Annotated in this window: 223 protein-coding genes, 5 tRNA genes and 5 pseudogenes (2 of these 233 running past the window's edge); 129 read left to right on the top strand and 104 right to left on the bottom strand. The window is 61.8% G+C overall.

All coding sequences use genetic code 11. The annotated features are described in order from the left end of the window. A protein-coding gene (gene clpA, locus ACIOAU_RS16350; RefSeq protein ID WP_101320837.1) for an ATP-dependent Clp protease ATP-binding subunit ClpA crosses the window boundary here: on the top strand, window positions 1-847 show its end. Its footprint begins 1,424 nt before the window's first position; only the last 847 of its 2,271 coding nucleotides appear in the window; its start codon lies beyond the left edge, outside the window; its stop codon occupies window positions 845-847. An 87-nt stretch (window positions 848-934) separates the two neighbouring features. Here the strand turns inward: clpA and infA are convergent, their stop codons facing one another. The 3 genes from infA to aat form a co-directional block, all read right to left on the bottom strand. Further along, window positions 935-1,153 carry a translation initiation factor IF-1 gene (infA, locus tag ACIOAU_RS16345; protein ID WP_002553999.1) on the bottom strand — a complete coding sequence of 73 codons (219 nt, stop codon included), beginning with the start codon at window positions 1,151-1,153 and terminating at the stop codon, window positions 935-937. A 102-nt stretch (window positions 1,154-1,255) separates the two neighbouring features. Next, window positions 1,256-1,963 carry an arginyltransferase gene (locus ACIOAU_RS16340; RefSeq protein WP_101320835.1) on the bottom strand — a complete coding sequence of 236 codons (708 nt, stop codon included), beginning with the start codon at window positions 1,961-1,963 and terminating at the stop codon, window positions 1,256-1,258. 55 nt (window positions 1,964-2,018) lie between these two features. Beyond that, complete coding sequence (aat, locus tag ACIOAU_RS16335) at window positions 2,019-2,699, bottom strand: leucyl/phenylalanyl-tRNA--protein transferase (RefSeq protein WP_150569897.1); 681 nt, start codon at window positions 2,697-2,699, stop codon at window positions 2,019-2,021. 401 nt (window positions 2,700-3,100) lie between these two features. On the opposite strand from aat, the gene ftsK reads away from it, so the two are divergent. The 6 genes from ftsK (at window position 3,101) to cysG (ending at window position 10,560) form a co-directional block, all read left to right on the top strand. Beyond that, window positions 3,101-5,467 (top strand): DNA translocase FtsK, encoded by a 2,367-nt coding sequence (gene ftsK / locus ACIOAU_RS16330; protein WP_178080833.1) that lies wholly within the window; start codon window positions 3,101-3,103, stop codon window positions 5,465-5,467. Between the two features lie 62 nt (window positions 5,468-5,529). Continuing rightward, on the top strand, window positions 5,530-6,153 hold the full coding sequence (gene lolA / locus ACIOAU_RS16325) for an outer membrane lipoprotein chaperone LolA (RefSeq protein WP_101320829.1): 624 nt from the start codon (window positions 5,530-5,532) through the stop codon (window positions 6,151-6,153). Window positions 6,154-6,165: 12 nt separating this feature from the next. Next, window positions 6,166-7,491 carry a replication-associated recombination protein A gene (locus tag ACIOAU_RS16320; RefSeq protein ID WP_101320827.1) on the top strand — a complete coding sequence of 442 codons (1,326 nt, stop codon included), beginning with the start codon at window positions 6,166-6,168 and terminating at the stop codon, window positions 7,489-7,491. Continuing rightward, window positions 7,488-7,862, top strand: coding sequence for a fluoride efflux transporter CrcB (crcB, locus tag ACIOAU_RS16315; RefSeq protein WP_101320825.1), 375 nt, complete (start codon window positions 7,488-7,490; stop codon window positions 7,860-7,862). The genes ACIOAU_RS16320 and crcB overlap by 4 nt, the downstream gene beginning before the upstream one ends. A gap of 28 nt (window positions 7,863-7,890) precedes the next feature. After that, complete coding sequence (gene serS, locus ACIOAU_RS16310) at window positions 7,891-9,171, top strand: serine--tRNA ligase (RefSeq protein ID WP_101320823.1); 1,281 nt, start codon at window positions 7,891-7,893, stop codon at window positions 9,169-9,171. After that, window positions 9,172-10,560, top strand: a complete 1,389-nt coding sequence (gene cysG / locus ACIOAU_RS16305; RefSeq protein WP_401183297.1) for a siroheme synthase CysG — start codon at window positions 9,172-9,174, stop codon at window positions 10,558-10,560. It abuts the gene before it with no gap. A 90-nt stretch (window positions 10,561-10,650) separates the two neighbouring features. Here the strand turns inward: cysG and ACIOAU_RS16300 are convergent, their stop codons facing one another. The 5 genes from ACIOAU_RS16300 to ACIOAU_RS16280 form a co-directional block, all read right to left on the bottom strand. Beyond that, entirely contained in the window at window positions 10,651-11,961 is a 1,311-nt protein-coding gene (locus tag ACIOAU_RS16300; RefSeq protein ID WP_401183294.1) for an OprD family porin, read from the bottom strand. A gap of 110 nt (window positions 11,962-12,071) precedes the next feature. Beyond that, on the bottom strand, window positions 12,072-12,470 hold the full coding sequence (locus ACIOAU_RS16295) for a PPC domain-containing DNA-binding protein (protein WP_101320816.1): 399 nt from the start codon (window positions 12,468-12,470) through the stop codon (window positions 12,072-12,074). Next, on the bottom strand, window positions 12,467-13,018 hold the full coding sequence (locus tag ACIOAU_RS16290) for a hypothetical protein (protein ID WP_101320814.1): 552 nt from the start codon (window positions 13,016-13,018) through the stop codon (window positions 12,467-12,469). The genes ACIOAU_RS16295 and ACIOAU_RS16290 overlap by 4 nt, the downstream gene beginning before the upstream one ends. Next, window positions 13,015-14,592: an acyl-CoA synthetase gene (locus ACIOAU_RS16285; RefSeq protein WP_401183290.1), complete on the bottom strand. Its 1,578-nt coding sequence runs from the start codon at window positions 14,590-14,592 to the stop codon at window positions 13,015-13,017. The genes ACIOAU_RS16290 and ACIOAU_RS16285 overlap by 4 nt, the downstream gene beginning before the upstream one ends. Further along, window positions 14,589-15,758: an acetyl-CoA acetyltransferase gene (locus ACIOAU_RS16280; RefSeq protein WP_401183287.1), complete on the bottom strand. Its 1,170-nt coding sequence runs from the start codon at window positions 15,756-15,758 to the stop codon at window positions 14,589-14,591. The genes ACIOAU_RS16285 and ACIOAU_RS16280 overlap by 4 nt, the downstream gene beginning before the upstream one ends. 391 nt (window positions 15,759-16,149) lie before the next feature. Here ACIOAU_RS16280 and ACIOAU_RS16275 point away from each other — a divergent pair, with 391 nt between their 5' ends. Genes ACIOAU_RS16275 through ACIOAU_RS16265 form a run of 3 tightly spaced genes read left to right on the top strand, consistent with a single transcriptional unit; the run spans window position 16,150 to window position 19,868 of the window. After that, complete coding sequence (locus ACIOAU_RS16275; protein WP_101320808.1) at window positions 16,150-17,181, top strand: TRAP transporter substrate-binding protein; 1,032 nt, start codon at window positions 16,150-16,152, stop codon at window positions 17,179-17,181. Then, window positions 17,181-19,061 carry a TRAP transporter large permease subunit gene (locus ACIOAU_RS16270; RefSeq protein ID WP_401183284.1) on the top strand — a complete coding sequence of 627 codons (1,881 nt, stop codon included), beginning with the start codon at window positions 17,181-17,183 and terminating at the stop codon, window positions 19,059-19,061. Before ACIOAU_RS16275 ends, ACIOAU_RS16270 begins: the two co-directional genes overlap by 1 nt. A gap of 12 nt (window positions 19,062-19,073) precedes the next feature. Further along, entirely contained in the window at window positions 19,074-19,868 is a 795-nt protein-coding gene (locus ACIOAU_RS16265; RefSeq protein WP_259072868.1) for an SDR family NAD(P)-dependent oxidoreductase, read from the top strand. A gap of 3 nt (window positions 19,869-19,871) precedes the next feature. Here ACIOAU_RS16265 and ACIOAU_RS16260 read toward each other — a convergent pair whose 3' ends face one another. After that, the gene (locus ACIOAU_RS16260) at window positions 19,872-20,795 is read right to left on the bottom strand and encodes a LysR family transcriptional regulator (RefSeq protein ID WP_101320804.1); all 924 of its coding nucleotides are present in this window, start codon (window positions 20,793-20,795) and stop codon (window positions 19,872-19,874) included. A 158-nt stretch (window positions 20,796-20,953) separates the two neighbouring features. Here ACIOAU_RS16260 and ACIOAU_RS16255 point away from each other — a divergent pair, with 158 nt between their 5' ends. Beyond that, the gene (locus ACIOAU_RS16255) at window positions 20,954-21,994 is read left to right on the top strand and encodes a sigma-54-dependent Fis family transcriptional regulator (protein WP_401183280.1); all 1,041 of its coding nucleotides are present in this window, start codon (window positions 20,954-20,956) and stop codon (window positions 21,992-21,994) included. A gap of 90 nt (window positions 21,995-22,084) precedes the next feature. Beyond that, complete coding sequence (locus ACIOAU_RS16250) at window positions 22,085-22,867, top strand: SDR family NAD(P)-dependent oxidoreductase (RefSeq protein ID WP_219855889.1); 783 nt, start codon at window positions 22,085-22,087, stop codon at window positions 22,865-22,867. Window positions 22,868-22,912: 45 nt separating this feature from the next. On the opposite strand, the gene ACIOAU_RS16245 is transcribed toward ACIOAU_RS16250, so the two are convergent. The 8 genes from ACIOAU_RS16245 to ACIOAU_RS16210 all read right to left on the bottom strand — a co-directional run bounded on the left by ACIOAU_RS16245 (window position 22,913) and on the right by ACIOAU_RS16210 (window position 28,673). Beyond that, window positions 22,913-23,875 (bottom strand): glutathione S-transferase family protein, encoded by a 963-nt coding sequence (locus ACIOAU_RS16245; protein ID WP_401183277.1) that lies wholly within the window; start codon window positions 23,873-23,875, stop codon window positions 22,913-22,915. Window positions 23,876-23,971: 96 nt separating this feature from the next. After that, window positions 23,972-24,985, bottom strand: a complete 1,014-nt coding sequence (locus ACIOAU_RS16240; protein ID WP_188036298.1) for a glycosyl transferase family protein — start codon at window positions 24,983-24,985, stop codon at window positions 23,972-23,974. Next, a complete protein-coding gene (locus ACIOAU_RS16235; protein WP_101320796.1) occupies window positions 24,982-25,317 on the bottom strand; it encodes a TusE/DsrC/DsvC family sulfur relay protein in 336 nt (111 codons plus the stop codon). The genes ACIOAU_RS16240 and ACIOAU_RS16235 overlap by 4 nt, the downstream gene beginning before the upstream one ends. Continuing rightward, complete coding sequence (gene tusB, locus ACIOAU_RS16230) at window positions 25,314-25,610, bottom strand: sulfurtransferase complex subunit TusB (protein WP_188036297.1); 297 nt, start codon at window positions 25,608-25,610, stop codon at window positions 25,314-25,316. Before tusB ends, ACIOAU_RS16235 begins: the two co-directional genes overlap by 4 nt. After that, window positions 25,610-25,969: a sulfurtransferase complex subunit TusC gene (gene tusC / locus ACIOAU_RS16225; protein ID WP_181087509.1), complete on the bottom strand. Its 360-nt coding sequence runs from the start codon at window positions 25,967-25,969 to the stop codon at window positions 25,610-25,612. The genes tusB and tusC overlap by 1 nt, the downstream gene beginning before the upstream one ends. A gap of 1 nt (window position 25,970) precedes the next feature. Next, on the bottom strand, window positions 25,971-26,363 hold the full coding sequence (gene tusD, locus ACIOAU_RS16220; RefSeq protein ID WP_150569909.1) for a sulfurtransferase complex subunit TusD: 393 nt from the start codon (window positions 26,361-26,363) through the stop codon (window positions 25,971-25,973). 73 nt (window positions 26,364-26,436) lie between these two features. After that, window positions 26,437-27,816, bottom strand: a complete 1,380-nt coding sequence (locus ACIOAU_RS16215; RefSeq protein WP_101320788.1) for a nucleobase:cation symporter-2 family protein — start codon at window positions 27,814-27,816, stop codon at window positions 26,437-26,439. A gap of 185 nt (window positions 27,817-28,001) precedes the next feature. Beyond that, entirely contained in the window at window positions 28,002-28,673 is a 672-nt protein-coding gene (locus ACIOAU_RS16210) for a Bax inhibitor-1/YccA family protein (protein WP_401183271.1), read from the bottom strand. 120 nt (window positions 28,674-28,793) lie between these two features. On the opposite strand from ACIOAU_RS16210, the gene ACIOAU_RS16205 reads away from it, so the two are divergent. Continuing rightward, window positions 28,794-28,881: transfer RNA gene (locus ACIOAU_RS16205), tRNA-Ser, on the top strand. Window positions 28,882-29,084: 203 nt separating this feature from the next. On the opposite strand, the pseudogene ACIOAU_RS16200 reads toward ACIOAU_RS16205, so the two are convergent. From ACIOAU_RS16200 to ACIOAU_RS16175, 6 genes and pseudogenes are all read right to left on the bottom strand, one after another. Continuing rightward, window positions 29,085-29,564: pseudogene (locus tag ACIOAU_RS16200) on the bottom strand (phage tail protein). Beyond that, window positions 29,548-29,814, bottom strand: a complete 267-nt coding sequence (gene lysC, locus ACIOAU_RS16195; RefSeq protein ID WP_401183268.1) for an Rz1-like lysis system protein LysC — start codon at window positions 29,812-29,814, stop codon at window positions 29,548-29,550. The pseudogene ACIOAU_RS16200 and the gene lysC overlap by 17 nt, the downstream one beginning before the upstream one ends. Next, window positions 29,735-30,106 (bottom strand): annotated as a pseudogene (locus ACIOAU_RS16190) (LysB family phage lysis regulatory protein); the annotation flags it as partial. The pseudogene ACIOAU_RS16190 and the gene lysC, both read right to left, overlap by 80 nt. Further along, window positions 30,103-30,345 carry a hypothetical protein gene (locus ACIOAU_RS16185; protein ID WP_150569937.1) on the bottom strand — a complete coding sequence of 81 codons (243 nt, stop codon included), beginning with the start codon at window positions 30,343-30,345 and terminating at the stop codon, window positions 30,103-30,105. The pseudogene ACIOAU_RS16190 and the gene ACIOAU_RS16185, both read right to left, overlap by 4 nt. Beyond that, on the bottom strand, window positions 30,342-31,175 hold the full coding sequence (locus ACIOAU_RS16180; protein ID WP_401183265.1) for an N-acetylmuramidase domain-containing protein: 834 nt from the start codon (window positions 31,173-31,175) through the stop codon (window positions 30,342-30,344). The genes ACIOAU_RS16185 and ACIOAU_RS16180 overlap by 4 nt, the downstream gene beginning before the upstream one ends. Further along, entirely contained in the window at window positions 31,172-31,333 is a 162-nt protein-coding gene (locus ACIOAU_RS16175; protein ID WP_401183262.1) for a phage holin family protein, read from the bottom strand. The genes ACIOAU_RS16180 and ACIOAU_RS16175 overlap by 4 nt, the downstream gene beginning before the upstream one ends. A 202-nt stretch (window positions 31,334-31,535) precedes the next feature. On the opposite strand from ACIOAU_RS16175, the pseudogene ACIOAU_RS16170 reads away from it, so the two are divergent. Continuing rightward, window positions 31,536-31,819, top strand: a pseudogene (locus tag ACIOAU_RS16170) (phage terminase small subunit-related protein); the annotation flags it as partial. A gap of 274 nt (window positions 31,820-32,093) precedes the next feature. Further along, entirely contained in the window at window positions 32,094-32,492 is a 399-nt protein-coding gene (locus ACIOAU_RS16165; protein ID WP_401183260.1) for an energy transducer TonB, read from the top strand. A gap of 201 nt (window positions 32,493-32,693) precedes the next feature. On the opposite strand, the gene ACIOAU_RS16160 is transcribed toward ACIOAU_RS16165, so the two are convergent. After that, window positions 32,694-34,124, bottom strand: coding sequence for an efflux transporter outer membrane subunit (locus ACIOAU_RS16160; RefSeq protein WP_401183257.1), 1,431 nt, complete (start codon window positions 34,122-34,124; stop codon window positions 32,694-32,696). 17 nt (window positions 34,125-34,141) lie between these two features. Then, the gene (locus ACIOAU_RS16155) at window positions 34,142-34,924 is read right to left on the bottom strand and encodes a helix-turn-helix transcriptional regulator (RefSeq protein ID WP_401183254.1); all 783 of its coding nucleotides are present in this window, start codon (window positions 34,922-34,924) and stop codon (window positions 34,142-34,144) included. A gap of 415 nt (window positions 34,925-35,339) precedes the next feature. Between ACIOAU_RS16155 and ACIOAU_RS16150 the strand changes: the two genes are divergently transcribed. The 5 genes from ACIOAU_RS16150 (at window position 35,340) to ACIOAU_RS16130 (ending at window position 78,755) form a co-directional block, all read left to right on the top strand. Beyond that, complete coding sequence (locus ACIOAU_RS16150; RefSeq protein WP_188036289.1) at window positions 35,340-41,708, top strand: non-ribosomal peptide synthetase; 6,369 nt, start codon at window positions 35,340-35,342, stop codon at window positions 41,706-41,708. Between the two features lie 167 nt (window positions 41,709-41,875). Beyond that, the gene (locus tag ACIOAU_RS16145; RefSeq protein WP_401183251.1) at window positions 41,876-64,207 is read left to right on the top strand and encodes a non-ribosomal peptide synthase/polyketide synthase; all 22,332 of its coding nucleotides are present in this window, start codon (window positions 41,876-41,878) and stop codon (window positions 64,205-64,207) included. Beyond that, complete coding sequence (locus ACIOAU_RS16140; RefSeq protein ID WP_401183248.1) at window positions 64,204-75,528, top strand: amino acid adenylation domain-containing protein; 11,325 nt, start codon at window positions 64,204-64,206, stop codon at window positions 75,526-75,528. The genes ACIOAU_RS16145 and ACIOAU_RS16140 overlap by 4 nt, the downstream gene beginning before the upstream one ends. Window positions 75,529-75,591: 63 nt before the next feature. After that, window positions 75,592-76,749 carry a macrolide transporter subunit MacA gene (gene macA / locus ACIOAU_RS16135; RefSeq protein WP_188036286.1) on the top strand — a complete coding sequence of 386 codons (1,158 nt, stop codon included), beginning with the start codon at window positions 75,592-75,594 and terminating at the stop codon, window positions 76,747-76,749. 2 nt (window positions 76,750-76,751) lie between these two features. Further along, on the top strand, window positions 76,752-78,755 hold the full coding sequence (locus ACIOAU_RS16130; protein WP_401183245.1) for a MacB family efflux pump subunit: 2,004 nt from the start codon (window positions 76,752-76,754) through the stop codon (window positions 78,753-78,755). 63 nt (window positions 78,756-78,818) lie between these two features. Here ACIOAU_RS16130 and ACIOAU_RS16125 read toward each other — a convergent pair whose 3' ends face one another. From ACIOAU_RS16125 to ACIOAU_RS16115, 3 genes are all read right to left on the bottom strand, one after another. Beyond that, entirely contained in the window at window positions 78,819-79,463 is a 645-nt protein-coding gene (locus tag ACIOAU_RS16125) for a helix-turn-helix transcriptional regulator (RefSeq protein WP_150569946.1), read from the bottom strand. A gap of 259 nt (window positions 79,464-79,722) precedes the next feature. Further along, window positions 79,723-80,355: a polysaccharide lyase family 7 protein gene (locus tag ACIOAU_RS16120; protein ID WP_401183241.1), complete on the bottom strand. Its 633-nt coding sequence runs from the start codon at window positions 80,353-80,355 to the stop codon at window positions 79,723-79,725. Between the two features lie 314 nt (window positions 80,356-80,669). Beyond that, a complete protein-coding gene (locus tag ACIOAU_RS16115) occupies window positions 80,670-81,401 on the bottom strand; it encodes a LexA family protein (protein WP_401183238.1) in 732 nt (243 codons plus the stop codon). 116 nt (window positions 81,402-81,517) lie between these two features. Here ACIOAU_RS16115 and arfB point away from each other — a divergent pair, with 116 nt between their 5' ends. Together arfB and ACIOAU_RS16105 are read left to right on the top strand one after the other, a co-directional pair. After that, entirely contained in the window at window positions 81,518-81,931 is a 414-nt protein-coding gene (arfB, locus tag ACIOAU_RS16110; protein ID WP_101323061.1) for an alternative ribosome rescue aminoacyl-tRNA hydrolase ArfB, read from the top strand. 93 nt (window positions 81,932-82,024) lie between these two features. Further along, complete coding sequence (locus ACIOAU_RS16105) at window positions 82,025-82,642, top strand: hypothetical protein (protein ID WP_181106834.1); 618 nt, start codon at window positions 82,025-82,027, stop codon at window positions 82,640-82,642. Window positions 82,643-82,869: 227 nt separating this feature from the next. Here ACIOAU_RS16105 and ACIOAU_RS16100 read toward each other — a convergent pair whose 3' ends face one another. Further along, entirely contained in the window at window positions 82,870-83,487 is a 618-nt protein-coding gene (locus ACIOAU_RS16100) for a glutathione S-transferase family protein (RefSeq protein ID WP_259072886.1), read from the bottom strand. Between the two features lie 237 nt (window positions 83,488-83,724). Here ACIOAU_RS16100 and ACIOAU_RS16095 point away from each other — a divergent pair, with 237 nt between their 5' ends. The 4 genes from ACIOAU_RS16095 to ACIOAU_RS16080 all read left to right on the top strand — a co-directional run bounded on the left by ACIOAU_RS16095 (window position 83,725) and on the right by ACIOAU_RS16080 (window position 89,541). Continuing rightward, window positions 83,725-84,243, top strand: coding sequence for a sigma-70 family RNA polymerase sigma factor (locus ACIOAU_RS16095; RefSeq protein WP_101320772.1), 519 nt, complete (start codon window positions 83,725-83,727; stop codon window positions 84,241-84,243). After that, window positions 84,236-85,186: a FecR domain-containing protein gene (locus tag ACIOAU_RS16090; protein ID WP_401183233.1), complete on the top strand. Its 951-nt coding sequence runs from the start codon at window positions 84,236-84,238 to the stop codon at window positions 85,184-85,186. Before ACIOAU_RS16095 ends, ACIOAU_RS16090 begins: the two co-directional genes overlap by 8 nt. Window positions 85,187-85,302: 116 nt before the next feature. Beyond that, window positions 85,303-87,789, top strand: a complete 2,487-nt coding sequence (locus tag ACIOAU_RS16085) for a TonB-dependent siderophore receptor (RefSeq protein WP_401183230.1) — start codon at window positions 85,303-85,305, stop codon at window positions 87,787-87,789. Window positions 87,790-87,942: 153 nt separating this feature from the next. Further along, window positions 87,943-89,541 carry a histidine kinase famiy protein gene (locus ACIOAU_RS16080; RefSeq protein ID WP_401183359.1) on the top strand — a complete coding sequence of 533 codons (1,599 nt, stop codon included), beginning with the start codon at window positions 87,943-87,945 and terminating at the stop codon, window positions 89,539-89,541. A gap of 21 nt (window positions 89,542-89,562) precedes the next feature. Here ACIOAU_RS16080 and ACIOAU_RS16075 read toward each other — a convergent pair whose 3' ends face one another. Next, on the bottom strand, window positions 89,563-90,165 hold the full coding sequence (locus ACIOAU_RS16075; RefSeq protein WP_101320763.1) for a response regulator transcription factor: 603 nt from the start codon (window positions 90,163-90,165) through the stop codon (window positions 89,563-89,565). A gap of 123 nt (window positions 90,166-90,288) precedes the next feature. On the opposite strand from ACIOAU_RS16075, the gene ACIOAU_RS16070 reads away from it, so the two are divergent. Further along, window positions 90,289-91,893, top strand: a complete 1,605-nt coding sequence (locus tag ACIOAU_RS16070) for a hybrid sensor histidine kinase/response regulator (RefSeq protein ID WP_401183356.1) — start codon at window positions 90,289-90,291, stop codon at window positions 91,891-91,893. On the opposite strand, the gene ACIOAU_RS16065 is transcribed toward ACIOAU_RS16070, so the two are convergent. From ACIOAU_RS16065 to ACIOAU_RS16040, 6 genes are all read right to left on the bottom strand, one after another. Beyond that, window positions 91,883-92,218 (bottom strand): hypothetical protein, encoded by a 336-nt coding sequence (locus ACIOAU_RS16065; protein WP_101320759.1) that lies wholly within the window; start codon window positions 92,216-92,218, stop codon window positions 91,883-91,885. The two genes, ACIOAU_RS16070 and ACIOAU_RS16065, sit on opposite strands and share 11 nt — an antisense overlap. 190 nt (window positions 92,219-92,408) lie before the next feature. Next, window positions 92,409-93,650 carry a DUF1835 domain-containing protein gene (locus ACIOAU_RS16060; RefSeq protein ID WP_401183226.1) on the bottom strand — a complete coding sequence of 414 codons (1,242 nt, stop codon included), beginning with the start codon at window positions 93,648-93,650 and terminating at the stop codon, window positions 92,409-92,411. 215 nt (window positions 93,651-93,865) lie between these two features. Next, the gene (locus tag ACIOAU_RS16055; RefSeq protein ID WP_181087497.1) at window positions 93,866-94,201 is read right to left on the bottom strand and encodes a hypothetical protein; all 336 of its coding nucleotides are present in this window, start codon (window positions 94,199-94,201) and stop codon (window positions 93,866-93,868) included. Between the two features lie 105 nt (window positions 94,202-94,306). Beyond that, window positions 94,307-96,754 carry a TonB-dependent siderophore receptor gene (locus ACIOAU_RS16050; RefSeq protein ID WP_259072894.1) on the bottom strand — a complete coding sequence of 816 codons (2,448 nt, stop codon included), beginning with the start codon at window positions 96,752-96,754 and terminating at the stop codon, window positions 94,307-94,309. Between the two features lie 106 nt (window positions 96,755-96,860). Beyond that, on the bottom strand, window positions 96,861-97,826 hold the full coding sequence (locus tag ACIOAU_RS16045) for a FecR domain-containing protein (RefSeq protein WP_259072895.1): 966 nt from the start codon (window positions 97,824-97,826) through the stop codon (window positions 96,861-96,863). After that, on the bottom strand, window positions 97,826-98,341 hold the full coding sequence (locus tag ACIOAU_RS16040; RefSeq protein ID WP_181087495.1) for a sigma-70 family RNA polymerase sigma factor: 516 nt from the start codon (window positions 98,339-98,341) through the stop codon (window positions 97,826-97,828). Before ACIOAU_RS16040 ends, ACIOAU_RS16045 begins: the two co-directional genes overlap by 1 nt. A 243-nt stretch (window positions 98,342-98,584) precedes the next feature. On the opposite strand from ACIOAU_RS16040, the gene ACIOAU_RS16035 reads away from it, so the two are divergent. After that, window positions 98,585-98,899, top strand: a complete 315-nt coding sequence (locus ACIOAU_RS16035; RefSeq protein ID WP_101323060.1) for a hypothetical protein — start codon at window positions 98,585-98,587, stop codon at window positions 98,897-98,899. An 11-nt stretch (window positions 98,900-98,910) separates the two neighbouring features. On the opposite strand, the gene ACIOAU_RS16030 is transcribed toward ACIOAU_RS16035, so the two are convergent. Together ACIOAU_RS16030 and ACIOAU_RS16025 are read right to left on the bottom strand one after the other, a co-directional pair. Beyond that, window positions 98,911-99,114: a hypothetical protein gene (locus ACIOAU_RS16030; protein WP_224785525.1), complete on the bottom strand. Its 204-nt coding sequence runs from the start codon at window positions 99,112-99,114 to the stop codon at window positions 98,911-98,913. Between the two features lie 246 nt (window positions 99,115-99,360). Next, window positions 99,361-100,308: a LysR substrate-binding domain-containing protein gene (locus tag ACIOAU_RS16025; RefSeq protein ID WP_401183220.1), complete on the bottom strand. Its 948-nt coding sequence runs from the start codon at window positions 100,306-100,308 to the stop codon at window positions 99,361-99,363. 126 nt (window positions 100,309-100,434) lie between these two features. Here ACIOAU_RS16025 and ACIOAU_RS16020 point away from each other — a divergent pair, with 126 nt between their 5' ends. Together ACIOAU_RS16020 and ACIOAU_RS16015 are read left to right on the top strand one after the other, a co-directional pair. After that, a complete protein-coding gene (locus tag ACIOAU_RS16020; RefSeq protein ID WP_150569954.1) occupies window positions 100,435-100,926 on the top strand; it encodes a GNAT family N-acetyltransferase in 492 nt (163 codons plus the stop codon). Window positions 100,927-100,990: 64 nt separating this feature from the next. Beyond that, window positions 100,991-101,344, top strand: a complete 354-nt coding sequence (locus ACIOAU_RS16015) for an SH3 domain-containing protein (protein WP_401183216.1) — start codon at window positions 100,991-100,993, stop codon at window positions 101,342-101,344. A 545-nt stretch (window positions 101,345-101,889) separates the two neighbouring features. On the opposite strand, the gene ACIOAU_RS16010 is transcribed toward ACIOAU_RS16015, so the two are convergent. The 3 genes from ACIOAU_RS16010 to ACIOAU_RS16000 all read right to left on the bottom strand — a co-directional run bounded on the left by ACIOAU_RS16010 (window position 101,890) and on the right by ACIOAU_RS16000 (window position 105,834). Beyond that, window positions 101,890-103,302, bottom strand: coding sequence for a diguanylate cyclase (locus tag ACIOAU_RS16010; RefSeq protein WP_401183213.1), 1,413 nt, complete (start codon window positions 103,300-103,302; stop codon window positions 101,890-101,892). A gap of 104 nt (window positions 103,303-103,406) precedes the next feature. After that, window positions 103,407-105,236: an SLC13 family permease gene (locus tag ACIOAU_RS16005; RefSeq protein ID WP_150569957.1), complete on the bottom strand. Its 1,830-nt coding sequence runs from the start codon at window positions 105,234-105,236 to the stop codon at window positions 103,407-103,409. Window positions 105,237-105,438: 202 nt separating this feature from the next. Beyond that, on the bottom strand, window positions 105,439-105,834 hold the full coding sequence (locus ACIOAU_RS16000) for a bacteriocin (RefSeq protein WP_101320743.1): 396 nt from the start codon (window positions 105,832-105,834) through the stop codon (window positions 105,439-105,441). A 244-nt stretch (window positions 105,835-106,078) separates the two neighbouring features. Between ACIOAU_RS16000 and ACIOAU_RS15995 the strand changes: the two genes are divergently transcribed. Further along, window positions 106,079-107,239 (top strand): GGDEF domain-containing protein, encoded by a 1,161-nt coding sequence (locus ACIOAU_RS15995; protein WP_259072902.1) that lies wholly within the window; start codon window positions 106,079-106,081, stop codon window positions 107,237-107,239. Between the two features lies 1 nt (window position 107,240). On the opposite strand, the gene ACIOAU_RS15990 is transcribed toward ACIOAU_RS15995, so the two are convergent. Next, the gene (locus tag ACIOAU_RS15990) at window positions 107,241-107,543 is read right to left on the bottom strand and encodes an RcnB family protein (RefSeq protein WP_101320739.1); all 303 of its coding nucleotides are present in this window, start codon (window positions 107,541-107,543) and stop codon (window positions 107,241-107,243) included. Between the two features lie 117 nt (window positions 107,544-107,660). Here ACIOAU_RS15990 and ACIOAU_RS15985 point away from each other — a divergent pair, with 117 nt between their 5' ends. After that, on the top strand, window positions 107,661-108,011 hold the full coding sequence (locus ACIOAU_RS15985) for a hypothetical protein (protein ID WP_150568820.1): 351 nt from the start codon (window positions 107,661-107,663) through the stop codon (window positions 108,009-108,011). Between the two features lie 9 nt (window positions 108,012-108,020). Here ACIOAU_RS15985 and ACIOAU_RS15980 read toward each other — a convergent pair whose 3' ends face one another. The 4 genes from ACIOAU_RS15980 to ACIOAU_RS15965 form a co-directional block, all read right to left on the bottom strand. Continuing rightward, window positions 108,021-108,788 carry an SDR family oxidoreductase gene (locus ACIOAU_RS15980; RefSeq protein ID WP_150568821.1) on the bottom strand — a complete coding sequence of 256 codons (768 nt, stop codon included), beginning with the start codon at window positions 108,786-108,788 and terminating at the stop codon, window positions 108,021-108,023. A 23-nt stretch (window positions 108,789-108,811) separates the two neighbouring features. After that, window positions 108,812-109,879, bottom strand: a complete 1,068-nt coding sequence (locus ACIOAU_RS15975; RefSeq protein ID WP_259072905.1) for a phosphotransferase family protein — start codon at window positions 109,877-109,879, stop codon at window positions 108,812-108,814. 217 nt (window positions 109,880-110,096) lie between these two features. Beyond that, entirely contained in the window at window positions 110,097-110,414 is a 318-nt protein-coding gene (locus ACIOAU_RS15970; RefSeq protein WP_101320731.1) for an SCP2 sterol-binding domain-containing protein, read from the bottom strand. A 54-nt stretch (window positions 110,415-110,468) separates the two neighbouring features. Further along, window positions 110,469-111,179 carry a histidine phosphatase family protein gene (locus tag ACIOAU_RS15965; RefSeq protein WP_259072910.1) on the bottom strand — a complete coding sequence of 237 codons (711 nt, stop codon included), beginning with the start codon at window positions 111,177-111,179 and terminating at the stop codon, window positions 110,469-110,471. Between the two features lie 197 nt (window positions 111,180-111,376). On the opposite strand from ACIOAU_RS15965, the gene sohB reads away from it, so the two are divergent. Then, window positions 111,377-112,396 carry a protease SohB gene (gene sohB, locus ACIOAU_RS15960; RefSeq protein WP_101323058.1) on the top strand — a complete coding sequence of 340 codons (1,020 nt, stop codon included), beginning with the start codon at window positions 111,377-111,379 and terminating at the stop codon, window positions 112,394-112,396. Between the two features lie 153 nt (window positions 112,397-112,549). Then, window positions 112,550-112,623: transfer RNA gene (locus ACIOAU_RS15955), tRNA-Cys, on the top strand. Window positions 112,624-112,724: 101 nt separating this feature from the next. Here ACIOAU_RS15955 and ACIOAU_RS15950 read toward each other — a convergent pair. The 8 genes from ACIOAU_RS15950 to ACIOAU_RS15915 form a co-directional block, all read right to left on the bottom strand. After that, window positions 112,725-113,789, bottom strand: coding sequence for an integrase (locus tag ACIOAU_RS15950; protein ID WP_220633970.1), 1,065 nt, complete (start codon window positions 113,787-113,789; stop codon window positions 112,725-112,727). A gap of 3 nt (window positions 113,790-113,792) precedes the next feature. Continuing rightward, window positions 113,793-114,029, bottom strand: coding sequence for a DUF4224 domain-containing protein (locus tag ACIOAU_RS15945; protein ID WP_220633969.1), 237 nt, complete (start codon window positions 114,027-114,029; stop codon window positions 113,793-113,795). Between the two features lie 39 nt (window positions 114,030-114,068). After that, a complete protein-coding gene (locus ACIOAU_RS15940) occupies window positions 114,069-114,572 on the bottom strand; it encodes a hypothetical protein (protein ID WP_401183202.1) in 504 nt (167 codons plus the stop codon). Window positions 114,573-114,840: 268 nt separating this feature from the next. Then, a complete protein-coding gene (locus ACIOAU_RS15935; RefSeq protein ID WP_401183199.1) occupies window positions 114,841-115,032 on the bottom strand; it encodes a hypothetical protein in 192 nt (63 codons plus the stop codon). 43 nt (window positions 115,033-115,075) lie between these two features. Continuing rightward, entirely contained in the window at window positions 115,076-115,411 is a 336-nt protein-coding gene (locus ACIOAU_RS15930; RefSeq protein ID WP_401183197.1) for a hypothetical protein, read from the bottom strand. A gap of 94 nt (window positions 115,412-115,505) precedes the next feature. Continuing rightward, entirely contained in the window at window positions 115,506-115,829 is a 324-nt protein-coding gene (locus ACIOAU_RS15925) for a hypothetical protein (RefSeq protein WP_401183194.1), read from the bottom strand. After that, on the bottom strand, window positions 115,826-116,077 hold the full coding sequence (locus ACIOAU_RS15920; protein WP_401183191.1) for a hypothetical protein: 252 nt from the start codon (window positions 116,075-116,077) through the stop codon (window positions 115,826-115,828). Before ACIOAU_RS15920 ends, ACIOAU_RS15925 begins: the two co-directional genes overlap by 4 nt. Beyond that, entirely contained in the window at window positions 116,074-116,604 is a 531-nt protein-coding gene (locus ACIOAU_RS15915; protein WP_401183188.1) for a hypothetical protein, read from the bottom strand. The genes ACIOAU_RS15920 and ACIOAU_RS15915 overlap by 4 nt, the downstream gene beginning before the upstream one ends. A gap of 178 nt (window positions 116,605-116,782) precedes the next feature. Between ACIOAU_RS15915 and ACIOAU_RS15910 the strand changes: the two genes are divergently transcribed. Next, window positions 116,783-117,082 (top strand): hypothetical protein, encoded by a 300-nt coding sequence (locus ACIOAU_RS15910; RefSeq protein ID WP_401183185.1) that lies wholly within the window; start codon window positions 116,783-116,785, stop codon window positions 117,080-117,082. A 39-nt stretch (window positions 117,083-117,121) separates the two neighbouring features. Here ACIOAU_RS15910 and ACIOAU_RS15905 read toward each other — a convergent pair whose 3' ends face one another. Both ACIOAU_RS15905 and ACIOAU_RS15900 read right to left on the bottom strand, forming a co-directional pair. Next, window positions 117,122-117,568, bottom strand: a complete 447-nt coding sequence (locus ACIOAU_RS15905; protein WP_220633962.1) for a hypothetical protein — start codon at window positions 117,566-117,568, stop codon at window positions 117,122-117,124. Window positions 117,569-117,721: 153 nt separating this feature from the next. After that, window positions 117,722-118,645, bottom strand: coding sequence for a DNA cytosine methyltransferase (locus ACIOAU_RS15900; protein ID WP_401183182.1), 924 nt, complete (start codon window positions 118,643-118,645; stop codon window positions 117,722-117,724). A 64-nt stretch (window positions 118,646-118,709) separates the two neighbouring features. Here ACIOAU_RS15900 and ACIOAU_RS15895 point away from each other — a divergent pair, with 64 nt between their 5' ends. The 3 genes from ACIOAU_RS15895 (at window position 118,710) to ACIOAU_RS15885 (ending at window position 120,121) form a co-directional block, all read left to right on the top strand. Beyond that, the gene (locus tag ACIOAU_RS15895; RefSeq protein ID WP_401183179.1) at window positions 118,710-119,348 is read left to right on the top strand and encodes a hypothetical protein; all 639 of its coding nucleotides are present in this window, start codon (window positions 118,710-118,712) and stop codon (window positions 119,346-119,348) included. Window positions 119,349-119,589: 241 nt separating this feature from the next. Then, window positions 119,590-119,850, top strand: coding sequence for a hypothetical protein (locus ACIOAU_RS15890; RefSeq protein ID WP_401183176.1), 261 nt, complete (start codon window positions 119,590-119,592; stop codon window positions 119,848-119,850). 82 nt (window positions 119,851-119,932) lie between these two features. Then, window positions 119,933-120,121 (top strand): hypothetical protein, encoded by a 189-nt coding sequence (locus ACIOAU_RS15885; protein ID WP_401183174.1) that lies wholly within the window; start codon window positions 119,933-119,935, stop codon window positions 120,119-120,121. Here ACIOAU_RS15885 and ACIOAU_RS15880 read toward each other — a convergent pair. Beyond that, a complete protein-coding gene (locus ACIOAU_RS15880) occupies window positions 120,115-120,633 on the bottom strand; it encodes a hypothetical protein (protein WP_401183172.1) in 519 nt (172 codons plus the stop codon). The genes ACIOAU_RS15885 and ACIOAU_RS15880 overlap by 7 nt on opposite strands. A gap of 120 nt (window positions 120,634-120,753) precedes the next feature. On the opposite strand from ACIOAU_RS15880, the gene ACIOAU_RS15875 reads away from it, so the two are divergent. Continuing rightward, window positions 120,754-120,987 (top strand): PLDc N-terminal domain-containing protein, encoded by a 234-nt coding sequence (locus tag ACIOAU_RS15875; RefSeq protein ID WP_401183169.1) that lies wholly within the window; start codon window positions 120,754-120,756, stop codon window positions 120,985-120,987. A gap of 242 nt (window positions 120,988-121,229) precedes the next feature. On the opposite strand, the gene ACIOAU_RS15870 is transcribed toward ACIOAU_RS15875, so the two are convergent. The 11 genes from ACIOAU_RS15870 to ACIOAU_RS15820 form a co-directional block, all read right to left on the bottom strand. Further along, window positions 121,230-121,754: a single-stranded DNA-binding protein gene (locus ACIOAU_RS15870; RefSeq protein WP_312391697.1), complete on the bottom strand. Its 525-nt coding sequence runs from the start codon at window positions 121,752-121,754 to the stop codon at window positions 121,230-121,232. Then, entirely contained in the window at window positions 121,751-122,518 is a 768-nt protein-coding gene (locus tag ACIOAU_RS15865; protein ID WP_312391696.1) for a YqaJ viral recombinase family protein, read from the bottom strand. The genes ACIOAU_RS15870 and ACIOAU_RS15865 overlap by 4 nt, the downstream gene beginning before the upstream one ends. Then, window positions 122,515-123,330 (bottom strand): ERF family protein, encoded by an 816-nt coding sequence (locus ACIOAU_RS15860; protein WP_312391695.1) that lies wholly within the window; start codon window positions 123,328-123,330, stop codon window positions 122,515-122,517. Before ACIOAU_RS15860 ends, ACIOAU_RS15865 begins: the two co-directional genes overlap by 4 nt. 8 nt (window positions 123,331-123,338) lie before the next feature. Further along, window positions 123,339-124,463 (bottom strand): hypothetical protein, encoded by a 1,125-nt coding sequence (locus ACIOAU_RS15855; RefSeq protein ID WP_401183164.1) that lies wholly within the window; start codon window positions 124,461-124,463, stop codon window positions 123,339-123,341. A 285-nt stretch (window positions 124,464-124,748) separates the two neighbouring features. Beyond that, a complete protein-coding gene (locus tag ACIOAU_RS15850) occupies window positions 124,749-124,931 on the bottom strand; it encodes a hypothetical protein (protein ID WP_401183161.1) in 183 nt (60 codons plus the stop codon). Beyond that, window positions 124,928-125,149: a hypothetical protein gene (locus tag ACIOAU_RS15845; protein ID WP_401183159.1), complete on the bottom strand. Its 222-nt coding sequence runs from the start codon at window positions 125,147-125,149 to the stop codon at window positions 124,928-124,930. Before ACIOAU_RS15845 ends, ACIOAU_RS15850 begins: the two co-directional genes overlap by 4 nt. Continuing rightward, the gene (locus tag ACIOAU_RS15840; protein WP_401183157.1) at window positions 125,146-125,340 is read right to left on the bottom strand and encodes a hypothetical protein; all 195 of its coding nucleotides are present in this window, start codon (window positions 125,338-125,340) and stop codon (window positions 125,146-125,148) included. Before ACIOAU_RS15840 ends, ACIOAU_RS15845 begins: the two co-directional genes overlap by 4 nt. After that, entirely contained in the window at window positions 125,337-125,753 is a 417-nt protein-coding gene (locus tag ACIOAU_RS15835) for a hypothetical protein (RefSeq protein WP_401183154.1), read from the bottom strand. Before ACIOAU_RS15835 ends, ACIOAU_RS15840 begins: the two co-directional genes overlap by 4 nt. Before the next feature lie 639 nt (window positions 125,754-126,392). Continuing rightward, window positions 126,393-126,647: a hypothetical protein gene (locus tag ACIOAU_RS15830; protein ID WP_401183151.1), complete on the bottom strand. Its 255-nt coding sequence runs from the start codon at window positions 126,645-126,647 to the stop codon at window positions 126,393-126,395. A 128-nt stretch (window positions 126,648-126,775) separates the two neighbouring features. Beyond that, window positions 126,776-127,015, bottom strand: coding sequence for a hypothetical protein (locus ACIOAU_RS15825; protein WP_401183148.1), 240 nt, complete (start codon window positions 127,013-127,015; stop codon window positions 126,776-126,778). A gap of 89 nt (window positions 127,016-127,104) precedes the next feature. Then, window positions 127,105-127,326, bottom strand: a complete 222-nt coding sequence (locus ACIOAU_RS15820; RefSeq protein WP_401183145.1) for a hypothetical protein — start codon at window positions 127,324-127,326, stop codon at window positions 127,105-127,107. A gap of 726 nt (window positions 127,327-128,052) precedes the next feature. On the opposite strand from ACIOAU_RS15820, the gene ACIOAU_RS15815 reads away from it, so the two are divergent. Then, on the top strand, window positions 128,053-128,658 hold the full coding sequence (locus tag ACIOAU_RS15815) for a hypothetical protein (RefSeq protein WP_401183142.1): 606 nt from the start codon (window positions 128,053-128,055) through the stop codon (window positions 128,656-128,658). Between the two features lie 48 nt (window positions 128,659-128,706). Here ACIOAU_RS15815 and ACIOAU_RS15810 read toward each other — a convergent pair whose 3' ends face one another. From ACIOAU_RS15810 to ACIOAU_RS15800, 3 genes are all read right to left on the bottom strand, one after another. Then, a complete protein-coding gene (locus ACIOAU_RS15810) occupies window positions 128,707-129,108 on the bottom strand; it encodes a hypothetical protein (RefSeq protein ID WP_401183139.1) in 402 nt (133 codons plus the stop codon). A gap of 103 nt (window positions 129,109-129,211) precedes the next feature. Beyond that, window positions 129,212-130,015, bottom strand: coding sequence for a hypothetical protein (locus tag ACIOAU_RS15805; protein WP_401183136.1), 804 nt, complete (start codon window positions 130,013-130,015; stop codon window positions 129,212-129,214). A gap of 3 nt (window positions 130,016-130,018) precedes the next feature. Beyond that, the gene (locus ACIOAU_RS15800) at window positions 130,019-130,849 is read right to left on the bottom strand and encodes a helix-turn-helix transcriptional regulator (protein ID WP_401183133.1); all 831 of its coding nucleotides are present in this window, start codon (window positions 130,847-130,849) and stop codon (window positions 130,019-130,021) included. An 11-nt stretch (window positions 130,850-130,860) separates the two neighbouring features. Here ACIOAU_RS15800 and ACIOAU_RS15795 point away from each other — a divergent pair, with 11 nt between their 5' ends. From ACIOAU_RS15795 to ACIOAU_RS15730, 14 genes are all read left to right on the top strand, one after another. Then, window positions 130,861-131,154 carry a Cro/CI family transcriptional regulator gene (locus ACIOAU_RS15795; RefSeq protein WP_401183130.1) on the top strand — a complete coding sequence of 98 codons (294 nt, stop codon included), beginning with the start codon at window positions 130,861-130,863 and terminating at the stop codon, window positions 131,152-131,154. Window positions 131,155-131,184: 30 nt separating this feature from the next. Next, window positions 131,185-131,373, top strand: a complete 189-nt coding sequence (locus tag ACIOAU_RS15790) for a hypothetical protein (RefSeq protein WP_004573832.1) — start codon at window positions 131,185-131,187, stop codon at window positions 131,371-131,373. Window positions 131,374-131,659: 286 nt separating this feature from the next. Beyond that, window positions 131,660-132,496 carry a Rha family transcriptional regulator gene (locus tag ACIOAU_RS15785; RefSeq protein WP_401183127.1) on the top strand — a complete coding sequence of 279 codons (837 nt, stop codon included), beginning with the start codon at window positions 131,660-131,662 and terminating at the stop codon, window positions 132,494-132,496. Next, window positions 132,496-133,287, top strand: a complete 792-nt coding sequence (locus ACIOAU_RS15780) for a hypothetical protein (protein ID WP_401183124.1) — start codon at window positions 132,496-132,498, stop codon at window positions 133,285-133,287. Before ACIOAU_RS15785 ends, ACIOAU_RS15780 begins: the two co-directional genes overlap by 1 nt. Further along, window positions 133,284-134,009 (top strand): replication protein P, encoded by a 726-nt coding sequence (locus ACIOAU_RS15775; protein WP_401183121.1) that lies wholly within the window; start codon window positions 133,284-133,286, stop codon window positions 134,007-134,009. The genes ACIOAU_RS15780 and ACIOAU_RS15775 overlap by 4 nt, the downstream gene beginning before the upstream one ends. Then, entirely contained in the window at window positions 134,009-134,185 is a 177-nt protein-coding gene (locus ACIOAU_RS15770; protein WP_401183118.1) for a hypothetical protein, read from the top strand. The genes ACIOAU_RS15775 and ACIOAU_RS15770 overlap by 1 nt, the downstream gene beginning before the upstream one ends. After that, on the top strand, window positions 134,185-134,400 hold the full coding sequence (locus ACIOAU_RS15765) for a hypothetical protein (RefSeq protein WP_401183115.1): 216 nt from the start codon (window positions 134,185-134,187) through the stop codon (window positions 134,398-134,400). Before ACIOAU_RS15770 ends, ACIOAU_RS15765 begins: the two co-directional genes overlap by 1 nt. Next, the gene (locus tag ACIOAU_RS15760) at window positions 134,397-134,867 is read left to right on the top strand and encodes a hypothetical protein (protein WP_401183112.1); all 471 of its coding nucleotides are present in this window, start codon (window positions 134,397-134,399) and stop codon (window positions 134,865-134,867) included. The genes ACIOAU_RS15765 and ACIOAU_RS15760 overlap by 4 nt, the downstream gene beginning before the upstream one ends. After that, window positions 134,864-135,136: a hypothetical protein gene (locus ACIOAU_RS15755; protein ID WP_401183109.1), complete on the top strand. Its 273-nt coding sequence runs from the start codon at window positions 134,864-134,866 to the stop codon at window positions 135,134-135,136. Before ACIOAU_RS15760 ends, ACIOAU_RS15755 begins: the two co-directional genes overlap by 4 nt. Next, window positions 135,127-135,711 carry a recombination protein NinG gene (locus tag ACIOAU_RS15750; RefSeq protein WP_401183106.1) on the top strand — a complete coding sequence of 195 codons (585 nt, stop codon included), beginning with the start codon at window positions 135,127-135,129 and terminating at the stop codon, window positions 135,709-135,711. The genes ACIOAU_RS15755 and ACIOAU_RS15750 overlap by 10 nt, the downstream gene beginning before the upstream one ends. Beyond that, complete coding sequence (locus ACIOAU_RS15745; RefSeq protein WP_401183103.1) at window positions 135,708-135,830, top strand: hypothetical protein; 123 nt, start codon at window positions 135,708-135,710, stop codon at window positions 135,828-135,830. The genes ACIOAU_RS15750 and ACIOAU_RS15745 overlap by 4 nt, the downstream gene beginning before the upstream one ends. After that, window positions 135,827-136,372: a hypothetical protein gene (locus ACIOAU_RS15740; protein ID WP_401183100.1), complete on the top strand. Its 546-nt coding sequence runs from the start codon at window positions 135,827-135,829 to the stop codon at window positions 136,370-136,372. Before ACIOAU_RS15745 ends, ACIOAU_RS15740 begins: the two co-directional genes overlap by 4 nt. 248 nt (window positions 136,373-136,620) lie before the next feature. Then, entirely contained in the window at window positions 136,621-137,022 is a 402-nt protein-coding gene (locus ACIOAU_RS15735) for a hypothetical protein (protein ID WP_401183097.1), read from the top strand. A 63-nt stretch (window positions 137,023-137,085) separates the two neighbouring features. Next, window positions 137,086-137,649, top strand: coding sequence for a hypothetical protein (locus ACIOAU_RS15730; protein ID WP_401183096.1), 564 nt, complete (start codon window positions 137,086-137,088; stop codon window positions 137,647-137,649). On the opposite strand, the gene ACIOAU_RS15725 is transcribed toward ACIOAU_RS15730, so the two are convergent. Both ACIOAU_RS15725 and ACIOAU_RS15720 read right to left on the bottom strand, forming a co-directional pair. Then, window positions 137,646-137,873 (bottom strand): hypothetical protein, encoded by a 228-nt coding sequence (locus ACIOAU_RS15725; protein WP_401183094.1) that lies wholly within the window; start codon window positions 137,871-137,873, stop codon window positions 137,646-137,648. The genes ACIOAU_RS15730 and ACIOAU_RS15725 overlap by 4 nt on opposite strands. Next, on the bottom strand, window positions 137,870-138,103 hold the full coding sequence (locus tag ACIOAU_RS15720; RefSeq protein ID WP_401183091.1) for a DUF6555 family protein: 234 nt from the start codon (window positions 138,101-138,103) through the stop codon (window positions 137,870-137,872). Before ACIOAU_RS15720 ends, ACIOAU_RS15725 begins: the two co-directional genes overlap by 4 nt. 122 nt (window positions 138,104-138,225) lie before the next feature. Between ACIOAU_RS15720 and ACIOAU_RS15715 the strand changes: the two are divergent. The 5 genes and pseudogenes from ACIOAU_RS15715 to ACIOAU_RS15695 all read left to right on the top strand — a co-directional run. Beyond that, window positions 138,226-138,613, top strand: a pseudogene (locus tag ACIOAU_RS15715) (hypothetical protein); the annotation flags it as partial. Beyond that, complete coding sequence (locus ACIOAU_RS15710) at window positions 138,597-138,914, top strand: hypothetical protein (protein ID WP_060489639.1); 318 nt, start codon at window positions 138,597-138,599, stop codon at window positions 138,912-138,914. The pseudogene ACIOAU_RS15715 and the gene ACIOAU_RS15710, both read left to right, overlap by 17 nt. 48 nt (window positions 138,915-138,962) lie before the next feature. Beyond that, window positions 138,963-139,178, top strand: a complete 216-nt coding sequence (locus ACIOAU_RS15705; RefSeq protein WP_401183088.1) for a hypothetical protein — start codon at window positions 138,963-138,965, stop codon at window positions 139,176-139,178. Continuing rightward, on the top strand, window positions 139,175-139,366 hold the full coding sequence (locus ACIOAU_RS15700; RefSeq protein ID WP_401183085.1) for a hypothetical protein: 192 nt from the start codon (window positions 139,175-139,177) through the stop codon (window positions 139,364-139,366). The genes ACIOAU_RS15705 and ACIOAU_RS15700 overlap by 4 nt, the downstream gene beginning before the upstream one ends. Continuing rightward, the gene (locus ACIOAU_RS15695) at window positions 139,363-139,611 is read left to right on the top strand and encodes a hypothetical protein (protein WP_401183082.1); all 249 of its coding nucleotides are present in this window, start codon (window positions 139,363-139,365) and stop codon (window positions 139,609-139,611) included. Before ACIOAU_RS15700 ends, ACIOAU_RS15695 begins: the two co-directional genes overlap by 4 nt. A gap of 38 nt (window positions 139,612-139,649) precedes the next feature. Here the strand turns inward: ACIOAU_RS15695 and ACIOAU_RS15690 are convergent, their stop codons facing one another. Continuing rightward, window positions 139,650-139,925 carry a hypothetical protein gene (locus ACIOAU_RS15690; RefSeq protein ID WP_401183079.1) on the bottom strand — a complete coding sequence of 92 codons (276 nt, stop codon included), beginning with the start codon at window positions 139,923-139,925 and terminating at the stop codon, window positions 139,650-139,652. 72 nt (window positions 139,926-139,997) lie between these two features. On the opposite strand from ACIOAU_RS15690, the gene ACIOAU_RS15685 reads away from it, so the two are divergent. Genes ACIOAU_RS15685 through ACIOAU_RS15665 form a run of 5 tightly spaced genes read left to right on the top strand, consistent with a single transcriptional unit; the run spans window position 139,998 to window position 144,889 of the window. Then, on the top strand, window positions 139,998-140,606 hold the full coding sequence (locus ACIOAU_RS15685; protein WP_401183076.1) for a putative metallopeptidase: 609 nt from the start codon (window positions 139,998-140,000) through the stop codon (window positions 140,604-140,606). A gap of 31 nt (window positions 140,607-140,637) precedes the next feature. Further along, window positions 140,638-141,114, top strand: coding sequence for a DUF2280 domain-containing protein (locus ACIOAU_RS15680; RefSeq protein WP_401183073.1), 477 nt, complete (start codon window positions 140,638-140,640; stop codon window positions 141,112-141,114). Continuing rightward, window positions 141,089-142,417 (top strand): terminase, encoded by a 1,329-nt coding sequence (locus ACIOAU_RS15675; protein WP_401183070.1) that lies wholly within the window; start codon window positions 141,089-141,091, stop codon window positions 142,415-142,417. Before ACIOAU_RS15680 ends, ACIOAU_RS15675 begins: the two co-directional genes overlap by 26 nt. Next, on the top strand, window positions 142,417-143,880 hold the full coding sequence (locus tag ACIOAU_RS15670) for a DUF4055 domain-containing protein (protein ID WP_401183067.1): 1,464 nt from the start codon (window positions 142,417-142,419) through the stop codon (window positions 143,878-143,880). The genes ACIOAU_RS15675 and ACIOAU_RS15670 overlap by 1 nt, the downstream gene beginning before the upstream one ends. Beyond that, entirely contained in the window at window positions 143,798-144,889 is a 1,092-nt protein-coding gene (locus ACIOAU_RS15665) for a minor capsid protein (protein ID WP_220633922.1), read from the top strand. Before ACIOAU_RS15670 ends, ACIOAU_RS15665 begins: the two co-directional genes overlap by 83 nt. Before the next feature lie 6 nt (window positions 144,890-144,895). On the opposite strand, the gene ACIOAU_RS15660 is transcribed toward ACIOAU_RS15665, so the two are convergent. Continuing rightward, entirely contained in the window at window positions 144,896-145,420 is a 525-nt protein-coding gene (locus ACIOAU_RS15660) for a hypothetical protein (RefSeq protein ID WP_401183064.1), read from the bottom strand. Between the two features lie 123 nt (window positions 145,421-145,543). Between ACIOAU_RS15660 and ACIOAU_RS15655 the strand changes: the two genes are divergently transcribed. The 29 genes and pseudogenes from ACIOAU_RS15655 (at window position 145,544) to ACIOAU_RS15515 (ending at window position 169,081) form a co-directional block, all read left to right on the top strand. Next, the gene (locus tag ACIOAU_RS15655; RefSeq protein ID WP_220633920.1) at window positions 145,544-146,317 is read left to right on the top strand and encodes a hypothetical protein; all 774 of its coding nucleotides are present in this window, start codon (window positions 145,544-145,546) and stop codon (window positions 146,315-146,317) included. Between the two features lie 3 nt (window positions 146,318-146,320). Continuing rightward, a complete protein-coding gene (locus tag ACIOAU_RS15650; RefSeq protein ID WP_401183062.1) occupies window positions 146,321-147,298 on the top strand; it encodes a major capsid protein in 978 nt (325 codons plus the stop codon). Between the two features lie 47 nt (window positions 147,299-147,345). After that, window positions 147,346-147,786, top strand: a complete 441-nt coding sequence (locus ACIOAU_RS15645; RefSeq protein ID WP_220633918.1) for a hypothetical protein — start codon at window positions 147,346-147,348, stop codon at window positions 147,784-147,786. Between the two features lie 3 nt (window positions 147,787-147,789). Continuing rightward, window positions 147,790-148,167, top strand: a complete 378-nt coding sequence (locus ACIOAU_RS15640; RefSeq protein ID WP_220633917.1) for a hypothetical protein — start codon at window positions 147,790-147,792, stop codon at window positions 148,165-148,167. Between the two features lie 3 nt (window positions 148,168-148,170). Then, a complete protein-coding gene (locus ACIOAU_RS15635) occupies window positions 148,171-148,563 on the top strand; it encodes a hypothetical protein (protein WP_220633916.1) in 393 nt (130 codons plus the stop codon). A gap of 1 nt (window position 148,564) precedes the next feature. Continuing rightward, on the top strand, window positions 148,565-149,239 hold the full coding sequence (locus tag ACIOAU_RS15630) for a hypothetical protein (protein WP_220633915.1): 675 nt from the start codon (window positions 148,565-148,567) through the stop codon (window positions 149,237-149,239). Beyond that, window positions 149,236-149,664 (top strand): phage tail terminator-like protein, encoded by a 429-nt coding sequence (locus ACIOAU_RS15625; protein WP_401183057.1) that lies wholly within the window; start codon window positions 149,236-149,238, stop codon window positions 149,662-149,664. The genes ACIOAU_RS15630 and ACIOAU_RS15625 overlap by 4 nt, the downstream gene beginning before the upstream one ends. Before the next feature lie 39 nt (window positions 149,665-149,703). Continuing rightward, window positions 149,704-150,363, top strand: coding sequence for a phage tail protein (locus tag ACIOAU_RS15620; protein WP_220633913.1), 660 nt, complete (start codon window positions 149,704-149,706; stop codon window positions 150,361-150,363). A gap of 9 nt (window positions 150,364-150,372) precedes the next feature. Further along, window positions 150,373-150,756: a phage tail assembly chaperone gene (locus tag ACIOAU_RS15615; protein ID WP_401183054.1), complete on the top strand. Its 384-nt coding sequence runs from the start codon at window positions 150,373-150,375 to the stop codon at window positions 150,754-150,756. A 47-nt stretch (window positions 150,757-150,803) separates the two neighbouring features. Next, window positions 150,804-151,070, top strand: coding sequence for a DUF1799 domain-containing protein (locus ACIOAU_RS15610; RefSeq protein ID WP_259407051.1), 267 nt, complete (start codon window positions 150,804-150,806; stop codon window positions 151,068-151,070). A gap of 3 nt (window positions 151,071-151,073) precedes the next feature. Next, a complete protein-coding gene (locus ACIOAU_RS15605; protein WP_401183051.1) occupies window positions 151,074-154,514 on the top strand; it encodes a phage tail tape measure protein in 3,441 nt (1,146 codons plus the stop codon). Next, entirely contained in the window at window positions 154,514-154,852 is a 339-nt protein-coding gene (locus tag ACIOAU_RS15600) for a phage tail protein (protein ID WP_401183048.1), read from the top strand. The genes ACIOAU_RS15605 and ACIOAU_RS15600 overlap by 1 nt, the downstream gene beginning before the upstream one ends. 9 nt (window positions 154,853-154,861) lie before the next feature. Next, complete coding sequence (locus ACIOAU_RS15595) at window positions 154,862-155,611, top strand: phage minor tail protein L (protein WP_220633909.1); 750 nt, start codon at window positions 154,862-154,864, stop codon at window positions 155,609-155,611. A 2-nt stretch (window positions 155,612-155,613) separates the two neighbouring features. Then, complete coding sequence (locus tag ACIOAU_RS15590; protein WP_220633908.1) at window positions 155,614-156,369, top strand: C40 family peptidase; 756 nt, start codon at window positions 155,614-155,616, stop codon at window positions 156,367-156,369. Between the two features lie 925 nt (window positions 156,370-157,294). Continuing rightward, a complete protein-coding gene (locus ACIOAU_RS15585; RefSeq protein ID WP_220633907.1) occupies window positions 157,295-157,735 on the top strand; it encodes a superinfection immunity protein in 441 nt (146 codons plus the stop codon). Between the two features lie 458 nt (window positions 157,736-158,193). Further along, a complete protein-coding gene (locus tag ACIOAU_RS15580) occupies window positions 158,194-158,796 on the top strand; it encodes a tail assembly protein (protein ID WP_220633906.1) in 603 nt (200 codons plus the stop codon). A gap of 59 nt (window positions 158,797-158,855) precedes the next feature. After that, window positions 158,856-162,827, top strand: coding sequence for a phage tail protein (locus ACIOAU_RS15575; RefSeq protein WP_401183043.1), 3,972 nt, complete (start codon window positions 158,856-158,858; stop codon window positions 162,825-162,827). After that, entirely contained in the window at window positions 162,824-163,138 is a 315-nt protein-coding gene (locus ACIOAU_RS15570) for a hypothetical protein (RefSeq protein ID WP_401183040.1), read from the top strand. Before ACIOAU_RS15575 ends, ACIOAU_RS15570 begins: the two co-directional genes overlap by 4 nt. After that, a complete protein-coding gene (locus tag ACIOAU_RS15565; RefSeq protein WP_401183038.1) occupies window positions 163,138-164,013 on the top strand; it encodes a hypothetical protein in 876 nt (291 codons plus the stop codon). Before ACIOAU_RS15570 ends, ACIOAU_RS15565 begins: the two co-directional genes overlap by 1 nt. A 13-nt stretch (window positions 164,014-164,026) precedes the next feature. Then, the gene (locus tag ACIOAU_RS15560; RefSeq protein ID WP_401183035.1) at window positions 164,027-164,815 is read left to right on the top strand and encodes a phage tail protein; all 789 of its coding nucleotides are present in this window, start codon (window positions 164,027-164,029) and stop codon (window positions 164,813-164,815) included. Then, the gene (locus ACIOAU_RS15555; RefSeq protein WP_401183032.1) at window positions 164,815-165,153 is read left to right on the top strand and encodes a hypothetical protein; all 339 of its coding nucleotides are present in this window, start codon (window positions 164,815-164,817) and stop codon (window positions 165,151-165,153) included. Before ACIOAU_RS15560 ends, ACIOAU_RS15555 begins: the two co-directional genes overlap by 1 nt. Beyond that, the gene (locus ACIOAU_RS15550) at window positions 165,146-165,424 is read left to right on the top strand and encodes a tail fiber assembly protein (RefSeq protein WP_401183029.1); all 279 of its coding nucleotides are present in this window, start codon (window positions 165,146-165,148) and stop codon (window positions 165,422-165,424) included. The genes ACIOAU_RS15555 and ACIOAU_RS15550 overlap by 8 nt, the downstream gene beginning before the upstream one ends. 55 nt (window positions 165,425-165,479) lie before the next feature. Then, complete coding sequence (locus ACIOAU_RS15545) at window positions 165,480-165,923, top strand: structural protein P5 (protein WP_401183026.1); 444 nt, start codon at window positions 165,480-165,482, stop codon at window positions 165,921-165,923. Further along, window positions 165,920-166,282, top strand: coding sequence for a hypothetical protein (locus ACIOAU_RS15540; protein ID WP_401183023.1), 363 nt, complete (start codon window positions 165,920-165,922; stop codon window positions 166,280-166,282). Before ACIOAU_RS15545 ends, ACIOAU_RS15540 begins: the two co-directional genes overlap by 4 nt. 419 nt (window positions 166,283-166,701) lie before the next feature. Next, window positions 166,702-167,607 carry a hypothetical protein gene (locus ACIOAU_RS15535; protein WP_401183020.1) on the top strand — a complete coding sequence of 302 codons (906 nt, stop codon included), beginning with the start codon at window positions 166,702-166,704 and terminating at the stop codon, window positions 167,605-167,607. A 159-nt stretch (window positions 167,608-167,766) separates the two neighbouring features. Then, window positions 167,767-167,919 (top strand): annotated as a pseudogene (locus tag ACIOAU_RS15530) (DUF2514 family protein); the annotation flags it as partial. A 12-nt stretch (window positions 167,920-167,931) separates the two neighbouring features. Next, a complete protein-coding gene (locus ACIOAU_RS15525) occupies window positions 167,932-168,141 on the top strand; it encodes a hypothetical protein (protein WP_401183017.1) in 210 nt (69 codons plus the stop codon). A gap of 284 nt (window positions 168,142-168,425) precedes the next feature. Next, window positions 168,426-168,800: a LexA family protein gene (locus ACIOAU_RS15520; protein ID WP_401183014.1), complete on the top strand. Its 375-nt coding sequence runs from the start codon at window positions 168,426-168,428 to the stop codon at window positions 168,798-168,800. Further along, window positions 168,788-169,081 (top strand): hypothetical protein, encoded by a 294-nt coding sequence (locus ACIOAU_RS15515; protein ID WP_401183011.1) that lies wholly within the window; start codon window positions 168,788-168,790, stop codon window positions 169,079-169,081. Before ACIOAU_RS15520 ends, ACIOAU_RS15515 begins: the two co-directional genes overlap by 13 nt. Before the next feature lie 458 nt (window positions 169,082-169,539). Here the strand turns inward: ACIOAU_RS15515 and ACIOAU_RS15510 are convergent, their stop codons facing one another. From ACIOAU_RS15510 to ACIOAU_RS15500, 3 genes are all read right to left on the bottom strand, one after another. Further along, window positions 169,540-169,902 (bottom strand): response regulator, encoded by a 363-nt coding sequence (locus ACIOAU_RS15510; protein WP_101320727.1) that lies wholly within the window; start codon window positions 169,900-169,902, stop codon window positions 169,540-169,542. A gap of 44 nt (window positions 169,903-169,946) precedes the next feature. After that, entirely contained in the window at window positions 169,947-171,365 is a 1,419-nt protein-coding gene (locus ACIOAU_RS15505) for an ATPase domain-containing protein (RefSeq protein ID WP_401183008.1), read from the bottom strand. A gap of 180 nt (window positions 171,366-171,545) precedes the next feature. Then, complete coding sequence (locus tag ACIOAU_RS15500; protein WP_150571736.1) at window positions 171,546-172,034, bottom strand: Lrp/AsnC family transcriptional regulator; 489 nt, start codon at window positions 172,032-172,034, stop codon at window positions 171,546-171,548. A 131-nt stretch (window positions 172,035-172,165) separates the two neighbouring features. Here ACIOAU_RS15500 and ACIOAU_RS15495 point away from each other — a divergent pair, with 131 nt between their 5' ends. Further along, complete coding sequence (locus ACIOAU_RS15495; RefSeq protein ID WP_188036272.1) at window positions 172,166-173,626, top strand: L-lactate permease; 1,461 nt, start codon at window positions 172,166-172,168, stop codon at window positions 173,624-173,626. A gap of 69 nt (window positions 173,627-173,695) precedes the next feature. On the opposite strand, the gene ACIOAU_RS15490 is transcribed toward ACIOAU_RS15495, so the two are convergent. The 6 genes from ACIOAU_RS15490 to ACIOAU_RS15465 all read right to left on the bottom strand — a co-directional run bounded on the left by ACIOAU_RS15490 (window position 173,696) and on the right by ACIOAU_RS15465 (window position 180,451). After that, complete coding sequence (locus tag ACIOAU_RS15490) at window positions 173,696-175,405, bottom strand: FAD-dependent oxidoreductase (protein WP_188036271.1); 1,710 nt, start codon at window positions 175,403-175,405, stop codon at window positions 173,696-173,698. 112 nt (window positions 175,406-175,517) lie between these two features. Further along, window positions 175,518-176,327 (bottom strand): sugar phosphate isomerase/epimerase, encoded by an 810-nt coding sequence (locus ACIOAU_RS15485; RefSeq protein ID WP_101320716.1) that lies wholly within the window; start codon window positions 176,325-176,327, stop codon window positions 175,518-175,520. A 23-nt stretch (window positions 176,328-176,350) separates the two neighbouring features. After that, window positions 176,351-177,694, bottom strand: a complete 1,344-nt coding sequence (locus ACIOAU_RS15480; RefSeq protein ID WP_101320714.1) for an aromatic acid/H+ symport family MFS transporter — start codon at window positions 177,692-177,694, stop codon at window positions 176,351-176,353. A gap of 250 nt (window positions 177,695-177,944) precedes the next feature. After that, window positions 177,945-178,754 carry an IclR family transcriptional regulator gene (locus tag ACIOAU_RS15475; protein ID WP_259072919.1) on the bottom strand — a complete coding sequence of 270 codons (810 nt, stop codon included), beginning with the start codon at window positions 178,752-178,754 and terminating at the stop codon, window positions 177,945-177,947. Window positions 178,755-178,859: 105 nt separating this feature from the next. Continuing rightward, window positions 178,860-179,666 (bottom strand): shikimate dehydrogenase, encoded by an 807-nt coding sequence (locus ACIOAU_RS15470; RefSeq protein WP_150571741.1) that lies wholly within the window; start codon window positions 179,664-179,666, stop codon window positions 178,860-178,862. Between the two features lie 530 nt (window positions 179,667-180,196). Then, entirely contained in the window at window positions 180,197-180,451 is a 255-nt protein-coding gene (locus ACIOAU_RS15465) for a Pathogenicity locus (protein WP_101320707.1), read from the bottom strand. Window positions 180,452-180,674: 223 nt separating this feature from the next. Here ACIOAU_RS15465 and ACIOAU_RS15460 point away from each other — a divergent pair, with 223 nt between their 5' ends. Beyond that, window positions 180,675-180,842, top strand: a complete 168-nt coding sequence (locus tag ACIOAU_RS15460) for a hypothetical protein (protein ID WP_178080775.1) — start codon at window positions 180,675-180,677, stop codon at window positions 180,840-180,842. A gap of 354 nt (window positions 180,843-181,196) precedes the next feature. After that, window positions 181,197-181,403: a hypothetical protein gene (locus ACIOAU_RS15455; protein WP_401183002.1), complete on the top strand. Its 207-nt coding sequence runs from the start codon at window positions 181,197-181,199 to the stop codon at window positions 181,401-181,403. Between the two features lie 37 nt (window positions 181,404-181,440). Here ACIOAU_RS15455 and ACIOAU_RS15450 read toward each other — a convergent pair whose 3' ends face one another. Beyond that, a complete protein-coding gene (locus ACIOAU_RS15450) occupies window positions 181,441-181,854 on the bottom strand; it encodes a DoxX family protein (RefSeq protein WP_401182999.1) in 414 nt (137 codons plus the stop codon). A 104-nt stretch (window positions 181,855-181,958) separates the two neighbouring features. Beyond that, window positions 181,959-182,043, bottom strand: a tRNA-Leu gene (locus ACIOAU_RS15445). 340 nt (window positions 182,044-182,383) lie between these two features. Between ACIOAU_RS15445 and ACIOAU_RS15440 the strand changes: the two genes are divergently transcribed. From ACIOAU_RS15440 to ACIOAU_RS15430, 3 genes are read left to right on the top strand one after another with little or no spacing between them, the layout of a single operon-like run. Continuing rightward, the gene (locus tag ACIOAU_RS15440; protein WP_259072925.1) at window positions 182,384-183,526 is read left to right on the top strand and encodes a nitrogen regulation protein NR(II); all 1,143 of its coding nucleotides are present in this window, start codon (window positions 182,384-182,386) and stop codon (window positions 183,524-183,526) included. 23 nt (window positions 183,527-183,549) lie between these two features. Beyond that, window positions 183,550-184,995, top strand: a complete 1,446-nt coding sequence (locus tag ACIOAU_RS15435) for an ATPase domain-containing protein (protein WP_150568832.1) — start codon at window positions 183,550-183,552, stop codon at window positions 184,993-184,995. A 10-nt stretch (window positions 184,996-185,005) separates the two neighbouring features. Then, window positions 185,006-185,359, top strand: a complete 354-nt coding sequence (locus tag ACIOAU_RS15430) for a response regulator (RefSeq protein ID WP_101320697.1) — start codon at window positions 185,006-185,008, stop codon at window positions 185,357-185,359. Window positions 185,360-185,431: 72 nt separating this feature from the next. Here ACIOAU_RS15430 and csrA read toward each other — a convergent pair whose 3' ends face one another. From csrA to ACIOAU_RS15390, 8 genes are all read right to left on the bottom strand, one after another. Further along, window positions 185,432-185,632: a carbon storage regulator CsrA gene (gene csrA / locus ACIOAU_RS15425; protein WP_101320695.1), complete on the bottom strand. Its 201-nt coding sequence runs from the start codon at window positions 185,630-185,632 to the stop codon at window positions 185,432-185,434. A gap of 253 nt (window positions 185,633-185,885) precedes the next feature. Then, window positions 185,886-186,902: a DNA topoisomerase IB gene (locus ACIOAU_RS15420; protein WP_150571745.1), complete on the bottom strand. Its 1,017-nt coding sequence runs from the start codon at window positions 186,900-186,902 to the stop codon at window positions 185,886-185,888. A 58-nt stretch (window positions 186,903-186,960) separates the two neighbouring features. Next, window positions 186,961-188,052 carry a molybdenum ABC transporter ATP-binding protein gene (modC, locus tag ACIOAU_RS15415; protein ID WP_401182994.1) on the bottom strand — a complete coding sequence of 364 codons (1,092 nt, stop codon included), beginning with the start codon at window positions 188,050-188,052 and terminating at the stop codon, window positions 186,961-186,963. A gap of 1 nt (window position 188,053) precedes the next feature. Next, window positions 188,054-188,734: a molybdate ABC transporter permease subunit gene (gene modB / locus ACIOAU_RS15410; RefSeq protein WP_401182991.1), complete on the bottom strand. Its 681-nt coding sequence runs from the start codon at window positions 188,732-188,734 to the stop codon at window positions 188,054-188,056. After that, entirely contained in the window at window positions 188,734-189,489 is a 756-nt protein-coding gene (modA, locus tag ACIOAU_RS15405) for a molybdate ABC transporter substrate-binding protein (protein ID WP_401182988.1), read from the bottom strand. The genes modB and modA overlap by 1 nt, the downstream gene beginning before the upstream one ends. Window positions 189,490-189,580: 91 nt before the next feature. Next, complete coding sequence (locus tag ACIOAU_RS15400) at window positions 189,581-190,654, bottom strand: nitronate monooxygenase family protein (protein WP_101320685.1); 1,074 nt, start codon at window positions 190,652-190,654, stop codon at window positions 189,581-189,583. Window positions 190,655-190,704: 50 nt separating this feature from the next. Then, the gene (locus ACIOAU_RS15395; protein ID WP_178080774.1) at window positions 190,705-190,875 is read right to left on the bottom strand and encodes a hypothetical protein; all 171 of its coding nucleotides are present in this window, start codon (window positions 190,873-190,875) and stop codon (window positions 190,705-190,707) included. A 7-nt stretch (window positions 190,876-190,882) separates the two neighbouring features. After that, window positions 190,883-191,185, bottom strand: coding sequence for a DUF1883 domain-containing protein (locus tag ACIOAU_RS15390; protein WP_101320683.1), 303 nt, complete (start codon window positions 191,183-191,185; stop codon window positions 190,883-190,885). 163 nt (window positions 191,186-191,348) lie between these two features. On the opposite strand from ACIOAU_RS15390, the gene ACIOAU_RS15385 reads away from it, so the two are divergent. The 8 genes from ACIOAU_RS15385 to ahpF all read left to right on the top strand — a co-directional run bounded on the left by ACIOAU_RS15385 (window position 191,349) and on the right by ahpF (window position 198,788). Then, window positions 191,349-191,708: a hypothetical protein gene (locus ACIOAU_RS15385; RefSeq protein ID WP_101320681.1), complete on the top strand. Its 360-nt coding sequence runs from the start codon at window positions 191,349-191,351 to the stop codon at window positions 191,706-191,708. A gap of 146 nt (window positions 191,709-191,854) precedes the next feature. Further along, window positions 191,855-192,505 (top strand): c-type cytochrome, encoded by a 651-nt coding sequence (locus ACIOAU_RS15380; protein WP_401182983.1) that lies wholly within the window; start codon window positions 191,855-191,857, stop codon window positions 192,503-192,505. Beyond that, entirely contained in the window at window positions 192,502-193,416 is a 915-nt protein-coding gene (locus ACIOAU_RS15375; RefSeq protein WP_101320677.1) for a c-type cytochrome, read from the top strand. Before ACIOAU_RS15380 ends, ACIOAU_RS15375 begins: the two co-directional genes overlap by 4 nt. A 271-nt stretch (window positions 193,417-193,687) precedes the next feature. Next, window positions 193,688-194,527: a UTP--glucose-1-phosphate uridylyltransferase GalU gene (galU, locus tag ACIOAU_RS15370; protein WP_101320675.1), complete on the top strand. Its 840-nt coding sequence runs from the start codon at window positions 193,688-193,690 to the stop codon at window positions 194,525-194,527. Between the two features lie 69 nt (window positions 194,528-194,596). Then, a complete protein-coding gene (gorA, locus tag ACIOAU_RS15365) occupies window positions 194,597-195,952 on the top strand; it encodes a glutathione-disulfide reductase (protein WP_150571749.1) in 1,356 nt (451 codons plus the stop codon). Window positions 195,953-195,985: 33 nt separating this feature from the next. After that, complete coding sequence (locus ACIOAU_RS15360) at window positions 195,986-196,396, top strand: fimbrial protein (protein WP_401183353.1); 411 nt, start codon at window positions 195,986-195,988, stop codon at window positions 196,394-196,396. A 141-nt stretch (window positions 196,397-196,537) separates the two neighbouring features. Further along, entirely contained in the window at window positions 196,538-197,101 is a 564-nt protein-coding gene (gene ahpC, locus ACIOAU_RS15355; protein ID WP_101320669.1) for an alkyl hydroperoxide reductase subunit C, read from the top strand. Between the two features lie 124 nt (window positions 197,102-197,225). Next, on the top strand, window positions 197,226-198,788 hold the full coding sequence (ahpF, locus tag ACIOAU_RS15350) for an alkyl hydroperoxide reductase subunit F (RefSeq protein WP_150571750.1): 1,563 nt from the start codon (window positions 197,226-197,228) through the stop codon (window positions 198,786-198,788). Window positions 198,789-198,815: 27 nt separating this feature from the next. On the opposite strand, the gene ACIOAU_RS15345 is transcribed toward ahpF, so the two are convergent. The 3 genes from ACIOAU_RS15345 to nhaR form a co-directional block, all read right to left on the bottom strand. Beyond that, on the bottom strand, window positions 198,816-199,463 hold the full coding sequence (locus ACIOAU_RS15345) for a YceH family protein (protein WP_150571751.1): 648 nt from the start codon (window positions 199,461-199,463) through the stop codon (window positions 198,816-198,818). An 83-nt stretch (window positions 199,464-199,546) separates the two neighbouring features. Beyond that, window positions 199,547-200,758 carry a serine/threonine transporter SstT gene (sstT, locus tag ACIOAU_RS15340; protein ID WP_101320663.1) on the bottom strand — a complete coding sequence of 404 codons (1,212 nt, stop codon included), beginning with the start codon at window positions 200,756-200,758 and terminating at the stop codon, window positions 199,547-199,549. Window positions 200,759-200,824: 66 nt separating this feature from the next. Then, window positions 200,825-201,718, bottom strand: a complete 894-nt coding sequence (nhaR, locus tag ACIOAU_RS15335) for a transcriptional activator NhaR (protein ID WP_101320661.1) — start codon at window positions 201,716-201,718, stop codon at window positions 200,825-200,827. Window positions 201,719-201,847: 129 nt separating this feature from the next. On the opposite strand from nhaR, the gene ACIOAU_RS15330 reads away from it, so the two are divergent. After that, complete coding sequence (locus ACIOAU_RS15330; protein WP_150568843.1) at window positions 201,848-202,090, top strand: hypothetical protein; 243 nt, start codon at window positions 201,848-201,850, stop codon at window positions 202,088-202,090. Window positions 202,091-202,139: 49 nt separating this feature from the next. Beyond that, the gene (locus ACIOAU_RS15325) at window positions 202,140-202,892 is read left to right on the top strand and encodes a TerC family protein (protein ID WP_101320657.1); all 753 of its coding nucleotides are present in this window, start codon (window positions 202,140-202,142) and stop codon (window positions 202,890-202,892) included. A 101-nt stretch (window positions 202,893-202,993) separates the two neighbouring features. Here ACIOAU_RS15325 and ACIOAU_RS15320 read toward each other — a convergent pair whose 3' ends face one another. Further along, window positions 202,994-203,170 (bottom strand): hypothetical protein, encoded by a 177-nt coding sequence (locus tag ACIOAU_RS15320; protein WP_401182977.1) that lies wholly within the window; start codon window positions 203,168-203,170, stop codon window positions 202,994-202,996. A gap of 209 nt (window positions 203,171-203,379) precedes the next feature. Here ACIOAU_RS15320 and ACIOAU_RS15315 point away from each other — a divergent pair, with 209 nt between their 5' ends. After that, a complete protein-coding gene (locus ACIOAU_RS15315; protein WP_150568844.1) occupies window positions 203,380-204,069 on the top strand; it encodes a peptidase C39 family protein in 690 nt (229 codons plus the stop codon). Between the two features lie 47 nt (window positions 204,070-204,116). Here ACIOAU_RS15315 and ACIOAU_RS15310 read toward each other — a convergent pair whose 3' ends face one another. Further along, window positions 204,117-205,400, bottom strand: coding sequence for an FAD-binding oxidoreductase (locus tag ACIOAU_RS15310; protein ID WP_101320652.1), 1,284 nt, complete (start codon window positions 205,398-205,400; stop codon window positions 204,117-204,119). 200 nt (window positions 205,401-205,600) lie between these two features. On the opposite strand from ACIOAU_RS15310, the gene ACIOAU_RS15305 reads away from it, so the two are divergent. The 5 genes from ACIOAU_RS15305 (at window position 205,601) to ACIOAU_RS15285 (ending at window position 209,350) form a co-directional block, all read left to right on the top strand. Then, window positions 205,601-205,677 (top strand) — tRNA-Val (locus tag ACIOAU_RS15305). 191 nt (window positions 205,678-205,868) lie between these two features. Beyond that, window positions 205,869-205,945, top strand: a tRNA-Val gene (locus tag ACIOAU_RS15300). Window positions 205,946-206,081: 136 nt separating this feature from the next. Beyond that, window positions 206,082-206,651 carry an SPOR domain-containing protein gene (locus ACIOAU_RS15295; RefSeq protein ID WP_401182972.1) on the top strand — a complete coding sequence of 190 codons (570 nt, stop codon included), beginning with the start codon at window positions 206,082-206,084 and terminating at the stop codon, window positions 206,649-206,651. An 87-nt stretch (window positions 206,652-206,738) separates the two neighbouring features. Then, the gene (locus ACIOAU_RS15290) at window positions 206,739-207,164 is read left to right on the top strand and encodes a GTP pyrophosphokinase (protein ID WP_101320648.1); all 426 of its coding nucleotides are present in this window, start codon (window positions 206,739-206,741) and stop codon (window positions 207,162-207,164) included. A 134-nt stretch (window positions 207,165-207,298) separates the two neighbouring features. Beyond that, window positions 207,299-209,350, top strand: coding sequence for a PAS domain-containing protein (locus ACIOAU_RS15285; RefSeq protein WP_401183350.1), 2,052 nt, complete (start codon window positions 207,299-207,301; stop codon window positions 209,348-209,350). 8 nt (window positions 209,351-209,358) lie between these two features. Here the strand turns inward: ACIOAU_RS15285 and ACIOAU_RS15280 are convergent, their stop codons facing one another. Both ACIOAU_RS15280 and ACIOAU_RS15275 read right to left on the bottom strand, forming a co-directional pair. Further along, a complete protein-coding gene (locus tag ACIOAU_RS15280) occupies window positions 209,359-209,601 on the bottom strand; it encodes a DUF1654 domain-containing protein (RefSeq protein ID WP_101320644.1) in 243 nt (80 codons plus the stop codon). 154 nt (window positions 209,602-209,755) lie between these two features. After that, the gene (locus ACIOAU_RS15275) at window positions 209,756-210,844 is read right to left on the bottom strand and encodes an asparaginase (RefSeq protein ID WP_101320642.1); all 1,089 of its coding nucleotides are present in this window, start codon (window positions 210,842-210,844) and stop codon (window positions 209,756-209,758) included. A 335-nt stretch (window positions 210,845-211,179) separates the two neighbouring features. Between ACIOAU_RS15275 and ACIOAU_RS15270 the strand changes: the two genes are divergently transcribed. The 7 genes from ACIOAU_RS15270 to ACIOAU_RS15240 all read left to right on the top strand — a co-directional run bounded on the left by ACIOAU_RS15270 (window position 211,180) and on the right by ACIOAU_RS15240 (window position 218,108). Continuing rightward, on the top strand, window positions 211,180-212,133 hold the full coding sequence (locus ACIOAU_RS15270) for a sugar ABC transporter substrate-binding protein (RefSeq protein WP_401182968.1): 954 nt from the start codon (window positions 211,180-211,182) through the stop codon (window positions 212,131-212,133). Between the two features lie 20 nt (window positions 212,134-212,153). Continuing rightward, complete coding sequence (locus ACIOAU_RS15265; protein ID WP_401182965.1) at window positions 212,154-213,707, top strand: sugar ABC transporter ATP-binding protein; 1,554 nt, start codon at window positions 212,154-212,156, stop codon at window positions 213,705-213,707. Continuing rightward, on the top strand, window positions 213,704-214,687 hold the full coding sequence (locus ACIOAU_RS15260; protein WP_150568848.1) for an ABC transporter permease: 984 nt from the start codon (window positions 213,704-213,706) through the stop codon (window positions 214,685-214,687). The genes ACIOAU_RS15265 and ACIOAU_RS15260 overlap by 4 nt, the downstream gene beginning before the upstream one ends. Before the next feature lie 4 nt (window positions 214,688-214,691). After that, entirely contained in the window at window positions 214,692-215,717 is a 1,026-nt protein-coding gene (locus ACIOAU_RS15255) for a LacI family DNA-binding transcriptional regulator (RefSeq protein WP_101320634.1), read from the top strand. A gap of 9 nt (window positions 215,718-215,726) precedes the next feature. Continuing rightward, window positions 215,727-216,635, top strand: a complete 909-nt coding sequence (rbsK, locus tag ACIOAU_RS15250; RefSeq protein WP_150568850.1) for a ribokinase — start codon at window positions 215,727-215,729, stop codon at window positions 216,633-216,635. After that, on the top strand, window positions 216,632-217,036 hold the full coding sequence (rbsD, locus tag ACIOAU_RS15245) for a D-ribose pyranase (protein ID WP_401182961.1): 405 nt from the start codon (window positions 216,632-216,634) through the stop codon (window positions 217,034-217,036). Before rbsK ends, rbsD begins: the two co-directional genes overlap by 4 nt. A 64-nt stretch (window positions 217,037-217,100) precedes the next feature. Continuing rightward, a complete protein-coding gene (locus ACIOAU_RS15240; protein WP_101320628.1) occupies window positions 217,101-218,108 on the top strand; it encodes a nucleoside hydrolase in 1,008 nt (335 codons plus the stop codon). On the opposite strand, the gene ACIOAU_RS15235 is transcribed toward ACIOAU_RS15240, so the two are convergent. Then, window positions 218,080-218,295, bottom strand: coding sequence for a hypothetical protein (locus ACIOAU_RS15235; protein WP_101320626.1), 216 nt, complete (start codon window positions 218,293-218,295; stop codon window positions 218,080-218,082). The two genes, ACIOAU_RS15240 and ACIOAU_RS15235, sit on opposite strands and share 29 nt — an antisense overlap. A 284-nt stretch (window positions 218,296-218,579) precedes the next feature. On the opposite strand from ACIOAU_RS15235, the gene ACIOAU_RS15230 reads away from it, so the two are divergent. Further along, a complete protein-coding gene (locus tag ACIOAU_RS15230) occupies window positions 218,580-218,903 on the top strand; it encodes an I78 family peptidase inhibitor (RefSeq protein ID WP_101320624.1) in 324 nt (107 codons plus the stop codon). Between the two features lie 105 nt (window positions 218,904-219,008). Here the strand turns inward: ACIOAU_RS15230 and ACIOAU_RS15225 are convergent, their stop codons facing one another. Together ACIOAU_RS15225 and ACIOAU_RS15220 are read right to left on the bottom strand one after the other, a co-directional pair. Then, window positions 219,009-219,221 carry a cold-shock protein gene (locus tag ACIOAU_RS15225; RefSeq protein ID WP_003179963.1) on the bottom strand — a complete coding sequence of 71 codons (213 nt, stop codon included), beginning with the start codon at window positions 219,219-219,221 and terminating at the stop codon, window positions 219,009-219,011. A gap of 160 nt (window positions 219,222-219,381) precedes the next feature. Then, on the bottom strand, window positions 219,382-219,684 hold the full coding sequence (locus ACIOAU_RS15220) for a hypothetical protein (protein ID WP_101320622.1): 303 nt from the start codon (window positions 219,682-219,684) through the stop codon (window positions 219,382-219,384). Between the two features lie 336 nt (window positions 219,685-220,020). Here ACIOAU_RS15220 and thrS point away from each other — a divergent pair, with 336 nt between their 5' ends. The 6 genes from thrS to pheT all read left to right on the top strand — a co-directional run. Beyond that, a complete protein-coding gene (thrS, locus tag ACIOAU_RS15215; protein WP_188036253.1) occupies window positions 220,021-221,943 on the top strand; it encodes a threonine--tRNA ligase in 1,923 nt (640 codons plus the stop codon). Continuing rightward, entirely contained in the window at window positions 221,943-222,494 is a 552-nt protein-coding gene (infC, locus tag ACIOAU_RS15210) for a translation initiation factor IF-3 (protein WP_178080772.1), read from the top strand. Before thrS ends, infC begins: the two co-directional genes overlap by 1 nt. Window positions 222,495-222,554: 60 nt before the next feature. Beyond that, window positions 222,555-222,749, top strand: coding sequence for a 50S ribosomal protein L35 (rpmI, locus tag ACIOAU_RS15205; RefSeq protein ID WP_028696462.1), 195 nt, complete (start codon window positions 222,555-222,557; stop codon window positions 222,747-222,749). Between the two features lie 27 nt (window positions 222,750-222,776). Beyond that, entirely contained in the window at window positions 222,777-223,133 is a 357-nt protein-coding gene (gene rplT / locus ACIOAU_RS15200) for a 50S ribosomal protein L20 (protein WP_043860801.1), read from the top strand. A gap of 109 nt (window positions 223,134-223,242) precedes the next feature. Further along, window positions 223,243-224,259 (top strand): phenylalanine--tRNA ligase subunit alpha, encoded by a 1,017-nt coding sequence (gene pheS / locus ACIOAU_RS15195; RefSeq protein WP_101320618.1) that lies wholly within the window; start codon window positions 223,243-223,245, stop codon window positions 224,257-224,259. A 31-nt stretch (window positions 224,260-224,290) separates the two neighbouring features. Continuing rightward, window positions 224,291-224,398, top strand: partial view of a phenylalanine--tRNA ligase subunit beta gene (gene pheT, locus ACIOAU_RS15190; RefSeq protein ID WP_181106747.1) — the 5' portion only. It continues 2,274 nt past the right edge of the window; the window shows 108 of its 2,382 coding nt (coding positions 1-108); it begins with the start codon at window positions 224,291-224,293; its stop codon lies off the right edge, out of view.

Below are 224,398 nucleotides of genomic sequence, written 5' to 3'. Positions count from 1 at the left end.
GACTGCGATCAAGCTGTCGCGAGCCGGCCTCAAGGCCCCGGACAAGCCAGTAGGCTCGTTCCTGTTCGCTGGCCCTACCGGCGTCGGCAAAACCGAGGCTGCGCGTCAGCTGGCCAAGGCGCTGGGCGTTGAGCTGGTGCGCTTCGACATGTCCGAGTACATGGAACGGCACACTGTGTCGCGCCTGATCGGTGCGCCGCCAGGCTATGTCGGTTTCGACCAAGGTGGCTTGCTCACCGAGGCGATCACCAAGCAGCCGCACTGCGTACTGCTGCTCGACGAGATCGAGAAGGCCCACCCGGAAGTCTTCAACCTGCTGCTGCAGGTGATGGACCACGGTACCCTGACCGACAACAACGGGCGCAAGGCGGACTTCCGCAACGTGATTCTGATCATGACCACCAACGCCGGCGCCGAAACCGCTGCGCGGGCTTCGATTGGCTTCACTCATCAGGACCATGCGTCGGATGCGATGGAAGTCATTCGCAAGAGCTTCACGCCGGAATTCCGCAACCGTTTGGATACCATCATCCAGTTCGGTCGCCTGAGCCACGAGACGATCAAAAGCATCGTCGACAAGTTCCTTATCGAACTGCAGGCTCAGCTGGAAGACAAGCGTGTACTGCTTGAGGTCAGTGATGAGGCACGTGGCTGGCTGGCTGCCAGCGGCTATGACGTGCAGATGGGTGCCCGGCCGATGGCACGGCTTATCCAGGACAAGATCAAGCGGCCCTTGGCTGAAGAGATCCTGTTCGGTGAGCTGGCCGAGCATGGCGGCGTGGTGCACATCGAGCTACGTGATGGCGAGTTGGTGTTCGACTTCGAGACCACTGCCGAAGTGGCGTGATCGAGCAGAGTGGGCCGCCTCGGCGGCCCTTTTTCTTTGGCCACAAAAAAGCCCGGCACATTGGCCGGGCTTTTTCATGACTGGAGCTTAACGGGCGCGGTAGGTGATGCGGCCCTTGCTCAGGTCGTAAGGCGTCAGCTCGACGCGGACCTTGTCGCCGGTGAGAATACGGATGTAGTTCTTGCGCATTTTTCCGGAGATATGCGCGGTTACGACGTGCCCATTTTCCAACTCCACGCGGAACATGGTGTTGGGCAGGGTGTCGACGACAGTGCCTTCCATTTCGAAGCTGTCTTCTTTCGACATGCAGTAAAGCCCTCGGTATCCAGTGTAGGCCCGACGCGCAACTGCACCGGGCAAAAAAGTGGCGTGGATTATGCCCGAAAAGAGTATTTCAAGCCAATGCTTTCAATTGAGGCTGACCCAACGTTGGTTGATCAGCAGTTCGATGGGGCGATACTGGGTCTTGTAACTCATCTTTTTGCAGTTCTTGATCCAGTAGCCAAGGTACACCGCCTCAAGGTTCTGGCGCAGTGCATCACTGATCTGCCAGAGAATGGCGAAGCGCCCCAGACTGCGGCGTTCTTCATCCGGCTCGTAGAAGGTGTACACCGCTGACAGCCCGTTGGGCAGCATATCGCATACCGCCACCGCAAGCAGCCGCCCATTCAGGCGAAACTCATAGAACCAGCAGAATGGCAGATCGCGCACCAGAAAGGTGGAAAACTGATCGCGACTGGGTGGATACATGTCGCCGTCGCTGTGGCGCTGCTCGATGTAGCGCCGGTACAGGTCGAAGTATTCCTCCTTGAACGATGGCCGGGCGGCAGTTACCTGCAGGTCGCTGTTGCGCTTGAGGATACGCCGCTGCTGGCGATTGGGGATGAAGCGGGCGACGGGGATGCGCGCCGGTACGCAGGCGTTGCAGTTCTGGCAATGCGGGCGATACAGGTGGTCGCCACTGCGGCGAAAGCCCATTTCGGAGAGGTCGGCATACACATCGACGTCCATCGGCTGGCTAGGGTCGAGGAACAGCGTGGTGGCCTGCTCATCGGGCAGGTAGCTGCAGGAGTGGGGCTGAGTGGCATAGAACTTCAACCGCGCCAACTCTGTCATGATCGACCCCTCGGCAAGACGTAGTCCTAAGTGTAAGCCAGCTGGGCAAACTCGCCTAGCGAACCCAGCTGATGTCGACGGTCTGGTCGAGGTCGCGTGCGAGGTGCTCGGCAAAGCTGGCGCGGCTGATTTCGCGGGCGCCGAGGCTGTGCAGGTGGTTGGTTGGCATCTGGCAGTCGATCAGGACGAAACCCGCCGCACGCAGATGCTCGACCAGGGTAACGAAGCCCACTTTGGAGGCGTTGTCGGCGCGGCTGAACATCGACTCGCCAAAAAACAGCCGGCCCATGGCCAGGCCGTACAGGCCGCCGACCAGCTCGCCGTTCTCGCGTACTTCCACCGAATGGGCGAAGCCGCGCCGGTGCAGCTCGCAGTAGGCTGCGCGCATGGGGTCGGTGATCCAGGTGCCGTCGGTGTAGTCGCGTGGCGCTGCACAAGCGGCAATTACCGTTTCGAAGTCAGTATCGAAACTGACCTGGTAACGCTGCTGGCGGATCAGCTTGGCCAGCGAGCGTGACACGTGCAGCTCGTCGGGGAACAACACCGTGCGTGGGTCGGGTGACCACCAGAGAATGGGCTGACCATCCTGAAACCACGGAAAGCAGCCATGCCGATAGGCCTGAACCAAGCGCTCAGGGCTCAGGTCACCGCCAGCGGCAAGTAATCCGTTGGGCTCCTGCAGAGCCTTTGTCAGGGGCGGAAAGGTCAGCGAGTCGCGGGTCAGCCAGGTCAGCATGGGCGTCATGTGCAGTGGGGGAGGGGAGGGCTGACAGCATGGCCCGCCCTCGTCAGCAGGTCAATCCAACGCCAACCCGCAGCGCTGACGCTCGCCAAGGCAATTGCCAGCAGATTTTTCAGGCAATCGGCACCAACCCGAGGCTTTGTTGTCACACCTGTGCAAAAACACAGCATAAGCCTTTGTCACGCAAGGCAATGCGTGCTCAAATTGCACCCATGAAAGTTTGCTCACCGTTCGCGCCCATCCGGCGCGCCGCCATGGCGGCTGGCGGGCAGTAATGTTAAAAGTACGGGTTCATTGACCGGAATCGGGTCGATCACTACTGGACGCGCAGCAAGCGCAGGAATAGACGCGTTTTGAAGAAATCCACCGCAACTCCGCCCCCTCTGCCGGTACCGATGTGGCGCCAGCAGTTGCATTATCGCCTCAAGGAAGGTGCGCTGATCGCCGTCGGCGCGCTGTGCCTGTACCTGTGGATGGCGCTGCTGACCTACGACACCGCCGACCCAGGCTTCACCCACACCAGCAATGTCGATCAGGTGCAGAACGCGGCTGGCCGCGCTGGCGCGTACTTCGCCGACATTCTGTTCATGGTGCTGGGCTACTTCGCCTATATCTTCCCGTTGCTGCTGGGGATCAAGACCTGGCAGATCTTCCGTGAGCGCCATCAGCCGTGGCAGTGGAGTGGCTGGTTGTTCTCCTGGCGGCTGATTGGTCTGGTGTTTCTGGTGTTGTCGGGTGCAGCCCTGGCCCATATCCATTTCCACCCGTCGGCAAGCCTGCCGTTCTCGGCCGGCGGCGCGCTGGGCGAGAGCCTCGGCGACCTGGCCCGCAGCCTGTTGAATGTGCAGGGCAGCACCCTGATGTTCATTGCCCTGTTCCTGTTCGGCCTGACGGTGTTCACCGATCTGTCCTGGTTCAAGGTCATGGACATGACCGGCAAGATCACCCTCGACCTGTTCGAGCTGGTGCAAGGTGCGGCCAATCGCTGGTGGGAAGCTCGCAACGAGCGCAAGCGCCTGGTGGCGCAGCTGCGTGAGGTCGACGAGCAGGTCGACACGGTCGTAGCGCCGGTGGTGGCCGACAAGCGCGAGCAGCTCAAGGCGCGCGAACGCATCATCGAGCGTGACGACGCGCTGACCAAGCACGTTGCCCAGCGCGTGCAGCAGCCGGCGCCGGTGATCATGCCAGCCCCGGTCAAGGCGCCGGAGCCGAGCAAACGCATCCTCAAGGAAAAACAGACGCCGCTGTTCGTCGACAGTGCCGTCGAAGGCACTCTGCCGCCGATCTCGATCCTCGATCCGGCAGAAGAAAAGAAAATCGAATACTCGCCAGAATCCCTGGCCGGTGTTGGCCATCTGCTGGAAATCAAGCTCAAGGAGTTTGGTGTCGAGGTCTCGGTTGACTCGATCCATCCTGGCCCGGTGATCACCCGTTACGAGATCCAGCCGGCAGCCGGGGTCAAGGTCAGCCGTATCGCCAACCTGGCCAAGGATCTGGCCCGTTCCCTGGCCGTAACCAGCGTGCGGGTGGTCGAGGTGATCCCCGGCAAGACCACCGTCGGTATCGAGATCCCCAACGAGAACCGGCAGATGGTGCGCTTCTCCGAGGTGCTGTCGTCGTCCCAGTACGATGACGCCAAGTCGCCAGTAGCATTGGCCCTGGGTCACGACATCGGCGGCAAGCCGGTGATCACCGACCTGGCCAAGATGCCGCACTTGCTGGTGGCCGGTACCACCGGCTCGGGTAAGTCGGTGGGGGTCAACGCCATGATCCTGTCGATCCTGTTCAAGTCCGGCCCGGAAGACGCCCGCTTGATCATGATCGACCCGAAAATGCTCGAGCTGTCGATCTACGAAGGCATTCCGCACCTGCTCTGCCCGGTTGTTACCGACATGAAGGACGCAGCCAACGCCCTGCGCTGGAGCGTTGCCGAAATGGAGCGCCGCTACAAGCTGATGGCGGCCATGGGCGTACGGAACCTGGCCGGCTTCAACCGCAAGATCAAGGACGCCCAGGAGGCTGGTGAGGTCATTCATGACCCGTTGTACCGTCGTGAGAGCATGGATGACGAGCCGCCAACCCTGAAAACCTTGCCGACCATCGTCGTGGTGGTCGACGAGTTCGCCGACATGATGATGATCGTCGGCAAGAAGGTCGAAGAACTGATCGCCCGTATCGCGCAGAAGGCGCGGGCGGCAGGTATTCACCTGATCCTCGCTACCCAAAGGCCATCGGTTGACGTCATCACCGGCCTGATCAAGGCCAACATCCCGACCCGTATGGCGTTCCAGGTGTCGAGCAAGATCGACTCGCGGACCATCATCGACCAGGGTGGCGCCGAACAGTTGCTGGGTCACGGTGACATGCTCTACATGCCGCCGGGCACCAGCCTGCCGATCCGCGTGCACGGTGCCTTTGTTTCCGACGAAGAAGTCCACCGCGTGGTGGAAGCGTGGAAGCTGCGTGGCGCGCCGGACTACAACGACGACATCCTCAATGGTGTCGAAGAGGCCGGCAGCGGCTTTGAAGGCAGCAGCGGTGGCGGTGATGACGATGCCGAAACCGACGCCCTGTATGACGAAGCCGTGCAGTTCGTACTTGAAAGCCGCCGCGCCTCGATCTCGGCGGTGCAGCGCAAGCTGAAAATCGGCTATAACCGCGCCGCGCGGATGATCGAGTCGATGGAAATGGCCGGGGTAGTTACCGCCATGAACACCAACGGCTCGCGCGAAGTGATTGCGCCGGGCGGCCCACGCGATTGATCATCACCCTGCCGGGCGCCAATCACGGCGCCCGGCCCATCTACTGTTCAACGAGGATTTCCATGCGCGCGATTCGCATGCTGTTGGTTTCCGCCCTGGCTCTGGGCACCCTGTCGGCGCATGCCGGCGAGAACGATGTGAAGCGCCTGACCGATCTGCTCGAGAAGTCGCAGACCATCGAAGCCAATTTCTCCCAGCTGACCCTGGATGCCGGCGGTACCAGTCTGCAGGAAACCACGGGCAAGATGACCGTCAAGCGTCCGGGCCTGTTCTACTGGCATACCGATGCACCGCAGGAGCAGGTGGTGGTCTCCGACGGCCAGAAGGTCACCCTGTGGGACCCGGACCTGGAACAGGCCACGGTAAAGAAGCTCGATGTACGTTTGAACCAGACCCCGGCGCTGCTGCTGTCGGGCGATGTCTCCAAGATCAGCCAAAGCTTCGATATCACCTCCAAGGAGCAGGGCGAGGTGATGGACTTCACCCTCAAGCCTAAAACCAAGGACACCCTGTTCGATTCGCTGCGCGTGTCGTTCCGCAAAGGCCTGATCAACGACATGCAACTGATCGACAGCGTTGGCCAGCGCACCAACATCCTGTTCAATGGGGTCAAGGCCAACCAGCCGGTGCCTGCTGACCGCTTCAACTTCAAGATTCCGCAAGGCGCGGACGTTATCCAGGAGTAATCAGAGGCCGTCATGGACCTGTTTCGTAGCGAACCCGTCTCTCAGCCACTGGCTGCCCGGCTGCGTCCGTCCAACCTGGACGAGTATGTAGGCCAGGAGCACCTGCTGGCGCGCGGCAAGCCGCTGCGCGAGGCGTTGGAGCAGGGGGCGCTGCACTCGATGATCTTCTGGGGCCCGCCGGGGGTTGGCAAGACCACCCTGGCGCGGCTGCTGGCGCAGTTCTGTGATGCCCACTTCGAAACGGTCTCGGCAGTACTGGCCGGGGTCAAGGAGATCCGCCAGGCGGTTGAGGTGGCCAAGCAGCAGGCGGCTCAATACGGCCGGCGGACCATCCTGTTCGTCGATGAAGTGCACCGCTTCAACAAGTCGCAGCAGGATGCATTTCTGCCGTTCGTTGAAGACGGCACGCTGATTTTTATCGGTGCGACCACCGAGAATCCCTCATTCGAATTGAACAACGCCTTGCTCTCGCGGGCGCGCGTCTATGTGCTCAAAAGCCTGGATGAGGATGCGTTGCGCAAATTGGTCAATCGCGCCCTCAGCGAAGAGCGCGGCCTGGGCAAGCGTCAGCTGACGGTGGGCGATGAAGCCTTCAAGATGCTCATGGCCGCTGCCGATGGTGACGGCCGGCGCATGCTCAACTTCCTCGAGAACGCCTCGGACCTGGCCGAAGACGGCGCTGATATCGGCGTTGATCTGCTGCAGAGCCTGCTCGGCGACAGCCGCAGGCGCTTCGACAAGGGCGGCGAAGCGTTCTATGACCAGATATCGGCGCTGCACAAGTCAGTGCGCGGCTCCAACCCGGATGGCGCGCTGTACTGGTACGCGCGCATGCTCGATGGCGGCTGCGACCCGCTGTACATCGCCCGGCGCGTGGTGCGCATGGCCAGCGAAGATATCGGCAACGCCGACCCGCGGGCGCTGAGCCTGTGCCTGTCGGCGTGGGACGTGCAGGAGCGCCTTGGCAGCCCGGAAGGCGAGCTGGCGGTGGCCCAGGCCATCACTTACATCGCCTGCGCGCCGAAGAGCAATGCGGTGTACATGGGCTTCAAGGCGGCCATGCGCGAGGCAGCCGAGCACGGCTCGCTGGAAGTGCCGCTGCACCTGCGCAACGCGCCGACCAAATTGATGAAGCAACTGGGCTACGGCGAAGAATACCGCTACGCCCACGATGAGCCGGATGCCTATGCCGCAGGCGAAGACTATTTCCCGGACCAACTCGAACCACGACCTTACTATCAGCCAGTGCCACGCGGCCTGGAACTGAAGATCGGCGAGAAGCTGCGCCACCTCGCCGAGCTCGATCGCAACAGCCCTCGCCAGCGGAGAAAACCATGATTGCCTTGATTGCGGCCGTCAGCGCCGGCGGCGTCGCCGGCACCCTGCTGCGGTTTGCCACCAGCAACTGGGTCAGCGCCCACTGGCCACGGCACTTCTATCTCGGTACGCTGGCGGTCAATCTGGTCGGCTGCTTGCTGATCGGCCTGCTGTATGGGCTGTTTCTGTACAAACCGATGGTCCCGGTCGAGCTACGCGCTGGTTTGATCGTCGGTTTTCTCGGCGGGCTGACCACGTTTTCGTCATTTTCGCTCGATACCGTGCGCCTGCTGGAAAACGGCCAGATACCGCTGGCCCTGGGCTATACCGCTATTAGCGTATGCGGCGGGTTGCTTGCCACCTGGGCCGGCCTGTCGCTAACCAAATTCTGAACCAACACACCTATAACGAGAGAACGATATGCTCGATGCCAAACTGTTACGCGGCCAACTTCAGGAAGTGGCGGATCGCCTGGCCTCCCGTGGCTTTAGCCTGGATGTCGCGCGCATCGAATCACTGGAAGAGCGCCGCAAGGCGGTGCAGACCCGTACCGAACAGCTGCAGGCTGAGCGTAACGCCCGTTCCAAGTCGATCGGCCAGGCCAAAGCCAAGGGCGAAGACATCGCCCCGCTGATGGCTGATGTCGAGCGCATGGCCAACGAACTGGCGGCCGGCAAGACCGAGCTGGACGAGATCCAGGCTGAGCTGGACGGTATTCTGTTGACCATCCCCAACCTGCCGGACGCCAGCGTGCCGGTCGGTGCCGATGAAGACGGCAACGTCGAAGTGCGCCGCTGGGGCACCCCGCGTGCCTTCGACTTCGAGGTCAAAGACCACGTTGCCCTGGGTGAAATCAGCGGTGGCCTGGACTTCGAGACCGCGGCCAAGCTCTCCGGCGCACGCTTTGCCCTGCTGCGTGGCCCGATCGCCCGCCTGCACCGCGCCCTGGCGCAGTTCATGATCAACCTGCACACCAGCGAGCACGGCTACGAAGAAGCCTATACCCCGTACCTGGTGCAGGCGCCTGCCTTGCAGGGCACCGGCCAGCTGCCGAAGTTCGAGGAAGACCTGTTCAAGATCAGCCGCGAAGGCGAAGCCGACTTCTACCTGATCCCGACCGCCGAAGTGTCGCTGACCAACATCGTTGCCGGCGAAATCCTCGACGCCAAGCAAATGCCGATCAAGTTCGTTGCGCACACACCGTGCTTCCGCAGTGAAGCCGGTGCGTCGGGCCGCGATACCCGCGGCATGATCCGTCAGCACCAGTTCGACAAGGTCGAGATGGTCCAGATCGTCGAGCCGAGCAAGTCGATGGAAGCGCTGGAAGGCCTGACCGCCAACGCCGAGCGCGTCCTGCAACTGCTGGAGCTGCCGTACCGGGTATTGGCCCTGTGCACCGGCGACATGGGCTTCAGTGCGGTCAAGACCTATGACCTGGAAGTGTGGGTGCCGAGCCAGGACAAGTTCCGCGAAATCAGCTCGTGCTCCAACTGTGGCGACTTCCAGGCGCGCCGCATGCAGGCGCGCTGGCGCAACCCGGAAACCGGCAAACCCGAGCTGGTACACACCCTCAACGGCTCCGGCCTGGCGGTAGGCCGGACCTTGGTTGCAGTGCTCGAGAACTACCAGCAGGCCGACGGTTCGATCCGTGTGCCGGAAGTGCTCAAGCCGTACATGGGCGGCGTCGAGGTCATCGGTTAAATGAATTACCTGCCGCTGTTTCACAAGTTGCAGGGCGGCCGGGTACTGGTCGTCGGCGGTGGCGAAATCGCCCTGCGCAAGGCGCGCTTGCTGGCCGATGCCGGCGCCGCGCTGCGCGTGGTGGCGCCGCAGGTCGACAGCCAGCTGATCAGCTTGACCGAGGCAACCGGCGGCGAGGTGCTGGTGCGTGGCTACCAGGTCACGGACCTGGAAGGGTGCCGGCTGGTGATCGCTGCCACCGACGATCCGCAGCTCAATGCTCAGGTGTCGGCCGAAGCGCAGGCACGCAGCCTGCCGGTCAATGTGGTCGATGCGCCGGCGCTGTGTACGGTGATCTTCCCGGCCATCGTCGATCGCTCGCCGTTGGTGGTAGCAGTGTCCAGTGGCGGCGATGCGCCGGTGTTGGCGCGGCTGATCAGGGCCAAGCTGGAAGCCTGGATTCCGGCGGCCTATGGGGAGCTTGCCGGGCTTGCCGCGCGGTTTCGCCATCAGGTGAAATCGCTGTACCCGGACGTCAATCAGCGCCGCGGCTTCTGGGAGACGGTATTCCAGGGCCCGATTGCCGAGCGTCAGCTGGCCGGGCAGAGCGCTGAAGCCGAGCGTTTGTTGCAGGCGATGGTCGACGGCGCACCGGTGCAGCAGGGCGGTGAGGTGTATCTGGTGGGGGCTGGTCCGGGTGATCCGGACCTGCTGACCTTCCGTGCCTTGCGCCTGATGCAGCAGGCCGATGTGGTGCTGTACGACCGCTTGGTGGCACCGGCGATCATCGACATGTGCCGGCGCGATGCCGAGCGGATCTACGTCGGCAAGCGCCGCGCCGATCACTCGGTGCCGCAGGAACAGATCAATCAGCTGTTGGTTGAGCTGGCCTTGCAGGGCAAGCGCGTATTGCGGCTCAAGGGCGGCGACCCGTTCATCTTCGGCCGCGGTGGCGAAGAGATCGAAGAGCTGGCCGAGCATGGTATTCCGTTTCAGGTAGTCCCAGGCATCACCGCTGCCAGCGGTTGCTCGGCCTACGCCGGGATTCCGCTGACTCACCGTGATTACGCGCAGTCAGTGCGCTTCGTTACCGGTCACCTGAAGGACGGTAGCAGCAACCTGCCGTGGCACGATCTGGTTTCACCCGGGCAGACTCTGGTGTTCTACATGGGCCTGGTCGGCTTGCCGACGATTTGCGCCGAACTGATTCGCCATGGCCGTGCGGCGACTACGCCAGCGGCCTTGGTGCAGCAGGGCACCACGCGTAATCAACGAGTGTTCACCGGCACGTTGGCAGATCTGCCGGCGATGGTGGCTGAGCATGAAGTGCATGCGCCTACTCTAGTGATCGTGGGTGAGGTGGTGCAGTTGCGCGAGAAGCTGGCCTGGTTCGAAGGCACTCAGGACTAAGCTGCGCTGTTCTGTTTGAAACTCGGGGCCATTGCGATCAGGTTGTAAAAACCTGCTGCAATGGCCCCGAGTCGTTTCAGGGTTGTGGGCCTAGAACAGCGGCACTGAATAGCTGACGGTCAAGCGGTTCTGATCCTGATCCCACTCGCTGGGCACGCCACTGCGCAACATGCCATTGCGCCAGCTGAACCCCAGCCCCTTGAAGGTGCCGCCCTGCACCACATAATCCAGGGCGATATCGCGCTCCCATTCCTTTTCGTCGCCGCCTGAGGCCATGCGAATATTCGTGCCCTTCAGGTAGGTGACCGATGCCACCAGCCCTGGCACCCCGAGTGCGGCGAAATTGTAGCCGTATTGACCAAAAGTGGTGCGCTCGCCAGCGCGGGTAAAGCTGGTCACCAGGCGGTCAGTGAACAGGTAGATGCTCGACCCTGCGGCGCCTTCGCCGGTATTGCCCTGGTTGAGCTGAACGAAGTTGCCACTGTCGGACACGCGCTGATGCCCGAGCAGTACGCTGTGGCCGCCAATGGCATAGGTGAACATGGCGCTCCAGGTATCGTTGTCGATCTTGCCCGGTGTATCGGCCAGGCCACTGACGCGATAACCCTCGCCGCGCCCGCTGGCCGAATCGTTGCGCCCGCTTGCATCGGTCTTGAAGTAGCGCAGGTCGGTGGTCAGCGACTGGTTGTCGCTCAGTGCCCATACATGCACCAGGCCGCCGAAGTGCTGCACGTAATAGTCTTCGAGCTGGGCGGCGTAGTACTGCAGCTTGAGCGCCTTGCTCAGTTGATAGTCGGCACCGGCGAAGATGAACTCGTTGCTTTGCTCGGTGCCGCCCGCCACGGCCAGCCCTGAGCGGTTGGTCGAGGCGCGCCCGGTGGCATGCTCGAGGCGCCCGCCGATGAGGGTCAGGCCGTCGATTTCTTGCGAGGTGAGCATGCCGCCTTCAAAAGTCTGCGGTAGTACCCGACCATCGTTGGCCACCAGAATCGGCAGCTTGGGCTGCAAGGTGCCGTAGCGCGCTTCGGTTTTGGACAAGCGCATCTTGCCGGTCAGGCCCAGCCGGCTCCATTCGTCGACAGCGCTGCCGTCGCTGTCGTCGGGGATCATCGAGCTGCCGCGATGATTGCCGGCGCCGCCGTCCAGGCGCACCCCAAGCAGGCCGAGGGCATCGACGCCAAAGCCGACCGTGCCGTCGGTGAAGCCTGACTTGTAGTCGAGCATGAAGCCTTGCGCCCATTCGGCCGTCTTGCTTTGCCCGGCGGCACCGGCGCGGTCGCGCATGTCATTGTTGAAGTAGTAGTTGCGCATGTTGAGCGTGGCCTTGCCATCTTCGATGAAGGCCGCCTGGGCGGCGGGGACGAGCAGGGCGCTGGTAGCGGTCAGCAGTGAAAGGTGCATTAAGGGCTTTCTTGTCATTGTTGTTTTCCTGATGCAGTGGGGCGCCCAACGCGCGGGCGCAAGAAAGCCGGGCGCGGCAACGCCCGGGTGATGCTCTTCAGTGAGGGCAGTCAGTCAGGCAGCCATTCCTGCAAGGTCAGCTCGACGGTGATGAACGACAGGTTGCGGCCACGCTGCAGGCGGCCGGCGAAGATCTTGCCGTCGGCGTCGGCCAGCACCGCTTGCAGGCTGCTCGCGCCGGGGGCGATTTCACCACTGAGGCTGAGGATTTCCACCCCTGGGCCTGGTACATGGATATCCTGCATGCCGCTGCGGCCCAGGTACTGCAACTCGCCGTCGATCAGGCTGCCGAGGCCGCCACGGACCACCGCCAGGCTGATGCCGTGGCTGGCGCAAAGGGCTTCGGCGCTGTCGATGATGTCTTCGTTGGGCTTGAGCCGGGCCACTACAAGGCGGCCAAGCCGGCCACTCTGTACCTGCGCTTCGCTCTGGATTGCTGCAGTGTTCATGACGCCTCCTGGAACACCGGATGAAGCAGGTTGAAGTGGGTTTCGGCATCAGGCTTGACCTGATACGCGACCTGGTCGAACAGGCACAGGCGCAGCACCAGCGGCTCGCTGCCGACCACCAACCGGTCGAGCACCAGATGGCCGCCATGCTGCTGGCCGTCGCGGTCGATGAAGCCGGCGTGGCAGTGCAGCAGCGGCGCGCCGTGGGCATCGCGGCCGACGGTGATGGCGCCGCTGACAAAGGTGATATAGCCGTCCAGCACCACCGCCTGGCCGTAGTCGTAGGGCCGTTGCTGGTCAGTGGTGGTGACCATGCGGTGATAGCTCAGGTGCGCCGCGCCGCCACACAGGATGCGCCCGACCGCACTGCGATAGCGGCGGCCCTCCAGCGCCTGCAGCAGGCCCTGGGCAACGTTGCAGGCCAGTGGCAGCACTACGCGCAGTTCTTCGCAGTCCGGCACTTCACAGTCGAGCAAGCGCGGCTGTTGCGGTTGGCCGCCGTGGATGAATACGCGCACGCCGTTGCGCTCTTCAAAATGCGGGTTCATAGCACCGCCTCGCTGGCGTCGAGCAGGGCGCGGATCTGTTTTTTGACGATTTTGCCGTAGCCGGACTTGGGCATCTCGGTCCAGCGCACAAAACGCTTCGGCCATTTATAGCGGGCCAGGCGTGGCTCCAGGTGGGCCAACAGTTGCTCGTCGCTGACCTCGGCAGTGACCACGATCACGGCGCAGCCGCACTCGCCCCACTTCTCGTCGGGCAGCCCCAGTACTGCGACTTCGGTGACTGCCGGATGAGTCAGCAGCGCCTCTTCGATCTCGCGTGGATATACGTTGGAGCCGCCGGAGATGTACATGTCCGAGGCGCGCCCCGTGATGAACAGATAACCCTCCTGGTCAACGTGGCCGAGGTCACCGGTATGGAACCAGCCATGGCGGAAGCACTCGGCGTTGGCCTTGGGATTGTTGTAGTAGCCGGCGAACACCGCCGGGCCGCGTACGCAGATCTCGCCATCGCTGCCGGTTGGCAGTTCAGTGCCGTGCTCATCGAGGATGGCCACCTGCATGCCGGTGCGCGGGTAGCCGCAGGAGCCGACCTTGGCCTGGGGGCTGTCCTCGGCATCGTGGCAGTCCGCCGGCAGCACGGTGATGTTGCCGGTCACTTCGCCAAGGCCGTAGTACTGCACCAGCACCTTGCCCAGGGTGCGCAGGGCGTGGCACTGATCGGCGCGGTACATCGGCGCGCCCGCGTAGATCACATAGCGTAGGCTGCTGTGGTCGTAACGGTCGACGGCCGGGTCTTCGGTGAGCATCTTGACGATGGTTGGCACGGTGAACAGGTTGTCGACCCGGTGCTGTTCGATCAACCGCCAGGCTTCGTCGCAGTCCAGCCGGTCGCCGGCCGGCAGCACGCAGGCGGCGCCACGGGCGGCGTTGATCAGGGCATGGATACCGGCGCCATGGGACAATGGCGCCAGCACCAGCGAGCGCGAGTTTGGGTTCAGGCCGGGCATAAGGTCGGCCAGGTGATTGTTGATGACGAACGCCATCTGGCCGTGGGTGAGGATGCCCGCCTTGGGGTGGCCGGTGGTGCCGGAGGTGTAGAAGAACCACAGCGGGTCGTGGTAGTTGACCTCGGCTGGGCGAAACGCTGGTTGCAGTGGCGCGCCTTGGTCGAGCAGGGCGTCGTAGCTCAGCTCGCCGTCACGCGGGGCGCCGATGGCGATGACCACGCGCAGTGCTGGCGAAGCTTCGCGCACCGCGTCGACATAGGCCGCCATGCCATCGTCGTAGAGCATCGCCACCGCGCCGCTGGAGCTGCCCAGGTAAGCCGCTTCGGGCGGGGTGATGCGCACGTTGGTCGGTACCCAGACCATGCCCAGGCGGAACGCTACCCAGGCACTCTCGAACAGCTGCAAATTATTGCGCGAGTGCACCAGCAGCTTGTCGCCCTTGCCCAGGCCACGCTCGCGCAGGGCCGCGGCGACGCTGTCGACGCGGGTCAGCAGTTGCTGCCAGCTGTAGCTGTCGGCACCGCGGATGAAGCCGGGGGCATCGGGCAGGCGCCGGGCGATCTGGGCGAGCAGCTCGCCGAGGTTCATGACATTGTCGATCCCGGTCATTGCACAGCCTCCAGGATGCTGACGTAGTTGGTTACCGCCGCGCCGCCCATGTTGAACACCCCGGCACGGTCAGCCCGTGGCAGCTGCATGTCGCCAGCCTGGCCGGTTAGCTGCATGGCGGCCATTACGTGCATCGACACGCCGGTAGCGCCGATCGGGTGGCCTTTGGACTTGAGCCCGCCCGACGGGTTGACCGGCAGGCGGCCATCCTTGCGGCTGATGCCTTCGGCAATCACCCGCGCGCCCTGGCCGCGCGGGGCCAGGCCCATGGCTTCGTATTCGAGCAGTTCGGCGATGGTGAAGCAGTCATGGGTCTCGACCAGTGACAGGTCGGCCAGGCTCAAGCCGGCCTCGCTCAAGGCCTGCTGCCAGGCGCGTGCGGCGCCTTCGAACACGGTCGGGTCGCGGCGTGACAGCGGCAGGTAATCGTTGACCTGTACCGCAGCGCGCAAGCGCACAGCCGGTTGTTGCCCGGGCAGTTGTTCGGCACGGCTGATCACCAGCGCCGCAGCGCCATCAGTAATCAGCGAGCAGTCGCTGCGCTTGAGCGGGCCGGCCACAAACGGGTTTTTCTCGGACGGGTTACGGCAGAAGTCATAGCCGACATCCCGGCGCATATGAGCAAACGGGTTGAGGGCGCCGTTGGCGTGGTTTTTTGCAGCGATCATCGCCAGCGCGTCGGACTGATCGCCGTGGCGCTCGAAGTAGGCCTGGGCGATGTTGCCGAACACACCAGCAAAGCCGTTTTCGATCTGCGCTTCTTCGCGGGCATAACAGCACTTGAGCAGGATCTTGCCGACTTCGGCGGTGGGCAGCCCGTTCATCTTCTCGAAGCCCACCACCAGGGCATGGCGGGCCTGGCCGCTGAGCACGGCCTGCAGCGCCGAATGGATCGCTGCGGAGCCTGTGGAACAGGCGTTTTCAACCCGCACCGACGGGGTGAAGCGCAGCGCCGGCAGATGATTGGCCAGCAGCGCGGAAGGGAAGTCCTGGTAGATCAGGCCTGCATTGAAGTGGCCGACGTGAACCGAGTCGATCTGCTCGGCGTCGAGCCCGGCGTGCTGCAGGGCGCCGATGGCGGCATCGGCCATCATCTGCTCGGGGTCGATATCGGGAAACCTGCCGAATGGGGAATGGTACCAACCGCTGATTACCGGGGAATCCATGAGGTGCGTCCTCGCATGATGTTGTTTGCGAGGTCAATAGCAAGGGCGGTGCCAAGCTCGGTAATAGCCCTCTAGGCTGGGGCTTTGCTGGCGCAAGAGGGTGGTTGTCGGTAGCGAATGCCGGTCTACAGGTGTCGCCCTGGCTGCCAGGGCGACAGTTCAAGGAGACACCTGTTACACCTGCTGGGCGCCTCTGGCAGGCCTGTCACAAAATCTAACAAGCCCTCGAATAAATATTTTCTCAAGATAAATCAGTCGCTTGCCCGGTGCTTGCGAGCCTGCAAAGGGGCCTGCTGAGCGCTGTTACTCAAGCGTGGCACCCGTATTGCTAACAACATGCCTATCATCGCCGCAACTCGATCAATAAGAACAAATAGGTCAGGAGAGCTTCATGAGCGATTTCACCCGCCGTTCCTTTATCAAGACCGCCTCGCTGGCAGGGGCTGCTGTTGCCGCTGCCGGGATGGGCCTGTACAGCGGCAACAGCCGCGCCGCGGACTTCAAACTGAAGTTTGCCAACAACTTGCCCATCAGCCACCCGATGAATATCCGCGCCCGGGAAATGGCCAAGGCGATCAAGGAGGAAACCAACGGCGCTTTGAGCGTGCAGGTGTTCCCCAGCAGCCAGCTGGGCAGCGACACCGATACCCTGGCGCAGGTGCGCTCGGGGGCGGTTGACCTGTTCTCACTGTCGCCGGTGATCCTCGGCACCATGGTGCCATCGGTGCAGATCAGCGCCGTGGGCTTTGCCTTCAAGGACTATCAGCAGGTCTGGAGTGCCATGGACGGCGCGCTCGGCGCCCACGTGCGCAGCGAGATCGCCAAGACCGGCACCCTGTTCGCCTACGAGCGGATGTGGGACAACGGCTTCCGCGTGACCACCACCAGCACGCGCCCGGTGGCCACCCCGGATGACCTGCGCGGGATGAAGCTGCGGGTGCCGCCAAGCCCGATCATCATGTCGATTTTCCGTGCGCTGGATGCGGCGCCGACCAGCATCAACTTTGCCGAAGTGTATTCGGCGTTGCAGACGCGCATCGTCGAAGGGCAGGAAAACCCGCTGACCCTGGTGTCATCGGCCAAGCTGTATGAAGTGCAGAAATACTGCTCGCTGACCAACCACGTCTGGGACGGCTTCTGGATGCTGGGCAACAGCGCTTCGATCGGGCGCCTGCCACCGGAACTGCAAGAGGTGCTGCGCAAGCACATCGAGAAGGCAGTGATGGCCCAGCGCGCCGACCTTGCCACCCTTGAAGGCAGCACCCGCGACACCCTCAAGGGCAAAGGCCTGGAGCTGGTCGAGTCGCCGGCAGAGCCGTTCCGCGAGAAGCTGCGCAGCGCCAATTACTATGCCGACTGGCATGGCAAGTTCGGTGACGAGGCGTGGGCGATTCTTGAGCAATTCTCCGGGAAGCTGGCCTGATGAGCGCGCCAGCCGTCATGGCCCCCAATCAATCGCTGCGCCTGCCGGCCCGGGCGCTGATCTGTCTGAACAGCTGGATCATGCGCGTGGTTGGCGCACTCGCCGTTACCTTGATGGTAATCGAGACGCTGGTGCTGCTGGCGGGGGTGATCTCCCGTTATGTGCTGCACAGCCCACTGATCTGGACCGACGAGCTGGCCTCGTCGCTGTTTATCTGGCTGTCGATGTTCGGCGCAGTGCTGGCGCTGGACCGCGGCGAGCACATGCGCATGTCGGCCTTGGTCAACAAGCTGCCGATTGCTTGGCGCGGGTTCAGCGAGACGTTGTCGGCGCTGATCGTATGTTTGTTCGTGGCGATGATCATCTCACCGGCCATGGAACACTCCCACGAGCAGATGTCGATCACCACGCCGGCGCTGGGCATTCCCGACGGTGTGCGGGCGGCGGCCTTGCCGGTTGGCGCGGTTTTGATGCTGCTGGCTGCGGTGGCGCGGATGACGCGTTATTCGACGGTGCGCCAGTTCATGGCTGGGCTGGTGGTGGTTGCGGCAGTGGCCGCGGTGTTGTGGCTGGCGCAGCCGCTGCTGGCGGCCATGGGTAACTACAATCTGGTGGTGTTCTTCCTGGTGCTGCTCGGCGCCTGCGTGTTTGGCGGTATCCCGATTGCCTTTGCCTTCGGCACCGCGACCATGGCCTATCTGGCGCTGGTGACCCATGCGCCGCTGTCGATTGTGGTCGGCCGGATGGACGAGGGCATGTCGCATCTGGTCCTGCTGGCGGTGCCACTGTTCGTGCTGCTCGGCGTGGTGCTGCAGCTGTCGGGCATGGCTCGCACGCTGATCGACTTCATGGCCTCGCTGCTCGGTCATGTCCGTGGCGGCCTGCAGTATGTGCTGCTGGGGGCGATGTTTCTGGTGTCGGGGATTTCCGGCTCGAAAGTGGCCGACATGGCTGCAGTCGCACCGGCGCTGTTCCCTGAAATGAAAAAACGCGGCTCCAAGCCCGAGGAACTGGCGGCGCTGCTGGCCGCTACCGGGGCCATGACCGAGACCATTCCGCCGAGCCTGGTGCTGATCACCATCGGTGCGGTGTGCAGCGTTTCGATTACCGCGCTGTTCATCGGCGGCCTGATGCCTGCCGTGGTCGCGACCATTGCCATTGCGGCGGTGTGCTGGTGGCGTTCACGCAAGGAAGACGCGCCGAAGATCGAGCGCGCGCCGATGTCGCGGGTCGGCAAGACCTTCCTCATCGCCTTGCCAGCCTTGGCCCTGCCGTTGCTGATCCGCGTGGCAGTGCTCGAAGGCGCGGCGACCGCGACCGAGGTGTCGACGATTGGTGTCGCCTACGTGGTGCTGGTCGGCCTGGTCATGCACTTGTTCATGCGCCATATCGACTTTGCCCGGCTGTATCCGATGCTGCTGGAAGCGGCGTCGCTGTCGGGGGCGATCCTGCTGATCATCGGCATGGCCTCGGCGATGGCCTGGGCACTGACTCAATCTGGCTTCTCCGCCTCGCTGGTGGAGCTGATCGAGGAAATCCCCGGCGGCACCTTCGGCTTCATGGTGGTGACGATTCTGGTGTTCCTGATTCTGGGCAGCGTGCTCGAAGGCATTCCGGCCATCGTCCTGTTCGGGCCGTTGATGTTCCCGCTGGCAGAGATGCTCGGCATTCACCCGGTGCACTACGCCATGGTGGTGATCCTGGCGATGGGCGTGGGCTTGTTCGCACCGCCGTTGGGGGTGGGTTTCTACGCCGCCTGCGCCATCAGCAAAACCTCGTCCGACCACGTTATTCGCCGCGTCTGGGGTTACCTCGGGGCGCTGCTGGTAGCGCTGGCGGTAGTGGCCTGCTTCCCGTGGATTTCCATTGGTTTCCTTTAAGAGAGTCCTGTCATGAGCCAAGCTGCGAAAACAACAACACGCAACGCGCCGGGCTATGGTCGGGTGGCCGTGGTGACCGGGGCTGCCATGGGCATCGGCGCTGCCATTGCCGAGCGCCTCGGCCACGATGGCCACACGGTAGTGGTGGCCGATATCAACCTGGCGGCGGCAGAGGAGATGGTCGCCGGGCTGCGGGTGCAGGGCATCGAGGCCCAGGCGATGGTCATCGATGTCGGTGATGCGCAGTCGATCAGCGCATTGTTCGCCGCGCTGCGCGAGCGCTTCGGCCGCTGCGATGTGCTGGTCAACAATGCCGGCGTGGCGCGCACTCAGGCGTTTCTCGATACCGAGCTTGAAGGCTGGCAGCGCCTGATGAATATCAACCTGACCGGCACCTTGCTCTGCAGCCAGCACGCCGCGCAGCTGATGCGCGAACGGGGCTGGGGGCGGATCGTCAACGTCGCCTCGATCAGCGGCATGCGCGCCAGCATGGGCCGTACCGCCTATGGCACGTCGAAGGCGGCGGTGATCGGCCTGACCCGGCAGATGGCCGTGGAGCTGGCCGAGCACGGCATCACCGTCAACGGCATCGCGCCAGGGCCGGTGGATACGCCGCTGACTCAGGCGCTGCATTCGGCGGCCACCCGTGAGTCGTATGCCCGCGCGGTGCCGCTGCGCCGCTATGGCACGCCGGCGGAGATGGCTGGTGCGGTGGCGTTTCTTGCGTCCGAGGATGCCTCCTACATCAGTGGCCATGTGATCCCGGTGGACGGCGGGTTCATGGCTTCGGGCATCCTCGAAATCTGAGGGTTATCCCTCCAGCAGCCGCTGCGCGTGGTCCTCACGCGTAGCCTGCTCGCCGGCCTGCAGCGCCGCCTCGACGAAGGTGGCAATGCACGGGTTGTGGTTGTCTGCCTTCCATACCGCTACCACTTCGATCACCGGTGCATCGCGCAGCGGCTTGAAGCTGGTGGTGGCCAGGCGCATGTTGCGCATTGAGCGCGGCACGATGGCCACGCCCAGGCCTTCGCCGACCAGGTTGACGATGGTCTGCTGCAGGTTGATCTCCATGCCGATGTTCGGTGTCACGCCGTGTTGCAGGCAGTAGTTGCAGATCATGTCATGCAGCGCCGGGGCGATTCGCCGCGGCACGATGATGAACGGCTCGCCCGCCAATGATTGCGGCTCGATCAGCTCCTGCTGCATCAGGCGGTGGCCGGGTGGCAGCACCAGGGTCATCTCTTCGCGGTACAGCGTGACCGTCTCCAGCCCGCTGCAGTCCTGCGGTCGGTACATGATGGCGACGTCTTTGTGGCCGCTGCTGATGTCCTGTGCCAGGTCCAGCGGCAAGGTCTCGGTCAGCTTCAGATTGACCTGCGGGAACAACGCAGCATACCGGCGGGTGATGGCCGGGGTGATGCTGTAGGCGGTCGACATCATGAACCCCACCGACAACTCGCCCGCAGCGCCGCGTGCCGCTGCCAGGGCGTTACGCTTGGCCTGCTCGAAGGCGGCGAACACCGTGCCGGTATCCAGGTAAAAGCGCTGCCCGGCCTCGGTCAGCTCGACCCGGCGCCGTGAGCGGTCGAACAGCTTCACCCCAAGTTCCTCTTCCAGCAGGGCAATCTGCCGCGACAGCGGCGGCTGGGAGATATGCAGGCGCTCGGCGGCGCGGCCGAAGTGCAGGGTCTCGGCCAGGGTGCGGAAGTACTGCAGATGGCGAAGTTCGATCATGATGCTCGCAAAGGTATCAGTGGATGCTTGATTATGTATTGGAAAATATAAGTCCGCCTACCTAATGTGATCAGGCCACACCCCATCGGCCACGGCCACGCCACAAGCGTCGCCCGCCGACATAGTCACAAGCTATAGAACAATAAAAGGTGACGCTGATGCATTCCCTGACCGACCCCGCTGCTTGCCACGCCGAAGTTGCCGAAACCGATATCGCCCACGACAGTGACCCGCAAGTGCGCCAGGCGTTTCGCCGGGCGCTGCGCTTGATGGAGCGCGGCATCGCGGTATTGATCCGCGGTGAAACCGGCACCGGCAAAGAGATCCTCGCCCGCGCCCTGCATGCCCACAGTCAACGTCGCGCCGCACAGATGGTGGCGCTCAACTGTGCCTCGATCCCGGAGACGCTGATCGAGAGCGAGCTGTTCGGCTACAGCCGTGGTGCGTTTTCCGGGGCATTGCCCGGCGGCAAGAAGGGCAAGGTGCAGCAGGCGGATGGCGGCACCTTGTTTCTCGACGAGATCGGCGACATGCCTTACGAGCAGCAGACTCGCCTGCTGCGGGTAATCGCCGAACGTGAGGTGACCCCGCTGGGTGCCGAACGCAGCGTACCGGTCAACTTTGCCCTGGTCTGCGCAACCCACCAGGACTTGTCAACGCGGGTAGCCGACGGCAGTTTCCGGGAAGACCTGTTCTATCGCATCGCCACCGGCGTGGTCGAACTGCCGCCGCTGCGCGAGCGCACTGACCGCGGCGAACTGCTGTGCAACATGGTCGCCCATGAACTGCCGGGGTGTGATCCACGCCAGGTGATCAGCGCCGAGGTCTGGTCGCTGCTGTTGACCCACGCCTGGCCGGGCAACCTGCGCCAGATGCGTGCGGTGATTCGCTACGCCTGTGCGGTGATGGAAGGCGCGCGGATCACCCGCGCCGACCTGCCAGTGGACTTTATCGCCCAGCTGCCGGCCGCTAGCGCACCTGTGCGCGTGGTAGTGCCGAACGTGACACCGATCCGCCCGAGCCGCGCCGGTGACGAGCGCGCCGATGTGCTGGAAGTGCTGCAGACCTGCCGTTGGAACATGTCGGCGGCCGCACGCGAGCTGGGCATCTGCCGGCCCTCGCTGTACCGGGTACTGCGTCGGCTGGATATCCCGCCGCTCAAGGAACAGCTGGCGCTGGACGCCTGCCGCCGCGCCTGAGCCGCATTCCACCTGATCCTCTTTGCTTGAACACCCCTTGCTGCGCAGGGGGTGAGCCCGAGTTCGCCCTTCATCAAGGACATAACAATAATGAGTACAGCTGCCGCTTACGCCCCGATGAACTTCAGCCTCGCTGGCCGCACCGCTTTGGTGACCGGTGCCGCCCGCGGTATCGGCCATGCGATTGCCGTCGCGCTTGGTCATTGCGGGGCCCAGGTGGCCCTGGCCGACCTTGATCCGATTGCAGCCGAACGAGCTGCCGAAGCGCTGCGTGCGCAGGGCATTCAGGCCATCGGCGTGGCCGTGGACGTGGCTCAGGAGGAGCAGGTGCTGGCGATGGTCGATGAGGTCGAGCGGCTGCTTGGGCCGGTCGATATCCTCGTCAACAATGCCGGCATCGTCTCCACCGTACCGCTGCTGGAGCTGACCACGGCAGAGTGGAACCGGGTCATGGCGATCGACCTCAACAGTGTGTTCTTCTGTGCCAAGGCGGTGCTGCCGGGCATGATGGACCGCCGCTGCGGGCGCATCATCAATATCGCCTCGGTGGCTGGCAAGCGTGGAGGAGGGTTGCTGGGGAACAGCTGCTATGCCGCCGCCAAGGGCGCGGTCATCGCACTGACCAAAGGTCTGGCGCGCGAGGCCGGGCCTTTCGATATCACAGTCAATGCAGTCTCACCGGCGCTCACCGACACTGAAATGACTACTGCGCTGGCACCGCAGGCACGCGCTCAGGTGCTGGCGCAGATGCCCTTGGGCCGGGCGGGCACGCCGCGGGATATTGCTGCCGCGGTGTGCTTTCTGGCGTCGGTCGAGGCGGGCTTTGTTACCGGCGAGATCATGGACGTGGACGGCGGCTTCATGCGCGACTGACTGCGCTTGAGATGCCACCGCGTAGACCGCGGTGGCAGGCCCGGCTCAAGCGCCTTGCCAGATACCTTTACCCGGCAAGCGCTGACGATCATGCGCCGCGTTGAAGTCCTGCAGCGGGCCCTTGGGCACGATGCCGTTGGGGTTGATTGTCTTGTGGCTGAGGTAGTAGTGCTTCTGGATGTGCTCCATGTTTACCGTTTCGGCCACGCCCGGCCACTGATACAGCTCGCGCAGCCAGTTGGACAGGTTCGAGTAATCGCTGAGGCGGCGCAGGTTGCACTTGAAGTGGCCGTGATACACCGCATCGAAGCGCACCAGCGTGGTGAACAGGCGCACGTCGGCTTCGGTCAGGTACTCGCCCGCCAGGTAGCGTTGGCCACTCAGTAGCTGCTCGAGATGCTCCAGTTCGTTGAACACCTCATCGAACGCGGTTTCGTAGGCTTCCTGCGAAGTTGCGAAGCCCGCCCGGTAGACACCATTGTTGATGGCCGGGTAGATCCGCTCGTTGAGCGCATCGATGGTAGGGCGCAGGGCTTCGGGATAGAGGTCGAGGTGGTTGCCGGTCAGCGCATTGAAGGCGCTGTTGAAGATACGGATGATCTCGGCTGACTCGTTGTTGACGATGCGTTGTTCCTGCTTGTCCCACAGCACCGGCACCGTGACGCGACCGGTATAGTTGGGGTCGTCGCGAGTGTAGCGCTGGTGCATGTACTGCAGGCCATCGATGTGATCACCGCTGGAGCCTTGCTGCTGATCGAAGGTCCAGCCATGCTCGCCCATCAGCCAGCTCACCACCGAGACATCGATCAACGGCTCAAGGCCTTTGAGTGCACGCACGATCAGAGTGCGGTGCGCCCATGGGCAGGCCAGCGACACATACAGGTGATAGCGACCGGCTTCGGCCTTGGGCAGCTGATTGCGCCGTTGTGCGTTCTCGCGCTGAAACGCGCCGTCCTTGCTGGTCTGGTACCACTGGTCATGCCAGCGACCGTCAATCAAAAGGCCCATGCCGAGCTCCTTGTACAAAAGTGATTTGTCTTTGGAGCCCAGTCTAGGGACTAGCGTTCGAATAAATAGCGCAAAGACTGCGTGGTATCTATCGAATTAGTCGATCTTGTTGCGATCCGCCCACAACCGCTGCGCGTCGGCAAAGGCCTGATCGCGATCCTTACCCAGACCACGCAGGGCCAGCGCCATGGTGGCGACCACGGCCATTTCGCCATAGCTGTCCTGCGCCTCGCCGCGCCAGACCGCCAGCAGATGCTCGGGTTGCAGGGAGGCCGGTTTGACATGGCGCTGGGCGCTCATGGCGGGCCATTCTTCGTCCCAATTCTCGCCGCCGCTGGTGCCGTACAGGTGGCTGGCCACGTCCGGGTTGATCTCGATCTCACCACCATCGCCCTTGACCACAATCACGTGATCGCCAAGCAGACGGCTGGCTTCACGGTGCACGGCCTGATAGCCCGGGTGGAAGATACTCTGCAGGCCGCAGCGCGCCGCCAGTGGGTTAAGCACCCGTGCCAGTGAGTGGATCGGCGAACGCAGGCCAAGGGTGTTGCGCAAGTCGATCATGCGCTGCAACTGCGGCGCCCAGTCCTGCAGTGGGAAGAACGCCAACTGTTGCTCGTCCAAGGCGCGCGCGAGTGATGCCCAGTCGCGGCACAGCGGAATCTCCAGCAGGTCCAGCACCTGTTCGGTATACATGCGCCCGGCGGTATGCGCGCCGCCACCGTGGAGCATGATGCGCACGCCATTGCCTGCCAGGCACTTGGCGGCCAGCAGGTACCACGGCAGGTGACGCTTCTTGCCGGCATAGCTCGGCCAGTCCAGGTCGACCGCGATCTGCGGGGCTTGCAGTTGCGCGCGCAGAGCTTCTGTGAAGCCGGCGAGCTCTTCAGCGCTTTCTTCCTTGTGCCGCAGCAGCATGAGAAAGGCACCCAATTGGGTGTCCTCGACCTTGCCTTCAAGCAGCAAGGTCATCGCCGCACGGGCTTCTTCACGGCTCAGGCCGCGGGCGCCGCGCTTGCCTTTGCCGAGGATGCGCACGAATTCGGCGAACGGGTGCTCGGCAGGGGTATGCAGGGTCAGCGGGCGCGGTTCGGGGAGTTGCTCGGTCATATGCAATTGGTCGGCTTGGGCAGGCCCGCCAGCTTGGCGGCAAGTTTGGCGGGAGTGCCATTGAACAGGCGATTGAGGTGCGGGCTGTTGCCTTTTTCCACGCCCAGCTTGAGCGCGGTGTACTTGATCAGCGGGCGCGTGGCCGGTGACAGCTGGTATTCCTGGTAAAACCCACGCAGCACCTCGAGCACTTCCCAGTGCTCGGGGCTCAGCGCGATACCTTCGCGCTCGGCCAGAGCCTCGGCGACGGCGGGGGACCAGTCTTGCAGGTCGAGCAGAAAGCCGTCCTTGTCCAGGGCGATGTGATGCTCGCCGACAGTCAATGCGTTCATAGCCAGCTGTTCACTTTGTCGAAGCGCAACGACAGCTCGACGAAGGCGGGGTAGTCCACCGCTTCGGCCAAGGTGCTGTCGATGGCACGCGCCTGGACATCCTCAGCGAGGGCGAACAGGCGGTGCTGCAACCGTGCCGTTTGCAACAGTTGCTGCGGCGCGGTGCCTGCGCGCAGTGCGTAAACCGCATCGCCGCAGAGCAGGATGGCGTCGTTGGCGCCGAGCAAACGCAGGCAGCTGGCCAGGCGATTGTCGCCAAAGGGCGAATGGCTGAGTACATGCAGGGTCGTCATCAGAGCGTTACCACTTGGTCAAAACGGCCAATCAATGCCGCCAGCGCTGCATCATCCAGCAGCTCGACCGGCAAGCTCAGGCTGGCCGGGTCCAGGCCGCGTTCAGCCACACTGTGGGCACACACGAACAGCTCTTCTACGCCAAACATCGGCAGCGCCTGCAGGTTGGCAGCGAGGTCTTTGAGCTGCAGCGAGGCCGGTTGCTGGGCAGCGGCAAGCTGGAACACGCCGTCATCCATGAACAGCATGCCCAGCGGCAGATCAAAGGCGCCGCCAGCCAGGGCGATGTCCAGCGCTTCGCGTGCGGACGGGCCGCTCCACGGTGCCTGGCGGCTGATGATCAACAAGGATTTGGCCACTTCAATCGCCTCCAAAACAGACCAGACGGTCGGCAACCTGCGCCGCCTCGTGCAACTGGCCCAGTCCCGACAGCTCCCAGGGTGCCGGCAGGTTCACGGCAGGGCGCTGGTAGCGGTTGGCTTCGGTCGCATCCAGCACGCCGCGGCGCAGGGCGGCAGCGATGCACACAACTGCGTCGAGCTGGTTGCCTTCGATGAACGCACGCCACTGCGCAGCCACGTCCAGTTCATCCTGCGGCGTGACGACGTTGGCCGAGGCGCTGTGCACCCCGTCCTGATAGAAGAACAGGCGGGCAATCTGATGCCCGCCGGCCAGCGTCGCCTCGGCGAAGCGCAGGGCGCGACGCGAGGAGGGCGCATGGGCCGGGGAAAAAACCGCGATGGCGAATTTCATGGGAGGCTCTTGCAACGTGATCCGACCATGATAAAGCAAAACAACCCCGCCACCGCTACCGGTGGGGCAATGCTCACTGTTGCGCCTTGCTCTCGGGCAAGAACCAGTTCAGTACCAGCGCGCAGATGCCACCGGTGGCCACGCCCGATTCCAGCACGTTACGCAGCGCCGACGGCATGTGCGCAAGAAACTCCGGCACCTGCGCCACGCCCAGGCCCAAGGCCAGCGATACCGCGATGATCAGCAGGGCACGCCGGTCCAGCCGCGTGCTGGCGAGGATATTGATCCCCGAAGCAGCAACGGCGCCAAACATCACCATCGCTGCGCCACCGAGCACCGGCTCCGGCACTGCCTGAATCACCCCGGCAACGCTCGGGAACAAACCCAGCAATACCAGCATGGCAGCGATCCAGATACCAATGTGGCGGCTGGCAATCCCGGTCAGCTGAATCACGCCATTGTTCTGCGCAAAGATCGAACTCGGGAAGGTATTGAACACCCCAGCCAGCAGCGAGTTGGCGCCGTTGACCAGCACGCCACCCTTGATCCGCTGCATCCAAACCGGGCCTTCGACCGGCTCACGCGAAACCTTGCTGGTCGCCGTTACGTCACCTATGGCTTCCAGCGACGTCACCAGATAGATCACCAGCATCGGAATGAACAACGCCCACGAGAAACTCAGGCCAAAGTGCAACGGCGTCGGTACCTGGAACAGTGCCGCCTCATGCATTCCGGTAAAGTCCAGCCGGCCCATGTAACCGGCCAGGGCATAGCCCGCCGCCAGCGCGATGACGATGGCGCAACTGCGCATCCACACCACCGGGATGCGGTTGAGCAGCACGATGATCGCCAGCACCACGCCCGACAGCAGCAGATTTTCGCCGTTGGCAAAAGTGCCATTGGCCATTGCCGTGAAGCCACCGCCCATGCTGATCAAGCCGACCTTGATCAAGGTCAGACCGATCATCAGCACCACGATGCCGGTCACCAGCGGGCTGATCAGGCGTTTGATGAACGGCAGAATGCGCGACACGCCCATCTCGACGAAGGAGCCGGCAATCACCACACCAAAGATCGCCGCCATCACACCCTCAACCGGCGTGCCTTGCTTGACCATCAATGCACCACCGGCAATCAACGGCCCGACAAAGTTGAAACTGGTGCCCTGTACGATCAACAGCCCCGCACCAAACGGCCCGAAGCGGCGGCATTGGACGAAGGTGGCAATCCCCGAGATCACCAGCGACATCGATACGATCAGATTGGTATCCCGCGCGGAAACACCCAGCGCCTGACAGATCAGCAGGCCCGGGGTAACGATCGGCACGATGATCGCCAGCAGATGCTGCAGGGCAGCGAGCATGGCAATCAGCGGCCGCGGCTTGTCCTCCAGGCCAAGGACCAGTTCATTGTCAGGCGCTGCCGCGCCGGGCCCTTGTTCGATCGAACTCATGGGTAGCTGCCCCGGAAGAAAAAAGGAGCGCATTCTAAGGGCCGCTGGCTGATTCGGGTAGCCTAAATGCAGCGGTTCAGCCCAGCGTCTGGCTGGATACGGCTGGTAATGTCGGCCACCGCCAAACGTCGCCCACAAAAAAGCCCGCCGAAGCGGGCTTTTTTGCGTTACCGGTCAATCAACGATCAGTCATCACGACCCATGATGCCGAACAGCTGCAACAGGCTGATGAACAGGTTGTAGATCGATACATACAGGCTGATGGTCGCCATGATGTAGTTGCGCTCGCCGCCGTGAATGATCGCGCTGGTCTGGAACAGAATGCAGACCGACGAGAACAGCACGAAACCAGCGCTGATCGCCAGCTGCAGGCCGCTGATCTGGAAGAAGAAGCTCGCAACCACCGCGCCCAGCAGGACGAAGAAGCCAGCAGTGATGAAACCGCTGAGGAAGCTCATGTCTTTACGGCTGATCAGCACGTAGGCCGACAGACCACCAAACACCAGTGCAGTCATGGCAAATGCCGAGCTGACCACTTCCGCACCACCGGCCATGCCGAGGTAGCGGTTGAGGATCGGGCCAAGGATGAAGCCCATGAAGCCGGTCAAAGCGAAGGTCGAGACCAGGCCCCAGACCGAGTCACGCAGTTTGGCAGTGAGGAAGAACAGGCCGTAGAAGCCGATCAGCACCAAGAAGATGTTCGGGTAGCCGACACGCATCTGCTGCGCAACGAACGCCATTAGACCGCTGAATGCGAGGGTAAGCGCCAGCAAGCTGTAGGTGTTACGCAGGACCTTGCTGACCTCCAGCTGCTCGGCCTGCTGGCCGTGTTGTAGGGCATAATCCTGTTCGCGCATGGCGACACTCCTGTGGGTAGAAACCTATGGATGCTGAGAGCATACCAGAGCCACCGCAGGCCGCGACACAGAGAGTTTGACAGCGTGTTTCATTACGGTATTATGGCGCCCGCTGTATCCGGAAGCGTGGCCGAGTGGTTTAAGGCAACGGTCTTGAAAACCGTCGATGGGCAACTATCCTAGAGTTCGAATCTCTACGCTTCCGCCACACAAGTGCTTGATTTCATTGATGTTCGCCACCGCTGAACCCGCAAATGGGAGCGTTTTGGGAACACTTTGGGAATGACAGGCAGAAGAAAGGGGCCCTTGCGGCCCCTTTTTTGTGCGTTCAGGTCAACCTGAACGCCTGATTCAACAACCCCACCACATCAGGGCCGTCCTCGCTGATCCACTTCGCGTAGTGCTTGAAGATCATCGCCGTCGATGCCAGGTGGTGATCGGTTCGCCATCCGCAAATAGAGTGACAGACCCCTGCTCGGCGTAGCCCTCGTATTGGGGCTCGGCGGCGTGCGCGACAGCAAAGCCGCCGCCACCTCTGCGAGTCACGATCACGCGCTCAGTTAATGGCAGGGTGAGGCTGAGATCCACCTTGCTGCGGTCAAGCATATCGGCCTCAAACTTGAGACCCTCGGCAGACTTGTCCATGTTTACGAGCAATTCGGATTGATTGACCCGCAGCCAGTCTAGGATTGGGATCATCACACTGTCAGTGTGCCCGTCGAAGTCGGTCAAGATCATCTGCAGGGTGTAGCTGTATTCGAACTACAGACTCGCAGCCGCCGTGCAGCGGACCTTGCCTTTATCAATGAACATCAACCGACGCTCGGGGTTTTTCCTCAGCCCGGGCACGGCCTGCAGCAGGAGGTCACGAAGACTATCGGGTTTGTTCATGGGTCACCTGGTACTGGAATACTGCGTCGACTTGGGCAGCGCATTCGGCCCAGGCCAGCTCGGTACGCTCTTGATCAGTCAGTAGATGGCCGTTCCGGGCTGGCTTCGTCGCCGGCAGTTGGCAAGGCACCACCACGGGACAGCCACTGATGGTAGGCGGCGGCTCCGGTGATCGCAGGACGCTGCCGCAGCCGGCGAGCAGCACCAGGAATAGGCTGATCAGCCCAGTTGCGAAGTTCTTCGTTCTCATTCTTGAGGTCCTCGATCTGGCTTTCGCGGTTCGCCAGCCCTGCGCGGAGCTCGCCCTGTATCAGCAGCAGCTTGGCTTGGCTCTCGCGTTCACGCTCCAGGGTGGTTTTCAATGTGTTGGCAGCGGCCAGGTTGTCGCGGGCTTCGCCCTGGGCTGTGGTGAGTTGGTCCTGGAGGGCCTTTGATTTTCCCTTCTCAGTCCCTAGCAAGACCTGCTGGCCCCACCCCCACAGGCCAGCCGAAACCGCAGCAAACAAAGCTCCGGCCAACAGCCCTTCGCGCAAGCCAATCATTTTCGATACCAGCCGGCCGCGTTCATGTCTGCTTCATCGAGAGCCTGCAGATCGCCGCAGATCACCAATGGCGGGGTAGGCATCACCTGTTTTAGTGCGTCGGCGATCTTCTGACATTCCTCGATGTCAGTCCCCGCCGGCAGAAGCACAGCCCTGCATCCCCCAGTTGGTGACAGGCTCGTCATGCGCTGGATAAGTTCTCGATATGGGAAGCGATGTTTCTGCCCTCGCTCGCTCATGCCGCCACCAAAGCGCGGTTCTGGTGCCGCTCGAAAGCGCGCTCCAGCTTCACGTCGTACAGGTTCCGCTGGTAGTCCGGGCCGTTGTAGAGCTTGGCTACCGTTGCCCACTTCTGGGCTTTCAAGGCTTTGAGCAGATTGGCGTCGGCTTCGATGTAGCGGACGAAGGCTTCCAGGTGGTCTGCTTCACTGCGGATCATTGCGTCGACAAAATCATGCACGCTGGAGTAACCCAGACGCTGCCAGTGGTAGCCCATTACCTGGAAGCCACCCCAGCTCGCGGACTCCAGTGCCGCTACTTCATCCAGCTGCCGGGCCTGAGCAAGGCGCTGATGCTCGGCGCTTCCGCCGATGTAGCCGCCGGCTTTTGGATTGACCAGGTTCGGCGCCTGCTTGGCCAGCAGATCGGCGCGGTGGAGCAACTGCTCCTGGTCATCGCCCGGCGAACCAGCCAGTTGCAGACGCTTGTACATGACGTGGCGCTCAAAGAGGATCACCGGCTTTCCATTGTCCAGGAAGCCGCGGCCCTTCGATTCAACTTCGTTCAAGGCGTACACAGCCGCGACCGGCACGCCGAGGCGAGCGGAGGCCTGCAGCAGATCCGAATGTCTGAGGAGCTTGCGTATGTCCAGGCCTTGCAGACTGGCCATGGTCTTCGGGCCGGCTTTGCCGTCGGAGACGAGCCCGACCTTCCCCTGGTAGGTCCGGACTGCCGCCTCGGTTGCATCGCCAAAGGCACCGTCGGCGTCCAATTCGGCGCCGTTGGCGTTGAGCAGGCGCTGCAGCTCGCGAACAGCCTGTGAGCGATCGCCGTGTCGAAGTGTGGTCATGCGGTTCCCTCTTTGCGTGTGAAGAACTTCTTCGCGGTGGCGCGGGTGAACTCGACGCCCAGCAGGCCAATGACACCGCCGGAAAACGGAGCAGCACTGATTGGGATGCGGAACCAGTCGGAACGAAGTTTCTTGGCGGGTGCGGTGCTTGCGGCCATTCGGGCTGTCCTCAGTGCAGTGGCGTTGTGCCTAGCGATGAGGGCATGGTCCGCAAAGCGCTGCTGTACGGCAACGCGGCGGCTTTGTAGGAGGGTGGGCTACAGGGTGCGCCAGTGGGGCAGCGCGCGCGTGAGCGTCAGCATCGGCGCCATGAACACTACAGCCCAACCGACCACCGACTAGCGCCGACACGCCAAGTTCCTGTACTGGACCGGTTGGCGCATCACTGATATTGCCGATTACCTGGACGAGAAGGAGAAGACCGTCCACAGCTGGAAGGCCCGAGACGAGTGGGACCGGGCAGACAACGTAGAGCGCATCGGCGGCGCCCTGGAAGCCCGACTCGTGCAGCTGATCCTCAAGGACGGTAAGAGTGCCGGGGACTTCAAGGAAATCGATCTGCTGCGCCGCCAGTTGAGCGCCAAGCCAGGATTCAGCGCTTCCAGGGTGGCGGTACCGAAACCGAGCTGAATCCGAATATAGCCCCCGCTTCGGTCGCCTCCTGACTGCCTCCGCGCGCGCGTCATCCCAACTGTGGCGTAGCATCGACGTGGTCACTCGTTTACCCGCATGGGTCACTCCGCAGCAGAGCGCGCTGGAGGATGTAATGATGTGCCTGCGTGGGCTCGGTCAAGTGGGATCCTGCGATTGCTATCACGTTACACTGGGGCCGGCCTGCCTTACACGAGGTGGGTTCACCGGACGCTCGCAACACTTGGAGCAGAGTTACTCTGTGACTTTTAGGGAAAATGAGAACGCATGCGCAACTTGATACCAGCTCTAGCCTTGATGGTGGCCGTACTCGCAGGGTGCCAAAGCGGGCCGAGCCCACAGGAGCAGGCCGAGCAAAACCTGTGGGTAAGCCAGGTACTACACCAAATTGCTCTATTCAAGACGTTCCCGGAAGAGGCGCGTGTTCGAAATTTACGCGGAATCGTCAAGGTTGCTTTTGTCCTCGATGCCAAGGGCAATCTGTTGCGACAAAGAATAACTGAGCACTCAGGTTCACCTTTTTTTCTCGCAGTCGCGCAGCAGATTGTCACAGATGCATCGCCTATGCCTGCCCCCCCTTCATGGGTGTTGGAAAACGGCGAGATTGAAGTGGTAGCGCCCTTTGTTTTCGTTCCTGTTGAAGATCCTTGCGGCCTCTGCCAGTAGACCGTCCAGGCTGAAACGCCATAGCCCAGCCTCGCGCTGGGCTGTTTGCATGCGCACTGTCGCTACTGCGTTACCCTGAGCCGCTCTGCATCCACTCTATCCACTCTGGATGTGCTCCCGATTTCTTGAGTCGCATCGTCCTTGGAACAACAAAACGCGGCCTATTTAGCCTAAGACCCACTTACGCCCCCCCAGCGCCGCTTAGTTCGCCCTCACAGCCGAAGCCCCCCGCAAGTCCAAGTTCTCTCGCCACCCACCTCCCAACGCCGCATACAGATTTACCTCTGCCACCAACTGCGCCAGGCGGTCATTGATCAACCCCTGCTGGGCACTGAACAACGAGCGTTGCGCATCGAGAAAGGTCAGGCTGCTGTCCACGCCGATCCGGTAGCGGTGTTCAGCAAGGTTGTAGTAACGCTGGCTGGAGGTCACCAAGTCGCGCTGTGCCTGCAACTGCCGCTGATAAGTCGCTCGCGCCGCCAAGCCGTCTGCCACTTCCTGAAAAGCGCCCTGAATTGCTTTTTCGTACTGCGCCACCTGAATGTCCTTCTGCAACTTGGCATAGTCCAGGCTGGCGCGCAGGCTGCCGGCGGTGAAGATCGGCAGGTTGATCTGTGGCTGGAACAACCAGGTCCCTGATCCTGCGTCGAACAGCCCGCTGAGCGCTGGGCTGGTACTGCCGGCATTGGCGGTCAGGCTGATGCTCGGGAAGAATGCCGCACGGGCGGCGCCAATATCGGCGTTGGCGGCGCGCAGCTGATACTCGGCCTGGAGGATGTCCGGGCGCCGTTGCAGCAGGTCTGACGGCAGTCCGGCCTGCAAGCCGGCGATTTGTTCGTCGGCCAGCGGCAAGGCGCCGAGGTCGTCGGCCACAGGGGCGCCCACCAGTAGCGTCAGTTGGTTGAGGTCTTGGGCGACTTGGCGTTTGTAGCGGGCGACGGCCGCGCGGGTACTGTCGACGCTGGTCCGCGCCTGGATCTGGTCCAGGGCCGACACCGTGCCGGCGCGGCGCTGGTTGGCGGTCAGGCGCAGGCTGCGCTCGTCTGCAGCCAGGGTTTGGTTGGCCAGTAGCAGCAGTTCCTGGTCGGCACGCCAGGTCAGGTACACGCTGGCGACACTGGCTATCAGGCTCAATTGGGTGCTGCGGCGGGCCTGGTCGCTGGCCAGGTAGGTCAGCAGCGCCTGGTCACTGAGGCTGCGCAAGCGACCGAACAGGTCCAGCTCATAAGCACTCACACCCAGCGTCGCCGCCGAGGTGGAACGGATCATGCCCTGATCGGCACCGGTCATGCGCCGCGGCAGGTACTCGCGTTGGCCCTGGCCATTGGCCGAGACCTTTGGCAGCAGCTCGGCGCGCTGAATGCGGTATTGGGCGCGGTAGGCTTGGACATTGAGCGCCGCGCTGCGCAGGTCGCGGTTATTGGCCAGGGCGCTGTCGATCAGTTGGCGCAGCGCTGGGTCGTGGAACACCTGGCGCCAGTCCTCGACGGCCGGGTGCTTGTGCACATCGCCGGGGTAGGCCGGCCCTTGCGGGTAGTGGAGGGCGACGGGTAGGCCTGGGCGCTGGTAGTCAGAGGCCAACGAGCAGCCGCACAACAGCGCAGCGCACAGGAGAAGGTTGAATCGGGGCATCAGAGGGTCTCGCAGGGTCAGGCGCCGGCCATCCATTTGGTCAAGCCATGGCGGCCACTGACCCCCAGCTTGGCGGTGGCGCGCTTGAGGTAGGTTTCGATCGAGCTGTTCTTCACGTTCAGCCGTTGCGCCATTTCTGGCACCGTTCCGCCGGTCAGCAGGCCTAGGCAGACTTCCTGCTCACGCGTCGAAAGCCGCACGTCTGCCTGGATCAGTCGTTTGCCAAAGGACTGCCGTAGCGTGCCTGCCTGCAGATCGCACAGCGGCGACCCGATACGTCGCGCGGCCCTTTGGTGGAACAACTGGCCGTGGTGCTCCGCCAGGGGCAGCAAGGTGTCGGACAGGCTTTTCAACTGCGACAACTCGCCCAATGAAAAACCACGCTGGCTGGGCAGGCGATGAAAGCAAATGACCCAGCGCCGGGCACCGCTGCAAGACACCAGGTTGCACTGGTGGGCACTGTGGCGCTGGTGGGCAGTGACCGGGGGGGCCTTGAACTCGATCAACAGCGGGTCGTCCATCTGCATGATGCTCTGCAGCAGTGGGTGGTGCAGAGGGTCGATGGCGGGCAGTTCGGGTGCTGGGCCGGCGCTGCCGAGTACCCTGATGCGGCTGATGCTGGCCCCGCGTGGGTCGAGGGTCCATTCGCTGAGCTCGAGCCTGTGGATCGGCACTTGGGCATCGACCAGGTGCAACATCTGTTCGGCAAAGCCTTCGGCGCCGGTACTGGCGATCAGTTCACCCAGTTGCAGATACAGTTGGGGGTCGGGGAGGTGTACGAGGCTGTCGGTAAGCTTCATAGGGTCATCATCCTTGATCCAAAGCGTTACGGCCGGTGGTGGCGCAGGGGAGTCCTCCGGGTAAGGAGCGGGTTGTGGCGGTATTCAAGCGCGGCCTGGGAGGAGCGTCTGTAATGGAAAACAGGGACAGAAGGTGCCACCGATTGCGGATCAGCGGGTCAGCTGACTCACAGCGCTGACGCTGCGCATGAGCGGGTAGGCCAGCAAATTGACGTCGTAATCGTGGCGATCAACGCCTGATCTCTACCGATTACCCCTGGCGTAGGCCAAGCCGGGCAGCCGCTGTGGCGAATGTCCTACATGTTTTTCAGCAACCAGCGACAGCGCGGATGCGTGTCCGGGTTTCGGGGGCCATACAGTCTGAAAGTGGAGTGCTTGAATCCGCGGATGATCAACCAGAAGGACCTGCCGAATCATGCCTGCCGCCCAAACCTTTGCCCTGACCGTTGCCCAGCGCGACATCTGGCTGGATCAGATCAGCCACGGCGACTCGCCGCTGTACAACATCGGCGCCTACGTCGAACTGGCCGGCGGGGTGGATGCCGAGCGCCTGAGCCGGGCACTGGCGCACTTGGTCGCCCAGCATGATGGCCTGCGCTCAGTGCTGGTGATGCAAGCGGGCCAGGGTGGGATAGCCCGTCAGTACTTCGCCGAATCCCTCGATGTGCAGTTGGTGCAGCATGATGTCCGCGGTGTGGATGACCCCTTCGGCGCTGCCCAAGGCCTGTTGCAAACACAGATGCAGACGCCGTACCGCCTGGACGCCAGCCCGCTGTGGGGGGCGACATTGATCCGCCTGGGCGAACAACGCTATCTGTTAGCCGTGCAGGCCCATCACCTGGTGCTCGATGGCTGGGGCGTGGACCAGTGGTTCAAGCAGATTGCCGAGCATTACCGCTTGCTTGAACAGGGGCTGGCATTGCCAGACAGCGCACCGTCCTACCGCGCGTTCATCGAGGACGATGCGCAGTACCAGGGTTCGCCACGCCATGACCGCGACCGCGATTACTGGCTGGCGAAGTATCAGCAGTTACCCGACGCCTTGCTGGCGCCCCGCGAACGCAATGCGCAGCACTTGTCGCCGCCCAGTGCGGCACTTGAACAGCCCTTCGACAGCCACTTGCTGGCGCGTATGCGGGCCCTGGGCACCGCCTTGCAGGCCTCGCCATTCCATGTGCTGTTGGCAGCGCTGCATGTGTGCAGCGCACGGACCTGGCAGCGTGACGAATGGGTGGTTGGCCTGCCGGTGCGCAACCGTGGCAACGCCCAGTTCAAGTCAACCCTTGGGCTGTTTACCCAAGTCAGCGCACTGCGCATGGATTTTGGCCGTGAACGCTCGTTTGCGGCGCTGGTGCAGGGGATCCGCGATGCGCTCAAGCAGGACTTTCGCCATCAGCGGTTCGCCCTCAGCGAACTCAACCGCAACCTCGGCGCATTGCGTGAAGAGCGGCCGCAACTGTTCGAGCTGATGGTGTCGTTCGAGGAGGATGGCAACGACCTGCGTTTCGCTGACGTGCCCGGCCACACGGTGATGATCTGCAATGGCCACGAGCCCACGCCCTTGAGTATCCACCTGCGGTGCAACAGCCAACGTAACAGCGCGTGCCTGCACCTGGTGCACAACCGCGCCTGGTTCAGCGAAGAGGACGTTTCGGCGCTGGCTGAGCGCCTGCTGCATGTGCTGGAGCAAGGCTTGGAGCAGCCCGAGCAAAGCATCGCGGCGTTCGACCTGCTGACCGCCCGCGAACACGCCCGCCTGCGCCAGTGGAATGCAACCGCGCAAGCAGCGCCTGAACAAGGTGAGGGGTTGATCCATCGTCGCATCCAGGCCCAGGCCAGCGCCACGCCACACGCAGTGGCGGCGCTGCACGACGGCCAGCGCCTGAGCTATGGCGAGCTCGATCGACGTGCCGATGCGCTGGCACTGCACCTGGCAGCCCTTGGCGCCAAGCCTGAACAGCGGGTAGCGGTGGTCGCCCAGCGCGGCCTGGACACGTTGGTTGGCCTGCTGGCTGTGCTCAAGGCCGGGGCCGCCTACGTACCGATCGACCCGGCCCACCCGCAGGAGCGCCTGGCCTATCTGCTGGAAGACAGCTCGCCGGTTGTGGTGCTGACCCAGTCGCGGCTGCTGGACCGCCTTCCGCCCCATGGTCTGCCACAGATTACGCTGGACTGCTGGGACTGGAACACGGCACCCGTCGCCCAGCTCGCGCCTGTGCACCCGCAACCAAGCGACTTGGCTTATGTCATCTACACCTCCGGCTCCACGGGCCAGCCAAAGGGCGTGATGGTCGAACACCACATGCTGGCCAATCTGGTCGACTGGCACTGCCATGCCTTCAACCTGGGCCCCGGGCGCCACCAGTCGAGCCTGGCCGGCTTCGGTTTCGACGCCATGGCCTGGGAGGTCTGGCCGGCGCTGTGCAGTGGCGCGACCCTGCACCTGGCGCCGGTGCGTGACGGTGCTGAAGACATCGACGCCTTGCTCTGCTGGTGGCGCGCGCAGCCGCTGGATGTCAGCTTCCTGCCCACCCCGGTGGCCGAATACGCCTTCGCACAGGGCGAGCTGCACCCAACCTTGCAGACCCTGCTGATTGGCGGCGACCGTCTGCGGCGCCTGGCGCGCGAGTGGCGCTACCGTGTCATCAACAACTATGGCCCGACCGAAGCTACCGTGGTCGCGACGTCGGGCGAAGTGACCCCTGGCAGCGCGCTGCATATCGGCGGCCCGGTGGCCAACACCCAGGTGTATGTGCTTGATGAGCAGTGTCGTCTGCTGCCGATCGGCGCCCCAGGCGAATTGTATGTGGGCGGCAAGGGCGTGGCCCGAGGCTATCTCAACCGGCCACAGATGACTGCCGAGCGCTTTCTCGACGACCCCTTCAGCTCGCTGCCCGGCGCGCGCATGTACCGCACGGGCGACCTGGTGCGCTGGCTGGCCGATGGTACGCTGGAGTACCTCGGGCGCAATGACGACCAAGTCAAGATCCGCGGTGTGCGGGTGGAGTTGGGCGAAATCGAGGCTGCCCTGAGCAGCCATGCGGCGGTGCGCGAGTGTGTGGTGATGCTGCGCGAAGGTCAGTTGCAGGCCTGGTTCATTGGCGAGGCGGCAGTGTTGCCCACGGCGCTGCATGACCACCTGCGCGAGCGGCTGCCAGTCGCCTTGTTGCCGGTGGCCTATGTCAACCTGGCCAGCTGGCCATTGACCGCCAATGGCAAACTCGACCGCCGTGCCTTACCGACAGCGGACGAAACCGCCAAGGTGCGCCGTGAACACGAGGCGCCGCAGGGAGACCTCGAGCAGCGCCTGGCGTTGCTCTGGGCCGAACTGCTGCAGGTCGAGCGGGTAGGGCGCCACGATCACTTTTTCGAGCTGGGCGGCCACTCGCTGTTGGCCGTGCAACTGATCGAGCGCATGCGCCAGCAAGGCCTGCAAGCCGACGTGCAGGTGCTGTTCGGCCAATCGACGCTGGCCAGCCTTGCCGCCAGCACCGTGGTCGGTGAAGCCGCGAGCGTACCGGCCAACCGCGTTCCGTCAGGGTGCCAGCACATCACGCCTGGCATGCTCACCCTCGGCAAACTGTCGCAAGCCGACATCGACCGCATCGTTGCCACGGTGCCGGGCGGCGCAGCCAACGTACAGGAAATCTATCCGCTGGCGCCGCTGCAACAGGGCCTGCTTTACCACCACGTCACTGATGCACGCGACCCGTACCAGCAGCAGGCGTTGTTTACCTTTGCCAGCCACGGGCAGTTGCAGGCCTTCACCGAAGCGTTGCAGCAGGTGATCGACCGTCACGACATCCTGCGCACCAGCCTGGCATGGGAGGGGCTTGAGCAGCCCCAGCAGGTGGTCTGGCGCCAGGCGCTGCTGACAGTGGATAACTGGGCGGGGGCGGCACACGACGGCAGCATTGCCGGGCCAATGCGCAGCCATTTCGACCCGCAGCAACGGCCCTTGGACCTGCGCCAGGCACCGATGATGGCGCTGGCCTGCGCCGAGGATGCCCAGCAGGGGCGTTGGTTGGGCTTGCTGCGCTTCCATCACTTGGTCAACGATGCCGTTTCGCTGCAGGTGCTGTTGGGCGAGCTGGGAGCCTTCATGGCGGGGCGCGGCGAGCAGTTGCCGGCGCCTGTACCGTATCGTAATTACGTTGCGCTGAGCGCTGCCCGCGAGCGCCAGGCCGAGCACGAAGCCTTCTTCCGCGAGCAACTGGCAGGCATCGAACCGCCAACGCCGATTGCCGGGCTTGGGGGCGAGCCGGTCGATGAGCGGGACCTGCACAGCCACAGCCAGGCCATCGACGCGGCGCTGGCGGGCCTGTTGCGTAGCCAGGCCCGGCAACATGGCGCGAGCATCGCCAGCTTGCTACACCTGGCCTGGGCTCAGGTGCTTGGCGCCCTCGGCGGGCGTGATGAGGTCACCCTGGGCACCGTGTTGCTGGGCCGCAGCATGGCTGGCCACGGGGCTGATCGTGCGCTGGGCATGTTCATCAACAGCGTGCCCTTGCGGATAGGCCTTGTGAACCGCTCGGTCGACCAGGCGCTGAGCGAGACCCATGCGCGGCTGGCCGCCTTGCTCGGCCATGAAGATGCGCCGTTGATCCTCGCCCAGCAGTGCAGTGGCTTGCCCGCTGGCACGCCGCTGTTCGACAGCCTGATCAACTACCGCCAAGGGGCAGTGACGTTCGGCCCGGTATTGCCGGGCGTGGAGCTGGCCGAAGCCAGTGAAGTACAAAGCCATGCCCTGGTGCTCACGGTGGACGACCATGCCGACGGGCTCCAGCTCGCCCTGCGCGCACCGCGTGCGATTGGCCCGCAGCGGGTGCTGAGCTACCTGATGACCACCTTGCGCCAACTGGGCAATGCCCTGGCCGAGCGCCGCAGCACCCGCCTGGAGGCACTCTGCGCGGTGCCTGACGGCGAACTGGACCGCATGATGCATGGCTTCAACGCCACCGAAGACCCGCAAAGCCCGATCAGGCATACCTTGCCTGCGCTGTTCCAGGCTCAGGTGCGACGCACACCCCATGCCATCGCGCTGCAGGCCGAGGACGGCTGCCTCGATTACCAGGCCCTCAACGCCCAGGCCAACCGCCTGGCCCACCACCTGATCGCTCAGGGAGTAAGGCCAGACGCACGGGTGGCGGTGTGTGTCGAACGAGGCGTTGCACTGATGGTCGCGCTGCTGGGCGTGCTCAAGGCAGGCGGCGCCTACGTGCCACTCGACCCCGCTTACCCGGCCGAACGGCTGCGCTTCATGCTCGAAGACAGCACGCCGTCGGTGCTGCTGGTGCACGGCGCTACCCTGGGCCTGTTCGAGCAAATGCCGGTTCCTGTACTCGACCTTGACCGTGGCGATTGGCAGACCTGCTCGGCAGCCGACCCGCACGTGCCGGGTCTGGGGCCGGACCAGTTGGCTTATGTGATGTACACCTCGGGCTCCACTGGCACCCCGAAGGGGGTGATGGTCGAACACCGTGGCCTGTGCAACCTGATGCATTGGGGTTCGCGCATCTGCCCGCCACGCCCGGGCGATGCCTTGCTGCAACGGGCGCCGTTCACCTTCGACGGTTCGGTCTGGGAGCTGTTCTGGCCGCTGACCGCCGGTTTGCGCCTGGTCCTGGCACGCCCTGACGGGCACCGTGACCCTGCGTACCTGGTGCAGTTGGTGCAGGCCAGGCAGGTGACCACAATCAAATTCGTCCCGGCGCTGCTGCATCAGTTTCTTGAAGAACCGGGTGTTGAACGTTGCACCAGCCTGACCGACATCTTCTGCGGCGGCGGTGAACTGACGTTGGCCTTGGTGCAACGCCTGCGTGAACGCCTACCCGCGGTGCGCCTGCACAACGTCTATGGCCCGACCGAAGCAACGGTAGACAGCACCGCCTGGACTCTGCAGCCCGATGAACCGCTGCCGCTTATCGCACCACCGATTGGCCGGCCGATCGCCAATACCCGCCTGTATGTGCTCGATGCGCATGACCGCCCGGTGCCACTCGGCGCAGTGGGCCAGTTGCACATTGGCGGCGTCGGCGTCGCCCGTGGTTATCTTGGGCTACCGGCGTTGCAGGCTGAGCGCTTCATCGCCAGCCCGTTCGTCGAAGGCGACCGCCTGTACCGCACCGGCGACTTGGTGCGCTACCGCCTGGACGGTGAGCTGGATTTTGTCGGTCGCAACGACTTCCAGGTCAAGCTGCGTGGGTTGCGGGTTGAACTTGGAGAGATCGAAGCGTCGCTAACGGCGCATCCGGCCATCGGGCAAGCCGTGGTGCTGATGCGCGAAGAGCGCCTGGTGGCTTACTTCACCTGCCGCGAGGGCAGCAGCGCTCCGGCGCTTGAAGTGCTGCGCAGCCACCTGGTGGGCCGCATGCCCGACTACATGGTGCCGCAGGCGTTCGTCGCCCTGGCCGAGCTGCCGTTGAGCACCAACGGCAAGGTCGACCGCAAGGCCTTGCCAGCGCCCGGGACCGAGTCGGTGATCAGCCGCCAGTACCAAGCCCCGCGCGGCGAGCTGGAAACAGCGCTGGCCGAGATCTGGACCGATGTGCTGAAGATCGAGCAGGTTGGGCGCGACGACAACTTCTTCGAACTGGGCGGCCATTCACTGCTGGCGGTCAGCCTGGTGGCACGCATGCGTCAGGCTGGGTTGCATGTAGATGCCCGCACCTTGTTCAGCCAGCCGACCCTGGCCGCGCTGGCCGCCAGCACCCGGCTTGAGCACATCGAGGTGGTCATACCGCAGACCACCATCCCCAGCCTGGGCAAGCGCAGGCGCATCTAACCGGCTACTGCCATTTGCGTTTGCAGCGAGTGCAGGAGCGGCCCGGCAAGGCCGATCCTGCACCCCAGGCGTGCGCCTGTTGTCCCCGCTTCCCGTGTCAGACCGACCGGTCACGTTCCTTTAGCGTGTACCCGATTCCCATTCCAGGCAAAGCAGGATGCTTACCGATGCACTTCAGCGAACTGATGGCTGCTCTTTCCACCCATGCGATCCGACTCCAGCGTGAAGACCAGGACCTGATCGTCCTCGGCGATGACGATACCCTGGACGACAGCTTGTGGGAGGCGTTGTCACGGCACAAGCCGGCGCTGCTGAAGATGCTCGCCGAACGCGATGACGACTGGCTGAGCCCAGCCTTCCGGATTACCCCCGACATGCTGCCGCTGGTCACCCTGGACCAGCAAGCCATCGACCGCATCGTCGCCAGTGTGCCAGGCGGTGCGGCCAACGTTCAGGACATCTACCCGCTCGCCCCGCTGCAGCAGGGCATGCTGTACCAGCACCTGTCCGCCACCGAGGGCGACCCGTACCTAGCGCAGGTGCAACTGCGCTTCGCCAGCAAAACCCACCTGGAAGCCTTCGCCGAGGCGCTGCAGTGGGTGATCCAGCGCCATGACATCCTGCGCACCGCGCTGCACTGGGAATACCTCGACCAACCGGTGCAGGTGGTCTGGCAAGAAGCGACGCTGGTCCGCGAAGCCGTGCCGGTGGCGGGCAGTACGGCCCTGGCCGAGTTGTGCGCGCGCTTCGACCCGCGCCAGTATCGCGTCGACCTGCGTCAGGCACCGCTGATGCAACTGATGCACGCGCAAGGCGAGGGCGAGACGTGGGTGGCGCTGCTGATGTTCCACCACGTGGTGATGGACCATACCGCCCTGGATATCGTGCGCCGGGAAATCCAGGCGCACATCGCCGGCCAGTCCGACCTTCTGCCTGCCCCCATGCCGTTTCGCAACGTGCTGGCCGCCGCTCGCCAGGCACTGGATGAGGACGCCCATGAGCGCTTCTTCCGCGAGATGCTGAGCGACATCGATGAGCCCACGCTTGCCTTCGCCCTGCAGGACAAAGGTGATGCGCAACTGGAACAAGCACGCCTGACCCTGCCGCCTGCGCTGTGCCTGCGCCTGCGCAGCCAGGCACGGCAACTCGGGGTGAGCCCGGCAAGCGTCTTGCACTTGGGCTTCGGCCGCCTGATCGGGCAGCTGTCGGGCCGCCAGCAGGTGGTGTTCGGCAGCGTGCTGCTAGGCCGCATGACCACCGGCGACGGCAGCGAGCAGGCGCTGGGCATGTTCATCAACAGCCTGCCGTTGCGCATCGACCTGGGCTCAATCAGCGTGCGTGATGCCCTGCTGGCCACCCACCGCAGGCTCAGCGCCTTGCTCGGCCACGAACAGGCTTCGCTGGCCTTGGCCCAGCGCTGCAGCGGCGTGGCCGCGCCGGCGCCGCTGTTCAATAGCCTGCTCAACTACCGGCACAGTGACGCCGGTGATGCCGCCGAGGTCATCCCGGTGGCCGCTGGCATCGATATCGTCGGTGCCGAGGAGCGCACCGATTACCCGCTGACTGTGAGCGTCGACGACCTGGGCGACGCGCTGCGCCTTACGGTACAAAGCCTGCCGGAGTGGAGCGCGGCGCGCCTGTGTGTCCAGTTCGAACAGGTATTGGCAAGCCTGGTCGATGCCCTGGAGTACACCCCCACAGCAGCGCTGCAAGGGTTGCAGGTATTGCCGCCAGCCGAGCGTGATCAGGTACTGCAAGGGTTCAACCGCAGCGCTCAGCTTTACCCGCAGGGGCAGACCGTACACGCCATGGTCGAGGCCCGCGCTGCCACTGCACCGGCCGCGGTCGCGCTGTTGCAGGATGGCCAGGCGCTGCGTTACGACGAACTGAACCGGCGTGCCAACCAACTGGCTCACCAGCTGATCGAACGCGGCGTTCAGGTGGGCGACCGCGTGGCGCTGTGCCTGCCGCGCAACAGCGAGCGCGTGGTTGCGTTGCTGGCAGTGCTTAAAGCGGGCGCGGCCTATGTGCCGGTGGACCCGGGGTACCCAGCCGAGCGTATTGCCTACTTGCTGGCTGACAGCCTCCCGGCACTGGTTGTGAGCGAGATTGTGGTGACCGGGCTGCCGGCCGAGGTGCCGCGCCTGGACCTGGATCAGATCAACACCTGCGCTGCGCACGACAGCAACCCACAGCGACCTGGGCTGCACGCGCAGCAACTGGCCTACGTGGTTTACACCTCCGGTTCCACTGGCCAGCCCAAGGGCGTGATGATCGAGCACCATACGCTGGTCAACCTGGTGCATTGGCACTGCCAGGCCTTTGCGCTGGACGCCGATGCGCATACCTCAAGCGTGGCCGGCTTCGGTTTCGACGCCATGGCCTGGGAGGTCTGGCCAGCCCTGTGCGCCGGTGCCACGCTGCACCTGCCACCCGCGCACATCGCCAACGAGCATGTTGATGAACTGCTCGACTGGTGGCTGCTACAGCCACTGAAGGTCAGCTTCCTGCCCACTCCGGTAGCGGAACAGGCCCTGCGCCGCGAACATCAGCACCCGACCCTGCGCACCTTGCTGGTGGGCGGGGACCGCCTGCGTCAGTTCGAGCGAGCGCCGGGCTTTGCCTTGATCAACAACTACGGGCCGACCGAAACCACCGTGGTCGCGACCTCTGGGCAGGTCTTGCCCAGCGGCGCACTGCACATCGGCCGGCCAATCGCCAACACCCGCGTCTATGTCCTGGACGAAGGCCTGCAGCCGGTACCGATCGGTGTCGCGGGTGAGCTGTTCATCGGCGGCGCGCAAGTGGCGCGGGGTTACTTCAATCGCCCGGCGTTGACCGAACAGGCTTTTCTCGCCGACCCGTTCAGCGAGCAGCCCAATGCACGCATGTACCGCAGCGGTGATCGGGTGCGCTGGAACGCCGACGGCACCCTCGACTACCTCGGCCGCACTGACGACCAGGTGAAGATCCGCGGTGTGCGGGTGGAGCTTGGCGAAATCGAGGCCACCCTCGCGGCGCAGCCGGGGGTCGACGCCGCCGTGGTGCTGGTGCGCGGCGAGCGTTTGCTGGCCTGGTTCAGCGAGACCGCCCCCGTCGCCCTCGACGCCTTGCGCCAGGCCCTGCAGGCCCGTTTGCCGGCGCACATGGTGCCGCTGGCGTTCGTGCGCCTCGATGAGCTGCCGCTGACCAGTCATGGCAAACTCGACCGCCGTGCGCTGCCTGACCCGGACGCCTCGCAGTTGTTCGGCCAGGCCTTTGAGGCGCCCAGTGGCGAAACCGAAGCGACGATGGCGGCGATCTGGGCCGACGTGTTGGGCGTGCAGCGGGTAGGGCGCCACGATAACTTCTTCGAACTGGGTGGCCACTCGCTGCTGGCGGTAACGTTGGTCGAGCGCTTGCGCAAGGCTGGCCTGCTGGTTGATGTGCGGGTGCTGTTCGCCCAACCGACCCTGGCCGCCCTGGCCGGCGCGGCGGGCATCGGCCACGAAGTGAAAGTGCCGGCCAACCGCGTGCCTGCGCAGGCCGAACGCATCATCCCGAGTATGCTCAGCCTGATCGAGCTGGACCAGGCAGCCATCGACGACATCGTCGCAACCGTGCCGGGTGGCGCCGCCAATGTGCAGGAAATCTACCCGCTGGCGCCGCTGCAGGAAGGCATTCTCTACCACCACCTGAGCGCCGAGCAGGGCGACCCTTACCTGCTGCAGACCCGCCTGGCCTTCGATAGTGTCGAGCGCTTGCTGGCCTGGGCTGGTGCCTTGCAACAGGTCATCGACCGCCACGATATCCTGCGCACCGCCGTGCTTTGGCAAGGGCTTGCGCAGCCGCTGCAAGTGGTTTGGCGCAAGGCCGAGCTGCTGGTCAGCGAAATCGACGACCTGGCCGATGACGATGGTCGGGCGCGGGTCGAGCAGTTGCATGCCCGTTTCGATGCGCGGCATCACCGGCTGGACCTGACTCAGGCGCCATTGACCCGCCTGTATTACAGCCTGGACCCCGCCAACCAGCAGGTGGTGGCGATTCTGCTGTTCCATCACCTGACCCTCGATCACACGGCCATGGACGTGGTCGCTCGCGAAATGCGCGCTTTGCTGTTCGGCCAAGGGCACACGCTGCCGGCGGCGGTGCCTTACCGCAATTACGTGGCCCAGGCTCGGCTGGGTGACCAGGCGGGCCATGAGGCGTTCTTCCGCGAGATGCTGGCGGATGTCGAAGAACCGACCTTGCCGCTGGGCTATGCCGATGTACAGGGTGATGGGCGCGGCATCGAAACGGCGTTCCAGGCACTGGACGGGGAGGTTGCCCACGGTTTGCGCACCCAGGCCCGGCAACTGGGCGTCAGTGCCGCCAGCCTCATGCACCTGGCGTGGGCGCGCGTATTGGGCGTGCTGGCCAACCGCGATGATGTGGTGTTTGGCACGGTGCTGATGGGTCGCCTGCAAGGCGGCGAGGGCGCCGACCGGGCGTTGGGGATGTTCATCAACACCCTGCCACTGCGGGTGGACACCACGCTGGCCGTGCGTGCTGCCGTGCGCGCCACCCACCGCAACCTCTCGGCCTTGCTGGGCCATGAGCACGCGCCGCTGGCGTTGGCCCAGCGCTGCAGTGGCGTGGCCGCGTCCGCGCCGTTGTTCAGTGCCTTGCTCAACTATCGGCACAGCGCCGACGAGGCCACCGGCGAGGCCATCTGGGAGGGCGTGCGCCTGCTCGGTGGCGAGGAACGCAGCAACTACCCGTTGACCCTAAGCGTGAATGACCTGGGTGAGGGTTTCACTTTCAGTGTGCTGGCCATTGCAGGGATCGGCGCAGCGCGGGTCGCCGCCTGGATGGTCAATGCCGTCACTCAACTGCTGCAAGCATTGCAGCGAGGGCAGGAGGCGCGGGTCGACAGCTTGTCGATCCTGAGCGACGAAGCGCGCGAACAGCTGCTGGGCAGTTTCAACGCCACCACACAGCACTATCCGCAAGGGCAGACGGTGCACGCGCTGGTGGAGGCCAGAGCAGCCCAGACCCCGGATGCAACGGCCGTGACCCAGGATGGCCAGGCACTCAGCTATGGGGAGCTGAACCTGCGGGCCAACCGCCTGGCGCACCAGTTGATCGCACGCGGCGTGCGCCGCGGTGACCGCGTGGCATTGTGCCTGGGCCGCAGCGTCGAGCGGGTGATCAGCCTGCTGGCCGTGCTCAAGGCCGGCGCCGCCTATGTGCCGGTAGACCCGGGCTATCCGGCCGAACGCATTGCCTACCTGCTGGCCGACAGCGCGCCCGCGCTGGTGCTGAGCGAAGCGGACATTGCTGGCCTGCCTGGTGGCATACCCCGGCTGAACCTCGACCAGGCCGCAGCCGATGACTCTCTGGGCAGCAACCCGCACGTACCGGGGCTGGATGCGCAGCAGCTGGCCTACCTTGTCTACACCTCCGGCTCCACCGGCCAGCCCAAGGGCGTGATGATCGAGCATCACACCCTGGCCAACCTGGTGCATTGGCACTGCCACGCGTTCGCGCTGGAGGCCGGTGTGCGCACCTCGAGCGTTGCCGGCTTTGGCTTTGACGCCATGGCCTGGGAAGTGTGGCCGGCGCTGTGTGGCGGTGCCACGTTGCACTTGCCACCCGCGCACATCGGCAATGAACATGTCGATGAACTGCTCGACTGGTGGCTCGAACAGCCGCTGGCCGTCAGTTTCTTGCCCACGCCAGTGGCCGAACAGGCGTTGCGCCGCGAACGGCAACACCCGACGTTGCGCACCTTGCTGATCGGTGGCGACCGCCTGCGCCAGTTCGACCGCGATCCAGGCTTCGCCCTGGTCAACAACTATGGGCCGACCGAGACCACGGTTGTCGCCACGTCTGGCCAGGTCTTGCCGGGCGCGGCGTTGCACATCGGCAAGCCGATCGCCAATACCCGCGTCTATGTGCTCGACGGCCATCGCCAAGCGGTGCCGGTGGGCGTGGTGGGTGAGCTGTACATCGGTGGCGCACAGGTAGCGCGGGGCTACTTCAATCGCCCTGAGCTGAGCGCAGAGCGCTTTGTCGCCGACCCGTTCAGCCGCAAGCCCGGCGCGCGCATGTACCGCACTGGCGACCTGGTGCGCTGGAACACTGACGGCACCCTGGAATATCTCGGGCGTAATGACGACCAGGTGAAGATCCGCGGCGTGCGTGTGGAGTTGGGTGAAATCGAGGCCGCGCTGACGGCTCAGGCCGGTATCGCCGATGCCGTGGTACTGGTCCGCGACGAGCGTCTGCTGGCCTGGTTCACCGAACAGGCGCCGGTCGCGCTAGAGGTTGTGCGTCAAGCGCTGCAGGCCAGCTTGCCGGGGCACATGGTGCCGCAGGCGTTCATGCGCCTGGACCAATGGCCGTTGACCAGCCATGGCAAGCTGGACCGCCGGGCCCTGCCTGAACCGGACCCGGCCCAACTGATCTGCCAGGGCTATGAAGCCCCGGCCAGCGAAACAGAAGCGGCCATGGCCAGCGTCTGGGCCGACGTGCTGGGCGTGCAACGGGTAGGGCGGCACGACAACTTCTTCGAGCTGGGCGGCCACTCGCTGCTGGCCGTGACGCTGATCGAACGTTTGCGCCAACAGGGCCTGCAGACCGACGTGCGGGTGCTGTTCGGCCAGCCCAGCGTGGCTGCCCTGGCTGCCGCGCTAGGCAAGGGGCGCCAGGTCAGCGTGCCCGAGAACTGCATTCCAGCGGGCTGCACCCACATCACCCCAGCCATGCTGCCTTTGCTGACGTTGGACGCCAGCGCGGTTGAGCGCATCGTCGCCACGGTGCCAGGTGGCGCTGCCAACGTGCAGGACATTTACCCATTGGCACCGCTGCAGGAAGGCATTCTCTACCATCACCTGAGTGCTGCAGACGAAGACCCCTACCTGCTGCAGTGGCGCGTCGCATTCGACAGCCAGGCCCGTCTGCAGGCCTTTGCCGTGGCCTTGGACAAGGTCATCGCACGCCACGATATTCTGCGTACTGCCGTGCTCTGGGACGGTCTGGCGCAGCCTGTGCAGGTGGTATGGCGCAGCGTGCCGGGTTCGGTGCTGGTCAATAGCAGCGAAGCCCCTGGCCCGCTCGACCTCAGCCATGCGCCATTGATCCGTCTGCTGCAAACCCCACAGGCAGGCAGCGAAGGCCTCCAAGCCACCCTGCAGTTCCACCACATCGCCCTGGACCACACGGCCATGAAGGTGGTGCTGGAAGAGATCCGCGACCACCTGCGCGGCGAGCAGCCCAGCCAACCGCCCGTGCCGTACCGCAACTACGTGGCCCAGGCGCGTTTGGCCATCAGCGAGGCCGAGCACGAAGCGTTCTTCCGCGCAGAGCTGGCCGACATCGACGAGCCGACTTTGCCCTATGGCCTGGTCGACCTGCAGGGCCAGGCCAGTACCTTCGAATTGGCTACGGTGCAACTGGCGCCCGAGCAGTACCGGCGCCTGCGCAGCCAGGCCCAGCAGCTGGGCGTGAGCGCTGCCAGCATGCTGCACCTGGCCTGGGCACGGCTGGTGGCCGCCACCAGTGGCCAAGACCGTGTGGTGTTCGGCACCGTGCTGCTGGGCCGCCTGCAAGGGGGCGCCGGGGCTGATCGCGGTCTGGGCATGTTCATCAACACCTTGCCACTGCGCCTGGACCTGCACGGGCTGGGCGTGCGCGCTGGGGTGCGCCTGACGCACCAGCGGCTGAGTGCCTTGCTGGTGCACGAGCACGCCTCGCTGGCCTTGGCCCAGCGTTGCAGCGGCGTGGCTGCGCCGACCCCGTTGTTCAGTGCCATGCTCAACTACCGGCATGGCGCCAGCCAGCCCGCGCAGCAAGCGCACCGCGAAGCCCTGGAAGGCATCCAGGCACTGCCCAGCGGCGGCCATGGCAACTACCCGTTGAGCGTCAACGTGGACGACCTGGGCGATGGCCTGCGGCTGACGGCCCAGGTCAGTGCCCAGGTGGGCGCGCAGCGGGTCTGCGAGCAACTGCTGCAGGTGCTGCACGGTTTGCTGGATGCGCTTGAGCACGCGCCTGACACGTTGTTGCAGCAGGTGCCGGTAGTGACGCCTGATGAGCGGCTGCGACTGCTGGCCAATGCCCCGCAAACGCCTCACGACTTGACGCAAACGCTGCATGGGCTGTTCGAGGCCCAGGTCCGGCGCACGCCGACTGCCATTGCCCTGGTCGCCGAGGAGGGCGAGCTCAGCTATCGCCAGCTCGACGAGCAGGCCAATCGGCTTGCCCATCATTTGCTCGGCCTGGGGGTCAAACCGGATGACCGTGTCGCGATCTGCGTCGAGCGCGGGCTGTCGATGGTGGTTGGCTTGCTGGCCATCCTCAAGGCAGGCGGCGCCTATGTGCCAGTTGACCCGGGTTACCCGGCAGAACGCATTCGCCACATGCTGAGCGACAGCGCGCCGCTGGCCGTACTGGTGCACGGCGCTACCCGAGATGTCGTACAAGGCACCCCGGTGCAGTTGATCGACCTCGATCAGCCTGGCTGGGAGGCCCAGCCGATCAGCAACCCTCGCGTAGTCGCACTGACAGCGAGCCACCTGGCGTATGTGATCTACACCTCCGGCTCCACAGGCCAGCCCAAGGGGGTGATGGTCGAACACCGCAACGTGGTCAACCTGGTGCATTGGAGCCAGCGCCTTTGCCAGGTGCCTGGCCCAGGCGCCGTGCTGCACAAAACCCCGGTCAGCTTCGATGCCTCGGTGTGGGAACTGTTCTGGCCTTTGTGCAGCGGCCTGCGCCTGGTATTGGCGCGCCCGGACGGCCAGCGTGACCCGCACTACCTCGCGCAACTGATCCAGGCGCAGCATGTCAGCGTGGTGCAATTCGTGCCGGCGTTGCTGCAGCAGTTCCTGGAAGCACCTGCCAGCGCTCGCTGTGTCAGCCTCAGCGATATCGTCTGCGGTGGCGGCGAGTTGAGCCAGGCACTGGCCGCCCAAGTGCGCAAGCGCTTGCCGGGTGTACGCCTGCATAACGTTTACGGCCCCACCGAGACCACCGTCGATTGCAGCGCCTGGACGCTGGAGCCGGGCGCAGACCTGCCGCACGGGGCATTGCCGATCGGCACGGCCATCGACAATACCCGGCTGTATGTACTCGACCACTACGACCAACCGGTACCGTGGGGCGTGGTCGGCCACCTGCATATCGGCGGCGCGGGTGTCGCCCGGGGTTATCTGGGTTTGCCCGAACAACAGGCCGAACGCTTCATCGCCAGCCCCTTCGTTGACGGCGATCGCCTGTACCGCAGCGGTGACCTGGTGCGCCAGCGCGAAGATGGCAAGCTGGTCTTCCTCGGCCGTAACGACCACCAGGTCAAAATCCGCGGGCTGCGCATCGAGCTCGGCGAGATCGAAGCCTGCCTGCTGCGTGTGCCCGGTGTGCACGAGGCCGTAGTGCTGGCTTACGACGCCCCGGCCAGTGGGCCGCGCCTGGTCGCCTACCTCACCGGTGAGCAGGCCGAGGCGGACAGCCTGCGTCAGGCACTGCTGCAGGACCTGCCGGAATACATGCTGCCGGCACAGTACATCCACCTCGATCAGCTGCCGTTGACGCCCAATGGCAAGCTGGACCGTAAAGCGCTGCCCGCGCCGGATGCCGCATTGCATGAGCGCCCCTACCAAGCGCCGCAGGGGCAGACCGAAACCCTGCTGGCGCAACTGTGGGCGCAACTGCTGGGCGTCGAGCGAGTAGGTCGACACGACAACTTCTTCGAGCTGGGCGGCCACTCGCTGCTGGCAGTAAGCCTGACCGCACGGCTGCGCCTGGAAGGGCTGCAAGTCGATGTACGGACCCTGTTCGGCCAGCCTACCGTCGCGGCCCTGGCCGAGACCTTGGGGCGTAACCTGCAAGTGCTGGTACCGGAAGACCGCATCCCTGCCGATTGCACCCATATCACCCCAGACCTGCTGAGCCTGATCGAGCTCGACCAAGCCGCGATCGATCGCATCGTCGCGCGCGTGCCGGGTGGTGCGGCCAATGTGCAGGACATCTACCCGCTGGCGCCTCTGCAGGAAGGTATCCTTTACCATCACTTGAGCGCCGCGCACGATCCCTATGTGCTGTATTCCCGCCTGCGTTTCGACAACGGCGAGCGCCTGCAAGCCTTCGCCAGCGCACTGGACCAGGTGATCGCCCGCCATGATGTGCTGCGTACCGCCGTGCTCTGGGACGGCCTGCCGCAGGCTGTGCAAGTGGTCTGGCGTCGGGCGTCGTTACAGGTAGTGCGCGACGACGATGCAACTGACGCTGGCCTGGACCTGGGCCAGGCGCCGCTTATTCGTCTGCTTCATCGTCAGGTACCGGGCAGCCATTGCATCGAAGCTACCTTGCAGTTCCACCACATCGTCCTCGACCACACCGCGCTGGAGGTGGTCGGTGAGGAGTTGCTGGGCTTCCTGCAGGGCACGCCGCCGGTCCAGATCCCTGTGCCGTACCGCAACTACGTAGCCCAGGCGCGCCTGGGTATCAGCCAGGCCGAGCATGAGGCGTTCTTCCGCGCGCAGTTGGCGGATGTCGACGAGCCAACGCTGCCGTTCGGCCTAAGCGATGTTCAAGGCGATGGCCTTGGCATGCAAGAAGCCAAGCTGGCGCTGTCGGCCGAACTGGCCGCAGGGCTGCGGCGCCAGGCACGGCACCTGGGCATCAGTGTCGCCAGCCTGTTCCACCTGGCTTGGGCGCGCCTGTTGGCCGCTGCCAGCGGCAACGACCGTGTGGTGTTCGGCACTGTGTTGCTGGGGCGCCTGCAAGGTGGTGAGGGTGCCGAGCGGGCGCTGGGCATGTTCATCAACACCTTGCCGCTGCGGGTTGATCTGGGCGCAGTGAGCCTGCGCGAAGGGGCGCAGGCCGTGCATCAGCGCCTCAGTGCGCTGCTGGCGCACGAACACGCCTCCCTGGCGTTGGCCCAGCGCTGCAGCGCTGTGGCTGCGCCGTTGCCGTTGTTCAGCGCCATGCTCAACTACCGCCATGGCGCAGAAGCCAGCGCTGAACAGCGGCAGGCGTGGCAAGGCATTGACGTACTGGAGGGCCAGGAACGCACCAACTACCCGTTGAGCCTGAACGTCGACGACCTTGGGGAGGGCTTCCGTTTGGTTGCCATGACCCCCGCCGAGGTTGGCGCGGCGCGTATCTGTGGGCAGATGAACCAGGTGTTGCAAGCCATGGTCGAGGCGCTGGAACAGACCCCGGAACTGCCGCTGCAGCGCTTGCCGGTGCTTGAAGCGCAGGAGCGTGAGCGTGTGCTGCTGGGCTTCAACGATACGGCGGTGGGCTATGACCTTGAGCAGACCCTGCCCGGGATGGTCGAGGCGCAGGTGCTGCGTACACCGGATGCAGTCGCGGTCAAGGCCGAAGAAGGGGAGTTGAGCTATCGCGCGCTGAATGAGCAGGCCAACCGACTGGCGCATCACCTGATCGATCTGGGGGTCAAACCTGACGATCGGGTGGCGATCTGCGTTGAGCGTGGGCTGTCGATGGTGGTTGGCCTGCTGGCCATCCTCAAGGCTGGCGGCGCCTATGTGCCGGTTGACCCGGATTACCCAGCTGAGCGCGTGCGGCATATGCTCAGCGACAGCGCGCCTGTTGCAGTGTTGGTGCATAGCGCTACGCGGCACGTACCGGATTCGGCCCAGGTCATCGACCTGGATCAGCCGACCTGGAACGCCCAGCCGTCCAGCAACCCGGTTGTCTCCGGCTTGACCCCGCGTCACCTGGCCTACGTGATCTACACCTCAGGCTCCACCGGCTTGCCGAAAGGCGTGATGAACGAGCACGCCGGCGTGGTCAACCGCCTGCTGTGGATGCAGGAGGCCTACAACCTAGGCGCAGACGACGTGGTCTTGCAGAAGACCCCGTTCAGCTTCGACGTCTCGGTATGGGAGTTCCTGTGGCCGCTGCAAACCGGCGCTCGCTTGGTCATGGCGCGCCCCGGCGGCCACCGCGATCCGGAGTACTTGCGTCAGGTGATCCGCAGCGAAAATGTCACGACGTTGCACTTCGTGCCCTCGATGCTGGATGTGTTCCTGGCGCACGGCCAATTATCGGCTGATGGTCTCAAGCGTGTTCTGTGCAGTGGCGAAGCCTTGCCGGGCAGCCTGGTGCGACGCTTCCACACGCAACTGCCGACGGTCGAGCTGCACAACCTGTACGGCCCGACCGAAGCGGCGGTAGACGTCAGTGCCTGGCACTGCGTGACGGCACCGGACAACACCCCCATCGGCAAACCCATCGCCAACACCACGCTGTACGTGCTCGACAGCCAAGGCCAGCCGGTCCCGCAAGGCGTGACCGGCGAGCTGTTCATCGGCGGCGTGCAAGTCGCCCGTGGCTACCTGAACCGCGCCGAACTCACTGCTGAACGCTTCCTCGACGACCCGTTCAGCATCCGCCCAGATGCACGCCTGTACCGTACCGGCGACCTGGCTCGGCACCTGGCCGATGGCAACATCGAATACCTGGGCCGCGACGATGATCAGGTGAAGCTGCGTGGCTTGCGCATCGAGCTGGGTGAAATCCAGGCAGGCCTGACGGCCATCGACGGCGTGAAGGAAGCCGTGGTGGTGGCTCGCGATCAGCGTTTGGTTGCGTATTACACCGGTGAGCAGCAGGGCGCAGACGTTCTGCGCACGGCATTGCTGGCCCACCTGCCGGAGTTCATGGTGCCCGCGCTGTTCCTGCATCTGGAGGCACTGCCGCTGAGCCCCAACGGCAAACTCGACCGCAAGGCTTTGCCACTCCCGGATACCGAAGCCCTGCAAAGCCGCGTTTACGAAGCCCCAGAAGGCGAAACCGAAACCCTGCTGGCCGCGATCTGGGCCGAGCTGCTGGGGGTGGAGCGGGTAGGGCGGCATGACAACTTCTTCGAACTGGGCGGCCATTCGCTGCTGGCCGTGACCCTGACTTCGCGCCTGCGCCAACAGGGCCTGCATGCCGATATCCGCGTACTGTTCGGCCAGCCGACCTTGGCAGCGCTCGCCGCTGCGGTAGGCGGTGAAACCCGCATCAGCGTGCCCGCCAACCGCATTTCGGCAGAGGTCACACGCATCACTCCGGACATGCTGCCGCTCGCCGAGCTGTCCCAGAGCGCCATCGACAACCTGGTCACGCAGATCCCCGGTGGCGTAGCCAATGTCCAGGATGTCTATGGGCTAGCGCCCCTGCAACAAGGCATCCTCTACCATCACCTCGCCAGCGAAGGCGCAGACCCGTACGTGCTGCAAGCACGCTTCGCCTTCCCGACGCAGGCCGAGCTCGATGCCTTTGCCGCAGCGCTCGACCAGGTCATCGCCCGTCACGACATCCTGCGCACCAGCATCCATTGGCAGGGCCTGGAGGAGCCCGTGCAGGTCGTCTGGCGCAGCGTGCCTGGCGCCGGTGCAAGCTTGCGCGGCGATGAGCGGAGCACCACGCTCGACCTGAACAAGGCCCCCTTGATCCGCCTGATGCCTGGCCACGGCGAGGGTCGCGTGGAAGCTACGCTGCTGATCCACCACATCATCCTTGACCACGCCGCCGTCGAACAGCTGGTGGCCGAGATCACTGCTGTGCTGCAAGGCCAGGCCCTGTCGCAGGCCAGCGTGCCCTACCGCAACTATGTGGCGCAGGCACGCCTGGGTGCCGATACCCAGGCTGACGAAGCACTGTTCCGCGAGCTGCTGGGCGACATCGACGAACCCACCACGGTATTTGGCCTGCGCGATGCACACAGTGATGCCAGCCCTGTACTGGACAGCCGTCTGGCCCTGGAGCCGGCGTTGGCCGGCCGCTTGCGCGAGCAGGCCCGTGTGCTGGGCATCAGCGTTGCCAGCTTGGTGCACCAGGCCTGGGGGCAGGTGCTGGCGCAACTGTCAGGACGCGAAGAAGTGGTGTTCGGCACGGTGTTGCTCGGCCGGCTGCAAGGCGGCGAGGGCGCTGACCGGGCCCTGGGCATGTTCATCAACACCTTGCCGCTGCGGGTGAGCGTGGGCGCCATGGCCGTGGCTGAAGGCGTACGCCTGACCCACCAACGGCTGGCCCGTTTGCTGGCCCATGAGCAAGCCTCGCTGGCAGTGGCTCAGCGCTGCAGCGCAGTGCCGGCGTCCCAGGCGCTGTTCACCAGCCTGCTCAACTATCGCCACAGTGCACCCGCCAAGGCTGAGCTGCGCGAGGCCTGGCAGGGTATCGAGCAACTGGCCGCGCATGAGCGCAGCAACTACCCCTTGGTGGTCAACGTCGATGACCTGGGCGAGGCCTTTGTGCTGACCGTGCAAGCGGTGGCGCAAGTCGATGGCGCACAGGTTTGTCGCCTGCTCAGCACCGCCCTTGAGCAACTGGCGCAGGCCCTTGCGCAGGCACCGGCCAAGGCCTTGCATCACGTTAGCCAACTGGCGCCTGCCGAGCGCGAGCGGGTGTTGCAAGGTTTCAATGCCACCTACCGCGATTACCCACGGGACCATGCACTGCATACCCTGTTTGGCAGCCATGCCGCGCTCAGCCCTGCTGCAACGGCGGTGGTGCACGGTGATCGGCAGTGGAGCTATGAGCAGCTCGAACAGCACGCCAACCGCCTGGCCCATCACCTGTTGGCCCTGGGCGTGCGCCCTGGCGATCGTGTAGCTCTGCTGCTGCCACGCAGCGTCGCCTTATTGGCCGCACAACTGGCGGCCAGCAAATGCGCAGCGGTGTTCGTGCCGTTGGACAGCAACGCGCCTGTCGAGCGCCAGGCCTTCATGATCGAAGACAGCCAGGCGCGGGTCATGCTCACCTTCAGCAGCGAACCGCAGGTAGGCGATGCCATGCGCGTCGAACTGGACCACCTCGACCTCAGCGGGTATCCGCAACACTCGCCGGGCCTGGAGGTAGCTGCCGAAAGCGCCGCCTACATCATGTACACCTCCGGCTCTACCGGCACCCCCAAGGGCGTGCAAGTGCCGCACCGGGCCATCGTGCGCCTGGTGGTCAACAACGGCTTTGCTGAATTCACCTGCCAGGACCGCGTCGCGTTCGCCTCCAACCCTGCGTTCGATGCCAGTACCCTGGAAGTCTGGGCGCCGCTGCTCAACGGCGGCACGGTGGTGGTCATCGACCAGGACCAGGTGCTGTCGCGTGAGGCTTTGCGTGATGTGTTGCTGGAGCAACGCATCAGCGTGCTGTGGCTGACTGCCGGCCTGTTCCATCAATTTGCCGATGACCTGCTGCCGGCATTCGCCAGGCTGCGCTACCTGATGGTGGGCGGCGATGTGCTGGACCCGGCCATCGTCGGTCGGGTGCTGCGCGAAGGCGCCCCGCAACATCTGCTCAATGGCTATGGCCCGACTGAAGCCACTACCTTCAGCACCACCCACCCGATCGTCACGGTCGGCGAGGGCAGCATCCCGATTGGCAGGCCGATCGGCAATGCCCGTTGCTATGTGCTCGACGCCCGTCAGCAGCCGCTGCCCGTTGGCGCGGTCGGTGAGCTGTACATCGGCGGCGCTGGCGTTGCACTGGGGTACCTCGGCCAGCCGGCACTCACCGCCGAGCGCTTCCTCGACGACCCGTTCAGCCGTGAGCCGGGTGCGCGCATGTACCGCAGTGGCGACCTGGCTTGCTGGCAGGCTGACGGCACGTTGCGTTACCTGGGCCGCGCCGACCAGCAGATCAAACTGCGCGGCTTCCGCATCGAACTCGGTGAAATCGAAGCGCGCCTGGGCGCCTGTGCCGGTGTCCGTGACACGGCCGTGGTGGTACGTGAAGACGCGCCGGGTGACAAGCGCCTGGTGGCCTACTTCACCGCCAACAGCCCGGCCCCCGGCCTGGGCGAGCTGCACCAGCAGCTACAAGGCCAGTTGCCGGACTACATGCTGCCAGCGGCCTACGTTTGCCTCGATGCACTGCCGCTGACCGGCAACGGCAAGCTCGACCGCCGTGCCCTGCCGCAACCGGGCAACGAGGCGCTACTCAGCCGCGCCTTCGAGGCGCCACAGGGCGAGGTCGAAACCACCCTGGCGGCAATCTGGGCCGACCTGCTCAAGGTCGCGCAGATCGGTCGGCACGATCACTTCTTCGAGCTGGGCGGCCATTCGTTGCTGGCTGTGAGCCTGGTCGAACGCATGCGCAAGGCCGGCCTCAGCGCCGATGTGCGCGTGCTGTTCGCCAAGCCCACCCTGGCGGCGCTGGCTGCGGCCGTGGGCACCGGTCGCGAAGTGCAGGTGCCGGCCAACCGTGTGCCGCACGCTGCCCGCCACATCACTCCGGACATGCTCAGCCTGATCGAGCTCGACCAGGCCAGTATCGACCGTGTCGTCGCCACGGTGCCCGGCGGTGCTGCCAACGTGCAGGAGATCTACCCCCTTGCCCCGCTGCAGGAGGGCATCCTGTACCACCACTTGAGCGCCGCACAGGGCGATCCGTACCTGCTGCAGTCGCGCCTGGCCTTCGATAGCCTGGCGCATTTGCAGCGTTGGGCGGGCGCCTTGCAGCAGGTCATCGACCGTCACGACATTCTGCGTACCGCCGTGGTCAGCGAAGGGCTGGCTCACGCGGTGCAGGTGGTCTGGCGGCAAGCGCGGATGCAGGTCAGCGCAATCGACGGCCTGGCTGGCGATTCGGTGATCGACGCCTTGCAGGCGCGCTTCGACGCCCGTCACCAGCGCCTCGAGCTGTCGCGGGCACCCTTGCTGCGCCTGCTGCATGCCGATGACCCGGCCAACCAGCGCGTGGTGGCAATTGTGCAATTCCATCACCTGGCCTTGGACCATACCGCGATGGAAGTCATCGCCCGCGAGATGCAGCTGCTGCTGGCGGGCCAGGGCGAACGCTTGCCCGCGCCTGTGCCTTATCGCACCTATGTGGCCCAAGCTCGCCTTGGGGCCGACGATGCCGGCCATGAAGCGTTCTTCCGCGAGATGCTGGGCGACCTTGATGCCCCGACCTTGCCGTTTGGCCTGAGCGACGTGCAGGGTGATGGGCACGCCATCGAAGAGGCCCACCTGGCCCTCGACGCCAGCCTGGCCCGTGGCCTGCGCGAACAGGCTCGGCAGCTTGGGGTGAGTGCCGCGAGCCTGGCGCACCTGGCCTGGGCACGCGTGCTGGGTGTGCTCGCCAACCGCACTGATGTCGTGTTCGGCACCGTGTTGATGGGGCGCTTGCAGGGCGGTGAAGGGGCCGACCGGGCGTTGGGCGTGTTCATCAACACCTTGCCGCTGCGCATCGACCTTACCGCACCGGTGGCGCAGGCGGTGCGTGCCACCCATCAGCGGCTTTCGGCGTTGCTGGCACACGAGCATGCTTCGCTGGCCTTGGCCCAGCGCTGCAGTGGCGTGGCGGCGTCCACGCCGTTGTTCAGCGCCTTGTTCAACTACCGCCACAGCACGGCAGGGGGGCCTGCCGACGCGGATGCCGACCACCAGGGTGTTCGCCTGCTGGGCGGCGAGGAACGCAGCAACTACCCACTGACCCTGAGTGTCGACGACCTGGGCGAAGGCTTTGCCTTGAGTGTGTTGGCTCAGGCAGGCATGGGGGCTGAGCGGGTCGCTGGCTGGATGAACCAGGCCCTGATCGAGCTGCTGCAGGCGCTGAACCAGTCAGCAGTCAAGCCGGTCGAGGCGCTGTCGATCCTGGACCCGCTAGCACGCCAGCAAGTGCTGGAAACCTTCAATACCAGCGCACGCGACTACCCGAAAGGGCAGACCGTGCACGCCCTGGTCGAGGCCCAGGCGGCCCGCGCGGCGCAAGCGACAGCGCTGGTGCAGGATGGCCAGACACTGAGCTACGGCGAGCTGAACTGCCGCGCCAACCGCCTGGCGCATTACCTGATCAGTCGCGGGGTGAAGGTCGGCGACCGGGTGGCATTGTGCTTACCGCGCAGCCTGGAGCGCCTGGTCGGCCTGCTGGCCGTCCTCAAGGCCGGCGCGGCCTATGTGCCGATTGACCCGGCATACCCTGGCGAGCGCATCGCCTACCTGCTGGAAGACAGCGCGCCGGCGTTGGTGCTGGTCGATGCGACGACTCTGGCGCTGGTGGGGGACAACCTGCGGGTCGAGCTGCACCGCGATGCCTGGCAAGACGCGCCCGACAGCAATCCCTGCGTGGCAGGCCTGGATGATCGCCAACTGGCGTATGTGATCTACACCTCCGGTTCCACCGGCCAGCCGAAAGGGGTGATGGTCGAGCATGCGACCCTGGCCAACCTGGTGCACTGGCACTGTGAGGCGTTTGCCTTGAACGCCGGCAGCCATACCAGCACGGTGGCCGGTTTCGGCTTCGATGCGGTGGCCTGGGAGGTCTGGCCGGCGCTGTGCACGGGGGCAGTGCTGCATGTGCCACCTGCACGCATCGCCGGTGAGCACGTCGACGAATTGCTCGACTGGTGGCTGGAGCAGCCATTGGCTGTCAGCTTCCTGCCCACGCCAGTGGCCGAGCAAGCGCTGCGCCGCGAGCGTCAGCACCCGACCCTGCGCACGCTGCTGGTCGGCGGCGATCGCCTGCGCCAGTTCGAGCGCGACCCAGGTTTTGCTTTGGTCAACAACTATGGCCCGACCGAAGCGACCGTGGTGGCCACGTCTGGGCAACTGGTAGCTGGGGGCGCGCTGCACATCGGCAAGCCCCTGGCCAACACCCAGGTGTATGTGCTCGACCAGGGCCGCCAGCCGGTACCGGTGGGCGCCGTAGGTGAGTTGTACATTGGCGGCGCCGGGGTGGCCCGCGGCTACCTCAAGCGCCCGGAACTGACCGAGGAGCGCTTCATTGCCGATCCGTTCAACGCCCAACGCCACGCGCGGCTGTACCGCACCGGTGACCTGGTGCGCTGGAACCCTGACGGCACCCTGGATTACCTGGGCCGTAACGACGATCAGGTGAAGATCCGCGGCGTACGGGTGGAGCTTGGCGAGATCGAAAGCGTACTCGCCGCCCAGCCTGGTATCGCTGATGCAGTCGTGCTGGTGCGTGGCGAGCGGCTGCTGGCCTGGTTCACTGAAACCTCACCGGTGGCAGTGGACTCACTGCGCCAGGCCTTGCAGGCAAGCCTGCCCGCCCACCTGGTGCCGTTGGCGTTCACCTGCCTGCCAGCGCTGCCGTTGACCAGCCATGGCAAGCTGGATCGCAAGGCGTTGCCCGAGCCGGATCCGGCGCTGCTTGCAGGCCAGGCGTATGTCGCGCCGCAGGGCGAAGTGGAAATGGCCTTGGCCGCGGTGTGGGCCGACATGCTGGGCGTCGAGCGGGTGGGCCGGCACGATAACTTCTTCGAGTTGGGTGGCCATTCGTTGCTGGCGGTGAACCTGACCGCGCGCTTGCGCCGCGATGGTGTGCAGGTGGATGTGCGCACGCTGTTTGGCCAGCCGACGGTGGCGGCACTGGCGACGACCCTGGGCCAGGCGCATCAGGTGCAGGTGCCGGACAACCTGATCCCTGCCGGTTGCTCGCATATCACCCCCGGCATGCTGCCGCTGGTGGCCCTGGAGCAGGCGGCTATCGACCGTATCATTGCCCAGATACCTGGCGGTGCCCGCAATGTGCAGGACATCTATCCGTTGGCACCCTTGCAGGAAGGGATCCTCTACCACCACCTCAGCGCGCAGGGGCACGACCCTTATGTGCTGCAATCGCGCTTCGGGTTCGCCAGCCGCGAACACTTGGACAACTTTGCGGCAGCGTTGGACAAGGTCATCGCCCGCCACGACGTACTGCGCACAGCGGTGCTCTGGGAAGGCTTGCCGCAGCCAGTGCAGGTGGTCTGGCGGCAGGCGCCGCTGCTGGTCATGAAGCGTGATAGCGACGGCGAGGCAATGCTTGACCTGAGCAAGGCACCGCTGATTCGCCTGCTGTACACGCAGCAGCCGGGTACGGCACGCATCGAAGCCACCTTGCAGTTCCACCACATCGTGCTCGACCACACCGCCATGGAAGTGGTCGGCGAGGAGCTGATCGGTTACCTGCAGGGTGCGGCCGAGCCGGCGCTGGCACCGGTGCCGTATCGCAACTACGTGGCCCAGGCGCGACTGGGTATCAGTCAGGCCGAGCATGAAGCGTTCTTCCGCGCGCAACTGGCGGACATCGACGAGCCGACGCTGCCGTTCGGTCTAAGCGATGTGCAGGGTGACGGGCGTGACATCGAGGAGGCTCAGCTGTGGCTACGTGATGACCTGGCACAACGCCTGCGCCAGCAAGGCCGGCAATTGGGTATCAGCGTCGCCAGCCTGTTCCACCTGGCCTGGGCGCGCCTGCTGGCAGCCGCCAGTGGCCAGGACAGCGTGGTGTTCGGCACCGTGCTGTTGGGCCGCCTGCAAGGCGGTGAAGGCGCCGAGCGGGCGCTGGGCATGTTCATCAACACCTTGCCCCTGCGGGTCGATCTGGGCGAAGTGAGCCTGCGCGAAGGGGCACGGGCCGTGCATCAGCGCCTCAGTGCCTTGCTGGCCCACGAGCATGCTTCGCTGGCCTTGGCTCAGCGTTGCAGTGGCGTGGCTGCGCCCTTGCCGTTGTTCAGCGCGATGCTCAACTATCGGCACAGCACGCAGGTCACTGATAGCCAGCGGCAGGCAACGCAAGGTATCGACAACCTGGAAAGCCAGGAACGCAGCAACTACCCGCTGGGCTTGAACGTGGATGACCTGGGGCAGGGCTTCCGTCTGGTTGCCATGACCCCCGCCGACGTAGGCGCGGCGCGTATCTGTGGGCAGATGAACCAGGTGTTGCAGGCCATGGTCGAGGCGCTGGAACAGACCCCGGAACTGCCGCTGCAGCGCTTGCCGGTGCTTGAAGCGCAGGAGCGTGAGCGGGTGCTGCTGGGCTTCAACGACACGGCGGTGGGCTATGACCTTGAGCAGACCCTGCACGGGATGGTCGAGGCGCAGGTGCTGCGTACGCCGGATGCAGTCGCGGTCAATGCCGAAGAAGGCGAGTTGAGCTATCGCGCGCTGAATGAGCAGGCCAACCAATTAGCGCATCACCTGATTGAACTGGGTCTCAAACCTGATGATCGGGTAGCGATTTGTGTCGAGCGTGGGCTGTCGATGGTGGTTGGCCTGCTGGCCATCCTCAAGGCTGGCGGCGCTTATGTGCCGGTTGACCCGGATTACCCAGCTGAGCGCGTGCGGCATATGCTCAGCGACAGCGCGCCTGTTGCGGTGCTGGTGCATAGCGCTACACGGCACGTACCGGATTCGGCCCAGGTTATCGACCTGGATCAGCCGACCTGGAACGGCCAGCCGTCCAGCAATCCACTAGTAACCGATTTGACCCCGCGTCACCTGGCCTACGTGATCTACACCTCAGGCTCCACCGGCTTGCCGAAAGGCGTGATGAACGAGCACGCCGGCGTGGTCAACCGCCTGGTGTGGATGCAGGACGCCTACAACCTCGGTGCTGACGACGTGGTCTTGCAGAAGACCCCGTTCAGCTTCGACGTGTCGGTATGGGAGTTCCTCTGGCCGCTGCAAACCGGCGCTCGCCTGGTCATGGCTCGCCCCGGCGGCCACCGCGATCCGGAGTACTTGCGTCAGGTGATCCGCAGCGAAAATGTCACGACGTTGCACTTCGTGCCCTCGATGCTGGATGTGTTCCTGGCGCACGGTGACGCTTCGGCGGCTTCGTTGAAGCGCGTTCTGTGCAGTGGCGAAGCCTTGCCGGGCAGCCTGGTGCGACGCTTCCACACGCAACTGCCGACGGTCGAGTTGCACAACCTGTACGGCCCGACCGAAGCTGCTGTGGACGTGAGCGCTTGGCACTGCGTGACGGCACCGGACAACACCCCCATCGGCAAACCGATCGCCAACACCACGCTGTATGTACTCGATCCGCTGGGCCAGCCGGTCCCGCAAGGCGTGACCGGCGAGCTGTTCATCGGCGGCGTGCAAGTCGCCCGTGGCTACCTGAACCGCGCCGAACTGACCGCCGAACGCTTCCTCGACGACCCGTTCAGCAGCCGCCCAGGTGCACGCCTGTACCGTACCGGCGACCTGGCGCGGCACCTGGCCGATGGCAACATCGAATACCTGGGCCGCAACGATGACCAGGTGAAGCTCCGTGGCTTGCGCATCGAGCTGGGTGAAATCCAGGCCGGCCTGACGGCCATCGACGGCGTGAAGGAAGCCGTGGTGGTGGCTCGCGATCAGCGTTTGGTTGCGTATTACACCGGTGAGCAACAGGCCGCAGACGTTCTGCGCACGGCATTGCTGGCCCACCTGCCGGAGTTCATGGTGCCTGCGCTGTTCCTGCATCTGGAGGCACTGCCGCTGAGCCCCAACGGCAAACTCGACCGCAAGGCTTTGCCACTCCCGGATACCGAAGCCCTGCAAAGCCGCGTGTACGAAGCCCCAGAAGGCGAAACCGAAACCCTGCTGGCCGCGATCTGGGCCGAGCTGCTGGGCGTGGAGCGGGTAGGGCGGCATGACAACTTCTTCGAGCTGGGCGGCCATTCGCTGCTGGCGGTGACCCTGACCTCCCGCCTGCGTGAGCAAGGCCTGGAAGCCGACGTGCGCGCCCTGTTCGACCAACCGACCTTGGCGGGCTACGCAGCCATCACAGACAGAATGGAGATCGTCCTGTGAGCATCAACCAATTACTGGCAACACTGACGGCCAAAAACGTACAACTGGCGCTGAAGGACGGCCAATTGGCCGTCCAAGGCAACCGCCAGGCCCTGAGCGACCCCGCGTTGGTGGCGCAACTGCGTGAACACAAGCCGACGCTGGTGGCTATGATCGAGCGCGGCGAGTACGTGGCCGTGAAACAGGGCGCGGTACAAGTGCCGCCCAACCTCATCGAGCCAGGCTGCACGCGCATTACGCCGCAGCACCTCAACCTGATCGACCTCGACCAGAGCACCCTTGACCGCATCGTCGCCTGCATCCCCGGCGGTGCGACAAACGTGCAAGACATCTACCCACTGGCGCCGCTGCAGCAGGGCATGCTGTTCCACCATGCCAGTGCCACCGACAGCGACCCCTACGTAATGCAGGCGCGTTTCGTGTTTGCCAGCGAGGCCCGCTTGCAGGCGTTTGCCGATGCACTGCGCGGCGTGATTGCACGCCATGACATCCTGCGCACCTCGGTGCACTGGGAAGGGCTGGAAACGCCGGTGCAGGTAGTCTGGCGCCGCGCCGAACTGCAGGTGGCGACGCTACCTGACAACGACCCCACGCGCGGCAGGCTCGACCTGACCCAGGCACCGCTGATCCGCCTGCTGCGTGAGGCCGAGCAGGCCGATGGCGCACTGACCGCCACCCTGCAGTTCCACCATATCGCCATGGACCACAGTGCCCTGGAGGTGGTGCGTCACGAGCTGATCGCGTTTCTGGCCGGTGAGGGTGATCGGCTGGGCACCCCGGTGCCGTTTCGCAATTATGTGGCACAAGCCGTGCTGGGTATCAGCGAGGCCGAACACGAGGCGTTTTTCCGCGACATGCTGGAGGGTATCGACGCGTCGACCCTGGCCTACGGCATCCAGGATGTGCAAGGCGTGGGCGAGGTGCACAACGAGCACGCGCTCGACCTGCCACTAGCGCTGTGCCAGCAGCTACGCAGCCAGGCGCGTAGCCTGGGGGTGAGTGTCGCCAGCCTGTTCCACTTGGCCTGGGGCCGCGTGCTGGGCGGGCTGACGGGGCGCGAGCAGGTGGTGTTCGGCACAGTGCTGATGGGGCGCTTGCAGGGCGCCGAAGCCACCGACCGGGCGCTGGGGATTTTCATCAACACCCTGCCGGTCCGCGTGGACTTGAGCAGCGTTGACTTGCCGACGGCGATCCGCGCCACCCACCAACGGCTGAGCGCATTGATGCGCCATGAACACGCGCCACTGGCCCTGGCCCAGCGTTGCAGCGGTGTGTCGGCGCCGGCGCCGCTGTTCAATGCCTTGCTCAATTACCGCCACAGCGCAGTGGACAGCACCCAGCCATGCCGCGCAGCCCTGGCCGGCATTGACATCGTCGAGTCTGCCGAGGCTACCAACTATCCCTTGACGCTCAGCGTCGACGACTTGGGCGAAGCGTTTCGCCTGACCCTGCTGGCCAGCGCTGAAGTGCCGGCGCAGCGCGTTTGCGCCTACCTGCAACAGACTCTCGAAAGCCTGCTGCAGGCGCCGCAGTCATCGGTCATGGCGCTGGCCATGCTCCCCGACAGCGAGCGCGACGAACTGCTGCAAGTGTTCAACGATTATCCGGCCCCCTATGAGCGGCAACTGACCCTGCACCAGCGCATTGCCCAACGCGCCGAACTGCACCCTGACACTATCGCCGCCACCAGTGACGGCGCGAGCTTGAGCTACGCCGAGCTCAACCGCCAGGCCAATGCCCTGGCCCAGCACCTGATCAACCTGGGGGTGCGGCCTGACGACCGCGTCGCGGTGCTGGCGCGGCGTAGCCTGCAAACGCTGGTTGGCTTGTTGGCGGTGCTCAAGGCCGGCGCCGGTTACGTACCGGTGGACCCCGCCCACCCGGATGAGCGTGTGCAGTACCTGTTGAACGACAGCCGCCCGGTAGTGGTGCTGACGCAACAGGCCCTGCGTGAGCGCCTGGGGCCTGTCGCGGTGCCGGTGGTGCTGCTCGACCAGCCGGACTGGCCTGTGTGCGATAGCGACCCGTTCGTGCCGGGGCTGAGTGCGAACCACCTGGCCTATGTGATCTACACCTCCGGTTCCACCGGCGAGCCCAAGGGCGTGATGGTCGAGCACCAGACCGTCAACAACCTGGTCGATTGGCACTGCCGCACGTTCGACCTGTGCCATGGCCGGCACACTTCGAGCCTGGCCGGTTTTGGTTTCGACGCCATGGCCTGGGAAGTCTGGCCGGCGTTGTGCGCCGGGGCCACGTTGCACCTGGCGCCAGCGTCGGAGGGCAACGATGACCTGAATGCCATGCTTGCCTGGTGGCAGGCACAGCCCCTGGACGTGAGCTTCTTGCCGACGCCGGTGGCCGAGTACGCCTTCAACCATCAACTCGAACACCCGACCCTGCGCACCCTGTTGATCGGCGGTGACCGCCTGCGCCAGTTCAACCGGACCCAGCGCTTTGCCGTGGTCAACAACTACGGCCCGACCGAAACCACGGTGGTAGCGAGTTCCGGCGTGCTGGAAGCGGGTGCGGCGCTGCACATCGGTCGGCCGGTCGATAACGCCCGCCTGTACGTACTCGACCCACACCTGCAGCCTGTCGCGCTGGGTGTACCAGGCGAGTTGTACATTGGTGGCGCCGGGGTTGCCCGAGGCTACCTGAACCGTCCGGCGCTCACCGCCGAACGCTTTCTTGACGACCCCTTCGTCGCCCGTGGGCGTATGTACCGCACCGGTGACCTGGTGCGCTGGCTGGCGGATGGCACTCTGGACTTTCTGGGGCGCAACGACGACCAGGTCAAGATCCGCGGCGTGCGCATCGAACTGGGCGAGATCGAAAGCCGGCTGAACGCCCTGGTCGGCATCGATGAAGCTGTTGTCCTGGCCCGCGAGGACCAGCCCGGCCAGCCGCGTCTGGTGGCTTACTTCACCGCCCTGGCAGGCGTCGAGCCGCTCCCCCCAGAAGGCCTGCGCAGCCAATTACAGGCGCACCTGCCGGAATACATGGTGCCGGTAGCGTATGTGCAGCTGCCGGCGTTGCCGCTGACCGCAAACGGCAAACTCGACCGCCGCGCATTACCACGGCCAGAACGCTCTGCGCAGTTCGAGCTGGGCTACGAGGCTCCCGAAGGCGCGTTGGAGCATGCGCTGGCCACGCTATGGGCCGAGCTGCTGCAGGTTGAGCGGGTCGGCCGACGCGACCATTTCTTCAGCCTGGGTGGGCATTCCCTGCTGGCGATGCGCATGGTCTCCCAGGTGCGCCTGCGCCTGGGTGTCGAACTGAGCCTGGGCGACCTGTTCGCCAACCCCGAGCTCGCCGCCGTGGCCGAGGTATTGGCCCATGCCGGGCGCAGTGAGTTGCCAGCGATACGCCCGGTGCCGCGCGATGCGCCGCTGCCGATGTCGTTCGCCCAACAACGGCTGTGGTTCCTGGCGCAGATGGAAGGCGGTAACCAGGCCTATAATGTGCCGCTGGCCCTGGGCCTGCGCGGGGCACTGGATGCCGATGCGCTGGAAGCAGCCTTGCTCGCCATCATCGAGCGCCATGAGACCTTGCGCAGCCGCTTCGTACCCCGCGATGACAGTGCCGAGGTGGTGCTGGCCGCCACGGCGGGTGCCGATTGGTTCCAGCGTGAAGAGCTGAGCGTCGACGCGCTGCCCGCCCGTTTGGATGAAGCGGCCCTTGCGCCTTTCGACCTGGCCCACGGACCGCTGTTGCGAGCGCGTTTGCTGCGTCTAGGCGCAGAACATCATGTGCTGGCCCTGACCGTGCACCACATCGTTGCCGACGGCTGGTCACTGGGCGTGCTGACCCGTGAACTGAGCGCGCTGTATACGGCCTGCTGCCAGGGCCAGGACGATCCGCTGCCGGCCCTGGACATCCAGTACGGTGACTATGCCGTATGGCAGCGCCGCTGGTTGGCCGGCGCCCAGTTGCAGCGCCAGGCCGATTACTGGCGCCAGGCCCTGGACGGCGCGCCCAGCCTGCTCAAGCTGCCCAGTGATCGCCCACGCCCCGAACGCCAGGACTTTGCCGGTGCAAGCCTGCCCCTGCAGTTGCAGCCACGCCTGGCGGCTGGTCTGCGCAGCCTGGCCCAGCGTCACGGGGTAACCCTGTACATGGCCGTGCTCAGCGCTTGGGCCGCCGTGTTGACGCGGCTGTCCGGCCAGGGCGAAATCGTCATCGGGTGCCCTGTGGCGGGCCGCGGCTGTGCCGAGCTGGAGCCGCTGCTGGGCTTGTTCGTCAATACCCTGGCGGTGCGCATCGACACGGCTGCCGCACCGACGGCGCAAGCGCTGCTGGAGCAGGTGCGTACGCGCGTGCTGGAGGCACAGGCGCACCAGGACCTGCCGTTCGAACAGGTGGTGGAAATCGTCCGCCCAGTGCGCAGCCTCGGCCATACCCCTTTGTTCCAGGCCACGCTCAATTGGCAGGCGATCGAAGGTGGCGCGTTGCAGCTGCCGGGCCTGCAGTTGGAGGCCGTGGTTCAGGCGGGTCAGGTCGCCAAGTTCGACCTGACGCTGAACCTCGGCGAATTTGGCGACACGCTGGCCGGCAGCCTGGACTACGCCACCTCGCTGTTCGACGAGGCGACTGTGCGGCGCTATGTGGGCTACTTCGAGACCCTGCTCTGGGCCATGGTCGGCGATGATCAACAGCCGTTGGCACAAGTGCCGTTGCTGGGCGACAGCGAGCGCCAGACCCTGCTGCACCGTTTCAATGCCACGCAGCGCGATTACCCCCGTGACTTGACGGTGGAGCAGTTGTTCGAGCAGCGCGTGGCGCGCCATCCCTTGGCGGTAGCTGCAGTGCAGGGCGACCAGGCACTGTGCTATGGCGAACTGAACCAACGCGCCAACCGTCTGGCCCATTACCTGATGGGCGCAGGTGTGGCACCGGGTGCCTATGTGGCCATGCTGCTGCCGCGCACCCTGCACCTGCTGGTGGCGCAACTGGCCGTGCTCAAGTGTGGCGCGGTCTGTGTGCCGCTCGACATTCATGCCCCGACCGAGCGCCAGGCCTTCATGGTCGAGGATTGCCAGGCCGCCGCGCTGCTGACGCTTGCTGGCACAGCGGTTGAGTATGCAGTGCGGCGGGTCGACCTCGATCAACTGGTCCTCGATGACCAGCCTGGCCACAACCCTGGGTTGGCCCAGGACGCTGGCCGCGCGGCCTATGTGATGTACACCTCTGGCACCACAGGCAAACCCAAGGGCGTGTGCGTGGCGCACCGGGGTGTTGCGAGTCTGGTGCTGAACGAGCGGTATGCCGGGTTGCTGGCCAGCGACCGCATCGCTTTCGCCTCCAACCCGGCGTTCGATGCCAGCACCCTGGAGGTGTGGGGTGCGTTGCTCAATGGCGGGCAGTTGCGGCTGATCGACCACCGCACGCTGGTCGACCCGGCGCTTTTCGCGAAGGCGCTGGCGGAGCAGGGCATTACCGTTCTGTTCCTGACCACGGCGTTGTTCAACCAGTACGTGCAGTTGATCCCCGAGGCCCTGGCGGCGCTTCGCGTGCTGATCAGCGGCGGTGAGCGTGCCGAACCCGCAGCCTTCCGCACGCTGCTGCACAAGGCACCTGCGCTGCGCCTGATCAATGCCTACGGGCCTACCGAAACCACCACGCTCGCGGCCACCTGCCACGTGCGTGAGCTGGCGCCCGATGCAGCCCAAGTGCCGATTGGCCGGCCTATCGGCAATACCCAGCTGTATGTGCTGGACGCCTGGCAACAGCCCGTGCCGCAAGGCGTGGTCGGTGAACTGTACATCGGCGGCGACGGCGTGGCCCTCGGTTACCTGAACCAACCAGAACTGACGGCGCAGCGGTTTATCGATGACCCGTTCAGCCCGCAGCCGGGCGCCCGGCTGTACCGCAGCGGCGACCTGGTACGCTGGCAGGCCGACGGCCAGCTAGAGTGCCTGGGGCGCAATGACGACCAGGTCAAGATTCGCGGTTATCGGATCGAACTGGGCGAGATCGAGCAGCAGTTGGCACTGGCACCGGGTGTCGGTGAAGTTGTGGTGATGGCTGTGCCGAACGAGCAGGGGCCACTGCGGCTGGTGGCCTGGTTTACCCGGCTCGAGGCCTCATTGCAGGCCGCTGACCTGCGTGCCTTCCTGCGTGGGCGCTTGCCGGATTACATGGTGCCTACCGCGTTTGTCGCATTGGTGCGAATGCCGCTGAACAACAATGGCAAGGTTGATCGCCAAGCCTTGCCGGCGCCGGCGCCCCAGGACCTGGCGGTGACAGCGTACGAAGCACCGGAAGGCGAACGTGAGCAGGCGCTGGCCACGTTGTGGAGCGAACTGCTGGAGCTGGAACGCGTCGGGCGTCACGACCGCTTCTTCGAATTGGGCGGCCATTCACTGCTGGCAATGCGCATGCTGGCCCAGGTTCGCCAACGCCTGGGGCTGGAGCTGGGCTTGAACGACCTGTTTGCCGATGACAGCCTGGCAGCGGTGGCCGCATGCCTTACGCGTGACGGCGATACCTTGCCGGCCATCCAGCCGGGCCCGCGAGACGGTACTTTGCCGCTTTCCTTCGCCCAGCAGCGACTGTGGTTTCTGGCGCAGATGGAGGAAGCCAGCGCGGCCTACCACATTCCCCTGGCCCTGCGCCTGGAGGGCCGTTTGGACAGTGCGGCACTGGAGCGTGCTTTAAGACGCCTGGTCGAGCGCCATGAAAGCTTGCGCAGCCATTTTGTCGAACAGGAAGGTGAGCCGCAGGTGGTGCTGGCAACCGGCAGCGAAGGCTTCCAGTTTGGCCGGGACCTTTGCCAGGGCCTGGATGAAGCCGCTATTGCGGCGTTGATCCGCCAGGAGGCGAGCCAACCCTTCGCGCTTGGCCGCGAACTGCCGGTGCGTGGGCGCCTGCTGCAACTGGCCGATGACCACCACCTGCTACTGCTGACCTTGCATCACCTGGTGGCTGACGGTTGGTCGCTGGGCGTCTTGGTACGCGAGCTAGGCGAGTTGTACCAAGCCTTCAGCTGCGGTGGCGACGACCCCTTGCCGGCCTTGCCCGTGCAGTACATTGACTATGCCCTGTGGCAGCGGCGCTGGCTTAGCGGCGATGCGCTGCGCCAGCAGGCCGATTACTGGCTCGGCCAGCTGGACGGGGCACCGGCGCTGCTCAGCTTGCCGTGGGATTACCCACGGCCGGAGCGTCAGCAGTATGCCGGTGATAGCGTGGCGCTGAGCCTGGCCCCGCGCCTGAGTGCCGAGCTCAAAGCCGTGTGCCGGCGCCATGGCGTCACCCCGTACATGCTGTTCATGGCTGCCTGGTCGGCGTTGTTGAGCCGACTTGCCGGCCAGGATGAAGTGGTGATCGGCTCGCCCGTAGCCAACCGCAGACAGGCCGAAGTGGATGGCCTGGTTGGCATGTTCGTCAATGCCATGGCGTTGCGCGTGGACACCTCGGGGGCGCCGGATGTGGCCACGCTGCTGGCCCGGGTAAAAGCCGTGGTGCTGGGCGGGCAGGCGCATCAGGACTTGCCGTTCGAACAGGTGGTCGAGTTGCTGCGCCCGCGCCGTAGCCTTGCGCATACGCCGCTGTACCAGGCCACCCTGGACTGGGACGCCAGCCCGGAGCGGCAGGCGTTGCAATTGGCCGACCTGTCGCTGAGCGCAGTGAGTGGGGCCGCGTGTATTGCCAAGTTCGACCTGAGCCTGAGCATGGGTGAGCGCGCCGAAGGTTTTGCCGGCGGTATCGTGTTTGCCACCGCCCTTTTCGAGCGGGCGACCATCGCGCGTTATGCGGGGTATTTCGAACAACTGCTGTGGGCCTTCGTGGAGAGCGATCAGGCTATTCCGGGCCATGTCGGGTTGCCGGATGCCGATGAGCGCAAGCGATTGCTGCAGGGCTTCAACGATACGGCGGTGGATTATGACCTCGAGCAGACCCTGCACGGGATGGTCGAGGCGCAGGTATTGCGTACGCCGGATGCGGTCGCGGTCAAGGCCGAAGAAGGGGAGTTGAGCTATCGCGCGCTGAATGAGCAGGCCAACCAATTAGCGCATCACCTGATCGATCTGGGGGTCAAACCTGATGATCGGGTGGCGATCTGCGTTGAACGTGGGCTGTCGATGGTGGTTGGCCTGCTGGCCATCCTCAAGGCTGGCGGCGCCTATGTGCCGGTTGACCCGGATTACCCAGCTGAGCGCGTGCGGCATATGCTCAGCGACAGCGCGCCTGTTGCGGTGCTGGTGCATAGCGCTACACGGCACGTACCGGATTCGGCCCAGGTTATCGACCTGGATCAGCCGACCTGGAACGCCCAGCCGTCCAGCAATCCGGTTGTCACCGGCTTGACCCCGCGTCACCTGGCCTACGTGATCTACACCTCAGGTTCCACCGGCTTGCCGAAGGGCGTGATGAACGAGCACGCCGGCGTGGTCAACCGCCTGCTGTGGATGCAGGACGCCTACAACCTCGGTGCTGACGACGTGGTCTTGCAGAAGACCCCGTTCAGCTTCGACGTCTCGGTATGGGAGTTCCTGTGGCCGCTGCAAACCGGCGCTCGCCTGGTCATGGCGCGTTCCGGCGGCCATCGCGATCCGGAGTACTTGCGTCAGGTGATCCGCAGCGAAAAGGTCACGACGTTGCACTTCGTGCCCTCGATGCTGGATGTGTTCCTGGCGCACGGTGACGCTTCGGCGGCTTCGTTGAAGCGCGTTCTGTGCAGTGGCGAAGCCTTGCCGGGCAGCCTGGTGCGACGCTTCCACACGCAACTGCCGACGGTCGAGCTACATAACCTGTACGGCCCGACCGAAGCTGCTGTGGACGTGAGCGCTTGGCACTGCGTGACGGCACCGGACAACACCCCCATCGGCAAACCGATCGCCAACACCACGCTGTATGTACTCGATCCGCTGGGCCAGCCGGTCCCGCAAGGCGTGGCCGGCGAGTTGTTCATCGGCGGCGTGCAAGTCGCCCGAGGCTACCTGAACCGCGCCGAACTGACCGCTGAACGCTTCCTCGACGACCCGTTCAGCACCCGCCCGGATGCACGGCTGTACCGCACCGGCGACCTGGCGCGGCACCTGGCCGATGGCAACATCGAATACCTGGGCCGCAACGATGACCAGGTCAAAATCCACGGCTTGCGTATCGAACTGGGGGAAATCCAGGCCTGCATGACGCGGATAGAGGGCGTCAAGGAGGCCGTGGTGATCGCTCACGAACAGCAGTTGCTCGCTTACTACACGGGCGAGTCGTTCCCGCTGGAGGCGCTGCGCTCGGCATTGCTCGGGCGCCTGCCGACCTTCATGGTGCCGGCGTTGTTCGTCCACCTGCAGGCACTGCCGCTGAGCCCCAACGGCAAGCTCGACCGCAAGGCTTTGCCATTACCGGACACCGAGGCCCTGCACAACCGCGTGTACCAAGCGCCACAAGGCGAAACCGAAACCCTGTTGGCAACGATCTGGTCCGAGTTGCTGGGCGTGGAGCGGGTAGGGCGGCACGATAACTTCTTCGAGCTCGGCGGCCATTCTCTGGCGGCAATACGGCTGGTCGACAAGATGACCAAGGCGGGCCTGCAGGTTGCCATCAACGATGTGTTCCAGCACCCCAGCGTGGCGTTGCTGGCGGCCACACTCGGCAACCCTGACGCCGCGCACCGCGGGGTGATCCGGGTGCGTGCAGGGGGCAGCCAGACGCCGCTGTTCCTGGTTCACGAATTCACCGGGCTGGATTTCTACTTCCCGGTGCTGGGCCAGCACCTGCCTGGTGATTTCGCCCTCTATGGGCTGCCCGGCATCCCGGCCGATCAACCGCAGCCACAGACCCTCGAGTGCCTGGCCCGCTATCAGATCGAGCAGATGCGCAGGGTGCAGCCGCAGGGGCCTTATCGCCTTGCAGGCTGGTCGTTCGGTGGCGTATTGGCCTTCGAGATGGCTAACCAATTGCTGGGTGTGGACGAGAAGGTCGAATTCCTCGGCTTGATCGACACCTATGTGCCGCGCCTGGCCGATCAGGGCAAGGCGCGCTGGCAGGGGCCTCGTGCACTTGAGCGCCAGTTGCTGTTGAACTGCAGCACGTTCTGGCGCACGCAAGGCCCGGCAGGCGCCGACAAGCTGGCACGCTTGCAGCAACTGGAGGCCACTCAGGCCGATTTTGCCACGCTGCTCGCCAGCTGCCGCGAGTACCAGTTGCTCTATGGGCTGTGGGCGAGCATGAGCGACGCGCAACTGCTGCACTACTTCAGCCGTGAACTGGCGCACGGCCATGCGCTGGCGCATTACCGCCCTTCACCGTTGAGCGTGCCGGTGCACCTGCTGCGCGCCGATCAGGGCAGTGACAGCGAGTCGACCCTGGGCTGGGGCGAGACGCTGCCGTCCCAGGCCCTGGTCATCCAGAGCGTGCCGGGGGACCACCGCAGCATGATGCAGGCGCCCCACGTGGCCACGCTCGGTCAGGCGCTTGGCCAGCTACTGGGTGCCGTGGCTGGCACGAACAGCACCAAGGCAGCGGCTTATCAACCATTGGTGGCGATCCAGACCGGTCAGCATGGCCATGCACCGTTGTTCTGCGTGCCGGGGGCTGGCGACAGCGTCACCAGCTTCATTGGCCTGGCCGAGGCCCTGGGCCCGGACTGGCCGCTGTATGGCCTGCAGGCACGGGGGCTGGACGGCTGTTCGGTGCCGCACACCTCGGTAGAAGCCGCTGCCGATTGCCATGTGCAGGCCATCGAGGCGCTTTATCCGCAAGGGCCGCTGAACCTGGTCGGCCATTCGTTTGGCGGCTGGGTGGCGCATGCCATGGCTGCCAGGTTCGAGGCCAAGGGCCGGCAGGTGCGTTCATTGACACTGATCGACAGCGAAGCGCCGGGCGAGGGCGGCACCTGTGGTCGGCCCTACACCCTGGGCGAAGCGTTGCAGCGGCTGATCGAGGCGTTGCAGCTGTCCACTGGCAAAGCCCTGGGTATTGACCCAGGCGCCTTTGCCGCGGCCAGCGATGACCAGCAGTTGAGCCAGCTGCACGCGGCCATGGTGCGGGTCGGACTGCTGCCGGCACGGTCGCAGCCAGGTGCACTGGACGGCACCGTCCGCACTTTTGCTACGGCGTTGCGCACGGCCTACCGGCCAACGTTGACCTACCACGGGCCGGCGGGCCTGGTTCTGGTCGATGACCCGGGCCTGGATGCCTTGGGCAACGCCCGCGAGCATGCCGCCATGCAGGCCGGTTGGCAGCAGCTGATGCCCAGACTTGCGCTGTGGCAGGGGCCTGGCGACCACTTCAGCATCCTCAAGGTGCCGGATGTGTTCAGCCTGGCGGCTTGGTGGCACGACGGGCAGGCGCTGCACCACGGCAAGGTTACCCCTTAAAGATGGGCCTTCCCGGCCCCGCGGGGGCCGGGTGAAGCGAAACCCGAGAAATAGTGAGTGTTCATGGAAAAGTCCAGATTGCGCAAATTCAGCCTCGGCATCGCCGCGGCCCTGGTCGCAGGCGTCACCTTGTATGCCGTCCAGGCCCCGGCCAAGCCGCCGCAGTACATTACCGCCACGGTCGAACGTGGCGACATCGAGAACGCCGTGTTGGCCACTGGCACGTTGCAGGGCGTCAAGCAGGTGGATGTCGGTGCCCAGGTGTCGGGCCAGTTGCGCTCGTTGAAGGTCAAGCTGGGTGACAAGGTCAGCGAGGGCCAGTGGCTGGCCGAAATCGACCCGCTGGTGCTGCGCAATACCTTGCGCCAGGCTGAGGTCGACGAGGATAAGTTGCAGGCCGAGCGCCGCTCGAGCCTGGCCCAGCTCAAGCAGGCCAGGCGGGTCTATGAGCGCTATCGTGAACTGCAGGTCGACGAGTCGGTGTCGCGCCAGGACTTCGAGAACGCCGAGTCGGAGTACGAAGTGCAGCAGGCCGCCGTGCGTTCTCTGGATGCGCAGATCCAGAGTGCCCGGGTCGAAATCGACACGGCCAAGGTCAACCTGGGCTACACCCGTATCAATGCACCCATCAACGGCCATGTGGTGGGCATCGTCACGCAAGAAGGGCAGACCGTGATCGCCAACCAGTTGGCGCCGGTGCTGCTCAAGCTGGCCGACCTCGACACCATGACTGTGAAGGCCCAGGTGTCGGAGGCCGATGTGATCCACATCAGCCCAGGCCAACCGGTGTATTTCACCATCCTCGGTGAGGACAAGCGTTACTACGCCAAGCTGCGCGGCACCGAACCTGCCCCGCAGAACTATGCGCAAAGCACCGACAACAGCGATGGCAGTGCCTCCAACCCCAATGGCGCGGTGTTCTACAACGCGCTGTTCGAGGTAGCGAACCCCGAGCACCGCCTGCGCATTTCGATGACCGCCCAAGTGCACATTGTGCTCGACACGGCCGAAGGCGTACTCACTGTGCCAGTGGCAGCCTTGGGCGCGCGCAATGGCGACGGCAGCTTCCCGGTGCGAGTGCTCGATGCCACGGGCTTCGCCCACGTGCGCAACGTGCAGGCAGGGATCAACAACAACGTCAAAGTGCAGATCAAGGATGGCCTGGCCGAAGGTGACCGTGTGGTGATCGGCGAACCGGTGTCTGGCGAAGCAGGGGCGTGAGCATGAATATGAATGTCGAGCTGAGTGCGCACAGGGCCGTTGCCTGCGGCAACGGCGAGCCGTTGTTACGTCTACAGGGTGTCAGCCGCAGTTTTCTCGCCGGCGACCGCGAGTTCCTGGCGCTCAGGGGTATCGACCTGCAGATCCACAGTGGCGAGCTGGTGGCGATCATCGGCGCCTCCGGTTCCGGCAAGTCGACCCTGATGAATATCCTCGGCTGCCTGGACAACGCCAGCAGCGGCAGCTACGAGGTCAGCGGGCAAGAGACGCGCACGCTGGATGACGATGCCCTGGCGGCGCTGCGCCGCGACCATTTTGGCTTCATCTTTCAACGCTACCACCTGCTGCCGCACCTGGATGCCCTGCACAACGTCGAGATTCCTGCGGTGTATGCCGGCACCCCACATGGGCAGCGTCACCACCGGGCACGCGAGCTGCTCACCCGCCTTGGCCTTGCCGGGCATTTGCAGCACCGCCCCAGCCAGTTGTCCGGCGGCCAGCAGCAGCGGGTGAGTATCTGCCGGGCGCTGATGAACGGTGGCCAGGTGATCCTTGCTGATGAGCCGACCGGTGCGCTGGACACAGCCAGTGGCAAAGAGGTGATGAACATCCTGCTGGAACTGCACGCAGCGGGGCACACGGTGATCCTGGTGACTCACGACCCCAAGGTTGCTGCGCATGCCGAGCGGGTCATCGAGGTCAGCGATGGGCAGATCGTCAGCGACCGTAGCACGGGCACCGCAGCCATGCCCGCCGCGGTAGCCGAGCCGGCAGCGGCCGCCCCGCCTGCACGGCGTCTGATCGCCAGCCTGGGGATGTTTCGTGAGGCCTTCAAGATGGCCTGGATCGCACTGATCTCGCACCGCATGCGCACCTTGTTGACCATGCTCGGGATCGTCATCGGCATCACCTCAGTGGTGTCTATCTCGGCCATTGGTGAAGGGGCCAAGGGCTACGTGCTCAAGGACATTCAGGCGATTGGCAGCAATACCATCGATATCTATTCGGGTAGCAACTTCGGCGACAGCCGGGCCAATACCATCCAAACCCTGGTGCCGGCCGACGCCACCGCGCTCAACGCACTCTACTACGTCGACAGCGCCACACCGGTGATTGGCCAGAGCACCTTGGTGCGCTACCGCAACCTGGATGTCGACGTGCAGCTCAATGGCGTCAGCGAACACTATTTCCAGGTGCGCAACATCCCTCTGGCCGCCGGTATTGTGTTCAGTGCCGAGGACGCTCGGCGCCAGGCCCAGGTGGTGGTGATCGATCACAACACCCGCAAGCGCCTGTTCGGCCCCACCGTTGACCCGCTGGGGCAGGTGATTCTGGTGGGGAATCTGCCGTGCACGGTGATCGGCGTCACCGCCGAGAACAAGAACCTGTTCGTCGCCAGTAACCAGCTGAATATCTGGGTGCCTTACGAGACGGCTGCTGGCCGCGTGCTTGGCCAACGCCACCTGGACAGTATCAGCGTGCGTATCAAGGACGGGGTGCCGAGCAAGCGGGTCGAGGCGGAGGTGACCAAGCTGATGCTGCAACGCCATGGCACCAAGGACTTTTTCACCAATAACCTCGACAGCATCATGCAGACCGTGCAAAAGACCAGCCGCTCGCTGACCCTGCTGCTGTCGCTGATCGCGGTCATTTCGCTGGTGGTGGGCGGCATCGGGGTGATGAATATCATGCTGGTCTCGGTGACCGAGCGCACCCGCGAGATCGGCATTCGCATGGCGGTGGGGGCACGGCAATCGGACATACGCCAGCAGTTTCTGGTGGAGGCGGTGATGGTCTGCCTGTTTGGCGGGCTGGTAGGCATCGGCTTGTCGTACGGGATCGGCTACCTGTTCGAATTGTTCGTCAAACAGTGGGAGATGGTGTTCTCACCGGCATCGATCGTGATGGCATTTGCCTGTTCGACGTTGATTGGGGTGGTGTTCGGGTTCGTGCCCGCGCGCAATGCGGCCCGGCTTGACCCGATTGAGGCGTTGGCACGGGATTGAGGTGTCCTGTACCGGCCTCTTCGCGTGCTTGCCCGCGAAGAAGCCGGTACAGCGAGGGCGAAATCAAACCGCCGTGTACATCCAGCGCATCAAAGAATGCCTACCGCTGATGCCCAGTTTGATCGCTGCGCGGCGTAAATAGCTTTCGACCGTATTCACCTTCAACCCAAGCCGCTCGGCCTGCTCCGGGGCGGTATGCCCGGCCAGCAGGCCAAGGCACACGTGGCGTTCCCGTTGAGACAGGTTCAGCCCCGTTTGCGCCAGGCGGTCGAGAAAGCGTTGTTCTAGGGTTTCCTGGGTAGCGCGCTCGGGTGCGGGTTGCAGGGCATCGATGTGCTTTTCCAGCATCGGCAGCAGCAGTGGCGAGATGTCGTCCAGGCGGTTGCGTTCAAAGGCCGAGAAGCCGTAGGTGGAGTCAGCGCGCAGCACATTGATTTCGTAGCGTGCGTCGCCTTTGCGGCGAATCAGGTGCTGGCGTGAAGGGTCGCTGAAGGCCCTGCCGGGCTGCTCGTCCGGGGAAAACACAGTCTCGTTGATCACGGGCGCGTTGGGGTCCGGGTCGGACGGGGCCAAGGGCAGCAGGCGTATATGCGTGGCATCGATGGTCAGGTGGGCCTGGATCAGGTCATGCAGCATGCGCGGGAACTGACGGCTGCCGGTGCTGGCAATGACTCTGCCGATTTGTGGATAGAGCAGGTGCGAATTCATCGTGTCGTCCATGAGGTCCGGTGGTTCGATTCCCGTCTGGCTGTTGGCCCGCATCCTGGGCTGCATTCGGGAGGTGGTGGCTATCCTAGTACAACGATTGAATGACGGTTAAATGAAGTAGAGATAGTGGCACAATAATGGCCACCATGACAGGCGACCGCTGTGGCGCGGATCGTTGGGTATGATGCCTCTAATTGTTGAGAGCCCTGACTTGTCAGGGCCTTTTACGTTTTTGGGGCATGCAAACCCAGCCCAGTGATCAAGCGGGCAGCACTCCGTCGATCACGTCGAGCGCCTCGTAAACCACCCATCCGCCCTCGCTTGCATCGCCTTTGTTATCGATCACATAAGCACCTGCCTTGAAGTAGAACGGGTACTTGCTCCACTTCGAATTCACCGGCGCGCTGGCGCTGAGCTCGTCGAGCGTGGCAGTTAGCTGGCTGTGTTCGTCGACCTCGATGCAGTAATCGAACACTTGGCCCAGCGGCATCTGCTTCTTGAGCAGCGTGCGGGTGACGCCGAGCGGCACATCGCGAATCTCGATGCGCACATACCCATTCCACCAGATCACCATCAGAAAAGGGTTGAGCGCATTGACTGCGTGGATCTGGCCGATGATGACCTTGCCGCTGGAAGGCGCCTGCTCGACCCGCACCCGGCCGGACATGGAGTGCCTGGCGCTGCCCGGGAGCCAGTTGAAAGACACAGCGGTGCCTGGCAGCGTTTGCCGGCCCTCGGTGCGTGGGTTCTTTGAACTGCCGCTGGTGCCAGCCTGGACCGAGCACCAGTAATTGGTGTGGCCGTTCTGGTCGACCCAGAGCAGGTCTCTGGGCAGCTCGGCTGGGTAAAGATAGACCTTGCCGTTTGCGGTGATGTTGCCAAATGCGTGCATGGTGATCTCCTTGTTCAAGGTAGGAATCCAGGCCGCGTTGTAGACACGTAATGGCCTGGGTGCATCAAGGTGGACACGTCAGGTTGGGCAGAGCGTCATGGCTATCGAAGCCAAAAATAACTTGTGTTATTGATTGATGATAATTCAGGTTTCCCTTATGTCAATAACACAAGTTATAATTTCCGCCATGGAATCCCGCTACGCGCGGGACCCCTGCGTGCCGAAGGTTCTCAATGCTTGAGAACTGGGCGCGGCGAAATACGCTAGGCGAAAAAAAGCCCAGCTCGATGGCTGGGCCTTAGGAGGGTAAGCGCTTAAAGCTTGATCATGGCGCGCACTACCACACCGACAATGCGACAGCCCTCCATGCACTGCTCTACTGGGTATGCAGGGTTCAGTGGCTTCAAGAAGCGGCGGCCTCCATCCTCTACAAGCTTCTTGAAGGTGGCCTCGTTGCTGTCGGAAAGTTTGGCGATGACCAGCTTTCCGGAAATCGCTTCAGCCTCCGGGTCTACCAGGATAAGCATGCCTTCAGTGATGCTGGTGCCTACTGGGGAGGTCATGGAGTCACCTTTGACCTCAAGCCAGAAGGCAGTGCCCTTCGAGTAGTAATCGGACATTTCATACCTGTCCGAGTAGCCAGGCGGGAACGGTTCTACCGCTTCGGCCCAGGCGCCTGCAGCAACCCAGCTGATCACCGGATACTGGTATGACTCTGGCAGAACGTGCGTCGCCTGCACGTTACTCCTTGCCGGTGGAGCCTCTTGCCCCGAGCCCAGCCACTCCGCGGTTACGCCGAGCGCCCTCGCGATCTCCAGCAACTTCTTCGACGTCGCGTTTCGGCCGCTCTCCAAGTGCTGAATAGTGACCTGGCTCACCCCTGATCTTTCGGCGAGCTGCTGCTGGCTCAAGCCCAGGGCTGTGCGGCGTTGGTGAATTCGATCTTTGAGCATTTCGGGGGCTTTGGTCATACCGCCAAGGGTAAAACACGCGTTATAAAGCTTCAAATAACCTATGTTTTTGTTATCTATAGCTTGGGTTATCATCTATAACGCGTTCCGTTGGGGAAGGGCGACTTCGGCACGTTCTCAGGGAGTTTGCTGTGCTGCTATGGGCGAGCCGCCAACCCTGTGATAATGCGCGCAACCACAAAGGCCATCTCATGCTGACCATCTCCAACACTGTGCATCTGCCGGATACCGACATCGAACTGACCTACATCCGCGCTCAGGGCGCCGGTGGCCAGAACGTCAACAAGGTGTCCAGCGCTGTGCACCTGCGCTTCGATATCCGCGCCTCGTCGCTGCCCGACTTTTACAAGGAGCGGCTGTTGGCGCTGCGTGACAGCCGCATCACCAGCGACGGCGTGTTGATCATCAAGGGCCAGCAGTACCGCACCCAGGAGCAGAACCGCACCGACGCCTTGGCGCGGCTTGCCGAGCTGATCATTGCTGCCGGCAAGACCGAGAAGAAACGCCGCCCGACCAAACCGACCCTGGGCTCGAAGACCCGCCGCCTCGAAGGTAAAGCCAAGCGCAGCACCATCAAGTCAGGTCGGGGCAAGGTGGATTTCTAGTACTGCTGGCGGGAACAAGGCCACTGAAGCTTTTGTTATAGCAGGATTGAACCAACGGCCGCGTCACATCACAACAAACAGAAAGGATCTCTCGTGAATTTCAGCTTGATTGCCATCGCAGTGCTTTCATTGGTCTTTGCCAATAGCGCCCACGCGGCTACCGACAAGAAGAGAGTAAAGATTGAAGCGCGGTGGTATACGCAGGCTTATGTCAAACAGCACCTTGCCCAGAATGATCCGCGCCGGCTGGCATCTGCTTATCCCTCGACGGTTAGCTATATTTTCGCTGCGGATGCTTCTGGCGTGCCGTCTGCGGGTGAGAATTTGCTGAAAAAGGATGTCAAGAGCGTCAAGAGTGATTTTGTCCGATGGCCCTCCAGCAGGGATGCCAGACCCCTCAAGACGCAGTTGGATGACATGTGCGTTCGTTTGATTGCCGGAAGGCTCAGGGGGCTGGGGCAGGGAGTCAGGCAACGGTCGCAGAAGACGACACCCAAAAATATCGTGGTTGCCGAGATTTACGCGGGAGAGTTGACAGCCGCGCCGTTGAGCCTGGAAAGAACCACAGGTCCAGATGCTATCAGAGTGATACCACCTAAGGGCGAGGGCAGAATGCTCTGTAATATTTACAAGACAACAAGAGGGGGCGACATCATGTACGACGTCTCTGTCGTTCTTGTTGCCAAAGCGGCCTACCCAAGGAGTCGCTAAGCTGACGAGCGCTGCTGGTCTCGAAGTTGTCAGGCTTTTACATGCCCGCTTCAAGGCCATCCCTTTCAAGGTCTCTGCATTTTTCTGGATTTTTCTCTCGCTTGTGATCGCTGGGGCGCGCAGCGGCCCCAGCGATCTTGAAGCATGTGCAATTTCAGAACACCTTGAAAGGGATGCGCTTCAAGGCGACAGCCTCGGACCGACCTCAGCTGATACTACGGACCTTTTTATCCGTAGTGGCTAGCCTCGATCGCCTGCGCCTTCTTCCAGCTCTCAAGCGTTTTCAGATTGAGCAGATACTTCCCGATGTTCGGGTATTCACCCTTGCGGTCAAAGCGCTGAATAAGCTCGGCCACAAAGTACATCATGAAGTCAGCGCCGCTCAGTTTGCCGCCCACCAGGTAGTCTTTGTTCTCCAGCTGGTCATCCAAATAAGCGAAGATCTTCTTGCCCTCGGCCTGGGCATAGCTCGGCAGGAAAACCAGCTCGGCCGTCTCGCGCTGCATGAACACCTGAAGCAGCGGCGGCAGCATGGCGGAGCTTTCAGAGAAGTGCAGCCATTGCAGGTACTCGACGTACTCATCGCTGTCTCTCGCCGGCGCCAGGTGCGGAGCGTAACGTTCGATCAGAATCTCGGTAATCGCACCTGACTCCGCAACCACCTTACCGTTGAGCTCGATCACCGGCGACTTGCCGAGTGAATGAATGGCCTTCAGCGACTCAGGGGCGAAATGGGTTGCTCGATCACGGGTATAGAACTCCGTTTTGTAAGGCACGCCCATCTCTTCCAGCAGCCATAGCGTTCGAATGGAGCGCGATTCGTTCAAGTGATGCAGGGTGATCATGATGGTGATCCTCAATCATGGTGGAGGCGAGGGCATGAATAGAGCCGCGCTGCCGAATACATACTGACCGCGTGATGAGCTTATGTTCACAGAACAGGTTTCACAGTTGCGGTGCCGACGGTTACGCAGAGGATCGCCGCGGTCCAAACATGCGCTCGCTGCAGCGGGCTATTGCCATCCCCACACCCCTTGGCCAAAATGAGAGTCATTATCAGATCCTGCGCCAGGCCGCTTCTCATGTCTTCTGTCGACTACTCCCAGCAAAACGCCGTGCAGTCACTCTACGAGACCCATCACCAGTGGCTCTGCGGCTGGTTGCGCCAGCGCCTCGGCTGTGTCGACAACGCTGCGGACCTCGCCCAGGACACGTTCATCCGGGTAATCACCCAGCGCAAGGCAACCGAATTGCGTGAGCCTCGCGCCTATCTGAGCACCATCGCGCGCAGTTTGATGATCGACATGTTCCGCCGTCGCTACCTGGAGCAGGCCTACCTGGAAACCCTCGCGCTCAGCCCCGAGCCGCTGGATATTTCGCCTGAAACCCGCGCGCTGATCATCGAAACCCTGATGGAAATCGACCGCATGCTGGACGGCCTGGGTGGGCGCACGCGCGAGATTTTTCTGCTGGCCCAGCTCGATGGGCTGAGCTATGTCGAGATCGGCCGCCGCCTGAACATCTCGGTAAACACGGTCAAGAAACACGCAGTGCGTGCTCTGACTCATTGCCTTCTGCTGGCAGATGACGAACGTGCGTGAGCAAGCCCTTGACCATGCAACACTCGAGGCCGCCGCGCGCTGGTACGTCGACTTGCGCACCGAAACGCCCGATGCTGCCTTGCGTGAAGCGCATCTGCGTTGGCTGGAGCGTGATCCGCGGCATGTTCAGGCGTGGGAGCGACTGGCTCGACTGCAGGACAAGCTCGCCCAGCTCACACCAGGCATAGGCCGGCCAACGCTGAGCAGTGCCCGGGCCAAACGTCGCGAGGTGCTCAAGTTCCTTTCGCTTTTGCTGGCCGCAGGCGGGGCTGGCACGCTGGCCTGGAGCACAACGCCACTGCCAACCTTGATGGCCGAACAGCGTACCGTTACCGGCGAGCGGCGTCGGCTGCGCCTGGATGACGGCAGCTTGCTGATGCTCAATACCGCCACTGCGTTGGACATTCACTACAGCGCGAGCGTGCGTGAAATACAACTGCTCAGCGGTGAAATCCAGATCGAGACGGCGCCGGACGCGCAGGCGCGCCCCTTCATCGTGCATACCCCTTCGGGCAGCATCCGCGCCCTGGGTACTCGCTTCGTGGTGCGCTACGACGCGCAACGTACTCGGGTCAGTGTGCAGGAGCATGCGGTTGAAGTGCGCTGCGCAAGCGCCATAGGTTCGGCGGTACGCGTCAATGCCGGTCAACAACTGGCTTTCGTCAGCACCGAGGCCGGTACGCTGCAGCAGTCCCCGTCGCAGCTGGATGCCTGGACGCGCAACATGCTGGTTATCGAGGACTGGTCCCTAGGCGACTTCATTAGCGAATTACAACGCTATCGCCGGGGCCATCTGGGCTGTGCGTCGGCGGTGGCTCAGCTGCGGATTTCAGGTGCCTTCCACCTCGGTGACAGCGACGTCATCCTCGACAATCTGACGTCGACCTTACCCGTGCGCCTGCGTCGTTTCAGCCGTTATTGGACGCGCGTCGAGCCGGCTTGAAACCGTTGTAAAAATAATCCAGCGCAGGGGTTGTTGATTTTTATTCTCGTTCGACTTGGAAGGTAGAGGCGCACACAGACGCCGTCATCTACTGCCACCGGGCGCAAGGAAACCGCATGATCCCCCGCAACCCTCAGTCGCGCGAAATCTTCAGCAAACCTGCAGTCAAACCCCTGAACCGTGCGGTGCACGCCGCGCTGCTGGGGATGGCGCTGTCTCTGCCAGTCGGCACCGCGCTGATTGCCCCGCCGGCGTCGGCTCAGACCAACATTGAAAGCAGCTTTGATATCCCCGCCGGCGCACTGGGGTCGGCGCTCACTCAGTTCGCGGCCGCTGCCGGCGTGACGGTCTCGTTCGATCCGGCCCACGCTGCCGGGCAGCAGACCAGCGGCTTGCGCGGCCGCTACAGCACTGATGCCGGGCTGCAGAAGCTGCTGGCCGGGACCCGCTTGCAAGCGGTTCGCTTGGCCAGCGGCAGCTACTCGCTGCTGCTGCGTGAGCAGGGCGCCGCCATGCAACTGGGCGCTACCAATATTTCCGGCGAGGCCATCGAGTCGGCCTACGGACCGGTCGACGGCTATGTCGCCACGCGCAGCGCTACCGCGACCAAGACCGATACGCCGATTCTGGAAATCCCCCAGGCGATCAACGTGGTGACGGCCGATCAGGTCGCCGTGCAGGGCGCGCGCAACCTGACCCAGGCACTGCGCTACACGCCGGGCTTGACCACCGGCGGCTTCACCGATCGCAACGTGATCGCCGACGAGATCACCAGCCGCGGCTTCGCCCCGACGCCGTTGTATTTCGACGGTGCCTACATACCTTATGCCGGTAGCCTCGGCGGTGCGCCGCAGATCGACCCCTATACCCTGGAGCGCATCGAAGTGCTCAAAGGGCCGTCATCGGTGTTGTTCGGGCAGAACCAGCCGGGCGGCCTGATCAACCTGGTGTCCAAGCGCCCCACCAGCGAACAGCGCAGCCAGATCAAGCTCGGCGCGGGCAGCTACAACCGGGTCAACGGTGCAATCGATACCAGCGGCCCGCTCGACGAGCAAAAGGAATTCAGCTATCGCCTTGTCGGCGTTGCCAAGAAAGGCAATGAGCAGGTCGCGCATACCCACTCCGAGCGAATGTTGCTGGCGCCGAGCTTGACCTGGACACCCACTGAAGCCACCTCGTTAACCCTATTGGCGCAGATCCAGCGCGACGATGGCCAGGCCGACTATCAATCGTTGCCACGGATCGGCTCACTGGACCGTGGCCCGACCGGGCAGAAGATCAAGCGGGAGTTCTTTTCCGGTGATTCGCGATACAACGACTACAAGCGTGACCAGTATATTTTTGGCTATGATTTCAGCCACAACCTGAGTGACGACCTGACTTACCGCTCCACCGCGCGCTACACCGACGTGCGTGACCAGTACAAGGGCTTTTATCTGCGCAGCTTCGTCACCGATGCGGCCGGGGTGGTTGATCAGACCCGGGCCAATCGAGTCAAACTAGACTGGCGCCAGCACAACATTGCCTACACCATCGATAACAACCTGGAATACACCTTCAACACCGGTGCGCTTGAGCACACCGTGCTGACCGGCGTCGATTATCGTCACTTCACTCGCAAGTACGATGGCTATAACGCCTACAACGTGTTGCCGGTCGATCTGTATGGCAAGAACAACTACGACAGCTCCAGCGTAACCCCGGTGCTCGACACCCAATGGGACAACACCCTACGCCAGACCGGCGTGTACCTGCAGGACCAGATCCGCTTCGACCAATGGGTCCTGACCATTGGCGGTCGCCAGGACTGGGCGGAAATCGACAACAAGGACCTGCTCGCCCACACCGTAGCGTCGCAGCGGGACAACAAGTTCACCGGACGAGTCGGTCTGACGTATGTCACCGAGTTCGGCCTGGCGCCCTATGTCAGCTACTCCGAGTCGTTCCTGCCGACCCTGGGCACCGCCGCCCCCGAGCGCGGTGGCAAAGCCTTTACGCCAACCGAGGGTGAGCAGTACGAAGTGGGGGTGAAGTACCAGCCCTTCGACAAGACGCTGATTACCGCGTCGGTGTTTCAGGTCAAACAGAAGAACGTGCTGACGGGCGACACCCAGTACCCGCAATACTCGACGCAAAGTGGTGAAGTGCGCGCCCGGGGTATCGAACTGGAAGCCAAGTCCAGCCTCGACAATGTGGATGTGATGGCCGCCGCCACCTACATCGACGCGTTCTATACCAAAAGCACCTACGGCGATGAGGGCAACCGCAGTGAGGCAACGGCGCCGGTGTCGGCCTCGTTGTGGGTCGATTATCACTTCACTCAGGCAACGCTCGCTGGCCTGACCTTCGGTGCCGGCGCTCGCTACACCGGACGCAAGCCGGGGGACTCGGCCAACTCGTTCGACGTGCCTGCCTATGTGGTTTATGACGCCACCATCAGCTACGACCTGGGCGGGCTGGATGCCGGCCTGCGCGGTTTGCGTACCAGCCTGAACGTGCAGAACGTGTTTGACCGCGAGTTCATTTCGGACTGCAACTATGCGTTTGGCTGTTACTACGGGCAGGAGCGGGTTGCATCTGTGGAAATGACTTACGATTGGTGACAGCGAGCTGAATCGAAAAATCTGCGAACCTTTGCTGCTGCCCAATGATCCAAGCGCAATGCCTTGGATCTGGGCGCGCTGCCCTGCATCCCCCGTCATCTTTGGGTCTCGACAATCTGCAGACCCCAGCGCACCTTCGCAGAGGACTCCGCAGTGCCGACCAGTGGGATTAGAGTAGACAATCGATTCACTGCTGAAGTCATGGGCCATCCGAAGGACATTTTCTTCGCCGCGGTCGAAAGCACTCGCATGCCGATGATCGTCACGGACCCCAACCAGCCGGACAATCCCATCATCTTTGCCAACCAGGCCTTTCAGGAAATGACTGGTTATGGCGAAGATGAGTTGATCGGCCACAACTGTCGGTTCCTGCAGGGCAAGGATACGGATCAGGACGTGATCGCTGCGATCCGCCAGGCCGTCGCTCAGCGCTATGACTTTTCCACCGAGGTGCTGAACTACCGTAAGGACGGCAGTTCGTTCTGGAATGCGCTATTCATCTCGCCGATCTATAACGACAGCGGTGAGCTCAAATACTTTTTCGCATCCCAGCTGGACGTCAGCCGGCGTCGAGATGTGGAAGATGCATTGCGCCAGTCGCAGAAGATGGAGGCATTGGGGCAGCTGACCGGCGGCATAGCGCACGATTTCAACAACCTGCTGCAGGTCATCGGTGGTTATGTCTCGTTGGCCAAGTCGGCTGCCGAGAAGGAGCAGCCCGATCTGGCCAGGATCGTCAGGGGGCTGACCCATGCCACTCAGGCGGTGGAAAGGGCCAATACGTTGACCAAGCAATTGCTGGCCTTCTCGCGCAAGCAATCGCTGCAGGGGCGGGTGATCAATATCAATCAGATCGTCACTGACGCACAGGTGTTGATCAACCAGACGTTGGGCGATGGTGTCTCTGTATCGCTCAGCTTGGATGACGGATTGCACAATTGCCGGATCGATCCGGCTCAGGCGCAGATCGCCTTGCTCAACGTCATCATCAATGCGCGCGATGCCATGGCTGGAGATGAGCGCCAGGCACTCAATATTGAAACCAAGAACGTCATCGTGACCGAAGATGCGCGAGCGTCTTATGAAGGGCTGCACGCGGGACATTACGTCTGCGTCTCGGTCACCGACAACGGTGAGGGCATGCCCGAGGCCGTGCGTGGTCGAGCGATGGACCCGTTCTTCACCACCAAGGACGAGGGCAAGGGCACCGGCCTTGGGCTGTCGATGGTGTATGGCTTTGCCAAGCAGTCCGGTGGCACTGTCAAGATCTACTCGGAAGAGGGCGTAGGGACTACCGTGCGCTTTTACTTCCCCGCCGATGCCAGCGAGCTGCATCCCTTGGAGCGCGCGAGCCTGCTCAAGTCCAAAACCGGTGATGAGCGCATCCTGATCGTGGAAGACCGCGCCGATGTTGCCGAGCTGGCCCAGGTGATCCTCGAAGAACAGGGCTATGAGACCCAGGTGGCCAATGATGCCAAGGATGCGTTGATGATGCTGGAGAAGGGGCTGCACTTCGACCTGCTGTTCACTGACCTGATCATGCCGGGCGGCATCAATGGCGTGACGCTGGCGCGCAAGGTGCAGTTGCAGCATCCGTCGATGAAGGTGCTGCTGACCACTGGCTATGCAGAGAGCTCGATCGAGCGAACTGATATTGGCGGTTCTGAATTTGAAGTGATATCCAAACCGTACTTACCGCAGGAACTTGGCCGCAAGGTGAGGATGGTGCTGGATTCACCGGGCGGCGTATAACAGTGTCCCGGCAGCGCTGACTTACAAGGATGCGCTGTATTTGACGGCTGCCGCTGCCCGCGATGGCACGTTGAGGGTTCGCAGCAATCCGGATACATGGATGCGCACGGTAAACGGCGAAATATCCAGGGCCTTGGCGATTTCCTTGTTGGTCTTGCCTTGAGCGATCAGCCGCAACACTTCCTGCTGGCGCGTAGTCAGGGTGTTGGTGTCCAGAGGTAATAGCCCTGAGGGTGCGAACTTGACCAGCACCTCGCCTTCGCGGATGGCGAGCAGCGCCTGGCCGATCTCTTCGGGCGCGATGTTCTTGCCGATGAAGCCATCGGCTCCCATCGCCATCACCTGTTCGATCAACAGCGGGTCATCGACCATCGATACCACGATCAATGTGGTACGCCGCAGCTGCTTGCGCAGCTCACCCAGTTGGCTGATGCAGGTCAGGCCGGGGAAGCGCAGGTCGAGGATCAGCGTGTCCACGTCGCTGTCGCGTTCGAGCATGTTCAGCACTGTGTCCAGATCGCCGGCCTGCTCTACCTGAGCCTCGGGTAGCAAGCGTTGCACCGTGCGCAGCATCCCCTCGCGAAACATGGGGTGGTCGTCAGCGATGATGATGCGGCATGTCATGGAGTGCCCCTCCCTGGGGGTCAGGTGTTGCGCCTGCGTGGTACTTTAACACTCTGCTCAGGGCCTGCTTGCTCGGCGTGCCAGCATTACGATGACCGTACAAGGACGTTGCCCGTGAAGTTCATGAAAGACGCTGAACTGGATCAAGCCAACCTGCGTATTGTGGTAGCCCTTTGCGCCATGGTGTACATCGGTGTGCTGGGCTTCTTGCCAGGGCAGTCGGTGGCGCACTACGTGCCGGTGATGCTCTATATCGTGGTGTTCCTGCTGGCCTCGATCGTACTTCGTCAGGTCATCGCGCGCTGGCCCGGGCATTACCCGGCGCGGCGGGTTTTCGGGATGATTCACGACTATACCGGCACCTCGTTCGGCCTGGTGATCGGCGGCGAGGCGGCGTTGCCGCTGTATGCGGTGATGGTCTGGGTCAACCTGGGCAACGGCATGCGCTATGGTTCGCGCTATCTGGCGATTGCCACCGTCCTTGGCTTGCTGGCGCTGCTGGTCGTGTACGGGCTGAATCCGTTGTGGCAGGCGCAGCCGTTCATGATGCTGATGCTGATGATCACCAGTACGGTGATTCCGGTCTACGCCCACCTGCTGCTGGAGCGCACGCGCAAGGCCTCCGAAGAGGCCATCGCCGCCAACCTGGAAAAGTCGCGCTTTCTGGCCCAGGCCAGCCATGATCTGCGCCAACCCATTCACTCCATCGGCCTGTTCACCGCCTGCCTGCGTGAGGCGCGCCTGGGCGAAGAGGAGCGGCGGCTGGTGGACAACATCGACCGGTCGCTGCTGAACGTCTCGCAATTGTTCCGCTCCATTCTCGATCTCTACACCCTGGACAACGGCCGTTTGCTGCCCAAGTACCAGGAAGTTCACCTGGGCGAGTTGCTCGCCGAGTTACTCCGCCAGAATGCCGAAGCCGCCCGTTGGGCCGGGGTCGAATTGCGCCTGCGGCCATGCAAACACTGGGTGAGGGTCGACCCGGCACTGTTGGCGACCATGGTGCAGAACGTGCTCTCCAACTGCTTGAAGTACGGCCGCCAGCGCCCTGTACTGGTCGGCGTGCGCCGGCGCCACGGCGGGCTGGTGGTGGAGATCCACGACCAAGGGCAGGGGATTGCCGAGGAGCATCTGTCGCGGGTGTTCGAGGAGTTCTATCGCGTTCGCCAGCTGCGCGATAAAGACGTTGAAGGGGTCGGTCTGGGCTTGTCTATCGTCAAGCGCCTGGGGCTGTTGATGGGCATGGAGGTGATGCTGCGCTCGCGGGTGGGCCGTGGCACTTCGGTCAGCCTCAGCGGCTTGCCGCTGGCGACCGCGCCGGAGCAACACGTTGTGCGCGACGATCCACGTCAGGCGGGGCTGTTGACCGGTTTGAAAGTGTGCCTGGTGGAAGATGACCACAACGTGCTGCTCGCCACCCAGGCATTGCTGGAGCGCTGGGGCTGCAAGGTGCAGGCGGAGTCGAGCGGGCATGATCTGGTCAGCGATTGCGACATCATCGTCGCCGACTATGACCTGGGCAACCACGCCACCGGTATCGAATGCATCGACCACCTGCGCGCGCAGCGCGGCGTGGCGGTGCCAGCGCTGATTCTGACCGGGCATGATCTCGAGCGGATCCAGGCAGCCCTGCACGATCGGCAGATCGCCATTCTGTCCAAGCCAGTGCGCCCCGCTGAACTACGGGGCGCTCTGCGCGAGCTCAGTCAGGGGCCGCTTACTGGTTGAACGGGGTCAACCCATTACCGCGGGCGCCTTTGGGCTGGCAGTAGGCGGCGGGTTTCATCATGCCGAAGCTGGCCACGGCGAACATTCCGCCACTGGCACCGCTGGGCACGGAGCAGTTGTAGTCACCGGAAGCGGTGCTGGCGATGTAATACGTGGTCATGGAGTCACTGCGCACATTGGAAACGCGCTTGACCGTCTCACCGATATTGGTTTCCGAGAGCGTTTTGAGATGGTCTTCGGTGGGTTTCATATGGCTGCAACCGGCAACGCCGATCATCAGGGCGCCGAGCAGGGCGAGGCGGGTGACTGGAGCGTGCAGTTTCATGGCGCTTCTTCCTTGGGGATGTTTTGGTTTTTTTTTTGCGCAACGATCCCTTGCACGGCGAATTCGCCGTGCTGGCGGGGAGCATTGGGGTTGCTGGCGAATATAGCGCCAGGTGGGTACGGGGTCGATTAGCACAAGTGTGCTAGTGGCACTTTAGGGCTGCGGTAAAAGGAGCGCGTTGATCACTGAATCAACGCCGGCAGACGTCCCCGTGTTCACTGACGACCCATGGCTTTTGCTCAGCAACGATCTGCACGCCGCCAACCCAGCGCTCGGCCGGGGCACAGTCGAGCCAATTCACGGTGCCTCGTAATACGCGCTCACCCAGGTCGGTGATTCGAACAAGACCGTGCTGCCACTCACCGCCCTGCTGTTCCTGCACCAGTGGCTGCGGCGCATCGATGAGCGGGCGCAACAGCGTAGCGAACATCAAATCCCCCAGAAAGGGCAGAGGTTCATAGTCCTTGTTCAAATGAGCGAAGACTTTGCCGGCAGGCAACGCTCCGTGATCTGCCAGTATCCGCAGGGTCAGACGCTGGGTCAGACTCAAGCCATCCGAGGCGCCCGGGAGTTCCTGGAGTTGCTTGGCCAACGCGGGCCCGAGCAGCGGCAATGCCGGATGCACCTGGCCTGCCATCCGCGCCCAGTTGCCAGGGTCGGCTGAGGTATAGGCCGCCCATGCCTCCCGTGCCAGCGCCAAGGCATCTGCAGCCAGTGCTCGCCGTTGTGGCCAGAGCCATGCAAGCACATCCGGCGCCAGCTGGCCCAGCCCAATGAAACGCTCAACGCCCGGCACGCGGTTGATCTCGATCAGTTCCAGCCTGCGCGGCACCGTAGCCAAACTCGCCAGGAGCCGAATCAGAAACAACTGATCATAGGCGTCGCCCTCGCACCACAGCACCAATTCACTATCGTGGCCAAGTTGCGCGAGGGCCTGGCGTTGTGAGGCTTGGCGTTGCTGGGCATCACGTGGCGATAGGCCGAATGTCTGCTGAATGAACGCTGCACGCACTTGCCAGTAATCGTCGTCAGGCAGGGCCGGAACAGGGCCCATGACCATCGGATCATCGAACATATGAAATGTGCCCGTGAAGCCAGCGACGCGCAGGCTGTGCTCGATATCGCTGCCGCAGCGCCAGTGCTGAACGGTGGCTTCGTTGGTCGCAGCAAAGTCCGGATGACGTGCGGCGAAGGCGACGCTGTCGGCATGTGCAATCAACTTTGGCCAACTGGAGAAACCCGTTTCACGCGCTACCAGCCACTGAGTGTCGGCGAGCTTGTACTCCGGGCCAGGCACGCCGATTGCGCGCAACTGCACGCGGGTATCTTCGGCTTGGTTGTTCTTGAGGGCTTTGAGCAACTGCTTGGCGCGTTTGCGCAGCGCGGGCAGGTCAACAAGACCATGATGGCGGGAAGCATTAATGGCGGGCATGCCAACTCCTTACAGGGCTCGGTCCGCCGACAAGCCGGGAGCTGGAATGGGCAATGTACAACGCATGCCTGGGAAACCCCTTCGCGCGGACCGCAGGCGCAGCACACGCCCAGGCATCGACTGTAACGGCCAGGCGTCACGGAGGTAAAGCCTGATCGCGTGCTGGCACACATAAAAAAGCCCGGCGAACCGGGCTTTATCAAGCAAGACGCTACTTACTGAGCAGTCTTCAGCTTGATCACATCACCGGAAACGGTGGTGGTGTAGCCATTCAGAACCCATGCCCAGAACCAGCGCTCTTGTACCTGGGTGTTGATCATCGCATCGCCGCCCTTGGCCTTGATGGCGTAATCTTGCGCGCGTACGAAGCGGCTGTTCTGGCGAATCGGGATCAAGCCGAACAGCATCAGGCCGGTGGCACTGGCTTCGCTGTGGCCAACAATGGTGTACTGGCTGCTGTCGTACTGCTGAGTTTTCATGGCGGTGCCGGTGCATCCTGCCAGAGCGAGACCCAGTACTGCAGAAGCGATGACTTTGCTGAATGACTTCACGTTACTACTCCATGGACTAGAGCCCGAATACAAATATTGGGCGGCGGCACTTTACCAGAACACCTCGATGTTCTGCAGTTGGCTGTCTTCATTCCCGCGTCACTGTCAGAAGCGCCACTTGGCATTGACCACCGCATTGCGGGGTTCGCCGTAGGAACCTGAGGCAAAGGTGCCCAAGCCGTCGTAGTACTTCTCGTCGAACAGGTTGTTCAGGTTGAAACCGACGGTCAAGTGCTCATCAACCTCGTAACTGGCCAACAAACCGACCACTGCGTAGGCATCCTGCGTCGCTTTGCGCATGGGGCCGCTCCAGTTGATCTGCTGGGCGGCATAGGCTTCGCTTTGCCAGGTCAAGTTACCGCCGATGGTCAGGCGCGACAGGTCGCCGGGCATGCGGTAGGACGTCCCCAGCTTGAACAGATTGATCGGCTGGTTGGTCGCGACGCGCTCACCGTCCTTGTCGTGCGATTCGCGGTATGTGTAGCCACCGTAAACGTTCAGGCCCGGCAACAGTTCGCCGGACACTTCGGTTTCGACACCGCGAGTGCTGGTGCCGGCGATGGCTTTGTAGACGGTCTGGCCGTCACCATCCACACCGATGGCCGATGCCGTGTTTTTCTGTTCGACATCAAACAGCGCGATGCTGGCGTTGAGCGCGCCGTCGAACAGCTCGGCCTTCAAACCGATTTCGTAATTGTCACCGGTCAGCGGCGCGACGGCTGTACCGCTGGTGGTTTTATAGAATGTTTGCGGCTGGAAGATGCTGGTGTAGCTGGCATAAACCGAATAGGTGTCATTGAGGTCGTAGACGATGCCTACATACGGCGTGACTTCACCGGTCTTCTTGACCTTCTCGACCCGTTTGCCGCCGGTGCTCTTCATGTCGTTGATGTCCCACCAACTAACCCGAGAGCCGAGAATGATCGACAGGTCGTCAGTTGGCTTCAGCCGTACCGAACCGTAGATGCCGGTCTGGCGCAGCTTGGTGAGGTTGTCGCCAATCTTGCTGAACGTCGGCCGGTCGATGGCACGCCCATCCCATTCATGGATGTTGCCCACCTGCGGGATATCGCCGACCGGGCCAAGATCGCTGTACTCGGGGAAGTTGAGGTGCGTACGCGAGGTGCTCACACCGATTACCGCATCATGCTCGCGCTCACCCAGGCTGAACGGGCCGGAGGCGTAGGCGTCGAGAGTGTCCTGGGTCTGGTAGCTGTCCAGGCGGCTGACGAAGGCGAAGTTGCCCTGACCGGTTTGCGGGTCGGCATAGCCGCCACTGGCTGATGCGCTCTGGCTTTTGCGGTACGAGTACTGGTGGCTGTAGGCGGTTTTCAGGGTCCAGTCATTGGCCAGGCGTTGCTCCAGCAGCGTACTGAAGTTATAGCCGGTGTTGTTCATGTAGCTCCAGCGCGTTGCCGGGTTGAAGTTGCGCGGGAAGTTGGTTTGCTGGCCGTTGTTGTAGAACAGCGGGATATGGCCGTAGGTGGTGCCATCGGCGTTGTTGTTCTGATAATCGAGGCTGGTGCGCAGGGTCAGGTCGTCATTCAGGTCGATGTCGACGGCGCCGTACATCACGCGGTTTTCCTGCTTGTACCAGTCGATGTACGAGTTTTTATGCTCATAGGCGGTGACGAAGCGCCCGCGCACATTGCCGCTGTCGGTCAGCGGGCCGGACACATCGAGCTCGGATCGGTATTTGTCCCATGAGCCCACTTCGCCGGCAACATAGCCCTGAAACTCGCGAGTTGGTCGTTTGCGCACCAGGTTGATGGTCGCCGACGGATTGCCGGTGCCGCTGAGCAAGCCGGTCGCGCCGCGGACCACTTCTACGCGGTCATAGATGGCCATGTCGGACAACGCGCCGATGTACTGCTGCGACTCGTTGGCGACCTGTGAGGGGATGCCGTCGTACTGGAAATTGTCGATCTGAAAGCCGCGCGCATAGAACGTGTAGCGCTCGCTGTCACGGTGGTTGCTGGTGATGCCGGGCGTGAACGTCAGTACTTTGTTGATGGTCGACAGACCCTGCTCGTCCATCAGTCTGCGGGTGATGACCGTGACCGATTGTGGGGTTTCGCGCAGTGACAGCGGCAGCTTGGTCGCGGTGCTGGTCGAGCCGGTGGTGTAGGAGTTGGTGTGCTCGGTGTAGGCACCCAGGCCTGCACCGTCGATACGGGTGGCGTCCAGCTGCATGGCGCCGTCAGCGGTTGCCTGCGGGCGCAATGCATAGCTGCCATTGCCTTGCAGTTCGGCTTGCAGGCCGGTGCCTTGCAGCAACAGGGCAAAGCCTTGGCTGACGCTGTAGCTGCCTTGCAAGCCAGGTGAGCGGCGGCCATCGGTGAGTGCGGCTTCGAACGACAAGGCGCTGCCAGAGGCCGAGGCAAAGGCGCTGAGGGTCTCGGTCAGGTTGCCGGCGGCGATGTGGTACGGCTGCACCGCGCTCTGTTCAGCTGCAGTGACCAGGCCAGGTAGCGTGGCGCTGCCAAGGGCGATAAAACTCAGTCGAATGGCTGCGGCCAGCGGCTTCAGCCGGCACACGATCGGATACATCATTAGTGTCCTCCCCAAAAATAAACCGCGCAAACGGTAGGTTTCTGAGGATTGGCCGAGCGACATGGAGAAACAGTGCACCGCTGCGTGAAGTTTTTTTCTGCACGGCTCAAGTTGGCTTTGGCATGACGCTGATCCAGTAGCGGCTGCGGCGCTCGATACGCAGATCAAAGCCGCTCTCCAGCGCGGCCAGGGCGCGGTCGGTGTCGTCCAGGGGGAACGCGCCGGAGACTTTCAGCGCTGCAATCGACGGGTCGCAGCGCAGCCAGCCATGGCGGTAGCGGCCCAGCTCTTCGAGCAGTTCGCCGAGAGGGCGTTTGATGGCAATCAGATTGCCTGTACGCCAGGACGCCGTCGACGCATCCGAGGGCGCGGGTTCGCTCAGTTGATGCGGGTCGAAGCGCACGTGCTGGCCGGCCTCAAGACGCAGCGACTGCGGACTTTGCGCGGGGTGGATGCGCACGGCCTTGTCGAGTACCGCGACTTCGCAGAATGACTTGTCGGCCTGCACGCTGAAGCAGGTACCCAGCGCCTCTACCTGGCCTTGCGCGCAGGTCACACAGAAGGGCCGCGATCGCACATCAGCGGCCGTCTGCACCAGCATTCGGCCGCTGTGCAGGTGCAGCAGCCGACGCTGATCATCGAAGCGCACGTCCAGCGCAGACTGGCTATCGAGCAATACCTGGCTGCCATCTGCGAGTACCAACACGCGTTGTTCACCAACCCCAGTGTGATGAGTGGCGAGCAGGCTGGTAGCCAGGTCGCTGCGGACACCGCTCCAGCCAACTGCGCCAACGCCCGCGAGTACCAGCAGCTGGCGCAGGACCTGGCGACGTGATTGCCTGGACTGTTGTAAGGCCGTGACCGCAACCTCGGCCGGCACGCCGGCAACCAACTGCCGGACTTCTTCGACCTGCTGCCAGGCCTGCTGGTGGAGCGGGTCGGCGTCGTGCCACTGCTGCCAGCGCTGCTGATCGCGGGCTTGCTGCATGCCCGAAGACAGCAACGCGTACCACTGGGCGGCGCTGCGCAAGGCATCGCGCTGGGCGGGTGCCAAGGGCTGGCCCGCGGCCATCAGAGCAAGCCCATGCGGATCAGGCAGCAGTGTTCGATAGCCTTGGCCATATGGTTGTTTACCGTGCGCAGGGATATCCCCTGGCGCTCGGCAATGCGTGGGTAACTCAAGCCCTCGAACTGCGACAGGATGAAGGTCTGGCGGACTTTGTCGCCCAGGCTGTCGAGCATGCGGTCGACCTCCATCAGGGTCTCCAGAACAATGGCTTGGGTTTCTTCCGAGGGGTACTCGTCGACGGGCAGGGCGGACAAGGCTTGCAGATAGCTTTGTTCGAGAGCACGGCGGCGGAACAGGTCGATGACCAGGCCCTTGGCGACGGTGCTCAGGTACTGCCGCGGCTCGCGAATGTCCAGCGCGCGGCGTGCCTTGATGACCCGTACGAACGTATCTTGGACCAGATCGGCGGCATCGCTGTGACACTGCAGACGCCGGCGCAGCCAGCCGAGCAGCCAGCCGCTGTGGCTACTGTAGAGATCCTGGGTGGCGCATCGAAGGGCAATGTCGTCAGCAGACATGGAATGGTCACTAATGATAACTAATTGCAATTAGACGCTGTTGCGAGAAATTTGGCAATGATTTCGCGGGGGCTGGCATGGCGGGGTGGGGGAGAGCGGTCGCGTTCAGTCAGTACGGACTTTGCAATTGGTCTGCGCGCTTGTAACAATCCCGGCCTTTTGGCGCTCATGCAGCCGCCGCAAAAGCCCTGCCCATTTTGACAAGGAGCTTCAACCGTGGAATCACGCAGTCTGGCTGCAGAGATCTTCTTCAGCATGCCATCCCATCTGTGGGTCTTGCCAGTAGCGGGCGTGGTCGCCTTTTTCGGGATGCGCCTGGCCGCACAATCGCCCGAGCGAGAGTCATTGTTCAAAGGCGTGACGTATCTGATCCTGCTGGCGTTGGCATTGTTGCCCAACGCCTACTACCTGCTGAGCCCGCCGACGCCGGACATGGCCGAACTGCTGGCACAGGGTGGGCTGCTGCCCAATTACAAAGGCCTGGTTTATCTGGACGCGTTCTACGCATTCGCCGGCTGGGCATTGAGCTGGGTCGTGCGGCAGAAATTCGACGCCTGAGGCGGCTCAGATCATTGCAGGGTCGTCGGCTTGAACGTGTCCTGCAACTGGGCGAACGTCTGCTCGATGCCGGTAATCAGCTTGTCCAGATGATCAGCTTCGGTGTGGTTGCCGACTGCGCGCTGACGATCGCGCTGCTGACGCAGGGTGAGTAGGTTTTTCTGCAGTGCTAGGGCGGACTGGTCGTAGTTTTCCATCTCGATTCTCTGGCTCATGGCGTCCCTGCCGTTGTAGGAATGAGCCGACCGTATCAGCTCATTCTGAGAGCCGGAACTGCGTTTTCGTACAGGTATTGCACTGCTGTAGGCTTAATCCTACAAGCAGATCAGAGCCGTCCTACGATGGGTGTGTGCCGATATTTCGAAGCGTTTGTATTCAATGCACTCACAGGCCAAGCGGTGCAGTGTTTCCAAAGTTTTTGTCTGCGCTCTGAAATAATTTGTTACTGCACCTGTATCCGCCTAGCTGCGCGGCTCGCGTGAAATGACCTGTTGCAATTGACCCGGCTCGGCGGCCTCCTGCTCTAGCCATTGGGTGACCAGCGCGGCTGCCGAACCAACGGCCGCAGCTTCCCCCGTAAGTATGTAGAAGCCCGCACTGGTGGGTAACTCATGGCCCGCCAAGGCCAGTACCAGCGTGCCAGCCTGCAGGGCGTTGGCTACCAGCAGTGCTGGCACCAAAGCGATGCCCATGCCTTGCTCGGCAGCCTCTATCGCCAGAATGGTTTGCGAGAATACTGGGCCGGTAAACCGGGTGCCTGGCCGGCCGTAGTGATCGAACCAGCGCTTCCAGTTGTTGTGGCTGTCGGAAACAAGCGGTGCACTGGCCAGATCGCTAGGTACCTGCCAGTCACCCGCGTTACGTAGTGACGGCGCGCACACGGGCAGAGCCTGGCCCGCCTGCAGGTGACGCGCGTGACAGCCCGCGAAAGGGGCAGTGCCCCAACGCACGGCCATGTCCACCGCGCCTTTGCCGGTCAGTGGCCGGGTACTGTCGGAGGCATCGATCATCAGCGCGATCTGCGGATGTGCCGCCGCCAGCCGGCCCAGCCGTGGGATCAACCAGCGGCTGGCAAAGGCTGGCGTGGTGCTGAGCACCACCTGGTGGGGATCGCCCGGGGCACCTTGAGCGAGGAGCTCGGTGGTGGCGTCTTCGATGATGTGCAATGCCTGCTGGACTCGCAGCAGGTACTCGCGGCCCTGGGGCGTCGTGCACAGGCCGCGTGGCAGGCGTTCGAACAGGGCCATGCCGAGCTTCTCTTCCAGCGTGCGTACCTGCTGGGCGACTGCGCCTTGGGTGACGCTCAACGCCTCGCCTGCCGCGCGAAAGCTGCCCAGCCGGGCCGCGGCCTCAAAGGCAACCAGATGATTGATCACGCTGGGCGCGGTGCGTCGCTTGGCTGTGCTCATGGGGGCGGCTTCCTGCGGCGCGTGTGGGCTGATCGGCTGATTCTGGCGTCAGTCTGTCCCGCGAGCAACAAGTTCGCCGGCAGTTGCGCTAGCATGGCGGGCTTTACCGAAACGGGGGACAGTTTGATGACCACGCCAACCTTGCGCCAGGCCAGCTTGCAGGATGTGGAGCGCTGCTACCAGATCGAAACCAGCGCCTACGAGGGCGATGAGGCGGCCACTCGGGAAAAGATAGCCATGCGCATCGAGCAGTATCCAGAGGGCTTTCTGATTCTGGAACTGGATGGCGAGATTGCTGGTTTCATCAACAGCGGTTGCGCCGAGCAGGTGGTGATGTCCGATGAGGCCTTCAAGGAGCTGGTCGGGCATGATCCGCGCGCTGCCAATGTGGTGATCATGTCGGTGGTGGTAGACCCGGCGCTGCAGGGGCGCGGCTTTGCCGGGCTGCTGATGGCGCACTTCGTCGAGCAGATGCGCGCGCGGGGCAAGGCGACGATCCATCTGATGTGCAAGCAACGCCACGTCGCCCTGTACGAAAAACTCGGCTATCGCTATGTGCAGCCATCACCCTCCGATCACGGTGGCATGAGCTGGCACGAGATGGTCATGGCGTTGTAAGGCAGTTATATGATTTCCGGCGCGCCAACGTTGGCCCGACGCACACTCAGCCAGGGAGAGGCAAGTGAAGTACGTTGTTATCCAAGCGCATCGATCCGGATACCCGCGACCCATCCGGGTCGCCAAGGGCGATCTGCTCGAGATCGGCCAGCGTTACGAGGGTAACGAGAGCTGGCTGGACTGGTACCTGTGCACCTGTGCCGGGCAGGAGCCTGGCTGGATCCCGGCGCAGCTTATCGAGCGGGTTGGCGTCGCCCAGGGCAGGGCGCTGGAGCACTACTCGGCGCATGAGCTGGATGTTGATCCGGGGCAGCAAGTGCTCGCCCTGCTGCCCATGAACGGCTGGTTGTGGTGCCGCCGTGCTGGCAATGGTGAGTTGGGCTGGCTGCCTATCGAGAAGCTGCAACTGCTGGAGTGACGCTTTGAAAAGGTGCCTGCGGCCAGCTGCTGGTCTCATCTGATCTGCTTTTTTTCCGCGAACCTGCATCTGTAACCGTATCAGCCGAAGGCGGAAAATACCTCACAAGCCCAGTCGACTGACCGTTGCACGCCAAGCTACTTGTGCCGCGATGGTCCGCCCCGGGCCAGCTACGCCAATTCGTGTTCACACTGTAGAGGTTCCAATGGGCAAGCTTGCGCTGTTCCTCGGTGGTTTTCTGCTGCTGACAATCTGTATCGGCCTTTTGGGCACCATTCCGCCGCCTTGACCGGCGATACCCCGCTGCCGGCCCGCTGCTTCCCCAGGCGGGCCAGAGCTGCGGCGCTCACCCTTGTGCAACTACCCATAGCCGAGTGGCCTACAAGCCGACTCGGCGTTGTCGTATGTGCGATAAGTCGTTCTTTGGCTTGGGAAAACTGTCCACAGAAAACGTGGGTAGGTCTGTGGATAAATCGCTGCAGGTGAGGTGGTTAGCGGCCTGCGTTAGATTGAGCAGAATTTGAGCAGCGATTATCGGCCTGGATTCAGACGGTCTGCTGTAGCGCCTGTTCGGCGAGCTCGACGCAATTGCGGCCACGTGCCTTGGCGCGATACAGCGCCTTGTCGGCGCATATCAGCAGCGCGTCCAGCGCAGGCGATGGGCCGCCCTCGGCACAACCTGCCAGACCGATGCTGACGGTCATCTGCAGGCGCGGGTCGGCGTGGTTCAGGTGTAGGTCCTGCACTGCCCGGCGCAGGCGTTCGGCAGTGAACTGGGCATGCTTGGGCGCAAGCCCGGGCAAGACCACGACAAATTCTTCGCCACCCAACCGGGCAAACAGCTCGCCATCGCGCAGCTGCTCTTGCAGGGCGTGGGCGAAGGTGCGCAGCACTTGGTCGCCGACACCGTGGCCATGGCGGTCATTGATGCTTTTGAAGTGATCGATATCGAGCATCATCAAGGTCAGCGGCATGGCCTGATCAAGCTGCTGGCGGCTGTCGAGCAGGGCATTGGCCAAACGCGTGAAAGCGCTGCGGGTGAGGGCGCCGGTCAGATGATCGATGGTTGCCTGATGTTCAAGCCGCGCCAGCAGGCTCCGGTTGGCATTGCTCACGCAGGCCACTACCAGAGGGCCCAGTACCAGCATGGTGATGCCCAGCCGTGCCGACATCAGCGTGGTCACTCCCGGCACGCTCTGCGGCACGCTGAAGTGCATGAGGTTTTGCGCCACGGCGACGATCAAGCTGCTGCCCGCCATCAGCGCCAGTAGTGACACAAGGAAGGGTGAGTAGGTCCAGGCACACCAGAGCAAGGCGGCGATCGGGAACGCAATCGCGCCAGGGCCGCCAAATACGATGCTCAGTGCCAACGAACCCACCAGCACGAGTAGCGGTGCCAGGCGAATCGGCTTGCCGCCGCCTTGCAGCAATACGCCCCGCGAGGGCGCGGTCAACAAGGCCGGCACGATCAATATGCAGGTGGAAAACTGTTCGCTGAACCAGGCCTGCCAGGTCGCGCGCATCGACTCCTGAAACCACGGTGCCGACATCAGGCAGGCCATGCTTGCCGCCACCATGGCGCCAGCGGCGCACGCGGCAAACACGCAAAGCACGCCCTGAGGGCTGCGCATACGCCGATGCTGGCGCGGCAAGCGGACCAGCAGCAGCCAAACCGTAACGATCACGCTCAGATTGCACAGGTTGAACCACAGCGCCGGTTGCCAATTACTCCCGCAGGCCAGGTCGGCAGCCACCATGGCCAGCCACACCAGGGCGAAGCCAAGTGGAGTCGCCTGACGGGGATAGCGCAGCAGGACGCCTGCCAGCACTGCGTTGACCGGCCAGAACAGCGACAACGACTCGATCGGGCGGGCGAGAACGCCGCCAAGGGTAATCACCAGGGTCAGGCTGAACAGGACAAAATAAGGCAAGAGCTGCGAGCGTACTGGAAACACCATGGGTTCTACCGGCTGGCATAGACGGATCCAGGACAACGACTGCAGGCACCTGGGTAATTAGTGTCAGTGTGTTTCGCCAGCCCGCCTGCTGTCAAATTGCCTCACTAGAGCCCAAAGAACCACGGCACCATCACCACAGTTACCAGCATCACCAGCAAGGTGAACGGCACCCCCACTTTGACGAAGTCAGCAAAGCGGTATTGGCCAGGCCCCAGGACCAAGGTGTTGACCGGTGAAGACACCGGCGTCATGAACGCCGCCGAGGCTGCCAGTGCAACAGTCATGGCGAACGGGTAGGGCGACATGCCCAGTTGATGGGCGGTGCTGATCGCCACTGGCGCCATCAGCACTGCGGTTGCGGTGTTGGAGATGAACAGGCCGATAATCGCAGTCACGGCGAACAGGCAGGCAAGAATGGCGCTGGGCCCGGCATTGCCGAGCAGGCTGACCAGGCCGCCGACCGCCAGATCGATGCCGCCGGTCTGCTGCAGGGCCAAGGCAAATGGCAACATGCCGACGATCAGCACCAGGCTCTGCCAGTGGATCGCGCGGTAGGCGCTGTTCATGTCGATGCAGCGCCCGGCGCCCATCAGCAGGCAGCCGATCAGCGCGGCGATGACGTTGGGGACCAGCCCGCTGACCATCAAGCCAACCATCACCGCCAGGCTGATCAAGGCGTATGGCGCGCGGCTTCGTGCCGGCGCCACCTGATCGATCTCGGCAGGCAGGCTCAGCACCAGAAAATCCTTGGGCTGGCTTTGCAGCTGACGCACGGCTTTCCAGGGACCGACCACCAGCAAGGTATCGCCTTGGCGCAGTTTTTCTTCCACCAGTTGCTCGTCGATGGCGGCCTGTTCGCGGCGCAGACCGACTACGTTGAGGTCGTAGCGGCTGCGGAAGGTCAGCTCAAGAATGCTTTTGCCGATCAGCTGCGAGCCAGGTGGCAGCGACACTTCGGCCATGCCCAGTTCCTGCGACTGATCGATGAAGTAGGCCGCCTTGAAGTGCAGCGGCTCAAGGCGCATCGATTGGCACAGACTGCGCAGATCATCGCGGTTGGCGAACAGATCGAGCAGCAGCACATCGCCCTGTTGCAAAACGCTGTTGGAGTCGGCGCTGATCACCCGGGTGGTGAACTTGTGCTGGCGCTCGATACCGATCACGTTGGCGCCGTGGCGGGTGCGTAATTCCAGTTCACCCAGGGTATGCCCCACCAGCGGTGAGTCAGGGCGAATGCGCAAGCGCCGTTCGCGGCCATTGAGCTTGTAGTCGAGCACCAGGTCGAGCAAGGTGCGGCGGCTTTCGGTGCGGCCATCCTTGCGTACTTCGCCGTTGAGCCAGCGTCGGGTCAGCAGCATGTAGCCGATGCCCAGCACCAGCACTACCAGGCCGAACGGGGTGAAACTGAAAAAGCCGAAGCCCTGCTCGCCATGACGCACCAGCTCGCTGTGTACAACCACGTTGGGCGGCGTGGCAACCAGGCTGAGCATGCCGCTGATCAAACCGGCAAAGCTCAACGGCATCATCAGTCGGCTGGGTGCCAGGCCAAGCCGCGCGGCAATGCTTAGCACCACCGGGATAAAGATAGCGACGACTCCAGTCGAGCTCATCACCGAACCCAGGCCGGCTACCGAAACCATCAGCAAGACCAGCAGACGCGCTTCGCTGTTGCCTGCGCGGGCGCTCATCCATTCACCGATGCGGTAGGCAATGCCGGTGCGTACCAGGCCTTCGCCGATGACGAACAGCGCCGCGATAAGGACCACGTTAGGATCGCTGAAGCCGGCCAGGGCTTGCTCTACAGTGAGGATGCCGGACAGCGGCAGAAATACGATGACCAGCAACGCAACCACGTCCATGCGTGGGCGGTTGAGGATGAATAACAGGATAACCACGGCCAGCAGGCCGAGCACCATGAGTAGCTCAGGGTTCATGACGAGGAAGTGATCCTTCACGCAGGGGGCACACAAGACATTAGCAGTCAGTGTGGCAGTTTGGCGTGATGGGGGTGTTGATGTGATGCAGGTTTTTGACGCGCTGCATTGGTGCAGTGCGGGAGCAGCCTAAGCGTTGTGAGGGTGGGGCGGCTTGCGATTGCCGGGGCTACAACGTAGCCCCGGCGTTCTGAGATTGCAATCAGTGGCGATGGCGGCGCTTGTGCTTCTTCTTGCTGCCGCCGTTGTCGCCCATGTGGTTACCCACGGCGCCACCTGCTGCGCCGCCCAGGCCAGCGCCGACGGTCGAGCCGGTCGAGCCGCCGAGGGCGCCACCGACCAGCGAGCCACCTGCCGAACCCAGGCCGCCACCCAGCGCTGCCTCGGTGCGATTGCCTTTGCGCGCGCCGACGGCGCTGCCGGCTGCGCCGCCCAGGCCCGCACCGATAGCCGCGCCGGTGCGGCCGCCCATCTGCTGACCGACCACATTACCGAGCACGCCGCCGAGGCCGCCGCCGATAGCTGCAGTGCCGTCACCGGCAAAAGCGCTTTGGCTCAGCAACAGACCCAAGGCGAGAGAAGGCAGAGTCAGACGCATAATGGTGAACCTCGAAACAAGTGGCTAAGTCAGGTCATTGATCCGTAAAGGATTACGGGGTACTCACTAGGACCGGGTTCGATCGATTTGGTTTCTTCGACAATGGAGTTTTTGTTACTCGATGGAACGCTCGGGCTCGATGGCTGCTGATCTGTCCCGTTCGGTCATGGTCGGTTTGCGTGGGGCGCCCTAGACTGGTTGGCAGGCCGCAGTGAGACGGCCACCCGCTGCCTGGTTAACCAACATGATCGCCCATACCCCTACACTGTTCGCCGCCGTCGCGCTGGTCGCCACCATCATGGCGTTCTGTCTGTTGCTGGTGGGTCAATACAATCGCCGTGACAGCCTGCTACTGACCGGCTGCGGCCTGCTCGCGCACGCCCTCGCATACATCTGCTACACGCTGTATGCCCAGGCCCCGCTGTGGGTCAGCTATGCCTTGGGCAACAGCCTGCTGTCGCTGGCGTTGGCGTTCTACTCGGCAAGCTTGTTTCGGGTGCGTGAACTGAAAGTACCGTGGCGAGTTATTTTCATCATTCCGTTATGCATGTTAGGCGGGCTGCTGCTTCTGCTGCAGACGCTCGAGCCGCGCATGCTGCTGGCCACAGTAGTGCTCATGGTTCAGTGCGGGCTGTTGCTGCATTGGGCGCGGCGTCATGCCGAACGTCCCGGTCGGGCGCATCTGCTGTTGGTGATCGGCGCTTCTATAAGCCTGGTAGGCCTGGGTATGCGGGTTATCGCGGTGCTGGCTGGGGACGCAGCCGAGATGCGCTACGACATCAGCAACCTCAAGCAGACGGTATCGGTGGCGATCGGCACGGTAACGGTGATGATGTATTCGCTCGGCCTAGTGCTGATGGCCAAAGAGCGCAGCGAGTCGCGCTTGCAGCACATGGCGCTGCACGATGTGCTGACCGGCACTTACAACCGGCGGGCCATCCTCCAGCGTTTCGACCAAGAGCTGGAGCGCGCACGTGATGAGGGCAGTCACCTGGCCGTGGCGATGATCGATATCGATCACTTCAAACGGATCAACGATCTGTATGGCCACCTGGCTGGGGATGAGGTGCTGTGCCACTGCGTTCGCCAGCTACAACGGCGCCTGCGTGCGGCTGACAGCCTGGGACGTTATGGCGGGGAGGAATTCCTGCTGCTGTTGCCACATACCGAGCGTGAGGGCGCGATGGCGGCACTGCAGGGCTTGCGCCAGGCCATCGCACAAAGCCCGGCGCAGTTCGCTGACGACACTATCGAGCTGCGCTTCAGCGTCGGCCTGTGGTGCGCAGTGCCCGGGCCTGATGACAGTGCGGCAGCGCTGCTCGGGCGAGCGGATGCGGCGCTGTATCAAGCCAAGGCGGATGGGCGCAATACTGTGCACATGGCAGCAGTGCCAGGCCCCTGCTAGATCACTTCGAGTGAATGGCCAGCACGACGCCGTTGGTGATCTGCACCAGCACGAAGCGATTGCCCATTTTTACCCAGTGGCTTTCTTTTTCCGGCGCTGGCAGGCCGTTGGCTTTCCAGTCAACCACGGCGGCATCATCGCGTTTGTATTGATCCGGGGCCTTGTCACCGACCTTCAGTTCGCGGTCGTGAGACTCCGGCGCCTTGACGCTCTCGACGTTGCTTTCGGCTGCAGTGGCAGCCAATGGCAGGCAAGGCAGGGTGGCGGTGAACAGCAGGGCGGACAGCAGTGGGCGCATTTTCATGCACAGTCTCCAAATGCAATAGGTGTGTTAATGCGACAACAGCTGAGCGTCGAGAATTCACTTGTGCAGGCACGCAAATGCTAGAGTCGCGTTCTTTTTTGCCTACGAGGATGAAACATGCGTGCAATTGTGCCGATGGCCGCAGCATTGATGCTGCTCGGGTGTGCCTCGTCGACCATGGATGCCGCGCGCGGCACTGCGCCGACTGCACAGCTGAAATCGCAAAAGGCTGCGGAACTGGTTGCCCAATGCATCCAGTTCAGTTGGCAGGATGAGGCTGTCTTTGGGGTCGACGCCAGTGGTTACCTGCAGCCGCGCAAGAGTGGCGGCTTGACGGTTTATACCCGTGAGGCAGAGTCGTTTGCCGACATCTATCCGCAAGACGGTGGCACACGCGTCGACTATTACGCGCAAAAAGCCGACACCACCGCACTGCGCCGCCGGGCTACTGCGGCGACCTGCCTGTAACCGGCCGGCTCAGGACAGGAAACCACCGTCGACATTGAGCAGGGTGCCGGTGGTGTAACTCGAGGCGTCGCTCGCCAGGTACAACACTGCGCCGGCCATCTCGCTGGGCGCCGCCACACGCTTGAGCGGTATCTGCTGCAGGGCGACGTTGAGGATGGCGTCATTCTTGACCAGTGCCGAGGCGAACTTGGTATCGGTCAGGCCTGGCAGCAAGGCGTTGCAGCGGATGCCGAACTGCGCGCACTCCTTGGCGAACACCTTGGTCATGTTGATCACCGCGGCCTTGGTCACCGAGTAGATGCCCTGGAACAGCCCCGGGGACACGCCGTTGATCGAGGCCACGTTGATGATGCTGCCACCACCGTGCTCACGCATCAGTTTGCCGGCCTCTACCGACATGAAGAAGTAACCGCGAATGTTGACGTCGACGGTTTTCTGAAAGGCGCCTGGGTCGGTGTCCAGCACGTTGCAGAACTGCGGGTTGGTGGCCGCGTTGTTGACCAGGATGTCGAGCCTGCCGAACTGCTCGCGAATGCCGGCAAACACCTGTTGGATTTGTTCCAGCTCACCGATATGGCAGGCCACTGCAGTTGCTTTGCCGCCGGCTGCGATGATCGCGTCGGCGACCTGCTGACAGCCGTCCAGCTTGCGGCTGGAGACAATCACATGCGCGCCTTGCTGCGCCAGCAAGTGGGCGATGGCTTCGCCGATGCCGCGGCTGGCGCCGGAGACGAAGGCAATCTTGCCGTCGAGGTCGAACAGTTGCGTCTTGGCCATGCTGTGTCCCTTGTTGTGTGTGGTCAAAGTGCGGACTTGCCGATCACTTGCAGCGCCATCTGCTCAAGCAGGCGGTTCATGTGAATGAACTGCGCGAAGCGTTTGTCCTGCGTCTGGCCGTAGTGGAAGCGGTAATAGATCTGCTGGACGATCCCTGCGAGGCGGAACAGTCCATAACAATAGTAGAAGTCGAAGTTGTCGATGCGGATGCCGGCGCGCTCGGCGTAGTAGGCAACGAACTGCGCCCGGCTGAGCATGCCCGGAGCGTTGCTTGGCTGGCGCCGCATCAGTTGCATGGGGGCGGGGTCGTCGGCCTCGATCCAGTAAGCCAGGCTGTTGCCCAGGTCCATCAACGGGTCACCGAGGGTGGTCATCTCCCAGTCCAGAACGCCGATGATCTGCATCGGGTTGGCTGCGTCGAGGATGACGTTGTCGAAGCGGTAGTCGTTGTGCACGATGGCTGAGCGCGGGTGGTCGGCTGGCATCTTTGCCCGCAGCCAGTCCATGACCTGCTGCCAGCGCGGTGCATCCGGGGTGGCGGCCTGCTCATAGCGGCTGATCCAGCCCTCGATCTGGCGCTGCACGTAACCCTCGGGTTTGCCCAGGTCAGCCAGGCCGCAGGCGCGGTAATCCACTTGATGCAATTGCACCAAACGGTCGATGAAGCTTTTGCACAGGGCTTCGGTGCGCTGGGCATCGAGGCCCAGCTCCAGCGGGATGTCCGAGCGCAGGATGATCCCTTCGACCCGGTCCATCAGGTAGAACTCGCTGCCGATCAGGCTTTCGTCGGTGCAGTGCAGGTACGCCTTGGGGCAGTAAGGAAAGCCGCTGTTGAGCTGATTGAGGATACGAAACTCACGGGCCATGTCGTGCGCTGACTTGGCTTTGGCGCCAAAGGGCGGACGCCGCAACACGAACTCACGCTGTGGGTAGCTGACCAGGTAGGTCAGATTGGAGGCGCCGCCCGGGAACTGACTGATCAGCGGCATGCCTTCCAGGCCAGGCAGATGAGCTTTGAGATAGGGATCGATGACGCTGGCATCGAGTTCTTCGCCGGGGCGTACCTGGGTGGACTGGTCAGTCAGCGTCATGCGTGGTCCTTATTCTCGGTATCGAGGATTATTGGCTAATCTAATCGGCTCGCTGTAATGGAACAAGCGTGCCAGTCGCCATATAGGCAGGCGTGTTGGCGCTTGATCAGTACGCTTGATGCGCGTTACCTACACTGGGCGATGAGCGCCGTAGCAGGCAAAAAAAAACCGAAGCCGGTGCCGGCTTCGGTTTCTTTCAGACAGTCGTCGTTGCCACTCAGGCAGGGAACAGCTCGCTGAGTTTCATCGACAGCATCATGTCGCCTTCAACGCGCAGCTTGCCGCCCATGAACGCTTGCATGCCATCGGTTTCGCCGCTGACGATGCCTTTGAGGGTCTCGCTGTCCAGCACCAGGGTGCAGTTGGCGTCTGGGTTTTCACCTTCCTGGATGTCGCAGGTGCCGTCTTTGACGACCAGCGCGTACTGCTTGTCTTCGTCGGTGATGTTGAAGCCGAACACCAGGTCCAGGCCTTCAGCAGCAGCGGGATTGAATTTGGCTTTCATCGCTTCGACGGCTTTAGCTACATCGCTCATGGTGTATTCCTTGTTAAGTGAAATTCGCGTCCGCAGGGACACAACAGGCCGGGCTCACCTATAGGTGATGAGCTCCGGCGCCTTCAACAGCTGCACATGGGCCTGACAGTTGAAGGAAGCCAGTGCCACGTCATGGCCGCGAAACTTCAGCTGGCTGAACGACGTGTTGATAATCTGCCAGTTCAGCGCAAACGCCTGGCTGGGGGTGATGCCGGTAGTCAGGTGGAGCAGGGCGGCGATGCTGCCGCCCGAGGTGAAAACAGCCACGTTGTCGCCGCTGTCGGCGGCGTCCAACACCCGCTGCAGGGCACTGCGCAGGCGGCCGGTAAAAGCCTCCCAGCTCTCCAGCCCATCGGCCGGATGCTGGCCGTCGTGCCAGCGCTGCACCATCAAGGCAAACAGGCGCTGAAACTCGCTGCGGTTTTGCGCAGCGTTGCTGAGCACATGCAGCGCCCGCGGCTCCTCTGGCAGCAGCGCCGGCAGCAGTGTGCGAATCACCCCGTCGGCGTCGAATTCATTGAAGCCGGCATCGGTCTCCAGCGCCGGCACCGCGCAGCCCAGGGTGCTCATGGCTTCGAGCGCGAGCAGGGCGGTGTCCTGTTGCCGGCGCAGGTCGCCGGCGATACAACGATCCAGGCGCAAGCCGAGGTTGGCCAGATGGCTGCCCAAAGCCTGGCTCTGACGCACGCCGACCGGCGACAGTACGTCGTAGTCGGTGGCACCAAACGAGGCTTGGCCATGTCGGATCAGGTAGAGGTTGCCCACATCGATATCCGGCCGAGTGAAGTTGCTGGGAGGTTAGGATGCGCCAGAGTGGCTGTCAACGAAAAAACATACAAGCGTTTGAAAAGCTTGTTTGAAAGATGTTGCCAGCGTTTTCGCCTGCTGGCAGTGCCCCGTACGCCCCGGTATGCTGGCAGCAGTTTCGCACCGTGCAGGTGCTGATTTATAAAGGAGTCAACGTGGAGTTTCTTGCAGAATACGCAAGCTTTCTCGCCAAAACCGCCACCCTGGTGATTGCTTTTCTGGTGGTGCTTTCGGCTATTGCCGGCCTGCGCGGCAAAGGCCGCGGCAAGCCCGGCGGGCAGTTGCAGGTCACCCGTCTCAACGACTTCTACAAGGCGCTGCGTGAGCGGCTCGAGGCGGGCCTGTTCGACAAGGCTCAACTCAAGGCCCTGCGCAAGCAGCAGGCCAAGGCCGACAAGCAGCAGAAGAAAGCCAAGGGCGAGGACAAGGCGAGGGTCTTCGTTCTTGATTTCGATGGTGACATCAAAGCCTCTGCCACCGAAAGTCTGCGTAATGAAATTACCGCGCTGCTGACCCTCGCCACCCCGCGTGATGAAGTCGTGCTGCGGCTCGAAAGCGGCGGTGGGCTGGTGCACAGTTATGGCCTGGCCTCGTCGCAACTGGCGCGCATCCGTCAGGCCGGTATCCCACTCACCGTGTGCATCGACAAGGTTGCTGCCAGCGGCGGTTACATGATGGCCTGCATCGGCGACAAGATCGTCAGCGCACCGTTTGCCATCCTTGGCTCGATCGGCGTGGTCGCTCAGTTGCCAAACGTCAATCGCCTGCTCAAAAAGCACGACATCGATTTTGAAGTGCTGACCGCCGGTGAGTACAAACGCACGCTGACCGTATTTGGCGAGAACACCGAGAAGGGCCGCGAGAAGTTCCAGGAAGACCTCGACGTCACCCATCAGCTGTTCAAGGACTTTGTTGGTCGTTATCGCCCGCAGCTGCATATGGACGAGGTGGCCACCGGCGAGGTCTGGCTGGGTGTTGCGGCGCTGAACATGCAGCTGGTTGATGAGCTGCGCACCAGCGACGAATACCTCAGCGACCGCGCCCGTGAAGCCAACCTTTACCACCTGCGGTTTGCCGAACGCAAAAGCTTGCAGGAGCGCATTGGTGTGGCCGCCAGCGGCGCGGTTGAGAACACCTTGGTGGGGCTGTGGAGCAAGCTCGGCCGCCTACGCTAACACCTTGAACCCCTTGAAGATTTTTTCTGAGATTGGGGTTGCAAGGCCAAGCGAATGCAGACATAATGGCGTCCATTGAAGCGCAGCAAGCTTGAAAAAGCGCTGAAGTTTCAAGGAGATAGCAGGGCGCAAGCCGCTAGATCCAACCTTTGAGGCCGAGTAGCAAAGTGGTTATGCTCCGGATTGCAAATCCGTCTACGCCGGTTCGATTCCGACCTCGGCCTCCATATTTGAAAGCCCCGCAGATTAACGTCTGCGGGGTTTTTCTTTGTGGTTTGGAAAAGCCCATCGTTTCCGCATCATCAGGCATCGTTTCCGCATCAGCAGGTTACTTGGTCGGGCTGACCACCTCGCCGACACGGCGATAGACCCGCTTGGTGATCTCCTCTTTCGAGTGTCCCAGCAGCCTGCTGGCTTGACCGAGGTCCTCGATCTCCGATGCAGCTTTCGGGCGGATGTCGCGGAACTGGAACTGACGAACCTTCCCCGCCAGATCGGTGTTGCCGTCGGCGGTGAGCTTCCTCGCCGCTTTGTCCCTGGCTTCGCTAAAGCGGTTCCTCAGCATCTCCCAGCTCATGCGCAGGCCTGAGTCGTTGGTGATGAGGCGAGAGTTGCGCACACCCTGCAGCTTGCGCCGCTCCAGCAGGGCATCAATGAATCGGCCCAGGCCAGTCAGCTCGCCATTCAGGTGCCGCCTGATGCGCAGCTTCTTCTCGGTTTTGTTCTGGTCCACCCACAAGAAGTCCTCGTCCAGGTCGACGGTGCTGAACTTCAGCGTGTCAGCAGGGCGCTGGCCAGCCAGGTATGCAAGGTCCATGGCGTCTTTCAACCCTTGGTCACCCTCGGCGTACACCGCGTCCCATATCTCGTCGGCCGCGTAGAAGTCTCGCACCTTCTCCTTGTTCCGGCGAACCGCCAAACACGGGTTGCGCTCGGCGAATCCCCACTCCATCGCCATCGTGAATACGTGAGAGAGCAGGGCGATCTCCCGGTTTGCCCGGGTCTTTGCTGAGCGTGCATCGCGGTATTGAGCAATGACCGGTGGAGTGATTGCCTCAATCGGGGCGTCCGCGAATGCCTTGCGCAAGCGCTCCAGTTCGTACTTGTTGTCTTTCTGAGTGCGCGGCGACTTACCTGGGATGATGTCCCGGTCGTAGCGGTCGAACAATTCACCCATCTTCGCCATCACCTTCGGTGCTGCCTTGTGCTCAAGGCGCGCCCATTCCAGCTTGGCCTCAGCGAGGTCAGTCCCCAGCGGCACCTCCTGCCGCTTCCCGTCTGCATCCCTCCCGTCGTAGTAGTAGCCAACCCAAAGTTTTCCGCTTTTCAGTTTCCGGACCCGCCGCAACATCCGTGGCGGCAGATCCTTGTTCGTTGCCTTCCTGCTGCGCATCCTTTACCCCACGCGCGATAAGTCCAGAGTCCAGGTTTCGGTTGTTGTGTTCGTGGCATTCGGCTTCACGCCTGCCATTTTCATCCGGAAATACATCCGGCCGATTATCGGCCGCCGGGCCCGGGTGAGCGTGTATTGCCAGCCGTTGTTCGCAAGCCAGGCGATCTGCTTGCTTGGGATTTGGTAACCGGTGAGGCGCGCCACTTCCTCCTCGTCGAGGATCTCGCTGGTGTGTTCCATGGGATGGTCTCCACGCCGCCGGTGGCGGCAGGTTGGTGGTCAGGCCGTGGCTTTTTCGATAGCTTCGGAGAGCCGGACCTGGGTCCCGTTGCCATTGCCTGCTGGCTTGATTCGCTCGATAACCGCCAGGGCTTCTCTTGCGGCGGTGAGCAGAGCATCACGTTGGTCGCGCGCTTGTTCGAGCTCGAGCAATAGGTGTTCCTGCTGCTCGCCTTCAGCCCGGCCGATGTCCCAGAACCGCTGGCCCCAGTGACCCTCAGGAGGCGGATTGTTGTCCTGCTTGCCGCCGGCCAATGCGCCGACAATCACGTCGCATACACCGCGCTTGTATTCGTTGTCGCCGTCGAGGCTCAACCCGCCGCGCCGCCGTAGTGTATTCACGACCTCATCAACCTCGAGGCTGCTGTCCTTCAGGACAATGTCCAGCTCCGGATTGCCGGGTGTGTAGATCACTAGTGCCAGCTTGGCGCCTGGGTTCAGGTTTTCGCTGATCATGACCAGCGCATCGTTGGCGACTTGGTGGAATCGGTTGGTTGCGGACATAAGGAATCCTCGCCCGCGCATGTCGGCGGGCACGCATGGTTAAATAGGGGTTCAATAGGAGGGGCTATATGGCCAAGGAAACTAGAAAGCCGTGGGGCTATGCAGCAGTCACCCTGATACCAACTGGTGCCGGGTTCGCTTTCAGTGGGCTGATGACAGAGCAGCCTGCATTCATCTATAGCGGCCTTGGCATGGCCATACCTGGTGTACTGCTGGCCGTGACGCACTTCTGGTCGGCACGTCGGCGGGCTTGAGTAGTAGGGAGGGGTTAGGCTTTGTACTGCTGGCGGATGCGTCGGGCGATGTCGCGCAGTTGGAAGTCCATTTCGAACATTTCGTTGTTGTCCCGGCGCGATACGACGGGCGACCTGGTGACGTTGCGACCCGCAAGTATCCAGGCGGCCAGCAAGATCAGTCCGGACTCGAGCTGGCGACGGAGCCAGCCTTTGCGCGGGATCATCGCGGCCCCCTTGCGATCAGGTAGGCCATGTAGGCGAGGGCGATCATGGCTTCCACCTCTTGCCCACGCGATACACCATCATCATGTTGTGATGGAGTGGCACTTTGAGGACGTGGTCGAAGAAATCGCCCTTTCCAGAGATAAATCCGGTAGGCACCTTGGTTCCTCCGGCGCCGAACTCACGCCAGCACTCTTCGCCGCCGTTCTTTTCCCAGTAGGCGCGCTCGCGCTTTGGAATCTCATCGTAGGTTTTTTCGAACACGGAGATATCCGGGATATCGCAGATCCGGCGCCATGCGGGATGACGCTTGCACCAGTCGGCGGCATGCTGAGAGGCTTGATCTACAGAGTAGAATTCCTTAGTGCTTTGTTCGGTCACGGCATCACCTCCTCTGGCGGATGAACCGGGCTTGGCAAGCGCAGTGAGCCGTCGCCGGATGGGCAGGTGCAGGTCTTCGCTTCGACCAGGCCGGTCATGCTCGCCTCCGCTCTGGGTTGCCGTAGATGTCGTACTCAGGCCGCGCCGGCGGGTGCGCCTCTGCCGTCAGCGCTTGGTCTATGGCCGCGCGCAAGTTCTCGTTGTAGTTCTCACCGAGCACGCGCCGGTTTGGCTTGCCCATGTAGTGGCCAATGACCTCGATACCGATGCTGTAATCGCCGTCCATGCCGTTTGAATGGCTTTCGAAGCTGACATCCCAGCAGCACGACTCCAGTGCGCTGAGTCGGTCCCGGTCACGCCGCAGCTCGGCCAGCTCGTCGCTGGAGACGATGGTGAAACTGGTCTTCTTCTTGCTCACAGCTCATACCTCTCATCAATCCAGCGCCCAGGCGCCAGTGCGGGTGTAGGTCCTGAATCTTTTTCGTGCGGGGAGAGCTGGCGCTCGTTGCCGGCCTGCAGCTGGCTGTCGGGGATGCAGCTGATGGCGACCCCGTTGAGCAGGTAGCAGGTGACGCCGCGCTGGCTGTCGTGCTGCACATCGATGACGTTCTCGGTTGCGCTGGCGCCGGTGGCCAGCAGCAGGAGGCAGAGGGCGAGGCGGGTCATTCGCTCACCTCATCAGCATCAGGCGCCCGGGCGACGCCGATCTCGATCAGGATTTCGCTGATCACCCCGCGCCCTTGCTCTTCCAGGAAGACGAAGTGCGTGTCATCGCCCATGTTGTAGTTCTCGAAGACGCCCAGCGCAGCGGACCATTGGGCTTCGCTAAGCTCCACTTCGTAAGGCCCAGTCTCGAAGACGTAGCCGCTGCGTAGCTGATCGATCAATTCATCCCGGGCCGCCAGTTCGGCCTGCAGCTCGGCGACTTGGCCTGGCTCGCACTCGTCGCTTTGGTCGTCGATCAGCTTGAGGCCCACCATTTCGTCGTCGCGCCAACCACCGTAATCGTGGTCGTACCGCTCGCAGCAGAAGCCTTCGTCGCCGTCGCGGGTCGGGATCGTGTAGCTGTCGAAAGGACCGCCATAGGTCGGCACCATCCCGCCATCGGGATGCTCGATCCACATGAAGAACTTGCGGCCGGTGATCGGGCATTCGTCCGGGCACCATCGTGCGGCCGTTTGTGCGCTGGGCATACGGATTCCTTGGCCGCCATATCGCGGCAATAAGTTGTACAAGTTATTTATTCGGTATAAGAAAAGTTGCCGGTTGTCAGACGCAGTCCGCATATCGGCCATTAAAGGTTGTCTGTCGTCGTTGGTTAGATAAAGTTGCTGAGGGAACAACCATTAAAGCGAGTCGAAGGAGGGCGACATGAGGATTCGAGGGAATGTATTTTGGACTTGGGCTGATCCGAACCTCCATCATCGAGTGCACGATGAAATACTCGATGACGGGACGGTCATTGACGTCCAGGTGCGCTTGTCGCGTACCGGTAATACGCAATTGTTTGTTGGCGTGTACGCGGCTTCTGGCATGCCAATCTACGAAGAGGCATACGAATCAAGGCCCCACGAGTCGATGACTAGGGCCCTTGTCTGGGGAGTCGGCCGAGCCCGTCAGATAGCCGTGAACGGTGCACCGACTGCCAGGGTCAGCGCTGCAGCGCGATAGTGGTCTGGATTGCAGGGCTGTTCGGGGAGAGCGGGTCGATCAGGTATTCAATGATTGGCTTGCTTCCTCCAGCTCTGCGGCCGCGCGCTGGCGCCAATCCGGGCCATGCTTCAAGTAAATGCCGAGCAGCCAGTGAATCACCACGGCCTGCTCATCTTCGGACTTGTGGGCGATCGAATGGCCCATAACCCGCAGCGCCTTGGCGATGAAGTGGCAGGTGAAGTTCGGGCGGCCTAGGATCTCGCGGAGATCATCAGTCAGCTCTGGCGCTACCTGGTGCTGCTCGGCCGGCTTGGCTGCCAGCAATCCATCTATCAAATCCAAGAGCTCTGGAGTGCCTTGACCAAGGCCCTCGGCATTGCGCCCAACCACGCCGTCGAAGTCTCGAGCGATTGGATACAGGACGCCATCACGAGCGGATTCGATCCATTCGCGGACCCTCGCTAATTGCTCACGCGGGACGATGACCATCTGGTTATTGCTCATGCTCGATTCTCCGATTGATACCTTGCCTGTCGCTTCTTCGAGCAGGCCTTGTGGTTGCCGTGGGCGCGGTGAGGCCGCACACGTCGCATACGTTTGAAAGCGTGAACTGGGGCATGCCGACTCGGGGCCGGGAGTAGGAGCGGGGGATGGGCTTCATGCGGCCTCCATCAATGCTTCAATCACTCTCTGGCCGGCCAGTGGCGGCACCGCGTTACCGGCCATGTGCATGGTCAATCGGTGGTTATCCGGGCGCAGGGTTTCAGCCGGGAACGACATTGCTGCCAGGGCCTCGCTGGCGCTGAGCATCCGCATGCGGTCGCCGTCGACCAGGGCCCATCGATCCAAAGTGGTAATGGTGCCGATCGGCCGGTTGATGTCGCGCCCGGTGGTGCCAGAGCCTTTGCCGTAGTAGGGCATGATGAATCGGTCGCCGAAGCGCTGGCGGCCGTTGCGTACCCGGTCGAGCGTGGCCTGGGCCCGGCCGGGCTTGTCGATGGTCGACCAGCGGCCAGCGTCGAAGTCGAGGAAGCTAGCGGCCGGCACGTGCCGCTCGCGGGGCAGCTGCAACATCAGTGGCGCCTTGCTGCGCGTCAGCACCATGAACAGGCGCACCCGGTGCTGTGGCACGCCGAGGTCGGCGCAGTCCACGATGTGCGGCGCACACTGATAGCCCATCGCTTGGATGGCCTGCAGCCAAGCAGGGTAGAGGAGCCAGTCGGTGAACTCCGGCACGTTCTCGATCACTGCCGCCTGTGGCCGGTGGAATTCAAGAGCCGATACCGGCGCCCAGGCCGTGGACCGCGATGCGTCATGCTCAGGGTTGCCCGACTTCTTGCCGCGGGCCTTGGCGTGGCCCTGGCAGCATGGCGAGGCCAACAGGATGTCGTGCGCCGGAACCTGCTCCCAGCGCGCCTGGTGCAGGTCTTGGCAAACGTGCTGCGTGTCGGGGTGGTTGGCGCTGTGCCATTCAACGGCTACCGGCCAGTGGTTTGCCGCCCAGAGAACCTGGACGCCTGCGGCGCGCGCGCCGGTGCTCCATCCACCGAGGCCGGCGAACAGATCGATTGCTGTGGTCATGCGATACCATCCGTAATAGCATAATGCCGCATTGGGGCTGCGGCCTTTTCTTAGGAGCGAGAGTTTGGAGACGTTAGAACTCAAAATCGAAGCGTTTCGATTGAAGGAGAGTGGCCTATTGCATGATGTACATCCCGCAAGCTCGAAAGATTCCCCTATCTATTTGAATGTAGACACGGGTATTGATTATGGAGCAATCGTTACTGCGGTGATCGGATTTGTGGTGGCGGTAATTGTCGCTCGCTTTACTGTTGGAGTGCAGCGCAATCAAATAAAGGCAAACATAAGCAATTTTCGGCACCAGTGGATGGTGGATCTCAGGGAGTGTGCGTCTGAGCTGATTCAACTCATGGCGTTGATGATCAGCACTGCTGCAAAACAAAAGGGTTATAAACCTAGCGATGAGTATGTGAAACACTACGCGAGAGCCCTACAGCTTAGGTCTAAAATTGAGTTGCTCCTTAGTAGGGATGATGATTATACAGTTACGATACGCTCTGCATGCGGCGACTTGCTAGGGAAAATAAGTAAGATCAAGGTGGATGATGAAATTGACCCCCTAATCGAAGCGATGGTTGCGTTCCAAGATCTATTGCGGAAGGAGCTTGAGAGGGCTTGGGGGCATACGAAGAATGACTTGGGCATCAACACCAAAGTATTGGGTATTAGGTATTTTAATAAGACTCATTCCCGCGATCTATGAGAGTGATGTTAGTAAGCGGGCAGCCCACGGGCCCAAGAGTGGCTGAGCGGTGCTCTCAATACGTTCTTCGGGGGGGGGCGTGGGCAGCGCTGTATTAGACTTTCCTTGGCTGCGTCATGCTTGGAGTCTCTACCCCTGCGGTAAGAGGTGCATGCGCCTCCCTCCGTGGCCGGATGCGGCATGGTGGCAATTTGGTATGAATTGGTGTTTGATCGCAGTTGTCTAGCTTGAGGCGAACAAAATGCGAACGATTGGTGTAGTTAAAGGAATGAATTTGAATCGCGGTATGGTCGCGATCTGGGTAGAGGAGCAGGGCGGCTACACCATTGTCGAAATGCTGTCATCCGACGCAGTTGAGATCGGCGACGTCTTTGATTGGCATGACGGATATTCCATGGGGTCATGCAAATACCGGAATCTGACAAAGGGCTGGGTTGCAGATGTGTTCGTCCAGAACCATGACGTCCCCCCAGCGATCCTTAGGCAACAACTTCTGGCTTGAGCTGCGCTCGTCCGTGGCAATTTGGCTTGGGATGGGGTATTACGGGTGACCGGCATGGGGCCGGCTCTGAAAGGATCTACAGATGACCGATATCAAGATGAACGACGAATGGAAGCCGAAATGCCCGCGCTGCCGTCAGATGAACTTCGTGACTGTCCTGGACAAATACATGAAAAATACTGACAAGGACATTGCGCTCGTTATTTGTGCCAATGAGGAATGTCAGACCGTTGTTGGGGCGCTTCCATACGAAGCGGTGTGGGATCAGTAATAATTTGGTTCAAGCACCTCGTCGCCCGGGTCTTGCTGAATCATCAGCATGCTCTTCCGGTCGAAGGCCAAGGCCAGGCGGGGCGAAATGCTGATTTCATGCCGCGGCGGGGTGAGAAACTTCGCCGCGTGCAGCCTGCCCAGTGCGTGGACGCCGTAAATCAGCGCCTCGATCATCTGGCTGTAGGTGGCGTCAGCCCAGCCGCAAATTGCCCGAAGGTGCTGGCCGGTTCGCTTCCTGGCTGACAGCCGCAGCGGCTCGGTCCGCGCCACATTGCGGCTACCTTCGATTTCGTGGCGCGCGATCCTGAACAGAGCGTGATGCCCAAGCGCTTCGATGTGATGAATCATCAGTGTCATTGCCTCGCCCTGTTCCTCAATTCCGGCCCACTCCATCAGCTCCAGCAGGGCCTGCTTAGTCCCTGGTCGAACCTTTAGGCGAAGGTCTTCTTCCTGCAGCTTGGCTGCCTTGGCGCGGCGTTTCTCGTCCCGCACTTGCTGTGTCATAGCCATACGGCAACTCCTTCAAACCTCTCCACGTCCTGCTCTGGGTGCTGTCGTCTGACGCTCCGATCTTTTGAACCCTGTATCCGGCACGCTGCCAACCCTTTATCAAACGAGGAGGAAGCAGTCATGTCAGATCCTGTCAGCTATTTCTGGATTGCCGTTGCGGTGATCGTCATTTTGGTAGACCTGTGGGCCATCGTGAGTGTTTTCCGAAGCGACAAGTCCGATGTCGTCAAGGTAGCCTGGTTCTTGGGTATCGTGGTTTTCCCCGTAGTCGGGCTGGTTGTATGGGGGATCGCCGGACCACGTGGCATCAAGCCTGGTGCAGGGCCTACATCCCCAGAGCACAGCAAAGGTTGAAGCTTCTTTGGGTTCTGAAATAAGTCCGCTGGACGGCAGGTGGAACTGTTCTTGCCGGCGGCGCCGGCGCGCCAGCTCGTCGGTGACCTCGACCAGCTGCTGGGTGAGGTTCTCGATGGTGGTGGCGCCGCGCACACGCTCGGCACTACTCCACTGGCAGCTGCGGTTGAACAGGAGCTGCAGGTTCTGCTCCAGCTCCCTTCGGCGCTGGATCAGCTCAAGGATGGTTGCGAGCGGCATGGCTATGCACCTGCGAGGTGGTGGAGCGGGGAGAACGGGATATCGTCGTCGAAGTTATCTGGCGGCGCGGCCTGCTGGCTCTGCTGTCCGTAGTTGTCATTCTGGTTGTAGCTGTGCTGCTGACGCTGTTGCCGCTGCTGTTGCGGCGGTCGCTGCTGTTGCTGCTGGCTGCCGCCCTGGTTGTCCGGCCGGCCCCCCAGCAGCTGCATGGTGCCGTTGATATCGACATGTACCTCGGTGCTGTACCGCTTGATGCCGTCCTTCTCCCATTCGCGAGTCTTGAGCTTGCCCTCGATGTAGCACTGCGAACCTTTGCGCAGGTACTCGCCGGCGATCTCAGCGACTTTGCCGAACAGCACGACGCGGTGCCACTCAGTGCGCTCGACCTTCTGACCGGACTGCTTATCGGTCCACTGCTCGCTGGTGGCCAGACTCAGGTTGGTGACCGCGTTGCCGTTCGGCAGGTAGCGGACGTCTGGGTCCTGGCCGCAGGTGCCGACCAGAATTACTTTGTTCACGCCTCTCATGCTGCTTTGCTCCTCAGCTGTTGCTCGAAGCCGTCGACCAATAGCTTGAATTCCCACAGGTCCTGCTCAAGCTGTTCGATGTAGTCGTCATCGCGCTTGAACTCACGCCACCAGAGCTGGCGGCCTACCGGCTTGAGCAGGGGGCAGTACATCCCGATGTGCCACCACTTCCGGCCGGTGATCCACATGCAGCCCTGCACCTGGTCGATGACATCACTGGCGTCATTGTCGATGTGGAAGGCGCGTAGCTTGTCCGGCGCCAGGAAGCACTTGTACTCGCTGCCGCCGTCCTCACCGATCAATCCGTCAGCACTGGCGCCAAATGCCCCGTCGTCTGTTTTAACCAGGCCAACCTGCGTGACGATGAGCCCTGTCTGGATTTCGTGCTCCATCCGCGCCTCCGGCTCGAGTTCATGCCCGCGGCGCATCTGCCAGGTCTCGAACCCTCCATCGAGCGGGGCGCCGCCGATGCGCTCGACGGCCAGCTCGAAGGCGTAGGTGAGGGCGGCATTCGATGGCTCGCCCACCTTTTCGCCTTCCAGCGCCCTTTGAACAACCTCCGCCTTCGGCCCGGCCTTGTATCCGGCAAGATCGCGCGCCTTGGCTTCACTGTGCCCGGCCAGGATGGCGTCGACGTATGTGCGTTGCTGCGCGGTCAGCCCGTTCACTTTGGAGCGGGCGGTGCTGAACATGCTGGCGGTGATGACACCAGCACGGGCCTGCAGCCACTCGGGCGAGCCCTGAGTGCAATTGACGATGATCATTGGCTTGCTCCTGCTTGTGGGGCTGCGCTGAGCTGTGAGCCGCGAGCGCTAACCGCTACCTTCAAGGCCTCGTAGAGCTCGTCGGCCGTTTTCTTGTCAGTGGCCTTTAGGTCCTGGGCGAACTTGACGCCTGCCTGCCAGACCGCGGTGAGCGAGTCTTTGGAGTCAGCGGCGTAGGCCTTAGGAATCCACTCATTCATAAGCTCCCCGAGGCTTTGGGGGTGCTCACTGCCGCCGTTCCCGTCGTTGTCTTCGTTCGTCAGCACGACGTTAAAGATCATCATGGTCAGGTAGCGCCGGGCGTAGCTGTAGGTTGACCCATTGGCGTGCACGCCGGTCTTGTTGACACTGCCCTTGATGCCGGTGGAGTCGATTGGCAGGTCTACGTGGTAGCGCTTCGTGTGCCCGGCCTCGTGCATGCAGTCGCAGACGGTGCGGATGTGCCCGGCCAGCGGGCTTTCGTCGGTACCGAACGAGAGGGAAAAGCCGTGCATCGTGTAGGTCGGGGCGATCTTCTTGTCGATCGACTCAAGGGCTGCGTAGGAACTGTTGGTCTGGCTGTTGTACTTGTCGCGGAACACCGGCCCGATATCGGACTGGGCGCGCACCATCGCGGCGTTGAATGCGGCGGCGGCAGACCGGTCGGTATACCGCTCGTACATCGCCATCATGGCCTGCATTTTCTCGGTGTCGAACGAGGGATCGGTCGCGGCGCGCTGCACCATGGTAAGCATGGCGGTGGCTTCGGGGGTAGCCGCAGCTGCGGCAATTTGGCGAGACTCGCGGTGCTCGGCGATTGCTGTGGCGCTCATGGCATACCTCAGTAGGAAATGGTGATGTTCGGGATCTTGCGCTGGGCGATCAGCTTGACCGCCATCTTGGCGCATGACTCAGGCATGCCCTCTGCCATGAAGGCTTCAAGGGCGGCGCGATTTATGCTGCGGCGGTGTGCCTCGTCACGCTCGCGGGCTTCCTGCTGCCGGAGGGTCTCGGCGGCAGCGGCATCAGCGCGGCGCCGCTCTTCCTGGCGCGCTTGCTCGGCAGCTTCTTCCTGCCGGCGGGCGGCAGCCTGGCGCTCCTGCTCCATCCGCTGCTCGGCGGCAACGCGGTCGGCCTCGGCCTGAATGCGAGCGCGGTCGGCTTGTTCGGCCTGCAACTTGAGCTGGAGGCGCTGATTCTCGGCTTCGTGTTCTTGTGCGGCAGCCTGGTCAATCAGCTCCTGCTCGCGGCGGGCTGCGGCTTCGCGCTCGGCCTGCTGCGCCTGGGCCACGCGCTGGCGCTCAGCCTCGACGGCGGCCTCTTGTGCTGCCCGGATGCGATCTTGCTCGGCGCGCTCTTCCTCTGCGCGGCGCAGGCGGGCCAGTTCGGCTTGCTCTGCTTCGAATGTCTCCCGCTTGGTCAAAGCGGCGCGCAGCGCGGACAGCACTTTGTCCTTCACGGCTCCGGCCTCAGCCTCGAATTCCTCCCAGTGGGCACCGAGCTGCATGCCTTCGGCTTCAGCAATAAGGCCTTTGAGTTGCAGGGAGTTCAGCTCTCCCAGATCGTCGGCCAAAGTCTTCAGCCAGTTCAGGCGGTCGTTGTGGCGGTCGATCCGGGCATCCTCAGCGGCCTCCCACTCGGTGAGTGGCCGGCGCGTTTCATCCCGCAGCGTGTCCATCTTGGTCACGAACTCGCGCAGCTCGGTCTCGACCACCTTCGGCATTTCCTTCAGGCGACGCAGGTAGTCGCGTCCCGGCTTTTCGACAGCGGTCTTGGACTTGCTGACCTTCGCGGCCAGGCTGGCGATGCGCTCGCGACCCTTGCGGGTTTTCAGGTCGGGTACTTCGCCCAGGACTTCACCCTTCACCAGGTCGATGAATTGCTGCAGGCCGCCGGCCACGTAGATGGCCGGGGCGTTCGCTTCGCTGATCTCTTCGATCGCGATCAGTTTCTGTTCTGCGGACATTGGAAAACCTCGCGCCAGGCCGGCGCCGTCAGTTGAAATAGGGGATGCCAGGTCACCCGGGCATGAGGTAAGACCCAGGCCCTGGCTGCGGTGGATGGTTGCGCGCTCTCGCCGCTTACGCTCCCGAAGGGGTACGGTTATCCGGAAGGCCCGCCGTGCGCCGGGTGTGAATTCAGGAAGTGATGCTGCCCGCCAGTGCGCTGGCCAGCATGAATACGGTGCAGGTGAAGAGGGCAGAGAAGGAGCCGCGCCAGAGGATCAGGCGGCGGGCGCGCTGGTGGTTGGTCATTTCAGATCCCTCCAGCCCAATACGCCGTTGATGTAGATCCCGTCATGCGTTGACCACCGTTCTTCGAAACTATGAAACCGGCACTTCCACCGGATGCGCTGCCCGTTATCAAGCTGGCGCAGCACCTGAACGACTCTTGAGTCGCCAGGGCTGCCTGTCTTCCATCCGACCAGTTTCATGCCCGCACCTCATACCCAACCGTCCACTCGCCGCAGAGGCAAGCACGGCAGGACCAGGCTAGTGGGTTTTCGATGCTGGCCAGTTCAGCTTGGCGCACCGCTGCGGCAAAGGTCGGCCCCTTGAACAGCATCAGCACCCGGTCGGCCGGCATGGCCTGAGCTTCGGGCAGCTCAGCAACCTGCTCGTCGATGAGCGTCATCACGATTGGTGTAGTCACGCGACCTCCTTGCGCCCATCAACAATCTTGTTGAGGCGCCCGCAGTAGTGGTTGAACTCTTCGATGGTGATGCGCCCGTCATACAGCATTGCCGTCAGCTGATGAGAGATGATCATCGAGTAGCTGGTAGGCGTGCTGGGATGGGACATGGCATCCAGTTGCTGGTCGATCAGGACATGAGGGCTTCTCACTGCGCCTCCTCGGCCTGGGCCAGAACTCCCTCTTTGGCGAAGGGGGTGAGCAGCTGGCGAGCGATCTCTTCCAGCGCCGACTCAGGGTCGGCCACGCTCAGGATCTCGTCGGCTGCCGCTGCTGCATCGCTGGTGACCTTGCAGCGCGCCGCCAGAACCAGACGGCCCATCACCGAATTGCTGATCCCCGATAGGCCGAGCTGGCCCATCGCGAACTCATCCACCGCCTGAGCGAAGCGCTCGAACGTCACCCCTTGCTGCTGGCGAAGACGGCGCTGGAAAAGCACGTCACGCCGCGCCATCAGCTCAGCGATGCCGTCGTCGATCCACAGACGCTCAGCCTCGCTTTCATCACTCACCGCCGGCGGGAGGCGGTTGTCGTACTCAAACTGTGCTGCTCGAAGTGCGCCCATGGTCGCCTCCAGGTGGTGGGTTACTCGGTGGGTGGGAATTCCCATGGACCGCATGAGGCAGGCGCCAGCGCAGGTGACCAACCTGAGCCGTGAAGCTCGCGGGCGCCTGTCTAATGCGGTCGTATGTGAAGGGAAGGGGATGCGGGGTGCATCGGGAGCCACTCTCCGGGGCAAACCGGGTGTCGGGACGCCTCACCAAAGGGCGAGACGCTACCCGCGCTCACAATTCGCGGCGATCAACTCGCGTTCAGAGTGGCTTCCGATGAACCCCGCTAAAGGAGCATCGGGCCTGCTTTTGGCTCACTGCAGGCTGGTGATTGAGAGCCCCTGCTACCAACAGCGGATGCCTCACTCGAAGCTTGCAACATCGAGCGCTTCCCGTTGCTGATACCCGCCGGGATTAGGGTTGGAGAACAGGCCGCCTATGGCGGGGCGACCTCACTGATCAGCTCAGTGCGTTCTGGCTACATCGGGGTGTGAACTGGCAGGAGCCAATCCCTGCATCGACCGGTGTTCGTTCCTCCCGATCTCGCTGGATAGAAGCTGTGCTGCTTGGCGGCAGGATTCAGTTCACACTCCGATGCAGCCTGCGATGGGGAGCAGGGCATCGGGCCGTCTTTCCGGCTGTCGGGGAATCAGTCAGCCAATGGCTGGCCGAGCGAGGAAGTCATTCAGGGCCTGCTGCATGGCGTCCTCACCATCCAAGAAACGGATCGCCCAAGGCATCAGCGTCTGGACCGTGCCGTCTGCCATCTCGACGATGGCTACGCTGTAGTTGCCCGGGCCGTTCTCAAACTCTTCGTACTCGACGCCCCAACCGTGGAACTTGCCTTCAGCGGCATCCTCGGTACCGATCTGGTGGCCAAGGCTGCTGCGCTTGGCCGTCATCGTCATTACAGGTCGCATCGTCTTGCCCTCCAGGGCGGTTGATTTCCCAGCAGCCACTCGTGGGAATGGCTGCGAGTGAAATCGCAGGCACAAAAAAGCCCGAAGAAATCGGGCTGTGCATTCAACGCTGAGCTTTATCGCCTGCTGCTGGGGATATCCAGGTAACTGACAAAAACGTACCTTCCGTCACCCATGGCGAAATAAAGCCAGCCTGCCTTGAGGCCTGGATCATCGTCTGAGGTGCGCACCTCGTTCCAGCAGAAGCCTGGTACGACCTCAGTGCCGCGATGCTCTTCAACAATCCGCACAATCTGCCACTGGCCAAACTCGCCAGCCGTGGCGATCATGCGCTCCATGAATTCGCTGGCTTCCACGCTTACCTCCTACCTGTTTTCGATGCGCGCAGTATTGCATGCTCGATTCCCAATACCGCCTCGTCGAAGCGGCATCAGTGAATCGCCGGTCATGCAGCGCGAGCCAGTTCCATCTGTGCCAGAAGCTCAGTTACAGCCTCGGCCGGGGTGCAGCCATCGGCGTAGAAGTCATGCAGATCGCTTTCTCCTCGCGAGCCCAGGCCAACCTGGTGGCCAAGCAGCTCGGAAGCCTTGTCGATCCAGCGGTAGTAGGCGCGCTCTTCAGCGTCGATGCGGCATTCATCAGCCGCCATGGTTGCCATGTTGAACATCGTGAATCCCTCCGGTTGATTTCCCGGATGCCACTCGCTGAATGGCACCTGGTGAAATCCCGGCCTCGCTACTGGCGACAGGCCGGGGTACTGCGTCAGCGGTGATCCCTCTACGCTAGGGTGGCGCCGCGTATGCCGCTGCTGATTGCAGCTCTGCGGTTCGTCGTGGTTGCGGGCTTCGAGCTTCCTCCTCGCAGCGTCAAACAGCATCTGTCCGCCACGGATCACAGGTCCTTACAACATGCACGCTACAGCTCTGAATGCCCTGGCTGAGTGGGGCAGGGTGCATGAGGTCCGGCAGTCCCAGCCGAAGCTATCGGGCCCGCTAATTCAGTTCGGTATATCTCCCTTCTACCGCTGGGATTCGCGGGGCGCATTGCATGCCCGGGTCATTCTCTCGGTTTAGGCGTTTCACCTTCGTCAGCCGTACAGGGTGGTCCCTGTCGTGGGCAGCCTTTCGGGGCTGTCTGATCGCCGGTCGCCGGTAGAGGCAATGCGGTCTGTTGGTGTTTCGTTTGTTTCGCAGGTTGTTAAAGAGCGGTGAGCCGTGAGGGCCTCTGCAGGGCCGGGTGAGGCGCTGCGATGGGTAAACAATACCGCCGGTATTTCATGCGGTCAATACCTCCGGTCATGTTTTTCAACCGCCCACAAAAAACCCGCTCAGAGGCGGGGCTAGGTGCTGATGGCAAGGTGCTACAATCGGCAGACTAAAAACTGGAGCGGGCAATGAAACGGATCATCGCAATAATGGCTGCCGGTCTAGCGCTAGGTGGGTGCGCGAGTCAGACATGGAAGGCAACGGGGACCACTGACGAATTCAGCGACAAAACGACCATGATGGTGACAACCGGCGACTTTACGAAGGTCAGCCCCATTGTGACCAGCTCGTTCAAGTTCTATCCAGTTGTGCGGAAGGAGGGCGATGAGATCTACGTGGGGCTGATGTCCGGCGGCCGGTTCAAGATTCCAGTTGGGACAGTTCAGCTTCGCATCGACCAGAATGAGGCCTGGACTATTACGCCTCAGGAAACCCCTGTGAGCATGATGCCTTCGGCGCCCCAGTACGCTCTAAATCTGCCACCTGAACAGGCTGCTCTGGTCAAGCAGACCCAGGACCAGGCGATGCTGAACGTCACTCAAATGATGAGCCCATACACGGTGACAGGCGGCGAGAAGGCCAGGAAGATCCTGAAGCAGATGCTCGCCGGGCAGACGTTGAAGTACCGGACGATTGGCATCAACCAGGCAGCCTCTACAACAGGGGAGGCAATGATAGACCCTACGTTGGCTGAATCGCTAAGGGCCATCGGGATCAATCCAGGCGCGCTGTGATACACCCGCAAAAAAGCCCGCGTGGCGGGCTCTCTGGAGCGTGCAGATCTAGAACAAAGGCATCATCATGCCGCCAGGACTCATCTTGAGACCCTTAACGAGCGCTCCATTCTGGAACAGGAACTGATAGCCCTGGTTGCCGGTGTATCCGCCGTAACTGTTCTTGGCATTTACGTTGGCAGTTATCAGGTAGCCGGCGTAGAGCTGCTTACCCTCGATGGCGCTACCAATCACGTAACCTTTCTGGATAGCGCCGAACTGATATTGCGCAGAGTAGGGGTCTTTGAGCGTACCGCTGAAGTATTGCTTGATGCGCTCCTCGGCCTGATCCTGGTCAATGGCAGTGCCGTAGTCAGCAGCGGCAATCTGCTGAGGCGTGGGCCCCGAGGCGCACCCGGCCAAAAATGCGAACGATACGACCGCTATGAAGCGATAGAGCTGAGTGAACATGGCATCCCTCCCGATAGAAGAGTGAATCCTACCACTCTGGCTACGAGCCATCACACAGGCATGGAAAAGCCCGCGCTTGGCGGGCTATGCAGGCTGGAGGATTCTACTCTTCAGGCGCGTCGATGATGTCAATCAGTCTGCTGATCGTATAGAGCGCCGCGCGACCGCCGTTTATGGTCTGCACTATCACGTCTACGACATAGGCTTTTTTGAATAGGTACTCGGTGTCCAGAGCCATCTTTTGCTTGATGCTCTCGTCCGCAAACCTAACGCTGACTGCATGCTCCGCGATGTCATCAATGCGGCCTTTGTCGCCTGAGTTTCCTGAGAGTTTTTTACTGGCCCGATCCCAATAGAAAAGAACGCTTTCGTACTCTGTGCCAGGCAGGATTTTTTTGATCTCGCCAAGCCTTGCTTTAGCGAAACCCATCACTCCGCGTGCTTGAGGCTCGTTCAGCGAGACGCTGATATTGAAGGTTCCGCCGGATATGTGTCCGATATTCATCTGGGCTCCCTCATCATGAACAGTAGGCTTCACGATGTTGGAGACATTCTTCAGGGTTTTTTCTTCATCGGCAACGGCGGGTCGCTCGCCGCCCGAAAGCATCCAGTCAATTAGTGCCTTCAGGTATCCGGCAAAATCAGAGACGCCTTTGATGCCGTCAAGCAGCGGAATGGTCCCAGCCACAATCGGCATAAGGTCAGAGATTATGCTGCCGTTCTTAACCGAGCCAATAGCTAGCCTGCAGGTTCCTCTCTCGGTCTTGGACTGATGCATCGACAAAAACTGCTCGAACTCATCTGCCATTGCCTCGAGGCCGGCAGAGTACACGTCGGCAGGAACGGGCCTTCGGTTTTTAATCTCGTACCGCAGGAAATCAGGCTGCACATCCATGTTCTGGTTCAATTACTACAGATCCCCGCCGCGCCAGATAACCTGGCCGATGATCCGGTGCTCGTTATCCTCGCTGCGGAAGAAGAAGCGATCCGGGTGCTGGTCCTTGTCCTCATTGTCGCTGCGCAATAGCCACTGCCCAAGCGGGCCCTGAACAAGCCTCTTCACGATGGCGCCGTCGCCGCCAGCCAGCACGAATACCTGGCCATCGACAGGCTCAAACCTAGAGCGATCGATGAGCAGCACGTCTCTGTCATTGATGGTCGGCCACATACTCTGCCCTTCGGCATAGATGACTATCAGCTGATCATCCTTGGCCCCTCTGGCCCTCAACCATTCACGCTTGAAGGCGAGGGTAGAGCGGATCTCCACATGCGGGTTTTCGCTGCCTAGGCCTGCTGCTGCCCTGGCATCGTACTGAGGGATGTAGGCGTATCTGCCATCCAGAGCGTCTTCGTCCGAGCCTTCCGGGAGAGGAGTTTCGGCGGAAAGATGATCGTTGGCGCGCTGCTTTGCAGTGATTGCGGGAATTGCACCGCTGACCACAGCGCCAACGCCAGGTACCGCGCGCATCAGATCAAGCTCACTCGCCAGCCTAGGGCTGAACTCAGAAACCGGAACCTGGAGAGCCTTTGCGAATACGACGGCAGCGCGAAGGCTCAAGGCTGTCCGCCCGTTCATGAAATGGCTGACTGCACCTTGGGTGACGCCCTCGCCAAGCTCGGCAGCTATTCGATCTTGCGTCAGACCGAGCTCTGCACGCTTCGCGTTGTAAAGCGCCTTCAAGCGCTGGCTGTCCTCCACCTGCCAATCGGCAAGCGGGACCTTTCGAGAGTTTTTCGTCATGTGCGAATGATATGACCACCGGTATTGGCGCTACCAATAGCGGCGGTATTGACGAGCAACAATACCGCCGGTCATACTGGGCGCGTAGAACCACTGTTGAGGACGTCGCTATGCGCCGAATCCCGCTTTCCGAATTTGCCAAAGAGCACGGCCATACGAAGGCCGCTCAGATACTTGGCTGCACGCAGGGTGGCCTTAGCAAGGCAATCCGCGTCGGTCGTGACGTTTACGTGACCGTTGATGAAGACGGAACGGTGAGTGCCCAAGAGCAGCGCCCATTCCCGTCGCAAAAGTCCGCCGCTTAACCACTTTCAATCACAAGGAGCCGTCCCCGCATGTACGCCAACCCCAAGCACCTGCATGACCGTGAGATCAAGGTCCGGGTCGATGAGGACACTTTCAACCTGATACAGGCCTTGGCCGCGTATCACCGCACCCAGCGCGCCGTGCTGTGCCGCGAACTGCTGGAAGCGCAGCTGGCTGCCCTGGCCTCGGAGAATACCGGCGATCAAACCGCAGCCTGAAGGCCGCGAGGAGGCCCTATGCCGACCGAACAATTCGGTCTGGACCCGGGATCGATGGATTTGCTTGAGCGAGAGGCGCGAAAGCGGGGGATTACCCCGGAAGCGCTAGCAGCCGAGTTGATTGATCGAGAGCTGGCCAGCCGAACGAAACCTCGAAACGCGAGGGGGGCGGTTCTTCCGTTCCAGCGCAAGGCCTGAACAGGCCCTGATAAGCCCGAATTGCGGGCACAAAAAAGCCGGGGGTGAAGGCCCGGCTCTCTGCAACACAAAACTCTGTAAGGGAATTATGCATATGCAGACCCAAAGTGTACAGGCCCTCAAACGGCCCGCGCCACAAAATGCGAGCCACGATTTCGTGGCGCGCACGATGTCTTCTCGCGAAATCGCCAGCCTGACTGGCAAGCGTCACAACAACGTGAAGCGAGACATCGCCACCATGCTCGCTGACCTCAAAGAAGATGTGCTCAGTTTTGAGCACATCTACCTGGACGGGCAGAACCGCGAGCAAGTTCAGTACTTGCTCGACCGCGAGCAAGTTCAGTACTTGCTCGACCGCGAGCACACCGACTGCCTGTTAACCGGCTACAGCCCGGCATTGCGCATGAAGGTTATCCGCCGCTGGCGAGAGCTCGAAGGCCAGTCCGAGGCGCGCCAGGCTGTCATGGCAAACGGCACCAAGGTCATTGGCGAGATCGCCATCATGGAGTGCTTCACGCGCCTCCTGAAGCCTGCCGCGTCCTGCCAGATGCAGATGCTCGCCAGGATCGCCGAGAACAACGGCCTCGATCCGAAATTTCTGCCCAGCTATGCCGTGGATGCTCCGGCGGACGCAGCTGGTGGCAGCTCGCTGCCGACCAAGGCCCTGACCGCCTTGCTCAAGGACAACGGAATCCGTATGTCGCCCGCTTCGTTCAACAATTCCCTGCAACAGGCTGGGCTGATCAAGGTCATGCAGCGTAAGAACTCCAAGCAGGAGACCGTCACGTTCTGGGCCATCACCGACAAGGGTCTGTGCTTCGGCAAGAACCTCACCAGTCCCCAATCCCCCCGCGAAACCCAGCCTCATTGGTATGTTGAGCGGTTCGCTGAGCTTGCCGAGCTTATCGGCAAAGGACGTCAATGATGGCCAGGTCAAGAAACATCAAGCCAGGGTTCTTCTCGAACGAACACCTGGCAGAGCTGGACTTCGCCACTCGCCTGCTGTTCATCGGCATGTGGACCGAGGCTGACCGGGAAGGGCGCTTAGAGGATCGTCCGCGCCGCCTGAAAATGGCCCTGTTCCCGGCTGACAACGTCGACATCAATCGCATGCTGGATGACTTGGATCATTTGGGGTTCATCAAGCGCTACACCGTGGGCGATGTGAAAGCGATCCAGGTGATCAACTGGGCCAAACACCAGAACCCGCACGTCAAAGAGGCGAAGAGCACCATCCCTGAAATGCCCGGTTTAGAGGGGTCGCAGGTTGAGTCTGGTGCAAGCACGGTGCAAGCACCAGACTCGCATGTTTCTTTCCCGGCTGATTCCCTCTCTCTTGATTCCGGATTCCTGATTCCTGATTCCCTCACTCCGTCGCCTGCGGCTCCTGACTCTGCCGAGCTGTTTTCGAGGTTCTGGAAGCTGTACCCCCGCAAGGTTGGCAAGGACAAAGCCGAGAAGGCCTGGGCGAAGATCAAGCTCACCCAGCCACTGTTCGACGAGATTATCGCTGCGCTGGCCAAGCACTCTGTCACCCCGGGCTGGACCAAGGACAACGGCCAGTTCATCCCGCATGCGTCGACTTGGCTCAACGGGAAGCGCTGGGAGGACGAAGTGCCAGAGGTCGCGGCCAACGTCCACCAGTTGCCAGTGCGCCGCAACGAGCCTGATTTCAACGACACCGAGTGGGCTCGAAACCTGGTGGTGCGCCCATGAAATCAGCCAACCAACTGATGGCCGCTATGGCCAACCGTCCGCCAGAGCTGCACGGCGGCACCGTGGTCGTCTCGCTGGAGACTGCCGAGGTGGTGAACGACCTGTTCCGCCGCCTGCGCGGCATCTTCCCTGCCTGGCGCCAAGCCTGGCCGTCCACCGAGGCCCTGGCCGCTGCCAAGGAGGAGTGGATCAAGGAGTTTGCCTCCGAGGGCATCCGCACGCTCGAGCAGATCGAGTTCGGCATCGAGAAGTGCCGCAAGCTCAAGAAGCCCTTCGCGCCGAGTGTCGGCGAGTTCATCGCCATGTGCCAGCCGACGCCTGAGGACTTCGGCATGCCTGCACCTGCTGATGCCTGGATCGAGGCACTGATGGGAATGTACAGCCACGAGGCCGTGAAGATCGCCGCCGTGGCCACCGGCCTGTTCGACCTGCGCGCCGCACAGCAGAGCGACAAGGGGCTCCAGGCTCGCTTTGATCGTGCCTACCAGATCGTCCTGCGCCGCGCTCAGGAGGGCGAACCGCTCGACGGGAGGATCGCCACCGGCATCGGCCACGACAGCCAGAAAAGCCTGCTGGAGCTCGCAGACGAGCATGCCAAGCAGCGCCAGGCCCGCCTGCTGGAGATCCAGCAGATCCCAACCACCGCCGCAGCCTGCCGTGCGCAGCTGATGGCCAAGTTGAACATCAAGCGCGCCGGGCAGCCGGCCGGGGAGGGGGTGTGATGGAGATTAACTTCAGAAATATCGGCGACATAGGAAATGCATACGGCGGGCTAGCGGTGAAACAGGAGGGGGGAAAGTTCTTCTGGTCGATTGAAAACTGGGACGGCTACGAGTGGCAGGAAATCCCGAAATCGCTGTTCGACGAGCTTGTCAGATTTCACCAGGAGCAGCACTGATGGACACCAAAAAGATGCGCGAGCAGCGCGCCCAGGCTGATGCACGAGTGTTGAAGTACCTCCAAGGTTGCCTGGGCTCAACTGCCTGGGCGATGTCTGGCGCCGTGCGCCTGAGCCGAGAAGAAGTCTCCAAGGCATGCCAGCGTCTTAAGCGCAAAGGCCTGGTGGCCACCTCGCCAACCCATACGGCCTACTGGCAGGCGGTGAAGCCATGACCGAGAAGATCAGCGTCAACTGCCAGGCCAAGCTGTCCGAGGCCATCACCATGATGACCCGGCTGTTCCGCGACAAGAAGTTCGTCGTGGTCAGCATGCGCCCAGGCAAGGACCGCACTCTGGACCAGAACGCTCTGTGGTTCGCCATGTATGAGCGCATCGCCAAGAGCACTGAGATGGGCGACGCGGAAGAGGTGCGCCGCTACTGCAAGCTTCACCACGGCGTGCCGATCATGCGCGCCTCCTGCGAGGAGTTCCGCGACGGCTACAACCTGGCGCTGCTAAGTCTGCCGTACGAGATCAAGCTGCGCTGGATGGGCCCGTGTGCCATGTTCGGGCCGGATGGTTTCCCGGTTACCCGCCTGTTCAACCGCGCCCAGGGCTGCCAGTACACCGACCGGATTGTTGAGGAGTTCGCTGCGCGCGGCGTGCACTTCGCTGATCTGCTGGGGGAGGAGGCGGCATGAGCCATCAATTCAAGCCGGGCGACCTGGCGCTGACGCTGGTATCAATTCCCGAGCACGTCGGGGTAGGGGCATGCGTCGAGGTTCGGCGAATTCTTGAGGCGGGGGACGAGTATCAAACGCCTGATGCTCGCCGCTGCACGAAATGCCAAATGGTTATGGTCACCAAGGAAGGCTGCCATTACCTCTACAGGCCTTCGGAGCTAATGCCCCTACGCGGCGACTTCGAACTCGATCAGCAGAAAGCCAAGGAAGCCGAGCCATGCGCGTAGCACTCAAGGAAGTGAAGCAGAAGACCTGCAAGAACCCAGCGTGCGGCGCCAAGTTCACGCCTATGCAGTTGGGGCAGAAGGTCTGCGGCTGGCAGTGCGGTCTGGCCATCGCCGGTGAGCTTAGGAACCAGATAGTCGCCCGCAAGGCCATCGCCCAGCGCGAGCGCCGAGAGATCAAGGTGCGCAAGGAGAAGCTCAAGAGCCGCGCCGATCACATTCGTGAGGCTCAAGTGGTTTTCAACCAGTGGGTGCGTCTGCGCGACGAAGCGCTGCCGTGCATCAGCTGCGGGCGGCACCACCATGGCAAGTATGACGCCGGCCACTATCGCACGACCGCTGCCTGCCCTGAGCTTCGGTTCGATCCGCTCAACGTGCACAAGCAGTGCTCGCCGTGCAACACGCAGCTGTCGGGGAACATCGTGGAGTACCGCTTGGAGCTGATCCGCCGCATTGGCCAAGAACAGGTCGACTGGATCGAAGGGCCTCATGAGGCCAAGCGGTACACGATTGAGGATTTGAAGGCGATCAAGGTGCGCTATCGGGCGCTCATTCGAGAATTGAAGGGGGCAGCATGAACTGGACACCAACCGACACCGGCCAGCTCCTGCTGCTGGCCATGGCCATCTTTGGCGCCTACTGCATTGTGCGGGGCATGTTGATCTCGAATCGCCTGAAGAAGGAGCAGGGCCTGTGAACTATCAGAACGTGGTATCAGCGGTAGTCCGCGCTCTGGCGGCTGAGACGATCAACAGCGCGGGCGGTTGCGACTTCGAGCCGAAGGTGCAGGCCGCCAAGCAGAAGGGCGCCATCGTTGGCAAGGAAGCCGCATTCCTGATCGACTGCATGGTGCACGCCAGGCTGCGCACCCAGCTGGCCACCGAGCACTGGCTGGTGCTGGTTGCGCAGTACTCCACGCACGCCGAGCGCAAGCACGAAGCGATCATCGCAATTGCCAAGGCCATCCGCTCACCGGCGCCGGAGCGATTCCGTCACGCAGCGGTGGTGACCTGGGCCATGCCGAAGCTGCCCGGGCAGGAAGGGAAGCGATCGACCAACGGTCTGCCTGCCGCCTGGTACTGCATGGATAACTGGCTCGATGAGCCGGTCGCCGAGCGCACCCAGTACCGGTGGAAGGCGGGGCTATGCAAGGAGCTGCGTCGCCGCGTAGATCTGGCGCTCACAGAGGCTCAGGAGATTCTTGATGCCGAGGGCTTGATTCAGAAAATTGCCGCTTGACGATTAGTGGCAGAATGGCATACATTTACCTCTATCTTGTCCTTCTTGCGTGTTAAGAATGACGAACCAAAGCCCGGCCACTGTGCCGGGTTTTTTATTGCCCGCAAGAGGGCCTCAAGAGCACCTGCTTCCTTCCCTGTCTCAGGTCTCACCATTGTGCAGCGGCGTGACCTCGCGCTATAGCGAAGATGAAAGCCATTGGCTACTATCCTGCAGATGAAAGCAACTTCCATCAGGGATGTGTACCAATGAGCGACAGAGACGGCTGGCACAGGGACTCGAGAGGGAATGAGCACTTTCACGCGCATGACGCAGAATGGGCCGATCGTGAAATCCGCGAAAAAGCAGCGAGTTCGTCAAGCTCAGACTATGGCCGTGATCCCAGCAGGAATGCCGCGCATGGTTTTCAACTTGCCTTCTTATTCCTGGGTGGCGTTTGCTTGCACGAAGCCCGCTTACTTTGGCAGATGGTGGAAAAGTCGATGAAGAGTTCCGGGTTTTCGCCAGTAACCTCGGACCGAGTGGGCATGGCGGCGGGCGCAGCACTGCTAGTTTTCGGCGCTGTACTGATCTGGAAGGCACCTGGTTATCTCGCCAAAACGGTCGTTCTCATCTTGTTCGCACTCATTGCTGGTTACCTAATTTTCTAACGCTACTTTTTCCATATCGAGCCTCGGCATTTGCCGGGGCTTTTTCATTTCTGGAGCAAACCGATGAGCGAATCCATACAGGCGCAGCTGTTCGCAATCGAGACCAACCTGAGCGGGCTCCGCGCTGAGCTGTCGATGGGCAGGGTTGCTGCGGCACGCGCTACCACCGCCCTGACTGCACGGGTCGCCTCTGCGGATGTACATGTGAAGCCAGAGGAGGCAGTAGAGCCACTGCGCATGGGCAAGGTGGTCTTCTACGGTGAGTCAGCCCGCCAAATCCGTGCCGCCCAGGCAGTGCTCCAATCTGCCGAAATCGGCCAGCTTGAGGTTGTGAAGCGCGCCAACGAGCCAGGCGAGCCATTCGTTGTGATCGATGGCCAGGTGTTCATCAACAAAGCGACTGTTGACCAAGGGCTGGTAGATCCCGTGCGGATCGAGATCAAAACCACGACCACCGATGCGGGACAGAAGGTCATGTCCGGCCTGATCAGCGAGAGCGCCATCTGCGATCAGCTGCTCAGTTGCATCGAGGCCATCGGCGCGGGCGATAGCCGTGCCGAACTTTTACGCCAGGTCATCCGCGACGAGCTCAAGCCCGGCGGCATGCTCCACCGGGTGGTCGTTTAGCCCAACAGCTGAAGTCGCACATCCGAAATACCTAAATCCGAGACAGCTACCCGTTGTTCTCCAATGGTTGAAGGCACGGACTTGCGCATATCGGCTACAGGATCTGAATGCCCATGTAGGCTCAAGACCACGGCCAACGCATCATCCTGTTGGAGTTCGACATCGGACTCGCATACCCAAAAGCGCGGTTGGCCCTTCATGTTGTAGTCGATTCGGTATTTCATGTGCTCTCCGACCTCCGCCATCTGGTATCGGTTATGCCATACCGCTCGGCCAAAGGGCGCGAGATCTTCTTGAGGTTGGAAGCGCCGAACTTGGGAATTACCCCCACCCCAGCGTCACAGGCGGCCCAGTGCCACGCTTCAGCATTGTCCATCTTCTCTGTGCGGATGATGCAGCTTCGAGCCTCTCCATGAAGCTGATACTCGATGACGTATAGCGATTGATTGAGCATTTTCCAGTTCCGATTGAGGGCCATCCCGGCCGTCGATTCTTTTAGCGTTTAAGTGAAGTCAGGGCAAGGGCGTTGGCCCTGTGCCGACCACTGGGGCGCTCTTCATCATAGTTGGAGAATAAATGGACCCGACCGACCTTGGCCCAGGCACAGCTACCTGGCTGGGCGGAACGGGCACCGTATTGCTGGGAGGCTTTCTGTGGCTGCGTAAGTTCCTCTCCAAGGATGCTGCTGACCGCGCCATGGATAACGCCGACATCGGCACCGTGCGCCGGCTGAACGAGCTGCTCGACTCAGAGCGAGAGGCCCGCAAGCTTGCCGAAGCCCGCGCTGACCAGTTCGCCCAGGAGCGCAACGAACTCACCCGATCCATGGGGCAGCTGGAAGGCAACATACTGGCACTCACCAGGCAGGTAGAGCTGCTGTCCATGCAGGTCACCGCTCAGAGCGAAGAAATAGCCAGGCTGCGCGGGAAGCTGGGAGGTGCCACCTGATGGACAAATGCGCAATCCAATTCATGGCCCGCCATTGGTGGCGCCGTGTCGAGGTCTGGTTCATCGCCATGCTGCTGGTCACAGGCGGGGTATTCTTCGGCTTCCAGCTCGGGCAGTGGGCGCTGGCTGATTCCTACCGTCAGCAGGTCGCGGAGATCCGCGCCGCCTACGACGAGGCCACGCTGCAACGTGACCACCGCCTGGATGAGCTGACCCGCAAGACCAGCTCGGCAGCCGAGAAGGCAACCAAGGCGGCGACTACCGCTACCAAGGCGGCCGATAAGGCTGATGAGGCCCTCAATCGGGTATCGCCTTAGGGCGCGCCACAAAATCGACATGCGCCGTTTCGTGGCGCCGGAGCTCTCATGGGCATCAAGACAACTCTGATCCACTTCAACGACATCACGCTGACGCTGACTGAAGCGGATCTGAAGGCAGCACTCATCACCAAGTACGGTGATGCGGCTACTGAGGCGTTGGGAGGAGGGTGTCTTCTGCAAAACGCCAGCTACTCTCACTTCGCGCCAGAGGAGGGGGTGACGTTCACCTTCGCCCAGCCTTTGGAGGGGCACGCCACATGAGCAAAGTTTCTCGTTTGCATCATGCCTTGCCGCTATCGCCTGAGGTGGTGGCCGCGGTAAATGCCCTGGACGCCAGCTTGATCGCTGCGGTCGACGAGGCCAAGAAGTCTGGCCTGCCTCAAGGAATGATCGTTGCGCTGCTGCATGGCCATGCCCACGCCGAGACGCACAAGCTGGTGGCTCAATGAAGGTCGTTGAGTTCCAGCGCGAGAACTGGCGTGATGCCTCGAAAGCGTTGCGCAGGATCGCGGAGCAGCTGGATAGCGGAGAGCTACCCGTTTGCAGCATAGGCGTCATGGCTATGCGCGACTCATCTGGGCAGGTTGAATTATTCGCCTTCGGTCCGGCGGCCGACGACCTGCAGTCCTTGGCGATGTTTCGTCTCGCTGAGCAGAAGCTGATCGACGTGCTGCTGGATAGCGGGGAAGGGTAGGTGTGCCGCAGGTGAGTGCGGCACATTGATGACGGGATTTAGTTCTGATTGAACATCTGCGACACGGTGCAGCTGATGACAGGCTGCTGATATGCCTTGCACTGCATTCCCATATCGAAGGTCGGCTGGAACAGGCTGCCGCAGATAAAACCCATCAGGGCGATAAGCACCAGATAAACCTTCGCGCGCTCTCGAGGGGGGCTAGTGTTGTCGGCGTAGGCTATGAATCGCCGTACCTGCCGTCCCAGCAAGTAGAGCGCGCACATGGCCAATGGAAAAACCAAGCTCATAAGGCCGACCTTAAACGGAAACATGACGCTACCTCTGCGGTGGTGGATCGCTATCAATACCGGCGAAAAGCCACTATTGCAAGTCGCAGGTGAGCCGTGAATAGACCCATTCCGCCTGCAGGCATGTGTGATGCGCCTTTGCTCACGCTTCGCCCGGCTCCTGAGGTGTGGGAGTGGATACAGGCCGAGATCATCGCCACCACCGGCAGCATCCACAACGAAGATCATGCTCACCTCATCGACGCGAATATCGGCCTGCTGTGGGCGTCGTCCGCGTTCGCGAAGAAGGGTAGGACGGTGCTGGGCCAGGCAGAGCAGCTGATGATTCGCGCCGGCGGCTGGCAGAAGGTACGGCAAGAGCAGCAGATGCGTGACTGGTTCGGCGAAGAGCCTGAGTTCCTGATCACTCTCGCCGCTGACTACTGCGCTCAGTGCACCGAGGCAGAGTTCTGCGCCCTAGTCGAACACGAGCTTTACCACATAGCGCACAAGCTCGATAAGTACGGTGCCCCGGCATTCACCCAAGACGGCATGCCCAAGCTTGAGATGCGCGGGCACGACGTCGAGGAGTTCATCGGTGTGGTCCGCCGCTACGGTGCCAGCCGCGACGTACAGCAGCTGATCGACGCTGCAAGCCGGCCGCCTGAGGTGGCCAAGATCAACATTTCGAGGGCCTGCGGAACCTGCCTGCTCAAATCGGCCTGAATCCTGACAGGTCCTGACGAGCGATTACCCTATGGCAACACTACGAAGCGAGGTCAAAGCCTTCATTGTTCAGGCTCTGGCCTGCTTCGATACACCTTCCCAGGTGGTGGAGGCCGTCAAGAAAGAATTTGGCCTGGACGTCAGCCGGCAGGTCTGCGAGGGACATGACCCGACGAAGTACGCTGGGCGTGGCCTGGCCCAGAAATGGGCGGACCTGTTTCATGAAAGCCGCAAGCGCTTTCGTGAGGAGGCAGCGGATATCCCGATCGCCAACCGAGCGTTCCGGCTGCGCGGGCTAGGGCGGATGGCCGAGAAGGCCGAGACCATGCGCAACCTGGCGCTGACAGCCCAGCTGTACGAGCAGGCCGCCAAGGAGTGCGGTGACATGTACGTCAACCGCAAGATCGAACCCGACAAGCCCCTGGGCTCCCAGGCGGACCAGCAGCACGCAGTTGCTGAGTACACGCTGGAGCCAGACGAGAATGTCCCCACTTCCCCGCACCTATGACGCGCCGGTAAAGCTGACGCCGAAGCAGGCGAACATCTATTGCTGGGGGTTTCAGCCTGAGGCGCGCTTCCGTGATGCGGTGTGCGGCCGACGCTTTGGTAAGACCTTCCTCGGCAAGGCTGAGATGCGCCGTGCGGCCCGACTTGCTGCGGAGTGGGGCGTGAGCGTTGAGGACGAGATCTGGTACGGCGCGCCGACTTTCAAGCAGGCCAAGCGCGTGTTCTGGCGCCGGCTGAAGCAGGCGATTCCTGAAGCCTGGCGTGCGGCCCGGCCAAACGAGACCGAATGCTCAATCACCCTGAAGTCCGGCCACATCATGCGCGTGGTCGGCCTGGACAACTACGACAACCTGCGCGGCTCCGGCTTGTTCTTCGTGCTGGTGGACGAGTGGGCCGACTGCCCGTGGGCGGCGTGGGAGGAAGTGCTGCGGCCAATGCTCTCGACCTGCCAGTACACCATCGCGAGCACTGGTGAAAGCCGCAAGGGTGGCCACGCCCTGAGGATCGGCACGCCTAAGGGGTTCAACCATTGCTACGACACCTACCGCGACGGCCAGGCGGGGGGTGAGCCAGACCACAAGAGCTGGCAGTACACGTCGCTACAGGGCGGCAACGTACCGGCTGAGGAGCTGGATGCGGCTCGGCGCAAGATGGACCCACGCACGTTCCGGCAGGAATACGAGGCGGGGTTCGAGAACTATGCAGGGGTCGTCTACTACACCTTCGACCGAGCCGAGTGCCGAACCAGTGAGCGAATTCAGCCCGGCGAGGCGCTGCATATCGGCATGGACTTCAACGTCATGAAGATGAGCGCAGTGGTGTACGTCGTGCGCGACGGCCTGCCCCTTGCGCTGGATGAGTTCCACACGGTCCGCGACACGCCGGAGATGATCGAGAAGATCAAGGTGCGCTTCCAGAGCCACAGCATCTCGGTCTACCCAGACGCCAGCGGCCAGAACACAAGCAGCAAGAATGCCAGTGAGTCGGATCTATCCCTGCTGAAGAAGGCGGGCTTCACCGTCGTGGTCGACTCGCAGAACCCGGGCGTCAAGGATCGCGTCAACGCGGTCAACGCTATGTTTCTCAACACCTACGGCGAGCGACGCCTGAAGGTCAACATTGACCAGTGCCCGCAGCTCACGCAGTGCCTCGAACGGCAGACGTACACCGACAAGGGCGAGCCGGACAAAGACCCCAAGAAGGGCCACGACCACATGAACGACGCCGCCGGCTACTTCATCGCCAAGCGGTACCCAATCAAGAGCCAGTCGGCCGGCACTCGCCGCATCGGAGGTTTGGCGTAATGCCTGTTCAATCCACCAACCCAGACTACGACGCTCACATTGATGAGTGGCGGATGATGGACGACGCGCTTGAGGGCGAGGGCGCCATCAAGAGCAATCAGCGCAACCTACCCAAGCCCAGCGGTATGGTGGAGGCGGAGAAGCTGGACGGGCAGGGCAATGCCTACCTGTACCAGAACTACACGGCCCGGGCGCAGTATGAGCACTGGGTGCGCGACTCGCTGCGCTCAATGATGGGGCTGGTGTCACGGCTCATCCCAGAGGTGAAGCTGCCGAGTGGGCTGAAGGATCTGGAAGAGAACGCTACCGCCGACGGCTTCGGCCTGGCCCAGCTATTTCTGCGCATTGTGCGTCAGGCGATTTCTCACGGCCGGGTGCCGTTGGTGGTCAACGTCGACGATGCTGGCCAGCCGTACTTCGCTACCTACGCTGTGCGCAACGCGATCAATTGGGACACTGCCGACCAAGGCGGTCGTCAGGACCTGGTGCTGTCCGTGTTCCGGGAGTTCCGGAAGAAGGACGCCGAGGACCGCTACAGCCATGAGTGTGTGACAGTCTTCCGCGAGTTCTACATGGATGGAGATGTCTGCTTCACGTCAGTGCGTAACCAGGCAGGCGAGCTGATCGAAGATGCCCGGCCACTTGGCACGGTTGGCAACGACAACCGGCTGGTGCGAGGTCTCGAGTACATCCCGGTCATTTACTGCGGATCGACCGACAACTCGCCCGACGTGGACGAGATTCCGCTGCTGACCATGGCGCGCGCCGCGCTCAAGTCCTACCAGCTCAGTGCCGACTACTTCACCGCGTTGCACCAGACCAGCCACCCGCAGCCGTGGGTATCCGGCCTGGACGAAAGCGTTGAGTTGAGCGTCACCGGGCCTTCGGCGGCTTGGGATCTCGGCCCAAAAGGTCAGTGCGGGTATCTCGAGTTCCAGGGCGCCGGTGTCGAAGCCGTACGCACCGCCATGTCCGACCAGAAAAGCGCAGCCCTTGAGGCTGGCGCCAAGGTCATGGACGTATCCGGCACTGAATCGGGCGAGGCGCGCAAGACACGGCAGAACGACCAGCATGCCACGCTGCACAGCATCGTCATCACCGCGGCTGCCGCCATTGAGCAGGCGTTGCGGTACGCCGCAGAGTGGACTGGCTACAACCCGGACGACGTGGTCTTCACCGTCAAGCCAGAGTTTGTGATTCCAGAGGTCAACGCCCAGGTGCTTGCCGAGCTGCAGAAGAGTGTCATGGCCGGCACGATCAGCGCCGAGACCTACTGGCAGTACCTCACCACCGGCAAGCTGCCTGAGCGAGCCTACGACGAAGAGGCCGGGCTGATCAGCGACGAGCGCGAGTCAGCCGGCCTCAACCTGGACAAAGATGATGGCGACGAAACCGACACAGACAGCGGACGAGGTGCTGCTGGAGCAGGTAAGTCGGCACGCGGTGCTGCTGGAGAGGCTTAAGGCGGGTGAGATCAAGAAGTTCGAGACGGTCCTGCGCCAAGTGGATACGCAGGTTCGGGACCAACTCACGCGAAAGGAGCTGACCACCTACAGCCGCAGCCGGCTTGAGGAATTCCTCGGACGGGTGGGCGGCAAGCTGCTGGGCATCTACCAGGCTTTCGGCGATCGCATGCAGGCCGACCTGGTCGACATCGCACTTTACGAGGCGGCTTTCGAAGGAAAAAGCCTGGCCAAGGCTCTGCTGATTAACGCCATCATGCCGAGTGACTCGCTCATCCGGGCGGCGATCAACACTCAGCCGCTGCAGGTGTCGGGAATCGATGGCGGAACGCTGCTGAAGCCATTCCTCAATGGCTGGACTCGCACCGAGTCGACGCGAGTGACCAATGCGATCCGGCTTGGGGTGTTGCAGGGCCAGACCAACGCCGAGATCACCCAGGCCATACGAGGTACCGCGGCGCAGAACTTCACCGATGGCGTGCTCGCGGTGAGCAACCGCAATGCCAGGTCGGTCGTGCACACCGCTGTGCAGCACGTTTCCGCCACGGCCCGCATGGAGACGCTGGCCGCGAATGCCGAGTTCGTCCCGGGCTACCGGATCGTGGCCACACTCGACAGGAAGACCAGCCAGCAGTGCAAGAGCCTCGATGGGCGGGAGTTCGAGTTAGGCAAGGGGCCAGTGCCGCCGCTCCACGTCAACTGCCGAACAACGATCACACCGATCACCAAGTTGTTTGCGGTATTCGCGAAGGGCGCCACCCGCGCATCTGTGGGCGCCTCTGGCGGTGCGCAGGTCTCGGCCAGCCTTAGCTACTACCAGTGGCTAAAGACGCAGCCAGCGTCGTTCCAGGACGCCGCGCTGGGCCCGGCGCGTGCCAAGCTTTTCCGCGCTGGTGGGCTGAGCGCCGAGCGATTCGCCTCGCTGCAGTTGGACAAAAATTTCAAACCGCTGACGCTCGACCAGCTCAAGGAGTTGGAGCCTTTGGCTTTCTCCAAGGCAGGTCTTTAGAGGTTATCAGGCCCGGCAAAGCTCTCTTTTATGCTCGTAATCACTCAATACTTCGTCATAGAGAGCTGGCCAGTCAGCAAACGTCGATCCGGTTTCTTGATGCGCCTGCTGTTTTTGCTCCTCGGTTTTCACAGACATTGCACGTTTGGCCGAGGCAGCAATTTTCAGCACATTCACCCCAAGTTTCGTAGCGCCGGTGTAAGCCGTTAGCTCGTAGGAAGCTCTGATGACTCGCTGAGCGGCGGAGTTATATGCAGTTCGATCTTCCTGTGTCGCTGTTGCAACTCCAATCATATCTCCAAGGCTCCCGAGAACTATCGCGGCTTTCTCACGAAAAATCGCCTCTTGGCTATCGATCCGGCTGATGCAGCTTTGCTCCCTTGCTTGATTCGTAGTGATCTTTCCTGAAATCACGCTCAGTCCGGCGACGGCAAGCGTAGCTAAAGCCGCGATTGCTGCTGCGGCTATGACGTCGCTTACTTGAAATCGCTTCTTTGGCTTTACGTCCGAGTTGTTCTTCTCTTGCTGCATTGGTCTGGATCTCGGTGTTTGAAATTGGCGGCGATTCTACTCGATGAAATTTACCTAGGCCCATATCCACGGGCTTTTCTTTGCCCGCAAGGCGGGCCCATCTAATCCCCAGGGGATACTGACATGCCTTTTGATTTCGACCCGGCCGCTCACGGCCTCACCCTCGATGACACTCAGGCCGCAGCACTCAAGGCAGCGCTGGGCGGCGAGGTACAGAAATTCCTGGACGGTGAGGTCTCGGGCCTCAAGACCAAGAATCAGGAGCTGATCGGCTCTAACAAGACCATCAAGACCGAACTGGACAAGCTCAAAGGGCAGTTCGACGGCTTAGACATCGAGGCGGTCAAAGGCCTACTCACCAAGGCTGGCCAGGACGAAGAGACCAAACTGATCGCCGAGGGCAAGCTGGACGAGGTCGTCAGCCGCCGCACCGAGCGCCTGCGTTGCGATCTCGACAAGCAGATCAAGGCCGCGAACGACCGTGCCGAGAAGGCCGAAGCCTTCGCTGCCAAATACAGTGACAAGGTGCTGGCCGACTCCATCCGCGCTGCCGCCATCAAGGCTGGCGCGCTGCCCGAGGCTGCCGAGGACATCATCCTTCGCGCCCGCGGCACTTTCAAACTGAGCGAAGACGGTGAGCCGATCGCCACTGACCGAGATGGCCAGGTCATCTACGGCAAGGACGGCAAAAGCCCACTGTCTCCTCACGAATGGGCGGAATCGCTGCGCGAAACCGCTACCCACCTGTGGCCAAGGGCTCAGGGTGCCGGGCAGACCGGCGACAACGGTGGCAAGGCCACGAAGAAATGGGGCGAGTACACCGAGACCGAGCGTGCTGCGATGGCTCGTGACAACCCCGACGCTTTCAAAAAACTCCAAGCCACCCGAGGAACCTAACCCATGGCATCTACCCAACTGTCGGACATCTTCGTTGCCAACTACTACGGAACTCTGGAGCCGGTGAACTCCCCAGAGAAGACCGCCGTTTATGAGTCGGGCATCATCACCCGTTCCGCGACTCTGGACGGCATCGCCAAGAACGGCCAAGGCACTTCCGAGATCAGCTACTGGCAGGATCTGGACGCCGATGAGGCGCCGAACATCTCCAACGACGACCCTGATGACCTGGGAGCCGTCGGCAAGGCCGAGCAGGGCAGCATGCGCGCCCGCACCCTGTACCTCAACAAGGGCTATGGCGTATCCGACCTGACTGCTGAGCTGGCCAACTCCGAGCCGATGCAGCACATCCGCAACCGCTTCGGCACCTACTGGACCCGCCAATGGCAGCGCTACCTGATGGGGGCGGCCCGCGGCGTGATTGCGTCCAACATCGCCAACAACGGCGGGGATATGGTGAAAGATGCGGGCGCATCCATCAGCGCAAACGCCTTCCAAGACGCTGCCTTCACCGCTGGTGACGCCGCCGACATGTTCGCCGCGATCGGCGTGCACTCGGTCGTGATGAACCAGATGGTGAAGCAGGACATGATCGAGTACCTGCGCGACTCGCAGGGCAAGGTCATCCTGGCCACCTACCTTGGCAAGCCGGTGTTCATGGATGACGGCCTGATCTACGCCCCGGGCCAGTACCTGTCGCTGTTCTTCGGCCAAGGCGCCTTCGGCTATGGCGAGGGCGATCCGCACATGCCTGTCGAGATGCAGCGCAAGCCGGACGGCGGTAACGGTGGCGGTGCCGAGGTGCTGTGGGAGCGCAAGACTTACATCCTCCAGCCGGCCGGTTTCAGCTGGCAGGGCAGCGAGAACCGCAACCTGAGCCCGAGTGCCACCCAGTACGCTGCCGCGGCTAACTGGAAGCGCGTGTTCGATCGCAAACAGGTTCCGTTCGCCGCGGTCATCAGTGGCACCGCCACCCCTTGACCCCATGATGCAGGGCGCCTGCCTGGCGCCCTGCGCAGGAGATCAGCATGAAAGTCATCTACACCAACAACCCGGGCAGCGAGCGCGATACCTGCTATCGCCGTCTGGATCAGTTCTTCGGCGTGATCGACGGTGCTACCTCGGTATCCGTGCAGGGGAGTGCCCCGCACATCGGCGAGGCCTACCAGCGCCATGGCATCAGCGTGAGCGAGATCGAGGAAGGTCTGCGCCTGGATGGCCCTACCGTCGCTCAATGGGTGGGAGAGGGTTACAAGGCGTCGGCCTACCCACCGAGCGGCTACGCCCCGGTTAGCAGCCAAGCGGAGATCGACAAGGCGATTGAGGAGGAGGGTGGCGGCGATCCCGAAACTGATCCTCACAAGATGAAGGTCCCGGAGCTCAAAGAGTGGCTGACGGCCCAGGGCATCACCTTCGATCCCGCCCTCAACAAGCCCGAGCTGCAGGCCCTCATCCCGCCGAAGGAATAAGCCATGACCGACTTCATCACCGTCGCCGACGTCGACCAGGCACTGGGGCAGGGGTGGGCTGGCGAGGCTGATGGGGTCCTTGCCGTGACCATGGCCAACGCCTGGCTCACGGCTAAGATAAAGCGTGCGGTGCCCAAGGTGGTGCCGGATGCGATCATCACTGCCGGCGTACAGGTGGCCAAGCTGGCTGCTGACGGCAAGCTGTACAAGGACACCCAGCGAGAGGTGCAGAGCAAGACTGTATCAGCGCAGGCTGGGACGTCGACTAGCAAGACCTACGTCGCGGGGTCTGTTGATCGCTCGACCGGCGAGAACTTCGCTCTCGACCTCATCGCACCTTGGACCCGCCGCGCCGGCACCGTAATGCTCAAGAGGATCTGACCCATGGGCATGCGCGAAGAACTCCAAGCGGAGCTGGCGGAAGCGTTCGATGATCCAGACGGCCTTGGCGACGCGGTGAAGCCTGTAGCCGGATCCCGCACCCTGAAGGGCGGATATGACCCCGAGATCGGCGGCACTGTCCCGGCCTCGACCATCAGTTACGCCGGGCGCGGTGTGTTCGGTAGCTACCTGGCCAAGGAAATCGACGGCTCGCGCATCCAAACCGAGGACGTGAAGCTGCTGGTGCTGCAGAACGAATTGTTCGAGGGGCAGGCAAGCGCTGTAACCGATGTTCCGGCGCTGCCCAAGATCGGCGACCAGGTGAGCGGCTACCGCGCACTCAACGTGTCCCAGGACCCTGTCCAGGCGACTTGGACCATCCAGTTGAGGAAGTGATATGGCGCGTGGCTCACACATGGCCCAGCGATACGGTGGCCAGCAGGGCGGGTTTGCTGAAGCTATCCGGGCATTCGCCGAGCAGGCGGAGCAAGCCTTGGACGCTACCTTCCGCGAAATCGTGATCGAGATCGGCAGCAGCGTTATCCGCATGTCGCCGGTAGGCAACCCTGAGATATGGGCGGCTAACGTGGCCCATCGGGCCAAGGCAACCAGAGCCGCCGATGACTACGACTTCAAGGTCGCGGTCCGCAACACCCTGATCAACCTGAACCAGGACAACTTCACCAAAGCCGGCAATCTGCGCAAGGGGGTGAAGTACGCCAAGCCACTGACCAAGACCGAGCGCGAGCAGAACTTCGCCACCAATGGCCTGGTGGCGGGCCAGGGCTACGTCGGTGGGCGGTTCCGTGGAAACTGGCAATTCTCCATCGACTCACCTGCAACCGAAGAACTCGAGCGTGTTGACCCGTCAGGCAGCGAGGCGATCGCCGCGCTGTTGGCGCAGGTCCAGGCCCTGAGCATCGGCCAGACCGCGTACATCGTGAACAACCTGCCATACGCCATTCCGCTGGAGTACGGCCACTCAACACAAGCCCCAGCCGGCATGGTCCGGGTGACCTTGGCCAACTTCCAACGCATCGTCGACGAAGCCATCAGGAACAACAGCGTATGAGCCATGCACGAGCCCGCCAGGCCATCGAAATCATGTTGATGGCCTGGGCGGCGTCGCGACCGACCCGCGTTGCGAACTTCGAAGAGGGCTTCGAGCCGCAGCAGGATGAAACTTACCTGCAAGCTTTCCAGCTCCCCGGGGCGACTACCTGCCGATACCTGGGCGGCGAAGCTTACGAGTACACCGGTGTCTACCAAGTCAGCATCACTTGCCCTGCAGGCCAAGCCCTGGCCACAGCCGAAGCGCTGGTCGATGAGCTGTCCGCGCTCTTCCAGGTCGACTCCCCGCTCAGCCGTAACGGCTTCGAGGGAATGATCACCGAGCCGGTAGAGCAGGGCCCAACCATCACCGAATCGGCGACCTATACGGTGCCGACCAGCTTCACCTACCGCGGCGTCGCGGACCAATCGCCCATAGGGGCATAACCATCCGCCACCTGGCGGACCTTCAAGAGGAAATACCCCATGGCCGCACGCTTCCCGCTGCCTAACGGCGCCGTGCTGGAGATCGCACGCGTCATCGGTGCTGCTGTCCCTTTCACTGCATTGACCAATGCGAAGCCCCCGGTTGCTACTGCCGCAGATCACACGATCCAGAACGGCGACGTTTTGCTGGTTAACTCTGGCTGGGCGCAGATCAATGACCGCGCGGTCAAAGCCTCCGGAGTCGCAGAAGACGTTTTTGCGCTGGCCGGCCTGGATACCAGCGATGCCGAATACTTCACGGCAGGGGCTGGCGCCGGTTCGGTTTTGCCTGTCTCCGACTGGGTGCAAATCTCTAAGGTGACTTCATTCACCTCTGCCGGCGGTGAGCAGCAGTACACCACGGTGGGCTACCTGGAGGACGACGATGACAAGCAATATCCAGCCAACCGCAACCCGCGAACGCTCACTATTGTGGTCGAGGACCAGCCCACCTCACCTTACGTCGTGACCGTCGAGGGCTACGACGCCTCCAAGGAGCTGGCCGTAATTCGCATGAAGCTGCGCAACGGCGACCAGATCCTCTACCCGGGCTTCGTGAGCATCACCCCAGATCCAACCATGGAGCGAAATAACGTGATGACCCGAACCATCAGCGTGGGCCTTTCGGCTCGCTCCCTTCGTTATCTGGCCGGCGTGTAAGGGGCTCTCATGGCGAAGATCAAAATCGCGCAGAACCCGACGTTCACTGCCGAGGTGCAGGTGCCGCGCATCGGCGGCGAGGCGGTGCCAGTGGAGTTCGAGTTCCGCTACATGGATCGGGTGACTTTGGCGGGCATGTTCGACCGCTGGAACAAGGCCCGTGACGCTTGGGCGGAGAAGGCCAAGGCCGACAATGCCACCTGGGAAGAGGTGACCGCCGGCGAGATCGCCCTGCAGGCTGAACAACTGGGCGAAATCATCACCGGCTGGGATCTGGAGGACGAGTTCAGCCAGGAAGCGATCGTCAATCTTGTGCGCACTTGCACCGGCGCGCCGAAAGCGGTGATCGACTCCTTCCAGAATGCCTACAGCCCGGCACGCCTGGGAAACTGAGGGCGGCCGCCCGGGCTTGCTATGAGCAAGGGCCATCTGCCGAGCAATTGGCTGCTCTTGGCCTGACCCCAGGTGACATGGAAGAAGAGGAAGTGGAGGTGTGGCCAGATGCCTGGCCAGCCTTCCGCCTGTTCGACGCGATGGGCACTCAATGGCGGGTAGGCCCGGGCGGTGCGTCTGGCCTGGACTACACCGCCATCCCTGCTACCGCCTCGATGCTCGGCATCAAGCGCCGCGACCTCACTGAAATTTTCCCCGACTTCCGCGTGATGGAGGTTGAGGCCCTGGCCGTCATGGCCGAATCGCTGGAGTAGATCATGACTACCATTGCCTCTCTCGGTCTCCAGATCGACTCAGGTGACGCTGTTGAGGCAAAGGACAACCTCGATCAGTTGACGGACGCCGGCAAGCGCAGTGAAGAGTCCGCTGGCAAGACCGGTCGCGCATGGGAATCAGCTCTTGGCAGCCTGCAGGGTGACACCCGGCAGATCGTGCAAGAGCTGCAGAATCTCAACGCCAAGCAGGCCGAGCTGGCGCAGCAGATGGCCACTGTGGGGCGCGCTGTCACGACCGCTTCAACGGCGTTCAGCAGCGCCGCCGCGAACATGGGCGCCTTCCGGGCTGAGGCAGCGCAGGCTGGCAAGGCGCAAGAGGCGCTCACCGGCGCTACTGATGCCGGCGCGCAGGCAGGGCGACGCGCCGCAGAGTCGGCAGACGAGCAGCAAGCTCGGCTCCTGGCTGTGGCCAAAGCCTCTTTGGAGGCCAGCCAGTACGTTCAGTCGCTCAACCGGGCCACCGAGCACACGGTGGAGGTGACCTCTCAAGCGAATGCGGTGCTGTCGGACAGCGCCAGTCGCCAAGCGGCCATCAACAGCCGCGCACAGGCTCTGCTCGCTACAGAGGAGCGCCTGGCGCAGTCGGCGAAAAAGGCCGCAGGTGCCCACCGTGAGGAAGGCCAGGCGCTGGATGAGCTGCTTGGCAAGATCGATCCGACCGTGGCTGCCATGGGCAGACTCGACCAGATGGAACAGAAGCTGAAGGGATTCCGCGCAAGCGGTGCGCTCGATGCTGAGACCTTTGGCGAGTACCAGTCGAAGATTGACCAGGCGCGTACCGCGCTTGGCGGTGCAGACAGTGCACTCGGCAAGACCGGCATGACCGCGAAGGCTACTGCTGCGGCTCTGCGCGGCGTTCCTGCTCAGTTCACGGATATCTTCACATCGATCGCAGCAGGCCAGCCTATCACCATGGTCGCGCTGCAGCAGGGCGGCCAGCTCAAGGATATGTTCGGCGGGCTTGGCCCGGCAGCGCGTGCCCTGGGCGGCTACATCCTTGGTCTGATCACCCCCTTAACCGTGTCGGCTGCTGCTGCGGCAGCGCTTGGATATGCCTTCTACAAGGGGACTGAAGAGACCGATGCTTATAGCAACGCCCTGATCTTGACGGGTAACTCTGCCGGGCTGACTGCTGACCAGCTGGGCGGTATGGCCAAGCAGGTGAGTGCTACTGTTGGCACCACTGGGGCGGCTGCATCGGTTCTGGCTAGTTTGGCGGGTAGCGGTAAGATCGCCGGCGACAGCTTCATGGATGTTGCGCAGGCAGCTGTATCGATGGAGGAGGCAACAGGCAAGGCGGTTTCCGAGACCATTGCCGAGTTCGTCAAGCTGGCGGACGACCCAGTCAAAGCATCGGTAGCTCTGAATACCCAGTACAACTACCTGACGAGCTCGGTCTACTCGCAGATTACGGCACTTGAGCAGCAGGGCAAGCACGCAGACGCCGTCAAGCTGGCCACCGAAGCGTTTGCGGACGCCATCAACGAGCGCACTCCGAAGATCATCGAGAATCTCAGTTGGTGGGAGCGGGGCTACAACGCTGTCGCAAAGGCGGCGGACAACCTGAAAAACATCGGTCGATCAAGCATCGATGACGATATTGCTCGTATGGAGGAAAACCTGGCGAGCGCCCAGCGGGGCGATGTTGGGGCCTTCCAAAATCAGACGGAAATGGTCACGTTCTATACCGACCAGCTTCAATTTTTGAAAGACAAGAAAGCAGCCCAAGAAGACATCGCTGCATTCGACCGCCAGGAGGCGGAAGCCAACGAGAAAACCATCAATGCTATGGCCAAGGTCGATGCCCTAGAGAAATCGGCTTGGACCAACGCCAAGAAACGCAGCGAGGCTAATAAAGAATATGAGAAATGGCTGGATGTAATCGGGAAGAAAAATCCAGATGATGCTCGGCTCAATCCAGAAACTGTAGCAAGGGTCCGCAGCAACATTGCTCAGAAGTACAAAGATCCCGCAGGCCGCACGGGGTCTGTGGACCTATCCGGATTCAACGACCAGAAAAACGCCCTCGCAGCCATCTTGGGCGAATACAAGAATCACCAGAAGGAACTGGATGCAGCACAGAAAGCAGGCCTGATCTCGCAGGAGTCCTACACAGCTCAGCGCTCGGCAATCGTTGAGCAGCAGAAGGCCGAGGTGACTAACGCCTACGAGGCAGAGATTCGTGCCCTAGAGGATGCAAAAGGGCGCAGCAGCACCAGCGCCCAGCAGCGCATTCAGCTGGATCAGAAAATAGCCGACGCCCGGGCTGCGATGGTCAAGGCTCAAAAAGACGCTGACACCGAGCTCTCCGTGCTGGCGACCAATGAGCAGGGCCGGCTGGCCAAGCAGGCCAGGGCAGTGCAGACCTACACCGATGCCCTCGATCAGCAGGTTCAGGCGCTGAGGCTGCAAGGACAGCGCTCTGCAGCAGGTCTTGGTCTTGGTGACCGCCAGCGCGGCCTGCAGGACCAGCAGAACGGCATTACCGATCGCATGAACCAGCAGCGCCTGGATCTTGCCAACCAGTATGGCGATGGCTCGCGCGGCATGAGCCTGGATGAGTACAACCAAAAGCTGGCTGGGCTCAACAAAACCGAAAGGGACCTTCAGGAAACAACGGTCGCCAACTACGATTTGATGACTGAGGCCCAAGGCGACTGGCGCAAAGGCGCCTCGTCTGCGTTCCAGAACTACCTCGACCAGGCCCGCGATGTCGCCGGGCAAACGAGGTCACTGTTCACCAGTGCGTTTTCCAGCATGGAGGACTCGGTCGTGAACTTCGCCATGACTGGGAAGTTCTCGTTTGCCGATTTCACCAAATCCATCCTTGCAGATATGGCGCGGATTGCCACCAGGCAGGCTGCTTCTGGGCTGCTAGGAGGCCTGGTAAACCTCGGCGTCTCTGCCGCGTCGGCCTACTTTGGTGGTGGCGGCACTGGCAATGGCATGGCCGCTGGCTCGGCAGGCGCAACTTCATCCAACCTCGGCGCCTCGCAGGCGGGCTACTCCAGCGCTTACTTTCCGCAGGCGCTGGGCGGTGCATGGGCCAATGGCGTGCAGATGTTCGCCAATGGGGGCACGTTCACCAACTCAATCGTGAGCACTCCCACGGCCTTTGGTATGGCTGGAGGCAAGCTGGGGGTGATGGGTGAGGCAGGTGACGAGGCTGTAATGCCGCTCACGCGCACCGCCGGCGGGCAGCTGGGCGTGCGGGCCGTAGGTAGCGGGGGAGGCACCTCCATATCCATGCCGATGTCGCTCACCCTTGTTACAGAGGACCGGAGCAGCGAAGGCATGCAACTGGACCAGCAGGCTTTGCAGCAGAACATGCAGGCGCAGATGAAGGCTGCAGGGGAGAAAGCCGTGGCTGACTCCTGGCGGCCAGGTGGTATCAGCCATCGCAACGCACAAAGGAGAAGCTGATGGCCATTGAGACATTCCGCTGGCTTACCCAGCGAGGCGAAACGCCAGAAATCACATACCGGGTGCGCGAGTCCAAGTTTGGCGGTGGCTACAAGCAAACGGTCGGTGATGGTCCGAACAACAAGGAAGACAGCTACCCGATCACGGTCACCGGTCCGAAGACGAAGATCAAGCAGGCATCTGATTTTCTGGACCGGCACGGGGGCGCCAAGGCCTTTCTCTGGAAAACGCCAATGGGGGATCTGGGGTTGTTCACCTGTGCCGACCCCAAGCCTACCCCTGTCGGCGGTGGGGTCTTCAAGCTCATCGCCACGTTTCAACGCGCATACCACCCCTGAGAAAACCTCATGTCACTGATTCGCGATATTCAGTTGCTCGAGCCTGGCAACGAGGTACTGCTGTTCGAGCTGGACGGCTCCGACTACGGCGCGGATGTGCTGCGCTTCCATGGGCATGCAATCCCCCATACGCCCGAGGAGTTGGCCGCTGCCGGCACAGATGCAGACCAGCTGCCAGCGAAGTCCATCTGGTGGCAGGGCAACGAGTACAGCGCCTGGCCGATGCAGATCGATGGTATCGAGGCCAATTCCGACGGCACCGCGGTAAGGCCGACTCTGCAGGTGGGCAACGTCAATGGGCGGATAACCGCGCTGTGCTTGGCATTCGACGACCTGCTTGAGTTCAGGCTCACCCTTCGGCTGACGTTGACGCAGTACCTGGACGCCGAGAATTTCCCGGCGGGCAACCCCAATGCTGCTCCCTCCGAGGAGAGCATTGAGGTTTGGTTCATTGACCAGAAGACCCAAGAGAACGGCGAGACCGTAGCCTGGGAGCTTGCCAGCCCGGGTGATGTAGGCGGCGAGACGATCGGGCGGCAGATGACGACGCTGTGCCACTGGGCAATGACCAATGGCTACCGTGGTCCGGACTGCGGTTACACCGGGCCGTACTTCGATTTCGACGGGAAGCCCACGGACGACCCCGCCAAGGACGAGTGCAATGGCTGTCTGGACTCAGGCTGCGTTGTGCGGTTCGGCCAAGGCAATCAAATCCCATTCGGCGGCTTCCCAGCCGTGTCCCTGATCGCCAGGAGCTGACCATGCGCAAACACATTCTTGCCGCAGTGCAGCAGCACGCAGCGGCGGAGTACCCGCGCGAGTGCTGTGGGCTGTTGCTGGCCGTGGGCCGCAAGCAGGTTTACTTCCCGTGCGCGAACGTGGCCACCGAGCCGACCGAAGAGTTTCGGATCGCGCCCGAGCAATACGCCGAGGCCGAAGACCAAGGCCAAGTGATCGGCATTGTGCACTCGCATCCTGATGCGACCAGCAGGCCGTCGCCGCGTGACCTGGCCATGTGCGAGGCAACGGGGCTGCCATGGCACATCCTGTCTTGGCCGGAGGGCGACCTGCGCACCATCACCCCAACGGGCGAAACGCCGCTGCTGCGCCGGCCCTTCGTGCACGGCGTATGGGATTGCTGGCAGGTCTGCGCGGACTGGTACCAGCGCGAGCTGGGGCTGGAACTACCAACCTATGCCCGTGAGGACGGGTGGTGGGAAAATGCCGATGGGCCGAGCCACTACGAGGACTGCTACGAGGCTGCAGGCTTCTACCAGGTTGATCGTCCAAAGCGAGGCGATCTGGTCGTTATGGCCATAGGGCGCACGGCGCACCCGAACCACGCAGGTATTTTCCTGGGCGCTGATCCCGCGTTGCCAGGGGAGCAGGCCGAGGTGTTCGGCCCCGGCCCGTTCTTGCTGCACCACCTGTACGGCAGGCCATCAGAAATCATCGTTTTCGGCGGGCCTTGGCTCGACCGGACGCGCCTTGTGTTGCGTCATCGGGACGCGAAGTAATATGGAAGCACTACAGGAGGAATTATGCCTACAAATCAAGATCTTCAATTGCAAATAGATCAGTTGAGGTCCCTGGTCGGTACGCTTTCGGCAGAGGTAGGTGCTCTGCGCAGTGAGCTGAGGAGCCACCAGTATGACGCCCCCTGCGACAGGAGCGCCAAGATAGAACCACCTAGCAGTGACTGAGCTTGTTGGCCTCCTGAATGGCGAGTGCCAAGGCCTCACCCAGGGATAGCTGTTCATATGGCTTGCCTGGTTTAATCTGGACAGTCACTTCGGCATGCCTCTCCACATCGGAGATTCTCACCGAGATAATTTCGCCTCCCGTTATGTGCGTAACCGTCACGTGGTTTAGCTTAAAGGCCATTCCTATTCCTCCTAGTTTAAACCCCAGTCCATGGGCTTTGCGGCAACGGACCGGGGCGGTTCGTTTGGGATCAGCTAGTTTTGGTTCGAACGATTAGACGCCACAAAATCGGAACCGATTGATCCTGATGCTGATGCCTGTTTTGCGGCGGAAATGGATCTCGAGCATTCGAAGTGATCTCGTCGCCGCAGCCTTCGCAGCGGTATATCCCAGAGACAGGTACGCGATCCCCTGGCTCATAAAACGTGTTCCAGTGATCATGACCGGGCGATGTGGTCTCAGTGATGAATCTTCTGGTGTATTGCGTAACAAAAGCCATAGCGCCTCCTTTCATTGGCGGCCTAACGCTACTACGGCTCAATCCAATTTCGTTACTGGCATTTCATCCACGCTGGATGCTTGGCCAGTCCGGCTTCTACAGTCCTGCGTTTCAAGGAAATAAAGAGCTGAACCCCGCCAGCGCGGGGTTTTGGAGTTGGCATTTCGAACCCCCAGCGCTAGGTGATAGCATCCTGTCATTGTCATGGAATGGCCGTGGCCAGTAAGCATGGAGTTCAAATGTTTGTCGTTCGATTGCTGGTGTTGGGGTTTCTCGCTTCCTTCAGCTACGCCATGGGCACCGAGCGGGGAGGGCTGAATGCCTTCGGTACGCTCATGGCCTTCAGCGGGATCATCTTCATTCCTGCCCTATACATGCTGCCCACAATTGAGGCATCGCTGCGCAAGAGCAATAACTTGGGAGCAATTGCTGCACTCAATTTCTTCTTGGGCTGGAGCCTGCTTGGCTGGGTTGCCGCGCTTATTTGGGCATTCAAGAATCCATCTCCGGTGGTTATCACGGCACAGCCCGTTGATCCTATCGAGACTGCTATCGAACCAGCTGCTGATCATGGCCAGAGACCTAAAAAAGACTGCCCGTTCTGCGGGGAAGAGGTGCTGGCGGTGGCGATCAAGTGCAAGCACTGTGGTAGCGACCTAGCTGCGGAGGGTGTCGCATGAAGTTTTTTCTCTTATGCGTTGGGCTTACCCTAATGGCAGGGTGTGCGACGTCTGCTACTCCTGTCGGGGAGGCCGAACCCGTTCCTCTCGACGAGCTTTATGCTTATCAGCAGAAGCCAGCCGGGGATAGTGGGACTTTGACGGTAGTACGCGATTCAGGCGCTCTTGGATCAGGCTGTGATGTCGTGGTGTACATCGATGGCCGCAGATCGGCCAAAGTTGGCCCCGGGCAGCGGGCGAGCTTTTACCTGCCACCAGGTCAACCGAACATCGGGATTGGTCTTGCGGAGTCAGGGCTGTGCAGCGGAATGGCTGTGCGTTCGATAACCGGAAAGGTGGAGGCCGACCATTCAAGCTTGTATCGAATAAGTGGCGATGCCGGTGGTGTCTACATCGGACCGTTTATTGAGTACCGCTGACAGAACCGCCTTCGGGCGGTTTTTTATTTTGGAGAGATCATGATCGCGACTGCAGCTCACTACCAGCCTTTTACCTCAATCAAGCTGTCGGGATCCCTCGCGCAGAAGTTCGGGAGGTTGCATCGCCGCTTGCTCGAAGAGGGAAGCGTGCTGGAGGTTTTCCGCGCCCTGAAGGCAACGGTGCCAGGGTTCGAGGAGGAAATTAAACGGCTCAGCGGCCTGGGCATGCGGTTTGCTATTTTTCGCAACAAGAGGAACGTCGGCGAGGGTGATCTATCAAGAGGGGGAGCCCGCGAAATTCGCATTGTGCCAGTGATTGGCGGGAGCAAGCGTGGCGGAATCATCCAAACGATACTGGGCGCAGTGATGATTGTTGCGGGCCTGTTCCTTTCCGCTACTCCGTTTGGTGCGCCGCTTATTGGTGCGGGCATAGGGCTCGTGGCAGGTGGTGTCATTCAAATGCTCAGCCCCCAAGCCAAAGGCCTTTCCCAGAGTGGTAGCCCCGCGAACATGCCGTCCTACGCTTTTGGCTCAGCCAAGAACACCACTGCCAGCGGCAACCCGGTACCGATCTGCATCGGCAGGCGCCGCTGGGGCGGGGCGATCATTTCTGCCTCGATCTACGCCCAGGACAAGGCGTAGCAGCCAGCACGAAACAACATCAGCCGCCTCGAGCGGTTTTTTTACGCCTGGAGGAAAGCATGGGCGCAGCAGCTCACCTGGTGATTGCCGGGGAAAAAGGTGGCGAGAAGAAGCCGAAAACCCCGGTAGAGGCGCCGGACAGCCTGCGCTCGACCAACATCGCCAAGATCCTTCTGGCAGTGGGCGAGGGGGAGTTCGACGGCACGCCGACCGCGCGCGACATCTACCTCGACAACACGCCGATCATGGACGCCAGCGGCAACCTCAACTTTCCCGGTGTGAGATGGGAGTGGCGGCCAGGCAGTGTCGAGCAGGATTACATTCAAGGTATCCCGTCAGTCGAAAACGAGACCACCGTCAACGTTGAGCTGCGCGCCGACCACCCCTTCACCCGAACGCTGAGCAACACTCAGCTATCAGCCATCAGGGTGCGCTTGGCTTGGCCGCGGCTAGTCAGACAAGACAGCAGCGGGAACACCAATGGCTACAGGATTGAGTATGCAATTGACGTCTCGACTGACGGCGGGGCGTTTGTAGAGTCCGTTCGCAGTGCCGTTGATGGCAAGACCACCAGTGGTTATCAGCGTTCCGAGCGCGTAAATCTTCCGCCGGCGATCTCGGGCTGGTCATTCCGCATTCGCCGACTCACCCCGAACTCCAACACCGGCACAATCGCAGACACCATGACTGTCGCTGGTTATACCGAGATCATTGACCAGAAGCTGCGCTATCCCAACACAGCGCTCCTCTACATCGAGTTCGATGCCGAGCAGTTCCAGAACATCCCGGCTGTGACCGTCAACTGCAATGGCCAGCGCTGGCCGGTGCCGAGCAATTACGATCCAGTGACCAGGACCTACACCGGTGTTTGGGACGGCACCTTCAAGCTGGCCTGGACCAACAATCCGGTTTGGGCCACCTACGGCTTGTGCGTCAACGATCGCTTCGGGCTGGGCAAGCGCATCCAGTCGTGGATGGTCGACAAGTGGGAGATGTACCGCATCGGTCAGTACTGCGACCAGCTGGTGTCGAACGGCGTGGGCGGCATGGAGCCGCGCTACCTGTGCGACCTGAACCTGCAGGGCAAGGCCGAGGCTTGGACGCTGTTGCGCGATCTGTCGGCGATCTACCGCGGGATGGTCTATTGGGCGCAGGGCTCGCTGTATATGCAGGCGGATATGCCGCGCGCGCAGGACATCGACTACACCTTCACCCGCTCCAATGTCATTGACGGCGACTTCGTCTACGGCGGCGCCGGGCGCGACACGCACTACAGCCGAGCGCTGATCAGCTACGACAACCCGGCCAACAACTACGACACCGACGTGATCCCGGTAACCGACAACGCGCTGCAGCGCCGGTACCGGGATCGGCCAATTGAGATCTCGGCAATCGGCTGCACTCGGGCCAGTGAGGCCCAGCGCCGCGGTAAGTGGGCGCTGTTGAGCAACAACCAAGACCGGACCGTTACCTTCAAGACCGGCATGGAAGGGGCGGCGGTGCTGCCGGGCTTTGTAATTCCGGTGGCCGATGAGCTGGTCGCCGGCAGGCCGAATGGCGGGCGCATCTCCGCTGTCGCGGGCCGTACCGTGACTCTGGATCGTGACACGCCAGTGAAGTCGGGCGACCGCCTGATCGTCAACTTGCCGAACGGAACCGCTCAGGCGCGGACTGTGCAATCTGTTGCTGGCCGGGCCGTTACCGTGACCACGGCGTATACCCTGCAGCCTGAGCCACAGCTGCAGTGGGCGATTGACTACGAGGACCTGGCTGTTCAGTTATTCCGAGTGCTCAAGCGCAAGCGCACCGCCGAGGGCGAATACGAGTTCACAGCGCTGGAGTTCAACCCGAGCAAGTTTGCAGCGATCGACAACGGCGCCAAGCTGGAAGAGCGCCCGATCAGCGTCATCCCGATCACTACGGTGCCGGCGCCGGCCAGCGTCACCCTGACCTCAGGCTATGCAGTTGACCAAGGCATTGCGGTCAGCACCATGACGATCGAGTGGCCTGCTGTTGAGGGCGCGGTCGCCTATGACGTTGAGTGGCGCAAGGACAACGGCAACTGGATCCGCCTGCAGCGCGTAGGGACGACATCTGTCGATATCACCGGCATCTACGCCGGCGCCTACCTGGCGCGAGTTCGGGCGGTGAGCGCGTTCGACATCACGTCGATCTGGCGCGACTCGATGCTGACTGAGTTGAAAGGAAAGGAGGGCGTGCCGCCCTCGGTCACCTTCTTGGCTGCTGAATCACTCCTACTCAGCATCGCTATCAGGTGGGGTATCCCACCAGGTGCCGAGGACACCCAGCGCACTGAACTCTGGTACAGCCAGAGCAACAGCCTGGACACGGCAACCAAGCTGGCCGACCTGGCCTACCCGCAGGCTGAGTACGTGATGCAAGGATTGAGGGCTGGCGTGTCGTTCTTCTTCTGGGCTCGCCTGGTGGACCGAACCGGCAACATTGGACCGTGGTACCCGGTTGGCGGCGGCGTGCTGGGCCAGTCTGGATCGGATGCCAGCCCTGTGCTGGAGCTGATCAGTGGCCAGGTGACCGAGAGCGAGCTTGGCCAGGAGCTGTTGAAGGAAATCGAGAAGATCTCCGGCGACTTCCCGGGTTCGGTCAATGACCGGATCAACGAAGCGAAGCAGGAGCTCGAGGAGCTGATCACCGAGTTGACCGACCCGCTCGAGTACGTGGCTACCAATGCTTACGCGAAGGATGACGTAGTGCGCAGCGGCCGGCGCCTGTACATGGCCGTCGTCCCTGTGCCAGCTGCAGCCGACGGCAGCAACGCTCCGCCGAATCCGACGTACTGGGTCGATATCGGCAGCATTGCCGCGACGGCCAATGGGCTGGCGCAGGCTGTGGCCAAGAACACCACCGCCATCGCTACGGTGGACGGCAAGGTCATGGTCACAGCGGCCATGTTGCAGGCCGTGCAGTCGGCCTACCGCGACGACAATGGCGAGGGTGACCTTGCCGATGCGATGCGGGGCTGGGGGACGTTGGCCAAGGTTTCAGAGGAGTCCCGTACAAGGGCAACTCAGAACGAAGCGATGGCCAGCAGGACTACAGCAGTTGAGGCTCGTGTCGCGGAGAACACCGGCAGCATTCGTAGCCTTGAGCAGACGGTTGTCACCAACGAGCAGGCGACTGCCAGCAGGTTCAGCGACGTCAACACCAAGGTCGGCAGCAACACGGCAGGCATCTCGCAGCTGGAGAAAGCCGTTACCGACAACGAAACGTCAACAGCTTCGCGGCTGCAGACGGTAAACGCGAGAGTTGATGATGCTGAGACGGCGATCAGCGAGGAAGAGCTGGCGCGGGTAACCGGTGATGAATCGCTCGGTCAACGCCTCGGTATCATGGAGGCGTCGTTCACCTCGCCTCAGGGCGAGCGTGACGACAATGGCGAAGGCGATCTGGCCGGCGCGCTCAAGTCATGGGAAAGCACTGCGAAGATCGCCGACGAGTCGAAGGTGCGGGCAACCGCTGTCGACGTCCTGGCGCGCCGGTCCGAGACGCTAGAGGTGTCGATCGCCGATACCAATGCTGCCGTGCAGACCGTCAGCCAGGCTCAAGCCACGCTCGACGGCAAGGCCAACCTCATGTGGGCCGTGAAGATGCAGCTCAACGCCCAAGGCCAGTACGTCGCTGCAAGTATCGGACTCGGCATCGAGAACGGCCCTGGCGGGCTCCAGAGCCAGTTCCTGGTGTCGGCAGACCGGTTCGCAGTGGTCAACGGCATCAACGGCGTGCTGTCGTCGCCGTTCGCGGTGCAGGGCGGGCAGGTGTTCATCAACGAGGCGTTCATCGCTGACGGGACGATCACCAACGCCAAGATCGGCAGCTTCATCAGCTCGACCAACTACGTGGCGGGTCAGCAGGGCTGGATCCTGAACAAGAGCGGAACGCTTGAAATCAACGGCACGGTGGCGGGGCAGGGGAGGTTGACCATCACCAACCAGCGGATCCGCATCTACCACGCCAATGGCAACCTGGCGATCGATCTCGGTGTGAACGTATGAGCGCAGGAATGAAGGCGTGGGACCCAAGTGCCCTGCTATTGCTCGACATGACGAGCTCAATCAGCCAGATGGATGGCTATGTCGACACCGGAGCAGCCAATGGGTCGCTGGTGATCCCGCTTGCTCCGCCTGGCAAAGAGCTGTTCTACGCCATCACTGAGCTGTCGGCGCAGAGCAAGTACCTCGGGAAGCGTCCAGGGGTAACGCTCACCATTGGAGCGTCAACGGCAACTCTTTCTTGGCAGTACTCCTACGCGAGCGGGTGGGGGTTCTATTCGCTGAACTGCCGCATCCACTACGGGTATCACTGATGTCTGCAGGAATGAAGGTATGGAAGGAGGATGGCTCTCTCCTTTTTGACACAGAGAAAATAACTTACGGTTTGCTGAAGAGCGGGTACATGAGTTATCTGCTCAGTTGGCCTCGCCTAGAATATAGATCGGCAAGCTTGCCACCGAATTCGGGGTCAAGCTACAGCGAATCGTCTGTCGTCGACGCCATACATGGATTCAGTGTCGACGGTGCGGTGGCGCCGATAGTGTTCATTGTGGGGTCAGGTATATCGTGCGGCTCGTCGAAGACCGGAAACACTACGACGTTTTATTACATCGGCGCGAGTCCATCGACCAAGTTTTATTACTTCGACACCATGAGGAACACGCTCTTCGGTGCGGGCATGAAGTGCTTCCGGGAGGTTGATGAGGTTCTGACCTTCAACTCCCTCCAGGTGCCGCTCAACATTGTGTCGACTATCAGGGCTCCCGCCCCTCCGTCGCCGGGCTCGGCAGGCGGGGTGGCCACCTACAGCGTGCCCTTCGCTGGGGCCACCAGGCTTGCCACGCGATTCATCAACTCAGGTGTCTACTACTGCGTGTCCAGGATCTTCATCCCGATTGCCTCGGGGGAGTTCGCGACGGCGACTACGTTCTCCAGAAGTTTCGGCCAGGCTGCTATGGATAGCATGTCTGCTGGGGGGACATTTCCTGCGCGTGGGAATCAGCAGGCGCATATGGACGGTGCCTACGGAGCTGATGGGGGGATCTACTTCATGTCGTGTGACGCAGCCAGGACAACAATGTACTGGGGGGCGCAATTTACCTACAACGCCTACTACAGCATACCCACGGATAAATACCCGGAAGCGCTTGTAATACGCACGGACAACCTTCCGTTTCCATTCAATTAAATCGGAGCAACATATGCCCTGGTACAGAGTAGGCACAGTCGCGATCACGGCTGGGCAAACAACGGTGACCGGTACCGGCACCAACTTCCCTGCGAACTCTCGCGTCGGTGACGCATTTCAGGGGCCGGATGGTCGCTGGTACGAGGTGACCAACATCGCGAGCGCGACCGTGATCAGTATCCTCCCAGCGTACCTCGGCGCAACTGTTGCGGCAGGTGCTTACGGGCTGGCGCCCATGCAGGGCTATGTCAAAGAGTCGGCCGACCGCCTTAGGCAGCTCGTCGATCAGTTCGGCGCGACATTGGCTGGTCTGGGTGCAGTGTCAACCGAGAACGTGGTTCCAGTGGCCAAGGGAGGTACGGGTGGTACTACGCCGGCATTGGCTCGCGCCGGTCTGCAGTTGGGGGCGGCTGCCGTTGCCGCGATTGTTGGCCAGGTCAGTCAGGCCGGCGGCGTCCCGACGGGCGCAATTTTCGAAAGAGGTAGCAACGCCAATGGCGAATACACCAAGTACGCCGACGGGACCATGGACTGCTTCCTCTACAGCACGGTGACGGATCAGGCTTGCGAAACTACGTATGGAAGCCTCTTCATCGGCACTCGGACCTGGACCTTCCCGATGCCGTTCTCTTCCCCGCCGGCAGTAAGTATGAACGGCAGGATTGCCACCGGCGCAAGCTGGGCAGGAATTGGGGGAGGGGTTTCTAACTTCGGTGCTACGGCTCGATTCGTTGACGCTTTCTCGCGCGCGGTTGGCGTCACAACTGTGATCTCATTTACAGCTAAGGGAAGGTGGTACTGATGCAACTGAATCTATCCCCCGTCCGTATGGACGAGCAACTCACGCTGGATCGGGACGGCGACACCCTCTACGTCAATGGTGAGCCTTTCGACTTCAGTCCTCTGGCCGAGGGGGCAACCCTCCCGCAAGAGGCTGTGCTGTCCGATTGGTTCCCAGGTGAAGTCAGCCGCATCGACGGCGAACTTCATTTGACCATCCGCATCCCTCACGGGGCCAATGCGCCTCATGCCACCCGGTTCCCTGAGCCGATGACCATCACCCGAAACGGCCCGGTTGCACTGCCAATCTATGACTTGCAGCCAGTACTGCCGCTGCCAGAGGTTTCTGCGGATGAATAATATCGATTGGTCCCAAGTCATCACGGCAGAGCAGAAAGCTCAAGCCGCCGCCGAGCAGATGCTCGCCACGCTGGTAGCTGAAATAGCGCAACGCCGGGCCGCTGCTGATACAGCCATCGCGCCGCTGCAGGACGCTGTCGACCTCGATGAGGCGACCGAAACTGAGGCCGCCGCACTGAAGCAATGGAAGCGCTACCGCGTGGCGCTGAATCGTCTGCCTGATCAGCCAGGCTACCCGGCCGTTATCGACTGGCCCGCACCGCCGGCCTGATCCACCCGAACCCACCGACCGCCGCCTGGCGGTTTTTTTTGCCTGGAGAAAACCCATGGCCGCACGCGGCGTACGCAACAACAACCCCGGGAACATCGACTTCAACCCTCGCAATGACTGGGTAGGCCAGCTGGGTCTGGAGCAGGGCACAGCGAAGCCCCGCTTTGCCCGTTTCGACTCGCCAGAGAACGGCATCCGCGCCCTGGGCAAACTGCTGATCAACTATCGCGGCAAGGACGGCATGCCTGGTGTGGGTGGGAAGGGCATCGACACGGTGCTCGAGACCATCAATCGCTGGGCGCCAAGCAACGAGAACGATACGCAGGCCTATGCACTGGCCGTAGCCAAGCGTATTGGCGTGCGCACCACTGTTCCCATCAACATCAAGGACCCCGCAGTGCTGCGGGGAATGGTGGTGAGCATCATCATCCACGAGAACGGCGGCAACCCGTACGCGCCGTCGGTGATCGATGAGGGCGTGCGGAGGGCGCTGGCATGACTTCATGGGCGCTGCGCCTCGCTGGCGCCGGCCTGCTGATCCTGCTGGGCATGGCCCTGGGCACCTGGGCTACTGCTCGGCATTTCCGCCCGCTGCTGGACTACCAGCAGGACAAGACCGCCCAGTGCACCGCCGCGCGCGACAACCTGTCCGGCCTGGCGCAGGAGCAGGGGAAAGCACTCGGCGACCTGGCGCTTGCCGCCGCCGACCGCCAATCTGCCGCCGAGCATGCTGTGGGCGTGGCCAAGGCCAGTGCCGACGCCGACTACGCCGCGGCGAACCGCCTGCAGCAGGAGCGGACCGGCGGCGACCAGTGCTCGGCGGCAACTTCGATCATCGACAAGGAGCTTAGGCTGTGACTGAGAAGCTTAACTTGCGGACTTGTAGGAGAAGGAAGAGCATTTTGCGGCTCGCGCGCCGGATACTTTATAGCTTTGCCTGTAGGGGCGGGGTCGTTATAGCGCTGGCCGTACAGGGGTGTGCCGTGCGCGAGGAGTCGGAGGTGAAGTATGTGCGCGTAGAGGTACCGGTGCAGGTGCCTTGTCGCGCGCCGGAGGTTGCGGTACCGGCTTGGGCAGCTGCCGGTCTACGAAGGACCGATAGTCTGGAAGTGAAGGTGCGGGCGCTGCTAGCTGAGCGTCGACAGTGGATCGGTTACGCAAGGCAGCTTGCAGCCTCAAGCGCTGCATGTAACTGAGACTTGCTAGATCGTGAGTTCAATGATATCAATCTGCCCCAGATCGGCTTGCTATATAGCTAATACTAATGTTGAAAACGGGTGGTTGATTTGAGTAGTCCTGGCTTGAGATACGAGCGCCTTTTGTTCTGGGCGGCGCCAATAACTTTAGCGGCTTGTGCAGTGTTAATCATTACGCTGGGGCACAATACATATGAAGATAGGAGGGTGGCGAACTGTTATGATCAAGCTGCGGTAGTAATTGAGAGCGATGCTCAACTTGTGGGAGCTTGGTCGATTGCTCAATTGGAGTCTAAGCGTGATAGGAGTAAAGTCCCTATTATTATGTATGGCGGAGATGTTGCCAAAAAGCTAATTTATGGTCTTAACTCTACTTGTTGGAATGGACTAGTAGAACAGCGAGATAGTCTAGAACAATCACCAATCTCTTTGGTGGGCGAGTTTAAAAAAAATGCAGAAGATCTCAGGAAAAAACCGATAAAGCTATACGGGGTAGAAATTCCGGATGTCGCGACGGTGGGGCTTGCGGGCACAAAAATTCAGATTGCTATGTCTAGCTTTGTACAAGCGTTTCAGATTGCATTAGCGCCAATCATGCTACTTTGGCTGGGGAGTCTGTATCATACACGGCAGCGGGAGATAACAAGTATTAAGATGTCGGAGAGCATTCTCTCGGTGCATCCCCATGTAATTAATGTATTTCCGGTGGGTTATTATCCAGAGTTGAGGCGTAAAAATTGGTTTAGGGCGAAAGCCCCATTTGCCTGGTCGTTCATATTTGCGCTCATACGGATGTCGTTGGTTGCAATATTTATTTTGCCGTCGTCAGCGTTGTATGTTGGGTCGCTGTTCTATCAGCCGATGTTTGGGTATTGGTTGTTAAATTGCTTTGCTGGTGCGTGGGTTTTTCTTTACGCGCTGGGCGCTTTGATGATTGAGGTAGATGTCGGGGTTAAGCATTTTCCCGGAGCTAATGCACTGCGCTAAGAAGCGAGCACGATATGTTAGATATTATCAAGCATCTGCACGTTCACTTAGGCTGTTCTAAGCGGTACCCGCTAACAGCTTCGCGTAGTGACCAATGCCCGCACCAAGGACTTGCCGCCGCCCCAATGAGCCACCCTTCGCGCGGACTCCTCATCCAGCGCCAGGCGCCAGACAGCCACCCGCGCCGCCATGGTGCTCTCCGACCTGCTCTCACGGGCTGATGCTCGAGCGGGAGAGCTGGCGCAAGCGTATGACCGAGCCAGAATAGCTGGGCGGGCTTGTGAGGCGTCCTATAATGCCCTCATCAAATGAGGGGTATAGCCTGTGAGCAACGATGTAAGCGGCGTGTTGATGCCTGACCATGAGATATATCTGCAGGTCACGGCGGCGCTGAAACGCTACCACGAAGCGAAGGACATGGGCGCTCCAGCCCATGAAGTTGAGCGCCTGCGGCAGATCTACGACGCTCACGTCCAGGCCGTTACCGAGTACCAGCTCAACGCCTTGAGCGGCAGAGGCTCGCCCGCGCACTGATCCTTGCCCGCCAGGCGGTGATTGCCGGCGGCGGTCCCCGGCCTTACGATACTGTTTTTATATACAGTATTGGGTGCCGCCATGTCACAACACTTACCTGCGCTTTGGGTCGCTGAGCTCGATGATGTCGCTGCTTTGACCGACGACCCCGAGGGAAGAGCGGCTGTGCTGGAAGTCATGGCCCTAGCCGCTCACCGCAGAAAGGAGGTGGACGCCGACCAGCTCGCCGACATGCTCGAGCTGGCAGAGGCGGCTCGTCTCTATGGCCTTGAGGCTGGCCAGCCATGCAGTCCGTGAGTGCTTTCGCGGGAGCCGAAGACCTGCAGGCCATATCCCTCGACGAACTGCTGCAGGTGCATGCGCCCAGCGTGTACCTGGTCAAGATCGACGGAGACAGCATGGAGGGTGCCGGGATTTTCGATGAGGACGTGGTGATCGTCGACAAGGCGATCGATGCGCGGGCTGGCCACATCGTCATCGCGGCGGTGAACGGCGAGCCAGTCTGCAAGCGGCTCGACCATGTTGGCCGGCAGATCGTGCTGCGTTCGGAGAATCCTCGGTACGCGCCGCGGTTCATCATGGAGGGTGACGACTTCTCGGTCTGGGGTGTGGTCACCTACAGCTTGCGCAGCCACGGGCCGATGTCATGTATTTCTTGATCGTCCGGCGCCGCAAGTTGGGTGTGGCCATCCCGGCCGAACAGCTATCGAAGATCCAGGCGCTCAGGGCGGACATTCATATTGGCGATCACCACAGCGCGCCTCTGGGCAGGGTGTCGACGCAGGCCTGGGTATTCACTCATTCGCCCGTCGCCGATGTCATCCCGCGCCTGCACGATGCGAAGGTGAATGGCATGGCCCAGCTCGGCATCAACATCAATGGTGTAGAGGAGGTCGACGGCGTGCTTTATGCGCAGTCTTGGTGGTGCAGAACGGTTTAGTTTTGCTTGGGGGTTCTGTCGGCAGGACGCCGGAGGAGGGGGGAAGATTTAGCTGCTGTTGCAGTACTGGAGTGTGCCGTGAAGCGGCTTAAAATCAATTCCGCAACTCGACCTACACCCCTTGATTTTAAAGGGCTGCAGCGTATTCAAAAAAACATTGATGCGGAATCGTTTATCTCCTAAGCTGCTGAAATCTAAGGGGAAGCGTCTCGGATTGCAAATCCGTCTACGCCGGTTCGATTCCGACCTCGGCCTCCATATTTGAAAGCCCCGCAGATCAACGTCTGCGGGGTTTTTCTTTGTGGGCCGGAAAAGTATGGAGTGAAGCAGCTGAAGTCCAATGTTTATTGGTGGGTGCCGAACAGGCAGAAATCACCGATGAGGCAGCTGCGCAACCGAGCGGGCTCGGGCGATGACTCGGCTGTAGCCGGTGCAGTCAGTGAGCCGCGCGGGCACGGCTACGCTGAATGCAGCAGTTTTCTGACCTCGGCGATAATTGCGTCGATATTGAAGGGCTTAGGCAATACCGCGTCAAATAAATCCGGACGCTGCATACCGATATGTGCCTGGGCGCCGCTTATCAGAATAATCGGTACTTGATGTAGCGATGGCAGGGCTCGCACGGCGGTAGCGAATTCCAGGCCGTCCATGGCCGGCATCATGAAGTCGGTGATGATCAAGGCAGGCTTGACTCTGTCCAGAGCATCGAGTCCTTTTCGGCCATTGCTGGCCGTTACCACGGAAAACCCCTCATCCTCCAGCGCGAAGCTGAGAATGTCAGCAATTAAATATTCGTCGTCGACGACCAAGATGGTAGTCACTTTATTTTAATCCACTCAAAAACCTAAGAGATAGAACCAGGACATCACTCAGTTGGGACTGATGGTTCATGTCTTGAAGCCTTTTTGAGTAAAACATCCTGGGCTTGGATGACGACCTCGAATCGGGAGGGATCATAAGCGCTGTCTCGGACTTTAAGAACGGACAGCGTTCGCTTTAGTTCAAAGTCATTCTCGGCGAAGCGCATCAGCATCAGGTTGTCGACGATGCTCGACAGGTCGGAGTTGGGCGCGCTGACCTCGGAGCCCAGCAGATCGCGCATTTCCCACGTTGCCAGTACCGTGACACCTCGGGCGCGCAGCTCGTTCATCAGCGCGCTGAGGAAGTCAGTAATCCTTGCCGGATTGGTCGCGACTCGGGTCATGCCGCTAAGGCTGTCGACGAACACGCGCTTGATACCTTTGTCTTCGACAATGCTCAGCAGTCGAGCACCGAGCCCGTCCAGCAGACCTTCGGTTGTTGGCTGCCAGGCGATGGTCAGGGCGCCGCTGTCTTCCATGCCTTTGATGTCGATGCCCAGTGAGTCGCCCTTGAGCCTTAGCCGTTGCGGGCTTTCGTAGAAGCCAAAATGCAGCCCTGGGCTGTCCACCGTCGACTCCGCCAAGAACTTCAGACCCAGCGTTGTTTTTCCGATGCCGGAAGGGCCCATGATCAAAGACACGCTGGAACTGTAAAGGCCGCCTCCCAGTATCGTGTCCAGTGAGGCAATCCCACTGCCAATGCGCGTCATGTCAGCACTGTCGGGTGCGGACGGGTGGCTGTACAGGCTTTCCAGACGAGGATAAACCACCAGCCCGTTGTCGGTAATCTCACACTCGTGAAGGCCTGCCAGCGCAGCACTGCCGCGCGTTTTACGCAGTTGAATGCGCCGTACCGAGCGGGTGCCGAACAGCTCTTCGCCTATTTCAATGACGCCATCGACCATGGTGTGCTCAGGGCTACCGTCGTCAAGCCGTGAACTGGTGAGAAACAGCACGGTGCAACCGGCAAAAGCAGCGTGGCCCTGCAGCTCTGAGATGAACTTTTTGGTGTCGATGTGTGAGTCGGCTTTGGAGCGCGCATTGAGCAGGCCATCGACGACCAGTACGGTGGCTTTGCGACGGCTGATCTCGCGACGCAGCAGCTTCACTACCTCATCCAGACCTTCGTTTTCCAGCGTGTCAAATGCGCTGACGAACTGAATTTCTTCGCCAATCCTGGATGAGTCGAAAAAGCTCAGTGTGGAAAGAAACTGAAAAAGACGGTCATGTGACTCGGCCAGCAGCGTGGCAACCAAAACGCGGCCGCCATTGTTCGCATGATGGAATCCAAGTTGGTTGGCCAGGATCGTTTTGCCGGAACCTGGGCGCCCTTGGATAATGTACGAGGCACCTGCGACCAGCCCGCCCTTGAGCAGAGCGTCCAGTCCTTCTATTCCACTTTGGAGGCGTTTGAGCTTTTCCACGATGCGACCCTGATCTGAAAAACAGGCTGTTAAGCCGACTAAGGGTGTGATGCTAACTCCAAATTCGTTCAGGGGCTATTGCCGACTAGTGCGCAGCAGTCGTGGCTTTTGTTGAGCTGGCGACCTGGGCCGCAAGTTTGCTGCCATGGCGCGAGCCACCAGAGGCTTTTGCATGAGCCTCTACCCGGCCATGCTTGGTACATCAAGTCCGACTTTCACACGGTCCAGCGCGACGATTGTTTTGAACCAGGTAACGTTGGAGTTTTCAGCAAACAGTCGCCGCGCCAGAGTCTGGTATTCCTTCATGCTGGCAACGGTGAGTACCAGAACGAAATCCACTTCGCCGGTGACGTAGTAACACTGCTGAACTTCGGGCACCGCGAAGTGTGCCTTCATCGCCTCCAGCGCCTCGATGCTGGTGCGCTCAGCCATCACTTCCACGATGATCGTGATCGGCCGGCCTACGGCGGTGGGATCGACGATGGCTACGTTGCCCGTGATGACTCCCCCGTCTTCCATTCGTTTGATGCGGCGCTGAACGGCGGCCGTGGAAAGATTGACCTGCTCGGCCATAAGCCGCAGTGGCATGGTGTTGTCACGTTGGACCAGGTCCAGGATGGCACGGTCAAATTTGTCCAACGATTCAGGTGCAGCGTCGTTTTTCGCCATTGTAAATCCGTGAGAAATTTTCTCGAAAACTACCAGAAAACTGCGGCCCTTTATCTAGGTAAGAGCAATATTATCTTGCCAGCAGTCTGCGTACGCAGCCTATTCGGGAACACACACAGGATATTGTTGGCATGCTCGCACTGTTCCATCTTTCCCCGGTCCTGTTGGTTACAGCCATGCTCGTGGTATTGCGCCGGCCGCCCGTTCACGCCGCCGTTGCAGGCACTCTGTTAGTCATTGTGCTCTGGCTCGCCGGCGCGGCAGACGCATGGCGTCTGAGCAGTATGGTGGCCGCCGCTCAAGATACCGCCGTGCTGTTTGCAAGTACCGCTTTCGTGATCGTCCCAGGTCTGCTCTTCGTGATTTTTATCGAGCGCATGGGCGTCAATCTGGCGCTGAGCCAATGGGTGCGGTCACTGGGGCTTGGGCGCGGCGATCAAGTCGTGTTAATTGTCCTTGGGTTGGCACCGTTGCTCGAAGCGATGACTGGTTTCGGCGTGTCGTTGATCGCAACAGTGCCCCTGCTGCTAAGTCTCTTCGAGCGTCGGGTCGCGTTACGGATCGCACTGGCCGGCATGGCCATCATGCCTTGGGGAACGCTGGGCCTGGCATCTGTCATTGGTGCTTCGTTGGTTCACCTGGACGCATCCATGCTGGCATCGACCTCGGCATTGACCAGCGCCCCGGTTTTCTTCGCCCTCAGTGCACTCGCGCTCTATCTTGCAGGCGTTCGTGACTCGCGGGGATGGGGGGCGTTGGGCGTTTTCTGGCTGCTGTTTGTGGGCGTTCTTTACAGTGCAAGTCGGTGGCTGGGGCCGGAAGTAGCGGGCGTTGCTGCGGGCCTGGTGACGGCAGCAGCGATACTCTCTGTTGGGCTGTGGCGCCTGCGCCGCAACGACAGCGAGCGCGGTCCGGTGCAATGGCCGCGTCAGGCATGGCCGTATCTGGTGCTGATTGTCTGCATTGTCGGCTTGAAGATGCTGTGGGCGATCACCTCCTGGCAGGAGCACTGGGTTGTACAGGGCGCCCAGGTCAACTGGAAGCCACTCGCCTCACCAGGTCTGGCGTTGGTCATGGTGCTGATCGTGCTAGGCGCTCACGCGCGCAACATACAATCCCGGACCGCACACGACGTTAACTTGCCTGCTGCGCTGTTGGCTCGGGCGAAGCGGCCATTGCTGACTATTTTCTTCTTTCTCGCGATGTCGCAGATGATGGTTAAGGCCGGCTTCCTTGCGGGGTTGATGCAACTGCTGGCTGGGCTGTCGCCCACCGCCGCGACGTCGTTGGTTGCCCTGTTTGGCGCGTTGTCTGGCTACATGACCGGGTCGAATGTAGGCGGCAATGCGATCTTCATGCCGGCCATCGCGATGTTGCCCGAGTCCTCCCGCCTACTGCTGGCTGCCGTCCAGAACAGCTCGGCAGGGCATGCGGCGCTGGGCTCGCTATCGGTTGTCATGCTGATTCTGGGGCTTGCCAAAACCCAGGCCAAGGAGGAAGGCGAACTGATAAGGTTCGGCTTCATGCTGGTCTGCCTCAATACCGCGTTAGTCGCGTTGGGCGCCGCGATGCTGAGTGGATGGCTTGGCTAGCCTGGTGTTGGCGGATGGCACTTTTTCACACAGCCTGAACCCGAAGCAGGCGCTCACTGGTCGCTAGCTTCAACACTGGCGATCAGCAACTCGCGCAGCATGCCGCGCCACTCGCCAGCCGAATACGATCGCAGGTCCCAGCGTGGTGCCTGGGCCTGGGTAGGTGCCGCGAAAGATTGAAGCAAGGTCATTGCCGCAAGCGTATAGCCCCTCGATCACCTGGCCTTGCATGTCCAGCACCTGGCCATCGGCGTTACCACTCAAGCCTGCGCTGCAGGCGAGATCGGCCGGTTGCACTGTGACGGCATAGTAGGGCCCATCGCCTAGGGGGCGCACGCAGGGGTTGGGCAGTTGCTGCGGGTCGCCATTGTGACGGTTCATGTGGCTGCTACCGCGGTTGAATGCAGGGTCGTCACCGTTTGCAGCGGCGGCGTTGTAGGTTCTGACGGTGTTTGCCAGCCCCTCGGCATCAACCTTGAGCTTGCTGGCAAGTTCGTCCAGGGTGCTGCTTTTGATCAAGTAGCCGGCTTTGACGAACCTGGCAATATTGATGGCGCTGCGCAGCGGCATGACCAGGCCCAGGCCGTAGCGTTGCAGGAAGGTCTGGTCACAGATCAGGTGAGCAGTGGCGCTGCCGTCGTTAAGCATGCCCATGACGAAGTCGTGGTAGGAGTCCGACTCGTTGACGAAGCGCGTGCCTTGGGCATTCACGGCGATCAATCCAGGCTTGGCGCGGTCGAGCAGGATGTGTGGCCATATGGCCTGGTAGCCGTCCTTCGCGGTGCGGATCGAGCAGGGCATCCACAGGCCTGGACTGTCGTGGCCGTCGTCGAGCTGGGCATTGGCCTTCAGCGCGCGATCGATGCCGTCGCCGGTGTGGGTCAGGGGCGACAGTGAAAGGGCTTGGGCAGCGCTCGGGAACAGCTGTTTGCGTAGGGTTGGATGGCGCGTCAGGCCCCCGGTAGCCAGCACCACGCCACGACGCGCGCGGATGCGCATGGCCTCGCCGTTGTGCAGCACCACGGCGCCCATTACGTGACCGTTTTCCACAATGAGTTCGTGCAAAGGGGTTTCAAAGCGCAGTGCCACCTTGCGCTGGCGCAAGCTGTAGAACAGCCTGGCGACCAGGGCGTTGCCCATCACCAGATTGGTGCCGCGTGGGTAGCTCAGGCGGTCGATGCAATAGCGGCCGACTGTGCTCAGGGTGCGAGTCAGGTGGTGCATCGAAGCGAAGGGCGAAAGCAGCGCATCCAGATCGGCGCGTGGCACCATCATGCCGCCCAGACCCATGAACTCGCGCCGAGGTGGGCGCACGCGGGCGAAGTCTTTGCCCAGCAGCCTGCCATCGAACGCGAGGGGCGCCAGGGCGCGGCCACCGAACGCTGCACCGGGGCCGCTGACGTAATCGGGATGAGCGGCGGCTGCAACGAATTTAACCTCGCTGATGCGCTCGAGTTCATCAATCGCTTGTGGCCCGCTGGCAAGGAAAGCTTCGCGCAACGCTTCACCGCCGCGTTCGCCAACCACCGCCTTGAGGAAGGTCGCGGCCTCTGCCGCGCTGTCCGGTACACCTGCGCGTTGGCTTTGGTGGGTGCCGGGTACCCAGGTGGTGCCGCCTGAGGTCGCGCTGATGCCGCCCACCACGGCGGTCTTTTCACACAGCAGCACGTCCAGTCCGTGGTGGCTGGCCATCAATGCGCTGGTCATGCCTGCAGCGCCTGCGCCGAATACCAGCAGGTCGACTTCCTGGTCCCAGGGGAGGGGGGCGATGGTGCTCATTATGGTTGCTCCTTCATGGCGTGGTAATTCATGGGCGGTTTGGCAGCCGCCCTTGTGCAGGTGAAGTGTCGGCAGCATTCAGCAGTTGCCTGCTGTGGTGTGCTCAAACGGATCAGAGCGGTTCGATAATTGCCTTGGCAGCGGCCAGCGCCTGTCGTGCCCAGGCTTCGACGCCCACTTGCGCAACCCTGCGGTCATGGGGGATTTCGACGCTGACCGGGACCGTAGCCGGGAGGCTGCGCCAGATCCTCGCCAGGTCGATATCGCCCTCGCCCGGCAGTAGACGCTCGCCACGCGCTGCTTGAATCAGGCCGTCACGGGTGTTCGGTCGCAGCGCTGGGCCGTCGCATATCTGCGCGTAGTTCAGCCATTGCGCGGGGATACGTTGCAAGTCCTCGAAGCGACTGTCGGAACGGTCGAAATGCAGCGCGTCGACCAGGATGCCGCCGTTGGCGCGGTCGGCCTGTTCAACGATGTGCAGTGCACTGGCCAGGTCGCGGACAGCCGTCCACGGCATGAACTCCAGGTCTGCCGACAGGCCGAAGGGCTGCATGGCGTCGCATAGCCGCGCATAGTGTTCGATCAGCCGGTTGGGTTCCGGGTCGTCGCCTGCCACCAGTACGGCCTTGGCGCCGAGCTGCGCGCCGACTTCGAGGAACGGTAGATAACGCTGCACGTCGAATTGCCCGTCGAGGCGGATCAATTCCAGATCAAAGACTTTGACCCCGGTGTCGTCGATGCGCGCGAGGGTTTCGCGCAACATCGGTTTGTCGTCCATCAAGGAATAGGCGACTGCCCCTGGCGCCACCGGCAGCAAACGCACGCCAGCCTGGTCATAGCCGGTGCGTGCAGCCAGTTCGATCATTTCCGGCGGGGTTAACGCGAGCGCGGTCAGTTGTGCAATGGAATAGCTGGCTTGCATGGCATGTCTACCTACAGTTGGCTTCAGTTGATGGCAGCGGGGATTGCCGACGCGTCGCGCTTGCGACTTTTGATCCACAGCGCTGTAACCCCGATCAGGGAAGGGATGGCTAGGAACAGGAAGACCTGGCTGAAATTCCATTGCGAGGCGAGCATCAGTGCACCGATCCCGGCGCCGCTGATCGCGCCCAGCCGGCCAATGCCAGTGGCCCAGCAAACGCCGGTGGCGCGGATCTGAGTGGGGTAGAAGGAGGCGGCCAGCGCGTAGCCGCCGACGTTTACGCCGTTCAGAAAGTAGCCCAGTAGCAGTATCAACGGGCAGAGCACCTGCATAGTCGGCTGCTGCAAGGCGATCAGCACTGCGCAGGCCCCGCCGCAGAACACCGTGGCGCCGACCACCTTGTGGTGTTCCCAGCGGTCCATCTTCATGCCGACGGTGAAGTTGCCCAGCATGCCGCCGATCTGCAGCAACGAGCCCAGCAGCGCCGCCTGACCCATGCTCAGACCAGCATCGCGGCTGAGCAGCGGCAGCCAGCTCGACAGCAGGTACATGGTCAGCAGACCCATGAACAGAGTGACCCAGATCATGCAGGTGCCCAGGGTGAAACCGGGCGCGAAGAGGGCACTGACCTTGCCTGTCGCCTTGATCGCCGCTTCGCTGCTATGGAAACGCGTCTGGGCGTTGGCCAGGCCCGGAGCAACCTTGTTGATTTCCTTGATCAGGCGGTCCTTCAAGGCACTGTTCTGCGCCAGGAAGCGGATGGACTCCGGAAGGCTCAAGAGCAGCAGAAGGGCGAACGCAATCGGCAGCACGCCGCCGGCCACCAACACTGACCGCCAGCCGAAGTTTTCGATCAGCCACTCACTGCCCAAACCACCCAGCGCCGCACCAAAAGCAAAGCCGCAGTAGATGAACGAGACCATGTGAGAGCGGTAGCGCTTGGGGGCGTATTCCGAGATCAGGGTCGCCGTATTGGGCATCGAGGCACCCAGCCCAACCCCGGTCAGAAAGCGCAGTATCGTCAGGCTGGTGATCCCGGTCGACCAGGCGGAGGCCAGGCTCCAGAAACCGAACAACAGCACCGAGCCGATGATGACTGGCCTGCGGCCGAAGCGGTCGGCCAATGGCCCGGCAGTCAACGAACCGAATGCCAGCCCGAGCAGCCCGCTCATCATTACCGGGCCGAGGTCCTGGCGCAGCACGCCCCAGTCGTCGACCAGCGCCGGGGCAATGAAGCCGATCGCGGTGGTGTCGAAGCCGTCAAACACCAGCACCATGAAACCGAGGAACAGCACCAGCCACTGTCGGGTGCTCATCTTTCGAGCATCCATGAAGGTGCTCACATCTACATCTGGAGGGTTCGCCATGGATAACTCCTGCTTTTTGTTTTTATGAAAATGCCTTTTCCGGGTGATGGGCTGGCAGGTTGGCGCCAAGGCATTACCGGGGTCGGTAAGCCGATATTATCATAATTGGAAATCCATTCCATATTCATATTGGATTCCAATTCGTTTTTGGCGCTGGCAATCCACGGCCTGTGAAGGGCCTGCTGTCGAGCAATTGCTAGGGAGTGGCGGCCAGGTCAGTAAGCCAGGCCGCGGTCAAGCGAGGTGCCGATCAGGCGGTGTGTTCGCTGATGTGGGAGGTCATCAGCGACAGCTTTGGGAGGCTGTCCAGGTTGATCGCGGTGATCTCTTCTACGGCGTCCAGCAACGCTGCCTTCAGCGCTTGCATGCGCTCGGCAGGGAGGCGGACGCTGGGGCCGGCGATACTGATCACGCCGACGACCTGCTGCTGCGCATCGCGAATTGCTGCAGCCATCGAGGCGGCGCCAATTTCAAAGCTCTCGTCGACGCTGGCATAGCCCTGCTCACGGGCGATCTTCAGGTTGTCGAGCAGGTGTTCGATGGTGGTGGCCGCATTGGGGCCATATTCGCCCGGTTTAGCCAGGCCTTGCCGGTAGACCAACTCCAGCGCGCGCTCGTTGCTGAGGCAGCTCAACCAGGCCAGGCCAGACGCCGTGCAGCAGAGCTTGGCCTCGGCACCCGCATCGGGATCGTAGCGCAGACCGGAGCGGCTGCCCTGGGCCTTGGAGATCCAGATCAGGTTATCGCCATCTACAATGCTCAAGCGCACAAGCTCGCCGGACGCTTGCGCCAGGCGCTCGAGTATCGGCCGGGCTAGGTCGACCATGTCGCTCTTGGACAGATGCTTGAGCGCCAGTGAGACCAGCTTCAGGGCAAGCACGTAATTGCCGTGCTGATGCTCCTGGCGCACGAAACCTTGTTCGACCAGGCAATTGAGCATGCGGTGGGTCGCGCTCGGCGGAATGTCCAAGGCTTCCGCTACTTGTTGAAGTGCCAGCCCGGAGCTTTTGCCGGCGAGCAACTCGATGGCATGCAGGCCGCGTTCAAGCGCATTGCTCATGTTGTTTCCTTAGGTTTGCGATAGATCAGCGGCCCATGGATAGTGGCAGCCACCTCCGGACAAATGTTATCCACGTTGAATTGCCGATTCATCCGGTTTTTTGGCTCAGATCCTGAAGAACTGTCTGTAGCAGCCTAATTGCTCACTGAGCATGTGGCTACCAGCGTGCACGGGGTGCCCGGCGGCCTTTGCAGTGCGTAACAGACGAGTTTCTGCAGGTTGCATGATGATATCTGCAACCAAGGCCCCGGCAGGCACGGCGGCAAGCTCTAGCGGAAGTGGATCATCCTCCGAGAGGCCTAGCGGCGTTGCGTTGATAACGATATCGGCTACCTCAAGGTGGTGTGGCTGAGCAAGCTCGCATCGGCCAGGCCAGTGCTGGTTTAGTCTGGCGAGCAGTGCATCGGCTTTCAGGGCATCCGGTTCCTGTAGATACAGTCGGCCCACCTCTGCTTGCAATAATGCGACAGCGATCGAACTACCCGCACCCCCACCACCGGCCAGTACGACGCGTTTCCCGATCAGGTCATACCCTTTGCGCTGAAGGCTCAAGGTAAATCCCGCGCCATCGAAGTTATCCGCTTCCCACCCGCCCTGTTCGTTGCGGCGCATTGCATTGGTGCTGCCAGAAACCTGCACGGCAACGCTCACCGACTCCGCGAAATCTCGAGCAGCAAACTTGTGCGGAATGGTGATCAGCATGCCGGAAAAATTATCCATCGCCTGGAGGCCACGTATCACGGTCGCGAGTTGCTCAGGCCTGGCATGCACCGCGATCATCACTGCGTCTACAGCTTCATCAGCGAATACTCTGTTGAGAAGCTCTGGAGCCTTGACCTGCTTCACTGGATCACCGATAACCGCAAAAATCCGGGTCTTGCCAGTAGGGCTGGGTATCAACAACTGTGACATCTATTCTCTCCTAGTGGGCTGTCTCAGGCTGCGTATCCCGCACCTAAGCGAAGTAGCCGGGTATGGCTCGCGAAGGTGTTAGCCCATTGCTGCGACCGAGCCACTCGATTGAGTCAGAGGTTATGATATAGAAAAAGGAATTGAATTCCAGTTGATAAGTTGATTCCGATCTTGTCCGGCTTTTTTGAGCTAGTTTCGACTTTCGCAACTGACCGCCTTGGCTGACGAGCAAGCTCAAGGGGTTGAGAGCGCCAGCGCGGTGAACAAGCAGCCCCCATCGAAGCCGGTTGTGCGGCCGGTCGGCCTTTACCAGGCGTTCCTGTTCTGGCTCAAGCTAGGCTTCATCAGTTTTGGTGGGCCCGCCGGGCAGATTTCGATTTAGCGGTGCATTTGACCGGCCTGCAGCGGTAGTCTCGGTTGCTGTCGCTATTGCCCTGTTCTGCTTCAAGCTAACAGTGATCCAGGTTCTATTCGCTTGCGCCGGTGCAGGTTTGGCAGTCCATATGCTGTGGGTTTGATAGATGAGCGCGCTAGCGCAGTGACAGGCTAACGCTCGACTGCTTGCCAAGCATCACTGCCGCCGTTATCGCCGCTCGCGCCTGTGGGCTGTTCTTCCAGCAAGTTGACCCCAGCGCTGCCGAAGCCTGCGCCAGAATGTCGTCGACGCTCGAATCGCCCAACATCTGCAGTGACTCGATGCCCATCTGCTCAAGCCTGCTGATAACCGTCGGGCCTACGCCCTTGAGCGCCAGCAGGGCTGCGCGTTCGTCCGCTGAAAACGGCATGGGTACATCCTCTCTCCGTGAGTTTTGCCAAGCTTCACTCATATTCGAGGCCACCACAACCGAGGCAAGAGCGCGAGGTTTTACGCTTGGTAATCTTGCTGATATCTGCGCAAATTTGGCAGGGATCTCTCTTTATCTGGCTTTAAAGTCCTGCTTACGTGCTTTGCGGTGTATAGTGGCGGGCGAGTCCTCTCTCTGGGTGGCTCATCAGTGAGGTATCAGCATGTCCCAGTCTGCGACCCATCACGCTCAACTGCGCTTGAATGAGCAAATTGAGCAGTTCTTGTCCAAGGGCGGCGAGATCAAGGAAGTGCCAAGAGGCGTCAGCGGTTTCAACCCTGCCGCGCCCAAGGTGCACTGGACCAAGGCTCAGGCTGCCAAGACGCCGTGAGTCTGCTGTAACAGGTGTCCTTCGGCGCGTGCGCGTTTGCGCTGCGCTGGCTGGATGCCGAGTTGCGCGATTGCCGAATCACAGGCAAAGAAAACCCGCCAACGGTGGGCGGGTCTAAAGATCGTACGGAGCCTGTGTAGTATCTGGCCGGGCTTGTCAGTAAAACGTGAAGACGATGTAGCAAGATCATTCAGGTAATCTGCAGGCAAAAAAAAGCCCGCCGTAAGGCAGGCAAGGATTCTTGAAGGGAGCTCAGGCAGGGTGCAATGCCCTGGTTAAGTCGGGATTAACAGTTCAGCCGTTGACCTGCACCGATGATCACTTTATACAGGCGAGCTATTCAAGGAGCCTGGCATGAGCGACGCACACGACCTCCACGAACCCGAACACGATCATCTGCTTGATCACGAATTCCTCTATGAAGACTTTGCGCCCGAGGCCGATGCCCAGGGTTTGCTGGATGAGGTCGAGGATGACGAAAGCACGCTCGATGAGAGCACCCTCGATGACAGCGACGACGAATACGACCATCCTGCCTGGCACGATGACGTAGACGACTGACTCACGCCAGCACGCAGATCAAGCCGAGGGCACGCACTCAGCGCCGATCCAGCGAGAACCTGCCAGCGCCCGTCACGGCGAGCAGCAGCAGACCACCGACAATGCTCATGTTCTTGAAGAACTGCGTCATGTTGGCGCTGCGCGCAGGCTCGACCATGTTCCAGAACGGGTGGCCGATCAACGCGGTGCCGACCACGAACAGCGCGAACAGCATCGCCAATGGTCGCGTGTAGAAGCCGAGAATCAGCACGATTGCGACGAAGAACTCCATGATCACTGCAATGGCTGCTGCCAGTGTCGGCGCAGGTGCACCTATCGAGGTGAAGTAGCTGACGGTGCCTTCAAAGCCTGTCAGTTTGCTCCAGCCCGAGAGCACGAACAGGATCATCAGCAGGATGCGTGCGAGCAGGATGATGGCATCGCGTTGACCGGCGAACAGGGTATAGCGCATGGCGGGGTACCAGTGAAGTTGGATGATTTCACTGTAGCAGGAGTTGCGAGCAATTCTTGCGCGCAAAAAAAAGGCGCCCCATGGGGCGCCCTTTACGCAATAAGTGGTGCGAGTGGCGGGACTCGAACCCGCAAGGCTCACGCCGGCAGATTTTAAGTCTGCTGTGTATACCAATTCCACCACACTCGCACGCTTGAAAGGGTCTGTGCGACCGGCACGTCGTTAAACAGGTGCTCTGCAATCAAGCGCGCTTTATAACCCATCGTTATAGATGCGTCAACAAAACACCCTCCATGCAGGAATTTCTGGTTGATCGATGAAGCCTGCAGTCCAGACGATCGACACGATAGTGTCATTAAGCCACTGTTCGCGACTTTTCAGGCGACCATGCTGCTCACTGCGAGCGAAATCACCAGCCTGAAGCGGCTCCGTCAGCTGGCTACTCGTCAAGAGCTTCGCTTAGCCTGCAAAGGGCGAGTAGACTCAACATTATGTTTATGCCTCAGCCTGTGGTGCCTGTGGAGTTTTCATGGTTTCAACCGACCACCCGGACCAATCCGAAATGACCGCCAACCGCTATGAGCAGCTCGTTCTGTCGGTGGTTGATTACGCTATCTATATGCTTGATCCCTCTGGCCACGTAGTGTCGTGGAATGCGGGTGCAGAGCGTATCAAGGGCTACAAGGCCGCCGAGATCATCGGCCAGCATTTCTCCGTGTTTTTTACGCCGGAAGATTGTGCCCAGAATCGCCCTGAGCAGATCCTGCGCAAGGCCTTGGACAATGGCGTCGCCCAGGATGAAGGCTGGCGCGTGCGTCAGGACGGCACGCAATTCTGGGCCTTGGCCGCGTTGGACGTGGTGCGTGATGAGCAGGGCCAGATCATCGGCTTGGCCAAGGTTACGCGCGATATCACCGACCGGCGCGAGTCTGCGCTGCAGCTCGACGCGGTACGCGCGCAGTTGTTCCAGGCGCAAAAGCTCGAAGCCCTGGGGCAGTTGACCGGCGGGCTGGCGCATGACTTCAACAACCTGCTGACGATTATCCTCAGCTCGGCGCGGATGGCCAGCAACAGCCAGGATCCGCAGCGGGTTCAGCGCCTGCTGGAACACATCATCGATGCAGGGCAGCGCGGCACTCAACTGACTCAGCAACTGCTCAGTTTTGCCCGCCATCGCCAGTTGAGTTCGGCGAGCATTGCTCCGCTCGCGCTGATTGACTCGACCCGTGGTTTGATCGAGCACGCGCTACCCGGCAGCATCGAATTCGAGCAGCAGCTGGCGGCAGAGCTGCCGTTGATCCAGGCCGACCCTGGCCAATTGCAGATGGTTCTGCTCAATCTGCTGTTCAATGCGCGCGATGCGATCGAAGGTGCGGGGCGGATTCGCCTCGAGGTCGATTGCGTGCAACTGGCCGGTGAGGTCGAGGGCCTGCACGGGCCGTTCGTGCGGTTTAATGTGCAAGACTCCGGCGTGGGTATCGAGGCGCATGTGCTGCCGCGTATCTTTGAGCCGTTTTTCACCACCAAGCCGTTTGGCAAGGGCACCGGGCTGGGTCTTAGCCAGGTGTATGGGTTTGCCAAGCAGAGCAATGGTGCCATCTGTGTGTCCAGCAAGGTCGGGGAGGGCACCAGTATGTGCCTGTACCTGCCGGCGGTGCTGAGCCCCCCTTAACGCGAACCCGACAGGCAGCGGCCATGGTTGAAGTACTCAAGCGAGTCGAGACAGGTATCGAAGGGCTGGATGCTTTACTGCGTGGCGGCCTGGTCGCTGGCGCGTCCTACGTCGTTCAAGGCCCGCCCGGGGCCGGCAAGACCATTCTCGCCAACCAGTTGGCGTTTGGCCACGTGCGCAATGGCGGGCGGGTGCTGGTGGCCACTTTGCTTAGCGAATCCCATGAGCGGTTGTTCCAGTGCCTGTCGACGCTGGAGTTCTTCGACCCGGCGCTGGTAGGCGATCAGATCCAGTTTGTCAGCGCGTTCGACACCCTCGAACAGGAGGGCCTGGATGCCGTGGTGCGGCTGATGCGTCAGGAAATTGGCCGGCAGCAGGCCAGCCTGCTGATCGTCGATGGCCTGCTCAATGCCCGCATACGTGCCGAAACCACGCTCGACACCAAAAAATTCATCTCCGAGCTGCAAGGGCATGCCGCCTTCGCGGGCTGCACTGTGCTGCTGTTGACCAGTTCGCGTCTGCAGGAGGGCAGCCCAGAGCACACCATGGTCGATGGCGTCATCGACTTGGGCGAGACGTTGGTTGGCAGCCGTGCCGTGCGTACTATTCAGCTGCGCAAGACCCGCGGCAGCGCTGCGTTGTCTGGCTTGCACGAGTGCCAGATCGATAGCGCCGGGCTGACGGTGTTCCCGCGTCTGGAGGCGCTCTACAGTCATCCCAGCCAATCTGGCTCGGAGACAATGGAATCTATCAGCACCGGCTCGCAAGCGCTGGACGACATGCTTGGCGGTGGCGTCAGTATCGGCTCGACCACATTGGTAATGGGGCCTTCGGGGATCGGCAAAACCTCTCTGGGCCTGGCATTCGTAGCGGCTGCGTCACCTGTGCAGCCGGCGGTGCATTTTGGCTTCTACGAATCGCCTACCCGATTGCGCCAGAAGGCCAGTGCCTTTGGTTACGACTTCGCTGAGCTGGAGCGCTCAGGGGCTTTGCTGTTGAGCTGGCAGCCAACCACCGAGGGCCTGCTCGATCAGGTCGGTGCGCGCTTGCTGAAACAGGTTGATAGCCTCGGTGCCAAGCGCGTGGTGATCGACAGCCTCGGTGCATTCAGCCGGCTGGCATTCGATCCGGCACGCATCAATGGCTTCTTCCGCGCCCTGATCGGCGAGCTGCGTGCCCGCGATGTGACGATGTTGATGACCTGGGAAATGCGTGATCTGTTTGGTGCCGAAGTCAGTGCGCCGTCACCCGACCTGTCGAGCATCGTCGATAACCTGATCCTGACCCGATTCGTCGAACTCGATAGCCGGCTGCGGCGCATGCTGTCACTGCTCAAGGTGCGCGACAGTGACTACGACCCTGCGCTCCATGAGCTGTGCATGGGACCGAATGGGGTGGTTGTGCGCAAGGCTTTCGAAGGTGCCAGCGCAGTGCTTAGCGGCACGCCTACTCAGTCGGAGGGCGGCTGACAGTCCAGCGATGAAGACCATTTTGATCGTCGATGACGAATACCTGATTGCCGAGATCCTGGGTTATGCCCTGGAGGACGAGGGTTTTCTGGTGGAAAAGGCCAACAATGGCGAAAAGGCGTTGGATCTGCTACGCCAGAAGCCTATTGATCTGGTGATTACCGATTACATGATGCCGAAGAAGAATGGCCAGGAATTGGCCAAGGCGATTCGAGAGGATCCTGCGCTGGCACATTTACCGCTGATCTTGATGAGCGGCGCGCAAGCCGCGCAAGCGGATTGCAATTTGTTCGGTGCAGTATTTCAGAAACCATTTCATGCCAATGAAATGGTAGCCAAAGTGCGGGAGCTGCTGGGCGGCTGAGGGCCTGGCAAGATCCCGCATCGGCGGGCCGATCGGTCAAGCGCATCCGTGCGGCTTCAAGCGATGCAGGTTTCAGTGTTGCTCGTCGTGGGGCTTTTCCGGTGCGGGGCTGCCTGCCTGGATGCGTTTGAAAATCTCCTCGCGATGAACCTGAACATCTTTTGGCGCATCGATGCCGATCCTCACTTGCATCCCTTTGACGCCCAGAATGGTCACTTTGATATTATCGTCGATGACGATGCTTTCGCCGACCTTGCGGGTGAGTATCAGCATGTAGTTCTCCTTGGGTAATAACGAAAACCGTGCGGTCAGTTACCGCTGCGGCGGGAGCGTGTCCCTCTTCCTTCTCATTAAAGACGCTTTCGGAGGATAGTAATTCCCCCGTAAATAAAATCTGTTTCATGTCTCTAGCTGCAGGTGCCGGTTTTGCGGGTTGAAGTGCCCCGGCGGAGGTGCTCGGGGGCAAGAATAGGGGGCTTACGCGCAGATTGGAAATTTCTCTGCTTGATAGCGCATATAGACCCGCTCAATCGGACTCCTGCAGCGCCCGCAAAAAGTGCATCAAGGTCACTTCTTCGGGCTCAAGCCCCTGGCGAATGCGGGCTCGCGGCAGAGCACCGAGGCGCCCCAGCTGGAAGTGCTCAAGCACTGCCGGGTGGATGTAGCAGCGTCGGCACACTGCCGGCGTGTTGCCCAAGCGTGCGGCAACCTGACGCACAATCGCCGTGACCTGGCGCTTGGCTTCGGTTTCCGGCTCCCAGGCCAATGGCCGTAACAGATGCAGGGCCAGGCTGCTGCCGGCCCAGGTGCGGTAGTCCTTGGCGGTAAAGTCAGCGCCGGTCAGCTGTTGCAGAAACAGGTTGATATCGCTCGAGCCGATGCTGTGCCGCTCACCGTTGTCATCCAGATACTGGAATAACGTCTGCCCAGGCAGCTCCATGCAGCGTTTGACCAAGCCGGCCAGCCGCCGGTCGCGCAAGGTAACGTTGTGCTCCACGCCTCGCTTGCCCCTGAACTGGAAGCGAATGGTACTGCCCTTGACCTCGACATGATCGGAGTTGAGGGTGGTCAATCCATAGGAGTTGTTGTCGCGCATGTACTGGCGATTGCCGACGCGGATCAGGGTCGAGTCGAGCAGGCTGACCACCAGCGCCATGACCTTTTCCCGGCCCAGCCCTGGGCTGCGCAGGTGGGCGTCGAGCTGCTTGCGCAATTTGGGCAGCACCTGAGCAAAGGCCAGCATGCGTCCGTATTTATGCTGATCGCGCACTTCGCGCCATTGCGCGTGATAGCGATATTGTTTGCGTCCGCGAGCGTCGCGGCCGGTGGCTTGCAGATGGCCCTGCGGGTCGGCGCAGATCCACACGTCGGTGTAGGCCGGTGGGATGACCAGCGCCGCGATGCGCGCAAGCGTCGCCTCATCGCGCACCCGTTCACCGTCCGCGTCCAGGTAGATAAAGCGGTCACGCCATCGGCGTCGGCTCAGGCCAGGCTGGCTGTCGTCGACATAGTGCAGGGAACGGGGCAGCGGGCAATCGAGCATGGGGCGGTATCCAGCGACCAGGTGTCTGCTCAATGGACAACGCCGTTGGCGTGGATGCTCAGAGTAAAACAGCGACCGATTTGATTTGCGCCCATAGCGCCTGGCCCGGGTGCACGCCGAGCTGGTCGGCGGAGTAACGGGTGATGCGCGCCAACAGCGTGGTGCCGGCCGCATCCAGACTGACCAGTAGATGGGCCGGGTTATCGGCGGCGCGCAGCTCACGCACGCGCACGGGCAAGCGGTTGAGAATGCTCGACTGGCTGTCTGCCGCCAAGGCCAGGCTGACATCGCGGGCCTGGATCTTCAGCCGGTGCGTGCTGCCAACTTGCAGCGAAGGATGGGCGATACGCAGCGGTTGGGCATCATTGCCGGGCAAGCGCAGGTCGAACAATTGATAGTGCGGATCATGGCCGACCACCAGCCCTTCCAGCACCACGCCGGCATCGTCGCCCTGAGCCAACGGCAGGTCCAGCCGCGCCAGTGTCTCGCTGATGGGGCCGCTTGCAAGCACCTTGCCCTGCGCCAGCAACACCAGGTAGTCGGCTAGTCGCGCCACTTCATCCTGGGCATGGCTGACGTAGACCAGTGGAATCTGCAGCTCTTCATGCAGGTGCTCCAGATACGGCAGAATCTCGCGTTTGCGTGGTCCATCCAGCGCTGCCAGGGGCTCGTCCAGCAGCAGCAAGCGCGGGCTGCTGAGGAGGGCGCGAGCGATGCCGACCCGCTGCGCTTCGCCGCCAGACAAGGTGGCTGGACGGCGCTCAAGCAAATGACCGATGCCCAGTAGTGCACACGCCTGTTCAAGGCTGACCTTGCGTTGTGCCGCCGGCACCCGGCGCCAGCCGAACTCCAGGTTGGCGCGCACTGACAGGTGGGGAAACAGGCTGGCTTCCTGGAATACATAGCCGATCGGGCGCCGATGTGGGGGGAGGAAAAACCCGCTGGCACTGTCTTGCCACACTTCACCGTTGACCTCGATGTAGGCGCTCGACGCACGCTCCAGACCCGCCAGGCAACGCAGGCACGATGTCTTGCCCGACCCGGAATGGCCGAACAAGGCGCTGATGCCTGAACCTGGCAGTTGCAGGTCGACATCCAGGGTGAAATCGTCGCGCGCCAGGGTCAGCCGCGCCAGTATTGAAGCACTCATCTCAACTCCAGCCGGGCTTGCCACGGCGCCCCGCGTACAGCAGGAGCAACACCAGGAACGAGAACACCAGCATGGCTGCGGCCAGCCAGTGTGCTTGTGCGTAGGCCATCGACTCGACATGGTCGAAGATCTGCACCGACACCACGCGGGTCTTGTCAGGGATATTGCCGCCGATCATCAACACCACACCGAACTCGCCAACGGTGTGGGCAAAGCCAAGGATGCTGGCGGTGACGAACCCAGGGCGAGCCAGCGGCAGCACGACATGAATGAAAGTGTCCCAAGGGCTTGCACGCAGCGTGGCAGCGACTTCCAAAGGCCTTGATCCAATCGCGCTGAAGGCGTTTTGCAGGGGTTGCACCACAAACGGCATGGAGTACACCACCGAACCAATTACCAGGCCGGCGAAGCTGAATACCACGCTGCCCAGGCCAAGTGCCTGAGTGGCTTGGCCCAGCCAGCCGTGCGGGCCGAGGGCGATCAGCAGGTAAAAGCCGATCACCGTCGGCGGCAGCACCAATGGCAGAGCGACCACCGCGCCGACCGGGCCGCGCAACCACGAGCGGGTCCGCGCCAGCCACCAGGCAATCGGTGTGCCTATGACGAGCAGAATCAGAGTAGTCAGGCTGGCCAGTTTGAAGGTCAGCCAGATCGCTCCGAAGTCTGCAGCATCAAGCGGCATCAGATCTCATAACCATAGGATTTGATCACGGCTGTGGCCTTGGGGCCTCTGAGGTAGTCGATAAACGCCTTGGCAGCGGGGTTGTCCTTGCCCTTGTTGAGGATTACCGCATCCTGGCGGATCGGGTCATGCAGGCTGGACGGGACGATCCAGGCCGAGCCGTTTTCGACTTTGCCATCTTTGTAGATCTGCGACAGGGCGACAAAGCCCAGCTCAGCGTTGCCGGTGGAAACGAACTGGAACGCCTGGGTGATGTTCTGGCCTTCGACGAGCTTGCCTTTGGTGGCTTCAGTCAGGTTCAGCTTAGCCAGCACCTGAGTCGCTGCCAGGCCGTAGGGAGCGGTCTTGGGGTTGGCGATTGACAGGTGCTTGTAGTCATTTTTTTTCAGCACTTCGCCTTGCGCGTCGACGTAGCCTGGCTTGGCAGACCAGAGTGCCAAGGTGCCGATGGCGTAGGTGAAGCGCGAGCCTGCAACGGTCTGCTTTTCTTGCTCAAGCTTGGCCGGAGTGCTGTCATCGGCCGCCAGGAATACTTCGAAAGGTGCGCCGTTGTTGATCTGCGCATAGAACTGGCCCGTCGCGCCGAAGGAGGCCACAAGCTTGTGCCCGGTGTCCTTCTCGAAGTCTTTGGCAATCGCCTGGATCGGCGCGGTGAAGTTGGCTGCGACGGCAACTTGAACTTCATCAGCTAAGGCATTGGTGCAGACGAGCAGGGTGGCCGCCGTCGCAGCCAGGTAGGACAAACGCATACGCATGAAGCAACTCTCCGGGAGCAGGTTATCGTTATATACGGGACTATATAGCGAGAGTCGGCTCTACGGGAAGGGCCATAATCGCGGTATCGAATCAGCGCCCTAATTGCTCCAGCGCGCGCTCGGCAATGTCTCTGGTCAGCTCTGTCGCAGGCAGGTGTCGGCCAAGGCGCAAAGCCTGGCCGGCCCATAGATTGCTGAAGTCACTGCTGCCCGCGCTATCGCTGATCGCCCGCAGCGGCATCAACGCGCCGCCTGCCAGGGGGAAGGCGGGGGCCAGATCGCTCATCGGGCCAAGTTCGCGCATGATACGGTTGTTGATGCCACGCGCGGGCCGCCCGGTGAACAGGTTGGTCAGCGCTGTGTCACTGGCGGGGGCGGTATCCAGCGCCTGGCGGTGGGCTGCAGATACCTTCGCCTCCGGGCAGAACAGGTAGGCAGTGCCGATCTGCACCGCCGAGGCGCCAAGAGCCAGTGCGGCCACCAGGCCGCGGTGATCGGCAATGCCACCGGCGCCGATCACCGGCAGTCGCACTGCGTCGACAATTTGCGGGATCAAGGCGAAGGTGCCGATCTGGCTGGTGATGTCATCGCTGAGGAACATGCCGCGATGGCCGCCGGCTTCATAGCCCATGGCGATGATCGCATCGCAACCGTGCTGTTCCAGCCAGAGCGCCTCCTGCACCGTGGTCGCACTCGACAGCACTTTGGCGCCGGTGGCCTTGACCCGCTGCAGCAGGCTGGCAGTGGGCAGGCCGAAGTGAAAGCTGACCACCTGCGGGCGCAGTTCTTCAACCAGTTGGCAGCTGTGCTCATCGAATGGCGCACGGTTGGATACCGGCGTCGGCGCGGCGAAATCAGCGCCCAGCTCCTGATAATACGGCTGCAGGGCCTGCTTCCAGCGCAGTGCGCGGGCTGCATCAGCGGGCGGCGGTTGATGGCAGAAGAAGTTCAGGTTCAAAGGCCCTGCGCAGGCGGCGCGGAACGCTGCCACTTCACTGCGCACCTGATCCAGGCTGAGCATGGCGCAGGGCAGAGCGGCCAGGCCACCAGCCGTGCCCACAGCGATGGCCATGGGTGAGCCGGTGGCTCCGGCCATCGGTGCTTGCAGGATCGGCACATCGATGCCGAGCAGATCTAGGATACGGCGGTCTGGCCAGTTGCTCATGTGCACTCCTGTCAACTCTGTTTCAACTCGGCGCCCAGCCAGGGCCAGGTTTACAGGGCCTTGCTGACTTTGATGTCGCTGATCTTGGCGACGTCATCGCCATGGATCTGTTGCAGCGCCAGGCGCGCCTGCTCTTCGGAGTTGTCCGGCATCACGGCGAAGTCGAAGCGTTGCTCGCCATCGAGCTTGTATTTGATCACGTACTTGATGTTCTGGGTCATGGCGGGCTTATCTCAGTTGCGACGACGAGCGACGCACGATTTTGATCTTGTGCGTGAAGGTTGGCTTGCGCGTGACCGAGATCGGCCGGGGCGTGGTCGTGTCGAGGGTGATGTTCCAAAAACCGGTGCTGGGCACGACGATCTTCGCCGGGAACTGGTCGAACGCGCCGCCATGGTAGGTGTGACGCCCGCCATTCTTGAAACTGCGGAAATTGGCGTCGTTCATCAGGCGAATGTTGCAGCGCTGGGAGCACTCGATCACGACAATGTCGTCCTCGTTGAGGTGCTCGCGCTGGTGTACGAATTTCATGTGATGCTCCGCAAAGTTTATTCGTGCAAATGCGCAAGATATCACGATGTAGCGGTACACTCCCGCCCCTGATGGCCGGGGTAGGGATAAATCCGCCAAAGCAGGGAGCAAACCCGCCCGGTTGTTGTCATACACATTCTTTAAAGCAGGCAGAGGTATTCCAATGAAGTGGGCGGTGGCGGCGATGACCTTGACTCTGGGCGGCTGTGTAAGTGTCGCTGAGCTGGAGCAATCGCGAGAAACCATGGATGTGATGTCTGGCAAGGCGCCTCAGGTGTACGCCGACTGTATCAAGGCCGAGTTGGCGAGTAGCCGCGACGCACTGGTGCAGGAAAAGCGCGGCGACGGCCTGCGTTTGATCGTGCCGCAGAAGCTGACCGCGGGTGCGGGTCCTGCTGCGTTGATTGACATCGACAAGCGTGGTAGCGGCAGCAGCATCAAGCTGCGCGAGCGGCTGAACAACTTCCCGCTGCGCTTGGGTGATGTGCGCGCAGCCACGACCAAATGCATCTCCGGATCTTGATCCAGCTCAGCTAAACGGCCATTTAGCGGGCCAATTGTCATGTTCTTGTCCGGTAGGCGTTGTTGCCTGCCGGAGGATAAGCCTACTATTTTTGTGCTTATACCTTTTAAGCCTAAGCTTATAACAAGGAAATGGAGCGTCCCGTGATGAATCCGTTGAGTCGTTTTGCGATCAGCACTGCGCTGATCCTGGCCTGGCCCGCGGCGCATGCCGCCGAAGGCCAGAAAATCTTCACCCAGGGTGGGGCCAACCCCGCTGCGATGGCCTGCCTGGGCTGTCATGGTCCCGATGCCAAGGGCATCGCCGCTGCAGGGTTTCCGCGGCTGGCCGGCTTGTCGGCCGGGTATCTGAACAAGCAGCTGCAGGACTTTCGCAGTGGCGGCCGCAAGCAGCCGGTAATGGAGCCGCTGGCCAACGCCTTGAGCGCGCAGGAAGCCAAAGCCGTCAGCGAGTACCTGGCCAGCCTGCCGAGTGACCCGGCACCTGATCTGCGTCGCCAGCAGATTGCCACCGACCCGGTGTCGCGCTTGGCCCTGTACGGCGACTGGGGCCGGCAAATCCCGGGTTGTGTGCAGTGCCACGGGCCAGGCGGCAGCGGTGTCGGTGAGCACTTCCCGCCACTGGCGGGGCAGCCTGCGGCGTACCTGGTGGCGCAGCTCAATGCCTGGCGCGACGGCAGCCGTAGCAATGACCCCAATCAGTTGATGGTCGGCGTGGCCAAGGCCATGACCGATGCCGAGATCACGGCAGTTGCCGAGTTCTTCGCCCATCCACTGGCCCAGGAGGTCAAGCCATGAAGCCGATCATTGCCACCCTGTTGTTGGCCATGGGTAGCGCCCAGGCTGCCACGCCGATTGCCATGGAAGATCAATCCCAGCTCAAGGTGCCCGGCACGCAGGCTGCAGTGCAGTTCGCGCCGCCCGCTGAAACCCAGATCCCGGACAACGCCTTTGGCCAGATGGTCCGCGAGGGCCATGCCTTGTTTGTCGATACCCGCCGGCTGATGCCCGAGGCTGTGGGCAACGGCATGAACTGCAGCAACTGCCACCTTGATCAGGGCCGTATGGCGTTTTCTGCGCCGCTGTGGGGCGCTTATCCGATGTACCCGGCATATCGCAAGAAAAATGACAAGGTCAACACCTTCGCCGAACGCATCCAGGGCTGCTTCCAGTTCAGCATGAACGGCAAGCCGCCTGCGGCGGATAGCCCGCAGATGACCGCACTCAGCGTTTACTCATACTGGCTGTCGACCAATGCGCCGACCGCGGTCGAGACACCTGGGCGTGGTTATCCCGAAGTGCCTCAGCCCAAGGGTGGGTATGACTTCAAACGCGGCAAGCAGGTGTATCGCGAGCAATGTGCGATCTGCCACGGCGATCAAGGCGAAGGCCAGCAGGTGGCAGGTGAATACGTGATGCCACCGCTATGGGGCAAGGACTCCTACAACTGGGGCGCTGGCATGCACCGGATCAATACGGCGGCGTCGTTCATCAAGTACAACATGCCACTTGGCAAGCCCGGCAGTCTCAGTGATCAGCAGGCATGGGATGTCGCTGCATGGATCAATCGCCACGAACGGCCGCAGGACCCGCGCCTGGTGGAAGGCTCAGTCGAAAAAACCCGATTGAAGTTTCATGCCAATGACGGCGTCAACCTGTATGGGCAAAAGGTCGAAGGCATGCTGATCGGGCAGGGGATAACCCGGTAACGCTTGCGGTAGACACTTCTGATGCGCGTCTTTTTGCGTATGCACTGGCGTGAAAATGACGCGCTTCGAAGCGGGTTCAGGGTTACCAGAGCCCGCTGTCAGCGGGGCAAACCTGCCGGCAACAGGCTGAATATTTGCGATCCGTTGGAACTAACTACACTGGGGTATCTCTATCATGGCAGCGGTCGCTTCAGGCTGGGCATTGTAAGGTGCGCGCCGCCTGATTAGACTGCGCCGAATTTCGTACGCTAAGCCCTTGTTAAGGACGTATATGATCAAGAAATGCTTGTTCCCGGCAGCCGGCTATGGCACCCGCTTCCTGCCAGCTACCAAGGCCATGCCCAAGGAAATGCTGCCAGTGGTAAACAAGCCACTGATCCAGTATGGCGTCGAGGAGGCACTGGATGCCGGCCTGAGCGAGATCTCCATCGTGACCGGTCGTGGCAAGCGCGCGCTTGAAGACCACTTTGACATCAGCTATGAGCTGGAAAACCAGATCAAAGGCACCGACAAGGAAAAATACCTGGTCGGTATTCGCCGTCTGCTCGACGAGTGCTCGTTCTCGTACACCCGTCAGACCGAAATGAAAGGCCTGGGCCATGCCATCCTGACCGGCCAACCGCTGATCGGCGACGAGCCGTTTGCGGTCGTGCTGGCGGACGACCTGTGTGTCAACCTCGACGGCGACGGCGTGTTGCAGCAGATGGTCAAGCTGTACAACCAGTTCCGCTGCTCGATCGTTGCCATTCAGGAAGTCGATCCGCAGGAAACCAACAAGTACGGCGTTATCTCTGGCGAGATGATCCGTGACGACATCTACCGTGTTAACAGCATGGTCGAGAAACCAGCACCGGAAGATGCCCCGTCGAACCTGGCCATCATCGGCCGCTACATCCTGACCCCGGACATCTTCCAGAAGATCCGTGAAACCGAGCCAGGCAAAGGCGGCGAGATTCAGATCACCGACGCGCTGATGAAGCAGGCGCAGGAAGGCTGTGTGATCGCCTACAAGTTCAAGGGCAAGCGCTTTGACTGCGGTGGCGCCGAAGGCTACATCGAGGCGACCAACTTCTGCTTCGAGAACTTCTACAAGGCTGGCAAGGCTTACTAAGCCTGCAGGCTTGCAGCCCGTATGAAAAACAGCCACCCTCTTGGGTGGCTTTTTTGTGGAGTCTGGATTGTGACTTACGATTTTGATCTGTTCGTGATTGGTGCCGGTTCCGGCGGTGTGCGTGCCGCGCGATTCGCGGCGGGTTTTGGCGCCAGGGTCGCTGTGGCCGAGAGCCGCTACCTGGGCGGTACCTGTGTCAATGTGGGCTGCGTGCCGAAAAAGCTGATGGTGTATGCCGCCCACGTCGCTGACGAAATGGAGCAGGCTGCCGGCTTCGGCTGGACGCTGGAAGAGGGGCACTTCGACTGGGGCACGCTGATTGCCAACAAGAATCGCGAAATCGAGCGGCTCAATGGCATTTACCGCAACTTGCTGGTCAACAGTGGGGTGACCTTGCTTGAAGGCCATGCGCGACTGACGGGCGCCAATGAAGTCGAAATAGACGGTCAGCGCTACTCAGCCAAGCATATCCTCATCGCTACCGGCGGTTGGCCGCAGGTGCCGGACATCCCTGGCAAAGAGCTGGCGATCACATCCAACGAGGCGTTCTTCCTCAAGCAGCTGCCCAAGCGCATTCTGGTTGTCGGCGGCGGCTACATCGCGGTCGAGTTTGCCGGCATTTTCCAAGGGCTTGGCAGCGCCACCAGCCTGCTTTATCGCGGCGACTTGTTCCTGCGCGGCTTCGACGGCTCGGTGCGCACTCATCTCAAGGACGAATTGGACAAGCGCGGCGTTGACCTGCAGTTCAATAGCGACATTCAACGGATCGATCAGCAGGCAGATGGCAGCCTCAAGGCCACCCTCAAAGATGGCCGTGAGCTGCTCACCGACTGCGTGTTCTACGCGACAGGCCGCCGGCCGATGCTGGACAACCTTGGCCTGGAACACACGGGTGTGGAACTCGACGAGCGTGGCTTCGTGCGTGTCGATGATCAGTACCAGACGACAGAGCCTTCTATTCTGGCAATTGGTGATGTCATCGGTCGAGTCCAGCTCACCCCTGTGGCGCTGGCTGAAGGCATGGCCGTTGCGCGGCGTCTGTTCAAACCGGAGCAGTACCGACCGGTGGATTACCGGAACATCCCCACCGCGGTGTTCAGTCAACCGCCGATTGGTACGGTTGGCCTGACCGAGGAACAGGCCATTGAGGCGGGTCACAAGGTGCAAATTTTCGAAAGCCGCTTCCGAGCAATGAAGCTGACCCTCACCGAGATTCAGGAGAAGACCCTGATGAAGTTGGTGGTGGACGCCGATACCGACAAAGTGCTGGGTTGTCACATGGTCGGGCCAGACGCGGGAGAGATCATTCAAGGCCTGGGTATTGCGCTCAAGGCAGGCGCGACCAAGGCGCAATTCGACGACACTATTGGCGTGCACCCTACAGCGGCCGAAGAGTTTGTAACCATGCGCACGGCAATGCGCTGATCCTGCTGGTGGGGTCAGGGGCCGACCTGCCATCTGGAGGGGTCAAGCCGGCACACTCAGGTCAACCTCAGCGTGCAGTCCTGGGGCGGTTTCCGTGCCCTTGGCAGCCAGTCGGCGGCGGTCGACCTCGAGTTGAGGTTGCGCTGCCAGCCGAGCACAAAACGACGGTCAGTGCAGGTGCTAGCGCAGCTCGAAGATGCCAGCGGTGGTGGCGCAACTGATCACCTGCAACTTGCCGGCGAATCAAGTGCTACGGGCCGGGTGGTGCGTCTGATGCGCAGTGATGGCGGCTTGCTGCAGTTGGGCACCACTCGGCATAACTTGGCCAGAGTGCGACCTGGGGACGACTTTGTGCGGATAGGCCTGCGTGCGGCGTATGTGCAGATTGCGCAGAGCGTTCGGCCCGGAGTGGCTAGGGCGCGTGCCACTGTGCTGCTTTCCTAGGGATGAAAAGATCTATCGGAATAAGCTGCTTATAGCCAAAACCAATCAGCAGCATGAGCTTTGCCAATGAGCCATCGCCGGTTCAGGTGGTTAGTATTCTCCCCGTCAACCACTTCTTAATCCCATGACGGAGCTTCTCTCATGCCTATCATCAACAGCCAGGTCAAACCGTTCAACGCTACTGCCTTCCACAACGGCGAATTCGTTCAGGTCAGCGAAGCCGACCTGAAAGGCAAGTGGGCTGTCGTGTTCTTCTACCCAGCTGACTTCACCTTCGTCTGCCCGACCGAACTGGGCGACCTGGCCGACAACTACGCCGAGTTCCAGAAGCTGGGCGTGGAAATCTACGGTGTGTCGACCGACACCCACTTCACCCACAAAGCCTGGCATGACACCTCGGAAACCATCGGCAAGATCAAGTACCCGCTGATCGGTGACCCGACCCACGTCATCTCGCGCAACTTCGACGTGCTGATCGAAGAAGCTGGCATGGCTGATCGCGGTACCTTCGTGATCAACCCAGAAGGCCAGATCAAGATCGTCGAAATCAACGACGGTGGTGTAGGCCGCGACGCCAGCGAGCTGCTGCGCAAGGTCAAAGCTGCCCAGTACGTTGCCGCTCACCCAGGCGAAGTCTGCCCGGCCAAGTGGAAAGAAGGCGAAGCCACCCTGGCCCCTTCGCTGGACCTGGTTGGCAAGATCTAAGATCGTGCGCCAGTCGCGGGCGGTGAACAGCCGCCATAGCTGAAGTCATCACCGCCCCGCCAAACGCCCGGGCACTTTTGCCTGGGCGTTTTTGTTTACCCTGATTGCTCAAGGAATCGCCCGTATGTTGGACGCCACGCTTAAATCGCAACTGAAAACCTACCTGGAGCGGGTCACCCAGCCGATCGAGATCGTAGCCTCCCTCGACGACGGTGCGAAGTCCCGTGAAATGCACGACCTGCTGGTGGAAATTGCCGGCCTGTCGGACCTGATTACCTTGAATAAGGACGGCAGCGACACGCGCCGGCCCTCGTTCTCGCTGAACCGCCCGGGTGCTGATATCAGCCTGCGCTTTGCAGGCATCCCCATGGGCCACGAATTTACCTCACTGGTGCTGGCACTGCTGCAAGTCGGCGGCCATCCGTCCAAGGCCAGTGCAGAAGTGATCGAGCAGATCCAGGCGCTGCAAGGCGACTTCACTTTTGAAACCTACTTCTCGCTGTCGTGCCAGAACTGCCCGGACGTAGTCCAGGCGTTGAACCTGATGGCGGTGCTCAACCCGAATGTGAAACACGTGGCCATCGACGGTGCGTTGTTCCAGGACGAGGTTGAAGCACGCAAGGTCATGGCCGTGCCGAGCATCTACCTCAACGGCGAAGTGTTTGGCCAGGGCCGCATGGGCCTGGAAGAGATTCTTGGCAAGATCGACACCAGCTCTGGCACACGCCAGGCCGAGAAGATCAACGCCAAAGACGCTTTCGATGTGCTGGTGGTGGGCGGTGGCCCCGCCGGCGCCGCAGCTGCAATCTATGCTGCGCGCAAAGGCATCCGTACCGGCGTTGCCGCCGAGCGTTTCGGCGGCCAGGTGCTCGACACCATGGCGATCGAGAACTTCATCTCGGTGCAGGAAACCGAAGGGCCAAAACTGGCCTCGGCGCTGGAAGAGCACGTCAAACAGTACGACGTCGACATCATGAACCTGCAGCGCGGTGAGGCATTGATCCCGGCTGCTGCTGGCGGCCTGCACGAAGTGCGGCTGGCCAGCGGCGCTTCGCTGAAGGCCAAGACCGTGATCCTTGCCACCGGTGCACGCTGGCGCGAGATGAACGTGCCTGGCGAGCAGCAGTACCGCGCCCGTGGTGTTGCCTACTGCCCGCACTGCGATGGCCCGCTGTTCAAGGGCAAGCGCGTGGCGGTGATCGGTGGCGGCAACTCAGGTGTGGAAGCGGCCATCGACCTCGCCGGTATCGTCGCTCAGGTGACATTGATCGAGTTCGACAGCCAGCTGCGTGCCGATGCGGTGTTGCAGCGCAAACTGCACAGCCTGGCCAACGTCAAGGTGATCACCAGTGCGCTGACCACCGAAGTGTTGGGGGATGGCGAAAAGGTCAACGGCCTTCGTTACAAGGACCGCAACAGCGATGAGCTGCATGACATCGCGCTGGAAGGGATCTTTGTACAGATCGGCCTGCTGCCCAACACCGATTGGCTCAAAGGCACGGTCGAGCTGTCGCCGCGTGGCGAGATCATCGTCGACGCCAAGGGCCAGACCAACATCCCTGGTGTGTTCGCTGCCGGGGACGTCACCACCGTGCCGTACAAGCAGATCGTGATTGCGGTGGGCGAGGGTGCCAAGGCCTCGCTGTCCGCCTTCGATCACCTGATCCGCAGCTCGGCGCCGGCCTGACGTAGACGCCTGCTGCGCTGGCTGGGTTCAGCCTTCCAGCAGGGCCAGGCGTTCTTCCAGTGCTGCAATTCGTGCCTCCAGCGCGCTGATACGTTCTTCAGCGATGCTAGGGGCCGAATTGCGTTCAGCGCCGCCTTGCTGGCGCGCCGCAAGAATAGCCTCGATCTCTGCCGGATCACCCAGCGCGTGGGTATAGCGGTCTTCCCGCTGGCCAGCCTGACGCGGCAGGTGAACCGCTAGCTCACGTGAAATCAAGCGCTCGAGCTGATGCTGGACCTGTTGGTCATCCTCGAACTCATGCAAACGGTTGCTGCGGGTCAACAACTCGTTGATCGTCTGCGGCCCGCGCAAAAACATCAAACCCATCAGCACCAGCTGCGCGGGCACCAGTTCCAGCGCCTTGTCGACGCGTTGCTCCCAGCGGTCGGCGCGACTGCCCATCTGCAGTTTGGTAAAACCACGCCCTTCGAGCGCCCGCAGCGCCTGGCCAACCTGGCCCTGAGAGAGGTTCATCACCGGTTCGCGGCTGGTTTTCTGGTTACAGGCAACCACTAGCGCGTTGAGGGTCAGGGGGTAGGTTTCAGGGCTGGTGGCCTGCTTTTCGATCAGCGATCCGAGGATGCGGATCTCGGTGCTGTTGAAGCGGCCTTCACTGGCGTTGTGTTGTTCTGACATGGCCCTGTCTCGTTGCGAGGAAAGGCCACTAGCCTAGGTAAAGCGGCGCCGTTAAGCAATTGCCAGCGGCGCCGCCTTATCACTCAGGCTGCGCGTCGCTCCTGGGCCTCACAGGCGGCGGCGGTGAAGATCACATCGGTCGAAGAATTCAGCGCCGTTTCAGCCGAGTCCTGCAGCACACCGATGATGAAACCGACGGCGACCACCTGCATGGCGATTTCACTGGGAATGCCGAACAGGCTGCACGCCAGTGGGATCAGCAACAGAGAACCACCGGCTACGCCCGATGCGCCGCAGGCACACACCGCAGCCACTACGCTGAGGAGCACGGCAGTGGGCAGATCGATACTGATGCCCAAGGTATGCACGGCCGCCAGGGTCAGCACGGTGATGGTGATCGCCGCGCCGGCCATGTTGATGGTTGCGCCAAGCGGGATCGAGACCGAGTAAGTATCTTCATGCAGGCCGAGTTTTTCCGACAGTGCCAGGTTGACCGGGATGTTGGCGGCCGAGCTGCGGGTGAAGAACGCCGTGATGCCGCTCTCGCGCAGGCACATCAGCACCAGCGGGTAGGGGTTGCGGCGGATCTTCCAGAACACGATCAGCGGGTTCATCACCAGCGCGACAAACAGCATGCAGCCGATCAATACCGCCAGCAGGTGCAGGTAGCCAAGCAGGGCGCTCAGCCCCGACTGGGCCAGGGTCGCTGCGACCAGGCCGAAGATCCCCAGCGGCGCAAAACGAATGACCACGCGCACGATATAAGTCACCGCATTGGACAGGTCGTCGACTACAGTGCGGGTGGCCTCGCTGGCATGGCGCAGGGCGATCCCCAGGCCGATGGCCCAGGTCAGTACGCCGATGAAGTTGGCATTGAGCAGCGCCGCTACCGGATTATCGACAGCGCTGAGCAGCAGGTTCTGCAGCACTTCGGTGATACCGCCCGGAGCGCTCAGCGACGCCTCACTGGCGCTGAGCAGCAGGGTCGAGGGGAACAGCATGCTGGCGATCACGGCGACCACGGCTGCGCCAAAGGTGCCCAGCAGGTACAGCCACAGGATCGGCCGGATATGGGTTTGCTGGCCGTGCTTGTGGTTGGCGATCGAGGCCATCACCAACACGAACACCAGCACGGGCGCTACCGCTTTGAGCGCACTGACGAAAACCTTGCCGAGAAACGCCAGGTCCAGCGCCACGGCAGGCGCGAGCAAGGCCAGGGCGATGCCGGCGATGAGGCCGATGACGATCTGGGTAACCAGGCTGGTGCGGGTGAACAGGCGAAGAACAGGCAGCATGTGCAGCGAATCTCAGGGATTTGGACGGGCGCGACTGTACCATAGACCAGCGCTCCCGGCCGCTACCTACCAGTGGAACAACTCTTTGCGCGCACCCTCGGTAATCGCGACGATCCCCGGGTGCTTGACCTTGCGCTCTACCGAGATCGCATAGAACGACTCGTTGACCGCCTCGGTATGGCCGATCAGCACCACTGCATATTGGCGGCACACCTCATCGGCAATCACGCTGGGCGCAACGAAAATGCCGCTGCCGGACTGACCGAAGGCCTGCATCAAGGCACTGTCATCGAACTCACCGACGATCCGCGGCTGCACCTGCTGCTCGGACAGCCAGCGCAGTAAGCGGCTGCGTACCACTGTCTCCTGACCTGGGATCAGCAACGGAGCATCATTCAGACAGGCCGGAAATGCACCCGAGTATTCTGCCGCCAGAGCTGGGGTGGCAAAAAAGCTCAAGCCGCATTCGCCGAGTTTCTGGCTGTAGCCTTTGATATCCAGATGGCTGGGCATGGGGCTGTCGGAAATCACCAGGTCCAGACGCTGGATGGCCAGGTCGGCCAGCAGCCGCTCGAGCTTGTCCTCCCGGCAATTGATGCGCAGGGCGCCGTCCAGCTCCATGGTCGGCGCCAGCAAGCGATAAACGATGGACTTGGGGACCACATCGGCAACGCCGACGCGGAACAGGATCTGCTCCTGCGGACCGGCGCGCAGCATGGTCTCGAGCTCGCTGCCGATCTGGAACATCTGTTCGGCGTAGACCAGCGTCTGCCTGCCGCTCTCGGTCAGCTCAAGCTGACGCCCGACGCGCTGGAACAATTCCAGACCATGGGTCTGCTCGAACAGGCTGATCTGCCCACTGATGGTTTGCGGCGTCAGATTCAGCTGCTCACTGGCGCGGGCAATACTGCCGGTGCGTGCGACTACCCAAAAATAATGCAGCTGCCGGTAATTGAGCATGGTTGTTTCCGGATTCGTAAAAAACGAAGTATAGCCGCTAAAAAAACGAATTTTCCGGATGTTTCCGCTTCATTAGAATGCCTTTCATCAGGCGCCACGTGCTGCCCGGACATGACAAGTGAGGATCCCATGCTACAACTGAAATCCATCGGTACCCCGTTGGTGCTTGCGCTGGCGCTGTTCAGCCTGGCCGGGTGCGATCAGGCTGAGAAATCTGCCCAGCAGGTGCTCGATCAGGCGGCGCAGTCTGCCAAGCAGGCCATCGACAAGACCAATGAAGCCGCTCAGCAAGCGTTGAATGACGTCATTGGCGGCGAGGGTGAGAAATCGGCCAAGCCAGCCGATGGCGAAGGCAAGACCCAGGACATCTGACCCACAGCTGCGAACATAGCCCTAACATAGCCAGAAACAGGATTGATTCATGGAATATTTGCTGGAACTCGCCGCAAGCCCGACCGCCTGGGTAGCTTTGGCCACATTGGTGGCAATGGAAGTCGTGCTCGGTATCGACAACCTGATCTTCATCTCGATCCTGACCAACAAGCTGCCTGTCGAGTACCGCTCCAAGGCGCGCCGGATTGGTATCAGCATGGCGTTGATCATGCGCCTGGCGTTGCTCAGCACCGTGGCCTGGATCGTTCAGTTGACAGATCCGGTAATCGAGATCTTCGGCAATGCCTTCTCCTGGAAGGACATGATCCTGATCGCCGGTGGCCTGTTCCTGCTGTGGAAGGCAACCAAAGAGATCCACGAGAGTGTCGATCCGCACGGTGCCAAGCATGAGGCCACGGTCTCGTCCACCGTGACCCTGGGCTTCGCCGCAGCGATCTTCCAGATTCTGCTGCTGGATATCGTGTTCTCGGTCGACAGCATCATCACCGCAGTTGGCATGACCGAGCACTTGCCGATCATGATCATCGCTGTCGTGGCAGCTGTTATCGTGATGATGGTGGCCGCCGATCCGCTTGCCAACTTCATCAACGACAACCCGACCGTCGTGATGCTGGCCTTGGGCTTCCTGATCATGATCGGCATGACCCTGATCGCCGAAGGTTTCGGTGCCCATGTGCCTAAAGGTTATGTATATGCGGCGATGGCGTTCTCGACTGCGATCGAGATGCTCAACATCTTTGCTCGCCGCGCTCGCCTCAAGCGTGAGGCTGCACAGGAGTAAGGTGCGCGGGGCGCTTGGCGCCCCATTCGCAATGGCAGTTTCATCAAGCGACCGCGTATGCTTTCAAGCTGCGCGGTTTTTTGTTTTGCACTGATGCGATATCAGTGCGCTGCAGCGGGCTGACGGGCGCGTCGCACGGGCAAGGGCTTGGCCTTGGCCTGAACCGGCAGTGGATGATGCGAATGCCTGCGGACAATGCGCAGAACGCCCCATAACATGGCAGCGGCCACACTCAGCCACATACCTACCAACAGCAGAATTCCCATAGTCAGGCTCATGTGTGCCTCCTTCTCTCGGGCTTGCCCCAGGCTTACCTTCCAGATACTTACTTAGTCTAGCGCTACCCTCATGACGTTCAATTGAGCTTAGGTCGAACCCTTGGTCCGATTTGTTACTAGCCTGCGTCGGGCTATTCCTGCGCGCGCGTCCGCCCTATGATCAGAGACCATCGCCGGATGCCAGACCGGCTTCAGACAAGTGAGTGTCCATGTTGCAAGCTTCCCGCAAGTCGTTGCTCAACCCTTCACAGCGCCTGCTCGCTGCATGCCTGCTGGCGGCCAATCTGGTTGGCTGCGCCGGCGCGCCTCCAGCGGATGTAAAAGGCTTGCCGCAGCGGGTCGAGATCAGCAGCGTGCCGTTCTTCCGCGGCAACGCCAATCACAGCGGCGCCATGGCGCTGGCGGTCATGCTCTCGCAGCAAGGCATTCGGATCACCCCGGGCTTGCTCGACAAGCCGCTGAAGCTGCCTGAAGCAGCCGAAGCGCTGGAAACATCGATCCCGCCTGTGGCGCGTGATTACGGCATGCTGGTGTATCCGCTGGACAAGCGTCTGGATGCATTGCTCGCCCAGGTGGCGGCGGGCAACCCGGTGCTGCTGCGTTATCAAGAGGGTTCGGCGTGGTGGAGTGAGCCGCGCTATGCGGTACTGGTCGGCTATGACAGCTATAAGCAGCGGGTGCTGCTGCGTGCAGGGATGCAGCGGCGGCAGATGATGTCGTTCGACGCTTTTGCCAAGGCGTGGGCGGAGCAGGGTAGTTGGGCAGTGTTGATACAGCCACCGCAGCAACTGCCTGCACAGGTTGATCGCCAGCGCTGGTTGCAAGGCGCCGATGAACTGGCCCGGGCAGGGCAGGAAATGGCGGCCAGACAAGCCGTCAGCAGCCTCGGCCAGCCCTGAACGCAAACGGCCGGCGCTGATGGCCGGCCGTCTTCATCCGCTATGGATCAGAAGCCCAGACGATCGCGCAGGCTGTAATACCACGCACCCATGGCGCTGAATGGTACCCGCAGCAGTTGGCCACCCGGGAACGGGTAGTGCGGCAGGCCGGCGAATGCGTCAAAGCGTTCGGCCTGGCCGCGCAGCGCTTCGGCCAGGACCTTGCCCGCCAGGTGGGTGTAGGTAACGCCGTGGCCGGAGCAGCCTTGCGAGTAGTAGATGTTGTCGCCTATCCGGCCGACCTGAGGCAGACGCGACAGCGTCAGCAGGAAGTTGCCGGTCCAGGCGTAGTCGATCTTGACGTCCTTGAGCTGCGGGAATGCCTTGAGCATCTTCGGCCGGATGATCGCTTCGATGTTGGCCGGGTCGCGTGCGCCGTAGACCACGCCGCCGCCGAAGATCAGGCGCTTGTCGCCGGTCAGGCGGTAGTAGTCGAGCAGGTAGTTGCAGTCCTCGACGCAGTAGTCCTGCGGCAGCAGGGTACGTGCCAACTCATCGCTGAGTGGCTCGGTGGTGATCACCTGAGTACCGCATGGCATCGACTTCGAGGCCAGCTCCGGCACCAGGTTACCCAGATAAGCGTTGCCGGCAACGATGATGTACTTGGCGCGGATCTTACCCTGCGGGGTGTGCACGACAGGGTTGGCGCCGCGCTCGATGCGTATGGCTGGGGTTTGTTCATAGATCACGCCGCCCAGCGACTCGACCGCAGCCGCTTCGCCCAAGGCCAGGTTGAGCGGGTGAATATGGCCGCCGCTCATGTCGAGCATGCCGCCTATATAGCTTTCGCACGCGACCACTTCACGGATGCGCTTCTGGTCCATCAGCTCCAGTTGGGTGTGGCCATAGCGTTCCCACAGGCGTTTTTGCGATTCCAGGTGGGCCATCTGTTTGGGCGTGATGGCCGCGAATACGCCGCCGTCCTTGAGGTCGCACTGGATGTTGTACTTGGCTACGCGCTCGCGGATGATACGCCCGCCTTCGAAGGCCATCGCGCCCAGCAATTTTGCTTCGCGCGGGCCAACAGTGCGTTCGATCACGTCGATGTCACGGCTGTAGCTGTTGACGATCTGGCCACCGTTGCGGCCGGATGCACCAAAGCCAACCTTGGCAGCTTCGACGACGGTAACCTTGAAGCCGTTCTCCAGCAGGAACAGTGCGCTGGACAGGCCTGTATAGCCCGCACCGATTACGCAGATGTCGGTTTCCACCTCACCCAGCAGCGCCGGACGTGGCGGCACCGGGTTGGCCGAGGCGGCGTAGTAGGACTGTGGGTAGGGGGTATTAGCCATGCTCGAGAGACCTCGTGTTTTATATTTTTAACGAATGTACCGATGCTATCAATAATAATAAACACCCGCTAGTCGTACGGTGAAAATCCTTTACGCAGCGGTGGCGCGTGACTATTAGTAAATATTTTTATGATTCAGTGGCTTAGCGTGGAAAAAACAGTTGACAGGGTTTTTGGATTCCGTAGAATGCGCCCCACGACAGGCACATAGCTCAGTTGGTTAGAGCACCACCTTGACATGGTGGGGGTCGTTGGTTCGAGTCCAATTGTGCCTACCAAATCGAAAAGGGGTGATCCGTAAGGGTCACCCTTTTTTCATTTGCGCTGCCGTTGGTTGCTGATACTGGTGGTCGACCAGAGTCTCAGGGGCGTGCGCCAGAGTTCGCCGCTCGGTGGCGCAAAGGTTTTGATTTTCTTCAAAAAAAAGCTTTACAGGGGTGCGCTTCACTCGTAATATGCGCCCCACGACAGGCACATAGCTCAGTTGGTTAGAGCACCACCTTGACATGGTGGGGGTCGTTGGTTCGAGTCCAATTGTGCCTACCAAACTTGAAGAGGGCGATCCGAAAGGGTCGCCCTTTTTGCATTTGCTTCGCGCCTGAAACACCCTGCGGCAGCCTGCCCATCGGCGCTAGCCAGCCATCATGGTAGAATCCGCGCCTTCGATTCTGGAGTTAGACGCGTGCGTAAACTTGCGGTGGTAACAGCAATGCTGGCCTTGGCGGGCTGCAACAATGAAGTGGATGGCGTGCACAAACAGGTGGCCGAACACCTGAGTAATCCCAAGACCGCCAAATTCGCCAACGTGCGCTTCGATAACGATGGCTCGATCTGCGGTCAATTCCGTGGCAAGGACGCTGACGGCAAATTCGAGGCTTACCGCAGCTACGTTGCAATCAAGCGGGATGGCCAGTACCAGATCATCGTCGACGAAACCGGCGACGACCTGCGCATCCGCGAGATCTGTGGTGGTGCCGAGCTGCAGCGTCGCGCCGAAGCCCTGGCCGATCAGCCGGCGCCAGAGGGCTGGGATGTCGAGGTGGTGCAGGGGCCGAACATGGGGGCTCTGAGCGACATGACTGCGCGCCTCATAGAGAAGGGTATTCCCTCTTCGGTCGAGTACCGTGATGGCAAGCCGGTGGTGCTGCTGGGTCCATTCGCGACCAAAGAAGAGGCGCAGGCGCGCAAGGCCGATGTGATGGCGCGTCAAGGCACTGACTCTGTGGTGATCCAGCATGGCGCCCAGCGCTGATAAGTGACTGATGAGGCAGGCGGGGTGTGCCTGAACGCGATCGTTGGCTATGCTTGGCCAAGCGGGCGCTGAACAGGGAGGGGTCGCATGTCTACACTGGAACGGGCCATCGCTGTAGCCGCCAAAGCCCACGAGGGGCAGTACGACAAGGGTGGGGCGGCCTACATTCTTCATCCGCTGCGGGTGATGATGCGGGTGTCCACACCTGAGCAGCGTATTGTCGCTGTACTCCACGATGTACTCGAAGACACGTCCCTGACGGTATCAGACCTCGCTCTTGAGGGTTTCCCGCTGAAAATCCTCGCCGCCTTGCTCTCGCTGAGTCGACGTCCTGGCGAGAGCTATGAGGCGTTTGTGATTCGGGCAGGCGCTGACCCTCTGGCACGAGAGGTCAAGCTGGCTGATCTGGCCGATAACAGCGACCTTAGTCGCATCGCCTGCCCAGGTCCCGCTGACCTTGCCCGGCTCAGCCGCTATCAACATGCCAGTGCCTATCTGCAAACCTTGACTTGAACGCTGGCCTCGGTTGCGCTGTCTACTTTATCTGGCGCATTTACCCGCTTGGTCGGTAATATGCCCGACCTTGAAGCTGGGTAACTCAAGAGGTAGCAATGGATCGAGAAGGCCCTGCGGTGCGGGTCGAAGCGATGGTCAGGCCCGACCGTCTTCAGGTTTTCCCGACTGATGCCTCGGAGCGTCTGCAACTGGCTCTCGACGCTGGCGCGATTATTGGTACCTGGCTGTGGGACATTCGCAACGACTGCGTGACGGCTGACGAGCGCTTCGCCCGCTCATTCGGGCTGTCTGCAGAACGCTGCACCAGCGGCATTCCGATCTCCGAGGCGTTCGCCTCCATCCACGAGCAAGACCGCGAACGGGTTGGCCGCGACATCGAACAGGCCATGGCTCGCGGTGGGCGCTTTCGCTGTGAATATCGTGTTCGCCAAGACGACGGCTGCTATCGCTGGGTAGAGGCCAATGGTCGCGCCGAGCTCGATGAGCAGGGCATGGCTGTGCGCTTTCCAGGCGTGCTGATGGACATTGAGGGGCGGCGTGTTGCCGAAGCTGAGCGCGATCGCGCAAACGCCTTGTTGCGCACGTTCACGGCGGCAGTGCCTGGCGTGGTGTACGCCAAGGACCGCCAGGGACGGATGCTGGTCGCCAACCACGGCACTACGCAGCTGATCGGCAAGCCTCCCGAGGTTTACCTCGGCAAGACCGACCTGGAGTTTCTTGAAGACGAAGCGCAGGCGCGCCAGGTCATGGCGAACGACCAGCGCATCATGGACAGCGGTCAGGCTGAGCAGATTGAAGAGCGGGTCGACATGCCGGACGGTTCTGTAGCCGTATGGCTGTCGGTGAAGGCGCCGTTGCTGAGCGACGCCGGTGAAGTGATCGGTTTGATCGGCTCCTCGATGGATGTCACCGCGCGAAAGAACGCCGAATCCGCCTTGCTCGAGCTAAATCGTACGTTGGAAGTCCGCATCAGCGTCGCCGTTGCCGAGCGCGAGGCGGCTCAGGCTGCGCTGCGTCAGGCACAGAAGATGGAAGCTGTGGGCCAACTGACCGGGGGTATCGCTCACGATTTCAACAATCTCCTGGCCGGCATCAGCGGTAGCCTCGACTTGATCAGGCTGCGTTTGAATCAGGGGCGCACGGCCGATCTGGAGCGTTACCTGGGCGTTGCTCATGGTGCCGCCCAACGCGCCGCTGCCCTTACCCATCGCCTGCTCGCGTTCTCCCGTCGGCAGACGCTGGTGCCGGTCGAGACTGATGTGCATGCCTTGATTGGCGGCATGGAGGAGCTGATCCGGCGTACGGTCGGGCCGGCAATCAGCCTGAAGGTGGAGTTGGCAGCGCAGGCCAGTGCTTGTCTGGTCGACCCGGCGCAGGTTGAAAACGCCTTGCTCAATCTGTGTATCAATTCGCGCGATGCCATGCCGGGTGGCGGCAGGATTCTGATAAGCACTCGCGACCAGCGGCTGACGACTGGGCCCGAGCTTGATCCAGAGTTGAGCCCCGGCAACTACCTGAGCATTTGCGTGGCGGACAGTGGTACCGGCATGAGCGCCGAAGTGCTCGGCAAGGCCTTCGAGCCGTTCTTCACGACCAAGCCGGTTGGCGCCGGTACCGGGCTTGGCTTGTCGATGATCTATGGCTTTGCCAAGCAATCCGGTGGCCAGGTGAGGATCGAGTCAGAGCCGGGCAAAGGCACGCGAGTGCTGCTGCAGTTGCCGGGCCACACCACTGCGGTGGACGCCCCGCAGGCGCAACCTGGCGAGCGTGCCGAGCCCACGGCCGCAGCTGGCGAAACGGTTTTGGTGGTCGATGACGAGTCCTCCGTGCGCATGTTTGTCAGCGAAACCCTGGGCAGTTACGGCTATGTGGTGATCGAGGCGGCGGACAGCCTGGCAGGGTTGCAACTGCTGCGTTCGGACATCCGCATTGATCTGCTGGTGACCGACATCGGTTTACCCGGCGGGCTTGACGGGCGGCAGATGGCGGAGGCGGGCAGGCAATCGCGGCCTGACCTGCCGGTGTTGCTGATGACGGGCTATGCGCAGCCTGAAGTGCTCGATCGTCAGCCGCTGGAGTCGACCATGGCGATACTGACCAAGCCATTTGCCCTCGAGGCACTGACCTCGCAGGTCAATGCCTTGCTCAGGCCGCAAGCGGGCGATGCTACCGCCAAGGCTTGAGTCCCTGCTCAGTCTTCCTTGGGTACAGTCCAGAAGATCTGCACGCCGCCATCATCCCGGTAGGCAAGGGTGACATTGTCGTTTTCAGCGATCTCTTCGAGTAGCGTTGCCCAGTCATCCGGCAACTCGTGCTCCAGCCGAAAGATCAACGCAGACTTGCTGCGCTGGGCGGTAGGGCTGTTTATGATTTTCTGAATGCGCTCGCCCAGTTGTTGGTATGGGCTGGGGGTGGCTTGAGAGGCAGCGGCCATCGGGGTGTTCCTTGTTGTGCTGTATGTGCGTACAGTATTTCACTGTAGGCAATTTCGCAACAACCTCGTGAGCCTTGGCCCAAGTGACTGTCGCGGGCCATGCAGCCCGCGACAGCGGTGAGCAAAGCGTTGCTCGGCTCAGGCAATCAACAGATCAATATTCCCAGAAGATCCGCTGCAGCTCTTTGCTGTCTTGGGTCTTGGTCATTGCGACCATCGCCAGAATCCGTGCTTTTTGCGGGTTCAGGTCGTGGGCGACGACCCAGTCATTCTTGTCATCCGGCTGCTCGGCGTTGCGCAGTACGAAACCGCCCTGGTTGACGTGGGAAGAGCGAATGATCTGCACGCCGTTTTTACGCAGCTCCTGCAGAGCCGGTACCACACGTGACGATACCGAGCCGTTGCCGGTGCCGGCATGAATCAGCGCCTTGGCGCCGTTTTGCGCAAGGGCCTTGTACGCGGTGTCGGTAACGTTGCCGTAGCCGTAGGCGATGTCTACGGCAGGCAGGCTGCTGATTTGCTTGATGTCGAACTCGGAGTTGGAGGTGTGACGCTTGGCTGGCAGGCGGAACCAGTACGATTTGCCTTCCACGACCATGCCCATCGGGCCCCAGGCGCTCTTGAACGCTTCGGTCTTGATGTTGATCGACTTGCTGACATCACGGCCGGATTGGATTTCGTCGTTCATGGTCACCAGTACGCCTTTGCCGCGCGATTGCTTGTCGCTGGCGACGGCTACGGCGTTGTAAAGGTTGAGCATGCCGTCAGCCGACATTGCGGTGCCCGGGCGCATCGAACCGACCACTACGATTGGTTTGTCGGTCTTTTCTACCAGGTTGAGGAAGTAGGCGGTTTCTTCCAGGGTGTCGGTGCCGTGGGTGATAACGATGCCGTCGACGTCGTTGCTGTCAGCCAGCTCGGCGACGCGTTTGCCCAGCTTGAGCAGGTCGTCGTTGCTGATGCTTTCGGATGCGATCTGCATGACCTGCTCGCCGCGCACATTGGCCAGTTGAGCCAGCTCCGGTACGCCGGCGATCAATTTGTCGATGCCTACCTTGGCGGCCTGATAGGTAGCGCTGTTGGCGGCGCTGGCGCCGGCGCCGGCAATGGTGCCGCCGGTTGCGAGAATCACCACATTGGCGAGCTTTTGTTGCTGCTCGGCTTCTTTGGCAGAAACTGCAGTCGGCAGGATCAGCAGCAGGGCGAGGGCGCCCGGGGCAAATGTCTTCAGTGCGGTTTTCATCGTTATTGTTCTCTCGATCTTCCTGGTGAGATTTATATGTCGCACAGCTAAGCAGGCAGGTTTCATACCAACGCAGCGTCGAGTCTGGGTTGAGCCACTCCCGGCGGGAGTTCGCTCATATGCCGAGACAAATCCAGCGATGGGATGTATTCGGCTTACCGAACGGATACAGGTAAAGTTGTTCGGTTTTCCGTGGCCAATCCGCGTAACCTGCCGCTGGCCCCGGTTTGCCAAAACAGCGTCTCAGGCAATTGACAAAATCAGGGCTTGTTTCCATAGTGGCTTAACGCAAACGTTTGCGATCCGATAAAAAACACAAGATTCGGAGTCATCTCATGAAACTGCCGTTCCCCGGTCGTCTGCTGTCCCTCGCTATCGTCTCCTCGCTGGCGCTCGCACTGCCCCTGGCAGGTCAGGCTGAAGAAAAACCCAAGGTCGCTCTGGTCATGAAGTCGTTGGCCAATGAGTTTTTCCGCACCATGGAAGACGGCGCCAAGGCCTACCAAAAACAGCACCCTAACGACTTCGACCTGGTAGCCAACGGCATCAAGGACGAGTCCGACACCAGCAACCAGATCCGCATCGTCGAGCAGATGATCGCCACTGGCGCCAACGCGCTGGTGATCGCGCCGGCTGACTCCAAGGCGCTGGTGCCGGTGATCAAGAAAGCCATGGATGCCGGCATCACCGTCATCAACATCGATAACCGCCTCGACCCCGAAGTGCTCAAGAGCAAAAATCTCAGCGTGCCCTTCGTTGGCCCTGACAACCGCAAGGGTGCCAGGCTGGTCGGCGACTATCTGGCCCAGCAAAAGCTCAAGCCAGGTGATCAGGTGGGTATTATCGAAGGCGTCTCCACCACTACCAACGCCCAACAGCGCACGGCTGGTTTCCAGGACGCCATGCAGGCGGCACAGATCAAGGTCGTTTCGGTGCAGTCTGGCAACTGGGAAATCGACAAGGGCAACGCGGTGGCGGCGGCCATGCTCAACGAGTATCCAGAGATCAAAGCGCTGTTGGCCGGCAACGACAGCATGGCGCTTGGGGCTGTCTCGGCTGTGCGTGCCGCAGGCAAGAAAGATCAGGTTCAGGTAGTCGGCTATGACAACATCAACGCCATCAAGCCGATGCTCAAAGATGGCCGCGTGCTCGCCACGCTCGATCAGGATGCCAAGAAGCAAGCCGTATATGGCATCCAGGCTGCGCTGCAGATGATCAAGGGCGAAAAAACCGCCGTCGATGCCGACAATGTCATCCAAACCCCGGTTGAATTGATCACCAAGCCGTGATCCAGGCAGGAGACCCGGCCATGTCTGCATCGGCCACGCAAACGGTGCTCGCGGTCAGCGGGCTGGGCAAGAGCTACGCCCAGCCTGTGCTGGCTGACGTCGAGCTGGAGCTGTACGCCGGCGAAGTGCTGGCGCTGACCGGTGAGAACGGCGCCGGCAAAAGCACGCTATCGAAGTTGATCAGCGGCCTGGAAATTCCCACCGTTGGGCACATGAGCTACCTCGGCCAACCTTACAGCCCTGCCAGCCGCAGTGCGGCAGAGGGGCTTGGGGTGCGTATGGTGATGCAGGAGCTGAACCTGCTGCCCACCCTGACGGTTGCCGAGAACCTGTTTCTCGACAACCTGCCCAGCCGTCTCGGCTGGATCAATCACAAGCGCCTGCGCCAGTTGGCGGTCGCCGCTATGGCGCAGGTGGGCCTGGACGCGATTGACCCGGATACCCTGGTCGGTGAGTTGGGTATTGGCCATCAACAGATGGTCGAGATCGCCCGCAACCTGATTGGTGATTGCCGGGTGCTGATCTTCGACGAGCCTACGGCGATGCTCACTGCCCGCGAGGTCGAGCTGCTGTTTGTCCAGATCGAGCGCCTGCGTCAACGCGGCGTGGCTATCGTGTACATATCCCATCGCCTTGAAGAGCTGCAGCGTGTGGCCCAGCGCATCGCGGTGCTGCGCGATGGCAAACTGGTGTGCGCCGAGCCGATCCAACGTTACAACAGTGCCGAGCTGGTCAACCTGATGGTCGGTCGTGACGTGGGCGAGCATATCGACCTGGGCAGGCGCCAGATCGGCGCGCCGCTGCTCAAGGTCGACAAGCTCAGCCGTGCCGGCAAGGTGTGCGAGGTTTCTTTCGAGGTGAGGGCAGGGGAGATCTTTGGTATCTCCGGCCTGATCGGCGCCGGCCGTACCGAACTGCTGCGGCTGATCTACGGCGCCGACCGCGCCGACAGCGGCAGTGTTGCCCTTGGTCAGCCGCCGCAGCCGATCACTGTCGACTCGCCCAAGGCCGCTGTGCGTGCTGGCATTGCATTGATTACCGAGGATCGCAAAGGTGAGGGGCTGCTGCTGACGCAGTCGATCAGCGCCAATATTGCCCTCGGTAACCTGGGCGCCGTGTCCCGTGCTGGGGTCATCAACAGCGCTGCCGAAACAACCTTGGCCGAGCGCCAGATCAGCGCCATGCGCATTCGCAGCGCAAGCCCGGCGCAGGCTGTCAGTGAGTTGTCCGGTGGCAATCAGCAAAAGGTGGTGATTGGCCGCTGGCTCGAGCGCGACTGCCAGGTACTGCTGTTCGACGAGCCGACCCGCGGTATCGACGTTGGCGCCAAGTTCGACATCTATGGCCTGCTTGCTGAGTTGGCGCGCCAGGGTAAGGCGCTGGTGGTTGTTTCAAGTGACCTGCGCGAACTGATGCTGATCTGCGATCGCATCGGTGTGCTCTCGGCGGGTCGCCTGATCGACACCTTCGAGCGCGATGCCTGGAGCCAGGATCAACTGCTTGCCGCGGCGTTTGCCGGTTATCAACAACGTGATGCTCTGCTGCATGAAGCAGCTCCCAGGATGGACCCATGAACAGCTCTCCCGTCGACACTCCCGCTCGCCGCAGCGGCACCTATCTGGGCCTGGGTACTTACCTGGGACTGGCCGGCGCATTGCTGGCAATGATTGTGCTGTTCTCGTTTATGAGCAGCCATTTCTGGTCGTACGCAACCTTCAGTACCCTGGCCAACCAGATCCCCGATCTGATGGTGCTGGCAGTAGGCATGACGCTGGTGTTGATCATCGGTGGCATCGACCTGTCGGTGGGCTCGGTGCTGGCCTTGGCAGCCTCGGCGGTCAGCGTGGCAATTCTGGGGTGGGGCTGGAGCGTGTTGCCCGCTGCGCTGCTGGGCATGGCAGTCGCCGCCCTGGCTGGCAGCGTCACTGGCTGCATTACCGTGGCCTGGCGTATTCCATCCTTTATCGTCTCGCTCGGTGTGCTGGAAATGGCCCGTGGCCTGGCCTATCAGTTCACTGATTCGCGCACGGCCTATATCGGCGATGCCTACGCCTGGTTTTCCAATCCAGTAGCATTTGGCATCTCGCCAGCCTTCATCATCGCCTTGCTGGTCATCGTCGTTGCCCACCTTGTACTGACACGCACAGTGTTCGGCCGTTACCTGATCGGCATTGGTACCAATGAAGAAGCTGTACGCCTGGCCGGGATCGACCCGCGGCCCTACAAGATCATGGTGTTCACCCTGATGGGCCTGCTCGCCGGCCTCGCCGCGCTGTTCCAGATTTCTCGTCTGGAGGCCGCCGACCCGAACGCCGGTGCTGGCCTTGAACTGCAGGTGATTGCCGCTGTGGTGATCGGCGGTACCAGCCTGATGGGCGGGCGCGGCTCAGTGGTCAGTACATTTTTCGGAGTGCTGATCATTTCGGTGCTGGCCGCCGGGCTGGCTCAGATCGGCGCTTCCGAACCAACCAAACGCATTATCACCGGGGCGGTCATTGTGATTGCCGTGGTGCTCGACACTTATCGCAGCCGGCGCGCGAGCCGGCGGAACTGAAACCATGGCAACCATCAAAGATGTCGCGGCAATGGCGGGGATTTCCTACACCACCGTTTCCCATGTGCTGAACAAGACCCGTCCGGTCAGCGAACAGGTGCGCCTGAAGGTCGAGGCGGCCATCGCCGAACTCGACTACGTGCCCAGTGCCGTAGCCCGCTCGCTCAAGGCGCGCAGTACCGCCACTATCGGCCTGTTGGTGCCTAGCAGCGTCAACCCGTACTTTGCCGAGCTGGCCCGGGGCATCGAGGATGGCTGCGAGCGTAATGGCTACTGCGTGATCCTGTGCAACTCCGACGACAATCCGCAAAAGCAGCGCAGCTACCTGCGCGTATTGCTGGAAAAGCGCATTGATGGCCTGGTGGTAGCGTCAGTCGGTGAAGACAGTGACTTGCTGCAGAGCCTGGCCTGTGTGCGCACGCCGATGGTCATCGTCGACCGCGCGCTGGAGGGCGTAGATGCCGACCTGGTGCGGATCGACCACGAACAAGGCGCTTACCTCGCCACCCGTCACCTGCTCGAGCTCGGCCACCGCGACATCGCCTGTATTGGCGGGCCAGCCGAGACCGGGGTCAGCCAGTTGCGCGTGGCCGGTTTTCATCGGGCTATGGCCGAGGCGCAGGCTGAGGTCAGCGCAGCACGTGTGTTGCACTGTGATTTCACCAGCCCAGGCGGCCACGCTGCTGCGGCGCAGTTGCTTGACGGCCGGCGGCCCACGGCGATTTTTGCCGGCAACGACATGATCGGCTTTGGCGTCCTGCGCGCGGCCGCCGAGCGCAATATCAGCGTGCCTGGCGAGCTGTCGGTGATCGGTTTCGATGACATCGAGCTCAGTCGCTACGTATACCCGCCGCTGACCACTGTAGGCCAGTCGATTCGCGAGCTCGGCGAAAGTGCTGCCGAATTGCTGCTGTCGCGCATCGCCAGGCCGCGGCACGACGCCCCGGCCGAGCAGCGCATCATCGCCCCGCGCATCATCATGCGCGAATCTACCGGGCCACGCCCGGACCTGTTCAATGATTACCGCTAAGGACTTCCCATGCATGCCAAGGTAGTAGTGGTCGGCAGCCTCAACATGGACTTGGTGGCCCGCGCCGAGCGCTTGCCGCGAGCCGGCGAGACGCTGACCGGCGACGGTTTTTTCACGGTGCCCGGCGGCAAGGGCGCCAACCAGGCGGTGGCCGTGGCGCGCCTCGGCGCCAGCGTGGCCATGATCGGCAATGTCGGTGATGACGCCTATGGCCCGCAGCTGCTACAAGCGCTGCAGGTCGAAGGCGTTGATTGTCAGGCAGTGGCTAGCTGCGCGGGTGTTTCCAGCGGAGTGGCGCTGATCGTGGTGGACGCTGCCAGCCAGAACGCAATCGTGGTGATCCCCGGTGCCAACGGCCTGCTCAGCGCCGAGTCGGTGCAGCGCGCTGACAGCTTGTTGCAGGCTGCTGATATCGTCATCTGCCAACTGGAAGTGCCCCAGGCAACGGTCGCGTGGACCTTGGTCCGAGCCCGTGAGTTGGGCAAGACGGTGATTCTCAATCCTGCCCCCGCTACCGGCCCGCTGCCGGCAGACTGGTTTACCAACATCGACTACCTCGCGCCCAACGAAAGCGAGGCCCAGGCCTTGACCGGCATTGCGGTGAGCGATCAGGACAGCGCCCGCCGCGCTGCCGAGCAGTTGCTCGCGTTCGGGGTCGGCAAGGTGATCATGACCCTCGGTAGCGAGGGTGCTTTGGTGGTGAGCGCGCAAGGCTGCCAGCACTATCCGGCAACGCCGGTCAAAGCGCTCGACACCACTGCGGCCGGTGACACCTTTATCGGTGGCTTTGCCGCTGGCTTGGCGCGTGGGCTGAGTGAGGCTGAGGCGATCACCCTCGGTCAGCGCGCGGCCGCCATATCGGTCACTCGTGCGGGTGCGCAGCCCTCGATTCCCTATCTGGCGGAGCTGCAGCCATGAAAAAGACCACTCTGCTCAATATTGCTCTGTCGCGCACGATTGCCGGTCTGGGTCATGGCGACATCGTGGTGATCGGTGATGCCGGCTTGCCGGTGCCGGTTGGCGTGGAATTGATCGACCTGGCCATTACCTCGGGCTTGCCGGACTTTGCCAGTGTACTGCGGGTGGTGCTGAGCGAAATGCAGGTCGAACGGCATGTCTTGGCGGCAGAGCTGTTCGAGGTCGCGCCACCGGCGTTGGCTGAAATCCAGCAGCTCAGCGCGCTGGGCTTGCTCGGCGTTCGCGAGCGGATGCCGCACAGTGAGTTCAAGCTGCTGAGTCGTCAGGCCAAGGTCATTGTGCGCACCGGGGAGTGCAAGCCATTCAGCAATATCGCATTGGTCGCTGGCGTCACGTTTTGATCTGTTGGCTTCGATCCGCCGTGGCGCGGCCTGAATTTGCAAACTGTTGGCGCAGGAGTGCCTTATGTTGAAGAAACTGCTGCAAGGAGCCGTCCTCATGGCCGCTGTAACCACCTCGGCGCTGCACGCCGCCCCGCGCGAGTTGATCATCGACACCGACCCTGGTGCCGATGACCTGGTGGCGCTGTTTTTGGCGATGGCATCACCCGGGGAGCTGAACATTCGCGCGATCACCACGGTTGCCGGCAACGTGCGCCTGGAGAAAACCGCCCGCAACGCGCGTCTGGCCCGTGAGTGGGCTGGGCGCGAAGACATACCGGTCTACGCCGGTGCTGGGCGACCTTTGGTGCGCGCGCCCATCTACGCCGCTGAGGTTCACGGCGAGGAGGGCATTACCGGCGTGCAGGTGCATGAGCCAAAGCAAAGCTTGGCCGCGGGCAATGCGGTGCAGTATCTGGTCGATACCCTGAGCGCAGCCAAGCCACACAGCATCACCATCGCCATGCTTGGGCCGCAGACCAACCTGGCCTTGGCGCTGATCCAGCAGCCAGGGATCGCCCAAGGCATCAAGGAAGTCGTGGTCATGGGCGGCGCCCACTTCAATGGCGGAAACATCACGCCAGTCGCTGAATTCAATCTGTACGCGGACCCGCATGCCGCTGAGGTGGTGTTGGCCAGTGGCGTCAAGCTCACCTATCTGCCTCTGGATGTCACCCACAAGCTGCTGACCAGCGATGCTCGGCTCAAGCAGCTGAGCGCGGTCAACAACCGCGCCAGCAAGCAGGTCGTGGACATCCTCAACGCCTACATTCAGCATGACATGCAGCTCTACGGCATGCCCGGCGGGCCGGTACATGATGCGAGCGTCATTGCTTATCTGCTCAAGCCAGAGATGTTCAGCGGGCGGCAGATCCACATGAGTGTCGACAGTCGCGAAGGCCCGACCTTCGGTCAGACCGTTGCCGACTGGTATGGCGTGCTCAAGCAGCCCGCCAACGTCATGTGGGTAGAGGAGGGCGATGCCCAGGGCTTGTTCGATCTGCTCAGCGAGCGGCTGGCTCGATTGCCATAGCTGCAGCCTGGGGCGCGTAGCGCTCCAGCACTTGCTCTATAAAGCTGCGGGAGCCTTCGTTGCCGAGTTCGTGTACCAGCAGGTCCACGGCAATCAACATTAGCTCCTCGGCGGTGCCTGGTGCGTACGAGCGATGGCCCGCGGGTAAGTGGACCTGGATGTCGGCATCGATGCTGAGGCTGCGCATTGGAAATTTCTCGTTGGTTCGGACTATAGATCGAACACCGGGCCCTGGCGTTCGTAGGGAGGCATGCTGCACTCCACTTATTGCAGTAAATCATGCCTTTGCGTCAAGAGCCCTGCGACTTAGGCATAACAGTCCGTGCGCGACAAACTATTTATTCGGTGCAAAACCCGGTGACGATTGCTGTTTCCCCTCGCGGGCGCGAGTCAGGCACACTTGGGCGTTTTGCAACGAATATTGCGCACTACTGTCGCATACAGCAGTTCCCATGATGATTAGGAGGATTCATGTTCCGTACCCGTGCTTCTCTGGCAACCGTACTGGTAGCTGTTGCGCTGGCTGGTTGCAGCACTGGCAGCGCGCCGGGCGGTGACAGCAGCGCACCGGCAGCCTCGGCTGGCAACGATGGCCGCTGTAACGCCAGCGGCGCTGACTTCACCGTAGGCAAACCGGGCACACCCGAGCTGCTTGAGCAGGCGCGCAAAGCCAGTGGCTCGCAAATGGCCCGCATCCTCAAGCCGCACGATATGGTCACCCTGGAGTACCGCTCCGAGCGACTCAACCTCAATGTTGACGAGCAGGGTAACGTCGTCCGCGTCAACTGCGGCTGATTTGCTCTTTAATGGTCGCTGGCGCCATGGGCGGCGGCGACCAATCTGTAAAATTCAGGCATAAAAAAACCCGCCACGAGGGCGGGTTTTTTTACAGCATCCGAATTACTCCGGACGAACCTGTGCAGCCTGCATACCCTTCTGGCCTTTTTCGGCAACGAAGGAAACAGTCTGGCCTTCTTTCAGGCTCTTGAAGCCGTCGGATTCGATGGCTTTGAAGTGTACGAACAGGTCGTCGCCGCCGCCTTGAGGAGTGATGAAGCCGAAGCCTTTTTCATCGTTGAACCACTTGACGGTGCCGGTTTGGCGATTGGACATGGGGTGAATCTCCAGAAACGTAATTTTTTATCGGTGCAGATGTAGCCGAAGCTGCGTGCGCCAGGTACATCATAGTCTAATTCTGCGCGTGTCGCGCCTTTTAACTGCGAAGAAAACTGATACAGCGCAAATAAAGGCTCGGAAGCCCGCTGTTAGGCGGTCAACCTTTCGTCGTGCACGCCTGTTTTACCACAGTTTGAGCCTTTTGCATCAATTTCGCGTCAACACCGTCCTTGCTGTCGAGGTCTTCGATCTCAGCCTTGCTGAAATTCTTCTCGATTGCCTGGGCACCACACTTGCAGTGGGTGTCGGCGTCCTTGGCGCTGACGCCTTGCTGGGTGGCCACCTGCACGCATTGCTGCATGTAGGCGTCTTTCTTGCCGGCTGGCCAGTCGGCTTGGGCCGCCATGGGCAGCAGCAGTGCCCCCGCGGCGGTCAGGGCCAGAAGAGACTGAAGTCGCATAACCAGACACTCCCTTGATATAGGTCTGATGAAAATCGGATGCATCAGCAAATCTGATAGGCTTTTTTACTCACAGTTCACCGGATTTACGCATTTACCAAATATTCGTGCCTGGCCGCTAACCTGCGTGCTAGCATGCTCGGCTTGCAGTTGCCCAGAGGCAGCCAGCAGCTATCTTTCTATTTCCAGTCACTCTGGTTCGCCCCTGACAAGCCGAAAGGCTTCTGCCACTGTGAGGCAGGCTTCCTCTATTAAGGAAGGCAGGTCGGATCTTGTACTGGCTCATCCCAACCCACGTGACCTTTGGTAGGGGTCACCACTAGGAGAGGAGGCGCCATGCCCACCATTACTCTTCCCGATGGCAGTCAACGTTCGTTCGATCACGCTGTATCCGTAGCCGAAGTCGCCGCCTCGATTGGCGCTGGCCTGGCCAAGGCCACCCTGGCCGGTAAAGTCGACGGCAAGCTGGTCGATGCCTGCGACCTGATCGAACACGACGCCACCCTGCAGATCATCACCCCCAAAGATGAAGAGGGGCTGGAAATCATCCGTCACTCGTGCGCCCACCTGGTCGGCCACGCAGTCAAGCAGCTGTACCCGACCGCCAAGATGGTAATCGGCCCGGTCATCGATGACGGCTTCTATTACGATATCGCCTACGAGCGCCCCTTCACCCCTGATGACCTCGCTGCCATCGAAAAGCGCATGCAGCAGCTGATCGAGAAAGACTACGACGTCATCAAGAAGGTCACCCCGCGCGCCGAAGTCATCGACGTGTTCCAGGCCCGTGGCGAAGACTACAAGCTGCGCCTTGTTGAGGACATGCCGGATGAGCAGACCATGGGTCTGTACCATCACGAAGAATACGTCGACATGTGCCGCGGTCCGCACGTGCCCAATACCCGCTTCCTCAAATCGTTCAAGCTGACCAAGCTGTCCGGCGCCTACTGGCGCGGCGACGCCAAGAACGAGCAGCTGCAGCGCGTGTACGGCACCGCCTGGGCTGACAAGAAGCAGCTGGCTGCCTACATTCAGCGCATCGAAGAAGCCGAGAAACGCGATCACCGCAAGATCGGCAAGCAGCTCGACCTGTTCCACCTGCAGGAAGAAGCGCCGGGCATGGTCTTCTGGCATCCGAACGGCTGGACTGTTTATCAGGTGCTCGAGCAGTACATGCGTACTGTGCAGCGTCAGAACGGCTACCTTGAGATCAAGACCCCGCAAGTGGTCGATCGAATCCTCTGGGAGCGTTCCGGTCACTGGTCCAACTACGCCGAAAACATGTTCACCACATCGTCGGAAAGCCGTGATTACGCGGTCAAGCCGATGAACTGCCCGTGCCACGTGCAGGTGTTCAATCAGGGTCTGAAGTCGTACCGCGACCTGCCACTGCGTTTGGCCGAGTTCGGTGCGTGCCACCGTAACGAGCCATCTGGTGCGTTGCATGGCATCATGCGTGTGCGTGGTTTCGTTCAGGATGATGCGCACATCTTCTGCACCGAAGATCAGGTCAAGAAAGAAGCGGCCGACTTCATCAAGCTGACCCTCGATGTCTATAAAGACTTCGGTTTCGTCGACGTCGCCATGAAGCTTTCTACCCGTCCGGCCAAGCGTGTCGGTTCGGACGAGCTGTGGGATCGCGCCGAAGGCGCCCTGGCTGATGCACTTAACGAATCCGGCCTGGAGTGGGAATATCAGCCAGGCGAGGGCGCCTTCTACGGCCCGAAAATCGAGTTCACCCTGCGTGACTGCCTCGGTCGTAACTGGCAGTGTGGTACCCTGCAGTACGATCCGAACTTGCCTGAGCGTCTGGACGCCAGCTACATTGCCGAAGATAACGCGCGCAAGCGCCCGGTAATGCTGCACCGCGCCATCCTCGGTTCGTTCGAACGCTTCATCGGTATGCTGATCGAGCACTATGCTGGCGTATTCCCGGCTTGGCTGGCGCCAACCCAGGCAGTGATCATGAACATCACTGACAAGCAGGCCGATTTTGCCCTTCAGGTTGAAAAAAATCTGACCGATAGCGGTTTTCGTGCCAAGTCTGACTTGAGAAATGAGAAGATCGGCTTTAAAATCCGCGAGCATACTTTGCTCAAGGTCCCGTACCTTTTGGTTATAGGGGACCGTGAAGTCGAAACGCAAACCGTCGCTGTGCGTACTCGCGAAGGCGCTGACCTGGGCTCCATGCCCGTCGCCCAATTCGCCGAGTTCCTTGCGCATGCGGTTTCCCGGCGTGGTCGCCAAGAATCGGAGTAATGATTATTAAGCGTGATATGAGAAACGATAAACGAGCTGCACCGAAGGCCCCGATCAACGAGAATATCTCTGCACGCGAGGTTCGGTTAATTGGTGCTGACGGTGAACAGTTGGGCATCGTCTCGATCGAAGAAGCGCTTCGTATCGCTGAAGAAGCGAAGCTGGATCTGGTAGAGATTTCTGCTGACGCCGTACCTCCTGTCTGTAAAGTCATGGACTACGGCAAAAGCCTGTTCGAGAAGAAGAAGCAACAGGCTGCAGCCAAGAAAAACCAGAAGATCATCCAGATCAAAGAAATCAAGTTTCGTCCAGGGACGGAGGAAGGGGATTACCAGGTAAAACTACGCAACCTGGTACGTTTCCTAAGTGATGGGGACAAGACCAAGATCTCTCTGAGATTCCGTGGTCGTGAGATGGCCCACCAGGAGCTGGGTATGGAACTGCTGAAGCGGATCGAAGCTGATCTCGCCGAATACGGGACCGTCGAACAGCATCCGAAGATGGAAGGACGCCAACTTTTGATGGTCATCGCCCCCAAGAAAAAGAAATAACCACCAGGGCACGGCAGGCCTTGCGGTTATGTTTATCCACCCCAATGCGGAGTTACGAACATGCCAAAAATGAAAACCAAGAGCGGTGCAGCGAAGCGTTTCCTGAAAACGGCGACCGGCTTCAAGCACAAGCACGCTTTCAAGAGCCACATCCTGACCAAAATGTCGACCAAGCGTAAGCGTCAACTGCGTGGTAGCAGCATGCTGCACCCGTCTGACGTGGCAAAAGTCGCGCGCATGCTGCGCGTTCGTTAATTCTGGTCTAGATAGAGGAAGTTACTCATGGCTCGTGTAAAGCGCGGCGTAATTGCTCGTAAGCGTCACAAAAAAATTCTGAAACTGGCTAAAGGTTACTACGGTGCACGTTCGCGCGTATTCCGTGTTGCCAAGCAGGCTGTCATCAAGGCTGGTCAATACGCCTACCGTGACCGTCGCCAGAAAAAACGTCAGTTCCGCGCTCTGTGGATCGCTCGTATCAACGCTGGTGCTCGCGTCAACGGTCTGTCTTACAGCCGCCTGATTGCTGGCCTGAAAAAAGCGTCGATCGAAATCGACCGTAAAGTTCTGGCTGACCTGGCAGTGAACGAAAAAGCGGCGTTTGCTGCGATTGTCGAGAAAGCTAAAGCCGTTCTGGCTTAAGTACCCACGACAATCATCCGGCGGCGCATGCGCCGTCGGGTGTTGAACGTCATCGATAGGGGAAGAGCCTTCAAAGCTCTTCCCCTATTTTTGTATCTGGAGTCTGTACATGGAAAACCTGGACGCGCTGGTCTCCCAAGCCCTGGAAGCTGTGGAGCGCGCTGAAGACATCAATGCCCTGGAACAGATCCGGGTTCAATTTCTCGGCAAGAAAGGCGAGCTGACCCAGGTGATGAAGACCCTGGGCAACCTGCCAGCCGAAGAGCGCCCCAAGGTTGGAGCGCTGATCAACGACGCCAAGGAGCGCGTCACCGAAGTGCTCAATGCGCGCAAGGCTGGCTTTGAAGAGGCCGAGCTCAGCGCTCGCCTGGCTGCCGAATGCATTGACGTGACCCTGCCGGGCCGTGGCCAGACCACTGGCGGCCTGCACCCGATCACCCGTACCCTCGAACGTATCGAACAGTTCTTCACCCACATTGGCTACGGCATCGCCGAAGGCCCTGAGGTCGAAGACGACTATCACAACTTCGAGGCGCTCAACATCCCTGGCCACCACCCGGCCCGGGCGATGCACGACACCTTCTACTTCAATGCCAACATGCTGCTGCGCACCCACACCTCGCCGGTGCAGGTACGTACCATGGAATCGACCCAGCCGCCGATTCGCATTGTCTGCCCTGGCCGCGTCTATCGCTGCGATTCGGATATCACCCATTCGCCGATGTTCCACCAGGTGGAAGGCTTGTTGATCGATCGCGACATCAACTTCGCCGACCTCAAGGGCACCATCGAAGAATTCCTGCGGGTGTTCTTCGAGAAGCAGCTGGATGTACGTTTCCGTCCGTCGTTCTTCCCATTCACCGAACCGTCCGCTGAAGTCGACATTCAGTGCGTGATGTGTTCCGGCAAAGGCTGCCGCGTGTGCAAGCAGACCGGCTGGCTGGAAGTGATGGGCTGCGGCATGGTCCATCCGAACGTGCTGCGCATGTCTGGCATTGACCCGGAAGAGTTCCAGGGCTTTGCCTTCGGCATGGGCGCCGAGCGTCTGGCCATGCTGCGTTATGGCGTCAACGATTTGCGTCTGTTCTTCGACAACGACCTGCGGTTCCTGGCGCAATTCCGCTAGGCCACACCTCGACCATATTCAGGAGAACAGCATGAAATTCAGTGAACAGTGGCTGCGCGGTTGGGTAAACCCGCAAGTCTCCCGCGACGAGCTGGTTGCTCGTCTGTCCATGGCCGGCCTCGAAGTCGACAGCGTCACG

The organism is Pseudomonas sp. NPDC088322 (assembly GCF_044740745.1).
Lineage (GTDB): Bacteria > Pseudomonadota > Gammaproteobacteria > Pseudomonadales > Pseudomonadaceae > Aquipseudomonas > Aquipseudomonas shirazensis.
The sequence above is the reverse complement of the archived record's forward strand: the minus strand, read 5'-3'. Positions and strand labels throughout refer to the sequence as shown.

Coding starts and splice junctions, on each gene's coding strand:
- infA (WP_002553999.1), bottom strand. CDS start 1,153: ATGTCGAAAGAAGACAGCTTCGAAATGGAAGGCACTGTCGTCGACACC.
- ACIOAU_RS16340 (WP_101320835.1), bottom strand. CDS start 1,963: ATGACAGAGTTGGCGCGGTTGAAGTTCTATGCCACTCAGCCCCACTCC.
- aat (WP_150569897.1), bottom strand. CDS start 2,699: ATGCTGACCTGGCTGACCCGCGACTCGCTGACCTTTCCGCCCCTGACA.
- ftsK (WP_178080833.1), top strand. CDS start 3,101: ATGTGGCGCCAGCAGTTGCATTATCGCCTCAAGGAAGGTGCGCTGATC.
- lolA (WP_101320829.1), top strand. CDS start 5,530: ATGCGCGCGATTCGCATGCTGTTGGTTTCCGCCCTGGCTCTGGGCACC.
- ACIOAU_RS16320 (WP_101320827.1), top strand. CDS start 6,166: ATGGACCTGTTTCGTAGCGAACCCGTCTCTCAGCCACTGGCTGCCCGG.
- crcB (WP_101320825.1), top strand. CDS start 7,488: ATGATTGCCTTGATTGCGGCCGTCAGCGCCGGCGGCGTCGCCGGCACC.
- serS (WP_101320823.1), top strand. CDS start 7,891: ATGCTCGATGCCAAACTGTTACGCGGCCAACTTCAGGAAGTGGCGGAT.
- cysG (WP_401183297.1), top strand. CDS start 9,172: ATGAATTACCTGCCGCTGTTTCACAAGTTGCAGGGCGGCCGGGTACTG.
- ACIOAU_RS16300 (WP_401183294.1), bottom strand. CDS start 11,961: ATGCACCTTTCACTGCTGACCGCTACCAGCGCCCTGCTCGTCCCCGCC.
- ACIOAU_RS16295 (WP_101320816.1), bottom strand. CDS start 12,470: ATGAACACTGCAGCAATCCAGAGCGAAGCGCAGGTACAGAGTGGCCGG.
- ACIOAU_RS16290 (WP_101320814.1), bottom strand. CDS start 13,018: ATGAACCCGCATTTTGAAGAGCGCAACGGCGTGCGCGTATTCATCCAC.
- ACIOAU_RS16285 (WP_401183290.1), bottom strand. CDS start 14,592: ATGACCGGGATCGACAATGTCATGAACCTCGGCGAGCTGCTCGCCCAG.
- ACIOAU_RS16280 (WP_401183287.1), bottom strand. CDS start 15,758: ATGGATTCCCCGGTAATCAGCGGTTGGTACCATTCCCCATTCGGCAGG.
- ACIOAU_RS16275 (WP_101320808.1), top strand. CDS start 16,150: ATGAGCGATTTCACCCGCCGTTCCTTTATCAAGACCGCCTCGCTGGCA.
- ACIOAU_RS16270 (WP_401183284.1), top strand. CDS start 17,181: ATGAGCGCGCCAGCCGTCATGGCCCCCAATCAATCGCTGCGCCTGCCG.
- ACIOAU_RS16265 (WP_259072868.1), top strand. CDS start 19,074: ATGAGCCAAGCTGCGAAAACAACAACACGCAACGCGCCGGGCTATGGT.
- ACIOAU_RS16260 (WP_101320804.1), bottom strand. CDS start 20,795: ATGATCGAACTTCGCCATCTGCAGTACTTCCGCACCCTGGCCGAGACC.
- ACIOAU_RS16255 (WP_401183280.1), top strand. CDS start 20,954: ATGCATTCCCTGACCGACCCCGCTGCTTGCCACGCCGAAGTTGCCGAA.
- ACIOAU_RS16250 (WP_219855889.1), top strand. CDS start 22,085: ATGAGTACAGCTGCCGCTTACGCCCCGATGAACTTCAGCCTCGCTGGC.
- ACIOAU_RS16245 (WP_401183277.1), bottom strand. CDS start 23,875: ATGGGCCTTTTGATTGACGGTCGCTGGCATGACCAGTGGTACCAGACC.
- ACIOAU_RS16240 (WP_188036298.1), bottom strand. CDS start 24,985: ATGACCGAGCAACTCCCCGAACCGCGCCCGCTGACCCTGCATACCCCT.
- ACIOAU_RS16235 (WP_101320796.1), bottom strand. CDS start 25,317: ATGAACGCATTGACTGTCGGCGAGCATCACATCGCCCTGGACAAGGAC.
- tusB (WP_188036297.1), bottom strand. CDS start 25,610: ATGACGACCCTGCATGTACTCAGCCATTCGCCCTTTGGCGACAATCGC.
- tusD (WP_150569909.1), bottom strand. CDS start 26,363: ATGAAATTCGCCATCGCGGTTTTTTCCCCGGCCCATGCGCCCTCCTCG.
- ACIOAU_RS16215 (WP_101320788.1), bottom strand. CDS start 27,816: ATGAGTTCGATCGAACAAGGGCCCGGCGCGGCAGCGCCTGACAATGAA.
- ACIOAU_RS16210 (WP_401183271.1), bottom strand. CDS start 28,673: ATGCGCGAACAGGATTATGCCCTACAACACGGCCAGCAGGCCGAGCAG.
- lysC (WP_401183268.1), bottom strand. CDS start 29,814: ATGAGAACGAAGAACTTCGCAACTGGGCTGATCAGCCTATTCCTGGTG.
- ACIOAU_RS16185 (WP_150569937.1), bottom strand. CDS start 30,345: ATGAGCGAGCGAGGGCAGAAACATCGCTTCCCATATCGAGAACTTATC.
- ACIOAU_RS16180 (WP_401183265.1), bottom strand. CDS start 31,175: ATGACCACACTTCGACACGGCGATCGCTCACAGGCTGTTCGCGAGCTG.
- ACIOAU_RS16175 (WP_401183262.1), bottom strand. CDS start 31,333: ATGGCCGCAAGCACCGCACCCGCCAAGAAACTTCGTTCCGACTGGTTC.
- ACIOAU_RS16165 (WP_401183260.1), top strand. CDS start 32,094: ATGCGCAACTTGATACCAGCTCTAGCCTTGATGGTGGCCGTACTCGCA.
- ACIOAU_RS16160 (WP_401183257.1), bottom strand. CDS start 34,124: ATGCCCCGATTCAACCTTCTCCTGTGCGCTGCGCTGTTGTGCGGCTGC.
- ACIOAU_RS16155 (WP_401183254.1), bottom strand. CDS start 34,924: ATGAAGCTTACCGACAGCCTCGTACACCTCCCCGACCCCCAACTGTAT.
- ACIOAU_RS16150 (WP_188036289.1), top strand. CDS start 35,340: ATGCCTGCCGCCCAAACCTTTGCCCTGACCGTTGCCCAGCGCGACATC.
- ACIOAU_RS16145 (WP_401183251.1), top strand. CDS start 41,876: ATGCACTTCAGCGAACTGATGGCTGCTCTTTCCACCCATGCGATCCGA.
- macA (WP_188036286.1), top strand. CDS start 75,592: ATGGAAAAGTCCAGATTGCGCAAATTCAGCCTCGGCATCGCCGCGGCC.
- ACIOAU_RS16130 (WP_401183245.1), top strand. CDS start 76,752: ATGAATATGAATGTCGAGCTGAGTGCGCACAGGGCCGTTGCCTGCGGC.
- ACIOAU_RS16125 (WP_150569946.1), bottom strand. CDS start 79,463: ATGAATTCGCACCTGCTCTATCCACAAATCGGCAGAGTCATTGCCAGC.
- ACIOAU_RS16120 (WP_401183241.1), bottom strand. CDS start 80,355: ATGCACGCATTTGGCAACATCACCGCAAACGGCAAGGTCTATCTTTAC.
- ACIOAU_RS16115 (WP_401183238.1), bottom strand. CDS start 81,401: ATGATAACCCAAGCTATAGATAACAAAAACATAGGTTATTTGAAGCTT.
- arfB (WP_101323061.1), top strand. CDS start 81,518: ATGCTGACCATCTCCAACACTGTGCATCTGCCGGATACCGACATCGAA.
- ACIOAU_RS16100 (WP_259072886.1), bottom strand. CDS start 83,487: ATGATCACCCTGCATCACTTGAACGAATCGCGCTCCATTCGAACGCTA.
- ACIOAU_RS16095 (WP_101320772.1), top strand. CDS start 83,725: ATGTCTTCTGTCGACTACTCCCAGCAAAACGCCGTGCAGTCACTCTAC.
- ACIOAU_RS16085 (WP_401183230.1), top strand. CDS start 85,303: ATGATCCCCCGCAACCCTCAGTCGCGCGAAATCTTCAGCAAACCTGCA.
- ACIOAU_RS16075 (WP_101320763.1), bottom strand. CDS start 90,165: ATGACATGCCGCATCATCATCGCTGACGACCACCCCATGTTTCGCGAG.
- ACIOAU_RS16070 (WP_401183356.1), top strand. CDS start 90,289: ATGAAAGACGCTGAACTGGATCAAGCCAACCTGCGTATTGTGGTAGCC.
- ACIOAU_RS16065 (WP_101320759.1), bottom strand. CDS start 92,218: ATGAAACTGCACGCTCCAGTCACCCGCCTCGCCCTGCTCGGCGCCCTG.
- ACIOAU_RS16060 (WP_401183226.1), bottom strand. CDS start 93,650: ATGCCCGCCATTAATGCTTCCCGCCATCATGGTCTTGTTGACCTGCCC.
- ACIOAU_RS16050 (WP_259072894.1), bottom strand. CDS start 96,754: ATGATGTATCCGATCGTGTGCCGGCTGAAGCCGCTGGCCGCAGCCATT.
- ACIOAU_RS16045 (WP_259072895.1), bottom strand. CDS start 97,826: ATGGCCGCGGGCCAGCCCTTGGCACCCGCCCAGCGCGATGCCTTGCGC.
- ACIOAU_RS16040 (WP_181087495.1), bottom strand. CDS start 98,341: ATGTCTGCTGACGACATTGCCCTTCGATGCGCCACCCAGGATCTCTAC.
- ACIOAU_RS16030 (WP_224785525.1), bottom strand. CDS start 99,114: ATGAGCCAGAGAATCGAGATGGAAAACTACGACCAGTCCGCCCTAGCA.
- ACIOAU_RS16025 (WP_401183220.1), bottom strand. CDS start 100,308: ATGAGCACAGCCAAGCGACGCACCGCGCCCAGCGTGATCAATCATCTG.
- ACIOAU_RS16020 (WP_150569954.1), top strand. CDS start 100,435: ATGACCACGCCAACCTTGCGCCAGGCCAGCTTGCAGGATGTGGAGCGC.
- ACIOAU_RS16010 (WP_401183213.1), bottom strand. CDS start 103,302: ATGGTGTTTCCAGTACGCTCGCAGCTCTTGCCTTATTTTGTCCTGTTC.
- ACIOAU_RS16005 (WP_150569957.1), bottom strand. CDS start 105,236: ATGAACCCTGAGCTACTCATGGTGCTCGGCCTGCTGGCCGTGGTTATC.
- ACIOAU_RS16000 (WP_101320743.1), bottom strand. CDS start 105,834: ATGCGTCTGACTCTGCCTTCTCTCGCCTTGGGTCTGTTGCTGAGCCAA.
- ACIOAU_RS15995 (WP_259072902.1), top strand. CDS start 106,079: ATGATCGCCCATACCCCTACACTGTTCGCCGCCGTCGCGCTGGTCGCC.
- ACIOAU_RS15990 (WP_101320739.1), bottom strand. CDS start 107,543: ATGAAAATGCGCCCACTGCTGTCCGCCCTGCTGTTCACCGCCACCCTG.
- ACIOAU_RS15985 (WP_150568820.1), top strand. CDS start 107,661: ATGCGTGCAATTGTGCCGATGGCCGCAGCATTGATGCTGCTCGGGTGT.
- ACIOAU_RS15980 (WP_150568821.1), bottom strand. CDS start 108,788: ATGGCCAAGACGCAACTGTTCGACCTCGACGGCAAGATTGCCTTCGTC.
- ACIOAU_RS15975 (WP_259072905.1), bottom strand. CDS start 109,879: ATGACGCTGACTGACCAGTCCACCCAGGTACGCCCCGGCGAAGAACTC.
- ACIOAU_RS15970 (WP_101320731.1), bottom strand. CDS start 110,414: ATGAGCGATGTAGCTAAAGCCGTCGAAGCGATGAAAGCCAAATTCAAT.
- ACIOAU_RS15950 (WP_220633970.1), bottom strand. CDS start 113,789: ATGCGCAGCAGGAAGGCAACGAACAAGGATCTGCCGCCACGGATGTTG.
- ACIOAU_RS15945 (WP_220633969.1), bottom strand. CDS start 114,029: ATGGAACACACCAGCGAGATCCTCGACGAGGAGGAAGTGGCGCGCCTC.
- ACIOAU_RS15940 (WP_401183202.1), bottom strand. CDS start 114,572: ATGTCCGCAACCAACCGATTCCACCAAGTCGCCAACGATGCGCTGGTC.
- ACIOAU_RS15935 (WP_401183199.1), bottom strand. CDS start 115,032: ATGATCCCGCGCAAAGGCTGGCTCCGTCGCCAGCTCGAGTCCGGACTG.
- ACIOAU_RS15920 (WP_401183191.1), bottom strand. CDS start 116,077: ATGACCCGCCTCGCCCTCTGCCTCCTGCTGCTGGCCACCGGCGCCAGC.
- ACIOAU_RS15915 (WP_401183188.1), bottom strand. CDS start 116,604: ATGCCCAGCGCACAAACGGCCGCACGATGGTGCCCGGACGAATGCCCG.
- ACIOAU_RS15910 (WP_401183185.1), top strand. CDS start 116,783: ATGAGGATTCGAGGGAATGTATTTTGGACTTGGGCTGATCCGAACCTC.
- ACIOAU_RS15905 (WP_220633962.1), bottom strand. CDS start 117,568: ATGAGCAATAACCAGATGGTCATCGTCCCGCGTGAGCAATTAGCGAGG.
- ACIOAU_RS15900 (WP_401183182.1), bottom strand. CDS start 118,645: ATGACCACAGCAATCGATCTGTTCGCCGGCCTCGGTGGATGGAGCACC.
- ACIOAU_RS15890 (WP_401183176.1), top strand. CDS start 119,590: ATGCGAACGATTGGTGTAGTTAAAGGAATGAATTTGAATCGCGGTATG.
- ACIOAU_RS15885 (WP_401183174.1), top strand. CDS start 119,933: ATGACCGATATCAAGATGAACGACGAATGGAAGCCGAAATGCCCGCGC.
- ACIOAU_RS15880 (WP_401183172.1), bottom strand. CDS start 120,633: ATGGCTATGACACAGCAAGTGCGGGACGAGAAACGCCGCGCCAAGGCA.
- ACIOAU_RS15875 (WP_401183169.1), top strand. CDS start 120,754: ATGTCAGATCCTGTCAGCTATTTCTGGATTGCCGTTGCGGTGATCGTC.
- ACIOAU_RS15870 (WP_312391697.1), bottom strand. CDS start 121,754: ATGAGAGGCGTGAACAAAGTAATTCTGGTCGGCACCTGCGGCCAGGAC.
- ACIOAU_RS15865 (WP_312391696.1), bottom strand. CDS start 122,518: ATGATCATCGTCAATTGCACTCAGGGCTCGCCCGAGTGGCTGCAGGCC.
- ACIOAU_RS15860 (WP_312391695.1), bottom strand. CDS start 123,330: ATGAGCGCCACAGCAATCGCCGAGCACCGCGAGTCTCGCCAAATTGCC.
- ACIOAU_RS15855 (WP_401183164.1), bottom strand. CDS start 124,463: ATGTCCGCAGAACAGAAACTGATCGCGATCGAAGAGATCAGCGAAGCG.
- ACIOAU_RS15850 (WP_401183161.1), bottom strand. CDS start 124,931: ATGAAACTGGTCGGATGGAAGACAGGCAGCCCTGGCGACTCAAGAGTC.
- ACIOAU_RS15835 (WP_401183154.1), bottom strand. CDS start 125,753: ATGGGCGCACTTCGAGCAGCACAGTTTGAGTACGACAACCGCCTCCCG.
- ACIOAU_RS15830 (WP_401183151.1), bottom strand. CDS start 126,647: ATGACGATGACGGCCAAGCGCAGCAGCCTTGGCCACCAGATCGGTACC.
- ACIOAU_RS15820 (WP_401183145.1), bottom strand. CDS start 127,326: ATGTTCAACATGGCAACCATGGCGGCTGATGAATGCCGCATCGACGCT.
- ACIOAU_RS15815 (WP_401183142.1), top strand. CDS start 128,053: ATGAAACGGATCATCGCAATAATGGCTGCCGGTCTAGCGCTAGGTGGG.
- ACIOAU_RS15810 (WP_401183139.1), bottom strand. CDS start 129,108: ATGTTCACTCAGCTCTATCGCTTCATAGCGGTCGTATCGTTCGCATTT.
- ACIOAU_RS15800 (WP_401183133.1), bottom strand. CDS start 130,849: ATGACGAAAAACTCTCGAAAGGTCCCGCTTGCCGATTGGCAGGTGGAG.
- ACIOAU_RS15795 (WP_401183130.1), top strand. CDS start 130,861: ATGACCACCGGTATTGGCGCTACCAATAGCGGCGGTATTGACGAGCAA.
- ACIOAU_RS15790 (WP_004573832.1), top strand. CDS start 131,185: ATGTACGCCAACCCCAAGCACCTGCATGACCGTGAGATCAAGGTCCGG.
- ACIOAU_RS15785 (WP_401183127.1), top strand. CDS start 131,660: ATGCATATGCAGACCCAAAGTGTACAGGCCCTCAAACGGCCCGCGCCA.
- ACIOAU_RS15780 (WP_401183124.1), top strand. CDS start 132,496: ATGGCCAGGTCAAGAAACATCAAGCCAGGGTTCTTCTCGAACGAACAC.
- ACIOAU_RS15775 (WP_401183121.1), top strand. CDS start 133,284: ATGAAATCAGCCAACCAACTGATGGCCGCTATGGCCAACCGTCCGCCA.
- ACIOAU_RS15770 (WP_401183118.1), top strand. CDS start 134,009: ATGGAGATTAACTTCAGAAATATCGGCGACATAGGAAATGCATACGGC.
- ACIOAU_RS15765 (WP_401183115.1), top strand. CDS start 134,185: ATGGACACCAAAAAGATGCGCGAGCAGCGCGCCCAGGCTGATGCACGA.
- ACIOAU_RS15760 (WP_401183112.1), top strand. CDS start 134,397: ATGACCGAGAAGATCAGCGTCAACTGCCAGGCCAAGCTGTCCGAGGCC.
- ACIOAU_RS15755 (WP_401183109.1), top strand. CDS start 134,864: ATGAGCCATCAATTCAAGCCGGGCGACCTGGCGCTGACGCTGGTATCA.
- ACIOAU_RS15750 (WP_401183106.1), top strand. CDS start 135,127: ATGCGCGTAGCACTCAAGGAAGTGAAGCAGAAGACCTGCAAGAACCCA.
- ACIOAU_RS15745 (WP_401183103.1), top strand. CDS start 135,708: ATGAACTGGACACCAACCGACACCGGCCAGCTCCTGCTGCTGGCCATG.
- ACIOAU_RS15735 (WP_401183097.1), top strand. CDS start 136,621: ATGAGCGACAGAGACGGCTGGCACAGGGACTCGAGAGGGAATGAGCAC.
- ACIOAU_RS15730 (WP_401183096.1), top strand. CDS start 137,086: ATGAGCGAATCCATACAGGCGCAGCTGTTCGCAATCGAGACCAACCTG.
- ACIOAU_RS15725 (WP_401183094.1), bottom strand. CDS start 137,873: ATGAAATACCGAATCGACTACAACATGAAGGGCCAACCGCGCTTTTGG.
- ACIOAU_RS15720 (WP_401183091.1), bottom strand. CDS start 138,103: ATGCTCAATCAATCGCTATACGTCATCGAGTATCAGCTTCATGGAGAG.
- ACIOAU_RS15710 (WP_060489639.1), top strand. CDS start 138,597: ATGGACAAATGCGCAATCCAATTCATGGCCCGCCATTGGTGGCGCCGT.
- ACIOAU_RS15705 (WP_401183088.1), top strand. CDS start 138,963: ATGGGCATCAAGACAACTCTGATCCACTTCAACGACATCACGCTGACG.
- ACIOAU_RS15700 (WP_401183085.1), top strand. CDS start 139,175: ATGAGCAAAGTTTCTCGTTTGCATCATGCCTTGCCGCTATCGCCTGAG.
- ACIOAU_RS15695 (WP_401183082.1), top strand. CDS start 139,363: ATGAAGGTCGTTGAGTTCCAGCGCGAGAACTGGCGTGATGCCTCGAAA.
- ACIOAU_RS15690 (WP_401183079.1), bottom strand. CDS start 139,925: ATGTTTCCGTTTAAGGTCGGCCTTATGAGCTTGGTTTTTCCATTGGCC.
- ACIOAU_RS15680 (WP_401183073.1), top strand. CDS start 140,638: ATGGCAACACTACGAAGCGAGGTCAAAGCCTTCATTGTTCAGGCTCTG.
- ACIOAU_RS15675 (WP_401183070.1), top strand. CDS start 141,089: ATGTCCCCACTTCCCCGCACCTATGACGCGCCGGTAAAGCTGACGCCG.
- ACIOAU_RS15670 (WP_401183067.1), top strand. CDS start 142,417: ATGCCTGTTCAATCCACCAACCCAGACTACGACGCTCACATTGATGAG.
- ACIOAU_RS15665 (WP_220633922.1), top strand. CDS start 143,798: ATGGCGACGAAACCGACACAGACAGCGGACGAGGTGCTGCTGGAGCAG.
- ACIOAU_RS15660 (WP_401183064.1), bottom strand. CDS start 145,420: ATGCAGCAAGAGAAGAACAACTCGGACGTAAAGCCAAAGAAGCGATTT.
- ACIOAU_RS15655 (WP_220633920.1), top strand. CDS start 145,544: ATGCCTTTTGATTTCGACCCGGCCGCTCACGGCCTCACCCTCGATGAC.
- ACIOAU_RS15650 (WP_401183062.1), top strand. CDS start 146,321: ATGGCATCTACCCAACTGTCGGACATCTTCGTTGCCAACTACTACGGA.
- ACIOAU_RS15645 (WP_220633918.1), top strand. CDS start 147,346: ATGAAAGTCATCTACACCAACAACCCGGGCAGCGAGCGCGATACCTGC.
- ACIOAU_RS15640 (WP_220633917.1), top strand. CDS start 147,790: ATGACCGACTTCATCACCGTCGCCGACGTCGACCAGGCACTGGGGCAG.
- ACIOAU_RS15635 (WP_220633916.1), top strand. CDS start 148,171: ATGGGCATGCGCGAAGAACTCCAAGCGGAGCTGGCGGAAGCGTTCGAT.
- ACIOAU_RS15630 (WP_220633915.1), top strand. CDS start 148,565: ATGGCGCGTGGCTCACACATGGCCCAGCGATACGGTGGCCAGCAGGGC.
- ACIOAU_RS15625 (WP_401183057.1), top strand. CDS start 149,236: ATGAGCCATGCACGAGCCCGCCAGGCCATCGAAATCATGTTGATGGCC.
- ACIOAU_RS15620 (WP_220633913.1), top strand. CDS start 149,704: ATGGCCGCACGCTTCCCGCTGCCTAACGGCGCCGTGCTGGAGATCGCA.
- ACIOAU_RS15615 (WP_401183054.1), top strand. CDS start 150,373: ATGGCGAAGATCAAAATCGCGCAGAACCCGACGTTCACTGCCGAGGTG.
- ACIOAU_RS15605 (WP_401183051.1), top strand. CDS start 151,074: ATGACTACCATTGCCTCTCTCGGTCTCCAGATCGACTCAGGTGACGCT.
- ACIOAU_RS15600 (WP_401183048.1), top strand. CDS start 154,514: ATGGCCATTGAGACATTCCGCTGGCTTACCCAGCGAGGCGAAACGCCA.
- ACIOAU_RS15595 (WP_220633909.1), top strand. CDS start 154,862: ATGTCACTGATTCGCGATATTCAGTTGCTCGAGCCTGGCAACGAGGTA.
- ACIOAU_RS15590 (WP_220633908.1), top strand. CDS start 155,614: ATGCGCAAACACATTCTTGCCGCAGTGCAGCAGCACGCAGCGGCGGAG.
- ACIOAU_RS15585 (WP_220633907.1), top strand. CDS start 157,295: ATGTTTGTCGTTCGATTGCTGGTGTTGGGGTTTCTCGCTTCCTTCAGC.
- ACIOAU_RS15580 (WP_220633906.1), top strand. CDS start 158,194: ATGATCGCGACTGCAGCTCACTACCAGCCTTTTACCTCAATCAAGCTG.
- ACIOAU_RS15575 (WP_401183043.1), top strand. CDS start 158,856: ATGGGCGCAGCAGCTCACCTGGTGATTGCCGGGGAAAAAGGTGGCGAG.
- ACIOAU_RS15570 (WP_401183040.1), top strand. CDS start 162,824: ATGAGCGCAGGAATGAAGGCGTGGGACCCAAGTGCCCTGCTATTGCTC.
- ACIOAU_RS15565 (WP_401183038.1), top strand. CDS start 163,138: ATGTCTGCAGGAATGAAGGTATGGAAGGAGGATGGCTCTCTCCTTTTT.
- ACIOAU_RS15560 (WP_401183035.1), top strand. CDS start 164,027: ATGCCCTGGTACAGAGTAGGCACAGTCGCGATCACGGCTGGGCAAACA.
- ACIOAU_RS15555 (WP_401183032.1), top strand. CDS start 164,815: ATGCAACTGAATCTATCCCCCGTCCGTATGGACGAGCAACTCACGCTG.
- ACIOAU_RS15550 (WP_401183029.1), top strand. CDS start 165,146: ATGAATAATATCGATTGGTCCCAAGTCATCACGGCAGAGCAGAAAGCT.
- ACIOAU_RS15545 (WP_401183026.1), top strand. CDS start 165,480: ATGGCCGCACGCGGCGTACGCAACAACAACCCCGGGAACATCGACTTC.
- ACIOAU_RS15540 (WP_401183023.1), top strand. CDS start 165,920: ATGACTTCATGGGCGCTGCGCCTCGCTGGCGCCGGCCTGCTGATCCTG.
- ACIOAU_RS15520 (WP_401183014.1), top strand. CDS start 168,426: ATGCAGTCCGTGAGTGCTTTCGCGGGAGCCGAAGACCTGCAGGCCATA.
- ACIOAU_RS15515 (WP_401183011.1), top strand. CDS start 168,788: ATGTATTTCTTGATCGTCCGGCGCCGCAAGTTGGGTGTGGCCATCCCG.
- ACIOAU_RS15500 (WP_150571736.1), bottom strand. CDS start 172,034: ATGGCGAAAAACGACGCTGCACCTGAATCGTTGGACAAATTTGACCGT.
- ACIOAU_RS15495 (WP_188036272.1), top strand. CDS start 172,166: ATGCTCGCACTGTTCCATCTTTCCCCGGTCCTGTTGGTTACAGCCATG.
- ACIOAU_RS15490 (WP_188036271.1), bottom strand. CDS start 175,405: ATGAGCACCATCGCCCCCCTCCCCTGGGACCAGGAAGTCGACCTGCTG.
- ACIOAU_RS15485 (WP_101320716.1), bottom strand. CDS start 176,327: ATGCAAGCCAGCTATTCCATTGCACAACTGACCGCGCTCGCGTTAACC.
- ACIOAU_RS15480 (WP_101320714.1), bottom strand. CDS start 177,694: ATGGCGAACCCTCCAGATGTAGATGTGAGCACCTTCATGGATGCTCGA.
- ACIOAU_RS15475 (WP_259072919.1), bottom strand. CDS start 178,754: ATGAGCAATGCGCTTGAACGCGGCCTGCATGCCATCGAGTTGCTCGCC.
- ACIOAU_RS15470 (WP_150571741.1), bottom strand. CDS start 179,666: ATGTCACAGTTGTTGATACCCAGCCCTACTGGCAAGACCCGGATTTTT.
- ACIOAU_RS15465 (WP_101320707.1), bottom strand. CDS start 180,451: ATGCCGTTTTCAGCGGACGAACGCGCAGCCCTGCTGGCGCTCAAGGGC.
- ACIOAU_RS15460 (WP_178080775.1), top strand. CDS start 180,675: ATGTCCCAGTCTGCGACCCATCACGCTCAACTGCGCTTGAATGAGCAA.
- ACIOAU_RS15455 (WP_401183002.1), top strand. CDS start 181,197: ATGAGCGACGCACACGACCTCCACGAACCCGAACACGATCATCTGCTT.
- ACIOAU_RS15450 (WP_401182999.1), bottom strand. CDS start 181,854: ATGCGCTATACCCTGTTCGCCGGTCAACGCGATGCCATCATCCTGCTC.
- ACIOAU_RS15440 (WP_259072925.1), top strand. CDS start 182,384: ATGGTTTCAACCGACCACCCGGACCAATCCGAAATGACCGCCAACCGC.
- ACIOAU_RS15435 (WP_150568832.1), top strand. CDS start 183,550: ATGGTTGAAGTACTCAAGCGAGTCGAGACAGGTATCGAAGGGCTGGAT.
- ACIOAU_RS15430 (WP_101320697.1), top strand. CDS start 185,006: ATGAAGACCATTTTGATCGTCGATGACGAATACCTGATTGCCGAGATC.
- csrA (WP_101320695.1), bottom strand. CDS start 185,632: ATGCTGATACTCACCCGCAAGGTCGGCGAAAGCATCGTCATCGACGAT.
- ACIOAU_RS15420 (WP_150571745.1), bottom strand. CDS start 186,902: ATGCTCGATTGCCCGCTGCCCCGTTCCCTGCACTATGTCGACGACAGC.
- modC (WP_401182994.1), bottom strand. CDS start 188,052: ATGAGTGCTTCAATACTGGCGCGGCTGACCCTGGCGCGCGACGATTTC.
- modB (WP_401182991.1), bottom strand. CDS start 188,734: ATGCCGCTTGATGCTGCAGACTTCGGAGCGATCTGGCTGACCTTCAAA.
- modA (WP_401182988.1), bottom strand. CDS start 189,489: ATGCGTATGCGTTTGTCCTACCTGGCTGCGACGGCGGCCACCCTGCTC.
- ACIOAU_RS15400 (WP_101320685.1), bottom strand. CDS start 190,654: ATGAGCAACTGGCCAGACCGCCGTATCCTAGATCTGCTCGGCATCGAT.
- ACIOAU_RS15395 (WP_178080774.1), bottom strand. CDS start 190,875: ATGACCCAGAACATCAAGTACGTGATCAAATACAAGCTCGATGGCGAG.
- ACIOAU_RS15390 (WP_101320683.1), bottom strand. CDS start 191,185: ATGAAATTCGTACACCAGCGCGAGCACCTCAACGAGGACGACATTGTC.
- ACIOAU_RS15385 (WP_101320681.1), top strand. CDS start 191,349: ATGAAGTGGGCGGTGGCGGCGATGACCTTGACTCTGGGCGGCTGTGTA.
- ACIOAU_RS15380 (WP_401182983.1), top strand. CDS start 191,855: ATGAATCCGTTGAGTCGTTTTGCGATCAGCACTGCGCTGATCCTGGCC.
- ACIOAU_RS15375 (WP_101320677.1), top strand. CDS start 192,502: ATGAAGCCGATCATTGCCACCCTGTTGTTGGCCATGGGTAGCGCCCAG.
- galU (WP_101320675.1), top strand. CDS start 193,688: ATGATCAAGAAATGCTTGTTCCCGGCAGCCGGCTATGGCACCCGCTTC.
- ahpC (WP_101320669.1), top strand. CDS start 196,538: ATGCCTATCATCAACAGCCAGGTCAAACCGTTCAACGCTACTGCCTTC.
- ahpF (WP_150571750.1), top strand. CDS start 197,226: ATGTTGGACGCCACGCTTAAATCGCAACTGAAAACCTACCTGGAGCGG.
- ACIOAU_RS15345 (WP_150571751.1), bottom strand. CDS start 199,463: ATGTCAGAACAACACAACGCCAGTGAAGGCCGCTTCAACAGCACCGAG.
- sstT (WP_101320663.1), bottom strand. CDS start 200,758: ATGCTGCCTGTTCTTCGCCTGTTCACCCGCACCAGCCTGGTTACCCAG.
- nhaR (WP_101320661.1), bottom strand. CDS start 201,718: ATGCTCAATTACCGGCAGCTGCATTATTTTTGGGTAGTCGCACGCACC.
- ACIOAU_RS15330 (WP_150568843.1), top strand. CDS start 201,848: ATGCTACAACTGAAATCCATCGGTACCCCGTTGGTGCTTGCGCTGGCG.
- ACIOAU_RS15325 (WP_101320657.1), top strand. CDS start 202,140: ATGGAATATTTGCTGGAACTCGCCGCAAGCCCGACCGCCTGGGTAGCT.
- ACIOAU_RS15320 (WP_401182977.1), bottom strand. CDS start 203,170: ATGAGCCTGACTATGGGAATTCTGCTGTTGGTAGGTATGTGGCTGAGT.
- ACIOAU_RS15315 (WP_150568844.1), top strand. CDS start 203,380: ATGTTGCAAGCTTCCCGCAAGTCGTTGCTCAACCCTTCACAGCGCCTG.
- ACIOAU_RS15310 (WP_101320652.1), bottom strand. CDS start 205,400: ATGGCTAATACCCCCTACCCACAGTCCTACTACGCCGCCTCGGCCAAC.
- ACIOAU_RS15290 (WP_101320648.1), top strand. CDS start 206,739: ATGTCTACACTGGAACGGGCCATCGCTGTAGCCGCCAAAGCCCACGAG.
- ACIOAU_RS15285 (WP_401183350.1), top strand. CDS start 207,299: ATGGTCAGGCCCGACCGTCTTCAGGTTTTCCCGACTGATGCCTCGGAG.
- ACIOAU_RS15280 (WP_101320644.1), bottom strand. CDS start 209,601: ATGGCCGCTGCCTCTCAAGCCACCCCCAGCCCATACCAACAACTGGGC.
- ACIOAU_RS15275 (WP_101320642.1), bottom strand. CDS start 210,844: ATGAAAACCGCACTGAAGACATTTGCCCCGGGCGCCCTCGCCCTGCTG.
- ACIOAU_RS15270 (WP_401182968.1), top strand. CDS start 211,180: ATGAAACTGCCGTTCCCCGGTCGTCTGCTGTCCCTCGCTATCGTCTCC.
- ACIOAU_RS15265 (WP_401182965.1), top strand. CDS start 212,154: ATGTCTGCATCGGCCACGCAAACGGTGCTCGCGGTCAGCGGGCTGGGC.
- ACIOAU_RS15260 (WP_150568848.1), top strand. CDS start 213,704: ATGAACAGCTCTCCCGTCGACACTCCCGCTCGCCGCAGCGGCACCTAT.
- ACIOAU_RS15255 (WP_101320634.1), top strand. CDS start 214,692: ATGGCAACCATCAAAGATGTCGCGGCAATGGCGGGGATTTCCTACACC.
- rbsK (WP_150568850.1), top strand. CDS start 215,727: ATGCATGCCAAGGTAGTAGTGGTCGGCAGCCTCAACATGGACTTGGTG.
- rbsD (WP_401182961.1), top strand. CDS start 216,632: ATGAAAAAGACCACTCTGCTCAATATTGCTCTGTCGCGCACGATTGCC.
- ACIOAU_RS15240 (WP_101320628.1), top strand. CDS start 217,101: ATGTTGAAGAAACTGCTGCAAGGAGCCGTCCTCATGGCCGCTGTAACC.
- ACIOAU_RS15235 (WP_101320626.1), bottom strand. CDS start 218,295: ATGCGCAGCCTCAGCATCGATGCCGACATCCAGGTCCACTTACCCGCG.
- ACIOAU_RS15230 (WP_101320624.1), top strand. CDS start 218,580: ATGTTCCGTACCCGTGCTTCTCTGGCAACCGTACTGGTAGCTGTTGCG.
- ACIOAU_RS15225 (WP_003179963.1), bottom strand. CDS start 219,221: ATGTCCAATCGCCAAACCGGCACCGTCAAGTGGTTCAACGATGAAAAA.
- ACIOAU_RS15220 (WP_101320622.1), bottom strand. CDS start 219,684: ATGCGACTTCAGTCTCTTCTGGCCCTGACCGCCGCGGGGGCACTGCTG.
- thrS (WP_188036253.1), top strand. CDS start 220,021: ATGCCCACCATTACTCTTCCCGATGGCAGTCAACGTTCGTTCGATCAC.
- infC (WP_178080772.1), top strand. CDS start 221,943: ATGATTATTAAGCGTGATATGAGAAACGATAAACGAGCTGCACCGAAG.
- rpmI (WP_028696462.1), top strand. CDS start 222,555: ATGCCAAAAATGAAAACCAAGAGCGGTGCAGCGAAGCGTTTCCTGAAA.
- rplT (WP_043860801.1), top strand. CDS start 222,777: ATGGCTCGTGTAAAGCGCGGCGTAATTGCTCGTAAGCGTCACAAAAAA.
- pheS (WP_101320618.1), top strand. CDS start 223,243: ATGGAAAACCTGGACGCGCTGGTCTCCCAAGCCCTGGAAGCTGTGGAG.